We start from the raw sequence: 225,491 nt of genomic DNA on the forward strand, positions 1-225,491 counted from the left end.
GGGCTCTACCGCCTGGAGGCCTAAGGCGCGTCGAGCAGGCTGACGTGCGCCGCTACGATGCGCCAGCCACAGGGCAGCTTGACCCAGGTTTGCATTTGCCGCCCCCTGCGGTTGCTGCCCGGCCGATGAAATTCCGTGCTGGCCACCGCCATATCTTCACCAAAAGTCGTGATTTGGGTGTTTTCCAACAGCCGCTCCAGTCCGTTGGCCGGGCGCCGTTGACGAAAATCGCGGATTTCGTCGATACCGTAGAGGCTTTCGGTGGCGCCATAGCGCACCGTGCGCGCGTCGTGCCAGAACAACTCGTCCAGCACATCGATGTCATTGCTGATTAACGCCTGCTCATAGCGGTAAAAGGCGGCGTTGACCTCCGCCAGCACCGCCGGCCGATCGATATGTTCACTGTTCATTGATTACTCCTGTTTGCAGACGCAAGTGGCGATGCCGGCGCATTCCAGCGCATAGGCGGCGCGCAGCGCCAAATCTTCGCGCCACGGCGGGGCGATCAGTTGCAGGCCGATCGGCAGACCGGATGCGCTTTTCAAAGGAACCGTCACGACCGGCAGGCCAAGGAAGGAAATCGGCTGCGTCAGCATGCCCATACTGGCGCGGATCGGCAGATCGACGCCGTTGATGCGCATCGTTTCCTGGCCGATCGGCGTGGCGCTGCACGGCGTCGCCGGGGCGATCAAAATGTCCCAGTGCTTGAACAGCGGCGCGGCTTGCCGGCGAAACGCGTGACGAAAGCGTTGTGCCTGCAAATACCAGGTGGCGGGGAGCATGGCGCCGGCCAGCAGTCGTTCTCGCGACAGTGGCTCGAAGCGTTCGGGTTGGCTGCGCAACTGCGGCAGATAGCGATGGCCGCCCTCTGAGGCGCTGAGGATAAAGGCCGCCGAACGGGCCAGCTCGGCCTGCGGCAGCTCGACTTCGGCGCTGGCTGCCAGCGCTTGCGCCACCTGGTTGACTGCGGCTTTGGCGTCATCATTGCACCATTGCAGGAAATAGCCGCCTAACACGGCGCAGCGCAGGTTCTGGCTGCCCTGTGCCAGCAACGCTTCGGTGCGGGAAATCGGCCGATCGCTCTGGAACGGATCCTCGGCGTCGATGCTCTGCATCGCGTCATACACCGTCGCGAGATCGTGCACCCGGCGGGCGAATGGGCCGATGTGATCCAGGCTGTCGACAAACGGCTGGCTGCCGCTGCGCGAAAGACGGCCGAAGGTCGGTTTCAGACCATAAATGCCGCACAGCGAGGCGGGCACGCGTATTGAGCCATTGGTGTCGCTGCCGAGCGAAAAGGTCACCAGGCCGGCCGCCACCGCTGCGGCCGAGCCGCCCGAAGAGCCGCCGGCGATGCGCCCGAGGTCATGCGGGTTTCGGGTGGCGCCGTAATGGCTGTTCTCGGTGGTGAAACCGTAGGCGTAGGCGTCCATGTTCAACATGCCGCAAAGCAACGCGCCTTGATCCGCCAGCCGGGAGACGCCCCAGGCGTCGCGGTCGGCCGGTGGCCGATCGCTGAACAGGCGGGCACCGGCCAGCGTGGTTTCTCCGGCGACGTCGAACAGATTTTTTACCGCATAGGGAATGCCGGCCAAAGCGGGCAGCGTTTGCCCAAGCGCGCGCGAACGGTCGAGGCGATCGGCTTCTTTTTGCATGCGTTCCCGGGTGATGTGCGTAAAGGCGTTCAGCGCGGGATTCTGACGGTCGATGTGATCGAGCGTATGCCGGACGATCTCGCGCGCCGAGAGCGCGCCGCGTTCAAGGGCCGTACGGATCTCGGCGAGTGACAGGGCGCTTAAGGGGTTCATGGGCGATATACCCCCGCGATTTCCTGGCGCGGATCCAGCGGTAAGGCCATCAGCGGTTCGGCCAGCGCGGCGATGCGTTCGATCTGTTTCAACAGTTCTCGGCGGCGGACATCGTCCAGTTCCACGGCCAGCACGTTTTCCATCTGGTGGATATAGGCCGCCCAATCGGCGGCGTGTTGATTGTTCATAAGCGATCCCGATAAATAAGAGAGTCAGAAGCCGGCGGCGCTGCCGTTGCTTCGCGGATCGAAAGCGCCTTCGAACATGCCGTTGGTGTGGCGTACGATGGCGCCGGCATGGCCGACCGTTTCGCTGAACGCCGGCAGCAGTTCAACGGCATGGCCGCGCTGTCGCAGATAGTCGAGGGTTGCCGCGTTAAAGCGCCCCTCAAGCTTCAACGAGTCCGAACTTTCGCCCCAGGTTCGCCCCAGCAGCCAGCGCGGCGCGCTGATCGCCTGCTGCAGCGGCAGCCCTTGCACCACATGCCGCACGAACAACGCCGCTTGAGTCTGCGGCTGGCCGTCACCGCCCATCGAGCCGTAGATCAGCGTGCGTCCGTCATACAGCCGGGCGGCGGCCGGGTTCAGCGTATGGAACGGCTGCTTGCCCGGCGCCAGCGCCAGCAGATGATCGGCGTCCAGGCTGAAAGAGGCGCCGCGGTTTTGCCACAGGACGCCGCTGTGGGGCAGAACCACGCCGCTGCCGAATTCGTGGTAGATGCTCTGAATGAAGGAGACCGCCAGCCCGCTGCTGTCCATCACCCCCATCCAGACCGTATCGCCGGGTCCTTTGCCCTGGCCCCAGTCGGCCGCTTTTTGGCCGTCGATGCGCCCGGCCAGCCTATCCAAATGGTCGGCCGCCAGCAGCGCCTGCGGATCCTGCGTCATGTGGCGCGGATCGGTGATGAAACGGTCGCGCAGATCGAACGCCAGCTTGGTGGCCTCGACCACGGCGTGCACCACGGCGCCTTCGCTCTGTCCGACCAGCGGCAGACGGTCGGTCAGCCCGAGGATGGCAAGCGACACCAGCCCTTGGGTCGGGGGAGCCAGATTGAATATTTCACCTTTTTGGTGTTCCAGGCGCAGCGGAGGACGGCGGCATGGCCGATAACTCGCCAGATCATGAGCGGTGAGCGGCATGCCCAACATCGCCATGTCCGCCGCCATGCTTTCAGCCAGCGGCCCGCGATAAAAACTGTCGAGCCCGTCCTCACTCAGTGCGATCAGCGTATCGGCCAGCTGCGGTTGGCAGAATCGTTGGCCGGCAAGCGGGATCTTTCCCTGCGGCAGGTAAATGCGGGCGAAGGGGGCGAACTCCTCCAGCTCGTGGCGTTTGCTGCGCGTCGCCGCCTCTTGGGAGGCGGTGACCGGAATGCCGTCGGCGGCGTAGCGTATGGCGTCGGCGAGCAACCGCGACAGCGGCAGCGGCGTTTCGCCCAGTTCGGCCGAATAGGCCAACGCCTCCTGCCAGCCGCCGACGGTGCCGGCCACGGTCAACGCCGCTTTTGGGCCGCGCTGCGGGATGCGGCTTTCTCCGGCGTACAGCGCCGGCGTCGCCAGCGAGCCGGCGGCGCCGCTGGCGTCGATGGTCAGCGGCTCGCCCTGCGGCGGCACGATCAGCCAGAAACCGTCACCGCCGATGCCGTTCATGTGCGGATAGACCACGGCGATGGTCGCGGCGGCGGCCACCATCGCCTCAATGGCGTTGCCGCCTTCGCGCAGCACCGCCAGCGCGCTTTCGCTGGCGAGATGGTGTGGCGTGACCGCCATGCCCTGTGGCGCGGTATTGCTGTTAATCATGTTTCTGCCCTTGTCTGAGGTGAGCGTTTGGGTAACAGAAGCAAGAGGCGTTCCACTTTTAATCAGGACGATTAATTGCTTGTCAGAGAGGGGCCGGGGCGTGCTATGTTCCGGTGAAACAAAAGTTACAGCGAGAGTGATGATGCAGCCCTTCGATGAACGCCTGCGCAACGAATATCCGCAATTGGCGCCGCAGGAACAGCGCGTCGCCGACTTTATCCTCGATCATTTCGATGACCTGATCAGTTACAACAGCGCCGAGCTGGCGCGCTTGAGCGGGGTTTCTAAAGCCACGGTCAGCAGGCTGTTCAAGCGGTTGGGGTATCGCAGCTACAAGGACATGCGCGCTGAGCTGCGCACCCTGCGCCAGAGCGGCATGCCGGTGACCGACGAGAGGCATGCGGTGCAGGGCAATACGCTGCTGGCGCGGCATTACAAGCAGGAAATGGCTAACCTCTCGCACTGGGTGAGCCATCTCGATGTGGAGCAATTCGGCGCGGTGATCGCCGCGCTGGCGCGGGCGCGGCGGGTCGCGCTGCTGGGGTTTCGCAACAGCTATCCGATAGCCATGCATCTGCGTCAGCAGCTGATGCAGGTGCGGGAGCGGGTGCTGCTGATGCCGCAGCCCGGCCAGACACTGGCGGAGGAGCTGGTCGAGCTCGCGCCGCAGGATATGGCGGTGGTGGTGGCGTTTCGGCGCCGGCCGCGTCAGCTCAAGGCGATACTGACACAGCTGCAAACTCGCCGGGTGCCGACGCTGTTGATCTGCGAACCGCAGGCGCAGTCGCTGATCCCGCTGGCGGACTGGCATTTGGCCGCTTCGCTGGACAGCGTCTCCGCCTTCGACAGCTATTCAGCCGCCATGAGCTTATGTAACCTGCTCAGCAACGCCCTGCTGCATGAGATGTTAGAGCAGGGGCGATCGCGTATTCATCATATTGCCGGTCTGTATCAGGATTTGGACGAACTGGAACCGCGCTAACCGGCGCTTTTTTGGTGCTTATGCGCATTTTTGGTGCAGCTCTGGCCTGCCTGCCTTCCCTTTCTCCGTCGCCGGCCCGCTGAGGCCGGCAGGTTTTTTCTCGTTAATCAGCGCCAGTTAAGGCATGGGTTCGACGTATTTTCGATTGGCACATTAGTTGCAGCGTTTGTGGTGTAAGAATCTTTTGTTTCATCTTTTCACCATCGGGGATACGCTATGAACATCAAAAAAACGCTGTGGACGGTTTTCACTGGGATCGCCTTGCTGGCGCAGGCCGCGCCGACCATGGCGGATCAATTGCAAGAGATCCGGCAGCGCGGCGTCCTGCGCGTGGCGGTGCCGCAGGATTTCCCGCCATTCGGCTCGGTGGGCACCGATCTGCAGCCCCAGGGTTATGACATCGATATGGCGCGTTATCTGGCCGATAAGATGAAACTTAAGTTGCAGTTGGTGCCGGTCACCAGCGCCAACCGGGTGCCTTATCTGCAGACCAATAAAGTGGATCTGGTGATCTCCAGCCTGGGCAAAAATCCGGAGCGTGAAAAGACCATCGCCTTCAGCCGCGCCTATGCGCCGTTCTTCCTGGGGGTCTTTGGTCCTAAAGACGGCGCGTTGGCGGACATGGCGCAGCTCGATGGCAAGACCGTCGGCGTCACGCGCGGTGCGGTGGAGGATATGGTTCTGAGCGACGGCGCGCCTAAAGGGGCGCAGATCAAGCGTTATGAGGATAACAACACGACGCTGTCGGCCTATCTCTCCGGGCAGGTGCAGTACATCGCCACCGGTAACATGGTGGTGAGCGCCCTGGCGCGCCAGAATCCGGGCAAGGCGCCGGCCGCCAAGTTCATGTTGAAAGATTCGCCGTGCTTCGTGGGGTTGCGCCAGGGAGAACCGGCCTTGAAAGCGGCGGTGGATGCGCTGATTGGACAGGCGCTGGCGGACAAGACGCTGAATGGCCTGTCGGAGAAATGGTTGAAGGCGCCGCTGCCCGATGGTTTTGGCGCATAACGGGAGCGGCGGATGACCTATCAGCTGAATTTCTCCGCGCTCTGGCCCTACATGCCTGAGCTGTTGGCGGGGTTACTGACGACGATGGCGCTGACGGCGCTGGCGACGTTGATGGGGGTTGCGCTGGGCATTTGCGGCGCGGCGATCCGCAGCGGCCGGGCCGGCGCGCTGAGCCGCCTTTGGGGCGTTTACGTCGAAGTGGTGCGCAACACGCCGTTCGTCGTGCAGTTGTTCTTCATCGTGTTCGGCCTGCCGAGCCTGGGCTGGAAACTGACGGCCGGGCAGGCGGCGCTGCTGGCGATGGTGATCAACCTTGGCGCCTACAGCACCGAAATTATTCGTGCCGGCATTCAGGTCACGCCGAAGGGGCAGTGGGAAGCGGGGCGCGTGTTGGGGCTCAGCCGCAGCCAGACCTTTTTACGCATCGTACTGCCGCCGTCGCTGCAGCGTATTTATCCGGCGTTGGTGAGCCAGTGCATCATCGTGATGCTGGGATCCTCGGTGGTGTCGCAGGTCTCATTCGAAGAGCTGACCTTCGCCGCCAACCTGATCCAGTCGCGCACCTTCCTCAGCTTTGAAGTCTATCTGGTGACGGCGCTGCTTTATCTGTTGTTGTCGCTGTTGATGCGTCAACTGTTACTGGCCGCCGGGCGGCGTTTTTTAGGGAGCCGGAACTGATGCTGACGTTTACCGATTGGGACATCGTGCGCAATCTGCTGTTGGCGGCTCGCTGGACGCTGCTGCTGTCGTTGACGGCGTTCTTCGGCGGCACGCTGGTGGCGCTGCCGCTGGTGTTGATGCGCCTGAGCAAGCGCCGCTGGGCAATGCGTTTTGTCCGCGTTTACGCTGAACTGTTTCAGGGCACGCCGCTGCTGATGCAGCTGTTTTTGGCGTTTTTCGGTCTGGCGCTGTTCGGCGTCGACGTCAGCCCATGGACCGCGGCCGCACTGGCGCTGACGCTATTCACCAGCGCTTTTCTGGTGGATATCTGGTCCGGCAGCATCGCCGCTTTGCCGAAAGGTCAGTGGGAGGCAGCCCGTTGTCTCGGGCTGAGTTTCACGCAGACGCTGATGCGCGTCATCACGCCGCAGGCGGTGCGTATCGCCATTGCGCCGACCGTCGGTTTCTCGGTTCAGGTGATCAAGGGCACCGCCTTGGCGTCGATCATTGGCTTCGTCGAGCTGACCAAGGCCGGCACCATGCTGAACAATGTGACTTATCAGCCCTTCAAGGTGTTTGGTCTGGTCGCATTGGGCTATTTCCTGATGTGCTATCCCTTGTCGCGTTACAGCCATTATCTGGAGAAGAAATGCCATGCCGATCATCACCATTAATCAGGTTCAAAAATATTACGGTCAGAATCATGTGTTGAAGGGCGTGGATCTGGATATCGACATGGGGCAGGTGGTGTCGATCATCGGCCGCAGCGGGTCTGGTAAAAGCACGCTATTGCGCTGCATCAACGGGCTGGAGGGGTATCAGGAAGGGAGCATCAAACTGGGCGGCATGACCATCACCGATCGCGATTCGCAGGCGCGTGAAATCAGCCGCTCGATTGGCATGGTGTTTCAGAACTTCAACCTGTTCCCGCATATGACGGCGCTGGAAAACGTGATGCTGGCGCCGCGCCGGGTGCTGAAAAAAAGTGCTGCCGAGTGCCGCGAGTTGGCCGAACAGATGCTGAACAAGGTGGGGTTGGGTGAGCGCATGCATTACGCGCCGGCCAACCTTTCCGGCGGGCAACAGCAGCGGGTGGCGATCGCCCGGGCGCTGGCGATGAAACCGAAGGTGTTGCTGTGCGATGAGATCACCTCGGCGCTGGATCCCGAGCTGGTGGGTGAAGTCCTGAAGGTGCTGGAACAGTTGGCGCGAGAGGGCATGACGCTGATTCTGGTCACTCATGAAATGAGCTTCGCCCGCGAGGTGGGCGACCGGGTGGTATTTATGCACCAGGGCAAGGTGTGGGAGCAGGGAAATAGCCGCACGCTGTTCGCCAATCCGCAAACGCAGGAATTGAAACAGTTTATCGCTTCTGTGCGCGGGTTGTCAGAAGCCTGATTTCGGCAAATAAAATGACAAGTTATTAAGCTGGTAAGGAAATAACATGCTAACTACTCCGCAGTTCGAACAGATTAACCCGCCGGCGCGCCTGTTGATGGGGCCGGGGCCGATCAACGCCGATCCGCGCGTGCTGCGTGCCATGTCGAGCCAACTGATCGGCCAGTACGATCCGGCAATGACCGGTTACATGAATCAGGTCATGGCGCTGTATCGCGCGCTGTTCCGCACCGAAAACCGCTGGACGATGCTGGTGGACGGCACCTCGCGCGCCGGCATCGAGGCGCTGCTGGTTTCTGCCATTCGTCCGGGCGATAAGGTGCTGGTGCCGGTATTCGGCCGCTTCGGACATCTGCTGTGCGAAATTGCCCGCCGTTGTCGCGCCGAGGTACACACGATAGACGCGCCGTGGGGCGAGGTGTTCAGCGCCGATCGCATCGAAGACGCGATTAAGCGGGTGCGCCCGCGCCTGCTGCTGACGGTGCAGGGCGATACGTCCACCACCATGCTGCAGCCGCTGCATGAGCTGGGCGATATCTGCCGCCGCCACGGCGTGCTGTTCTATACCGATGCGACGGCGTCTTTTGGCGGGAACCCGCTGGAGACCGACGCCTGGGGGCTGGATGCGGTCTCCGCCGGGCTGCAGAAGTGCCTGGGCGGCCCTTCCGGCAGTTCGCCGGTCACCCTCAGCCCGCAGTTTGAAGAGATCGTGCGCCGTCGCAAATGCGTGGAGGAGGGGATCCGCACCGCCGAACATGCCGACGGCGACGACGAGATGATCTACTCCAACTATTTCGACCTCGGCATGATCATGGATTATTGGGGGCCGGAACGCCTGAATCACCATACCGAAGCCACCAGCATGTTGTTCGCGGCGCGAGAATGCGCGCGGGTGATCCTCGAGGAAGGGCTGGATCAGGCCATTGCCCGCCACCGGCTGCACGGCGCGGCGATGCTGGCGGGCATCCAAGGCATGGGGCTGGCGGTGTTCGGCGATCTCGAGCACCGCATGAATAACGTGCTCGGCGTGATGATCCCGCCGCAGGTGCACGGCGAGCAGGTGCGGCAGATGATGCTGAACGATTTCGCTATCGAAATCGGCACCTCGTTCGGCCCGCTGCAGGGCAAGATCTGGCGCATCGGCACCATGGGCTACAACGCGCGCAAAGATTGCGTGCTGCAAACGCTGGCGGCGCTGGAGGCGGTGTTGAACCGGTTGGGCTTCGCCACGCAACAGGGGGAGGCCCTCCAGGCGGCCTGGAACCTGTACGATGCAGGACGGCCAGAATGACGCCGCAGGAGGCGCAGCAGGCCGCCGCGCGGGTGATGGCGCGCTGTGACGAGCTGGCGGCGATCAGCGCGGAGCCCGGTAAACTGACGCGTCTTTATCTGTCTGCGGAACATCGGCGCGCCAACGTTCTGGTGGGCGAATGGATGCGCGAGAGCGGCATGCGGGTGTGGCAAGACAGCGTCGGCAATATCTGTGGCCGTTATGAAGGGCTAACGCCCGGCGCCCCCGCGCTGCTGCTCGGTTCGCATCTGGACACGGTGCGCAACGCCGGGCGCTATGACGGCATGCTCGGCGTGCTCACGGCGCTGGAAACGGTGGCGCAATACCACCGCCAGGGGCGCCGTTTGCCGCTGGCGCTGGAGGTGATCGGCTTTGCCGACGAAGAGGGCGCTCGCTTTGGCGTGACGTTGCTGGGTAGCCGCGGCTTGACCGGCCAATGGCCGCAGGAATGGCTGGCGCAGACTGACGCGGACGGGGTGAGCATCGCGCAGGCCATGCGCGACTTCGGGCTGGAGCCGACGGCGATCGCGCAGGCGCGCCGCGCGCCGCAGGAAATCCGCGCTTATCTGGAATTGCATATCGAACAGGGCCCATGTCTGGAGGTGGCCGACCTGGCGCTGGGGGTGGTGACGGCGATCAACGGCGCGCGTCGGCTTAACTGCGTCTTTAGCGGGGAGGCGGGCCATGCCGGTACGGTGCCGATGGGGCAGCGCACAGACGCGCTGGCGGCCGCGGCGGAATGGATAACGGCGGTTGAAACGTTGACCCTCGCCGCCGATCCGCATCTGGTGGCCACCGTCGGCTGCATCGAGAGCCTGCCGGGCGCGGCCAACGTGATCCCGGGCGAAGTGCGATTGACGCTCGACGTGCGCGGCCCGCAGGATGCGCCGCTGGCGGCGCTGTTGGCGACGTTGCTGGCGCAGGCGCAGACGATCTGCGCACGCCGCGGAGCGCGCTTCGCCAGCGAGGAGTTTTACCGCATTGACGCCACCGCCTGCGATAGCGATCTGCAGCGCCGCTGGCAGGCGGCCGTCGAGCAGGTACAGGGGCAGAGTCTGGCGCTGCCGAGCGGCGCTGGTCATGACGCCATCGCCGTGGCGGCGCAATGGCCGGTCGGCATGCTGTTCGTGCGTTGCGCCGGCGGCGTCAGCCATCATCCGGCTGAAGCGGTGCGGCAGGCTGACGTAGCGCTGGCGATCCAGGCCTATTGCCTGACGATCGCCGACTGGGATCGCGTTTAATCAGTCAAGACGCAGAAAGCTGTCGGCATCGCGCCAGGCCGGGAAGGCGCTGCGGTAACTCTGCAGGGTTTCCAGCGACAGCTCGGCGTCCAGCCGCGCGGCTGCGCCGGGCTCGGCATCCGCCAGGATCTCGCCCTGCGGGCTGATGATCAGGCTGTCTCCGCTGTAGTTCAGGCCGTTCGGATCATCGCCCACCCGGTTGCAGCCCGCCACATACACCTGATTTTCAATCGCCCGCGCCGCCAGCAGCGTTTGCCAATGGCGGCTGCGCGGCGCCGGCCAGTTGGCGACGTACAGCGCCAGATCGTAATCCTGCTGATAGCGCGCCCAGACCGGGAAACGCAGGTCGTAGCAGATCTGCGGCAGAATGCGCCAGCCGCGCCACTCGACGATTTCGCGCCGGTTGCCGGCCTGATAGTGCAGGTGTTCGCCGGCCATGCGGAACAGATGGCGTTTATCATAGGCATGCACCTGGCCGCCCGGCTCCACCAGCAGGAAGCGATTGACCGCGCCTTCGGCGGTTTTCAGCGCCACGCTGCCGCCGATCAACGCGTGGCTTTTCACCGCCCAGCCGTGCAGCCAGTCGATCACCTGCTGTTCGGGCAGGGCGCTCTCGCCGGCATCCATGGCAAAACCGGTGGTGAACATTTCCGGCAAGACGATGAGATCGCGCCCGACGATCGGCGCCAGCAACGCGTCGAAGGCGGCCAGGTTAGCGAGGCCGTCGCGCCAGACCAGAGGTTGCTGCAACAGGGTAATTTTTAAAGTCGACATAACCGCTCCGCAGCCGCATCCAGCGTGGCGTCCTGTTTAGCGAAGCACAGCCGGATCAATTTATGGGGGAAAGGATCGGCACAGAAGACCGACAGCGGAATGGCCGCCACGCCCACGTGCTCGGTTAACCAATGGCAGAACGCCACATCGTCCAGATCGGAGATGGCGCTGTAGTCCGCCAGCAAGAAGTATGTACCGGCGCAGGGTAAAATTTCCAGTCGGCTGCTCGCCAGCGCTTGCACGAAGCGGTCGCGCTTGGCGCGGTAGAATGCCGGCAGCTGTCGCCAGTGCTCCGGCTCGGCGCGCAGGCTATCCGCCAGCGCCAGCTGCGCCGGGGTGTTGACCGAGAAGGTCAGGTATTGATGCACCTTGCGCACCTCGGCGCTCAGCGCGGCGGGCGCCACGCAGTAACCCACTTTCCAGCCGGTCATGTGGAAGGTTTTACCGAAGGAGGACACCGCGATCGCCCGTTGGCGCAACTGCGGGTGGGCCAATGCGCTGGCGTGCCCGCCTTTGGCGAAGCAGATGTGTTCGTAGACTTCGTCGCTGAGCACGTAGATCTCGCGTTCGGCGATGGCGTGCCACAGCTGCTGCATGTCTTCCGCCTGCCAGGCGGTGGCGGACGGGTTGTGCGGCGTATTGACGATCACCAGACGGGTGCGCGGAGACAGCGCGGCGGCGAACCGTTGCCAATCCACGGCAAATGCGGGCGGCTGCAGGGCGAGGCGTTTGAGTACGCCGCCGGCCAGCGTCACCGCCGGCGCGTAGCTGTCGTAGCTCGGATCGAAACAGACCACCTCATCGCCGGGGCGCACCAGCGCGGTGATGGCGGCGAACAGCGCTTCGGTGGCACCGGCGGTGACGGTCACTTCGCTGCCGGCATCCGGCTGCCAGCCATACAGCTCGGCGGTTTTGTCGGCGATGGCTTCGCGCAGCGCCGCCACGCCGGTCATTGGCGCATATTGGTTGGCGCCCTGGGCGACGTGCCAGGCCAGGCGTGCTTTCAGATAGTCCGGCCCGTCAAAATCAGGGAAGCCCTGCGACAGGTTGATCGCCTGATGCTGCTGCGCCAGCGCGCTCATTTGGGTGAAGATGGTGGTGCCCAGGGCAGGCAGTTTACTGTCGGGAATCAATGCGGAAGTGCTCATAGCAGGTGAATACTCCAGGCGCTTATATTGCCGTCAATATAACACGATGCTAGTATTTGGCAATCAAGACGCTTAGATGGCTAAATGCGAAAAAGTGCTTAGCCTGTCGCGCAGCCGGCTAAGCCTCACCTGCTGACCGCTATACCGAACGGGAAACGATAACAATGACGGAGAATCCGCAACTTAACGCATTACTGGCGGCCTGCCACTGGATTGGCGACAAAGGCTGGTGTCCGGCGACCGGCGGCAACATGTCGCTGCGCCTCGACGAACGCCAGTGCCTGGTCACCGAGTCCGGCAAAGACAAAGGCAGCCTGAGCGCCGCCGATTTTCTGCGGGTGGATATCGCTGACAATCACGTGCCGAGCGGCCGTACGTCGTCGGCGGAAACCGGGCTGCATACGCTGCTCTATCGCTTGTACCCGCACCTTGGCGCGGTGTTGCATACCCATTCCGTCAACGCCACCGTGTTGTCGCGGGTGGAACGCGGCGATGCGTTGGTGCTGCAGGGGTACGAAATGCAAAAGTCGCTCGCCGGTCAGCGCAGCCACCTGGACTGCGTGGCGATCCCTATTTTCGATAACGATCAGGACATTCCCCGGCTGGCGTCGCGCGTCGCGGCCTATGCCGAGGTCACGCCGCTGCAGTACGGTTTTCTGGTGCGCGGCCACGGTCTCTATTGCTGGGGAAGCCAGGTGGCGGAAGCCCGCCGCCATCTCGAAGGGCTGGAATTCCTGTTCCAGTGTGAACTGCAACGTCGCTTGCTGGAGGCGAAATGATCCGCGCTATCGTGACCGATATTGAAGGCACCACCAGCGATATTCGCTTCGTGCATCAGGTGCTGTTTCCCTATGCCCGCGAGCGGCTGGCGGATTTTGTACGCCGTCACGCCACGGAGAGCGAAGTCGCCGCGCCGTTGGCGGCGCTGCGCGCTGAAATTGACCAGCCGCAGGCGGATCTCGATACGCTGATCGCCGCGCTGTATCGCTTTATGGATGAAGATCGCAAATCCACCGCGCTCAAGGCGCTGCAGGGCATCATCTGGCGCAGCGGCTATCGCGAGGGCGACTTCCGCGGACATCTTTATCCGGAGGTCGCCGGGCAGTTGGCTGCCTGGCAGCGCCAGGGGCTGAAGCTTTACGTTTATTCCTCCGGTTCGGTGGAGGCGCAGAAGCTGCTGTTCGGCCACAGCGACGCCGGCGATCTGCAGCCGCTGTTCAGCGGCTATTTCGACACCCGCGTCGGCGCCAAGCGTGAAACCGCGTCGTACCGCAACATCGCGCAGGCTATCGGCATCGCGCCCGACGAACTGCTGTTCCTGTCCGATATTCACCAGGAGCTGGACGCCGCGCAGGCCGCCGGCTGGCATACCTGCCAGCTGATCCGCGATGAGGCGGACGCACAGAGCCGGCATCCGCAGGTCAGCCGTTTTGATCACATCGATTTAGGGGAGTTTGTCTCATGAGTGGATTGACCATTTTCAGTGATACAGCACCGCAGCAGCCGCTGTGGCAGAGCCGCGACGCGCAGGAAATCCAGCGCCAGCTGGCGCAGATCGGCGTGCGCTTTGAGCGTTGGCAGGCGGATCGCGAGTTGGGCGACAACCCGCAGCCGGAGGCGGTGATCGCCGCCTATCAGCATGAGATCGACCGGCTGGTGGCGGAAAAGGGCTACCAGAGTTGGGACGTGATCAGCATGCGGCCGGACCACGAGCAGCGTCAGGCGCTGCGCGAAAAATTCCTGTCCGAACACACGCACGGCGAGGATGAAGTGCGCTTTTTCGTTGAAGGGGCGGGGTTGTTTTGCCTGCATCTGGACGGCAAGATCTTCCAGATCCTGTGCGAAAAGAACGATCTGATCTCAGTGCCGGCCAACACCCGTCACTGGTTCGATATGGGCTCGGCGCCGCACTTTACCGCGATCCGGGTATTTGACAACCCGGAAGGCTGGGTGGCGCATTTCACCGGCGACACGATCGCCGATGCCTATCCGCGCCTGGACTGATCGTCAACCGGCGGGCGTTAACCCAGCGCCCGCTGGAAAATCCCCGCTTCAACCTGCTGCGGCGTGATCACGCCGCTGTCGAACACCCACCCGCTGATAAGCTTGGCCGGCGTGACGTCGAACGCCGGATTGCAGACCGGCGCATCGGCCGGCGCCCACTGGCAGGCGCCGAAGCTGCCTGAAACGCCGGTGACTTCGGCCGCCGCGCGTTGCTCGATCGGGATGGCGGCGCCGTCCGGACAGTGCGGATCGTGGGTGGTATGCGGGGCAGCCACGTAGAATGGAATGCCATGGTAGTGCGCCAGCACCGCCAGGCTGTAGGTGCCAATCTTGTTGGCGACGTCGCCGTTGGCGGCGATGCGATCCGCGCCGACCCACACCGCATCGACCTGGCCCTGCGCCATCAGGCTGGCGGCCATCGAATCGCAGATCAGACGATAGGGAATGCCCAGCTCGCCCAGTTCCCAGGCGGTCAGACGGCCGCCCTGCAGCAGCGGCCGGGTTTCATCAACCCATACCTGTTGCACTTTGCCCTGCTGGTGGGCGCGCAGCAGCACGCCGATGGCGGTGCCGACGCCGGCGGTGGCCAACCCGCCGGTATTGCAGTGGGTCAGCAGGCGGCTGCCGGGCTTGACCAGCCCAGCGCCGTGATCGGCGATGCGATCGCACAGCCGGCGATCTTCCTCCACCAGCCGCAGCGCTTCGTTCACCACCGCCGGCGCCCAGTCCGGCTCCGCCAGCGCCAGCTTCATGCGATCCAGATTGTTCATCAGGTTAACCGCCGTCGGGCGGGCGGCGCGCAGCGTGTGCAGCGCCTGTTCCAGCTCGGCGCGCGGCACACCGCGTTCCGCCAGCAGCGCCAACAGCAGGCTGGCGGACAGCCCGATCAGCGGCGCGCCGCGCACCCGCAGGCTGTGAATGTGCCCGACCAACTCCTCCACGCTGTCGCAGGCGCGCCACCGCTTTTCCTGCGGCAGGGCTTGCTGATCGAGGATCCAAAGGCGGTTGTCCCGCAGGGTCAAACTGGTGGTGTTAAGCGCTTGCATCGGCGGTTAATTCCTTGTTGCGAGGTTATTGCATCTGAAACGCTATTCTGCCAACATGACTTCCGGATGTATAGACGTCCAAATGCTTTTACGTCTAAATAAACAGAATCGCTGGGGGCAGCGAGAGAGAACAGAGGGGTTGGGGAATGTCGCTTTATCGTACGTTTACGGCTGCCGATGCCGTTGAATACGCCCGCCAATACGGGCAGGTGGCCGATCCGCAGGCGCTGGTCAGCGCCGACGAGATCGGCGACGGCAACCTGAACCTGGTGTTTAAGATCCGCGATCGCGAAGGCGTGAGCCGGGTGATCGTCAAACAGGCGTTGCCGTACGTGCGCTGCGTGGGCGAATCCTGGCCGCTGACGCTGGATCGGGCGCGCATCGAAGCGGAAACGCTGTTGATCCACGGCGGTTTCTGCCCGCGACATACGGTAAAAGTCCTGCACCACGATCCCGAGTTGGCGGTGATGGTGCAAGAAGATCTCTCCGATCATCGCATCTGGCGCAGCGAACTGGTGCAGGGGAACTATCATCCGCTGGCGGCCGGTCAGCTGGCGGAATACCTGGCGCAGACGCTGTTCCACACCTCCGATTTTTATCAGTCGGCGCAGCAGAAAAAAGCGGAAGTCAGCCGCTTCACCAACCCCGAGCTGTGCCAGATCACCGAAGATCTGTTCTTTACCGATCCCTATATCGACCATGAGCGCAATCAGTTTGAGGCGGCGCTGTTGCCGCAGGTGCAGGCGCTGCGTGAGGATGCGCCGCTGAAGCTGGCGGTCGCCGGCCTGAAACACCGCTTTCTCAGCAAGGCGGAGGCGTTGTTGCACGGGGATATCCACAGCGGTTCAATTTTCGTGGCGGAAGGGCGATTGAAAGCGATCGACGCTGAATTCGGTTTCTACGGCCCGATCGGTTTCGATGTCGGCACTGCGTTAGGCAATCTGCTGCTCAACTATTGCGGCCAGCCTGGGCTGTTCGGGCCGCGCGACGCCGCCGCCGGGCGCGAGCAGCGTCTGCAGGATGTGCGCGAGCTGTGGCTGATCTTTGCCGATCGTTTCCTGGCGCTGTGCCATCAGCAAAGCCGCGATGCGGCGCTGGCGACGCCGGGTTACGCCGAGCAGTTCCTGCAGCAGGTCTGGATTGATGCGGTAGGGTACTGCGGCACCGAGCTGATTCGGCGCACTATCGGCCTGGCGCACGTCGCCGATCTGGACAGCATCGCCGACGCCGACATGCGCCTCGACTGTCAGCGTCATGCGCTGGGTTTGGGGCGCACGCTGATCGTCAATGCGCCGCAGATCGAGCATATCGACGCGCTGTTGGCGCGCATTCGTCAGCAAGGCTGAAGAGCCCGACAGTAATGAGGCAAACCCGGCTGCGGCCGGGTTTTTTTTTAATAACTTATTGGCATCAGTAACAGAATAGATAAATTGTTTTTAACTAAAAAGGTATTTTCACTCGCGTCTTATTTGTAAATTTAATTATATTTTCTGACCGTTGGTTACATGTCTTTAATATTAATGCCATCCATAAGGGCAGTGCTTATTTATCTGGATTTCATGACGGTAATTAAAATAAAAAAACGCCATCCGTTCTTTTTTTGATCGTTTTATTGTGGGAGTGGGAAGATGAAAAAAGACTTTTTATCGATAAAAACTATCACGTCGCCGTTACTTTTTTAGGAAATGGGACAGCTCATGCTTGGGTTTGAATAAAGCAGCGGGTTGATTATCTCAATATTACCCCCTAGATTATTCGAGTGTCGGACAATCGTAAATAAATAACGCAAGGTTATTAACTATAAGTAACCTTTGGCCTCACTTTGTCTGATTATTTCTATCGAGATCGGAGTGCTCCATGCAATTAACGCCAAGAGAAATCGAAAAGCTGATGGTCTATACCTTGGCTGACGTCGCATTAAAACGAAAATCCAGAGGGATAAAGCTTAATTATCCCGAGGCGGTGGCCATTATTACCACCGCGGCGCTGGAGGGCGCCCGCGAGGGAAAAACGCTGGAAGAAGTCATGAACGACACGCGGCAGGTTTTGAGCCGCGATGACGTCATGGACGGCGTGGCGGACTTGATCCCGCATGTGCAGGTCGAGGCGATATTCAGCGACGGCAGCCGCCTGGTGACGGTGCACGATCCTATTCAATAAGCGCCGATGGCCTTCCTGAATCCCATGGACGAATCTTATCAGCACAGGTATTCCGATGAAAAAGCATGACAAAGAAAAGCACGTGCCGCCAGGCGGCTATATCCTGTCCGAAAGTCCCATCACCTTCAATGAAGATCGCGAGACGGTTATTTTAACGGTGCGCAATACCGGCGACAGGCCTATTCAGGTCGGCTCACACTTTCATTTCTTCGAAGCCAACAAAGCGCTGCAGTTCGATCGCGCCGCCGCCTTTGGTAAACGGTTAAATATCACCGCCACGACGGCGATCCGCTTTGAACCCGGCGATGAAATCGAGGTGGCGCTTATTGCCATCGGCGGCAAGCAAACGGTTTATGGTTTTAATAATCTGGTGGACGGTTGGGCGGGCGACAGCCCGGTAGCCGCCGGTGAAAGAGTAAAGAAAACTATAGATGTAAAGCGAACTATTGAGCTGGGTTATAAAAACCGCGACCAGGCGCCCATCAAGACGGACGAGGAATAAAGCATGCCAACGATCTCCAGGCAGGAATATGCCGGGCTGTTCGGCCCGACCACCGGCGATAAAATTCGCTTGGGCGATACGCAACTGTTTATTGAAATAGAAAAAGATCTGCGCGGTTACGGTGAGGAATCGGTCTACGGCGGCGGTAAGTCGCTGCGCGACGGCATGGGCGCCGATAACCGATTAACCAGCGACAATGTGTTGGATCTGGTCATTACCAATGTGACCATTCTGGACGCCCGGCAAGGGGTGATCAAGGCGGACGTCGGCATTAAAAACGGCCTGATCGCCGGCATTGGCAAAAGCGGCAACCCGGCGATGATGAACGGCGTCACGCCCGGCATGGTGGTGGGCGTCAGCACCGACGCCATCTCGGGCGAACACCTGATCCTGACCGCCGCCGGCATCGATACGCACATTCATTTCATTTCGCCGCAGCAGGCCGCACATGCGCTCTCCAACGGCGTGACGACCTTCTTCGGCGGCGGCGTCGGGCCGACCGACGGTTCCAACGGCACCACGGTGACCGCCGGGCCCTGGCATATCCACCGCATGCTGCGCGCCTTTGAGAGCATGCCGGTCAACGTGGGGATGCTCGGCAAGGGGCACGCTTCGCACGCTGCGCCGCTGGTCGAACAGATCGCCGCCGGCGTGGCCGGGCTGAAGGTGCATGAGGACTGGGGCGCCACCAACTCCGCGCTGCGCCACGCGCTGCGGGTGGCCGACGACATGGATATTCAGGTGGCGGTGCATACCGACAGCCTGAACGAGGGCGGCTACGTCGAGGACACCATCGACGCCTTCGAAGGGCGCACTATCCACACCTTCCACACCGAAGGCGCCGGCGGCGGGCACTCGCCGGATATCATCAAGGTCGCCGCGCAGATGAACGTCTTGCCGAGCTCCACCAACCCCACGCTGCCGTTCGGCATCAACAGTCAGGCCGAACTGTTCGACATGATCATGGTGTGCCACAACCTCAACCCCAATGTGCCGGCCGACGTGGCGTTTTCTGAAAGCCGGGTGCGGCCGGAAACCATCGCCGCGGAAAACGTGCTGCACGACATGGGCGTGCTGTCGATGTTTTCCAGCGACTCCCAGGCGATGGGGCGGGTTGGCGAAAACTGGCTGCGGGTGATGCAGACGGCACACGCGATGAAAGCCGCGCGCGGCAAGCTGCCGGAAGATGCGGCGGAACACGATAACTTCCGCGTGCTGCGCTACGTGGCGAAGATCACCATCAACCCGGCGATCGCGCAGGGCATCAGCCACGTGCTGGGTTCGGTCGAGGTCGGCAAGATGGCCGATCTGGTGCTGTGGGAGCCGCGCTTCTTCGGTGCCAAGCCGAAGCTGGTGATCAAGGGTGGGATGATTAACTGGGCGGTGATGGGCGATCCCAACGCGTCGTTGCCGACGCCGCAGCCCACGTTCTACCGACCGATGTTCGGCGCCATGGGCAAATCGCTGCAGGAAACCTGCGTCACCTTCGTCTCCGGCGCGGCGTTGCACGACGGCATCAAAGAGAAACTGGGGCTGGAGCGGCAGGTGATGGCAGTGCATAACTGCCGCGCGATCTCCAAGCAGGACATGGTGCGCAATGCGGAAACGCCGCACATCGAGGTGGACCCCGAAACCTTCGCCGTCAAGGTCAACGGCGAACACGCCACGGTGAAACCGATCGCCACCGCCGTGCTTAATCAACGCTACTTCTTCAGCTAGGAACCGCCGCTCATGATCGTGATTGAAAAGATACTCGGCAATATCAAACGGGATGCCGACTGGCGTGAGCGCTTGCAACACGCCTCGCTGGACGTGCTGGCGCTTTCGCAGTGGGAGGCGCAGAAAAGCCGCTGCCGCAAAACCACCCGCGATGGTCAGGATCTCGGCATTTCCCTCGATCGTCACCAGGTGCTGGCCGACGGCGATGTGCTGCTTTGGGACGAAGCGAACCGCAGCGCGGTGGTGGTGCAGATGAACCTGCGCGATGTGATGGTAATCCATCTTGAGTCGCTGCTGGCGACCGATATGGCTACGGTGCTGAAGACCGCGTTCGAATTGGGGCATGCGCTGGGCAATCAGCACTGGAAGTCAGTCATCAAGGGCGATCGCATCTTTATTCCGCTGACGGTGGCGACCAAGGTGATGGATTCGGTGATGAAAACCCACGGCTTTCATGCGCTGCCTTATTCGTTCGTGAAGGGTGAAAGCATTTTGCCGCATCTGACCCAGCCCGAAGCGCGCCTGCTGTTCGGCGGCGCGGAGGATTCCGCCACCCATGTGCATGTTGACAGCCCATTCCTCGGTCAGCATGTGATCAAATTGAAATGAACGCTGTTCAGCTGATTCGCATCCTGCAGTTTGCCGACTCGGTGCTGCCGGTGGGGGCGTTTGCCTTTTCCAATGGCGTCGAGTCGGCGATCCAGGCCGGCATCGTGCGCGATGTCGACACGCTGAAATCGTTCACCCGCACCGCTTTGCAACAGGCGGCGGGCGGCGACGGCCGGGCGGTCGCGGCGGCCTGCCGGGCGCTGCAGGGGGGCGATCGCGAGGCGGTTATCGGGCACGACTGGGCGCTGTTCAACCGCAAGCTGAATGAAGAAGGCCGCAGCATGGTGGTGAGGATGGGAAAGAAGCTGGCGGAAATGACGGCGGCCATCTGTGATGAGCCCCAGGTGGTCTGGTGGCTTGAGCAGATCAAAACCGGCCGCGCCGCCGGCACCTATCCGGTGACGCAGGCGGTAGTGATGACGGCGCTGGGCGCGGGGCCGCGCGAGGTGGCGGTGATGCACCAGTACGGCGTGGCGATGACCATTCTCAGCGCCGCCATGCGCCTGATGCGCGTCACCCATATCGACACCCAACGCATCCTGTTTCAACTCAACCGGGACATCGACGTTTTTTGTGACGAAGCCGAACGCGGCGGCGTTGAACAAATGGCCTCTTACGCGCCGGTGACCGACGTCCTGGCCGCGCTGCACGTCGGCGCATTTACCCGACTGTTCAGCAACTAATGACAAAGGAACGAGCAGAGTGAAGAAAATTACCCGCATTGGCATCGGCGGCCCGGTAGGCTCGGGCAAGACCGCGATTATCGAAGTCATTACGCCGCGTCTGATCGAACGGGGCATCAGCCCGTTAATCATCACCAACGACATCGTCACTACCGAAGACGCCAAACAGGTCAAGCGCACGCTCAAGGGGATCCTCGACGAGGAGAAAATTCTGGGCGTGGAAACCGGCGCCTGCCCGCATACCGCGGTGCGCGAGGATCCGAGCATGAATATCGCCGCGGTGGAGGAGATGGAGGCCCGTTTCCCGGACAGCGACGTGGTGATGATCGAGAGCGGCGGCGATAACCTGACGTTGACCTTCAGCCCGGCGCTGGCGGACTTTTACATCTACGTTATCGACGTCGCCGAAGGTGAAAAGATCCCGCGCAAAAACGGCCCGGGCCTGGTGCAGGCCGACATCCTGGTGATCAACAAAATCGATTTGGCGCCGTACGTCGGCGCCAGCCTGGCGGTGATGGAGCACGATACGCGCGTGGTGCGCGGCGAGCGGCCTTATATCCTCACCAACTGCAAAACCGGCGAAGGCATCGACGAACTGGTGGATATGATCATGCGTGATTTCCTGTTCACCCACGCGCCGTCGGCGGCGGTATGACGGCCGTCAGCGAAGCGGCGAGGCGCGTGGCGCAACTCGGCGCCGACGCGCCGGAGTTGGCCGCCTACCAGGACGAACCGCCGCAGATGGCCAGCGGCGGCGTGGGCAAAACCGGCTATCTGCGGCTGGGGTTCGCGCTGAACGGGCATCGCAGCGTGCTGCGGCAAATGGAGCGGCGCGTGCCATTTCTGGTGCAGCGGGCGCTGTATTGGGACGAGGCGCTGCCGCAGATGCCGTGCGTATTCGTCATCTCCACCTCGGGCTGCATCTTGCAGGGCGATCGCCTGACGCTCGAGGTGCAGGTCGCCCCCCGGGCCTGCGGGCATGTCACCACTCAATCGGCGACCAAGATCCACGCCATGGAAAATAACTACGCGGCGCAGATGCAGACGCTGACGCTCGAAGAGGGCAGCTATCTGGAGATGATGCCCGATCCGGTGATCCCTCACTGCGGCTCGCGCTTCATTACCGATACCCGCATTACGCTGCACCCCACGGCGACGCTGCTCTATGGCGAGATCCTGATGTCGGGACGCAAACACCATCAGGCGGATCGCGGTTTCAGATTCGACGTTTACTCTTCGCGCATCAGCGCCTGTCGCCCCGAGGGCAACACGCTGTTTGTCGAGCGCTATGTGCTGGAACCGCATAAACATCCGCTGAACGGGGTCGGCGTGATGGGGCCGTTCGATGTGTTCGGCAATGTGATCCTGCTGACGCCGCCCGAGCATCATCAGCGGATCCTCGATCGCATCGCGCCCCGCTATGACGAGGCTGAGGGGATCGCCAGCGGCGTCAGCCGGTTGCCCAATGAGTGCGGGCTGATCTTTAAGGCTTTGGGCAAAGAGGCGCGCCAGGTGAAGGCGGCGATTCGCGCTTTCTGGCGCGTCGCCCGGGAGGAAATCCTGGGCGTGACGCTGCCCGAGCCTTTTATCTGGCGCTAGTCTGCAGCGGGAAGCGGTCATGACGACAAAGTGGAGTTGGGCGGCGTTGTGCGCCCGCAGCCGAATAGCGGCGGTGACGGATGCGGTGCTGCGCGGCTGTTCGCAGGTGATGTTTCAAAATAACCCGTTGACCGGATTATTGTTTTTCATCGCCATTTTCGTGGGCGCCTGGGAAGAGGGGCTACCGCAGGTGGCCTTCGGCTGCCTGCTGGGCACGGCGGCGGCGACGCTCAGCGCGGCGTGGTTGGTGGACGATCGCACAGCGTTGCGCACAGGTCTCTATGGCTACAACGGCTGCCTGGTCGGCGCCGCGCTGCCGACCTTTTTGCTGCCCTCTGTCTGGCTGTGGATCGGCGTGATCTTCAGCAGCGCGATCTCGGTGATCGTCACCGTCGGCCTCAATCGGCTGCTGCGTACCTGGAAGATCGCGGCGCTGACCGCGCCTTTCGTGCTGACCACCTGGACGGTGCTGCTGGCCAGCTACCCGTTCAGCCATCTGCGGCATGTGCGGTTGCCGCCGGCGGCCATCCCGGCCGACGGCGCGGTGTTCAACCCGCATCCCGACCTGGCGGAGGTGTTGAGCGGTGCGTTGCACGGCGTCTCCCAGGTCTTTTTGTGCAGCAGCGTGAGCGGCGGCGTGCTGCTGTTGCTCGGGCTGGCGGTTTCGTCGCCGCGCGCGATGGCGCTGGGTTTTTTCGGCGCCTTGCTGGCGGTGATCACCGCGCTGGCGATCGGCGCCGATCCGCAGGCGGTCTTCGCCGGGCTGTATGCTTTCAGCGCGGTGCTGACGGCGGTGGCGCTGGGTTCCGTCTTCAACCCGCCCGGCCGGCGGGTGCTTATCTATACGCTGCTCGGCGTGATTTTCACGGTGCTGGTGCAGGGGGCTTTCAATACTTTGCTGGCTCCGCTGGGGATGCCGTCGCTGACCATGCCGTTCGTGATCGCGTCCTGGCTGTTTTTGAGCGCCAATCCGGCGGTGATCGCGGCGCGGCGCTAATCCATTGATTTCAACATAACGAGAATACGGGAGTGTGGGTATGGCGGTAATTTCCGAAGGATTGCATGGCGCGGCCCGGCGGCGGGCGGTATCCCTGCTGCTGGGGCTGGTGGCGGTCAACGTCGTTGTCTGGCTGCTGGCGCTGGCGGTGTTCAAAGACAATGCGGCGCTGATGGGCACCGCCTTGCTGGCCTACAGTTTTGGTCTGCGCCATGCGGTGGATGCCGATCACATCGCCGCGATCGACAACGTGACCCGCAAGCTGATGCAACAGGGCAAAACGCCGGTGGCGGTCGGCACCTTCTTCTCGCTCGGCCACTCGACCATCGTGGTGCTGGCCTCGGCCGCCATTGCCGCCACGGCGATGATGTTCAGCCGACAGATGGGCTGGTTTCACGAAACCGGCGGTTTGATCGGCACGCTGGTGTCCGCGCTGTTTCTGCTGACGGTGGCCTTTATCAACCTGCTGGTGCTGATCTCCGTGTGGCGCGCTTTCCGGCAGGTGAAGGCGGGCGAGCTGCCTGCGCATCAATCGCTGGATCTGTTGATGAGCGGCGGCGGTGCGCTGGCGCGCTGCTTCCGCCCGCTGTTCAGGCTGGTGAATCAGAGCTGGCACATGTACCTGGTGGGCTTCTTGTTTGGCCTGGGCTTCGACACCGCCACCGAGGTCGGGTTGTTGGGGATTTCGGCTGCCGGCGCCGGCCACGGCATGAACCTGTGGAGCATCATGCTGTTCCCGGCGCTGTTCGCCGCCGGCATGGCGCTGATCGACTCCATCGACAACTTCGTGATGATTGGCGCTTACGGCTGGGCGTTCTCCAAACCGATCCGCAAACTGTACTACAACATGACCATCACGGCGGCGTCGGTGATCATCGCGGTGTTTATCGGCGGCATCGAAGCGCTCGGACTTATCGCCGACAAGCTGGCGCTGTCCGGCCCGCTGTGGGACGCCGTGGCGCGGCTCAACGATCATCTGGGGGAGATGGGCTATTGGGTGATCGCCGTGTTCATTTTCTGCTGGCTGGTGTCGGTGGTGAATTACCGCCTGCGCGGTTATGACAAGCTGACGGTCAGCGGCTGAAAAGGCGGGTGCTCGTGGATCCTGCCTGACACCATCAGCCAACGGGCGGGGCGAACCCCGCCGTTGGGTTGCCTTACCGTTCGGATTCGTAAGCCAAAGTGGCCGCAACCTCCGAGTCTCCCAACCTGATGCGCAGTTCGCACAGCGAACCGCGGGTTAGCCAGATGAACGCGATCAGCGTCATACAGACGATCACCAGCTTAAGCACGACCCGTTTTTGCTGCATTTTTGACCTCCCTATCCTTGCCTTGCGGCGGGTAAGAGGCTAACCTGATGTTGCTAGGCATCAGAGTGGCCTCGGGTTGATAATATCGACTCGGGGCCTTTCTCTTTCTCTCCTTTGCCAAGGCGCCGGACAGAAAGATCCAGAGCACCCGCTGCGCAGTCTACCCGAACTTCCTTCCCGTGAAATCCGCCGTTGCGCCAACCTGCGGCGCGGTGCGCAGTTCGTGATGCAAGAAAAGAAAAAGGGGCGATGATGATCGCCCCTTGGATGCGTGGAGTAGGAATTGGCGTTAAGCCGCTTCGGTCTGCTGTTGGCGCTTAGACTGCGCCGCCGGCTTTTCCTGCTTGGCGGCCGCCAGCGCATCCGGCGCAAAGTCGTCCACGTTGATGGAGCGCAGACGGCTCTCTTCGGCTTTCACCAGGATCTTCGCTTCGTCGGCGCTGATCTTGCCTTCTTCCAGCGCGCGTTCCGCCAAACGATCCAGACGGGTGAACGGCAGGTTTTTGCCGGCGGCCTTGCACAGACGTTCGTGAATCGGCTCGGCGGCCATCACGTCGGCCAGCGCCGCTTCCAGCAGGCCGATTGGGTTATGCTCGCTCGGCGTCAGGTACTGGCCGCGCCCCAGACGGCTGCGGGTGGCGGAAGGCACCTGCAGGATCTTGGCCAGCTGATGATCCAGGCGATCGGACGGTGCGGTATGCACGCGGCCGAACGGGAAGACCACGAAGCGCAGCGCGCCGGCGATAAAGCGGTTCGGGAAGTTGCGCAGCAGATCATCCAGCGCCTGTTCGGCTTTATGCAGGCTGTCTTGCACGCCCCAATGCACCAGCGGCAGATCTTCTTTCTGACGGCCTTCGTCGTCAAAGCGTTTCAGCACGGCGGAAGCCAGGTACATCTGGCTGAGGATATCCCCCAGGCGAGCGGAGATGCGCTCGCGGCGCTTCAGGCTGCCGCCCAGCACGCCCATGGAAACGTCCGACAGCAACGCCAGGTTGGCGCTCAGGCGGTTCAACTGCTGATAGTAACGACGGGTCGCGTCCTTGGTCGGCGTGGCGCTGGTGCGGCCGTTGGTCAGGCCCAGCCAGAAGCTGCGTACCTTGTTGCTGCCGACGTGGCCCAGGTGGCCGAACAGCGATTTATCGAAGGCGTTCAGATCGTTGTTCTGCGCCGCCGCCATTTCATCCAGCACATAAGGATGGCAGCGGATCGCGCCCTGACCGAAGATCATCATGGTGCGGGTCAGGATGTTCGCGCCTTCCACCGTGATGGCGATCGGTGCGCCCTGATAAGCGCGAGCCAGGAAGTTGGATTCGCCCAGCATAATGCCTTTACCGCCGGCGATGTCCATGGCGTCAACGATCGACTGCTGGCCGCGGTGCGTACAGTGGTATTTGACGATGGCCGACAGCACGGCCGGTTTCTCGCCCTGCACCAGCGCGTAGGTGATCAGCGAAGCGGCGGCGTCCATCACATAGGTGTTGCCGGCGATGCGCGCCAACGGCTCTTCGATCCCTTCCATCTTGCCGATGGAGATCTTGAACTGACGACGAATGTGCGCGTAGGCGCCGGTCGCCAGGGCGATGGATTTCAGGCTGCCGGTGGAGTTGGACGGCAGGGTGATGCCGCGACCGACCGACAGGCATTCAACCAGCATGCGCCAGCCCTGGCCGGCCATTTTCGGGCCGCCGATGATGTAATCGATCGGCACGAACACGTCGGTGCCGCGGGTCGGGCCGTTCTGGAACGGCACGTTCAGCGGGAAGTGGCGGTTGCCGATTTCCACGCCCGGCGTGCTGGTCGGGATCAGCGCGCAGGTGATGCCCGGGGATTCGTTGTCGCTCAGCAGGCGGTTCGGGTCATGCAGTTTGAATGCTAAACCCAGTACGGTGGCGACCGGCGCCAGCGTGATGTAGCGCTTGTTCCAGGTCAGGCGCATGCCCAGCACCTGCTTGCCTTGCCATTCGCCCATGCACACGGTGCCGACGTCTGGAATGGCACCGGCATCGGAGCCCGCTTCCGGGCTGGTCAGCGCGAAGCAAGGAATTTCGTCGCCGCGCGCCAGGCCCGGCAGATAGTGGTTTTTCTGTTCTTCGGTACCGTAGTGCTGCAGCAGTTCGCCCGGGCCGAGGGAGTTCGGCACGCCGACGGTGATCGCCAGGATGCCGGAAACGCCGGCCAGTTTTTGCAGCACCATCGCCTGAGCGTAAGGTGAGAATTCCAGACCGCCGTACTCTTTCTTGATGATCATCGCGAAGAAACGGTGTTCTTTCAGGTACGCCCAGAGTTCAGGCGGCAGATCGGCCAGTTCGTGGGTGATCTGGAAGTCGTTGGCCATGCGGCAGGCTTCTTCCACCGGGCCGTCGATAAACGCTTGCTCTTCTTCCGTCAGGCGCGGTTTCGGGTAGCTGTGCAGCTTGTTCCAGTCCGGCGCGCCGCGGAACAGATCGCCTTCCCACCAGGTGGTGCCCGCGTCGATCGCTTCCTTCTCGGTGGTGGACATCGGCGGCATCACCTTGCGGAAGGCGCGCAGCGCCGGCGCGGAGAGCAGAGAGCGACGCACAGAGGAAAGGTTCAGCGGCAGCAGCACGATCGCCAGCGGCAGCAACAGCCAGAAGCTCCACAGGCCGATCGCGCCCATGGCGGCGGTGTACGCCACCAGGATCAGGCTGCTGAGGGTAAGGTTCACTCGGTGGTAGAACACCACGCCGAGGAGAGCCAGTAAAACGACAATACTAAGAACCATCATAAGAAGCTCCGAAGTAGTAAGAGGTCTGACCTGTTGTGTGTATGTAATAGGTTTTAGTACAAGGCAGAATTTTTATCAATGCGTTTACAGTTTAATTACAACTCAGGTCACAAACTGACAGCACCAATCATCAAAAACCTCTCCGCTTCCTTAACCGGCGCGCTGTTTGGCTGAGAATGCTTCTCGCTGTTTCCGCGATCCGGTACACTGCGGAGCGGAAGATTTGACGATAACAAGAGGTTCCTCATGTACCACGACCTTATTCGCAGTGAACTGAACGAAGCGGCTGATACCCTGGCGAAATTTATCAATGACGACGCCAACATCGACGCCATCCAACGCGCGGCGGTGCTGCTGGCGGACTCCTTCAAAGCCGGCGGTAAAGTGATCTCCTGCGGCAACGGCGGTTCCCATTGCGACGCGATGCACTTCGCCGAAGAGCTGACCGGCCGCTACCGTGAAAACCGCCCGGGCTACCCGGCGATTGCCATCTCGGACGTGAGCCATCTGTCCTGCGTCAGCAACGACTTCGGCTATGAGTATGTGTTCTCCCGCTATGTGGAAGCGGTGGGCCGCGAAGGCGACGTGCTGCTGGGCATTTCCACCTCCGGCAACTCCGGCAACATCATCAAGGCCATCGACGCGGCGCGCGCCAAGGGGATGAAAGTGATCACCCTGACCGGCAAGGACGGCGGCAAAATGGCGGGTTCCGCCGATGTGGAAATCCGTGTGCCGCACTTCGGCTACGCCGATCGCATTCAGGAAATCCACATCAAAGCGATTCACATCTTGATTCAACTGATCGAAAAAGAGATGGTTAAGGCTTGATAGCCTTCGGGGGGGCTGCGGCTCCCCCAGGAATAAGACAGCGGGCGCCGCATGCATGCCGCGCCCGCACAGCGTATGTCAGTGTGGTTAAGGAGTGCTGGCGATGTGTGAACTGCTCGGGATGAGCGCAAACGTACCGACCGATATCTGCTTCAGCTTTACCGGCCTGGTACAGCGCGGCGGCCGCACCGGGCCGCATAAGGATGGCTGGGGCATTACCTTCTATGAAGGGAACGGCTGCCGCACATTCAAGGATCCGCAGCCGAGCTTCAACTCGCCGATCGCCCGCCTGGTGCAGGACTATCCGATCAAGTCTTGCGCGGTGGTGTCCCATATTCGCCAGGCCAACCGCGGCGAAGTGGCGCTGGAAAACACCCATCCGTTCACCCGCGAACTGTGGGGCCGCAACTGGACCTACGCGCACAACGGCCAATTGAAAGGCTATCGCCAGCTGGATACCGGCACGTTTCGCCCGGTCGGCCAGACCGACAGCGAATACGCGTTTTGCTGGCTGCTGCATCAGCTGGCGTTGAAATACCCGCGCACCCCGAGCCAGTGGCCGGCGGTGTTCCGCTATATCGGCCTGTTGGCGAGCCAGCTGCGCAAGAAAGGGGTGTTCAACATGCTGTTGTCGGACGGGCGCTTCGTGATGGCCTATTGCTCCACCAACCTGTATTGGATCACGCGCCGCGCGCCGTTCGGCAAGGCGACGCTACTGGATCAGGACGTGGAGATCGATTTTCAGCAGCAGACCACACCGAACGATGTGGTCACGGTGATCGCCACCCAACCGCTGACCGCCAACGAAACCTGGCACAAGATTGAGCCAGGCGAGTTCGCGTTATTTCACTTCGGTGAGCGGCTTGTTCTGAGCGAAGGGATTGGTGTTGGGCGTCGGGCTGGTTGACGCGTACTGCGTCATCTGGCCGCTGCTCATCAACGGTTGACCCAGCACATACTGGCCGTTGTCCACGGTCATCATCGGCGGCTGGTGGTTCTTCGCGAAGTAATCATAGCCCGGCTTCAGCTGGCGCCAGAAGGCGATATAGCTGGATGACGCATGGCGCTTCAGGTTCTGTTCGGTCATGCGGAACGGGTAGATGCTGATGTCGACGCGGCTTTGGCCATAGGCGAAGGCGGCTTCGACGTAGCGATAGATCTCATCCATATAGGTGTTGGTCATCGCGTAACAGCCGATCGATTTACATTCGCCGTGGATCATCAGATAAGCGCCGGAATAGCCCTGCGACTTATCGTAATCATTAGGGAAACCGATATTGATCGCCCGATAATACTTGCTGTCGGGTTTCAGATGGCGCGCGTCAACGCTATAAAAGCCTTCCGGACTTTTAAAGTCGCCTTCACGACGTTTAGGACCCAGCCCGCCGGAGAAATTACAGATCGGGAACGTATTGACCAAGCGGAATTCATTGCCCATTTTGGCATACAATTCCAGCTTGCGTTCCTCTTTGAAGATCTGAATATAGACCGGCGACCCCAATAATTGCTGTTTAACTACCGGCGCTTCGGGTACCTGCTCGCTGGCGCTGCAGGCCGTGATCATCGGCATAGAAACAAGCATCGCAAACAACAGCGCGATTTTGCTCATTATTATTCCTGCTTATATTTATCTGCCGGCGCAATGAGATTGGCCAGCGTGCCACTGATTATTGTTTTTACTGCTGCAAAACACCGCCAGATTACCAGCGCGTTTATTTTTAGCAATACGTGATATGTATAAAAAAACGACAAAGCTCGATAAAAGTGAAATGACCGGCAGATTTTAACGATAAGTAGTGAAAAACAGGCGAAATTTAATTGCGTTTGCTTGACACAAGTCACGACGGAACGCAGAACAATGTTGCGAACAATGTTAATATTCTCTCTTCAATTTAACGCGCTGTGGCGATTGAAGCGGCAAGAGTTATGGCATATAACCCGGCCGTTTTGATGGTTATTTGGCTACATGCCGTTAACACATCGACTGTCGCGCAAACAACGGAAGGGGGATTCAAGGGAATGCGCGTTACCCCAGTTTTTCACTGCGAGAAAGTTCATGTTGGGCGTGCCGTTGTGCGCACTGCCCGGCAATCCTGGCATCGTCAGCACCCGCCTCTGGGGCCGGTCAGACGTGTAAACCAAACTACATCGTATAAATCCTATGATTAAGATCAGAAAAGGGTTAGATCTGCCGATAGCCGGAGCCCCGGTTCAGGCGATCCAAGATGGCCCGAACATTCAGCATGTCGCCCTGCTTGGGGAAGAGTATGTCGGAATGCGTCCCTCCATGCTGGTGCAGGAAGGCGATACCGTTAAGAAAGGCCAGGCGTTGTTCGAAGATAAGAAAAACCCCGGGGTTTTCTTCACGGCTCCCGCCAGCGGCCGCATCGTCGCGATTAACCGCGGCGAGCGGCGCGTCTTGCAATCGGTGGTGATTGCGCTGGAAAACGGCGGCGACGATCAGCTTGAGTTTGCGCATTATCCGTTGGGTGAACTCAGCCAACTGCCGCGCGAACAGGTCGAAAGCGAACTGATCGCCAGCGGCCTGTGGACCGCGCTGCGCACCCGCCCGTTCAGCAAAACGCCAAGCCCCGGCAGCGAACCGCGCGCCATTTTCGTCACCGCGATGGATACCCAACCGTTGGCCGCCGATCCGCAGGTGATCATCGCCGAACAGCAGGCGGCCTTCAACGCCGGGCTGGTGGTCTTGGCGCGTCTGACGGCGGGCAAGGTGCACGTATGCCACGCCGCCGGCGCCTCGGTTGGCCAGCAGAGCGGCCCGCAGATCGCCTACAGCGAATTTGCCGGCCCGCATCCCGCCGGGCTGGCGGGCACCCATATTCACTTCCTTGAACCGGTCAGCCTGAAGAAAACCGTTTGGCACATCGGTTACCAGGACGCGATCGCCATCGGCACCCTGTTCACCACCGGTAAGCTCGATACCCGCCGGGTCGTGGCGCTGGCCGGGCCGCAGGTGGCGCAGCCGACGCTGCTGCGCACCCGCCTGGGAGCCAGCCTCGATGAGCTGACCGCCGGCCGCCTGAAAGAGGGCGAGAACCGGGTGATCTCCGGTTCGGTGCTGAACGGTATGCAGGCCGCCGGGCCGAACGCCTGGCTGGGCCGTTTCCACTCGCAGGTGTCGGTGCTGGAAGAAGGGCGCGACAAAGAGCTGTTCGGCTGGATCGTGCCGTCGCCGAACAAGTTCTCCATTACCCGCACCACGCTGGGCCACTTCCTGAAAAACAAACTGTTCGCCTTCTCGACCACCACTAACGGCGGCGAACGCGCCATGGTGCCGATCGGCAACTATGAGCGGGTGATGCCGCTGGATATTTTGCCGACGCTGCTGCTGCGCGATTTGCTGGCGGGCGACAGCGACAGTGCGCAGGCGCTGGGCTGCCTGGAGCTGGACGAGGAAGATCTGGCGTTGTGCACCTTCGTTTGCCCCGGCAAGTATGAGTACGCGCCGGTGCTGCGCGAGGTGCTGACCAAGATTGAGCAGGAAGGATAACCGATGGGCCTGAAGAATTATTTTGAGAAGATAGAGCATCACTTCACGCCGGGCGGCAAACTGGAAAAGTGGTACCCGCTGTATGAAGCGACCACCACGGTGTTTTATACCCCCGGCACGGTGACGCGCGGCGCTTCGCACGTGCGCGACGCCATCGATTTGAAACGCATGATGATCCTGGTGTGGCTGGCGGTGTTCCCGGCGATGTTCTGGGGCATGTACAACGTCGGCCAGCAGGCGATCCCGGCGCTGCACCATCTGTACAGCGGCGACGCGCTGCAACAGGTGCTGGCGGGCGACTGGCATTATCGCCTGGCGCAGTGGCTCGGCGCCTCGCTGGCGGCCGACGCCGGCTGGGTCAGCAAGATGGTGCTGGGCGCCTGTTACTTCCTGCCGATCTACGCCGTGGTGTTCGTCGTCGGCGGCTTCTGGGAAGTGCTGTTCGCCATTATCCGCAAGCATGAGGTCAACGAAGGCTTCTTCGTCACTTCTATCCTGTTCGCGCTGATCGTGCCGCCGACCCTGCCGCTGTGGCAGGCCGCGCTGGGCATCACCTTCGGCGTGGTGGTGGCCAAAGAGATCTTCGGCGGCACCGGGCGCAACTTCCTCAACCCGGCGCTGGCCGGCCGCGCCTTCCTGTTCTTCGCCTATCCGGCGCAGATCTCCGGTGACTTGGTGTGGACCTCCGCGGACGGTTTCTCCGGCGCGACGCCGCTGGCGCAGTGGAGCGCAGGCGGGGCGCACAGCCTGAGCAACGTGGCCACCGGCCAGTCCATCAGTTGGCTGGACGCCTTCCTCGGCAACATTCCCGGCTCCATCGGTGAAGTCTCCACGCTGATGATCCTGATCGGCGGGGCGATTATCCTGTTCGGCCGCGTGGCCTCCTGGCGCATCGTCGCCGGCGTGATGCTCGGCATGGTGGCTTCCGCCCTGTTGTTCAACGCCATCGGTTCGGACACCAATCCGATGTTTGCCATGCCGTGGTACTGGCATCTGGTGCTGGGCGGCTTCGCCTTCGGCATGATCTTTATGGCGACCGACCCGGTTTCCGCCTCCTTCACCAACAAGGGGAAATGGTGGTACGGCATTCTGATCGGCGTGATGTGCGTGCTGATCCGGGTGGTCAACCCCGCCTATCCGGAAGGCATGATGCTGGCGATCCTGTTCGCCAACCTGTTCGCGCCGCTGTTCGATTACCTGGTGGTGCAGGCCAACATCAAGCGGAGAAAAGCCCGTGGCGAATGAAGCGAAAAACGACGGCATCGGTAAAACGCTGCTGGTAGTGCTACTGCTGTGTCTGGTGTGTTCAGTGGTGGTGGCGGGCTCCGCCGTCGGCCTGAAGTCCAAACAGCAGGAGCAAAAGCTGCTCGACAAGCAGCGCAATATTCTCGACGTAGCCGGCCTGTTGCAGCCGAAAATGGAGAGCGAGCAGGTCAAGCGCCTGTACAGCGAGCGCATCGAACCGCGCCTGGTGGATCTGAACAGCGGCGAATTTGTCGCCGGCAAGGCGGCGGCGTTCGATCTGGGCGCCGCGCTGCGCGACGACGCCAAAAGCGTGGCGTTGCCCGCGGGCGACGATCCGGCCGGCATCAAGCGCCGCAGCAACCAGGCGCAAATCTACCTGGTGCGCGATGAAAGCGGCCAGGTGAACAAGATTGTGTTGCCGGTATACGGCACCGGTCTGTGGTCGATGATGTACGCCTTCGTGGCATTGGATAACGACGGCAACACGGTCAAGGGCATCACCTACTACGACCAGGGGGAAACGCCGGGGCTGGGCGGTGAGGTCGAGAACCCGTCCTGGCGCCAGCAGTGGGTCGGCAAGCAGCTGTTCGACGACAACGGCCAGCCGGCGATCCGCGTGGTGAAAGGCGGCGCGCGTCAGGGGGACGTACACGGGGTGGATGGCCTGTCCGGCGCCACGCTGACCTCCAACGGCGTGCAGCATACGTTTGATTTCTGGTTGGGCGAGCACGGCTTCGGCCCGTTCCTGAAAAAAGTTCGTGAAGGAGCGTTGAAAAATGGCTGATTCCAAAGAGATAAAGCGGGTCCTGCTGGGGCCGCTGTTCGACAATAACCCGATCGCCCTGCAGGTGCTGGGCGTCTGTTCGGCGCTGGCGGTGACCACCAAGCTGGAGACGGCGGTGGTGATGACCATTGCGGTGACGCTGGTGACCGCGTTCTCCAGCTTCTTCATCTCGCTGATCCGTCATCATATTCCCAACAGCGTGCGCATCATCGTGCAGATGGCGATCATCGCCTCGCTGGTGATCGTGGTCGATCAGCTGTTGCGCGCCTATGCGTTCGAGATCTCCAAGCAGCTGTCGGTGTTCGTCGGCCTTATCATCACCAACTGCATCGTGATGGGGCGCGCCGAGGCCTACGCCATGAAGTCGCCGCCGATCGAGAGCTTTATGGACGGCATCGGCAACGGGCTGGGTTACGGGGTGATCCTGGTGCTGGTCGGTTTCCTGCGCGAGCTGATTGGCTCCGGCAAGCTGTTCGGCGTTCCGGTGCTGGAAACGGTGCAGAACGGCGGCTGGTATCAGCCGAACGGCCTGTTCCTGCTGGCGCCGAGCGCGTTCTTCATCATCGGCCTGCTGATCTGGGTGCTGCGCACCCTGAAGCCGGCGCAGATCGAAAAGGAGTAAAGGCCGATGGAACACTATATCAGCCTGTTTGTGCGCGCGGTGTTCGTCGAGAACATGGCGCTGGCGTTCTTCCTCGGGATGTGTACTTTCCTGGCGGTGTCGAAGAAGGTGTCGACCGCCTTTGGCCTGGGCATCGCGGTGACCATCGTGCTCGGCATTTCGGTGCCGGTGAATAACCTGGTCTACAACCTGATCCTGCGCGACGGCGCGCTGGTGGAAGGCGTCGATCTGAGCTTCCTCAACTTCATCACCTTCATCGGCGTGATCGCAGCGCTGGTGCAGATATTGGAGATGATCCTCGATCGCTTCTTCCCGTCGCTGTATAACGCGCTCGGCATCTTCCTGCCGCTCATCACCGTGAACTGCGCCATCTTCGGTGGCGTGTCCTTCATGGTGCAGCGCGACTACAACTTCGCCGAATCGGTGGTGTACGGCTTTGGTTCCGGCACCGGCTGGATGCTGGCGATCGTCGCCATGGCGGGGATCCGCGAAAAACTCAAGTATGCCAACGTGCCGGCAGGGCTGCGCGGTCTGGGCATTACCTTTATCACCACCGGACTGATGGCGCTGGGCTTCATGTCCTTCTCCGGTGTTCAGTTGTAAAGGCGGGAAGAATTTATGGAAATTATTTTAGGCGTAGCGATGTTCACCGCCATCGTGATGGTGCTGGTGTTGCTGATCCTGTTCGCCAAATCGAAGCTGGTGAACACCGGCGACATCGCGGTGGAAATCAATGGCGATCTGGATAAAAGCTTCCATGCGCCTGCGGGCGACAAGCTGCTCAACGTGCTCTCCAGCCAGGGGATCTTCGTCTCCTCGGCTTGCGGCGGCGGCGGCTCCTGCGGCCAGTGCCGGGTGGTGATCAAAGAGGGCGGCGGCGATATCCTGCCGACCGAGCTCTCGCACATCAACAAGCGCGAAGCGAAAGAAGGGTGCCGCCTGGCGTGCCAGGTGAACGTGAAGCAGAACCTGAAGATCGAGCTGCCGGAAGAGATCTTCGGCGTGAAGAAATGGGAGTGCGAGGTTATCTCCAACGATAACAAAGCCACCTTTATCAAAGAGCTGAAGCTGAAGATCCCCGATGGCGAAGACGTGCCGTTCCGCGCGGGCGGTTTCATCCAGATCGAAGCGCCGGCGCACGACATCAGTTACGCCGACTTCGACGTGCCGCAGGAGTATCGCGGCGACTGGGACAAGTTCAACCTGTTCCGCTACCGTTCGACGGTGAACGACACCACGGTGCGCGCCTACTCGATGGCCAACTACCCGGAAGAGAAGGGCATCATCATGCTCAACGTGCGTATTGCCACGCCGCCGCCGAACAATCCGGACGTGCCGCCGGGCATCATGTCTTCCTATATCTGGTCGCTGAAGCCGGGCGACAAGGTGACCATCTCCGGGCCGTTCGGCGAGTTCTTCGCCAAGGACACCGACGCCGAAATGATCTTTATCGGCGGCGGCGCGGGCATGGCGCCGATGCGTTCGCACATCTTCGATCAGCTCAAGCGTTTGAACTCGAAACGCAAGATCACCTTCTGGTACGGTGCGCGTTCGCTGCGCGAGATGTTCTATGAAGACGACTTCAACCAGCTGCAGGCGGAGAACGAAAACTTCACCTGGCACGTGGCGCTGTCGGATCCGCAGCCGGAAGATAACTGGACCGGCTACACCGGCTTTATCCATAATGTTCTGCTGGAGAACTACCTGAAGAACCACCCGGCGCCGGAGGACTGCGAGTTTTACATGTGCGGGCCGCCGATGATGAACGCCGCGGTGATCAAGATGCTCAAAGATCTGGGTGTCGAAGACGAAAACATCATGCTGGATGACTTTGGTGGCTAAATGCGCGCATTGGCGATGAAGAACTGGCTGACGGGCGTGGCGCTGAGCGCCACCCTGCTGCTGACCGGCTGCGGGCCGGAACAGGTGGACCTGACGGGTAAAACCATGGGCACCTCGTATTCGATCCGTTACGTGACCGGCGAAGATACGCCGTCGGCGCGCGAGATGCAGGCGGAGATCGACAAACGGCTGGAGCAGGTGAACGATCAGATGTCCACCTACCGGCCGGATTCCGAGCTGAGCCGCTTCAACGCCAGCCGCGACATTGACCGGCCGTTCCCGGTTTCGCCAGCCACCGCCGAAGTGGTGCGCGAAGCGCTGCGCATCAACCGCGTCACCGATGGCGCGCTGGACGTGACCGTCGGGCCGCTGGTCAACCTGTGGGGCTTCGGCCCGGAAGGGCGGCCGGACAAAGTGCCGAGCGAGGCGGAGCTGGAGCATCGTCGCGCCTGGACCGGCGCCGACAAACTGTCGGTGCAGGGCAGCGCGCTGGTGAAAAGCATCCCTGAGCTGTACGTCGATCTGTCGTCGATCGCCAAAGGGTATGGCGTGGACGTGGTGGCGGAATATCTGCAGTCCCGGCATGTGAAGAACTACATGGTGGATATCGGCGGCGAGGTGCGCACGCGCGGGCATAACGGCGAACAAAAGCCGTGGCGCATCGCCATCGAGCGCCCGACCGCCGGTACGCAGCAGCAGGCGCAGCTGGTGATCCAACCCGGGGAGATGTCGATCGCCACTTCGGGTGACTATCGCAACTACTTCGAGCAAGACGGGATGCGCTATTCGCACACCATCGATCCGGTCACCGGGCGCCCAATCCATCATCGGTTGGTGTCGATCACTGTGCTGAGCCCGACCTGCATGACCGCCGACGGCCTGTCCACCGGCCTGAACGTGATGGGGCCGGAGCGCGGCATGGCGCTGGCCAACCTGCTCGGCATCCCGGTGTTCATGATCGTGAAAACCGCCGACGGCTTTGAGGAGCGTTATTCAGACGCGTTCAAGCCCTATCTGAAAAAGCGTTCGTGAGGTTGCTATGTTGACGGTATTCGCCGCTACCTTCGTGTTGTTTCTGCTGATCGTCGGCGGCATGTCGCTGGGCTATGTGTTCAAACGCAAAAGCCTGCAGGGCAGCTGCGGCGGCATCACCGCGCTGGGCATGGAGAAAGTCTGCGACTGCCCGGAGCCGTGCGATGCGCGCAAAAAACGCGAAGCCAAAGCGGCGCAGCGGCGCGAGCAGTTGGAAAAGCACCGCATTCTGTAGCTGTAGCGAAAACCCGGCCTTGGCCGGGTTTTTTATTTCGCCTTGCGGAAGCTTTTCGCCTCGGCCGGGGAGTTAACCATCACGCCGTCGGCGCCCAGCGCCAGCGCCTGCTGATATTCCTGCGGCGAGTTGACCCCGAACAGGATGATGTGCGCCGGGCCCTGCGAGCGGAAACAGTCCATCGACTCTTTATCCCAGGTCAGAAATGCCTTCGAACGCCCTTCGCCGAGGGTATATTTCTCTACCACCTCCACCTCGCGTTTCAGCTCCAGCCCGTACCAGCGCGGCTGCCGGTTGTCCGGTTTGACGTCGCACTGGTGCGCCATGGTGACGTTGGCCAGCAGCGTGCGGGTTTCGTCGCGGCTTTCAAAGCGCGGGATGGCCGGCGGCAGCGCCTGAAGGTATTTGGCGTCGGTAGAGTAGACGCGGGTGCGGTTCAGGCTGTCGGTGCTTTGCAACGTCGCCAGCAGCGCCTGGCCAAACTGCGCCGGATCGGCGTCCGGGGATTTGATGTCCAGATAAAAGGTGACGTGCGGAAACGCCTTCAGCACGTCGTCGAAGCGCGGAATGCCGATGCCCTGGCCGCGGAACGGGTGGGCGTCACCCTTGGCGAAGGCCCAGCCGGCATCGGTCTCGGCCAGCTGCGCGGCGGTATAGGCAGAGACCGGGCCCTGCCGGTTGGTCAACGCTTTCAGATCCGAGGGGCGATACAGCACGATGACGCCGTCTTTGGATTCTTGCAGGGTGATCCAAATGGCGTCGGCGCCGTTTTTCAATGCCGTTTCGATAGCGATGCGGGTGTTCTCCGGCGCATCGGCGGTGCCGCCGCGGTGGGCGACGATCGCCGGCGCATGACCGGCGGCGGCGCTGGCCGCCAGGGCGCTCAGCGACAGCGCGGAAGCCAGCAGCAAATAAGAAAATCTGATCATGTAGGGTACCTTATCGTTATCGTTGTGGAGAGCCGCACGGGATGGCGGAAATCATACTATTGAAAAATTAAGCTTTTTTAACAACGCGGAAATATCTGGCGGAAACGCCGCTTTCCTCGAGCTCCGTGGCCTTGAGCTTTCGGTATCTGACTGTATACTTATACAGTGTTACTGGAGGGTGCGATGCGTAAAATCATTCATGTCGATATGGACTGCTTCTTCGCGGCGGTGGAAATGCGCGACGATCCCAGCCTGCGCGATATCCCGCTGGCGATTGGCGGCAGCGCCGATCGGCGCGGGGTGATCAGCACCGCCAACTACCCGGCGCGGCGCTATGGCGTACACAGCGCCATGTCCACGGCGATGGCGCTCAAGCTGTGTCCGCATCTCACCCTGCTGCCGGGGCGCATGGCGGCCTATAAAGAGGCTTCGCTGCACATCCGCGAAATCTTCGCCCGCTATACCCCGTTGATCGAGCCGCTGTCGCTTGATGAAGCCTATCTCGACGTGACCGAGAGCCCGCAATGCAACGGTTCGGCGACGCTGATCGCCCAGGAAATCCGTCAGGCGATCGCCGACGAGCTGAACCTGACCGCGTCGGCCGGCGTCGCGCCGATCAAGTTTCTCGCCAAAATCGCCTCCGAGATGAACAAGCCGAACGGGCAATACGTGATCACGCCGGCGCAGGTGCCGGCGTTTTTGCAGCAGCTGCCGCTCAGCAAGATCCCCGGCGTCGGCAAGGTGACCGCCAAACGGCTGGAGGAAGTGGGGCTCATCACCTGCGCCGACGTGCAGCAATACGATTTGGCGCAGCTGCTCAAGCGCTTCGGCAAGTTTGGCCGGGTGTTGTGGGAACGGTGTCAGGGCATCGATCGGCGCGAAATCTCGGCGGAGCGGCTGCGCAAATCGGTGGGGGTGGAGCGCACGCTGGCGGAAGACATTCACGACTGGGAAGACTGCGAAACGCTGATTATCGACAAACTCTATCCCGAGCTGGAGATGCGGCTGCGCAAGGTAAAGCCGGATCTGCACATCGCCCGGCAGGGCGTGAAGCTGAAGTTTCAGGATTTTCAGCAAACCACCCAGGAGCACGTCTTCCCGGTGTTGAACCGGCAGGATTTGCTGGAGGTGGCGCGACAGGCGTGGCGCGAGCGGCGCGAAGGGCGCGGCGTGCGGCTGGTGGGGTTGCATGTGACGCTGCTCGATCCGCAGCTGGAGCGGCAGTTGGCGCTGCCTTGGGAATAAAAAAGCCGGCGACCGCCGGCTTTTTGCGTTAAGCGTGCAGATTACGCGCGCTCAGGGATCGCTTTCAGCAACGAGGTCAGCAGCTTCCAGTACAGACCGACGCTTTCGATATGCACTTGCTCATCCGGCGAGTGCGGGCCGGTGATGGTTGGCCCGATCGATACCATATCCATGTTTGGATACGGCTTTTTGAACAGACCGCATTCCAGACCGGCGTGGATCACCATGATGTTCGGCGTCTTGTTGAACAGCTCCTGATACAGCTCGCGCACCAGGTGCATCACCGGCGAGTCGGCGTCCGGCTGCCAGCCCGGGTAGCCCCCCTTCGGCGCCACGTTGGCGCCGGCCAGCTGGCCCAGCGCGGCCAGCATCTCGACAACGTAATCTTTGCCGCTGTCGATCAGGGAGCGGATCAGGCAGATGATTTCCGCTTCGTTTTCGCTGGTGGTGACTACGCCGACGTTCAGCGAGGTTTCCACTACGCCTTTGACCGCGTCGCTCATGCGGATCACGCCGTTCGGCGTGCCGTTCAGCAGCGCCAGGAAGCGTTGCTGGCTGTCGGCGCTCAGCGCCTGCGAAGCGCTGGTGGTCGGCTCCAGCAGCACGGTGATGTTCTTCTCTTTGGCGGAGAGTTCGTTCTGCAGCACGGCCAGGAACTCTTGGCTCAGCGCTTTCAGCGCGTCGGCTTTTTCTGCCGGCACCGCTACCACCGCGGAGGCTTCACGCGGGATGGCGTTGCGCAGGGTGCCGCCGTTCAGGTCCAGCACGCGCAGGTTCAGCGCCTCCGCATGGGCGAACAGGAAGCGCGCCAGCAGTTTGTTGGCGTTGCCCAGCCCGACGTGGATCTCGGCGCCGGAATGGCCGCCTTTCAGGCCCTTGAGAGTCAGCTTCAGGGTTTGGTAACCGGCCGGCACCGCTTCGCGCTGCAGCGGCAGGGTGGTGATGAAGTCGATACCGCCGGCGCAACCCATGTAGATTTCGCCTTCTTCTTCGGAATCGGTATTGATCAGGATGTCCGCCTGCAGCCAGTTCGGCTGCAGCCCGAAGGCGCCGTCCATCCCCGCTTCTTCGGTCATGGTCAGCAGGACTTCCAGCGGGCCATGCTCAACGCTGTCGTCGGCCAGCACCGCCAGGGCGGAGGCCATGCCGATGCCGTTATCGGCGCCCAGCGTGGTGCCGCGCGCTTTCACCCACTCGCCGGCGATATAAGGCTGGATCGGATCCTTGGCGAAGTCGTGCACGGTGTCGTTATTCTTTTGCGGCACCATGTCCAGGTGCGCTTGCAGCGCCACCGGCTTGCGATTTTCCATGCCTTTGGTGGCCGGTTTGCGCAGCAGAATATTGCCGACCTGATCGCGCTCGGCGTGCAGGTTCTTTTCTTTGGCCCAGGTGAGGATGTGCTGCGCCAGCGCTTCTTCATGATAAGAAGGGTGTGGGATAGAACAGATCTTGGCGAAAATATCCCACAGCGGCTGTGGCGAAAGCTGAGACAATTCAGACACTATAAGTCTCCTGTGACGGCAGGCTCCGACAGGACGGGCGTGCCGCGCGGTTAAGGTGAGTGGGCATCTGTGCGTCGTGGCACGATCATCAGAGAATATCACTTTATTTCCGGCGGTGCGCGCCCCGTATTGTGCGGTTTAAGCGCTTGATCACACGGCTTCGCGGTGGGAACGTTCGTTTTTTCAGCATCAATCACCGGAAAGCTGCGCGGCGGAAATCACGAGGTTTTCCTCGGTACAGCTGGAATTCAACGCGGCCAGTCTCTATAATCTCGCGCAACCTTTTTTCCCCTGAACTATAAAATAAGCCGCTTCACCGCCGGCTGGGACACGATTCTATGAGCGAAAAATACGTTGTTACCTGGGATATGCTGCAAATGCACGCACGCAAGCTGGCGCACCGCCTGCTGCCTGCCGACAAATGGACAGGCATCATTGCCGTAAGCCGCGGCGGTCTGGTACCGGCGGGCCTGCTGGCGCGCGAACTGGGCATCCGCTATGTGGATACCGTCTGCATTTCCAGCTATGACCATGACAACCAACGCGAAATGAAAGTGCTCAAGCGCGCCGAAGGCGACGGTGAAGGCTTCATCGTGGTGGACGATCTGGTGGATACGGGCGGCACCGCGAAAGCGATCCGCGATATGTACCCGAAAGCGCATTTCGTCACCATCTTCGCCAAACCAGCGGGCCGTCCGCTGGTGGACGACTACGAAGTCGACATCCCGCAGGATACCTGGATCGAACAGCCGTGGGACATGGGCGTCAGCTTCGTTCCCCCTATCGGCGGTCGCTAAGTCCAGCCAGTTCCAGCCCAACGCCCGGTTATGCCGGGCGTTTGTTTAATGATAAACGTGATGGCATTATCAGGCTTACCGAAGGCAAGATATAAAAAATAAGGAAAATCAATTTATTGATTTTCGGCCATTGACCACAAAGGAGGAAAAACCACGCTTTTTCCTCCTTTGTCAGCCGCCTGACGCCCGGTTATGCCGGGCGTTTGCGTTATCTTGGTTTATCCCGCCAGAGTTAGGTACACTACCTCCAGTTAAGTAGGCCTTTTGCGGCCTATCGCCAGATTTACGGAGGCTGTTGTTACCATGGCACAGGCCAACCTTTCTGAAATTCTTTTCAAGCCCAAATTCAAACACCCTGAAACCTCGACGCTGGTGCTGCGCGCGCGCAACAAAGTGAGCGCCGCCATGCATTCCGCATTGGAAGGCGACACTACCGGCAGCTGGTATCGCATGCTGAACCCGCTGCTGTGGGCCTGGCGCGGCGTCAGCCCGATCGAAATCCACGAAGTGCTGGCGCGTATCGCCGCCTCGGACGCCGAGCGCAGCAATCCGCAGCGGCTGGATACCGTGGTGGGCTACCGCAATGGCAACTGGATCTACGAGTGGATCCATCAGGGCATGCAGTGGCAGCAGCGGGCGACGGAGCAGCAGGATCCGCTGCTCGGCGGCGAATACTGGCTGAAGGCCGCGAGCCTGTACAGCATCGCCGGTTACCCGCACCTGAAGGGCGACGAATTGGCCGAACAGGCGGAGATGCTCGCCAACCGCGCTTACGAAGAGGCGGCGCTGCTGTTGCCGTATCAGCTGAAAGAGCTGGAGTTCCGCATCGAAGGCGGCGGCTGTGTCACCGGTTTCCTGCACATGCCCGAGAAGGGCGAAGCGCCGTTCCCGACGGTGCTGATGTGCGGCAGCCTCGATACGCTGCAGACCGACTATCACCGTCTGTTCCGCGACTACCTGGCGCCGCACGGCATCGCCATGCTGACGCTCGACATGCCGTCGATCGGCTCCTCCTGCAAGTGGAAGCTGACGCAGGACTCCAGCTACCTGCACCAACAGGTGCTGATCCAGCTGGCCTCGGTGCCGTGGGTGGATCATCAGCGGGTGAGCGCCTTCGGCTTCCGTTTCGGCGCCAACGTGGCGGTGCGATTGGCCTATCTGGAGCCGCAGCGGCTGCGCGGCGTGGCCTGCCTGGGGCCGGTGGTGCATCGCCTGCTGTGCGACAGCAGCACCCAGCTGAACGTGCCGGACATGTATATGGACGTGCTGGCCAGCCGCATGGGCATGGCCAATGCCTCAGACAACGTGCTGAAAGTGGAGCTGAACAGCTACTCGCTGAAAATGCAGGGGTTGCTGGGGCGCCGTTGCCCGACGCCGATGATCTCCGGCTACTGGGAGCGCGATACGCTCAGCCCGAAAGAAGAGTCGCAGCTGATCGTCACCTCTTCGGTGAGCGGCAAGCTGATCGCCATCCCGCGCACCCCGGTTTACGACAGCTTCCACCGGGCGTTGCTGCAGATGTCCGGTTGGCTGAAGGATAAAATGCGTTAATTAGTTGCTAAATTTTAACAATTTGTTAAAAAGAGTGGTCTACATTGAGGAGGTTAGAGAATGACGTTACCGAGTGGTCACCCTAAAAGCCGACTAATGAAACGTTTTGCCAGCTTGGGGCCGTACCTGCGTGAAGGGCAATGTGAGAACGACCGGTTTTTCTTTGATTGTTTGGCCGTCTGCGTCAATGTGAAGCCCGCTCCGGAGAAGCGTGAGTTCTGGGGCTGGTGGATGGAGCTGCAGGCGGAAGAGGCGCGCTTCACCTATTCGTACCAATTCGGCCTGTTCGACAAGGAAGGCAACTGGACGACGCAACACATTAAGGATGATGAAGTGAACGCCAAACTGGAAGACACCTTGCGCGACTTCCATCGCCGCCTGGGCGAACTGCTGGCGACCATGGAACTGGGGCTGGAACCCGCCGATGATTTCAAAGAAAAACTGATCAAACTCTCCGCCTGACCCCGTTTGACCACGTATTGTGCTGATTTCGCGTTGTGCCTGTTGGCATAACGCGTCTCTCCTGTTACAAAGACCTTTGCACTCTTCTTCTCATCATTACACACGGCAGAAATACTATGAACGGCAGCCAGACATTGGTTGTGAAATTGGGCACCAGCGTGTTGACCGGCGGATCGCTGCGTCTGAACCGCGCCCACATCGTCGAATTGGTGCGCCAGTGCGCGCAGCAACACGCCGCGGGCCACCGCATCGTCATCGTCACCTCCGGCGCCATCGCCGCCGGGCGCGAGCACCTGGGCTATCCCGAGCTGCCCGCCACCATCGCCTCCAAGCAGCTGCTGGCGGCGGTGGGGCAGAGCCGGCTGATCCAGCTGTGGGAACAACTGTTCTCCATTTACGGCATCCACGTCGGGCAGATGCTGCTGACGCGCGCCGATCTGGAAGACCGCGAGCGCTTCCTCAACGCGCGCGACACTATGACGGCACTGCTGGACAACCGCATCGTGCCGGTAATCAATGAGAACGACGCCGTCGCCACCGCCGAAATCAAGGTGGGCGACAACGATAACCTGTCGGCGCTGGCGGCCATTTTGGCCGGCGCCGACAAACTGCTGCTGCTGACCGATCAGCAGGGCCTCTACACCGCCGATCCGCGCAACAACCCGCAGGCCGAACTGATCCGTGAAGTGCACGGCATCGACGACGCGCTGCGCGCCATCGCCGGCGACAGCGTCTCCGGTCTGGGCACCGGCGGCATGGGCACCAAGCTGCAGGCGGCCGACGTGGCCTGCCGCGCCGGCATCGACGTGGTGATCGCCGCGGGCAGCAAGCCGGGCGTGGTGGCGGACGTGATTGAAGGCAAACCGGTGGGCACCCGTTTCCACGCGCTGGAAACCCCGCTGGAAAACCGCAAGCGCTGGATCTTCGGCGCGCCGCCGGCCGGTGAGATCACCGTCGACGACGGTGCGGTGGAAGCGATGATGGCGCGCGGCAGCTCGCTGCTGCCGAAAGGTATCCGTGAAGTGAAGGGCGACTTCTCGCGCGGCGAAGTGATCCGCATCCGCAACCAGGCGGGGCGCGATCTGGCGCACGGCGTCAGCCGCTACAACAGCGACGCGATGCGTATGATCGCCGGGCACCACTCGCAGGAAATCAGCGAAATCCTCGGTTATGAATACGGTCCGGTGGCAGTGCACCGCGACGATATGATTGTCAGTTAAGGAGTGAGCATGCTGGAGCAGATGGGGAAGGCCGCCAAGCAGGCCTCCTGGCAGCTGGCGGTGCTGAGCACGGCGAAGAAGAATCAGGTGCTGTCGGTGATGGCCGACAGGTTGGAAGCCAACAGTGAAGCGATCCTGCTGGCGAACGAACAAGACATGGCGCAGGCGCGCGCCACCGGTATGAGCGAAGCGCTGCTCGATCGCCTGTTGCTGACCCCGGCGCGGCTGGCGGCGATCGCCAACGACGTGCGCCAGGTGTGCCGCCTGAACGATCCGGTCGGCCACGTGCTGGACGGCAACCTGCTGGACAGCGGGCTGAAGCTGGAGCGCCGGCGGGTGCCGCTCGGCGTGATCGGCGTGATTTACGAGGCGCGGCCGAACGTCACCATCGACGTCGCCAGCCTGTGCCTGAAAACCGGCAACGCGGTGATCCTGCGCGGCGGTAAAGAGACGCATAATACCAACCAGGCGACGGTGAAAGTGATCCAGCAGGCGCTGGAACAGTGCGGCCTGCCGGCGGCGGCGGTGCAGGCGATCGACAGCCCGGATCGCGCGCTGGTGAACGAACTGCTGCGCCTGGATCGCTACGTCGACATGCTGATCCCGCGCGGCGGCGCCGGCCTGCACAAGCTGTGCCGCGAGCAATCGACCATCCCGGTGATCACCGGCGGCATCGGCGTGTGCCACACCTACGTGGATGCCGATGTCGACTTCGACAAGGCGCTGACGGTGATTGAAAACGCCAAGATCCAGCGCCCAAGCGCCTGTAACTCGCTGGAGACGCTGCTGGTGAACCGCAGCATCGCCGCCGAGTTCCTGCCGGCGCTGAGCGCCAAAATGGCGGCGGCGGGCGTGACGCTGCACGCGGCGGAAAACGCGCTGCCGCTGCTGCAGGGCGGCCCTGCGACGGTGGTGCCGGTGAACGCGGAGGATTACGACGACGAATGGCTGTCGCTGGATCTGAACGTATTGCTGGTGGACGATATCGATCAGGCCATCGACCACATCCGCACTCACGGCACCAACCACTCCGACGCGATCCTCACCCGCTCGCTGAGCAGCGCCGAGCACTTCGTGCGCGCGGTGGACTCCTCGGCGGTGTACGTCAACGCCAGCACCCGCTTCACCGACGGCGGCCAGTTCGGCCTGGGCGCGGAAGTGGCGGTGAGCACCCAGAAACTGCACGCCCGCGGCCCGATGGGCCTGGACGCGCTGACCACCTACAAGTGGATTGGCTACGGCGACGATCTGGTGCGCAGCTAAGGCCGCATTGCGGTCATAAAGAGGTCAGGGCGCACCATGCTGCGGCCTGATTGTTTTTGGAAAAGGGGGACTGCACGACAGTCTGGTTGCTTGCAAAACAACCAAACGCCCCGGCGGGCTATTGACTCATTTCGCGCGCAGGTCTACCTTGTTCAACGCACTTCCGGCTTGCCCCGCAGGCCCGGCTCGATGCCGATATAGCTCAGTTGGTAGAGCAGCGCATTCGTAATGCGAAGGTCGTAGGTTCGACTCCTATTATCGGCACCATCCCCTCTTCCTGTAATGTCCGTATTCATCCATAATCACTCTGTTTTATAAAGATATTTTTGATTTTTTAATCCGTATTAGTCCGTAATGTTCCAGTGGAATCCGGTATCTAATATGTATAGGATTGTGTATATGTTCCTGTTCGGTCTTGGATTTCTATACACATGCCTTTAAACGATATGCAGATTCGCCGCGCTAAGCCTGAAGCTAAAGCCTATACACTTGGAGATGGGCAAGGGCTGTCATTGCTTATAGAACCTAATGGAAGCAAGAGCTGGAGGTTCCGCTATCGCTATGCCGGTAAACCCAAAATGATCTCGCTTGGCGTCTACCCAACGATCACATTAGCAGATGCTCGTTCTCGCCGTGATGAAGCTCGAAAACTTGTGGCAGAAGGAAAGAATCCTAGTGAGGTTCGAAAAGAGCAAAAGCTAGCTCTGCAAACAGAGTCAGAGAACTCTTTCGAAAAGATAGCCAGAGAGTGGCACCAGCTTAAGTCTGCCAAATGGTCGGCAGGATATGCCTCAGATATCATGGAAGCGTTTAAGAACGACATTTTTCCTTATGTGGGTACAAGACCAGTAGGAGAGATTAAACCGTTAGAGCTGTTAAACGTACTGCGTAAAATTGAGAAACGTGGCGCTTTAGAGAAAATGCGCAAAGTGCGGCAGCGCTGTTCGGAAGTTTTTCGCTATGCTATAGCCACCGGAAGAGCTGAGTTTAATCCTGCGGCAGATCTATCCAGTGCTCTCGAAGTACATCAATCCAATCACTTCCCGTTCCTAAAAGCTAATGAAATACCCGATTTTCTGCGAGCTTTGAATCGTTACACTGGTAGCAGACTCGTCCAGATTGCTACCAAATTACTGATGATTACGGGTGTGAGGACCATCGAATTACGTGCTGCATTGTGGTCAGAGTTTGATCTAGATAACGCTTTTTGGGAAATTCCGGTCGAAAGGATGAAAATGCGCAAACCACATCTTGTACCATTGTCCCCACAAGCGTTAGATTTGTTGCACGAGCTAAAAAATATGACAGGGCATTATCGCTATGTTTTTCCTGGGCGAAATGATCCTAATAAACCCATGAGTGAAGCAAGTATCAATCAAGTTATCAAAAGGATCGGTTATGGAGGGAGGCTCACTGGACATGGATTTAGACACACAATGTCGACTATCCTACATGAGCAGGGCTTCAACAGTTCGTGGATTGAAATTCAATTGGCTCATGTGGATAAAAACACTATTCGGGGCACTTACAACCATGCAGTATATCTGTCAATGCGCAAAGATATGCTGGCATGGTATTCCGATTATATATTTAACTCTTAGGCTATATGTTGCTTTTATAATACTTAGTTAATTAATTTTATCGCAGCAAATCTATACATCAAGAGAAGCTTATGAACAATTCAATTGAGGCAGTACTGTTTGATCTGGATAACACACTGGTAAATACCAATTCTTTGAAAGAATATAGAGAGGGGGCTAAGGATAAAAGACTTACACAGGATGAATTGAGTACAACAAAATTATACCCTAAAACAAAAGTAGTTTTGGAGTCTTTCAAAGATTCAAATATCTTGATGGCCGTTGTAACAAACTCTCCTCGGCAGTATGCATTAGATGTGCTTAATCATCATGGGATTGAACATTATTTTAGTACAATTATTACTTATAACGAAGTCGGCCCTGGAGGAGTTAAACCATCGCCACAAGGTATAAATTTAGCGCTGAATAATTTGAATCTAACAAATAAAAATAACATTCTATTTATTGGTGACGATGCCAAAGACATTAATGCATCCTATGCGGCTGGAGTAAAGCCTATTACCCCTGCGTGGGCATCTAAAGATTTTATAGGGCAAATGCCTGCTGCAATGATTAGTACTAGATGCCTCAGTGAGGAAGTTGATAATTTTAACCATATTGATTTGATTGCAGATAGATGTGCTAATTTTAATTCATTTGATATTGATAAGAAATGGCTGTTTTTCATTCCCATGGATAAGGATGGGAATATAGGAGCGGTCAAGAAAAGTGAAATTAATTTCCTTTGTTTAGGGCGTTACTTTAGTCAAAAAAATACACTTACTGCAAAAATTCATGAGAATCATACCCTTTCGAAAGAGATCTATAAAAAGGAGCTTGAGCCAAAATATGTCGTTCCTGAGTATTGGGTTGATCTTCTTTCTTATTTCGTAGACAAAACTCCTGCATATTTTTTTGAAGATGACTCTGTTTTTGATATTGTTACTGTCATACCAGCCAAGAAAGGTAAAAACAGACGATTAGAGAACCTTCTAAATCGAATGAGCCGAAATTCTAAAAGTCACCATACTCAATATATTTCTGACTTATTCTATTTTTCGGAAGATGCTAAGAGTCTAAAAACAATGGGGCGTGATGAAAGGGCTAATGAAATAAAAGATAATCTTCACTTTAATTCTAAATATGAAAGTATGATTCAAGCATCAAAGATATTAATAATCGATGATGTAATAACTACAGGTTCAACTTTAAAAGGTGCTCAATCATTACTAGAAGCGATGAATCCTGAAAGGGTGTTATCAATATCGTTGGCCAAAACGGTTAGCATTAGTGAAGATATGCATGTTTGTGATAATTGTGGGAAATTAATGCGTGTTATGCGTAATAAAAAATCTGGACAGCATTTTTTGGGTTGTACAGGATTTTTTGACACCCCGAAATGTAAAAATACTAAGAGCATAGATTAAAAATACAAAGCGCATGTTGGTTTTATAACAGGCGCTTTATTTATTATTGTGGATCATTTATAATGTTTGCAGTTTTTGTTTATTTTAAAGGTGCAGAATGAAAACTGTATCACCTGATACTGAAAAGCTTTTAGCGATAAAATATTTAAAGGGTATTGGTGAAAAAACAATATCATCTCTTCATGCAATTAAGGATTTCTCCGATCTTTCTATTGAAGATATATTAAGGTTTTCTCTAAATAAGAAAGATTCTTATAGTCGTTTGGATATTGTTCAGGCTATGAATTCAGCCAGGCTGCAGAGTGATATTGCGCATGATAAAGGTCATTTTATAATATCATTTTTTGATGATTGTTATCCTTTAAATTTAAAAAATGCCAGTCATGCTGCTCCTATATTATTTTGCAGTGGTGATATAAGTTGTCTTAAAAACAATAATTTGACTGTGATTGGAACCAGGGAGCCTACAGAGCATGGCGTGGTAATTGCCAAGAGAGTTACGGAATGGTTTGTTAGCAAAGGCTGGTCGATAGTTAGTGGATTAGCACTAGGGATTGATAGCATCGCACACACCACTTGTATCGATAGTGGTGGAAAAACGATTGCAGTATTAGCTCATGGGCTTGAGAAAGTTTACCCTGCAAAAAATAAAGAACTTGCTAAAAGAATTGTGGGTAGTGGTGGGTTGTTAATATCTGAATATCCTTACAACTCATTTGTCGGAAAATCTAATTTTGTAGATCGAGATGCTATACAAGCAGCAGTTTCGTCAGGGGTGGTATTGATTCAAACAGGGGTTTTAGGTGGTAGTTTACATGCATCAAGAGCTTCACTTTTATTGAATCGTCCGTTGATTGTTGCGGGCCAGTCAAAAACAGATATCAAAAATTGCGAACCAAAAGCTAGCGGTAATATGGCTTTGTTAACCTCAAGTCACGATGCCATAAAAAAAATACTACGACTTAACAAATATGATCAAAGTATGTTATTGCCACTGCACGACAGTAACCAGTATGAAATTATCAACGCCAAGTTGCTCGAGTTGTTGAAAGATTTGAAAAGTAGCAATAACACGATTAATAGAAATATAGATTTGGATTTTTAAATATAACGCGCTTTCGTACTTAGACGCGGTGATGACCAGGCAGATCTATTTTTCTATCTTATCGACGCTGGCGCGCAATACTTCCCCCGCCTCGCCTGCGCACTTCATGTGTCGCTTTTCATGCAGTTGCATGAACGGCCGCAGGCCGCGCCAGTACTGGTGCTGGCGGGGATGAAAAGTGCATTTTCTTGCATGCAAAATCATGCACCCTATGCATGCACGCGCAATTTGAGGCTGGCTAGCCAGGAAAAAGGCTGTTTTGGGCGAGGCGGAAGGGGAATGCCCCGCGGTGCTGTCGAGAGCGGCGGGGCGGAGAATGCTTAGTGCAGGGTAGGATTGCTGTTATAACGGCGATAGCGGTTCAACGTCCGTTTCTCCGGCGGTGGCAAGGCGTTCTCATCGACCGGTTGCGCTTGTATCGGCTGGCACAGGATTTTATCGACGCTTTCCACCGTCTTGAATGTGCAAGAACAGGTCAGGCTTTGACATTGGTAATACGCCTCTTTCGTGCGATCCGTGATATAGCGACTGGTGCGTGTATAGGACGCATGGGTGCACAGCGGGCAGCGCATCATGATTGTGCCCCTTTCTGCTGCATGCGTTGACGTTTTTCCACTAATTCTGTTACCCATTGCATCTGGCGCATCAGGCATCTTTGTCGCTCCCGCAATACGCCGGTTTCTTCCTGTATCGTCAGGCCAATCTCATTCAGCACTGGGTGATCGATATTTTGCTCTGCCATGGCAATGTGAATACGGCCTTTTAGCGTTCCCAGTACCTGTTGCTCAATCATCCTCATCGGATTGTCCGCATAGACGCCGTAAGCCTGTGAAGCCAGTGCGTAAGCCTTGATAACGTCAGGGCTGATAAGCGCCTTGCTCAGCGCATCCACGGCCTGATGCATCGCATGAGCTGCAAAGGTCGTGAGGGCGTCTTTGTGCGCGCTCACCACCTTCGGGGCTGTGCCGCCGCAGTTGAGGTGAAGCTGCATTTTGTCCAGCTCCATCTCCTCAATCAGGCCGTCGAACTCTTTCGCCAGCTCCCGCTTGGAAATCCGGCTGTGGTGTTGCGCTTGCAGTTCCGGCGTCATTTCTCCGTGCAGTTTGCGAAACAGGGTGCGCCACTGGCTTTCTGCCTCCTGGCTCTGCACTTCGGTGTCTTTCTTCTGTTGGTGGCAGCGAGCAATGCCGGTTACGACGTCGGTCAATGCCTGATAGTTTTTGTCGTGGGCGGCGCGAGCGTAACGCAGGGCTTGCAGTTTATCGGTGATGTATTTCGGTAAGGCGGTGGTGCTCATGGTCATGTCTCCGGTGTCAGTCAATGTGAAGCTGTTCTGCTGACCGCCGTACAACATCGCCATTCATCCCGGTTGGACTGTCCCCAGGACAACAGCCCTGAGCACTGATGACAAAACCATCAAGCTATTTTTAGTTTTACCTAAAACTATTCACTACTGTTCACCTAAATAAAAAATAGAGATAAATCAGTAGATAAGTGGGTGAACAGTTCTCGCTAAACTCTTCACCCAGTGTTCACCACTGTTCACCCAGCCCAAAACGCCCTTTTCCCTGGCTAGCGATGGTTAGTCTGTTTTTACCTATTTATTAGCAGTGAATTCATTGTTGAAAATTATGGGGCAATGTTGAGGAAGGGTGAGGATTGCTGAGCTATTATAATTTGTTGTTTTTATGACCATTTCTTAATGAGCCACACAACAACGCCTTGTTGCCACCCCGGTAAATATTCACATAATAGGGCGCTACCGAAGTTCACACAGTCCCGGCCAGCGTTGGCCGGACACAAAGAGGTAGCGTTTTATGTTGACCGTTTCCACCCCCACTCCATCCACCCCGTCGCCGGTTATTCCTGGCGGTTACACCCCGCGCGAACGCTTTATCCGCCTGCCGGAAGTGCTCTACACCACCGGCCTGTCCCGCTCCACCGTGTACGAGATGATGAGCCGCCGGCAGTTCCCGGCTCAGGTCTCTCTCGGCGGTAAAAACGTCGCCTGGCTGGCCTCCGAGGTCGAGCAGTGGATGGACGAACGTATCGCCAACCGTCACCAGGGGGCCGCCGCATGATGCGATTAACCTTGGGTCGCCAGCATTTCACCCTTGATGAGCGCGACGCGCTGTTTGTGGCGGAAGCTATCCTATTGCAGCGTAAAGAGCCTGGCGTCGTTTTGCCGGAGCACCGCAGCGAAAAGCACGGCGTTATTCGTCTGGCGAGTCGCCAGGCCGAGCCGCGCCTGTTCAGTGCCGGGCCGGTGCCGCTGACCTGCGCGGCTGCCGATACCCGCAACGACCAATTGACCGACTGTTGATCACTATGCGATCGATTGAACGTCCGGGGGCGTCTTACGGCTTGCCCCCACGTCCGGCCCTGCGCTATAGTCCTCCCGCTGTCGCAAAATCGGCAGCCGGGCGTGAGAACCCGAGTTTAATCTTGGCGACAAATGAACACGCGCCACGCGTGTTTTTTTATGTCACAGCCTTAGTGCGCTCATTTTTTGCGCGGTGCATGTTATGCTACCGCAGCAGTCAATCAATGGTGGCTCAGGCGGGGCAGCCTTTGTGCTGGCCGGTTTCCAAGGTTGCCGGTTTCTCACCCCCGTCTGGGCTACCACCCTTGCGTGAGAACTTCGGTGGTAGCGGTAATTCGCTAACCTTGGAGGCTGCCGTTATGGCTACGACCCTCACCCCGACTCACCCTACATTCTGCTATTTGTTTGCGGCCGTGCGCCGGTCTGCGCTGACGGCTTCACCGCGTATGGTGCGCACCGTGGCGGATTCTGAGCACAACGCCCGCCGCCTGCTGGCCCGTGATTACGTGTTGTCCTTTGCCGGTCGTCTGCCGGTTAAGGCGGTGGCATGAACACCCTGGCCGACCGCTATTACCGCGACACCCATTACCCTATCCCGCACGCCGATTTTCTGCGTCTTCAGCATGCGCACGCCACTGGCGTGCTGTTCCTCGACCTGCTGGACACCCTCGACCTCGGCGGACATCGCCCCGATGCCGTGCAACAGGCATCGTTTGCCTCGGTTATTGCCCTGCTGACTGACCAGCTCGGCCACGTCGTCAACACCTGTGAATCCCAAATCCTTGCCCGCATGGAGGCCACCGCCGCATGAACACTGCATCCTGTTTACCGATTGAAGTCCGTACCGCCGTTTTCCGCCGCGCCGTGGCGCAAGCCTATCTGGATACCTGCGCCTTTTACCGGGTGAGCCTCGGGTACACGCTGGACGAGCTGCAGATGACGATTGCCCTGCGCCTGGAAGGGCACTTTGTGCGTCAGTACGGCGCAGAGGACGGCATGGACATGGCGTGCACCATGCTGAGCGACATGGTGCAGCCGGACGTTCTGGTGGCCGCGCCGCGCCTGACGGCGCTGGGGCAAAAGATGATGGACGAGCTGTGCTGCGAGCGCTTGTCTGCGGCACAGCACGCCACCGTACACTGAGGAGAAGAGCATGAGCGCCCACTTCGTTTCCCAGACCGTACGCACCGCCACCGGCCACTGGCCGGTGATACTCCCGGCTCTCGGTATCGCCTTGCAGCCGAACGGCAAGCCACAACCGTGTCCGACCTGCGGCGGCAAAGACCGCTTCCGCTTCGACAACCAGGAGGGGCGCGGCACCTGGTTCTGCAATCAGTGCGGGGCCGGTGACGGCCTCAGCCTGGTGGAAAAAGCCTTGTCACTGTCTGCCCGGGCCGCTGCCGAACAGGTGGCTGCCGTGATGGGAGAAAACACCAACGCTCTGCCACCGGCTGCTGAGACCGGCCATGCCTCACAGAAGGACGACGGGCAAGACAAGGCCGAGTCTCAACGCAAGGCCGCGCGACAGGCACAGGCTCTGGTGGCTGCCGCTCAGTGCAAAACCGGCAACGCCTATCTGAGCGCCAAAGGCTGGCCGGAGGCAGAAACCCTGACCTTACAGGGCCAGACGTTGCGTGTCGGCGGTATCACCTTCCAGCCCGGCGACCTGCTGCTGCCGCTGCACAATGCCGGGGGCGAGGTGGTCAACGTGCAGCTGATTAACGCCAGCGGGGACAAGCGCATGCTGGCGGGCGGGCAGGTGAAAGCCGCCTGCCACACCCTCTGCGGCCCGGACAACGCGGTTATCTGGCTCACTGAAGGCTACGCCACCGGCCTCACCGTGCACCGCCTGACCGGTGAAACGGTGTGCGTGGCGCTCAGCGCCAACAACCTGGCGGCCGTGGCGCAGCAACTGCGCAGCCACTACCCGGATGCACGGCTGCTGCTGGCGGCTGATAATGACCGCAGCGGCACCGGGCAGACCCGCGCCGCCGAGGCGGCCACACGCACCGGCGGTATCCCGGCGTTGCCGCCCACGGAAGGCGACTGGAACGACGTCTACTGTCAGCAGGGCGCTGAGTCCACGCGCACCCAGCTCCAGGCGTTCAGCCAGCCGCCGCAGCCCAGCCCGTTCGACACGCTGAGCGATGCAGACCTCAAAGCCATGAGCGCCAGCGAGAAAGCTGAGCTGCTGGCCGAACACTACGGCAACACCCTGGCGGTGCCGCCGGTGGGGGAAGAGCTGTGCCGCTATACGCGTGGCGCCTGGCAGGTGCTGCCGCACCGGCAACTGAGCCGGGAGATTGCCGCGCTGTTCCAGAAGGTTCGCGCGCCGTTCTCCGCCTCCGGTATCAACAGCATCCTGGACACCCTCAAGCTGATGGTGCCGCAGATGGGCGACCCGGCCCGCCGGTTGATAGGCTTTCGTAACGGCGTCTTTGATACCGTCAGCGGGCAGTTCGGCGCCCACCGGCAAGAACACTGGCTGCGCACCGTCAACAGCGTGGACTACACCCCGCCGCGCGCCGGGGAGAACCTGGCCGACCATGCGCCGCACTTCTGGCAGTGGCTGACGCGAGCCGCCGGGGGCAATCACGACAAGCAGGAGCGTATCCTCGCGGCACTCTTTATGGTGCTGGCCAACCGCTACGACTGGCAGCTGTTTCTTGAAGTAACCGGCCCCGGCGGTAGCGGCAAGAGCGTAATGGCGGCCATCGCCCGACTGTTGGCTGGGGCGGACAACACCACCTCCGCCACCATCGACAACTTGGAGTCGGCGCGCGAGCGGGCCAGCGTGGTCGGCTACTCGCTGATTATCCTGCCTGACCAGGAGAAGTGGAGTGGTGACGGGGCGGGTATCAAGGCCATCACCGGCGGCGATGCGGTCGCCATCGACCCGAAATATCGCGACGCCTACGCGGCGCACATTCCGGCGGTGATTTTGGCGGTGAACAACAACCCGATGCAGTTCAGTGACCGCAGCGGCGGCATCTCGCGCCGTCGCGTTATTCTGCCGTTCCCGGAGGCTATCGCCCCCGAGGAGCGCGACCTGCTGCTGCTGGCGAAGATCACCGAAGAGCTGGCGGTTATCGTGCGTCACCTGATGCAGCGCTTCGCCAACCCGAATGACGCCCGCGTACTGCTTCAGGCGCAGCAGAGTTCGGCGGAAGCCCTGGAAATCAAACGGCATGCCGATCCGCTGGTTGATTTTTGTGGTTACTTGACGGTGCTGGGCACCCCGGAAGGGATGATGATCGGCAATGCTAACATCACCCCGCCGAATCCGCGCCGCTACCTGTATCACGCCTACCTGTCGTTTATGGCGGCACGGGGTTATCAGCACGTGATGAACCTGACGGCGTTCGGCCAGGCAGTGCCGCAAACGCTGAAAGAGTATGAGCATACGCTGCTCAAACGCCGCACCAAGCAGGGAATACAGACCAACCTGATATTGAGTGACGAGTGCGAAGCGGACTGGCTGCCTAAGTGCGGGGCGGTGTGACGATGAGCGGGTCGATCGGCCGAGCCGATCAATAGGCCATTATTGATCTGCCGAACCCATTGGACGCTCAATCGCCACGCCGCCTATAGTGGAATTGACCCAAACACATGCAGCAACACCAGGGCATCCTATCGGCCGCTGAACGGCCAATATCATAACGACAAGCGCTCCCCAAACCGGCTCAGGCCGGTTTTTTTGTGTCTGCGATTCAGACTATTCACTCAGTAGGTGGGTAGTGGTGCGTACTGAAATGGGAACAGCACACCTATCAATGCATTGAAAGAAAAGGAGAGAACTAAAAGGTGTATAAGGTGAACAATGCTCCTATCCCTTCTCAAACCCAGTAAAATCATAATGTAATTAAGAGAGCTGAAGCTAAAATTGGAGCTAAGCGAATATAAGTGCGTATGAATTTCTTTTCGCTGGGGATTTTATGCACGTATGCGTCAATGATGGATATACGTTGTGCCGAGCCATAGATGCGCGTTTGATATAAAACCAGGGTATAGCCCCTATCATACGCTGTATGGCGAACGATAGAAGAACGTCGTTGATTGTATAATTATGGAAAATTTATTCGTTCAAAAATAAAGGATGTTGTCTTACTGAGCGTTTTTGGCTAATGAATTGGCTAAAATAATAATAGGCCATTGAATTTCTCATCACAAACATGCGCTGATTAATCACATCCTATTTTTCTTCATCGCTGACAACATATTGTAACTTCGTTACGTCCTCGATTTTATTTCCCATTGTTTGTAAATTTTACAAGCACTGTTTTAGCCGATATCCAAATGTCCTCACGTGGCTTATTCATTTTGCGAAACATCGTAGGGGAAACGCCATAGTGGTTTTTAAAGATGCGACAGAAAGCCTGCTGTTCCAGATAACCATATTCAAGTGCAATGTCTATGATCTTCCTGTCTGTAGATAAAATCATTTTCGCCGCCTCTGTCATTTTTCTTGACCTGATATAAGACTTCATCGATATACCGGCCAAAGCGCAGAACTTACGTTGAACATACCATCTGGAATATCCAGTTTTATCAATCAGGTTGATGATGTTTACCGGTTGCTTGAGATGCATTTCCAACAGATTGATAACGCTATTAATAAATATTCTAGACTGTTCAATTTTGCTCATTTCCATTGCATCGACTCCCGATATCTTCACCTGTTGGCGTTATTGAAATCTCGATTATTGCTTAACTTTGTCAAGATGTTATCAATTTCTGTTTTTTTTATTTTCAGGTTAATGCTACTCCGTAGGTAACTATTTGAATTTCAATGTTATTGCCTCGCTTTTTTGTCGGGCTGATTTTGAATGAAGTCATGCTGACTTTATTTTTAATCGCCCGATATGTACTATCGTCGTTTTTTGTTTATTCTTTAAATAAAAAAGTGCTAAACTTTATTATATTGTTTTTACTTGGTTAGCGTGACTGAATAGCAGGTTAATATATGGAAGAAAAAAGAATTTTAATCATCGAGGACGATATGCATGCTGCAGAAGTCCTGGAAGCTTATCTAAAAAGAGAGTGCTTTGCCGTTGCTAAGGTAGGGGATGGTGTTAAAGGGCTTGAGATGGTTTTTTCCTGGCAACCTGATTTGGTTTTATTAGACGTCATGCTGCCGGGAATAAATGGCAATGAAATATTGGCACGTGTGCGTAGAAAGAGTGATGTGCCTGTCATCATGGTGACGGCAATCGGCGAGATTCAGGATAAGATCTCCTCGTTGAGGCACGGCGTTGATGATTACATCGTGAAACCTTACAACCCGGGCGAGGTTGTTGCTCGGGTTCATGCCGTGCTGAGAAGAGCGACTGCATTAAATATAAAATCCGAACTTATTATTTGTGGCCCGGTACAACTTGATGAAGAGGCGATGTTGGTTCACGTTTGCCCCGCCGAAAACATTAAAATTGCAGTTGATCTCACACCGACTGAGTTCTTGCTGTTATCTGTGCTAATGCGTGCGCCTAAAAGAGCGTTTTCCCGCCAAACATTGTTAAATATGTGTTTGCCGGAAAGTGATGCATTTGAGCGGGTTGTCGATACGCATATTTATAATTTGCGCAAAAAGCTCAACTCGGTAGGGGTAGATGATGTACTGCTTACCGTTAGAGCGATGGGCTACAGGTATTGGAATAAATGAATAAGAAAAGCAAAAGAGTTTCGCTTTGGAAGTGGATTTGCGTGAGGGTAATTTCTCAATCTGTCGGGGTGATTGTTATTATTGCACTCTGTATGTGGTTGCGCTATGCCATTTATAGCACCTGGGTTTTATATCATGAAATGCCGGCGGATGTCCGAAAGGAATTCCTGCACTTGCTTAATAATCCCAATGAAGATTTGTACAGGTTTTATAGCCTTTTTCACTATTGGTATGGCATTGACTTTGCTAATCCGTCGATCACGTCGGGGGATTGGATTATGCTGGCTATTTTGGTTGTTGTCGCTATACCTCTCATGGTCTTACTGGGGCTCTATATGTCGCGGCCATTGGCGAAGCAATTTTCCTATTTGGTCACTGCCGCGAGAAAAGTCGCCGAGGGGGATTTCTCTGTGCAAGCAAAATTAGAAGAGAAAGCGCCGGAAGAACTTCTTACTCTAACACACGATTTCAATGAGATGACCAAAAAACTGACTTATTATGAAGGGGAGTTGCGTGCTTCTCATATCGCTATGGCGCATGAATTACGCTCGCCGTTAACGGCTTCAATTGCACGCCTTCAGGGCATTATGGATGGGGTTTTTGAGCCGGACAAGAATCAGTTAGATCTGGTTATGCAGCCCTTGAATAGCCTAAATCGCCTTATTGATGATCTTCAAACGCTGTCATTGTCGCAAGCCGGGGCATTATCATTAGAAAAATACCATGTGAATCTGTGCGATTTGATTCAGGAGCGTTTGCAATGGTTAAAGGCTGAAGCTTCTCAGGGAAACTTCACGATTGAATTTGAATGTCCTGCTCCTGTATTCGTCTACGCCGATCCGTTCCGAATTGGGCAAGTTGTTACGATTCTCATAAAAAATGCAATGCGCTACGCGCATTCCGGCAAGAAACTGACAATCACCGTTAATCATTTTAATAATGAGGCTATCGTCGGTTTTCGCGATTATGGGCCGGGTGTCAGTGAAGCCTTTTTGCCCTTGATGTTCGAACGTTTTTCCCGGGAGGAGAGCTCGCGGTCGAGAAATCTGGGGGGAAGTGGGCTAGGTCTTTCTATCGCCATGGCGATAAGCCGCGAACACGACGGCAGTCTCAGTGCTCAGAATCATCCTGACGGTGGGATGCTATTTCAACTAATTCTTCCAATGAAAATAGAGTCTTGATGATTCCTTGAAAAAACATGGACTAAATCTACACATAAAAAAGGTTTAATTCTTCGACAGACTATCAGGAGAATGTCTTATGTCAGTAGGTTTGTTCAGGTTAATAAGTACGGTCAAGAGTGTGTTTCTATTTCAATATTGGAAACTGTTTATTATTCCCCTGTTCGTTTTTTTGGCGGGATGTGATGATAAAGCAAAGACACAGGAGGTGCCTACACGTTCCGTACGAACGCTTGTCGTCGATAATCCGGTTGGCGGAGTTTTGATAAAGCATACCGGAGAAATTCGCCCCCATGAGGAATCTCAGCTCTCGTTTCGCATTGACGGCCGGATCCTCAGCCGGCCGGTCGATGTGGGGGACAAATTAAAGGCGGGGCAAACGATCGCGACGTTGGAGCCCAGAAATAACGAGAATCAGGTGCGCAGTGCGCAGGCTGAACTGGCCGGTGCCGTTTCTTCAGAGCGCTTGGCTGCGCTCAATTTCAGGAGGCTGCAATCATTGATCAAAACCGGTGCTATCGCGCAGGCTCAGGTTGATGAAGCGAGGGTCAACCTTGAAGTCGCAGCGGCAAGACGCGTCTCTGCTCAATCGAATTTGAAAATCGCTCAGGAGCAGTTGGGTTACACCCGTCTGGTTGCGCCTGCAGATGGCGTAGTGACTTCGGTTAAGCTGAATCCTGGACAAACTGTCAGCGCAGGGCAGGGGGTCGTTACGCTCTCACTCAATCAGGGAGTAGATGCCGTATTTGACGTTCCAGAAGCAATTTTGTACAGCAATCTTTCCGATAATAAAGTCAAGATTGCGCTGCTTTCCGATCCTTCCGTCGTGACTGAGGGCGTGATCCGAGATGTGAATCCACAGGCGGATAAGCAGACGCGGACCTGGCGAGTCAGAGTCTCGCTGCCGAACCCTCCAGAGAAAATGGCTTTGGGTGCGACGGTGCAGGGAAGTATCGTGATCCCGGGGCAGGCTGCGTTTGTTCTGCCGGCGTCTGCGATGACCCGTGATGGCGCGGATCCTGCCGTTTTAATCGTTCAACCGGATACATTAACCTTGGCATTGCGCAAAGTTAACGTTACTCGCTATAGCTCCGAGGACGTGTTTATTGCTGATGGCCTCAAACCTGGCGACAAGGTGGTGATCGCTGGCGTGAGCAAGTTACGGCCTGGGGAGAAAGTGAGTTTGGAGGATAAATTCTGATGAATGCCTCTGAACCCGAGAAGTTTAACCTGTCTGCCTGGGCGCTTGCCAATCAGCAACTGGTTGCCTTTTTTATGTTGGTTATCACCATTGCCGGGGTGATGAGCTATTACAACTTGCCGCGCAACGAGGATCCGGCGTTTACCATTAAAACGGCGGTGGTTTCCGCGAGTTGGCCTGGGGCCTCTGTGGAGGATACCGTCAATTTCGTGACCGATCCGTTGGAGAAGAAACTTCAGGAAGTTCCTTACCTTGATTATTTGGAGAGTTATAGCCGGCCCGGCGAGTCGGTTATTTTTATCTATCTGCGTGATAATACGCCGCCGGAGAAAGTGAAAGAACTGTGGTATACGGTCAGGAAAAAAATAAAGGACGTTTCCCCTCAGCTTCCTGCCGGCGTCAGTTCACCTGCCGTCAACGATGAATTTGATGATACCTACGGCACCATCTATGGCTTTACGCGTGAAGGATTCAGCGAGCGTGAACTGCGCGATCTGGTTGATAAAGTTCGCACGGACGTCTTAACGCTACCGGATGTTGGGAAAGTGAACCTGCTGGGCGTGAAAGAAGAGCAGGTCATCTTATCATTCTCACCGCAGAAAATTGCGGGCATGGGGCTGACGCTCGACCAAATCAAGAGCGCCATCAGCGCGCAAAATGCCGTGACTCCGGCGGGAGAAATCAGAACCGACAAAGATAAAGTCATGTTGAGGGTCAGCGGCGCTTTCGCATCGGAAGAAAGCCTCAAACAGCTGACACTGCATATTCAGGATAAATTCGTTCCTCTGACGGATATTGCGACCATCTCTCGCGAGGCGGTCGATCCGCCGACGCCGGCCTTCAGAGTTAACGGGGAGTCGGCGATTGGCCTGGCCATCTCCATGGCCCCGACCGGCAATATGCTGGATTTCGGCAAAGCGCTTAACGAAAAGATGGATGATATCTCCAGCCGCTTGCCTGCAGGTATCAACGTGCTGAAAGTGGCCGATCAGTCGACGGTGGTGCATGACGCGGTGGGGAGCTTTATGAAAGTGCTCCTTGAGGCGGTTGTCATTGTGTTGGCTGTGTCTTTCTTGTCATTAGGCACTCGTGCCGGGTTAGTGGTTGCAGCATCCATTCCGCTGGTGCTGGCCATGACGTTTATCGGCATGGAAATTGCCGGTATAGGCATACAGCGTATTTCCCTTGGCGCATTAATTATTGCGCTGGGGTTACTGGTCGATGATGCCATGATCACTGTAGAGATCATGATGTCGCGTCTTGAGAAAGGAGACCCAGTCAAAAAGGCGGCGACAAAAGCCTGGACGACGACGGCTTTCCCGATGCTGACCGGCACATTGGTCATGATCGCCGGTTTTATCCCGGTCGGTTTCGCAACATCGAGTGCGGGGGAGTACTGTTATTCTCTGTTCATGGTGGTGCTGATCTCACTCATCAACTCCTGGATTGTTGCCGTACTTTTTTCACCGCTGATAGGCGTGTGGCTTTTACCTAAGGTGATGAAGGAACACGCCCATGGTAAAGGTAAAGTCATGCAAAAGTACGAAAGTGCATTGCGATATATCCTTAAGCGCCGAGGGATGACCGGCATCGTGGCGGTTCTGTTGCTGGCCATTGCTTTTATCGGATCCTCGCACATGGAAGAAGAGTTCTTTCCCGCTTCTGACAGGCCGGAGTTACTCGTCAGTCTGACTCTGCCGAGAAATGCCGTGCAGGAAGATACGGCGAGGGAAGCCATTCGCTTGGAGGAAATCCTCAAGAAGGATCCCGATATTGATCATTTTACGACGTACGTTGGATCGGGTGCCGTGCGGTTTTATTTACCGATGGACCTGTTGCTTGATAACGAAAATATCGCTCAATTGGTCGTGGTCACCAAGGGACTTGAAGAGCGTGACGCCGTGAAGTCCAGGCTTGAAAAAATTCTGCAAAAAGATTTCGGCCATCTTGTTACGCGTGCTTCGCCGTTGGAGCTGGGGCCCCCGGTAGGTTGGCCGTTGAAATATCGCGTTTCCGGCCCGGATCTGACCAAAATCCGTGAGATATCCATGGAGTTGGCGGGGAAATTGGGTGACAACCCGCAGACAAGAGAGGTCAACCTTACTGCGGGAGAACCGCAACGAGAACTCTATATAACGCTTAATCAGACGGAAACGAGGGCCTTGGGATTAAGCTCTCAGGATGTCGCAAGCGCTCTTGCTGAAATGTATTCGGGGTCCGCTGTAACGACGATCAGGGACAGAAACCGCCAGGTTAACGTGGTACTGCGGGCTTCGGAAAATACGCGGAGAGACATTGAAACCGTCGCGGATTTGCAATTAACGACGGCCGATGGGCGCGTTGTGCCATTAAAGCAGATCGCAACGATAGGTTATACGTTGGCTGAGCCTATTCAGTGGCGGCGGCAACGAGAGCCTTTCATTACGGTGCAAACGGATATTGCGCCAGGGCTGAATGCGTCCGGCGTATCCAAGAGTTTGGCGCCTGTTGTCGATGAATTACGCAAAAGTCTGCCACCGGGATATCACATTACCGAGGGGGGAAGCGTCATTGAAGCCATGAAAGGCAACCGTTCAGTATTCGCCGTTCTGCCAGTGACCTTATTGGTGATGCTGATCTTGCTGATGGTGCAGTTGCGTAGTTTCTCACGCATGATGCTGGCGCTGTTGATTGCCCCCTTCGGTTTGATTGGCGTTGTCGCCGCCATGTTACCCACCGGAACGCCAATGGGGTTTGTCGCGATTCTTGGCGTGATTGCGTTGGCGGGGATGATTATCCGCAATGCCGTGATCCTTATTGAAGAAGTGGAAATAAACAGGGCGCAAGGTGCGGATAATACTGAGGCGATCGTCGAGGCGTCACTGCATCGTTCCAGACCGATACTCTTGACGGCTTGTGCAGCAATATTAGGGATGATACCTATCGCGCATCAGGTATTTTGGGGGCCTATGGCCTATGCCATTATTGGTGGGCTATTCGTTGCCACCCTATTTACCCTGACGGTATTGCCGGCTGCCATCAGCGCCGTTCTGCAATGGGAGAAATCTCGATAGAACTTACCTCCCGGAGATAGCTCCGGGGGGACGCTTTAAAAGGAGGTGGAAAGATGTTTGAGTTATTTAAACTTATTGGGCTAGGGTTGGTTTTATTACTGCCGCTGGTAAACCCATTGACCACTGTGGCTCTTTTTCTTGGGCTTTCAGGCGACATGTCTGAACAAGAAAAAAAGAAGCAGTCAGCTATGGCGGCTTTCTATGTCTTTGTGATTATGATGGTTGCATGGTATGCCGGTAAGGCTGTTATTAATACCTTTGGCATATCCATTCCGGGATTACGAATTGCAGGTGGAATGATCGTTGCCTTTATTGGGTTTAACATGCTGTTTCCGCAGGATGTGAATAAGCCTCAAAACGGCGAGAAGGGAAAAACCAAAAATATAGCATTTATCCCCTTGGCAATGCCCAGTACGGCAGGCCCGGGTACCATTGCTATGTTGATCAGTGCCGCGTCGACATTCAGCGCTGAAACATCGCATCTGGATTTGTGGGTCGCCTACACCGCGCCCCCCCTGATTGCGATAGCCATTTCTCTGATTTTATGGGTATCTCTGCGGGCGTCACTGGGTGTTATGAAGCTTGTAGGAACATCTGGAATCGATGCTATTTCCCGAGTGATGGGATTCCTGCTGGTCTGTATGGGGGTTCAGTTTGTTATAAATGGCGTCGTTGAACTCGTCACAATACAATAAACGTGAACGCTTCAGTGTCTGATATGCATGAGGTTGCGCATATCAGACGAGAATAATATCTAAAACCTTATATCTATATCAGTTCTGATAATGCTCTGATGCTCTTGGCTGCCATAACGTTTTTTTCTGCATGGACAACGCTGTGAGCGCCAGCGGTAATGACTGTCGTCATGCTGTTATTTTTTATCAAAAAGTTCCCAAGTAAGATGGGAACTTTTTTTACTTTTTCTTTTATTCTGGTGCGTCGTCAACAGGCCTAATCCCGAATCTGATCCCATCACCATAAGCCGTCACCGGTGCATTATGGCTGTTGATTGCCATTTTAGGGGGACAACACCTTGGCGATAGCCTGGGCTTCCTGCTGCCATCCCTGCGCCAGGGTGCGCACCAGGGCATCATAGCCGTCTTCACCCTGTTTCAATTCCAGGCTGAAAGGCCGTTTGATCAGGCGCCCCTGGCGATTCAGCACCCACTCGCCGCGAATGATCGCCTTGCCGTCAAAACGGCCGTGGAAGCCGCTGATGGTGACGTTCAGCACATCCTGATCGCTGCTCATCGGCTGCGAAGAGACCACCCAACCTGGCAGCGCGCTGCTCAGGTTGGTGACCAGCGTTTGCTGCAGCTGCTGGTCGAGCGGGCTGGCCCACAGGTTGTTCTGGGCTATTACATACTGCACGTCGTTGGTTTGATACACCACGCCGCTCTGCGCCAGATAATCCGCCACGCTCACATGCTCCAGCCACAGCTGGCGCGTGGAAGCGCCGCTGCTGCTGGCAACGGCCGGCGCACCCAGCGCCGGCAACTGGTAGTAGGTCTTCTGTGGCGAACTGCTGCAGGCGCTGAGCAACAACGCCAGGGCTACCGGGATCCATTTCATCATTTCGTGGCCTTCTTCGGCTGAGGGTCAGTGCTGCCGGCGGCTTCAAACACCAGCGCGTTGCTCTTCTCATTCAGGGTGCGCAGCACCGGTTGCAGCTCACGCAACACCTGGTCGAGGCGCTGCATATCGCCCACCATCTTGTTGTAAGCCGGTGAACCAGGCTGGAACCCTTTCATGCTGCGGTTCAGCTCCAGCAGCGTTTTCTGCATGTCCTGCGGCAGCGCCTGCATCTCTTTGCTGGCGATGATGTCGTTCAGCGACTTCATGGTCTGCTGCGTCGACTTCATGGTTTTCTGACTTTCCGCCAGCGTCTTGGTCGCTTCGTTGATCATCGGATTGATCGGCATCGAATTAATCTTATCCAACGTCTGCATCAGTTTCTGCTGGATCTGCGCCAGACCGCCGCTGGTGGTCGGCATCAGCGGATAACCGAACAGCTCGCGCGGCCCTTTCCACGGTTTCTCCTGCGGATAGAAGTCGAGATCGATATACAGCGAACCGGTCAGCAGGTTGGCGGACTTCATCGAGGCGCGTAAGCCACGCGATTCCGCGTCTTTCAGGTGCCCTTCAATATCGACATTGTCCCCCAGCTGTTTATGAAGCCGATCCGGCTCAATGCGGATCAGCACCGGAATGCGGTAATCGTTATCCAGACGCTGCGCCATGCCCTCTTTATAGAACGGCACCTGCGCCACCGTACCCAGACGGATGCCGCGGAACTCGACCGGCGCGCCCGGCTGCAGGCCGCGTACCGAATCGGAGAAGAACAGCAGGTAGTCCTTATGCACGGTATACAGCGAATCCTGCGTGCTGCTCTGGTTGTCGAACAGCTGGTACTCCGCCTTCTCTTTAGCCTGTTCGCCACGATCCCAACCGTCCGGCACGTCGAAACTGACGCCGCCGCTGAACAGCGTGGTCAACGAGCCCATCTCCACCCGCATGCCCTGCGCCGACATGTCAAACGCCACGCCGCTGTCTTTCCAGAAGCGCACGTTGGTGGTGACCAACTGATCGTAAGGTGCGGTGATGAACAGCTGATAGCGCATGGCGCGCGCTTTCGGATCGAAGTAGCTGGTCTCCACCGACCCGACGCGGTAGCCGCGGAACAGCACCGGATCGCCGGCATTGAGCTGGCCCGATTTCTCGCTGTCCAGTACGATGCGCAGCCCTTTGGCGTCCGGAGAGGCCAGCGGCGGCGCATCGAGCAGCTGATAGTTGTCTTTCCCGTCTTTGCCCTTGCTGCCCGGCTGCAGTTCGATATAAGCGCCAGACAGCAGCGTGCCCAGCCCGGAGACGCCTTCACGGCCGATCTGCGGCTTCACCACCCAAAAGGCGGAGTCCTGACGCAGCAATTTCTCCATGCCGGAATTGAGGCGCGCCTGTACCATCACCTTGCTCAGATCGTCGCTCAGCGTGACGGTTTCCACCACGCCGACGTCCACGCTGCGGCTTTTGATTTTGGTTTTACCCGCTTCCAGCCCTTCCGCCGTCGTGGTGACCAGCGTCACCACCGGCCCCTGATGGCTGAAGTGGTAAAACAGGATCCAGGCGCCGATCAGCGCGGTCACGATGGGAATGATCCACACCGGCGACCAGCGTTTGATCTTCTCAACGTCTGCGACGCTATGATTATTTTCCGTCACCTTGCGGCTCCTTGTTGATTGTTTCACTTGCGCGATCCCAGGTCAGCCGGGGATCAAATGTCATGGCGGCGAACATGGTGAGGATCACCACCAGCGCGAACAGCACGGCGCCCGTCGCAGGATAAATGCTCATCAACTGCCCCATTCGCACCAGCGCCGACAATACGGCGATCACAAATACGTCGATCATTGACCAGCGACCAACGAACTCGACCACTTCATAAATCAGGTGCATCCGCTCGCTGTCGGCACGCGGTTTCTTCCTGCCGTTGGCATCCCAGCACAGCCAACCGATCGCCAGCATTTTCAGCGACGGCACCATGATACTGGCGATGAAAATCACCATCGCCACCGGGTAAGAACCGTCCCCCCACAGCAGGATCACCCCTGCCATGATGGTGGAATTCATCTTGTTCCCCAGCGCCTCGGTCACCATGATCGGCATCAGGTTGGCCGGTATATACAGCATGACAGAGGTCACCAGCAGCGCCAGCGTCCACTGCAGGCTGTGGCGGCGGCGCACATAGCCGGGGGTGTGGCAACGTGGGCAGCGCACCTGGTTGGCCGGCAGGATCGCCGTGCAGCACGCGCAGGAGCGCACGCCCTGGCGCATGCCGGTACGCCCCGCCGTCAGCGGGCGGTCGAGGCGCGGCGCCGGTTCGATGTCCTGCCACAGCCAACGCCTGTCCACGCACTGGAAAGCGCGCACCTGCAGCAGGCAGAACAGGCAATAGGGCACGAAGCTGCTGCCGATGCCGATGTCGCCGTAGGCCATCAGCTTGACGAAGCTGACCAGCACACCGGCGAGGAAAATCTCCACCATGCACCAGGTCTTGAACTGGAACAGCACCCGGGCCATCCACGCTTTGAGCCCCAGCGGCAAGCGCACTTTGGCGCACAGCAGAACGATCGCCACCATGCAGAACGCCGGGATCAGCTGCACGAACATCATAAACAGCGTGGCCATGCTGGCGTAGTCTTCCGCCACCATGACTTCCGGGATTTGGATCAGTCGGATTTCGTTGCCGAGGCCGGCAACGCGCATGTTGATAAACGGGAAAATGTTGGCCAGCACCAGCATGAACAAGGCGCTGAGCGCGTAACCGATCGGCCGCTTGCGCGGCTCGTCCCAGCGGGTAGTGAGCGTGGTTTTGCAGCGCGGGCATACCGCTTTGCTGCCATAGGCCAGCGGCGGCAGCGCCACCAGCATGTCGCACTGCGGGCAGAGCGTCTTATTCTGTGACGACGCGTCGATGTGCAGTAGTGCTGGCCGACTGAAGGATGGCAACTGGTTTTCCCTGTAATTGGGGGGCAACGTACGGGGTATTTGACTCAAAAAACTGTCCCAAGAATGTTCATGATAGTTTTATTATGCAATTTTCGCGCAGAGGTTAGTCGTATTAAGCGTGCGAACTTGCTCTGCAATATCATCTATGATTTGAAAACGTCGGCGATACTCCGCGCGTTTTTTGCTGGGAATATGCTCCAAAGATTTTCTTTCAAACGTCAAGGGCAGTTGCCAGCACCAGGCATTTTGTTTTATCCCGCCTATCAATGACCAGAAATCGTCGTAACTTGCATGTAAATGCCGGCCTTTGCTCAGTCGATAGCGCAATGAGCGAAAAACGTGTCCATTATCACTGACGCCATAAATGGCGCGCACCGCCGTGAGTTCAGCGAAGCGGCTGATAAACTCCATCAAAACACGTTTGGGGAAAATACCCGACAGAGCACGCGTAGCTTCTTTGATGGTCTCGTGCGGTACGTGCCGTCCAGGGCCTTGCAGACCACCAATGATGAAATGCCATTCAGCCCCTTCGGACACGGCCGAAAAGGTCACGCTGGCGAGTAACACATTATTGTCACCACGCAGCCATAGCGTTGACTCACCTTCTCGTTCTGCCTTGTGCGCACAAGAGGCAGAAATGGTAAAACGCGCCTCTTCTCTGCCGGTGAATTCCGCCAAAATCGTTTCTTCTTGTGATATCAGCGCATTGGACAGCATTTTGTTGTTGAGGGAAGACACATATCGGTAATGGCTGACAATAGCCGATGCGCGTTGTTTGGCATTAAGGTTGCGCATCAGGTATTGCCTGTGCGTTTTACAAGGGAATGTGTTTTGATGATATAATATCGATTTTAAATCATTCTGTTGAGTTAAAATGGATAGTGCCTTTTTAGTCGGTGAATAGTATAAAATAAGTCGAAGTAAGAACTTTGCACGGAAGCTCTTCTTCCTCCAGACAGGGCCTGGGACAATCTGTCCCGAGAGTAATTCGTAGATAATGTTTTTTTTCAAGATTCATATCCTGCAAGCACTATTCTTTGACTTTTGCATGTTTATTGATTGGCGGTTTTTATGCCATTCTAATAGATGATTGTTAATTTATTGTCTGCTATTTATCAAGGTTTGATGGAGAAGGTGTTTTTAACGCTAACGGCATGTAATTGTTGTGCATTTTATAATGTGTTGATGTTTTTTTCTTCATGTGGCGTCATAAGTATGGCTATTGATGTTTGCTCTTTGAAATACAGTGCTCTGAACATTGTTGACATAATTAACCCCGGGGGGGGTAACTTTCTCACTCAGAATATTATTAAAATCAGAATATAATAATGCGTTTTAGAGTGAAGTAGAGGCTGTTGGGATATGTTTTTTCAGGGTGGTAACGATTTTATCGTTAAGCTGCCTAATGAATTAACGAGGTTCGATTGCGGAAATCGGTGCCGTTGACTGATTATTATAGTGAAGGGTGCTAGTAATATCCCGGGTTGTTAATAATGGAATCGAACTTTAATTATTAAGTGAAAATAAAGAGATTGGCAAGATGATTTTATAAGTAAGTGTGGCGATATGGAATTTATCTTGGATAGGTCGCTGTTTTATATGAGGGGCAGTTCTGAAACTGGGGTGAAATGATATGTATTGTGATTATTAAATTAAACCTTTTTTATTCTAATGTGTGTAGAGCGCGCTGTTTCTATGCAAATGTTTTCGTACGCTAGAGATGTTTGTAAAACAAGAGGGGCATCTATTTTTATTCAGTGTCTTCTTGGTTTTTTACGCAGAATATGAGTTGGCGTAATTTTTTAAAATTCAATTGCTTATTTTCATGCTGTCTAGGGGGCGAATTATAAAGGGCGAGCATTGATGCCTTAACTGACGAAAATGTGCTCATCATAGAGCTGAAATATCGGGCCGCCTACGTGGATCCATATCCCGTCGGTGATACTGGCGGTTAATAAAAACCTGATGTAATTCAGTGACCGGTAGTATATCGCATTGCAACCTGTACCACGTCTACCTGTCGTTTACGGCTGCAAGGGGGTATCAGCAAGTGATGAACCTGACGGCGTTCGGCTAGGCGGTGCCGCAGACGCTGAAAGAGTACGAACACACGTTGCTGAAACGCCGCACCAAGCACGGAATACAAACCAACCTGATATTGAGTGAGGAATGTGAGGCGGACTGGCTGCCGAAGTGTGGTGCAGTGTGACAATGAGCAAGTCGATCGGCCGGGCCGATCAATAGGCCGTTATTGATCTGCCGAACCCATTGGACGCTCAATCGCCGCGCCGCCTATAGTGGCAGTGACCCGAATACATGCAGCAACACCAGGGCATCCTATCGGCTGCTGAATGGCCAATATCATAACGACAAGTCCTCCCCAAACCGGCTCAGGCCGGTTTTTTTGTGCCTGTGATTCAGGCTGTTCACCCTGTAGGTGAACAGAGGTGTACACCGAGAAGGTAGCTATACACCCATCAATGCATTGAAATAAAAGGATAAAATCAAAAGGTGTATAGGGTGAACAGTTTTCCTATAAATCTTTTTTTAATATGATGAGCGCTGGGCTAGTGCTAATTGCTTATAATTTATTCTATGTATTGTGCACCATTTTATTGTGTATAGGTATATGTATAGACTTCTGTTTTGTGATTATAAAAATCGTTTTAAAACAGTTGATTACTTTCTTTGTTTCGCTCCTATTATCGGCACCATTTCAAGTTTCACTGCCTTCCTTGTAAAAATACGCAGCACTGGCGTCTGCAACGCTTGCGGTTGATATTTCTGCTTATCGCGACGTGGCAATGCGCTGCAAGGTATAATAAAAACGTGTTTGTTTAATCATTCACACAACCAGCAAGCGTCGTAAGCAGAATAATACGTTGCTACGGTTGAACCTCACCGTCTTTTCTTATCTGGGAAAAGACATTATCGCCAATGTTAAATCACTGGCTTATTTATAAAGTGAGGTTGTTATGTGTGGATGTTTGATTTCAAGAACGAAGGACTTTAACTTTAATGGTCAACGTTATAGGGTTTTTATTGCTCATGACAAGCAAGCGCATGGCGATTTAAAAGCGCTTTACTTTCTCGATGCCAATACTCAATTCTCCAAGCTGACCGAACGCCATCAGAGTAGAAACAACGACAATATTCTTTATGTGGGCATCGGCTATCAGGATGGGGTGGATATACTAAAAGCAAGAACCCGCGACTATACGGTTCCCTCTGATGATAAAGAGTTTATTGACGGTGGCGGAGCGCCGGCATTTTATCAGTTTATCACCGCATGCGTTAAGCCCTGGGTTGAGTCACGCTACTCAATCAATACAGACAAACAAACGCTGGCAGGTCATTCACATGGCGGGCATTTTGTACTTTATACGCTGTTGAACCATCCTGACGCGTTTCAAAATTATCTGGCGGCCAGTCCATCGATCTGGTGGGGGAATGGGGCGTTGCTTCCTGATGGCAAGTTAACAATCGCTGAAAGCGTTAATAAAATAACCCTGATGATTGGCGAGTATGAAGAAAAGGTTCATCCGCAAAGTAATGAAACTGAAAGAGGGCGGGTGACCAGAATTAATGCAACACCCAAATTGCGAGTCAGGCATCTGGCAAAAAAACTGATCGAAGATGAGCAACGCTGTGATTTTATTTTCTGCTCAGGGCGTCGTCACCAAGGGGTCATCAAGGATTATGCACTGATGGCGAATGCGATTGCGGCGCATAATACTCAACGTGATGGGCTTTAGCGTTGTGATATAGTCATTTTTTGAACACCTGCAAGTGAGCTGCTTTTAATCGTCTGCAGGCATTCACCAGGGAAACTAAAAATTATAACGATATGCCGATATCAGGCAATGAAAATCTGTTTTAACCTTATCTCTTACAATGACGGCTGCGGGATAATTTTCGCTCATCTATTATGCCGACGAGCTCCTGCGAGCGAGCGTGTTTTTTTGAGCCGAAACCGAGTATCTGTAGCCTCACTTTCCATGCATCCCCCTGCTTATCCTTTCGCCGGTTAAACAACCGTTTAATTAATAGCTGTTATAATTACCCCTGTTGAGCCTTGATGGATGAATGTTTTCCTCCTCAAGCATTGCGATGCGGCGCTCTGTGGAGCGGCATCCGTTTTTAGGCATGCCGGTGGTTCGGTGAGAAGTTAGGAGAAGTGAACTATGAGCAGAAAAGACAAGCTCGCGGCGGCCCTGTTGGCCATCTTCCTGGGCGGACTGGGCATTCACAAGTTTTACTTAGGGATGAAGTGGTGGGGGCTGTTCTACCTGCTGTTCTGCTGGACGGGGATCCCATCGATTGTCGGCTTTATCGAAGGCATTATTTATCTGTTCCAATCGGAAGAGAAATTCAACCAGAAATACAATCCTGGTCTGATTTAAGGCTTTTCTGACGGCGCTTCCTGCTAAGGGAAGCGCCGTTTTTTATTCCGTTACTGTTTCTTCATCATCATCTTGCCGCGCATCTCTTTGCTCATCATTTTATTCGAGCTGGAGATCACGCAGTTATATTGCTTGCCTTGGTTAATGATCATAAAGGTGCTGACCGGATTTTTAAAATCCTTGTCGATGGTGAAATAAATATAGGCCTGCGGCAATGCGGCCGGTTTAAAGGCGCCGAAGGCATACACATCCGCCAGGCCCAGCGCGGAGAGATCGACCGTCAGCTCCATGGGTTTCATGGAATCCGGCGATGGGAACATCGACTTGGCCGACATCATCATGGTGCTGCTGTTGATGGTGTAATCGGTTTTGACCTTCATGCCGATATATTTCGATTCCGGCATGGAAAGTTCTTTTTGGCAGGCGGCGTCGTGCTGCGGCGCCGGGCTGCCGTTTTCCATCACGGCGTGCACGTGTTCCAGCATCACTTCCGCGTTGCCGGTGGTAGGTTGTGCATCGGCCGCGTAAGCCGCGCCGCTGAAGGCGGCCACAGAGGTAAGGATAATGCCCGTAACGATTTTCATTGTCGGTCTCCGGAATGCTAATAATGATATTAATTGCGGTGTGTAGCCTATTGGCCTGATAAAACGCAAAGTGACCCGTTCCGTGGAGATAAAATATCCTCGGAATATTGCTGGAAAAGAGTTTTTCTTCCTCGCGGTAAGCAAGGTTGTGTTAATTTTTTAAGCGCCTTTCTGATTTTTTATTCGGTATTTTTTCCTGCATATAAATAGTATGTCTAAACATAGTCAATGTTTAGAATATGTACAAATTATTGCGATTTTTTCTCTTTACGCTTTCTGTTTTTTTAATCGAGCAATAAATATTTATTGAGATACAGAGAGTTATGTTTTTACGCTGGGACCACTCGGTGAAGCGTTATTTATGTGATCTTCATAGTCACAGAAATAACGCTGAAATTATTACCTTTCTATTTAACGGCTAATTATTCATGGCATAGGCTTCAACCCCACTAACCGCCTGAGCTAGAATCAGGCGGTTTTCTCTTCGAAAAGGACATCGCCATGGCCGCCTGGGCGCTTTTGATCGTCGGTTGGTTATTGATTTGGCAGGATCACCCGGTTTGGGGTGTGCTGTGCATCGCGCTGTTTGCCGCGCTGCAATGGGCGAAGCGCGCCGCTAAAAGCGGGCAAGAACCCGAAGAAGCGGCAGAGTGGCGCAAGACCGACTGGCGTTCGCAGCCGATTGAGATGGCGCACGCCGGCGACAGCGACCGGCAGATTGGCGGCGTGGGGGAACTGGGCATGGGCGGCCCCAGCTTTTGGACGCTGCTGCTGCGCGACGGGGCGATTGTGCATGGCGCCTGCGCCGCGCCGCAGGACGTGGACGATGGCAAGCTGCGCCTGATACCGACCCGCAGCCGCGAGGGAGAGGAGCTGACGGTATACGAGCCCGCCGCCCGGGCGATGTATGCGCTGCCTGCGTTGACCGATCGCGAGCTGGGAGCCTTGGCCGCCGGTTCCGCTGAGGCGCTGGTGCGGCTGCGGGCGACGTGTCGGCAGGTGGAAGCCACGCCGTTGCACCTTGTGCGCGGTCTGTGGGTGCCGCAGTGGGTAGCGGATCCGGCGGATCGGCTGGAGATCACGTTGCCCAGCGGCCGCGTGCTGGCGGCGCGCGCGATGTTGCCGGCGGATCTGCGCCAGGCGGACGATCCTGCCGCGCTGCTGCACACGCCGCCTTATGAACTGTTGTTGGATAACAGGCCGACCGATCGCTTCGTGCGCGATCTCGAACGCGTGGCGGAATCCCCGTCGGGTGACGGTTTGAGCGTCGGCGGCTGCCAGTTCCGCGGCGAGCATATCGTCGATGGCCTATACCATCTCTACTTCGCCGGCGAGTGGTTCAGCCTGCTCTCTTATGCGCATAAACCGGCGGGCGGGCGCGGTTCGGACACCACCTTTTTCGTCGAGCGGGTCGAGCCGCAAGACGGCGGGGTGTTTGTGATTGAATGGGATGCCTACAGCGTGGGGCCAGGCGGGCGTGAGCCGCGCGTGCCGGCCCCGCCGGTATTGGTTATCGCGGTAAGTTGGCAGGAAACGCCGCTGCAGTTGCCAACGGCCAACAACCGCGTGACCGTGCGCTTGCCCAACGCCACGGCGTAAGGCTTAAGGCAGCACCCTGACTTCGCCGTTGTGCAAGGTCAGCACCGCGATCGGGCTGCCGGAGAAGCACTCCCTAAAGATCCAGTCGCTGGGCCGAAACGCCGCCGCAGGTAGCCCGGCCTGCCACTCCTCCCACTGCGGGGTCGGCTTATCCGGCGGTAAAGAGAAAGAGACCAGCCAACCGGCTTCGCAGTGCACCGTTTGGCCGGTTGGACGGGTGAAGGTATGCGCACCTGCCAGCTCCATCACCGGCGGTAAAACCTCGAAGGCGATGATCGGCACGCCGGCCACGCTCTGCGGCTGAGGAAAACGCACGGCAGTCACGCCGTTCATCGTGATGGGGCTGTCTTCGGTGCCGGGCTGGCGCGGCTCCTGCCGGTTTACCCAGCTGCCTTTCGGCAGGGTGATTTCACCGAACGATTTTGCCGCCTCGAGCGTCAGGTAACTGCGCCGATTCCAGCGTTCTTCCGCCCGCTGGCTCTTGAGATCCTGAAGGGCAATGTCGATCAGCATCAGCGCGAACGCCACCGGGTAGATCGCCAGCGCCGAGGCCAACAGATAGCCGCCCCAGGAAAGCGGCGGGCGCGGGCGGCCGCAGCGGGCGGCGGCGTAGCGCCAGCCCCACCAGGCGAGCAGGATGCCGGCGAGCAGCAGGGCCAATAACAGCGCCAGCAGGCCGGCGGCGCCGGCGCCATAACCTAACAGCATGGCAGGTTCCTTATGTTCACGGCGTGGTGGAGCGATAGCGAACGAAGTAGGGCAGCGCGGGGGTCTCCCCGTCATCGCCATAGTGGCTTTCCGGTTCGATCACGGTTTGGCGTGCGTCGTCGCGCCCGTTGTAGCGGTACTCCAACGGCTGTCGGTAGCGCACTTCGGATGAACGCAGATCGAAAATCAGCGAAAGGCGCGCATCGCCGTTATCCGTTTGGGCGACCAGCTTGTCGTTGCCCGCCCACAGCTGATACAGCGATTTATCGCCGTTTTCCAACAGCACTGCCAACTGCCCGTCGGATTGATAACGCAGAAGCTGATACAGCCCTCTGTCCAGCGTTTGGGCGATCAGGTAGATGCCGCCATCCGGGGCCTGCGCGCTTTCCTTGACGCGCACCGTTAGCCAATGCAGTTCGGCCACCTCGCCGGTTTTGCCGTTAACGGCAATGTGCAAGGCGCCGGAACCGAGCACCGGGTTCATCCAAAACAGCACGCGATCGCCATCAACGGCGGTAAAGATCTCGGGCATGGATTTGCGCTTACCGGAGGCGTAAGCCGTCGGTGACTCCTCCTCGCCGCGCTCAAAGCCCAGCAGCTGTCGCTCATCCAACAGCGCCGGCAGATCCAGCGTCTGCCGCCAATGGGCGCCAAAGTCCGGGCTGTAGAATACGCCTTCGGTGCTGATGAAATACAGCGCGCGCTTTCCCGACAGCGCCACCAGTTTGCCGCCGATAAAGGAAGGCAGATTGTCGTCGCCCTCCGGCCAGGGGATCAGCGCCCCGATGGTGCCCCGTTGCACATCGACCAGCCGGCGCCCTTTGGACAGAAAAAGCACGCACTCCTGCTCGACGCAAACCGCATCGTAGATTGATTCGTCGAGTTGCCCCAGCATCTGCAACCCCTTCGGGCCGGTGAATAACACCTGGCTGAGATAGTTGGCCGCCCAGCCGTAGAAGCTGTTGTAGGCGCTGGTCTCACTTCTTTTGCTGATGAGCAGCAGAGCGCCGTTCTGCGCCGGGTAGCTGTGGATGAGATCGTAACGGGCTATTGTCGGCAACGCCTCGTCGCTCTGGGTCCATTGCCACTGCGCATAGCGTTGTTCAGGGGCGAGGAAATAGACGCCCAGCGCGCTGGCCAAAAACAGCGTCAGGATAATAAGGGGTCTTTTATAAAGCGCTAGCGTCATCATTTCAGCTCCGTCACCTGTTCCTGCCGCCATAGCCTGCGGCGCAGATTGCGCAGGTATTTGAACGTCTTAAACGTGCGGTGCTGTTCAAAAGCGTAGAGGCGGCAGATCTGGGCGAAGCCCTCGATCAGCAGCGCCAGGCCGCTGACCATCAGCATCATCAGCAGCAGAATCGGCGGCAACTCACTGCCGAGGCGCTTCAGGGTCCAGGCATCCAGGTAAAAGCCCGCTGGGGTATCGGCGTTATCCCACACGATCAGACCGAGCATCAAACACATCATGATCGCGCCCAGGATGAAAACGACACGCGCGCTCAGGTTAAGGCCGGCTTCGGTGAAGTAGCGATTGCCGCCGATGAGATAGGTCTGGCGGTCGCGATGATTGATGATCCCGCGCACCGTAGGCAACTCGGGGACGGTGTCGTTCTCGCAGTACAACACCTGCAGCGGATCGCCCTTAGCGATGAAAAGCGGATGCTGCCGACGAAATACCGGATGCAGTTTGGTCGTGGGGACGTTGAGCGCACGGGTCGTCACCGCGAAGTGCGTCTCGTTCTGACGCCACGCATAAGTGTCCAAATACTGCACCTGCCGCGGGATCTCATAGTGGCGAAGTTCGTAGCTCAGGGCGTTGACCGTCTCGATGCCGGAGGCCTCGACGCCGTCAGGAAGGGGAAGTGCGGTCTGCAGCGGTGCGGTCGTCGGCACGGCGTCTTTGCGGACGGCCCGGTATCTGATGCCGGGGATTTTCAGGCTGAGCGAATCGGGCGGCGTGACGTCTTGCCCCAGCAGCACGCGATCCAGCGCCCTGAGCAGGCGCCTGCGGCCGCGGTGCCCGATCAGCAGAAGCTCTGAACCGACGAACAGCACCATGCCGATGCCGATGAGGCCGGCGATGATGGCGATAAAGAACAGGACAATGGTCAGCCAGGAATCTTCCCGGTCCATGATGAAAAAGGCGGCCGGGAAGCCACCGGCCAACGCGGCGCCCAGCACCAGCAGGGCGAAGTATTTCAGCTTGTATTTCAGCGTTCTGTCGGGTTCCAGCCGGCCTTTCGTGCCGTGCAGCAGCCAGTGCAGCCAGTAGCTGCCGTCACGCAGGCGGTGAGCGCCGATCTTCACCCGATCGCCGGCGGCGAGCGTGGCCAGCAGATTTTCGCTGTCGCTGAAGTCGTCACGGTAAAAAAAGAACGTCTGGCCGGAGGCGATGATCCTCACCAGGTTGTCGGGCGCCGTCTGCTGGCAGGCGCATTGTTCGACGGTCACATGAAAAAATTGGGTTTGCATGTCATTCCCTGTCGGCGGGCGTGGCCCGAAAATTCATCCCTGGCGCCGGGTAATCAGCGCTTTTTCAGCAACGGAAGCATGCGCACCAGCGCATTGTCCTTGACGATATAGTGGTGGAACAGCGCGGCGGCGGCATGCAGGCCGATCAGCCAGTAGCCGAATGATGCCAGCGTTTTGTGCCAGCCGATAATCGCCCGCGCCTGCGGCCGATCGGCCACGTCGGCAAACGGCATCGGCAGGCCGAACAGAAACCATTCTTTGCCGCCCAGATAGCGCGAATAGACCCCCAGCACCGGCAGCGTCAGCAGCAGCAGGTAGATCAGGGTGTGCGTCAGGTGCGCCAGGCCGGTTTGCCACTTCGGCGGTTTGGGCGCGATGGCGGGCGAGGGGTGGCGCCAGCGCAGGAACAGGCGGGCGATCATCAGCGCAAATACCGTTACGCCGCAGCTGAAGTGGGTGACAACCAGCACGTACCAGGGGGCGCTGCCTGGTTCGGCCAAGCCGCGCAGCTCGATGGTGACGCAGGCGATGACCAGCAGGATCGCCACCAGCCAGTGCAGGCGAATTTGCCACGGCATGTAGGTGTTCTGCACCGGGTTACCTTTTGATGTTAAAGGGTCTGTGCGTCGATGGTAACGAAATGTTACATCGGAGGAAAGCGCGTGCGCGCAATTTAGGCAAAACGCCAGGCTCAACTCACTTATTAAGCTATTGGTTTAGTGGGGTATGCGCCTGACGGCAGGGGAGGCCGTGAGCGTCGTAAGGTATGAAGTTAACAGGCGGTAGATTCCGAGGCCGGTAGCTTATTAAGCGATGACGCGGGTTGCGCCGCAGCCCTCGCTGCGGCGCCTGGGATCAGTTCAATTTGGCCTTGGCGAAATCGCTGCCGTTCACGTCCACCACGTAGCCGCTCAGGTTGCTGCGGGTGGCGTAGAACACTTTGCCGGTGGCCAGCGGCAGCCACGGCGCCTGTTTGGCGAAGATCACCTGCGCCTGTTGATACAGCTTGGCGCGCGCCTGTGGCTGGTTCTCCTGGATCGCCTGCTGGATCAGGCTGTCATAATCCTTATCGCACCAGCGCGCCACGTTGGCGCCGCTCTGCACGCCGGCGCAGCCGAGCAGGGTGGCGAAGTTGTCCGGATCGCCGTTGTCCGAGACCCAGCCGTACAGTGCGCTCTGCTGCTCGCCTTTGCGCAGCCCGGCCAGATACTGGCCCCACTCCCAGGTGACGATCTTGGCCTTCACGCCCACCTTCGCCCAGTCGCTTTGGATCATCTCGGCGATGCGCTTCGAGTTCGGGTTGTAAGGGCGCTGTACCGGCATCGACCAGATGTCGGTCTCAAAACCCTGCTCCAGCCCGGCTTGCTTCAGCAGCTCGCGCGCCTTCTGCGGATCGTAGGCGTACTCCGGCAGTTTATCGTTGTAGCCCAGCATGCCCGGCGGCAGCAGCGAATTGGCCGGCGTGCCGCTGTCTTTGAACACCGCGGCGACGATCGCTTTCTTGTCTACCGCGTAGCTCAGCGCCTGACGCACCAGCAGGTTGTCGAACGGTTTTTTCTGGGTGTTGAACGCCAGATAGCCGACGTTCAGCCCGGTAATGTCGTGCAGCTGCAGGTTGCCGTCGGCCTTGATGGCGGCGAACTGTTCCGGCAGCGGCGCGGGGATGATCTGGCATTCGTTGGTTTTCAGCTTGGCTAGCCGGGTCTGCGGATCCGGCGTGATGGAGAAGATGAGGTGCTTGCTGGCCACTTCGCCCTGCCAGTAGTGCGGGTTGGCGATGTAGCGGATCAGCGAATCCTGCTTGTACTGCTGCAGCGCGAACGGCCCGGTGCCGATCGGCCAGTTGTCGACGTATTCCGGCGTGCCCTTTTTCAGCATGGCGTCGGCGTATTCGGCGGACAGGATCGAGGCGAAATCCATCGCCCAGTCGGCGACGAAGGCGGCGTTGGGCTGGCTCAGCGTGAAGCGCACGTGATGCTCGTCCACCGCTTCCACCTGGGTGATCAGCTTATCCAGGCCCATGTCGGTGAAGTATTCATAGTTGCCGCCGGAGACCTTGTGATACGGGTTAGCGGGATCCTTCTGCCGCATCACGGTGAACACCACGTCTTCGGCGTTGAAGTCGCGCGTTGGGGTGAAGTATTTGTTGCTGTTGAATTTTACCCCCTGGCGCAGGGTAAAGGTGTAGGTCTTGCCGTCCGGGCTGACGCTCCACTCGGTGGCCAGCGACGGGGCGGGCGTTTTATCGCTTTCGCGCAGCGTCACCAAGCGGTTGTACAGCACCTGCGAGGTGGCGATAAAGGTTGGCCCGGAGCTGGAGAGCTGCGGGTTGAACGATTCCGGCGAGGCAACGGTGCAGTACACCAGCGCATCGGAAGCGGCCAGCGCGCCGCCCGCCGACAGCAGGCCGCAGCCGGCCAGCACCAGCGCGGCGATTGGGTGTTTTAAAAACGTCAAGGCAAGATCCTCAGGTGGAGTAGGCCGTTACCGGCGAATTGAATTAACTATAGATAACGGATGGCGAGACCGGGAACAAGCGTCTCACCTGCGCATTCTGTGCGCCGCGCGTTGCTTGCCAAACCGCTTTACTCGCTCTCGCGCTTGCGGTCGGCATCATAGCGCTCGCGGGCGGCGTCCAGCTCGGGGAAATGGTATTCCGCCCAGCGGTCCAGCGCCGTCAGCGTCTCGACCAGCGAGCAGGCGACGGCGCTGAGCCGATATTCCACATGCGCCTGATTCTTTTCACTTAAATCCAGCCGTTCGAGCAGCCCGTTGCGTTCCAACTGGCGCAGCGTTTGCGTCAGCACCTTCTGCGAAATGCCGTCGATGCGGCGCAGCAGTTCGCCGTTGCGCAGCGGCCGCTGCGCCAGCGCTGGCAGGATCAGCATCACCCACTTGCCGGAAATCAGCGCCAGCGCATCGCGCGCGGAGCACTTGCTCGAATAGACGTCGCCGGGATAAGCCATTGGGGGTTACCTTCAGGTGCGTAATTGCCAAGGGTGCGATAAAGCCACAGCATAGCAGCACCACCTTACAACGGGAGAAACAGGATGAACGTGCTGATTGTGCTGGCTCACCCCGAGCCGCATTCTTTCAATGCTCATTTGGCCGAACAGGCGCGGCAGGCCTGCCTGGCGCAGGGGCATCAGGTGAAGACGGTCGATCTGTATCAGGAGGGATTTGATCCGCGCGAGGGCGCCGGCCACTACCCCAGCAGAAAGCAGGCGGACAGATTTGATGCGATGCAGGAGCAGCGCCATCACTGGACGACTCAGGCGCTGCCGGCGGAGATCCGGCGGCATATCGAGCTGCTGCACTGGGCGGATACGCTGGTGTTGCAGTTTCCTTTCTGGTGGTTCGGCGCGCCGGCCATCATCAAAGGCTGGATGGATCGGGTGTTCGTTTACGGCGGGATCTACGACAGCCGCCACCGCCATGAGAACGGCGTAATGCGCGGCAAACGGGCGCTGCTGACCGTCACCGCCGGCGCTTCCGCACAGGCCTGCGCGCCAAACGGGCGTGACGGCGATATGCGGCTGATGCTGTGGCCCATCATGCATGCGTTGCACTATATCGGCTTTAGCGTGCTGGAGCCGTTCCTGGTCTATGGCGTGCGCGGCGGGTTGGCGGGCGAGGCTCTGCAGGCGCAAAATGCCGCGTTGGCGAAGGTGACGCAGGCGTACCGGGACGGTTTGAAGGCGTTTTCCGCCTGGCTGGTGGTGCCGTTCAACCGCAATGAAGATTTTGACGCCGATCTGGCGCTGAAGCCCGGCGCGCCGGTGTACAGTCCGTTCGTGCGGCATTGCGATCCGGATTAGAATCCGGCCTTCAGCAGTTCCTCGCGCAAATCGTCGATAATCGCCGGTTCGATGTCGGGGAACTGCTGCTGAATATCGGCGATGGCTTCGGCCACGCTCGGGCCGGCGAAGGTGCCGGAGAAGGGCAGCAGCGGCAGGTTCGCGTCGCTGTCCGGCAGTTCGCCGCGGATGGTGCCGGTGATCATGCCCGCTTTTTTTTCCGCCGTGAGGTCGTACTCCCCCACGCTTTTGTCGATCGGTTTCATTGGCCGCCTCGCTGTCGGTGAGTGTTTACCCTGTCTGTTAAAGCATAGTGTTTCAGGCAATGAATACCAATCAATGTATATAATATTAATATAAAACAAGGCGATGCGCGTTTTGTCGTTTGACGTTCGCCGGGGGCCGGCGCTATGCTCTTGGCGCTAAAGGAACCTTCCTCACTGACAGGGACAGACGACATGAAAAGACTGAAAAGCGCGGCGCTGTTGTTGCCGCTGTTGGCGCTCAGCGCCTGCACCCATCACCTCAGCAGCGCCGAGCTGCATGCCAAGCACTACATTTATCAAACCCGCGACGATTTCGATCCGCAATTCCGCACCGATGTGAACGGCAGTATTAAGAACGCCGTGCCGATGTTCGAACAGTTCTACCAGCTGGGGAAAAAGGATCGCGCGGCAGGCGTGGTGCGCAGCGAGGCGCAGAAAAAGGCCGACTATCTGGCCAGCCCGGAATTCCAGCAGAACATGGAACACAAAACCATTTTCATCAACCGCACTTACAGCGGCTCCGACAACCCTAAACGCCGCCAGGTGTTCTCGCAGGAAGCGGTAGGCGCGTACTGGGACGGTTACGAAGGGCGCTGAACATAATCCCTCACAAATATACCCGTCATACTTGAAGCTGCATCTGTGTTGACTGCGAGCGCTCACCCCAGTCACTTACTTGAGTAAGCTCCTGGGGACTCCCGCTCTTGCCGCCGTGATGCAACTCCAATTATTTAGGGTATAGAAGGTAATAAAAACTGGTCTTCTGGCGGTTATTTGATTATAAAAACCGCCGCTAAGGACGATGTTCATAGATGAAACCAGGAGTGTTTATGTTGGCAAAAGTTAAGCGTTCGTTCGCCGCCGCCGTCGTATTGATGTTGGCGCTGCCTGCGGTTCAGGCCGCGGATTACCGTGCGGGCGAGCAATACACCCGGCTGGATAAGCCGGTAGCCGCCGCGCCGGCGGTGGTGGAGTTCTTCTCCTTCTACTGTGGCCCTTGCTATCAGTTCGCCGAAACCTACCGCGTAGGCAGCACCGTGGCACAGGCGCTGCCCGCCGGTGAGAAAGTCACTAAATATCACGTCAGCCTGATGGGCAAACTGGGCAATGAGCTGACCGAAGCCTGGGCGGTGGCGACGGTGCTGGGCGTGGAAGACAAGATTGAAGGGGCGATGTTCGACGCGGTGCAGAAACAGCGCGCCGTCAACGGCGCCGACGATATTCAGCGGGTGTTTACGGCGGCCGGCATCGATGCCGCTACCTATGAAAACGCGCGCCACAGCCTGCTGGTCAAAGGATTGATCGCCAAGCAGAACGAAGCGGTGAAAGCGTTCGACGTGCGCGGCACCCCGTCGTTCTACGTGGCAGGCAAATACAAGATAGACAATGCCGGCATGGCCAGCACCAGCGTTGAAGGCTACGCCAAAGAGTACGCCGCGGTGGTGCGCCATCTGTTGGATACGCAGCCTTAAGGCGATTCCCCTCCGGCGCCCGATGATCTGTGATCGCGGCGCCAAATCCCCCGCTCGCCATTGATTGTGTGTTAACGGATTGTTATGGTGATTTTCTGTTCAACGGCGCAGCGCCGCCGGCGTTTGAAGGGAGAGATCATGACGGCATTGGCAACGCTCCGCGACGCCGGCTTCGAAGAGTGGCTGGGCAAAATCAACACCGCCTGCGGCAGGTTCTGCGCGAAAACGCTGGGGCCGGGTTTCAGCGGGGCGATGCAGGAGTTCCGCGCCCATGCGCTGCGTCTGAGCGTGGTCGACGTGGCCCAGGCCCGGCTGTATCGCACGCCGCGTGAAATCGCCCGCAGCGACGGCGCGCACTTTTTTACCGTCTTCCAGCTGCGCGGCAGCGCGTTGATGGAGCAGGGCGAGAGCCAAACGGTGCTCTCTCCCGGCGACATGACGCTGATCGACGCCTCACGGCCCAGCAGCTTCACCTTCCAGCGCGATTCGCGCCAAATCTCTCTGCTGTTGCCGCGCGGCTGCCTGCCGGTGCCGCCGCCTTGCGCCCAGCGTCTCGGGGCCGAGCTCAGCGCGGTGCGCCTCAGCCGCCAGCTGGTGCTGAGCAGTATGCAGGATCCTCAGCTCGCCGCGGCGGAAAGCGAGGCGGTGCTGAATGCGCTGGCGGCGCTGTTGCGTCCGGCGCTGACGCTCGAACAGGCGCGCCCGGAGGGGCAGCAACCGGTCTTCGACAAGGCGCTGGCGTTGATCGACAGGCATATACAGTCGCCGCAGCTGCGTCCTGAGTGGGTGGCAGCCGAGTTGGGGGTGTCATTACGCAGTCTGTATCGGGTGTTCGCCCGTCAGGGGCTGGTGGTGGCGCAGTACATCAGGAACCGCAGGCTGGATCTGTGCGCGCAGGCGCTGCGCAGCGCCGCCGGGCAGGAGAAGCTGGCCGGCGTCGGCCTCGACTGGGGCTTCGCCGATCACAGCCATTTCTCGACCGCTTTCAAGCAGCGTTTCGGCATGTCGCCGAGCGAGTACCGTCGGCAGTATCAGTAAATCAGGGCGCGGGCCAGGCCCGCGCCGCTGCACTCAATAGCGGATGCAGACCGATTTCGACTCGGTGTAGGCATCCAGCCAATCCGGGCCGAAATCACGGCCGCTGCCCGACTGTTTGAACCCGCCGAACGGCATGTTCGGGTCGATCAACGTATGGGTGTTGACCCACACGGTGCCGGCCTGAATGCGCGGCGTAAACGCCATCGCCTTTTGCAAGCTGGTGGTCCACAGGCTGGCGGTCAGCCCGAAGTCGGTGTCGTTGGCTTTGCTCAGCGCCTCTTCGGCGCTCGCCACCCGGATCAGGTTGACCACCGGGCCGAACACTTCCTCGCGCGTCAGGTTCAGCCGGTCATCCGGGTTGATCACCAGCGTCGGCGGAATGTAGAAGCCGTTGGCGTCCGGGCCGGCCGCGCCGCCGATAAGCTCGGCGTTTTTCGCCCGGGCGTCGTCCAGGTAGGCCGCCACCTTGTTGCGGTGCGCGAGCGACACCAGTGGGTTGATTTGCGCCCCGGTATCCATCCCCGGCCCGACCGATAGCGATTTCACCGCCTGTTCGAATCCGGCCACCAACCGATCGTAAATCGGCGCTTCGATATAAATTCGCGAGCTTGCGGCACACACCTGACCCTGGTTGAGGAAGCTGCCGAGCATCAGGCCTTCGATCACCTGCTGCGGATCGGCATCTTGCAGCACGATGGCCGGGTTTTTACCGCCCAGCTCGAGCGTCACGCGGGTCAGGCGATCCGCCGCCGCGCGCGCGATGCTTTTGCCCACCGGCGTGGAGCCGGTAAAGCTGACTTTGGCGATCAGCGGATGTTCGGTCAGTGCCTTGCCGCACACGGTGCCGCGGCCGGTGACCACGTTGAACACGCCCGGCGGCACGCCGGCTTCGCTCGCCAGTTCGGCGATGCGCAGCAGGGTGAGCGGGGTGGTTTCCGACGGCTTGATGACGATGGAGCAGCCCGCCGCCAGCGCCGGCATGACTTTCCACATGCCGATCATCAGCGGGAAGTTCCAGGGCACGATGCCGGCGACGACGCCGATCGGCTCTTTGCGGGTATAAACCTGATATTTGGCGCCCGGCGGCATCGGAATGGACACGTCCAGCGTCTGACCGGTGATTTTGGTCGCCAGCCCGGCGGTGTAACGCATCCAGTTCAGGGTACTGCCGACTTCGAAAGCGCGGGCGATGTTGATGGATTTGCCCTGCTCCAGGGTTTCGAGCTGCGCCAGCTCTTCGGCGTGCTGCTCCACCAGATCGGCGAAGCGCAGCAGGATGCGTTCGCGCTCGACCGGCAGACGCTGCGCCCAGACGCCTTCGCTGAAGGCTTTGTGGGCGGACTGCACCGCCAGCGCGACGTCGTGTTCGTTGGCGTCGGCGGTGGTGGCGATCTGCTGCCCATTGGCGGGGTTATACACCGCCAGGCGGCCTTCCGCAGCGGACGCGCGCCACTGGCCGTCGATATACAGCCCATGCTGACGATCGAGAAAACGCGACACGCTATCCAGCACGGCTACGGTATTGTCAGACATACATCCTCCGATCAGGCTCATCAGGTTATCGTTAACCCTGAGAGTCTAGATCAGCGGTAAAGCGGCGGCTTTGCTCTGCCTGACATTCGATTTGTCCTGCGTGTCATTTTGCCGTGACGGAACAGTAAACCGCGGCCGGCGGGCGCCGGCCGGGAAGGATTACGAACTCAGGGTTGCCAGACGGGTGGCGAAACCGAGGAACAGCAGGCCGATCAGGCCATTGCCGAGCTTCGCCAGGCCTTTCTTGTGGTTGAAGAAATGCGCCAGCATCGCGCCGGAGAAGATCAGCGTGCTCATGTAGATAAAGCTGACGGCTTCGAGGATCAGCGCCAGAATGGTGAACGACAGCCCGGTGTGCGCGTAGTTGAAATCGATGAACTGCACGAAGAACGACACGTAAAACAGAATAGCTTTCGGGTTGGTCAGGCTCAGCGTCAGCGATTTGCGCAGAATGCTGTTGCCGCCCTCAATCTGTTGCTGTTGCGCCTGCGCCTTCTGCACGAAGGTGGCGTAGAGGATTTTTGCGCCAAGGAACAGCAGGTAAATCGCGCCGAGAAAACGCACCAGGGTAAACAGGAACGGCGTGGTGCGGATCAGCGAAGCCACGCCGATATAGGCGCAAAAGATCAGGATCGCATCGCCGATAAACACGCCCAGCGCCGCGGTATAGCCGGCGCGCACGCCGCCCGATATGCCGGTTTTCAGCACGTACAGCGTATTCGGCCCCGGCAGAATGATGATGAAGACCACCCCGGCCAAATAGGTCCATAAATTCAGGACGCCAAAACTCTCTAACACAATAACCTCTCCATGCGCGCAACTAACAGGCAGAAACACTGGCCACGCCCGTGGCCGGCCGCGATCCTAACGCCGTGCAACCGGGTTGGCAACGTAATAAACTTCATGTTGTTGGTTAAAAATTGTCGAAAGATTGTTGAAAACGTCGGCGACGAATTAAAAAGCAAGAGTCGGCGTGTTTCGCCAACGGCCCGTCACTATGCTGGTTAACATCGAAACCGCAGTGAGGAACGGATGATGAAAAACGTAATCGACAGCGCCGATCCGCGCTGGCTGGCGATTGTCAGCCGCGACAAGCACGCCGACGGCCGCTTTATCTACGCGGTGAAAACCACCGGCGTGTATTGCTCGCCTTCCTGCCCGTCACGCCAACCGAATCGGCAAAACGTGGAGCTGTTTGACGACGCGGAGCAGGCGGAGGCGGCCGGCTATCGGCCCTGTAAACGCTGCCGGCAGGGGCTGACGCCGCTGACGGAACAGCATGCGCGGCAGATAGCTGAGGCCTGCCGCTATATCGAGCAGGCGGAAAAAGCGCCGTCGCTGCAGACGCTGGCGCGCCACGTCGGGTTGAGCCAATACCATTTCCACCGGCTGTTCAAAGCGATCACCGGCCTGACGCCGAAAGGCTACGCCGACGCGCAGCGCAGCCAACGCTTACGCGCCGGTCTTACGCAGCGGGAAACGGTGACCGACGCGATCTTCGACGCCGGTTATGGCGCCAACGGCCGCTTCTACCAGCAGGCCAACGCCGCGTTGGGCATGACGCCGAAGGCCTATCGGGCGGGCGGCAAAGGCATGCGCATCCATTTCGCCGTCGGGCGCTGTTCGCTGGGCGAGATCCTGGCGGCCCAGAGCGAGGTGGGCATCTGCGCCATTCTGCTGGGGAACGATGCGCAGCAGCTGGTGCAGGATCTGCAGGACAAATTCCCCAACGCCGAGCTGATCGGCGGCGACGCGCAGTATGAAGCGCTGATGGCGCAGGTGGTGGGCCTGATTGAAGCGCCGGAGAACGGGTTGGCGCTGCCGCTGGATATTCGCGGCACCGCGTTTCAACAGCGGGTCTGGCGGGCGCTGCAGGCGATACCGGTCGGCGAAACCGTCAGCTATGCCGATATCGCTCGGCGCATTGGGGCGCCCAAAGCGGTGCGCGCGGTAGCCGGCGCCTGCGCCGCCAACATGCTGGCGGTGGCGATCCCCTGCCACCGGGTGGTGCGCAACGACGGCACGCTGTCCGGCTACCGCTGGGGCGTCGATCGCAAGAAAGCGTTGCTGGAAAAAGAGGCGCAGCGATGAGCGGCGCGCTGGTGACCCGGCTGGCCGAATTGGACTGGGCGGCAATTGAACGTGAACTCGATGCGCAGGGCTGCGTGCGTCTGCCGGGCGTGCTCAGCCAAGAGCTGTGCCGCGAGCTGGCGGCGCTCTACCCGCAGGATGCGCACTTCCGCAGCCGCATCGTGATGGCGAAGCACGGTTTTGGCCGCGGCGAATACCGCTATTTCGCCTATCCGTTGCCGCCGCCGGTGGCCGAAGCGCGCGGCCTGATGTATGCGCGGCTGGCGCCGGTGGCCAACCGCTGGAACGCCTTATTGGGCCTGACGGCGCGCTATCCCGCCGAACATGAGGTTTACCTGGCCGAATGCCACCGGGCCGGCCAACGGCGACCGACGCCGCTGCTGTTGCGCTACGAAACGGGGGATTACAACTGCCTGCATCAGGATCTGTACGGCGAGCGGGTATTTCCGCTGCAGGTGGCGTTTTTGCTCTCCGCCCCCGAACGGGATTTCACCGGCGGCGAATTCGTGCTGACCGAACAGCGGCCGCGGATGCAGAGCCGGCCGGAGGTGGTGCCGCTGCAGCAGGGCGATGCAGTAGTGTTCGCCGTGCATCACCGGCCGGTAGCGGGAGTGAAAGGCTACTATCGGGTCAATCTGCGCCACGGCGTCAGCCGGATACGCACCGGCCAACGCCACACGCTGGGGGTAATCTTTCACGACGCGCTATAGCTTGCGCGCCAGCAGGGTGGCGAAGCGCAGCGAGATGCGGTTGCCGGCGGCGTCGGTTTTGTGCAGTTGGCCGACGTCTTCGTTGTATTTGAGGATCTCCCAGTCGCGATAATAATGCTTCAGCTCACCCGGGCTGAAGGTGAACGGGAACGGCAGCGGGCAGGGATAATCCTCGGTATCCATCGCCGCCACGATCAGGTTATGGCCGCCGCGCACGGTGCTGTCCTGCATGTCTTGCACGATATGCGGGATCTGCTGCCGTTCGAGGAACATCAAGACCACGGTGGACAGGATAAAGTCGTATTCGCCGCTGAAGCGGTGGGTGTTGAGATCCTGCACCCCGGCGCTCAGGCGGGTTAATTGCTCGGCGTCGACGATCTGGTTGAGGCGGGCTATCGACGGCGCATGCTTGTCCCAGGCGGTGACATCGAAACCTTTCAGATTGAGGTAGAGCGAATTGCGCCCGCCGCCGCAGCCCAGATCCAGCGCCTTGCCCGGCGCGATGCGCGCCGCCGCCTCAACCACTTCGGAGTGAGTGCGCGTCAGTTCGTATTTCTTGTGGTAGTAATCTTCCGGCGTGCAGTAAAACGCCAGCCGGCAGGTCATGTCGTCCGAAAAGGAAACGATGCGATGCCACTGTTGGGGGGCGATAAACGGCGGCTGGCTTTCAGGGCTGAACTGCCAGGTCTCGGTGGTGGCGCCGTCTTCGGTCATCATGGCGAACGTCAGGCTGCCGCTCAGCACGGTGAGCTTCGCCCAGGTGCCGCTCTGGGTGTTGTGGCGCTGACGAAAGGCTTCCGGCAGCGTTTCGCTGTTCCATTCCGGCAGGGTTTTATAGCAAAGCAACTGCTGCTCCATAGGGGGCTCCTCTGGCTAGGCAAGCAAAGTGATTTATATGATGTATATAAAATACATCTTTATCGATCGTTTGAACATAGCAGCCTGAAGGAAAGGCGCGGGGAGATCTTTATACTGGATTGTGCGCGGCGGCTGGGCTAATTTCAGTGCTGTTCATGTCATCACGTTCAGGGAAAAGATGCCGATACGCCGTTTATGCCACCCGAAGCCCCTCCGTTTGCTGAGCCTGGCCGCGCTGCTGGCGCTGGCGGGCTGTACCAGCAAAACTACCACCACGGCGCCGGCGGCGCGCCCTGCCGACGTTAAAGCCCGACTGATGACGCTGATCCCGGCCAACGCCGGCGATCGTCAGGGCTGGGCTACCGATATTACCGCCGCCTTTGCCGCGCAGGGCATCGAGCCGAGCGATGAGAACCTGTGTTCGGTGCTGGCGGTGACCGAACAAGAGTCGACGTTCCAGGCTAACCCGCAGGTGCCGGGGCTGCCGAAGATCGCCTGGAAAGAGATCGACCGCCGCGCCGATCAGATGCACATCCCTAACTTTTTGGTGCATACCGCGTTGAAGATCTCGTCGTCGAACGGCCAGAGCTACAGCGAGCGCCTGGATAAGGTGCGCACCGAAAAGGATCTGAGCGATATCTTCGATGACATGATCGACCGCGTGCCGATGGGGCAGAAGCTGTTCGGTCATTTGAACCCGGTTCATACCGGAGGCCCGATGCAGGTGAGCGTCGCCTTCGCCGAGGCGCATGCCAAAGGGTATCCTTATCCGGTTGACGGTTCGATTCGGCGCGAAGTCTTCAGCCGACGCGGCGGCATGTACTTCGGCATTATGCATTTGCTGGGGTACCCGGCCGACTATAGCCGGCCAATCTACCGCTTCGCCGACTTCAACGCCGGCTGGTATGCCAGCCGCAACGCGGCGTTCCAAAACGCGGTCAGCCGGGCGAGCGCCATTCCGCTGGCGCTGGACGGCGATCTGATCGACTTTGGCAGCGACAAGCCCGGCTCCACCGAGCTGGCGGTGCGCACGCTCGGCAAGCGCCTGAACATGAGCGACAGCGCCATTCGCCGGGCGCTGGAGAAAGGCGACACGGCCGGCTTTGCCGATACCGACCTGTATAAGAAGGTCTATGCGCTGGCGGGCGGCAAGCTGCCGCGCGAGATGCTGCCGGGCATCCAACTGGAAAGCCCGAAAATCACCCGTAAGTTGACTACCGCCTGGTTCGCCAAGCGGGTGGATGAACGCCGCCAGCGCTGCATGGCGCGCGCCGGCGGTTAACCCTAAAGAAAACGCCGCCGGTGGCCTGAGCCACCGGCGGCGCGATCGCGCATCAGGCGCTGCGGCGCGGGTTGGTCAGGCCGAAGTTAAAGCTGTTGCAACGGTTGCAGAACTCTTTCATCACCGGCGGCGTGTCCATCATCGGCACTTTCACCTCGATAAACGCCAGCCTATCCTGCCGCGAGGCGTGTTCCAGGGCCATTTCCAGCTGTTGCGTGGTTTCCACCGCCACGCTGAACGGCTGCGATCGAGTATTCAGCACCGCCGGCAGTTTGGCGTAGTCCCACGGGCTGATGTCGTTGTAGGACGAGCTTTCGCCGAGGATATAGCGTTCGATGGTGTAGCCGTCGTTATTGATCAGGAAGATGATCGGCTTTTGCTCGCAGCGCAGCAGGGTGGACACTTCCTGCGCGGTCAACTGGAAAGAGCCGTCGCCGATGAACAGCAGGTGGCGGCGTTCAGGGGCCGCCATCAGGGTGCCGAGCAGCGCCGGCAGGGTATAGCCGATTGAGCCCCAAATCGGTTGGTTGACCACCTTGACGCCGTCCGGCATGCGCATGCCGCCGATGGCCGCGCCGGAGGTGCCGTTTTCCACCACCACCACGTCATCCGCCCGGATGAAGCGTTGGATGCGCCGCCACAGATAGGCCTGGTCGATAGGCGCGTCGCTCGGCGTCGCCAGCTTCTCATGTGGGCTGGCCAACGGCGCCAGGGGCTGCGCCGGCGCGTCTTCGCTCAGATCCAACAGCGCCTGCAGCAGATCCGCCGTCGACACCGCCGGGTAGGAGGTGTTGCCCAGCTTCATTGAGAACGGTTGGATGTCCACCTGAGCGGCGGCGGGAATGTGCTGGGAGAAATAGCCGGTGGTGGAATCCACCAAACGCACGCCGAAGCTCAGCACGCAGTCCGAGTGGGCCATGTGTTCATACAGTTCGGGGCGCGACAGATTGCCGCTGTAGCCGCCCATCCAACCGGCGGTGTTTTCCGGGATAATGCATTTGGCGGTGGGCATATTGGTCAGCGGAATGGCGAAGCGGTGAGCGACCGCGATGACCAACTGCTGCAACTGGTAGCGATCCACCATTTGATCGACCAACATGATTGGGCGCTGTGCGCGTTTGATTTTGGTTAACAGCGCCATCGCCGCTAATTGCACATTGTATTTATCGCTGGCCGGTAATTGCGGTGCCGTCGTCGCCGCGGCGATTTCAATTTCCACATCGCAAATATCCGACGGCAGCTGTAAATACACCGGTTTCTTCTCTATCCAGGCGCGGGAAATAACGCGTGGGATTTCTTGTGCGGCATTTTCCGGCGTAATCAAGGCTTGCGCAACGGTGAATTGTTTAAAGCAGTTCATGACGTTGTCGAAATTGCCATCGCCCAGGGTATGGTGCAACAGCTGGTGATTTTTCATCGCATGCAGCGGCGGCGTGCCGGCGATGCAGATAACCGGCGAAGATTCGGCATAGGCCCCGGCGATGCCGGACAGCGCGGCCAGATCGCCGACGCCGTAGGTGACGATCAGCGCGCCGGCGCCTTTCATGCGGGCGTAACCGTCGGCGGCGTAGGAGGCGTTCAATTCATTGCAGTTGCCGACAAACGCCAGCCGCTCGTCGTTTTCCAGCAGCTCCAGCAGGCTGAGATTATAGTCGCCGGGCACGCCGTAAATACGATCGACGTTCAGGGCGTGAAGCTGTTGCAGAATGAATGACCCGATAGTTATTTTCATTGATTGCTCCGAATTATTTATCTTTATTTTGTCAGGCGAAAATCAGCAAAAATAAATTGCTGGCGATGTTGTGTCGTTAGCATTAACAGTTATTTAAAGTGTCGGCTTGTTCAAGACAGGCGTGGCAGCCGATGAATAGGCGGTTTGTATTCGGCGCTTTACGCGATTGAATAATGTATAAATAGTGTGGTTATTATGCAGGAGGACGGTGCGGTATTTTTCCCTGGCGGTATATCGACAGAAAAATGGCGGCGTATTGGCATTTATCATGATGCAGAGCGAATCATCCGGTACTTTTGACGCCGCGTTAAATCCCATCGGGTGGCGTAACGCTCTTTTGCTGGTAAAGAAAGGCAGAAGCCGGCGCAAAGGGGCATTTTGGTGATCCACCGCACGCTTATTTCATGAAACCATCGCGTAACCAATCAAAAACAAAAAATTAACAATGTCGCTTTTTTATTCGCGTCGTGTTGTCAGTTTTATTTTACGGGGCTGCAATGCGCGCCGCCTCGGGCCGGCGTAAACAAGCGTCGTTACGAGCGCTAATATAACGTGGCGACCATCACATTCCTTGGGGCCGATACGTAAACTTTTCTCTACGTGCGCCTGGATGGCGTATACCTACCAAAGGGCCTGCGTCCCAGCGGGGCTCGTCTGAGGGGGAAATAGCCATGAAAAGCTATCGACATGTGCTGGTGCTGATCCACGACGAGCGTGATGGGTTGCCGTTGCTGCGCCAAACGGCGGCGATGGTGCATGGGCTGCCTGTCGCCATCACCGTCGGCCACCTGAACGCCGACTATGCCGAGCTGGAGTACGGCAGCGATGCGTTAATCAAGGATCGCCAGGCGCAGGAGGTGATCGCCGCCAAGGCGATGCTGAGCCGGCTGGTGCGCGCCGTCGATGCGCCGGTGGCGGTGAAGCAGATCGTTACCATTCGCCGCTTTAAGGACGTGAGCGATTTTATTCACCAGGCCGGCATCGATTTGGTGGTGGTCGGGCACCAAAACCGCCTGTTTGGCCTTTATTCCTCGTATTCTCTGGCGTTCGTGAACCGCCTCGATGTCGATGTGTTGGTCAAGCACCTGGCCCGCGAGTGGCGAACGACAAAGCGGACTTTTCCCACGGTTTTGCCGTCCGAAAGGCGCTAACATGCAGATGTCGGTGCAACCCGTTATAAACCAATGCGAATTTTCCGATGCTAAGCTTAACCAAGGCGAAACGGGCGTTGGATAAATTGGATACAGCTTGATCTTGCCTGGGCTATCGGTAAAAATCTTCGGCCGTATTTTTACAGGAGCTTTACCATGTTTCTCAAACGGACTCTGTTGGCATGTTCTCTGGCGTTGATATTTCCTGCACTGCCTTCTTACGCTGAGGTTAGTACAGAAAGTGGCAATACCGCGCAGGCCGAAAAACCGGGTCTATGGCAGCGCTTTACCCATAACGTGTCGGAGACCTGGAACAATTCGCCGAACCACGATCTCTATATTCCGGCCATCACCTGGCATAACCGTTGGACTTACGATGACGAACATATCGATAAGTACAACGAGCGCCCGTGGGGCGCCGGTTATGGCATCTCCCGCTACGACAGCGACGGTGACTGGCACGGCATCTACATCATGGCGTTCAAGGATTCCTTCAACAAGTGGGAGCCGATCGGCGGCTACGCCTACGAGAAGATCTGGCGTCCGTTGGATGACAAGGATTTCCGCCTGGGGCTGGGTTTCACCGCCAGCGTCACCGCGCGCGATAACTGGAAATATATCCCTATCCCGGCGCCGCTGCCGCTGGCTTCTATCGGCTATCAGCGGCTGACGTTCCAGGCGACCTACATTCCCGGCACCTATAACAACGGCAACGTGTTCTTCGCCTGGCTGCGCTGGCAGTTCTAAACTTCCTGAATTCCGAAAAACGGCGCGGCGGCGAGATAAAAGGAACTTGTCGCCGCAGGCGGCGTCGGAGAGGTATCCCGGCGCGCTGCGCCGATTGCATGCCGTTCTTACAGGAGTTTTATCACTATGATCACCAAACATCGTTTACTGCTGGCTTTGGCGCTGTCCGCGACCCTGGCCAGCGGCGCCACCCAGGCCGCCGGTCTGATGGATTCTCTCAACAGCGCGGCGGGCGAACTGAGCAAGTCTGGCGGCGAAAGCGGCGGCGGCATGTCGCTCTCCTCGTTGACCGGCCTGCTGAACGGCGGCGACAAGGCGTTAAGCTCCAGCAGCATGACCAACGCCGCCGGCATCCTGCAGTACTGTGTGAAAAACAACGTGCTGTCGGCTAACGGCGCCGAAGGGGTGAAAGATCAGTTGCTCAGCAAACTGGGCATCACCAGCACCGAAAACGCCAAGAGCCAGGATTATCAGCAGGGTCTGGGCGGCTTGCTGCAGACCGGTGAAGGTAAGAGCCTGGATCTCAACAGCCTGGGCACCTCGCAGATCACCGAGAAGGTGAAACAAAAAGCCTGCGATCTGGTGCTGAAACAGGGCAAATCCTTTATTTCATGATCAACCCACGGCGGAGCGTTCCGCCGTGGGTATTTTGCATAAGCTGGAAAAATGAAAAAAACGTTGATGCTTTCCCTGCTGGCAGGGATGACGATGTTGCAGGGGTGTTCCGTGAAATCCAACGATGCGCCGCCACCGCCGCAGGTGAAACCGATCGGCATGGCGAACCCGGCCGACGTGTATTGCACCAAAATCGGCGGTAAGCTGAACGCCAAAGAAAACGCGGCGGGCCAGTATTCGACCTGTACGCTGCCGAATGGGCAGGAAATTGAAAGTTGGGAGCTGTTCCGCCGCGATCATCCGGTTAAAAAGTAACCTTTTGCGGCGCCGGTGACTCTGCCCGGCGCCCGATCAGAATTGCCGATCGCCTATCGGCTGCAGCTGCAGGCTGCCGTCCTTTTGCAGCGATAACGGTATGCGCCAATCGCTCCGTTTATCCAGGTTGAACGGCCTGGAGCGGAACATGCAGCCGGTCTTGATGTTCTTGATTTTCATCACGTGTTCCGCATCCGCATTCATTTTAACCTCGAAGCTGCCGGCGGCCGGAATAAAGACTTCCGCCAGCTGCTGCGGCGCGGCGGGCGTTTCCATTTTGACCAACACCGCGAAATCGTTGCCTTGATTGTCCAGCGTCAGCCGATGCAGGCCGGTTGCGGGCAGGCCGGTCGGCTGATGCAGATAGCCGGCTGACGCGGGCCAGGGTTGCCCGGCATTATCGTGCAGCGGCCCGCCGCATTGCTCACGTGCTTCGCGCTGCGGCATTTCGCGCTTGATGGCGCGGTTGTAATCGGTGGGGGCGGCGAGGCTGAATTCGTCGTCATACTGGTGGGTGAGCAGATAGCGCTTGACGCCGAGCACCCCGAGGGCGACCAGCATGAAGAACAGAAATACCCTCAGGCGATTTTTAAAAATCAGCCCAAACAGCTTCCCGGGTAATTGAAACAGCCACCTTGCGATCGTCAATAACATCGTTTTCCCTTTACGCCCAAGCCGTTACGTCTGCGGTAACTTCGCTTGCCTCAGTATAGCCAAAGCGTTGCCACCGGGCGGCATGCGCCATGAAATTCCTGTTTTTTTATCCTAAACCTTCTTCCAACAGCAACAGCAGCAGGAAGCCGGCAAAGAACATCGCGGCGGCGAACGGGGTTTCCTTTCCGCCTTCATGCGCTTCGACCAGCAGCTCTTCGGTCACCAGGTAGAGCAGGGCGATCAGGCCAAAGGCCAGAAAGGCGGTCAGCCAAAATGCGCCCAGCATGGCCACCGGCGCCCCCAGCAGGCCGCCGATGGGCAACAGCAGCGCCAGGCCGACTATCGCCGCCATGACGCGCAGCCGCCTGCCGAGAAAGTCTTGCAAATCGCCGACGATCGACAATCCCAGGAACAGCACTTCCAGCGTTAACGCCAGCGTCAACAGCAGGCCGGCTTTGGCGCCGGCCGCGAAGGCAATGCCCAGCACCAGCCCATCGATAAAGATATCGACGCCGACCGCGGCGATAAAACCGACCGGCCCCTGCGCTTTTTCGCCCAGCCGCCGAACCAGCAACATTAACAGCACCCCCACAGCGCCGCCCAGCAACACGGCCACAGGCGACTGCTGTTTGAGATCGGGCAAGATTTCGGTGGCGGCGGCGGCGAACACGATGCCAGCGGTAAAGTGATGGATGACGCGCATCGCGGCGTCGCCGGGGCGGCGATAGAGCGCCACCGCTGCGCCGACGACGGTGGCTGCGGCGGGAAACAGCGTATAAAGCACGGCGGAAGTCATCGCGTCATAATCCCTTATCTGTGATGTCACTTTCAGTCTAGACGAGCGCCGCCGCTTGAGTGTTGCCAAAAAAGTGTTTGTTCGATTATGTACGTTTGTGTACATTTATGATCACTTTAGCATCACCGGATTGACATGATGTCCAAACTGTTACCGAATGAGCGCCATCAGGCCATTCTCGACACGCTCCGCCAACAGGGGCGAGTGCTGGCTCTGGAGATGGCGCAGCGGCTGAATACCACCGAAGCGACCATCCGCCGCGATCTGCGTCAGCTGGCGGCGCAAAATCTGTGCAAACGCATCTATGGCGGTGCGCTGGCGCCGACGCCGGCCGAAGGCCCCGTTGCGGCGCGCATTGCCCTCAGCGGTGATGAGAAGCTGGCGCTGGCGCAGACCGCGCTGGGGGTGATCGGCGAAGAACAGCTGATCTTCCTCGATGCCGGCAGCACCCACCTGTATCTGGCGGATCTGTTGCCGCGCGATCGGCGTTTGACGGTGGTAACCAATGCGTTGAGCATCGCCGGCAAAATGCTGGAACGGCCGGGGATCCGCACCATCCTGATCGGCGGCGAACTGGATGCGCAGGTCGGCGGCTGCGTGGACGCCAAGGCGGCGGAAGAGATCGACGGATTTCATTTCGATCTGGTGTTCACCGGCATTTGCGCCTACGACCCGGCCGGCGGCTTCTCCGCGTTGAGTTACCAGGACGCCACGTTCAAAAAGCGGTTGCTGACGCGCGCCGGCAGCGTGGCGGTGCTGTGCACCCGCGACAAACTCAATACCTACGCCCCCTACCCCTTCCTGCCCGCCGGGCGGGTGGATCATCTGGTGACGGCGCGCGGCGCGCACCCGCAGCTTGAGCAGCAGGTGGCGCAGGGCGGCGGCCAGATCTGGCACAGCGATTTATCGACCGGAGAATGATGATGAAAATAGCCCATGTTGCCCTGTGGACCCGTGACATCGACGCGCAGCTGGCGTTCTGGCAGCGCTATTTCAACGGTGAAGCGGGAGAGGAGTACGTCAGCCGCAATCGGCCGGGGTTCGTTTCCCGCTTCGTCAGCCTGGCGGCCGGGCCAACGCTGGAGATCATGCGCGTGCCGACGTTGCTGCCGGCGCAGGCGCAGGAGGAGCGGGTGGGCTGGGCGCACATCGCGCTGTCGCTGGGGGATGAGCGGCAGGTCGATCGGTTGGCGCAGCGCGCACGGCAGGAGGGCATCTTGCTGTCCGCGCCACGCTGGACCGGCGACGGCTTCTACGAGGCGGTCATTCGCGATCCGGACGGCAACGCGATCGAAATCACCGCCTGATTACTCTTCTTCAATGCTGGCGAACTGCTCACCCAGATAGTCGAGCAGCAGCCGCACCGCCGGCAGCAGGCCGCGGCGCGACGGGTAGACCGCGTGCACCACGCCGCCCTGCGGCTGCCAGCCAGGCAACAGTTGCACCAGCTCGCCGCGCAGCATGTCGTCGCGCATCATCATCGCCGGCAGTTGTACGATGCCGGCGCCGGCGATGGCGGCGGTGCGCAGCATCAGCATGTCGTCGGTGACCAGCCGCGGCGAGTGCTCCCACTCCACGCGTTCACCCTGCGGGCCGGTCAGCCGCCATTGGTGCTGGCCGCGCGCCGGGCCGAGATCGAGCGTCGGGTATTTACGCAGGTCTTCCGGCGTTTGCGCCGGCCCGAGGGTGCGCACCAGCGCCGGGCTGGCGGCGACGCACCAGGTGCGCTGCGCGAGGATCTTCAGCACCAGATCGCTGTCCTCCAGCGGCGGCGGCCGCACGCGGATCGCCAGATCCAACCCTTCCCCCACCACGTCCACCCGGCGGTTGGTGGCCTCCAGATGCACCGTCACCTTGGGATAATCGGCCATAAAGGCTGCCACCATGCTGCCGACGCGAGTGTGCAGGATCGCCACCGGGCAGGACATGCGCACCGTGCCGCAGGGCTCGGCGCGCGTCTGTTCGATCGCCTGCTGCGCGGCTTCCGCTTCCACCAGCATCGCCTTGCAGTGCGCGTAATAGGTTTGGCCGAGTTCGGTCACCGAGAAGCGCCGCGTCGAGCGCTGGATCAGGCGCACGCCCAACCGCTCTTCCAGCAGCGCCACGCGGCGGCTGAGTTTGGATTTGGGAATGCCCAGCGCCCGGCCGGCGGGGGCGAATCCCTGGTGATCGACCACGCTGGCGAAGAAAAACAGGTCGTTCAGATCGGTCAGCATCGCATCCCTTATCGTTCTACCAGTAGAACGCTGAGTGTACATCTTGCCTACTACTGCAGCAAACCCCGGCGGATTAAACTTCTGACATCAACTTAAGGCCGTGAGGTCTGAAACGGGAGTTCAAGATGAAAAAAATCCTCGGTATTCACAACAGCCCGGAAGCACATTGGGTCGGTAACGGTTTCCTGGTGAATTCGCTGTTCTCTTATAACGATTTGGGAGCGGAAATGAGCCCGTTCCTGCTGCTGGATCACGCAGCGCCAACCAAATTCCGCTCCGCCTCCGGCACCCGTGGCGTGGGTCAACACCCGCATCGCGGGTTTGAAACGGTGACCATCGTCTATCAGGGCGAAGTGGAACACCGCGACTCGACCGGCAGCGGCGGGGTGATTGGCCCCGGCGACGTCCAGTGGATGACCGCCGCCTCCGGCATTCTGCACGAAGAGTTCCATTCGCGGGACTTCTCGCGCAAGGGCGGCACCATGGAAATGGTGCAGCTGTGGGTCAACCTGCCGGCCAAGGACAAAATGGCCGAGCCGGGCTATCAGACGCTGCTGAACGCCGATATTCCGGTGGTTCCTCTGGCGGACGGCGCAGGGCAGGTGCGGGTGATCGCCGGTGACTTTGGCGGCCACGCCGGCCCGGCGCGCACCTTCAGCCCGCTTAACGTGTGGGACATGAAGCTGAATGCCGGCCATACCACCACGCTGACGGTGAAAGAAGGCCATACGCTGGCGCTGGTGATGCTGCACGGCGCGATCCTGGTTAACGGCGAAGACGTGGTGCGCGAAACCCAAATGGTGCGTTTCGACCGGGCGGGGGATTCGATCACCATCGAAGCCAACAACGACGTCGCGCTGTTGGTGCTGAGCGGCGAACCGATCGATGAGCCTATCGTCGGCTACGGCCCGTTCGTCATGAACAGCGACGCGGAAATCCAGCAGGCGTTCCGCGATTTCAACAGCGGCAAGTTCGGCAGCATGAACGCCGAAGCGAGCGCCGGTTGAACCTTGGCGCCTGGGGCGGACAGTGTTCCCCGGCTCAGGCGCTACACTTAAACCTCAACGCCCCGCCCTGCGGCGGGGCGTTTCATCCGCAACATCAACCCCACAGGAGTAAAACCATGACTGCAAATTACAAGCGCCTCGACAAAGACCAGGCCGCCGTATTGCTGGTGGATCATCAGGCAGGGCTGCTTTCGCTGGTGCGTGATATCGATCCCGATCGGTTTAAAAACAACGTGCTGGCGCTGGGTGATTTAGCGAAGTACTTCAACCTGCCGACCATTCTTACCACCAGTTTCGAAAACGGCCCCAATGGCCCGCTGGTGCCCGAACTGAAAGCCCAATTCCCCGATGCTCCCTTCATTCCTCGCCCTGGCCAGATCAACGCCTGGGACAACGACGATTTCGTCAAGGCGGTAAAAGCCACCGGCCGCAAGCAGCTGATCATCGCCGGCGTAGTGACCGAAGTGTGCGTGGCATTCCCGGCGCTGTCGGCGCTCAATGAAGGTTTCGAGGTCTTTGTGGTGACCGACGCCTCTGGCACCTTCAATGAGCTGACGCGTCAGTCGGCCTGGAGCCGCATGGAGGCCGCCGGCGCGCAGCTGATGACCTGGTTCGGCGTCGCCTGCGAGCTGCACCGCGACTGGCGCAACGACATCGAAGGCCTGGGCACGCTGTTCTCCAACCATATCCCGGACTACCGCAATCTGATGACCAGCTACAACACGCTGACGAACGGCAAGTAACGCGATAGATGGGCAGTATTTGCTGCCCATCATTTGTATTTGGATTCTGTATAAATATCAGTACCAGCAATGGTTCACTCGCTATAAATTCCCATCTTTTAATACTTCTCTCTTTTTTTATTGTGATCGACTTTAGGTCTTTTTGTTCCCATTTTGATTAAGGCTATTTGTTCTGCTATATAACTAATAATTAATGCTAATTCTATTAAATATTGACGGAGTTCTATTTAAGAGCCCCGCTTTGTTGCAAGAAAAGCGCTTTTGAACGTGTAATTTAAGACTACAGCGATTTAACACAGCAGAGGGATGATTGATGAATGCATTCAGAGATAAGCTTAAGGCCCATGTTCTTCATGTGGCCTCGGTAGGTCAGCATTGCAATACTGAGGAAACGACTAAGCAGGCATTAATTTTGCCGTTATTAGAAACCCTAGGCTTTCATCCATATGATCCTACTAAGGTGAAGGCAGAGTATGGTGCTGATTTTCCAGGTGTTAAGGTGGGTGAGCGCGTTGATTACGCCCTTTTTTGCCATGCGGTTCCCGTCATGTTCATCGAGGCGAAGTCCTTCAATCAAAATTTGTCAAATCATAGCCCCCAGCTATCTCGCTATTTTAATGCGACACCGGAGGTTACGGTTTCTGCAATAACCAATGGGAAAGAATGGCGATTTTTCACCGATCTGAAAGATAAAAACATCATGGATGATACACCATTCTTGAAGATAGATTTTAATAATCTAAACGATTCTGATATTGATCAGCTCTATCGATTTAGGCACGACCAATTTCAGCCGGAAGCGCTGCGGACATTAGCTGAAGAAAGCATCTATCTGACTTCATTTACAAAAACTATCAGCGCCAGTCTTCGAGATGTTGATTCTGATTTTGTTCGCTATGTAGCAAGTCGCTCTAACGTTCAGCGTCAGCTAAACCAACGATTTTTGGACACAATAACGCCATTGGTTCGTTTGGCTGTTGAAAAAGCGGTGAGTGCGATGGTCGTTTCTGGTCTGTCAGTGACGTCGGAAAATGTTGTAGCGTCTGAGTCACCAGATGAAGGTGAAGCGCAAAACAGACCGGATCCGCTCGCCCCGATCGTTGATCCCGATAATAGTAAAATAGTGACGACCTTTGCAGAAAGGTGCTTGTTTGACAATGTGGCGATGATCTTGGGCACTGAGGCAGAGCTGATTGCGAAAGACACGGAAAGCTATTACAGCATCCTCTTTCAAGGGAAGACGACGCGATGGGTTCTGCGCTATTTCGACAATAAGCAACGTCCAACCATTTTGCTTCCGCTTGAGATAGACGAGGCCAGACAGGCTGAGATAACTCGCGCCGGCCTGGAGTTGGCTGCAGGGGGGCATATCATTATCGACCGTCCGGAAAATATTTTGCGGCTAACGGGTTTGATCGTTGATTCTTACCAATATTGTATTAATGACGAAAACTTTAGGCAGAAGAGAAAAGATAAGCAGGAAAGTTAGTCCATACCCACTTTAAGCCGTTGATTGGCAAAAGAACATGAAGAGCTTTCCACGCAGGGCGGCATGTGTCGTGCGGAAAGTGGGAAAGATCGGAATGCTTACCAAATCTTCTGTTTTCATCACGTTAGACGCGGGATGTAAGCAAAGCGCAGCGGGGCGAAAAGGTAGCGAAAAGCGGCTTTCTCATGGGCCGGGGGCGGGGTAGCGTAATCCCGAACCCGGCAAATGAGGCTAATTCAATGAAACAAGCAATCAAGATCCTGGCGCTGCCCTGCATGGGCATGGCGCTGTTGTTCAGCGCGAGCGCGATGTCTGCCCCCGAGGCGCCTGCGGCCAAAGCGTTGCCGCCTGTGGCGGATGAACCGATGCGCATGCCGCCTTTCCCGGGCGGGCACCCGCCCAAGCCGGGGTTCTGCCGCGGCGGTGAGCTGTTCTGCGCCACCTCGGCCAGCGACAATCCGGTGGAAACCATCAACAAACTGACGGCGGTGATCCCGGCGGGCAGCGCCAAACATTACGAAGTGCGCGTCGCGGTGGTGGCGGTGCCTGACGCACCGCCCGGGCCTTAACACGCCCCGTCATCCCGCTCTGGCCTGGGCGCACCAGGCGCGTTAGGCTAAGGCGAGCATTTTTCGGGAGGCGGGATGACCCCTTTATCACAGCTGCCTTATCTGCAGCCCGGCGATCGCGCGTTGTTGTTCGACGACGAATGCAACCTGTGTCATGGGCTGGTGAGATACCTTGTTCGCGCCGATCGGCAGCGGCGCATTCTGTTGGCGACGGTGCAATCCGTCGAAGGGCAGGCAATCCTGCAGGCGCTGGGATTGCCGACCGACCGTTTCGATTCCGTGGTCTATGTGGAACAGGGGCGCTGTTGGCTGCGTTCGGCGGCGTTGTTTCGGGCGCTGCGCCAAGTGGGATGGCCGTACCGCGCGCTGGCGCTGGCGCGTTGCTTGCCGCCGCGACTGGCGGACAAGATCTACGATGCGGTCGCCGGCAATCGCTACCGGCTGTTTGGCCGCAACGACGGCAGCGGCCTGCCGGGTGCCGACCAGCCCGGGCGCTATCTGCCTCGGCGGCGGGAGCCGCCGGCCTGAGCTTTACGCTTCTTTACCATCCAACCGCTTGAAATATCAGCACTCCAGCTCCATATAATGGGTCATTCAGCCAACAAGGAGCGCGTATGGGAATCAGTGAAGAAGAGCACATCCGCCGTTTGACCCAAGAGAAAAACGACATGGGCAATACGGCGAAATGGGTGGCGATCGTTTCCGCCGTCTACTTTGCCTTGATGGTGTTTTATGGCCATCCAACCGGCGTATTGGCGATGTCGGGCGCGGTATTCATTGTCTCTACCGCCACCTGGTTGAAAAAGCGCCAGAAGGTCAAATCTTACCGCATGGCGTTGGCCAAAATCAGCGACGATCAGCCCTGATAGTCGCAGCGCTTTAGCGTATACACCAGGCTCGGCGCCGCGCCGGGCACGTCATCCAGCGTATCCACCCGCTGCATGCCGATCTTTTCCAGCACTCGCCACGACGCCTGATTCTCCGCACGCACAATGGCGGAAATCTCCTCCAGCGCCAATCCGGCAAAACCGTATTGCAGCGATGCCCGCGCCATCTCGGTGGCCAATCCCATGCCCCAGACGCGAGTATCGAAGCGATAGCCGAGGTTCACGGTGCGCTGCGCCCCGAGCGGTTTCCGGGACAATCCGCCAAAGCCGATAATCCAATCCGGCCGTTCGCGCAGAGCGATCGCCCAGGAACCGTAACCCTGTTGTTGCCACCCGGAAATCCTCTCTTGCAGCGCCGATGCGGCCTGCGCTTCGCTGGTGAGTGGGCCGGCGGGATTGAAACGCTGCGTTTGCGGATCGCCGAAGATGGCGTAGAAACGCGCGAGATCCGCCATCACCGGTGGGCGCATCTGCAGGCGTTCACTGAAGAAAGGGGTGGAAGGATTAAAGCTTGTCATCGTTTCTCTCTGCTGGATAAATGAACAGCGTTCACTGTAGACCAGATTGGCGAAACGGGAAATCCCCCTCTGCGGGTGAGAGGGGGCGAAGGGAATTACAGGAAGGAGTCGTCGTCGTCGCTGTAATCGTCGTCGGCGTAGTCCGTGTCGTCCTGATAGTTGGCGTTCTGGAAGCCGTTGTCCTGGTTGAGGAAGCTGCCGCTATCGCCGTTGTTGAAGGTATCCAGGTTGTTGGAGGCGTCGAAATTGCGCATTGCGCTGTCGTCCAGCGGCGCCGGGGTTTCCTCGATAATATTTACGATTTCCTGTGGTTGTGAATGGCGGAACATGCCGGTCAGCATGTCGGCCAATACTACGCCGCCGGCGACGCCCGCCGCCGTTTGCAAGGCGCCTCCCAGGAAGCCGCCGGCGCGTGAAGGCGCCGCCTGCTGCGGTGGGGCATAGGCCGGTTGCTGCGGCTGCTGCGCGTTGTTCCAGGCCGCCGTATTTTGCTGCTGCGCCTGATACTGTTCGCGCGGGCTTGGCGTACTGCGGCTGCCGCCGCCGAACAGGCCGGCCAGGAAGCCGCCGCTGCTCTGCTGGCCGTTGGCGGTTTGCTGCAGCTGCGCCACCTGGGCCTCCAGCTCTTTGACCCGCTGATCCATCTGCTTGAGCGCCGCTTCCTGAATAATCATCGCCTGCGCCATGTAATAAGGGGCGGAAGGCTGCTCGCGAATATGCTGGTTGATTTGCTGCTCTGCCTGGAGATCCCGTGGGCCCGTCTTGGTCTCGGCTTCTTTCAGGCGGCCAAACAGACCATCGATAAGGCGTTGTTCTTCGGATTGCATAGGAGTACCTCAGGAGATAAATAACGGTGCTGGATGATCACTATCATCGGTATCAATTACCCTAGCGCGTTTACATGAACCAATAAATAAATGGCGGGTAAACCTGCCTATGAATTTGTTACCAATTGCGGCAGCGGGATCAGCATCACCAGCTTCAGACCGGCGTGCTCCGCCGGATGGAAGGTGAGTTGGCGATAGCGCAGCGCGCCTCGCTGAGGATGCTCGAACGCTCTTTCGCCGCCTTCGCGCGCCATGACGTCATGTTGCTTCCACCAGTGATTAAAGTCCGCGCTGTTGTGCGTCATGTTGCGCACGAAGGCACGCATCTCTTCGGTATTTTGATGATGGCTGGTCTCGGCGCGAAACTCGGCCACCACGCGGCGCGCGCGCTCTTCCCAATCGCTGACCAGCGTTTTCGCCAACGGGTGGAAGAACATGAAGTGCAGCAGGTTGGGGCTGTTGGCCACATCCAGCCAGCCGCTGAACAGCGCCGCCGCCTGCGGGTTCCAGGCGACGACGTTCCAGCTCACGTCCAGCAGATAGCAGGGCACCGTCATCTGATGCACGCTTTGCAGCACCGCGTCATTGGCGGTTTCGCGGTGCGCTTCCTGCTCGGGGTCGGCGATACGCGCCAGGGTAAACAGGTAGTGGCGTTCGGCCGGGCCGAGCCGCAGCGCTTTGGCGATGCGCGCCAGCGTGAAAGGGGAAATGGACACCTCGCGGCCCTGTTCGATCCAGGTATACCAGGTGGCGCTGATGCCGCTGATTTGCGCCAGCTCTTCGCGTCGCAGGCCGCTGGTGCGGCGGCGCGAAGAGCTGGGCAGGCCGATCATTTCCGGCGTGATGCGTTCGCGGTGCGCGCGCAGAAACGCGCCGAGGGCTTTTGGCCCGGATAAGGCTTCTGATGACATAGCATGGTACCTATTTATACCAGGATAACTGCTCATATTGTACCCGTATAGTAGCCTGATTATAGTAGCCGAAAGCCTTCAGGCACAGGCGCAAGCCGGATAATAACAGGAGCAAACATGAGCAACAGCAACAGCCATAACAATGCGGTAGACCGGCAGTTCGGCGAGCAGGCCAACGCCTATTTAACCAGCGCGGTGCATGCGCAGGGCAAGGATTTGCAACGTCTGGCGCGGTTACTGGCGCCGCACGCCGAAGCGCGCCTGCTCGATCTGGGCTGCGGCGCCGGGCATGCCAGCTTCACCGCGGCGGCCAGCGTAGCGCAGGTGGTGGCCTACGATCTGTCGGCGCAAATGTTGGCGGTGGTGAAGCAGGCGGCGGCGGAAAAAGGCCTGAACAACATTCATCAGCAGCAGGGCGTGGCGGAATCTTTGCCGTTTGAGGACGCCAGCTTCGATCTGGTCATCAGCCGCTATTCGGCGCACCACTGGCGCGATGTCGGCCAGGCGCTGCGCGAGGTCAGGCGGGTACTCAAACCGGGCGGCAGCGCGATCTTTATGGACGTGGTCTCGCCGGGGCACCCGCTGCTGGATATCTACCTGCAAACCGTGGAAGTGCTGCGCGACACCTCGCACGTGCGCAACTATGCGCCGGGCGAGTGGCTGACGTTGCTGACCGAGGCCGGGCTGGTGGTACGCGAGGTGACGGCGGATCGATTGACGCTGGAGTTCGGCAGTTGGGTGGCGCGTATGCGCACGCCGGCGCATTTCGTCACCGCGATCCGCGCGCTGCAGCAAAGTGTGTCGCAGGAGGTGGCGGAGCATTTCGCCATCCAGCCGGACGGCTCCTTTACCAGCGATATCATGATGTTTGAAGTGACGAAGGGCTGAAAGCAACGGGGCAGCCGATGAAGGCTGCCCCGTGAAACGCGATCGACTGCGATACGCTTATTTTTTGTCTTCCAGCAGGCAGCGGTAGATCAGGCCGCCGATAATGCCGCCGACCAGCGGCACCAGCCAGAACACCCACAGCTGCTGCAGCGCCCAGGTGCCCTGGAAGATCGCTACGCCGGTGCTGCGCGCCGGGTTGACGGAGGTGTTGGTCACCGGGATGCTGATCAGGTGGATCAGCGTCAGCGTCAGGCCGATAGCCAGCGGGGCAAAGCCTGCCGGCGCGCGCTTGTCGGTCACGCCATGAATAACGATCAGGAAGAAGGCGGTCAGCACCAGCTCAATCACGATTGCGGCTTGCAGAGAGTAACCGCCCGGTGAGTGTTCGCCGTAACCGTTGGAGGCGAAACCGCCTGCCGTGGCGTCGAAACCGGCTTTGCCGCTGGCGATCAAATACAGCACCGACGCTGCGGCGATACCGCCGATCACCTGTGCGATAACGTAAGGGATCACGTCTTTCGCCGCGAAACGGCCGCCGGCGAATAAGCCGACGGTGACCGCCGGGTTAAAATGCCCGCCGGAAATATGGCCGACGGCATAGGCCATCGTCACTACGGTCAGACCGAAAGCGAGCGCGACGCCGAGGAAACCAATACCCAGCTGTGGGAATGCCGCTGCCAATACTGCGCTACCACAACCACCAAACACCAACCAAAATGTGCCAAAAAATTCAGCAAAAAGTCGCTTTGACATAGATTCCATCCTGCGGAATAGACTAACGGGCGTTAGCACTAAAAACTATAGAACAGCTTTTTAAGTTCATGCAGATATTCTATAGAATTTTCTTAATGCACCTTGAATAACGGCGGTATTAAATCCCTGACATTTTATTTTGTCTATGAGAAAAACACCGTTTTTCGCCGTGTTGACGCGCGTTTGCCGATTTTTTTATCTTTGCTATAAGAATTTACCCTAAGCAAAACGGCGGGCTATTTCCGGGCGGTTTTTTCCAGCGGCTTTCTCCATTCAATACGCTCAGGTTAATTGCTAATTTCTATTTGCCAGCCAGCCTTATTGCCTGATGTGCATTTGACGAATTGCCTATTGTCATCTAAGTGTCATGCTAAATTAATATCGTCTTCTGCCTGACAACGCTTCATTTGACCTCGGGTAAAAATATGAAAATAAAATCGCTCTCCCTGCTGTTGGCTTCACTGTTTCCGGTATTGGCTCACGCTGCCGACATTGAGGTGGCGCGTTATGTGGTCGGCTTCCCCGGCGGGGAACGCGTCGCCTATCAGGGGGCGTTTGCCAAGCATTTCCCACAGGGATTGCCGGTAGGGATCGGCTCCGGATTGATGTTCAACAAGAAGCAGGGCGACGATTTGGTGCTGACGACGCTGACCGATCGCGGCCCGAATGCCGATGCCCCGGCGGTAGGCAAGCAAGAGGCCAAGATTTTCGCCAATCCGCAATTCACGCCTCTGTTGATGGACATTCGTATCGGCGGCGGCAAGGCCGTAGCCGAGAATGCGCGGCCCTTGCACGACGAAAAAGGGCCGATCGGCGGGCTGCCGTTGCCGGGCGAGCTGATTGGTTCTACAAACGAAGTGGCGTTGAACGACGCGTTGCAGCCGCTGTCCGGCGATCGCCGCGGGTTGGATACCGAAGGGGTGACCGGTGACGGCAACGGCGGCTATTGGCTGTGTGATGAGTACGGCCCGTTTCTGATCCATATCGACGGCAAAGGTAAAATCCTCGCCAAATATGGCCCAACGCCGCAGGCCGGCGAACAAGCGGTGGCGGGCGGTTTGCCGAACATCCTGAAATGGCGTCAGCCCAACCGCGGTTTTGAAGGATTGACCCGGATGCCGGACGGGCGAATTCTGGCGGCGGTGCAGAGCACGCTGGATGTCGATGGCAAAAGCAAAAACAAGGCGCAGTTTACCCGGCTGGTGAGCTTCGATCCGCGCAGTGGCAAAACCGCCATGTACGGCTATCCCATCGATATCGACAGCTATAAAAAAGCCAAAGACGCCAAAATTGGCGATGTCGTGGCGTTGGACAACCAGCGCATCCTGTTGATTGAACAGGGAACCGGTAAAGATAAGTCGATGATCAACAAGATCTATCTGGTGGATCTCGCGCAGGCCAGCGATCTGAGCGCGTTTGACGGCCAGGGTAAAGCGCTGGAGTTCGACGATGCGAAAGATCTGGCTAAACGCGGCGTGAAGCTGGCGCAGAAACGGGAAGTGGCGGATCTGCGTCAGTTGGGCTGGCGCCAGGAGAAAGCGGAAGGGTTGGCGCTGATCGACGATCGCACGTTGGCGGTGATCAATGACAACGATTTCGGCTTGCAGGCCACGCTGGTGGAGGCGTCGCCAAAGAGCAAGAAAATCGGCGACTATCAGCTGGAGAAAGGAGGGCGGTTGAGCCTCGACGGTGACAAAACCGACGCCCGCATCGAATTGCGCCCTCTGGAGCAGCCGGAATCGCTGAGTGAGCTCTGGGTGCTCACCTTGCCGCAATCCTTGAAGTGACCGACATCGGGGGCGATTGCGCCCCCGTCAGACCGCTGACAAAGGAGGAAAAAACATGGGTTTTTCCTCCTTTGTGGCCATCAGCCGAAAATCAATAAATTGATTTTCCTTGTTTTTTATCCACTGCTCTCTGCAAACCCGGTAATGGCATGAGGTTTGTCATCAATCTCACAGCGGGGGCGATTGCGCCCCCGTTTGATTCAGGCTTGCGCGTGCCGCTGTGGCGCTTTGCCGCGCGAGATGCTCTCCCACGCCGCCACCACCACCATGATCAGCGTCGTCAGGCCATTGACCATCAGCAGGTCGGTTAAATAGGCGATCGGGGCCAATACCCCCAGCGCCAGCAGCCCGACCAGATGCGACAGCGGGAAGCGGCGATACACCAGCCGTTTGTACAGCGCGTTGGCGAACAGGTAAATTGCCGGGCCGAGCAGCAGCACCGCCGCCGTGGCGTGTTGGATGCGGCCGTCGGGATGGGCGATCACCAGCTCGTTGGCCACGGCGCAGACGATGATCGCCCCCACCAGCGCGACGTGCACATAATGGAAATAAGCGCCCAGCTGGCCGGGATTTTCCGCCTGGCTGATGGCGTGGCTGCCGGCTTTGCTGCTGGTGTCGAAGTAAACCCACCACATCGCCAGGCTGCCGAGAAAGGCCACCAGCGAAGCGATGAGCACCGGCAGGCTCCAGCTTTCCATTTCGCTCAGGGTGGCGCCGGTGATCAGAATGGTTTCCCCCAGCGCCACGATCACGAACAGCTGGCAGCGCTCCGCCAGATGGTGGCCTTCGATGGTCCATTCGCTGCTGCTGTCCGAGCGCCCCAGCACCGGCAGGCGAAAACCGAACATCGGCGAGACGTATTCGCACAAGACGGCGATCGCCCACAGCGCCAGGCGAGCATGGCCTTCCGCCAGCCCGCCGGCGATCCAGAAGACGGCGGAGATGCACAGCCAGCCGAGAATGCGGCGAAAGTTATGTTTTAACGGATGATCGGGCGCCAGCAGGCGCAATACCGTGGCGGAGCGCCCGACCTGAATGGCGACGTAGAACAGGGCGAAGATCAGACCGCGTTCGCCAAACGCCTGCGGCAACGCGGCGGCGGCGAACAGCCCCAGCAGCATGATCGCGAACAGCAACAGGCGGATCTGGCGGGTATCCGGATTGAACCAGTTGGTGACCCAGGCGGTGTATTGCCAGGCCAGCCAGACGGCGAACCACAGCAGCAGGGTTTCCAGCGCGCCGGTCAGCGTCAGGTGATGCAACAGATAGTGGGAAAGTTGGGTCACGGCGAAAACGTAGATCAGATCGAACAGCAGCTCGGAAAATGAGACCGACGCGCCCTGACCGTCACGCACGCGCAGCAGTTTTTGCGACATAAGCGTTCTTCCTTAAAGGGTAAGCCACAAAATTCAGCGTAGCTCAGCGCGCTCCGGCGGGTAAAAAATCTTAAATAGACGCGGTGCGCATTCTTTATCGCGCGCCGTCTTTAATTGTTCATCAAATAGGGGTAAGGTGAAGCCTATAAAGTCATTCTCGCCTGAAAATACACACCCGCTCTCACTTCCTCCTTATTCTCCTCACAATGATTGATGTTCTTTACGTTGCATGACGTCCGTTTTCATTGGTTAGCGGATAATTAACATCACTGACAACGAGCGAATAAACAAGAACACCTGGAGTCAATCATGAAACTTATCCCAAGCATCGCAGCCGTATTGATCGCCGCCGCTTCATTTTCCACTTTCGCCGCGCCGCTGTCGTCGGTAAAACAGGTCAACAGCGAGCAGGCCGCCAATCTGCAAAGCCTCGGCGTCGTGTCGGTTTCCGGCGTTAGCGGCTCACCGCATGACGCCATCACCGCCCTGAAAGAAAAAGCCGCGGCGGACGGCGCCAGTCATTATCGCATTATCGGTCTGGACACCCCCGGGGACTCCAGCAACTGGCGCGGCAATGCGGAAATTTATCGCTAAGCGTTAGCTTTTTACCCTCTGGCCGCGGCAACGCGGCCAAAAAAATAAACGGTCGCAATAATTATCTGAACGGTCGGCGCATAAACCGCTTATTCTCAGATCATTATTGCGACCGTTTTTCTTTGCGCGCCGCTGATGAGGTTGCATTTTATTACAACTGTGTCCGCCGCTTTCGGAATCATGTTAATGATTACTTAAGAAATTCGGCTCACATTGAGGGCTTAACCCAAGGAGGCCTCAATGTTAAATGCGACCCGACTGCAACTGATGAATCACTTCGCTTACCTGCAGCAATTTATGGCTTCACCGCGCACCGTCGGTACGCTGGCGCCTTCTTCCCCGTGGCTGTGTCAGGCGATGCTCAATCAGGTTGAATGGACCCGGGCGCTGTCGATCGCGGAACTGGGCGCGGCGGACGGCGTGCTGACCAAACGCATTCTGGGGCGGATGCGCGCCGATGCGGCGCTGGAGGCCTTCGAGATCCAACCCCATTTCGTGCATCGGCTGCGCGGGATTGACGATCGGCGGCTGCAGGTGATGGGCCATTCGGCGACCCGGATGGCCACGGATTACGACGTGGTGTTTTCCTGCCTGCCGCTGCTGTCGATCCCGGTCAGGATCAGCGTACGCATTCTTCAGCAGGCCCGGCAGCGGCTGCTGGCGCGCAACGGCACGCTGGTGCTGTTCCAATACAGCCATCTGTCGGAAAAATTGCTGTCGCGCTATTTTCACTGGAAGCGCCTGCGGGTGGTGCGCAACTTCCCGCCGGCGCTGGTGTATGTCTGTACGCCGCGTTAGCTACAGTTTTTTCTCCATCACCACCACCTCTTCGTCATGCTGCCGCCGGCGCTCCAGAGGTTGCCAACCCCAGCCGGCGTACAGCGCTTCCGATTTGTCGGTAATGAGATGCAGAACCGAGTGATGGCGCTGCCGCGCCGCCTCGACGATGGCCATTTCAAGACGGCGGGCGATGCCCTTGCGGCGGTGATCGGGATGCACGAAGACGCCGGCCAGCCACGGGGTGAGATCCTGGCGCTGATGGTCGTCGCTGGGCCATAGGCTGGCCATGCCCACCGGACGATCGCCGTCGATCATCATCAGCGTCAGGTGGTCGTCGCCCGGTCGGCTGCATTGGGCGAAACGCAGCTGGGTGCGCTCCAGCGAGCCGCCGCGCTGTGAACCCCACTGGCCGAATGCCCAGGCGGCGCACACATCGGCAAACTGCGGGCAATCCGACAGCGGAATGATGCGTTGAGTCATGGAGGTCTCCCGGTTTTTAGCTGTTTCCCCGTTCTATTTAACCGATTTCCCCGCCATTTTTTTAACTTTTTAAAGCCGTTATTTTAGCGGTTTCGCCGTGTTTGCCGCACGCCCGGCGCCGTTTCCCGGATTTCTTTTGGCAATGGCGGCGCGGGATTGCAAGTGCTAATGAGAGTGATTATCATGCGCACACTATTTCCCCCTTTCGGCTCAGTCATGCGCAATTTCCTCATTTTACTGCTGCTTTCTCTGTGGTTCGGCGTGTTCTCCGCCCAGGCGAAGACGGTGATCGATATCACCGGCCGTCAGGTTGTGGTGCCGGACAATCCGCAGCGCATCGTGGTGGGGGAGAGCCGCATGTTGTATACGCTGGCGCTGCTGGAGCCGGGCAACCCGGCGCAGCGCATCGTCGGCTGGCCGGCGGATCTGGCGCGTTTCGATGCGCAAAGCTGGCAGCTTTATACGCAGCAGTTTCCGCAGATAGCCCAGATCCCCGTCATCAGCGGCAATAACTTTCGCCAGGTCAATGTCGAAAGCCTGCTGCAGCTGAAACCGGATCTGGTGATCCTGGCGCGCTATGCGCGTGAAGACGGCGACAACGATCGGTTGGTTTCTGCGTTGAACAAGGCCGGCGTGGCGGTGATCTACGTCGATCTGCGCATCGATCTGCTGAACAACACCGTGCCGAGCGTACGGCTGCTGGGCGACGTGCTCAATCGCCAGCAGCGCGCTGAGCAGTTCATCGCGTTTTATCAGCAGCATATGGCTGTGATTCAGCAGCGGCTGGCGGGCTATCAGGGGCCGAAGCCCAAAGTGATGCTGCACCTGCATCTGGGGCGGCGCGACACCTGCTGCACCACCGCCGCGCATGGCAACCTTGGCGATCTGCTGACCTTCGCCGGCGGCGACAACATCGCCAACGCCAGCGTCAAAGGGGTGTATGGCGAGCTGAACCCGGAAACCATTCTGAGCGCTAATCCCGACGTGTACCTCGCCACCGGCATGGCCGGGCCGCAGGGCAAACGGCTGTCCGATCTGCGCCTCGGGCCGCAGGTCAGCCGCCAAGAGGCCGCCGACAGCTTCCGCCGGCTGATCGCCAAACAGCCGATGCTGACCAACCTGCAGGCGGTGAAAAACCACCGCGCCTGGAGCGTCTGGCACAACTTTTACCTCAGCCCGTACCACGTGGTGCTGGTCGAGGTGTTCGCCAAAGCGTTTTACCCGGATCTGTTCGCCGACATCAACCCGCAGCAGACCTTCCAACAGCTTTATCAGCAGTTTTTGCCGTTACCTTTTTCAGGGACCTATTGGAGTCAGTTAGATAATGAATAACAACAAGCGCGGCTGGTGGTGCGCATTGCCTTTGGCGGCCTGCGCGACATCGCCGGCGTGGGCGGCGGAAAAAGCCGCGCCGCAGGAAGAGAACCTGGTGGTGGTCGGCCGCAAAGACGCCGACGGCGTGCAGAGCTATCAGCCGTTGACCAGCGTCACCGGCACCCGCAGCGAAACCAACCTGCTGAATGTGCCGCAAGCGATCGACGTGGTGCCGCAACAGGTGATTGCCGATCAGGCTGTCAGCAGCCTGGACGAAGCGCTGTACAACGTCAGCGGCATTACCCAGGCCAACACGCTGGGGGGCACCCAGGACGCGGTAATGAAACGCGGCTTCGGCGACAACCGCGACGGCTCCATTCTGCGCGACGGCGTGCGTTCGGTGCAGGCGCGCAACTTTACGCCGACCACCGAGCGGGTGGAGGTGCTTAAGGGGCCTGCCTCGATGCTCTATGGCATGGGCGAGCCGGGCGGGATGATCAATATGATCACCAAAAAACCCCAGCTGCAGCAGCACACCCACGTGGAAGGTTGGGGCAGCAGCTTCAACGGCGGCGGCGGCCAGCTTGACGTTACCGGGCCGCTCGGCACGTCGGGATTTGCCTATCGGATGATCGTCGATCACGATGAAACCGATTACTGGCGCAACTTTGGCCGCAATCGCCAGACGGTGATCGCGCCCTCGCTGATGTGGTACGGCGAGAACACCACCGTGCGGTTGGCCTATGAACATATGGAATATCTGGTGCCGTTCGATCGCGGCACCATTATCGATTCGCGCACCGGCAAACCGGTGAATACGCCGCGCGATCGCCGTTTCGACGAAGCCTATAACGCCACCCGCGGCGATCAGGACAGCGTCACTCTGCAGATCGATCAAACGCTCAATGAGCGCTGGAAAAGCTCGCTGACCTACGCCTACAGCCGCAACAGCTACAGCGACAACCAGGCGCGCGCTACGGCGCTGAACCCGGAGAGCGGCGCATTGAGCCGCCAGGCCGACTCGACCGCCCATGCCGTCAGCCACGCCAACGCGGTGCAGCTGACGCTCAATGGCGACGTGGACTGGGGCAGCATCAACCACCAGATGCTGTTCGGCTTTGATTTTGAAGATAACCGTACCTACCGCGGCGACATGATCCGCGGTAAAAAGAACAGCGATTTCAATATCTATCATCCGGTATACGGCCTGATGCCGCCGTCGACCGCGGTCAGCGCCAAAGACAGCGACCAGCGGGAAAATCTCACCAGCTACGGCTGGTTTATGCAGGATTCCATCCAACTGACCGATAAATGGCTGGTGATGGGCGGGCTGCGTTACGACGCTTTCGACGTCTATGCCGGCAAGGGGCGGCCGTTCCAGACCAACACCGACAGTTCGGACGGCAAGCTGGTGCCGCGCGCCGGGGTGGTCTACAAGCTGACGCCTTACGTGTCGCTGTACAGCAGTTATACCGAGTCGTTCAAGCCTAACTCCTCCATCGCCACCCAAATTGATTCGCTGCCGCCGGAACAGGGCAAGTCATGGGAAGTCGGCGGCAAGCTGGCGCTGCCGAACGGCGTCACCGGCACGCTGGCGCTGTTCGACATCACCAAACGCAACGTGATGGTCAATGAGCTGGTGGAGGGCGAAACCGTGACGCGCACCGCCGGGCGCGTGCGTTCGCAGGGCGTGGAGCTGGACGTGGCCGGTAACCTCACCGACTCGCTGAGCCTGATCGGTACCTATGCGTATACTGACGCGCGCGTGGTGGACGATCCGGACAACAAGGGCAAAGAGATGACCAACGTGGCGCGCCATACCGCCTCGCTGTTCCTGACCCAGAACCTGGGCAGCCCCGGCCTGTACAGCGGCGATGAGATGCGTATCGGCGCCGGTGCGCGCTACGTGGGCCGCCGCCCGGGCGATGCCGCCAACAGCTTCAATCTGGATAATTACACCGTTGCCGATGCGTTCGCCGCTTACACCATGCCGATCAACGGCTATCGGGTGAAATGGCAGCTGAACGTGAAGAACCTGTTCGATAAAACCTATTACCCGTCCAGCGGCGGCAATTTGCGCGTGGCGGTGGGGGAACCGCGTGAGGTGGTGCTGCGCGGCAGTATCGATTTCTGAGCCGCGGGCGGTGAAATTTGCTTAAATAACCGCCCCAACGTTAAGGAGAACCCATGAGCCTGCAAATTCGTTTGGCGCAGCAGCGGGATATCGCGCATCTGATGGCGGTTGAACGCTCGGCGGCGCAGCTGTTTCGCCAGCAGCCGGCGTGGCGCTTTATCGCCGAAGGCGAGGTGATGAGCCCGCAACAGCACGCCGCGTTTATCGTCGAACGCCGTGAATGGCTGGCCGAAAGCGACAACGGCGAGTGCGCCGGTTTTATCGCCGTGCAGGCTCAGGGGAAAGACTGGCATATCGCCGAATTGTCGGTCGCCGGTGCCTGGCAACGGCAGGGCGTCGGCCGCCGCCTGATCGGGGCGGTGGCGGAAGAAGCCAAACGCCAGGGCGCCGCTCGCCTGACGCTCACCACCTTCATTGACGTGCCGTGGAATGCGCCTTATTACCGGCGGCTGGGGTTCCGGCCGCTCGACGACGCGCGGCTCACGGCCGCCTTGCGGCGGCATCTGGATGAGGATCTGGCGCACGGCTTTGCCGCTGGCAGTCGCTGTGCCATGGAATTTACACTATCGTAAATATTGAAATACAGAGTGGGCGGGGTATGATGCTGCCACCACGCCATCGCACCCGCTCGGTATTTTGGTATGCAATGCACTCAAGTCACCGCATAAGGGACAACCCGTAATGACACAAACCCTGTTCATGATAGGCGCTCGCGGAGCCGGCAAGACCACGGTAGGCAGCGCATTGGCGCTGGCGTTGGGCTATCAGTTCGTCGATACCGATCTGTTTATGCAGCAGGCGGCGCAGATGAGCGTGGCGGAAATGGTCGAGCGCGAGGGCTGGCTGGGGTTTCGTCGCCGCGAGACCATCGCGTTGCAAACCGTGACCAAGCCGTCAACTATAGTTGCCACCGGCGGCGGGGCGATCCTGGCGGAGGAAAACCGCCAGTTTATGCGCCAGCATGGCACCGTTATCTACCTGCGCGCGCCGGCCAGCGTGTTGGCGCAGCGGTTGGAAGAGTACCCGGAAGATGCGCAGCGCCCGACGCTCACCGGCAGGCCGATCGCCGAAGAGATGCTCGAGGTGCTGGCCGCGCGTGAAGCGCTGTATCAGGATGCCGCGCATTACGTGATGGACGGCGCCGCCGATCCTCAGCAGGTGGTGGAACAAATCCTCGCGGTGCTGCCGCGCGAGACGGTGAAATAACCTTTTCTTCTCTTCGGGCGCTGGGCGCCCGTTTTCTTATTCCCTTTGCCGAGCGGCCGCAAAGTACGCGCCGGGCGTGACGCCGAAGCGGCGGCGAAAGGCGGCGATGTAGGCGCTGACGTTGTCATAGCCGCAGGCGTCGGCCACCTCGCTGACCGCTTCGCCGCGTGATAATCCCTCCAGTGAACGCAATACCCGCGCCTGTTGGCGCCACAGCGCGAAGCTGATGCCGGTTTCCTGCAGAAAGCGGCGGCTCAGGGTACGTGGGCTGAGCCCGGCCCAGGCGGCCCAGTCGCGCTGGCTGTGCAGACTGGCGGGATCGTTCAGCAGCGCCCGGGCGATGTTCAGCAACCGGGCGTCCTGCGGCAGCGGCAATTGCAACGGCGCGTGGCTTGCCGTGTGCATTTCATCCAGCAGCACCTGCAGCAGCCGCCGTTGCGGCGCGCTCATCGGGCCGGCGGAGAACTGCGCGATGCGTTCCACCAGGGCCTGCAACAGCGCTGAGGCGGTGAACAGCTGCGGCTGCGGCGGCATCTCCGGCGCGCTTTCCACCGGCAGATACAGACTCCAGCCCGCCACATCGCCACAGGCCAGCGCCTGATGGGGGCACCCCGGCGGCAGCCAGCCCAGCGCACCGCCGGTGATCGCCCATTGCCGGCCAGGCAGTTCCAGCGCCAGCATGCCGCGCGTCAAGAGATAGATCTGGCCGCCGTCGTGCCGGTGCCAGGGCGTCAGGTGCTTTCTTTCATGCTGAAGGCGTTGGCTGCGGATCTGCGTCATATTGGCCGTTTAACGTTATTGAAAGTCTTGATGCGGTTATTATGCCATCGCCTGGCCGGGATAGGATCGCCATTCCCCCCATTTCGGAGAAACGTGATGACTCAACTTACCCCGCTGAACCTGGTACTCGATACGCTGCAGCAGGTTGTCGCCAGCCCGGAACATCGGCCGACGCAGCTCGCCGCCCGTTTCAGCGCAGGCTACCGCCAGCAGGTGGATGGCAAGGTGCTGAACTTCGAGCAGTTTGAGCAACACATGGCGCTGCTGAAGCGGCAAACTCGCCGCATGACGCTGAGCGTGATCGCGGCGGCGGCGCAGGGCGAGGCGGTGCTGACCCACCATCTGGTCGAGGTGGAAAAGCGCGATGGCTCCTGCAGCCGCGTGCGGGTGCTGGCGCACTTCACCGTGCGTGAAGGCCGCATTTGCGCCTGCGACGAATTGACCGAGCTGTTGGTGGGCGCCCCCGGCGATCGCGATCTTGGCTCGCGCGTGTCGGAATGAGGGCGGCTGCTATACTTGCTACTGTGTGAAACACACGGGAGAACGGCATGCGCGAAAATGATCAACCTGCTTATCCACGGAGCGCCCGCGTCGTAGAGGTGTTTCGGGGTGACCCGAGTCTGCATCTGCGCCGTTTTGAAGTGCGCACCGACGACATTGAGCCGAATACGCTGCTCAGTGAACATGAAACCGAGCAGGAAGCGCTCGACGCCAAGCACCGCTATGAGGACGAGGCGTTAGAGCTCTGACCTGCAGCCCAGCGGAAACCGGCGTCAGGCCGGTTTCCTGTTATTCCCGCCTTAGCACATATTTCCCAGAACAATATTGATAATGATAATCATTTATGTGATTTTTATCGCCCCTATTGGGTGTTTCACTTCTGGGAAAAGAGATGTCCAATTCCGAGTTGCAGGCGCTATTTCTGCGCCACATGCGGCCGCTGCAAGCCTATTTGAATGCCAAACTGCGCGACCCTCAGCTGGCCGCGGATTTGGCGCAGGAAAGTTTTACCCGCCTCACCGAGCAATACCCGCAGGGCAATATTCTCGATATCGAGGCCTACTTGTATAAAACCGCCAAAAATCTGATGCTCGACCATCTGCGGCAGCAGCAGCGGCGGCAAACCGAAGCGGTAGAAGACGACATTCTGGCGCAGTACCCCTCCGGCGAACCGGCGCTCGAACAGCGGGCGATCGATGGCCAACTGCTGCAGCTGTTGCAACAGGCGTTGGCGGGCATGCCGCCGCGCACGCAGCAGATTTTCCGCCTTAACCGGCTCGATGGCTTGACCCAGGCGCAGGTGGCGACGCAGCTGGGGGTGTCGCTCAGCACGGTGGAGAAACACTTGGCCAGCGCGCTGGAGCGGCTGATGGCGCGGATGGGCGAACAATAATGGCAATTTTTTTACGGGTTTATCCGCCCTCAGACGTCTTAACCTATAACCAGAAAAAACAGGGGTCTACGTCATCATGAAACCGCTAACCGCACAGGTGCGACAGCAGGCGGCGGCCTGGGCCGTATGCCTGGCCGAAGGGGCGCTGCCCGACGATCGGCGGCAAGCGCTGGACGCCTGGCTGGCCGATGATCCGCAGCATCCGGCGGCGCTGCGTCAGGCTCGCCTGCTTTGGGCGACGCTGGGGCAGCTGCCGCCAGAGCAGCGGCAGGCGCTACAGCCGCAGGTGGCGGCGCTGAAAACGCCCTCTCGCCATCGATGGCCCCGCTGGGCGGTGGCGGCTGCGGTGGCGATCGCCGTTTCCTTCGGCGTTTATCGCGGGCCGGATCTGTGGATCGGCCTGCAGGCCGATTATCAAACCGTTCGCGGTGAGGTGCGCGAAGTAGCATTGCCGGACGGCAGCCGGGTGGCGCTGGACAGCGGCAGCGCGATCGCGCTGGCGTATTCCGCAGACGAGCGCAAGGTGCGGCTGCTGAGCGGCGCCGCCTATTTTATCGTCGCGCCGTTGGGCGGGGCGGAAAGCCGCCCGTTCAGGGTGGAGGCGAAAAACGGCGTCACTCAGGCGCTGGGCACCGAGTTCAGCGTGGCGCGCACTGAACAGGGCGTCGACGTCAGCGTGCATCAGCACAGCGTGCGGGTGACGCTCGAGCGCGGCGAGCGCTCGCTGGTGGTCGCGCAACGTCAGGCGGCGCATTACCGCAGCGGCCTGCTGTGGCTGACGAGGCAAACGGCCGGTGATGACGCCTGGCGACGCGGCTGGCTGGTGATCGACCGCCAACCGCTGACGCAGGCGCTCGCGCAGCTCAATCGCTATCGCGAGACCCGCATCGTGGCGGTCAATCCTGCGCTAAGAACGCGCACGGTGAGCGGTGTGTTCGCGCTCAATAAACTCGACGACGGCGTCGGCGCCATTCGTCAGGAACTCTCCGCCCGCCAGCTGAATCTCCCCGGCATCACGCTGCTTTACTGAGCGGCAAAGGCGGGCCGGGATGCCCGTTTCGCCGCTATTTTCACTTTCTGTAAAAAATCTTTACGGGTTTTTGCCTCCCGGAACGTCCTTATGTTTAAACGAGATTGATTTCCATTATCACTTATTTTGGCATTCTTTCGGGTGGAACACACACGCATGTTTATTCACAAGGGAACCACGCCGGCCGGCCGATTGGCCACGGCGGTACGCGCCGCGCTGGCGGCGATGATGCTGACTCAGCCGGCGGTAGCGCTCGCCGCCCAGGCTGATGCGAGCAGCGCGCAGGCCGCACAGCAAAAGAATTTCAACATTGCGGCGCAGCCGCTGCAGAGCGCCATGTTGCGCTTCGCCGAGCAGGCCGATATGCAGGTATTTTTCGACGAGGTGAAGCTCGACGGCATGCAGGCGGCGGCGCTGAACGGCAGCATGAGCGTTGAACAGGGCCTGCGGCGCTTGATTGGCAACAATCCGGTGGCTTTCCGCCTGCAGCCGCAGGGGCAGATCGTATTGAGCCGGTTGCCAGCGGCAAACGGCGACGGTGGCGCGCTGGCGCTGGACAGCCTGACGGTGCTGGGCGCCGGCGGCATCAACGCCAACGATTGGGTTTACGACGAACCGCGCTCGGTCAGCGTCATCAGCCGCGAACAGATGGACAACCGCCCGGCGCGGCACGCGGCCGATATTCTGGAGCAGACTACGGGGGCCTATTCCAGCGTCAGCCAGCAAGATCCGGCGCTGTCGGTCAACATCCGCGGCATACAAGACTATGGCCGGGTGAACATGAACATCGACGGCATGCGGCAGAATTTTCAAAAGAGCGGCCATGGCCAGCGTAATGGCACCATGTACATCGATTCCGAACTGCTGTCCGGCGTGACCATCGACAAGGGCACCACCGGCGGCATGGGCAGCGCCGGCACGCTCGGCGGCATCGCCACCTTCAATACCGTCAGCGCGAGCGATTTCCTGGCGCCGGGCAAAGAGCTGGGCGGCAAGCTGCACGCCAGCACCGGCGATAACGGCACCCACTTCATCGGCAGCAGCATACTGGCATTGGGCAACGAAACCGGCGATATCCTGCTGGCCGCCAGCGAACGCCACCTCGGCGACTATTGGCCCGGCAACAAGGGCGATATCGGTAACATTCGTATCAATAATGACACCGGCAATTACGATCGCTACGCCGAGAGCATCAAGAACAACAAAATCCCCGACACAAATTACCGCATGCACTCGCGGCTGGCCAAGGTGGGCTGGAATCTGCCCGCCAATCAGCGCCTGCAGCTGAGCTATCTGCAGACCCAGACTGCGTCGCCGATCGCCGGCACGCTGACCAACCTGGGCACTCGCCCACCCTATGAACTGGGCTGGAAGCGCACCGGTTACAGCGACGTGATGGCGCGCAACGCGGCGTTTGATTACAGCCTGGCGCCGGAAGGCGTCGACTGGCTCGATTTTCAGGCCAAGCTGTATTACGTCGATACTCAGGACGACAGCGACACCTACAGCACCAGCTCGCTGCTGGACAACGGCTACGCGACGCGTACCCGGCTGCGTACCTATGGCGCGCAGGCGCAAAACACCTCGCGCTTCAGCCTGGCGCCGGGGCATGACTTCCGCGCCAACTACGGGTTGGAGTTCTATTACGACAAGGCGACCAGCGACTCTTCTCGTCAGGGCATGGAAGGGGTGACGCCGGCCGGCAACCGTTCGGTCGCCAGCCTGTTCGCCAACCTGACCTACGACTACGACGGCTGGCTGACGTTGGAGGGCGGGCTGCGTTACGACCGCTATCGCCTGCGCGGCCAGACCGGCCTGAGCTATCCGGATTTGGCCAAGGATGGGCAACGCTACACGATTGACAATCCTTGCAAAGCGCTGCGTCTGACCGGCTGTTCAACCACCACCCGCGAAGATTGGGACGTGGATCGCGATCAGGGCAAGCTGTCGCCGACGCTGGCGGTGGCGGTGCGTCCCGGCGTGGAGTGGCTGGAGCTGTATTCCACCTACGGCAAATCCTGGCGGCCGCCGGCGATCACCGAAACGCTGACCAACGGCAGTGCGCACGGCTCCTCCACGCAATACCCCAACCCGTTTCTGCAGCCCGAGCGCTCGCGCGCCTGGGAAGTCGGGTTCAACGTGCAGCAGCCGGATCTGTGGTTTGAGGGCGATCGGCTGGTGGCCAAGGTGGCCTACTTCGACACCAAAGTGGATAACTACATCAACCTGGCGATAGACCGCAATAAACCGGGGCTGGTGCAGCCGAGCATCGGCAATGCCGCTTACGTCAACAACCTGTCGAAAACCCGCTTCCGCGGGCTGGAGTACCAGCTCAACTATGACGCCGGGGTGTTCTACGCCGATCTGACCTACACCCACATGATCGGCAAAAACGAGTTCTGCTCGAACAAAGCCTGGCTGGGAGGACGCCTGCGCTATGGCGACGGTTCGCGCCGCGGCAACTTCTATGTTGAACCGGATGCCGCGTCCAATGATGCCGTCACGTGCGACGGGGGCTCGCAGTTCGGCACTGCCGCCTATCTGCCGGGCGATCGCGGCTCGGTCACGCTGGGCGGCCGCGCTTTCGATCGCAAGCTGGACGCCGGGGTGACCGTGCGCTTCGCGCCGGGCTATCAGGACAGTTCGGTGCCGTCCAACTACCCGTACCTGGCCGACTGGCCGAAGTACACCCTGTTCGATCTGTATGCCAGCTACAAGCTGACCGACAGCCTGACGCTGCGCGGCTCGGTGGAGAACCTGACCAACCGCGCCTACGTCGTCAGCTACGGCGAGACGCTGGCCAACACGCTGGGGCGCGGCCGCACCGTGCAGGGCGGGGTGGAATACCGTTTTTAAGCAGTAAAAGGGCGTTGCTCATTCTTGAGCACAAGGGCGGCCTCGCAAGGGGCGCCATTCATCAATGGAGATAGAGAAATGGCATTTTCAGTCAACTATGACAGCAGCTTCGGCAGCTACAGCATCCATAACTATCTGAACGAGTGGGCGTCGTCATTTGGCGATATCAACCACACCAACGGTAACGTCACCGACTCCAACAGCGGCGGCTTCTATGGCGGCAGCCTGTCCGGCAGCCAATACGCCGTGACCAGCACCGCCAACAACGTTACCTCGTTCGTGGCGGGCGGCAACCTGACCTACACCTTGTTCAATGCCCCGGCGCACACCCTGTACGGCCAGCTGGATTCGCTGTCGTTCGGCGACGGCCTGAACGGCGGCGGCTCCACGCCGTACAACATCCAGGTGCCTGACGTCAGCTTCGGCGGCCTGAACCTCAGCAGCCTGCAGGCGCAGGGCCACGATGGCGTGGTGCACCAGGTGGTGTACGGCCTGATGTCCGGCGATACCGGCGCGCTGGAAACCGCGCTGAACGGCATCCTCGACGACTACGGCCTGAGCGTCAATTCCACCTTCGATCAGGTGGCGGCGGCGACGGCGGTGGGCGTGCAGCATGCCGACAGCCCGGAACTGCTGGCGGCCTGATCGCGGCCGTTTGCCCGCCGGCGCCGCGCGCCCCGGCGGGCATTTTCTCGTTTTTAGCCGATGGAAAACGCCATGAAAAACGCCGTCAGGCGCGGAGAAGTGATGTGCGTGCTGGCCGCATACCGGCGCGGATTTTGGGGCATCGCGCTGTTTACCGCGGTGATCAACCTGCTGATGCTGGCCCCGGCGCTGTACATGCTGCAGGTCTACGATCGCGTGTTGCCGTCGGGCAACCGCATGACGCTGGCGATGCTGACCCTGATGGTGGTCGGCCTTTACCTGTTTATGGGGCTGCTGGAGTGGGTCCGCAGTCAGGTGGTGATCCGCCTCGGCGCCCAGATGGATATGCGCCTGAATCAGCGGGTCTACGACGCCGCCTTCGAAACCAATCTGAAAACCGGCAACCCGCTGGCGGGACAGGCGCTGAACGATCTGACCAACCTGCGCCAGTTCGCCACCGGCAATGCGCTGTTTGCGTTCTTCGATGCGCCCTGGTTCCCGGTTTATCTGCTGGTGGTGTTTCTGCTCCACCCCTGGCTTGGCGCGTTGGCCAGCGCCGGGGTAATCGTGCTGGTGCTGCTGGCCTGGCTCAACCAGCGGGTGTCGCAGGCGCCGCTCGCAGAGGCCGGCCGGGTCGCGCTGAGCGCCACGCAGCAGGCCAACGGCAACCTGCGCAACGCCGAAGCCATTGCCGCCATGGGGATGCTGACCGACTTGCGCCTGCGTTGGTTGCGGCAGCATCAGCAGTTCCTGCTGTTGCAGAACCGCGCCAGCGAGAAAATCGCCGCCGTCACCGCCTGGTCGAAAACCGTGCGGCTGGCGCTGCAGTCGCTGATGTTGGGCTGCGGCGCGCTGCTGGCGGTCAACGGCGACATTACGCCGGGCATGATGATCGCCGGATCGATCCTGATCGGCAGGGTGCTGGGGCCGATCGATCAGCTGATCGGCGCCTGGAAGCAGTGGTCGTCGGCGCGCCAGTCCCTGCAGCGGCTGGAGGTGATGCTGGCCGCCAACCCGCCGCAGGCGGCGAGCCTGCCGCTGCCGGCCCCCAATGGCACCTTGACCGTGAATCAGCTGGCCGCCAGCGCGCCCGGCGGGAGCGCACCGGTATTGCACGGCGTCAGTTTTCGTCTGGAGGCCGGTGAGGTACTGGGCGTCATTGGCGCATCCGGCTCCGGCAAAACGCTGCTGATGCGCCAACTGGTCGGCGCGTTGACGCCGCTCAGCGGCGACGTGCGGCTGGACGGCGCGGATATCCGGCAGTGGGATAAACAGCAGCTGGGGCCGCATATCGGCTATTTGCCACAGGATATCCAGCTGTTCGCCGGTACCCTGACGGAAAACATCGCCCGCTTTGGCCAGGTTGACGCCGAGAAGGTGGTGGCCGCCGCCGCGCTGGCCGGCGTGCACCAATTGATACTGCATTTGCCCAAAGGGTATGAAACTGAGCTGGGTGAGGGCGGCAGCGGCCTGTCCGGCGGCCAGCGTCAGCGCGTGGCGCTGGCGCGCGCGCTGTACGGTTCTCCGGCGTTGGTAGTGCTGGATGAACCGAATGCCAACCTCGATCGTGAAGGGGAAGAGGCGCTGCAGCGGGCGATCGAAGCGTTGAAGGCGCGCGGCACCACCATCGTGTTAGTGACTCACAAACCGGCGATCCTGGCGACCACCGACAAATTGCTGGTGCTGGCCGCTGGCCAGGTGCAGCACTTCGGCCCCAGTGACGCCATCCTGAAAAAGTTGCCTGGTTTTGCGCCCGCTGCCGTACCGGCCAACGTCGGCCGCAGCAGCGGTGGCTTCAACGTCAACTACGCCAACTTTGCCAAAACGGCCAGCGGTGAACGAAAAGTATGAGCAATCAGAGTGTGATCCCCGGCGATATCGACGCCCTTTCCCGGCAGTTCGACGAAGGGCGCCATCTGCGGCTCGGCGGCTGGCTGGTGCTGTTGGGGTTTGGCGGTTTCCTGCTGTGGGGGCTGTTGGCGCCGCTGGACAAAGGCGTACCGGTCTCCGGCAGCGTGGTGGTGGCCGGTAACCGCAAGGCGGTACAGCACCCGAGCGGCGGCGTGGTGTCGCAAATTCAGGTGCATGAAGGCGACCGGGTTCACGCCGGGCAGGTGCTGCTGCTGATGGATACCGTCGACAGCCGCACCCAGCGCGATGCGCTGCGCAGCCAGCAGTTGAGCAACGCCGCGCAGCGGGCGCGGCTGCAGGCCGAGCGCGACGGCCTGCAGGCGATCGCTTTCCCGGCATTGCTGCAAGCGCGGCGGGAGGAGCCGGAGGTGATGTCGTTGATGCTGTTGCAACAGCAGCTGTTCACCAGCCGCCGTGCGGCGTTGCAGAGCGAGCTGGCGGCGATCGCGGAGAGCATCGCCGGATCGCAGGCGATGCTGGAGGGGATCCGGCAGTCTTACGCCAGCAAACAGCGGCAAAAGGCCATGTTGCAGGAGCAGCTGGGCGGCATGCGCAAGCTGGCGGCGCAGGGGTATGTGGCGCGCAACCGGCTGTTGGATCTGGAAGGACAGTATGCGCAGATTGACGGCCAGGCATCCGAGGATACCGGCAATATCGGCCGCCTGGGGCGCCAGATCCTGGAGCTGAAGCTGCGGGCGATCCAGCGGCGGGAAGAGTATCAGAAAGAGGTCAGCAGCCAGCTGGCCGAGGTGCGGATGAAGCTGGACGAACTGGATAACCGCCTGGCCAAGGCGGAGGCCGATCTGGGCCATACGCAGGTGAAAGCGCCGGTGGCGGGCACCGTGGTGGGGCTGAGCGTGTTCACCGAAGGCGGCGTGATCGGCGCCGGTCAGCAGCTGATGGAGATCGTGCCCAGCGATCGGGGGCTGCAGGTGGACGCGCGTATCCCGGTCGAGCTGATCGACAAGGTGCAGGTGGGATTGCCGGTCGAGCTGTTGTTCTCGGCGTTTAACCAAAGCACCACGCCGCGCGTCGAGGGCGAGGTGACGCTGGTCGGGGCCGATCGCCTGACCGACGAGAAAAGCGGCGCGCCCTATTACAGCGTGCGCGCCAAGGTCAGCGAAGCGGGGCTGCAACGCCTGAACGGGTTGGAGATCCGCCCGGGGATGCCGGTCGAAGGCTTCATCCGCACCGGCGAGCGTTCGATGATGAACTACCTGTTCAAACCGCTGACCGATCGCCTTCATCTGGCGCTGACGGAAGAGTGAGCATGTCGGTTTCGTCGCTGCCTTTCGCCGCACCCGGTGCCGCCATGCCCTGGCGCCGCTGCCTGGTGCTGGTGCTGACGCTGCATCTGCTGGCCGCGGCGCTGCTCTGGCCCTGGCGAGACAAGGCCGCGCCGCCGTGGGTGCCACCGCCGGCGGTCATGGTGCTGATGGCCGCCGCACCGCAGGCCCCGGCCGAGGTAAAACAACCGCCGGGACAAAGGACGCCGCCGCCTCAGGTTGAACCGCCGGCACCGCCGGAACCCTTGCCGACGGTGAAGGTGCCTGAAGCCGTACGGCCGAACATCGCCGTACCGCCGAAGCAGAAAAAACCGCCCAAGCCGGTGAAGAAAAAAAACCTGTCGCGCACGCCGCCGCAGGAGAAAACGATCGCGCCGCCGAAGGTTCAGGAGCAAAGCGCCGGCGCGCCGCCGCCGGGCCGGGCGGATAAAACGGCCGCGCCGCAAACCCGCCTGATGCCCTATGCGCAGACAGGAGAGGATAGCTGGCGCAGCCGCATCAACAGCCGCCTTAATCGCTTTAAGCGTTACCCCAAAGACGCATTGCGGCTGAAGCGCCAGGGCGTCGGGCAGGTGCGTTTTACGTTGGACAGGCAGGGCCATGTGCTGGCGGTAACGCTGGTCAGCAGCGCCGGGCTGCCGTCGCTGGATCGTGAAATCCAGGCGCTGGTCAAGCGCGCTTCGCCGCTGCCGACGCCGCCGGCGGACGCTTACGTCAACGGCACGGTGGAGTTGACGTTGCCGATCGATTTCAGTTTACGCGGCGTGGGTTTTTGACGCGGTGGTTTCATGGCGATGGCCTGAGCGTGACGCACGGAAACCTTTGCCTCTGCGCCGCGATCGCATTTCGCGCGAAAAACCAGTGACAGATCAACCGCAATCCCCCAATATGGATTTTCCATCAAGATGATTACGCGGGTGCCAGTCTATGCTGAAAGTGAATGAGTATTTTGCCGGAAAAGTGAAGTCTATCGGTTTTGACAGTAGCAGCATCGGTCTTACCAGCGTGGGCGTGATGGAAGAGGGCGAATACACCTTCTCCACCGCGCAGCCGGAAGAAATGACGGTGATCACCGGGGCGCTGAAAGTGCTGCTGCCGGGGGCGCCGGACTGGCAGGTGTTTACGCCGGGCGAGAAGTTCTTCGTGCCGGGGCACAGCGAGTTCAACCTGCAGGTGGCCGACGCGACCGCCTATCTGTGCCGCTATCTGAGCAAATAAATTTTGTTCGTTAGGGGAACGCAGGGCTCAGCGGATGCTGGGCCCTGGTCGTTTCTGAGGCGGGATTAACGCTGGGCTTCGCCGCCGAGCGCTTCGATGGTGTTTTTGATCAACGCCGCCAGCTCGCTGGTCATCAGGATAAAGTCGGCGTCAAAGCGCTGGGCGAAGTCATCACGATCTATATCGTCGTTCTGCTCGCGCAGCGTGTCGGCGAACTTCAGGCGCTTGAGCGAGCCGTCGTCCGACAGCATCAGCTGAATGCGCTCCTGCCAATCCACCGCCAGCTTGGTTACCAGCTTGCCGGCTTCGATGTGCACCGCGATTTCGTCGCTGATCAGATTCTGTTTCTTGCAGCGGATCACGCCGCCTTCTTCCAGAATCGCTTTCAGTTCCGCTTCATCCTGAATGGCGAAGCCGGCCGGCATCTCGCCGGAACGCACCCATTCGGTCAGCGTCAGTTCGATCGGGCTTTCCATGGTCAGCGGCACCACCGGCAGCGAGCCGAGGCTCTTGCGCAGCAGCGCCAGCGTATCTTCGGCGCGTTTGGCGCTGGCGGCATCGACCATGATCAGATCGTTGACGGTGTCGATCCACATGAAGGTCTGGTTGAAGCGGCTGAATGCGCGCGGCAGCAGGCTGTGCAGCACTTCGTCCTTCAGCGCGTCTTTCTCGGTCTTCTTCAGTTTGCGGTGTTGTTCCGCCTCCAGGCGCTCAATCTTGGCCTGCAGCTCTTGCTTGATGACCGGCGACGGCAGGATTTTCTCTTCTTTGCGCGCGCAGATGACGATCTGACCGTTGACCGCGTGCGTCAGCGCATCGCTGTGCGAGCCCATCGGGGAGACCCAGCCGGTCTTCGCCATGTCCTGGCTGCCGCACGGCGTGAAGGCGAACGCGCTGAGTTGTTTTTCCATTTCATCCGCGTTTAGCGCCACTTCGCGGCTCAAACGGTAAACCATCAAATTCTTAAACCACAGCATAATGTTATCCCAGGCTGGGCGTGCGTTCGGCACGCTGATTCGTCAAAAGCAGGGCGGCATGATAACGAATTGACGCTGAAAAATCGCCCCATTCTCTCTGAATTGCGTCGCTTTACGCAGCGAGAAAGGACGGGACGGAGGGTGGGAAACAGGTGATTCATTCGCGCGCTTACATTAGGCTGTGGCAACGCTGCGCGGCATCGAGGAGAAAAATACGTGCGCATTGGCATCGATTTGGGTGGAACGAAAATTGAAGTGATTGCGTTGGCGGACGACGGGCGGGAGCTGTTTCGCCATCGTATCGCCACGCCGCGCCATGACTACCGGCAAACTCTGGCGGCGATCGCCGGGCTGGTGAAACTGGCCGAGGATCATACCGGCGAACGGGGATCGGTCGGGATCGGCATTCCCGGCACGCTGTCGCCGTTTACCGGGCGGGTGAAAAACGCCAACTCGGTGTGGCTCAACGGCCAACCGCTGGACGAGGATCTGTCTGCGCTGCTGACGCGAGAGGTGCGCATCGCCAACGATGCCAACTGTCTGGCGGTGTCGGAAGCCACCGATGGCGCCGGCGCCGGCGCGAAAACCGTGTTTGCGGTTATCATCGGCACCGGCTGCGGCGCCGGCGTGGCGCTGAACGGCCAGGCGCATGCCGGCGGCAACGGCATCGCCGGTGAATGGGGGCACAATCCGCTGCCGTGGCAGGATGACGATGAGCTGCGTTACGCCCGCGAAGTGCCGTGTTACTGCGGCAAGCCGGGTTGCATCGAAACCTTTGTTTCCGGCACCGGTTTCGCCACCGACTATGCGCGCCTGAGCGGCAATGCGCTGCAAGGGCATGAGATCATGGCGCTGAGCGAGCGGGGCGATGCGTTGGCGGAGCAGGCGATTGGCCGCTACGAAATGCGGCTGGCGAAATCGCTGGCGCACGTGATCAACATGCTGGATCCGGATGTGGTGGTGCTCGGCGGCGGTATGAGCAACGTGGATCGTCTGTATCGCACGGTGCCGCAACTGGTGAAAGGCTGGGTGTTCGGCGGCGAGTGTGAAACGCCGATCCGCAAGGCCGTTCACGGCGACTCCAGCGGCGTGCGCGGTGCGGCCTGGCTGTGGCCGCAACAGCAGCGCTAAGCGTTGCAACAAAGCGCGAGGCTGCTCGCGCTTTAAACCCTTTCCTGTACAAAAACTGGACGGCGCTTTATGCTTTAGCTAACTTAGCTAAGGAGGACGCGTATGCCGATTCAGGCCAATATGCACGAAGCCAAATCCAATCTGAGCCAGTTGGCGGACAGAGCCGCGGAGGGAGAAACCGTGATTATTGCAAAAGCAGGGAAGCCGTACGTACAGCTGGTCGCCATCAAGGGGGAAGCGCGCCGCCCTGGCGCCGCCAAGGGCAGGTTCACCGTGCCGGCGGATTTCAACGCCGGGGATGCGGCCATTGCGGCGTTGTTTGAGGGCGATGAATGAAGCGCTTGCTGCTGGATACCCACGCGTTGCTGTGGTGGCTGATTGATGACGCCTGCCTGGGCGCGAACGCCAAAAGGCAGATCGCCGATCCCGGCAATGCGGTGTACGTCAGCGCGGCCAGCATTTGGGAGATCTCGATCAAGCAGGCGCTGGGCAAACTGGCGCTGCCGGAAGACATCTTTGCGATCATCGAGGCCGAGGATTTTCTGTCTTTGCCGATGGACGCCTTTCACTGCCAACAGGCCGGGCAGCTGCCGCCCCATCATCAAGATCCTTTCGATCGCATGCTGATCGCACAGGCGCAGGCCGAGGGGCTGACGCTGATCTCCGCCGACGCGGTGTTTCCGCAGTACGGCGTGCGGGTGGCGGACGCCCGCCGTTAAGCCGGCTTTTCCTCGCTTTCGCTGCGCACCCGTTCGATATGAATGGTCAGAAACATCATCTCTTCCGTGGTGAGCTGATGCTGATAGTGCTTTTCGATGTGGCGGTTGATCTTACCGGCGCAGGCGAATGACTCGGGGTACTTCTCTTTCACCACCTGATACAGCGAATCGTCGTCGCTGTCGACGTAGTTTTTCCCCAGCAGCCGTTGGGCGAAAAATTTCAAGTGGGTGACGAACCGGTGGTAGCTCAGGGATTCCTCGTTGTAATCAAAGCGGAAATGGTACTTGACCAGGTTGAGGATCTCTTGCATCACGCGGGTAATGTGCAGCGTGTTGTGCATCTCGTCGTTAAGCTGAGCGTTGACCAGGTGCAGGGCGATAAATCCGGCTTCGTCCTCCGGCAACACGGTATCCAGCCGCTGTGCGATCAGGGCCAGCGCCTCCAGCCCGACGGCGAATTCGGCCGGATAGAGTTTTTTAATCTCCCACAGCAGCGCATTCTTGATATCCAGCCCTTGCGCATGGCGCTGCAGGGCGAAGTGGATGTGATCGGTCAGCGTGATGTAGACGATGTTATGCAACTTGCCCGGCAGCCGTTCGCGGGCAAGGGTAATAATCCTGTCGGCGGTGGTGACGCAGGCCAATGGGATCTCGGCGAGCAGCTCTTTATAGCGCTCGGCGATTTCTCCGCCGTTATGGGTGAAGACCTTTTCGATCAGGCTTTCGTCCAGCGTATCGCCGGGCTTCTTTTTAAAGCCGATTCCTTTTCCCATCACCACCGTCTCTGCCTGACGGTCGTCCAGCGTAATCACCACGTTATTATTGAGTATTTTAGCGATTTTCATGGTTTTTCCCGGTGTTTCAGCATCCTGAAAACGAAAAAACCTGACGCCCGGAAGCGATCCCGGGCGTCAGGTTTTGCCTGTATTTTATCTTTCTGCCCTGCGGCCTGAGCGGCGGAGGGGATACAGTAACAATCCTGTTATGCTGGCATAATAACCCGTGCCCGCCGCGGCTCAACGCTTTTCACCGTGGAGTGCTGCCGCGGTCACACTTCTGCGCCGCGAGCCGCGGGATCATTCCAGCCTGAAGTGCGCCTCCAGCCGGCTGACGCCGAGCCCGTTGACCTTTTTCACCTTGATCTGCACCGGAATGCGTTCTTTCATCGCCTCGACGTGGCTGATCACGCCGATGGTTTTGCCGGAGGCGTTCAGGCTGTCCAGCGCATCCAGCGCGGTGTCGAGGGTTTCGGCGTCCAGCGTGCCGAAGCCTTCATCGAGGAACAGCGAGTCGATGCTGGTTTTATGGCTGACCAGATCGGACAACGCCAGCGCCAACGCCAGGCTGACCAGGAAGCTCTCGCCGCCGGACAGGGTGCGGGTATCGCGCAGCGCGTCCGCCTGCCAGGTGTCCACCACCTGCAGCTCCAGCGCATCGCTGGTCTTGCGCTGCAGCAGGTAGCGCCCGTGCAGCCGGCCGAGCTGCCGGTTGGCCAGATAGACCAGATGATCGAGCGTCAGCCCTTGGGCGAAACGGCGGAATTTGTCGCCTTCTTTCGAGCCGATCAGCTGGTTGAGGTAGCTCCAGTCGTCGTAGTCTTGCTGGCTGCGGGCGATTTGCTCGAACAGCGCCTGTTGATTGAGACGACGGGCGGCGTCGCTTTCCAGCTGGTTGCGCAGTTCGCCCTGGCTCAGCTGCAGCGCCTTCAACTGCTGTGCCAGCTCGGCCAGCGATTGGGTGAGCGCGTCGAGATCCGCGTTGGCTTCATCCACCCCTTCAGGGAGGTTCAGCCGATGCTGCTCCAGCGTTTGCGTCGCCTGAGTCAGCAGGGCCGCAGCCTCTACCTGCCGCTGTTGCAGTTGCTCTTTGCGCTGCTGCAATTCGCGGCGCAGGGCGTCGTCCAGCAGCGCGGCGGCGAAGGCGGTTTCATCGGCGAATTCGCTGTCGGCCAGCGCCTGCTGCCATTGCTGCTGCGCCTGCTGCAGCCGTTCCTGCATTTGGGTGTGCTGTTGTTGTAACCCGGCCTGTTGGCCGGCCAGGCGTTCGCGCAGCTCCTGCGCCTTTTGCCACTGCTCGGCGGCCTGCAAGCAAGCCTGTTCACAGGCGGTTTGTTTGGCGCGCAGCTGTTCCCGCACCTCGGCGACCCGCTGTTCGCCGAACAGCGCCAACCGCTGCGTACGCCGCTCGGCGAGGGTTTTCTCGCCTTCCTGCCAGCGTTGTTGCAGGTCTTGCTGCTGTTGCAGGCTGTCGGCATGGGTTTTCTGCAGCAGCGTAAAGCGCTCTTCGAGCAGCGCCAGCTGTTGCTGCGCCTGCTGCTGCTGCGTTTGCAGAGCGGCGAGCGCGTCTTTTGCCTGCTGTACCGCCTGCGCCGCCTGTTCATGCTGCTGCAGCGCCTGTTGCCCGCACCGCTCTTCGTCGTCGCAGCCGCTCAGCCAGGCGCTGAGTCGCTCGCTCTCCGCCAGCGTAAAGTCGAACGCCAGCGGTGCGCTGAGCTGCTGCCACTGCTGCTGTTGGGCAGCCAGCTGCTGTTCATCCTGCGCGATAGCCTGCTGCTGGCGTTGCTGCTGCTCTCGCAGGCCTTCACAGCGGGTGCGCAACTCGGTGCCCTGGGTTTGCAGTTTCTCGGCGAGGGTGCGCATCTCAACCAAGCGTTGTTCCGTCGCCGAAGGCTGCACTGCCTGATATTGCTCGACCGCCGGATGGCTGGTGGAGCCGCACAGCGGGCAGGGGGCGCCGCTCTGCAACAGGGCGCGCTCCGCTTCCAGACTGACGATGCGTTTTTCCAGCTCGTGGATCCGCTCCACTTCCTGCAGCTGCGCCTTGTGCTGTTTGAATTGCTGACGCGCGTTCTCCAGCTGGTGTTGCAGCCCGGCGAGCTGCGTTTGCCGCTCGGCGTGCTCCGCCTGTTGCCGGGCCAGACGCTCGCGGGTCTGACGGTAAAGGGAAGCGAGCGTAAATAACTGCTGGCGCGTCGGGCGCAGGTCTGCCAGGGTGCTCAGGCGCTGGCGCAGCGGGGCCAGCGGCGTTTGCGCCTCCAACGCCTGCTGCTGTTGCTGTTGAGCGGCCAGCGCTTCACTCAGCGCATTCAACTGCTGCTGATGCTGTGCGGCCTGCGTCGTCAGCAAACTGCGCTGAGCGGTGAGCTGCTCCAGCGTCGTTTGCTGCTGGGCGCACTGCTGCGCGGCGGCATCGACGGCCTGTCGCCGTTCGGCCTGGGTCGATAGCAGTTGGGCTATTTGGTGGTCAAGCGGAGCGACTTGCTCATCGATCAGCTGTTGCTGCTGCCGCATATGCTCGGCATGGGTTTGCTGCGCCAGGCGGGCTTTTTCCACCGCCTGCTGCAGCGGTGCCAGCTGCGCCGAGTGCTGTTCCTGTTGCTGCGTCAGCTGGGCAGCCTGCTGTTGTATCGTTTGTAGCTCGGTGCGGCAGCGATCGCGTTCGCCGCGCAGCGGCCGCAATTTCTCGGCCGGTTCGCTGAGCGCCAGCCGCTGCAACTGCGGGGCGGCCTCGGCCTGCTCGCGCTGGGCGGTTTCCAGCCGCCGTTGACCCTCGTTTTGCTGTTGCCGGAGGCGTTGCCATTGTTGCAGCCAGCTCAGCGCCTGTTGCTGTTGCTGAGTTTGCTCGCCGAGAGCACTTTCCTGCGCGCTCAGCGCCGCCAGCTGTTCGGTCAGAGACTGGCGCTGCTCGTCGTTCAGCAGTTCGATGCCGCTGGCGCGTTGGTGCAACGCATCCAGGTCAGTTTTGGCCTGCTTGTGCGACTCGAACACCTGCTCGGACAGCCGCCCATAGATTTCGGTGCCGGTCAGCTCTTCCAACAGCTCGGCGCGATCGTTGGCGTCGGCGTTGAGGAAGGCGGCGAACTGCCCCTGAGACAGCATCATCGATTTGGTGAAGCGGCCGAAGTCCAGTCCGGTGATGGCGGCGGTGAGCTCCAGCTTGTCGCGTACTTTGTCCGCCAGGATCTTGCCGTCCTCGCGGCGCGCCAGTTCGACCTTCGGCGCCTGCAGGTTGCCGTCCGGCGCATTTTTGGCGCGGCGCTGGCTCCAGAAGGCGCGATAGCCGACGCCCTTGACCTCGAACTCGACCTCCGCCAGCGACTCGGCGGTGTGGCGGGTCATCAGCTCATTCTGGCTCGGCGTGACGTTGAGGCGCGGCGTTTGGTGATACAGCGCCAGGCAAATGGCGTCCAGCAGGGTGGTTTTGCCCGCGCCGGTCGGGCCGGTAATGGCGAACAGGCCGTTGCTGGCGAAAGGCTCGGCGGTGAAGTCAATTTTCCATTCGCCCTGCAGCGAGTTGAGGTTTTTTAACCGCAGGCTGAGGATCTTCATGAATTCGTCTCCTCGGCGTTGTGCTGCACCGCCTCGACCACCTGGCGGAACATCTGGCGCATCCGCTGTTGACGCGTTTCGGGCATCTCAGCCTCCTGCGCCAACCTGCGCTCGAACACCTCGTTGACGCTCAGCTCGTTCAGCGTTTCCTTATCCTGCTGCGCAATCGCCTGGCGGCGCTGCTCTTTGCTGCGCCGCAACAGCACCACTTCCACCGGCAGCTCATCCGCCAGCAGCTGGATGCGGCGCTGGATGTCGCTGAGGTAGTCCTGCGTCGCCACTTCGATATCCAGCCACACCGGCAGCTCGCCGGCATAGTCGGCAAACTGCTGCAGTTGCCGTTCGATCTCGGCCAGATCCCCTTTGATCAGCTGCATGGGCTGGAACTGCGGGATCGTTAACGCATCTACCTGCTGGAGGGCGCCGTCGGCGAAATCGACCAGGAAGACGCTTTTGGCTTTGCCCAACTCATCAAAGCTGAGCGGGATCGGCGAGCCGCTATAGCGAATATGTTCCGACTTGGCGACGTTCTGCGCGCGGTGAATGTGGCCCAGCGCGATATAGTCGGCAGGGGGGAAGGCCTGCGCCGGGAAGGCGTCCAGGGTGCCGATATAGATATCGCGCACCGAGTCGGAGGTGGTGACACCGACGGTGGTCAGGTGGCCGGTGGCGACGATCGGCAGCGGCAGGCCCAGCCGATCGCGGCGCTCGCAGGCCGCCTGATACAGCGCCTGGTAATGTTCGGCGATGGCTTCCTGCAGCGCCTGCTGTTTCTGTACGCCGGATTCGCCGGCGCGGCTGGTGAGCAGATCGCGCGGCCGCAGAAACGGAATGGCGCACAGCACGGCACCCGGCTGACCGTCGCGCCGGTTAAGCACCACGATCTGCTGCTCGATGGCACCCTGCGCGCTCGCGATCACCGTGGTGTTCAGGCAAGAGAGCAGTTCCCGCGATTCGTTGAGCGTCGCGACCGAATCGTGGTTGCCGCCCAACACGACCAACTGGCAGCCGGTGCGCTGCAGGTCCACCACGAAGCGGTTGTACAGCTCGCGGGCGTAGCTGGGCGGTGAGCCGGTATCGAACAGATCCCCGGCGACGATCAGCGCATCCACCTGCTGCTGCTCGATCTGCTCGATCAGCCAGTTCAGAAAAGCCTGGTGCTCGGCGGCGCGGCTTTTGGTGAAAAAGTACTGGCCAAGATGCCAGTCAGAGGTGTGGATCAGGCGCATGACACTCCCGGATGCAAAGATAATGGCGATGATTATAAAGGCCGCGGCGGCGGCTGTCCCGGCGCAATGGCGATGACCATGGAATGATTTTTCTTTGCGCCGGGAAATAATCGCTATGCTTACTGCCTATAACAGCCGCTTTTTTTCATAAAAGTGTCACAAAACTGACGCATAATGGCGCCCGAAAAGTCGCTAACACATTGGCAGGATTGACGATGGCAAGACGCATACTGGTGGTGGAAGACGAAGCGCCGATCCGTGAGATGGTGTGCTTTGTGTTGGAACAAAATGGTTACCAACCGTTGGAAGCCGAGGATTATGACAGCGCCGTGACGCGTCTGTCTGAGCCGTTCCCTGATTTGGTGTTGCTTGACTGGATGTTGCCCGGGGGTTCCGGCATTCAGTTTATCAAACATATGAAGCGCGAAGCGCTGACCCGCGATATCCCGGTGATGATGTTGACCGCGCGCGGCGAAGAAGAAGACCGGGTGCGCGGCCTGGAAGTGGGGGCGGATGATTACATCACCAAGCCGTTCTCGCCCAAGGAGCTGGTGGCGCGCATCAAGGCGGTCATGCGCCGCATTTCACCGATGGCGGTGGAGGAGGTGATTGAAATGCAAGGGCTGAGCCTGGACCCGTCCTCCCACCGCGTGATGGCGAACGATCAGGCGCTGGACATGGGGCCGACCGAGTTCAAGCTGCTGCACTTCTTTATGACCCACCCGGAGCGGGTTTATAGCCGTGAGCAGTTGCTTAATCACGTCTGGGGCACTAACGTTTATGTGGAAGACCGTACCGTTGACGTGCATATCCGTCGGCTCCGCAAGGCGTTAGAAACCAGTGGGCATGATAAAATGGTTCAAACCGTTCGGGGCACCGGCTACCGGTTCTCAACGCGCTACTGATCGCGCTGCGCTGGAGAATATGCCGTGTTAGAACGTCTGTCGTGGAAGAGGCTGGCTCTGGAGCTGGCTCTTTTTTGTTTGCCCGCCTTACTGCTGGGGCTGATTTTCGGTTATCTGCCCTGGTTCCTGCTGGCCTCCGCGCTGGCTGCGCTGGTGTGGAATTTCTACAACCAGCTCAAACTCTCCCATTGGCTGTGGATCGACCGCAGCATGACGCCGCCGCCCGGCCGCTGGAGCTGGGAGCCGCTGTTTTATGGCCTGTATCAGATGCAGCAGCGCAACCGCCGCCGCCGGCGCGAGCTGGCGCTGCTTATCAAGCGTTTTCGCAGCGGGGCCGAATCGCTGCCTGACGCGGTGGTGATGACCACCGTCGAGGGCAACATCTTCTGGTGCAACGGGCTGGCGCAGCATCTGCTCGGCTTCCGCTGGCCGGAAGACAACGGCCAGCACATCCTTAACCTGCTGCGTTATCCGGAATTCAGCCACTATCTGCAACAGCAGGAGTTTTCGCGTCCGCTGACGCTGCAGTTGAACAACGAACACTACGTCGAATTCCGCGTGATGCCGTATTCCGAAGGGCAGTTGCTGATGGTGGCGCGCGACGTCACCCAGATGCGCCAGCTGGAGGGCGCGCGGCGCAACTTCTTCGCCAACGTCAGCCATGAGCTGCGCACGCCGCTGACGGTGCTGCAGGGCTACCTGGAGATGATGGGCGACGAAGAGCAGGACGGTTCGCTGCGCAGCAAGGCGCTCAGCACCATGCAAGAGCAGACCCGCCGGATGGACGGGCTGGTCAAGCAACTGCTGACGCTGTCGCGCATCGAGGCGGCGCCCAATGTCGACATGAACGAGCGGGTGGATATCCCGCTGATGCTGCGGGTGTTGCAGCGCGAGGCGCAATCGCTGAGCGGCGGCAATCATGAGATCACCTTCCGGGTGAACGAACAGCTCAACGTGTTCGGCAATGAAGACCAGTTGCGCAGCGCGGTGTCTAACCTGGTGTACAACGCGGTCAACCACACGCCGAAGGGCACCCATATCGAAGTGAGCTGGCAACAGACGGCGCATGGCGCGCAGTTCCAGGTCAGCGACAACGGGCCGGGCATCGCCGCCGAACACCTTCCGCGCCTGACCGAGCGTTTTTACCGCGTCGACAAGGCCCGCTCGCGCCAGACCGGCGGCAGCGGGCTGGGGCTGGCGATCGTCAAGCACGCGCTCAGCCATCACGACGCGCGGCTGGAGATCCTCAGCGAACCGGGGATCGGCACCCGCTTTATCTTTACCTTACCCAATCGGTTGATTGTTCCCGCCGCTTTATCAGAGAATGCGGTGAAAAATTAACGCGAGACACCGGTATGACCCGAATAACCCGAGGGCTGTTGCTTTGCCTGGCGCTGCTGGCCGGACGCGGCGCGCTGGCGCAGCCCGACGGCATGCTGGCGGGCAACCTGTCCAGCGTCGGTTCCGACACGCTGGCGAATCTGATGGCGCTGTGGGCGCAGGATTTCAGTCAGCATTACCCCAACGTTAACCTGCAGATCCAGGCCGCCGGTTCGTCGACCGCGCCGACCGCCTTGGCGGCGGGCGCCGCGCAGCTGGGCCCGATGAGCCGGCCGATGAAGGCGGCCGAGGTCTCGGCGTTCGAACACCGTTACGGCTATGCGCCGCTGGCGGTGCCGGTAGCGGTGGATGCACTGGTGGTGTTGGTGCATCAGGACAATCCGCTGCGCGGCCTCAATCTGCAGCAGCTCGATCGCATTTTCTCCGCCACCCGGCGCTGCGGCGAAAGCAAACCGCTGACGCGCTGGGGCGAGCTGGGGCTGAGTGGCGACTGGGCGACGCGTTCGCTGCAGCGTTTCGGCCGCAACTCGGCGTCCGGCACCTACGGCTATTTCAAACTGCGTGCGCTGTGCGGCGGCGATTTTATGCCGCGCGTCAATGAGCTGCCCGGCTCGGCCTCGGTGGTGCAGGCGGTGGCCGGTTCGCTCAACGGCATCGGCTACGCCAGCATTGGCTTTCGCGCCAGCGGCGTGCGGCTGCTGCCATTGGCGGAGTCGGGAGAGGACTATGTCGCGCCTACCGCCGCCAACGTGCGCAACGATCGCTACCCGCTGTCGCGCTATCTGTATATCTACATCAACAAAGCCCCCCATCAACCGCTGGAGCCGCTAACCGCCGCGTTCCTCGATCGCGTGCTGTCGACACCAGGCCAGAGCCTGGTCAACCACGACGGCTATCTGCCGCTGCCGCCGGCCACCCTGCAGAAGACCCGTCAGGCGCTGGGGCTGCCACCGCTCGCGCCGGCCATGGCGCAATAAGCGACAAAAAACGGCGTAATTTTCACCTTTTTTTATGGCGAAACGAAGCTCATACCACGCGAAAATCGGCTTTTTATTGGCGATTTCGAGCGGTAAAGCGATATATGCTTCACGTTTTGTGAATTCATTGTTCAAAAATGATACAAATCATGTAGTGTATATTTATTGATAACCAATATGATCGACTGGTGGCTAAAGTTTATATGGTCGATAGCTCTGCTTTTCGCCGTGCGCCTTGCCTTGAAGCGCTATAAACGTTTACCTTAGCCTTCGTTGTCGGATTAAACCTCCATTTTTATAACTCCTAAAATTTTGCCCATCTTTATGAGCGGCCACTTTCGAATAGGGACATAAACGCCGGATCGACTGCGTTTAGGGTGCTTATTTGGCGCGGCGACGATCGGGCATGCCGGCAACCGGGTGGGGCGTCACGCCACCACGCTATCGGACCCTTTTTTTATTTGAACAGGCAACACGACATCGTATGAGTCATCGTTTAACGTCAAAAGATATCCTGGCACTGGGCTTTATGACCTTTGCCTTATTCGTCGGGGCCGGGAACATCATCTTCCCGCCGATGGTCGGTTTGCAGTCCGGTGAACACGTCTGGACTGCGGCGCTGGGCTTCCTGATCACCGCCGTGGGCCTGCCGGTCATCACCGTTATCGCGCTAGCGCGCGTCGGCGGCGGCATCGACGCCCTCAGTTCGCCAATCGGCCGCGGCGCCGGCTTGCTGCTGGCGACCGTCTGCTACCTGGCCGTCGGCCCGTTGTTCGCGACGCCGCGTACCGCCACCGTGTCCTTCGAAGTGGGCATCGCCCCGCTGACCGGCGACGGCGCCATGCCGCTGTTCATCTACAGCCTGGTGTACTTCGCGCTGGTGATCGGCATCTCTCTGTATCCGGGCCGCCTGCTCGATACCGTCGGCCATGTGCTGGCGCCGCTGAAGATCGTCGCGCTGGCCGTACTGGGCATCGCCGCGCTGCTGTGGCCTGCCGGTGCGCCGATTCCGGCGACGACGGCTTATCAGAGCGTGCCTTTCTCCTCCGGCTTCGTTAACGGCTATCTGACCATGGATACGCTGGGCGCGCTGGTGTTCGGCATCGTTATCGTCAACGCGGCGCGTTCGCGCGGCGTGAAAGACGCCGGTTTGTTGACCCGCTACACCATTCTGGCCGGTTTGATCGCCGGCGTGGGCCTGACGCTGGTGTACCTGAGCCTGTTCAAACTGGGTTCCGGCAGCGGCGCGCTGGTGCCGGACGCCACCAACGGCGCGGTGATCCTGCACGCTTACGTTCAGAACACCTTTGGCGGCCTCGGCAGCTTCTTCCTGGCGGCGCTGATCTTCATCGCCTGCATGGTGACCGCGGTGGGCCTGACCTGTGCCTGCGCCGAGTTCTTCGCGCAATACCTGCCGTTCTCTTACAAGACGCTGGTGTTTATTCTGGGCCTGTTCTCGATGGTGGTGTCCAACCTCGGCCTGAGCCACCTGATCCAGATCTCCATTCCGGTGCTGACCGCGATTTACCCGCCGTGCATCGTGCTGGTGGTGCTGAGCTTCACCCTGCGTTGGTGGCACAGCGCGCCGCGCATCATCGCGCCGGTGATGCTTGTCAGCCTGTTGTTTGGTATCCTTGACGCGGTGAAAGCGTCCAGCTTCCAGCAGCTGCTGCCGGCCTGGACCACTCACCTGCCGCTGGCGGAGCAGGGGTTGGCATGGTTGCCGCCTTCGCTGCTGATGCTGGCGCTGGTCGCGATTTATGATCGGGTGTGCACGCGTTCCCAAGTGACCGCGCACTGATAATCCCCCGGCTTAATCTAGGGCCACGGACATGTCCGTGGCTTTTTTACGTTTAAAACTATGGGTCATTTTCATGCAACAACAGTCACCCACCACTGTCCCCGACAATAAGCTGAAACGCGGCCTCAGCACGCGTCATATCCGCTTTATGGCGTTGGGGTCGGCCATCGGCACCGGCTTGTTCTACGGCTCGGCGGACGCCATCAAAATGGCCGGCCCGAGCGTGCTGCTGGCTTACCTGATCGGCGGCATCGTGGCCTTTATCATCATGCGCGCACTGGGGGAGATGTCGGTCAACAACCCACAGGCCAGCTCATTTTCCCGCTATGCGCAGGACTACCTCGGCCCGATGGCGGGTTACATCACCGGCTGGACTTACTGCTTTGAAATCCTGATCGTCGCCATCGCCGACGTGACCGCTTTCGGCATCTATATGGGGGTCTGGTTCCCGGAAGTGCCGCACTGGATCTGGGTGCTGAGCGTGGTGCTGATCATCGGCGCCATCAACCTGATGAGCGTCAAGGTATTCGGCGAGCTGGAGTTCTGGTTCTCGTTCTTCAAGGTCGCCACCATCATCATCATGATCGCGGCCGGCATCGGCATCATCATCTGGGGTATCGGCAACGGCGGGCAACCGACCGGCATTCATAACCTGTGGTCGAACGGCGGCTTCTTCAGCAACGGCTTTATCGGCATGATCCTGTCGCTGCAGTTGGTGATGTTCGCTTACGGCGGCATTGAAATCATCGGCATCACCGCCGGCGAAGCCAAAGATCCGAAAAAATCGATTCCCAAAGCCATCAACTCGGTGCCGTGGCGCATTCTGGTGTTCTACGTCGGCACGCTGTTCGTCATTATGTCTATCTACCCGTGGAACCAGGTGGGCACCAACGGCAGCCCGTTCGTGCTGACCTTCCAGCATATGGGCATCACCGTGGCGGCGGGCATTCTCAACTTCGTGGTGATCACCGCTTCGCTGTCGGCGATCAACAGCGACGTGTTCGGCGTCGGCCGCATGCTGCACGGCATGGCCGAGCAGGGCCACGCGCCGAAAATGTTCAGCAAGGTGTCGAAGCGCGGCATTCCCTGGGTGACGGTGGTGGTGATGATGCTGGCGCTGCTGCTGGCGGTATACCTCAACTACATCATGCCGGAGAGCGTGTTCCTGGTGATCGCGTCCCTGGCGACCTTCGCCACCGTGTGGGTGTGGATCATGATCCTGTTCTCCCAAATCGCCTTCCGCCGCAGCCTGAGCAAAGAGCAGGTGAAGCAGCTGGCGTTCCCGCTGCGCGGCGGGGTATTCACCTCGGTGGTGGCGATCGTGTTCCTGGTGTTCATCATCGGCCTGATCGGCTACTTCCCGACCACGCGCGTCTCGCTGTACGCCGGCCTGGTCTGGGTGGTATTGCTGCTGGCGGGGTACTGGTTCAAGGTCAACCGCCAGAAAAAACGCGCGCTGCTGGCGACGCAGCAAGACTAAATGGAAAAACACCGGCTAAGGCCGGTGTTTTTTTAGCGTTTGTCTTCCGCTTCCTCATCCCCGGCGGCGCGCGCTTCGATGCGTATGCCGCCGTCGTTCAGGCGTTCCTCCTCTTCCTCGCCGGCGCAGCGCGCCAGCACTTCGCGAATGTCCTGCAGGTTGCCGCTGAGGGCGCTCAGCGAAGGTTGCAGATTGCGGGGCATGTGGCTTTCATCCAGCAAAGCGTTGTGCAGGCAGCCGATAAACAGCAGGGTGGCCATCAGGGTAAACAGCCGATGACGTATCCGTTTCAGCAAGGGCTTTCCCTCTCGGTGGTGAAGGTGAGGGCGCATTAACGCCGTTTTCGCCGGGGAAAAGAAGGGGATGGAGATATCTGCTGGCAATTGAAAGCGAATAATTACCAGCAGACACAGTTACGTCAGCCGACGTCAGGAAGCGTTCGCGCTTTGTTGCAGCATGCCGCGCAGGTCATTGCCGGTCGGTGTCTGATGCACGCGCAGGCCGAACTCGTCGATCACCGCCAGAATATGGTCGAAAATATCCGCCTGAATGCTTTCGTACTCCGCCCAGACCGTGGTGTTGGTGAAGGCGTAGATTTCCAGCGGCAGACCCTCCGGCGTCGGCGCCAGCTGGCGCACCATCAGCGTCATGTTCTGGTGAATGCGCGGGTGAGCGCGCAGGTAGGCTTCCAGATAGGCGCGCAGCGTGCCGAGGTTGGTCAGGCGGCGGCCGTTGAGCGGCGAGGCCAGATCGACGGCGATCTCCTGGTTGTGCTGGCTCAGCTCCTGGGTCTTAACGTTCAGGTAGCTGTGCAGCAGCGGGTTGCGCTGCAGGCGGCGCTGTTCCTCTTCCGACAGGAAGTGCACGCTGCCGGTGTCGATATTCAGGCTGCGCTTGATGCGGCGCCCGCCGGATTCCGACATCGACCGCCAGTTTTTGAACGAGTCGGAGATCAGCGCGTAGGTGGGAATGGTGGTGACGGTGTTGTCCCAGTTACGCACTTTGACCGTGGTCAGGCCGATGTCGGTGACCGCGCCGTCGGCGCCGTATTTCGGCATTTCCAGCCAGTCGCCGACCTTCAGCATATCGTTGGCGGAGAGCTGGATGCCGGCCACCAGCCCGAGGATCGGATCCTTGAACACCAACATCAAAACCGCGGTCATGGCACCCAGGCCACTGAGCAGCAGCAGCGGCGATTTGCCCATCAGCAGCGAGACGATCATGATGCCGATCAGGATCGCCGCCACCAGTTTCAGGCCCTGGAAAATGCCGCGCAGCGGCAGCTGATTGGAGATCGGACTTTGGCGCAGCAGCGCCAGCAGCGTATCCAGCAACGAGAACAGCGACAGCAGGGTGAAGGCGAGGATCCACACCTGCGCGGCGGTAACGATCACCGCCTGGGTGTGGCTGCCGCTCTGCAGCCACAGCGTCGCCTGGATGCTGATGATCACCCCTTGCAGCAGCAGCGCCACGCGCTGGAACAGTTTGTATTGGGTGATGGCCTGTTGCCAGACGCGCTGCGATTGCTGGCCTCGGCGCTGAAGGGCAGCCAACACTACCCGGTGCAGCACCAGGTGGATCACCACCGAGATCAGAACAATCAACCCCAATACCATCAACAGCGACATCACTCCGCCGAATTCCAACCCAAATTGTTCCAGCCAGCGCGTTATCTGTTGTTGCATTACCGCTCCTTAAAAAATGCGCAAAAAATATCCTGTATGCTCAAAACGCGTTAGCCTAAGGGGTAACGTGCAGGATTTGTGCCTGTTTACCTTTTTTTACATCGAGTTAGCGTTATTTTTCGGTCTCCGCCCCCCGGCTCATCCCTGGGTTTTGCGGTCAGAGAGGAGGGGGAGTTGCACTTAACGTGGCATTGTTCGCTTCTTGAAGAATGCCGTCGATTTCGTTTGGTACAGCAGGAGAACAGTATGCTTAACGCCTGGCATCAACCGGTTCCGCCTTTTGTGGTGAAGCAAGGGCAACGTTTGGATATCACGCTGTGGTTACAAGGGGATGAGCTGCCGGAACGGGTGTTTTTGCGCGCCGAACCGGACAACGAAGAGTGGCTGTTGGTGATGAAAGCGCAGCGCCACGAGGGGATGCGGCGCTACCAGGCCAGCCTGACGCTGAATGAGGGCGAGCCGACGCGGCGTTACTGCTTCAAGCTGCTGTGGGCCGATCGCCAGCAGTGGTTCGGCCCGCAGGGCTGGTCGCCAACGCCGCCGGGCCAGCTGGCGCAGTTTGCCGTCGACGAGCCCGACAACGGCCCCGAATGGGTGGCGGATCAGCTGTTCTACCAGATTTTCCCCGATCGCTTCGCCAGCAGCGGCGGCGAGCACGGCATCCAAAGCGGCAGTTACCGCCATCACGCGGCCGGTGCCGAGGTAATTCGGCGCGACTGGCAGCATCCGCTGGAGGATAGCCACGCCGCCTCGACCTTTTACGGCGGCGATCTGGACGGCATCTGCGCCAAACTGCCGTATTTGCAGCAGCTGGGCGTGACGGCGCTGTATCTGAACCCGATTTTTACCGCGCCGAGCGTGCATAAGTACGATACCGAGGACTATTACCAGGTCGATCCGCACTTCGGCGGCAACGCGGCGCTGCAGCGTTTGCGAGTGAGCACTCACAAGGTGGGCATGAAACTGGTGTTGGACGGGGTCTTCAACCACACCGGCGACTCGCATCCGTGGTTCGACCGCCATCGCCAAGGGCAAAACGGCGCCTGCCACCATCCCGATTCGCCGTATCGCGGCTGGTTCAACTTCTACCCGGACGGCCGCGCGCTCGACTGGAAGGGTAACGCCAGCCTGCCGAAGCTCAACTTCGCCGAGCCGCAGGTGGCGGAAGCGATCTATCGCGGGGAAGGCAGCGTGGTGCGTCACTGGCTGCGCCCGCCGTACAGCATCGACGGTTGGCGGCTGGACGTGGTGCATATGCTGGGGGAGAACGGCGGCGCTGCCGGCAACCTGCGTCACCTGGCGGGCATCTATCAGGCGGTGAAGCAGGAGAATCCTCAGGCCTACGTAGTGGGCGAGCACTTTGGCGACGCGCGCCGCTGGCTGCACGCCGGCGTGGAGGATGCGGCGATGAACTACATGGGGTTCGCGCTGCCGGTGCGGGCGTTTTTGGCGGGGCTGGACGTGGCCTATCACCCGGTGCGGCTGGACGCCGCCGGGTGCGCGCAGTGGATGGACGGCTACCGCGCCGGGTTGCCGCACGGCCGCCAGCTGATCCAGTTCAACCAGCTGGACAGTCACGATACCGCGCGTTTCCTCACGCTGTTGCAGGGGAACGCGGCGCGCATGCAGATGGCGGCGGTGTGGTTGCTGAGCTGGATCGGCGTGCCTTGCCTCTATTACGGTGATGAGATTGGCCTGGACGGCGGCAACGATCCGTTCTGCCGCAAGCCGTTCCCGTGGGACGTCGGCGACTGGGATCGGCCGCTGCTGGCGCTGTTCCAGCGCATGGCCGCGCTGCGTAAACAGAGCCTGGCGCTGCGTCGCGGCGGCTGTCAGGTGCTGTACGCCAGCGGAGAAACGCTGGTGTTCGTGCGCCTGTATCAGCAGGAGCAGGTGCTGGTGGCGCTGCAGCGCGACGGCAGTGGCCAGGCGCAGCTGCCGCACAACCCGCTGTTGGCCCGCGGCCCGTGGCGGCGTGTGGAAGGGCGGGGAGAGTTGAGCGAAACGGCCGGCGGGCTGCGCCTGCAGCTGGCGGAAGAATCGGCCACCGTGTGGCGCTGTGAAGGCTAAGGGAACTGCGGGGGCCGAAGGGCCCCCGCGATTAAGGTGAGTGGGCGTTTACATCAGTAACCGACCGCGGAGCCTGCCGGGCGACGCACGTCGTTGGCGCCGTACAGGTAACCTTCGCGCACTTTGCCGGAAACCGCCGAATCGTTGCCGGAGTTGGCCGGGCTGACGCCCGCCGCGCCCGGCAAACCGACCAGAATCAGTTCGGCGGCGCCCCACGGCGTTTGTTCGACCATCTTATAGCCCATGCCGCTCAGCAGTTTTAGCGTATCGGCGGAAACGCCGCGCTGTTCGTAGTACACCTCATCCGGCAGCCATTGGTGATGGATGCGCGGCGCGTCCACCGCTTCCTGCGGCGCCATGCCGTGGTCGATCACGTTCAACGCGGTCTGCAGGGTGATGGTGATGATGCGCGAACCGCCAGGCGAGCCCAGCACCATAAAGATCTTGTTGTCCTTGGTCACCAGCGTCGGGCTCATTGACGATAGTGGGCGCTTACCGGGGGCAATGCTGTTGGCGGTGCCCTGCACCAGCCCGTACAGGTTTTTCTCGCCCACTTTGACCGTAAAATCGTCCATCTCGTCGTTGAGGAAGAAGCCGGTGCCCGGTGCGATCACCACGGCGCCGAAGCGGCCGTTGACGGTATAGGTGGTGGAGACCGCGTTGCCGTCATGGTCGACGATCGAATAGTGGGTGGTTTCCGGCTTCTCATGCGGTTCCATACCGGGCTGCACGTTTTCCGACGGCGTGGCCTTGTCCGCGACGATTTTCTTGCGGATCTGCTCGGCGTAGCTCTTGCTCACCAGCCGGTCGATCGGGTTCTTGATGAATTCCGGGTCGCCGAGGTAGGTGTTGCGGTCCATGTAGGCATGGCGCATCGCCTCGGTCATGGTGTGAATGGCCGCCGCCGAGTTGAAGCCCATGCTTTTCAGGTCATAGCCTTCCACCACGTTGAGGATTTCGCACAGCGTCACGCCGCCGGAGCTGGGAGGCGGCGCCGACACGAACTTGTAGCCGCGGTAGCTGCAGGTGATCGGTGGGGTTTCGGTGACTTTATAGTTGGCGAAGTCGGCCGCCGTCAAAATGCCGCCGCCCTGTTTGGCCGCCGCCTCTACCGCCTGCGGGATCTTGCCTTTGTAGAAGGCGTCGGTTCCCCCTTTGGCGATGGCTTCCAGCGTATTGGCCAGATCGGTTTGCACCAGTTTGTCCCCCGGCTGCAGCGGGCTGCCGTCCGGGCGCAGGAAGATTTTGGCCGACTCGGGATCCTGTTTGAAGCGTGCAACGGTGGTGTCGAGAATATCGGTATCAGCGCGGGTCAGCACAAAGCCTTCGCGCGCCAGCTTGATCGCCGGCGCCAGCACCTGTTCGCGGCTCAGTTTGCCGTACTTCTCACGCGCGGTTTCCATTCCCAGCACGGTGCCCGGTACGCCGGCCGCCAGATAGCCGTACAGGCTGGCGTCTTTCTTCACCTTGCCGTCGGCGTCCAGATACATGTTGGCGCTGGCCGCCGCCGGCGCAGTTTCACGGAAGTTGATGAAGGTGTCGGTGCCGTCCGCCAGGTGGACGGTCATAAAGCCGCCGCCGCCGATGTTGCCGCAGCAAGGGTTAACCACCGCCTGCGCATAGCCCACCGCCACGGCGGCATCGATGGCGTTGCCGCCCATCTTCAGGATATCCACGCCGACCTGCGAGGCCAGGTGTTGCGAGGTGACCACCATGCCGTTTTTGGCTTCCACCGCCGGGTTGGATGCCGCATACAGGCTGCCGCTGACCAGCAGCGCCGCCATGGTCAGGGGTTTGCTCCATTTCTGTAAAAACATAGTTATTCCTACCCTGTCAGTTTTTTATTGTGTTGTGTTTGCTTGCCGCTGTTCACTTGCAAAGCGCGAGCCAGCGTTATTGATAGTAGCCGCAGATGGGCGTGCGCGCGGCGAGCAGGGTAGGAAATGTGAGCGGAAACAGGGAAATAAAGCACTGAAGGTGGGCGGTCTGCCCCATAAAGGGGCATAAAAAAACCGGCCGCGTGGGCCGGTTGATTCACTATCAGGCTGAAATTACAGCTTGGCAGCGTTTTCAGACAGGTATTTTGCAACGCCGTCTGGGGAAGCGCCCATACCTGCTTTGCCTTTTTCCCACTGAGCCGGGCACACTTCACCGTGCTCTTCGTGGAATTGCAGCGCGTCGACGGTACGGATCATTTCGTCGATGTTACGGCCGATTGGCAGGTCGTTAACAACCTGAGCACGCACGATGCCGTCTTTGTCGATCAGGAAAGAGCCGCGCAGCGCAACGCCGGCTTCCGGGTGTTCGATGCCGTAAGCTTTCTGGATTTCACGCTTAACGTCAGCAACCATTGCGTATTTCACTTCACCGATGCCGCCTTTGTCGACAGGGGTTTTACGCCATGCGTTGTGGACGAACTCTGAGTCGAAGGAAACGCCAACCACTTCAACGCCACGCTTCTGGAACTCTTCATAGCGGTGATCGAAAGCGATCAGCTCGGAAGGGCATACGAAGGTGAAGTCCATTGGCCAGAAGAACAGTACGGCCGGTTTGCCGTTCAGGTGCTTCTTCAGGTTGAAGTTTTCAACGATTTCGCCGCTACCCAGTACGGCAGCTGCAGTGAAGTCAGGGGCTTGACGAGTTACCAGGACCATAATTACTCCTGTAATAGGTGTTAAAGGGTGGATGTAAAAACAAGGGCCAGTATAGGGGCCGCGACTTGGTGAATAAAGGGTAAAAGACCAATCGATGAGATAGCTTTCACCTATCAAAGTCGTTGATATAATTTAGCGAGCTTTAAAAATAACCTTTTCCCACAAAAGGGCAAGCGGCAAAACGTAAATTCTTGCAAGGCGTTGAAATTTCAATGACTTGGGCTTGACCTCAGAGCGCTTTGTCCTTCGCCTGTCGCATCATTTGCGGGTAAAACTGCCAGAACTGTGTTTCAAGCTGATGATAATGTTGCTCGACGTCGGCGAACGAGCCGGCCAGCGCATCGAGGCGCGGGCGGCGGCTGGCCATGCCCTGCAGCACCCGGGCGATGAACGGCAATTCGGCGTAGCGCTCCAGCCAGCGTTCCGGCCACAGGTAGCCGTTCAGGTTCTGAAAGCGCGGCGGCGTGAGCGGCAGAAAAGGTTCGATCTGGCTGCGGGCTTCCTGGGTAAACTGGTGCAGGTCGCGTGAAGGCTCCAACTGCTGCCAGTGGCGCGCCAGAAAATGGTCCCACACCACGTCGAGGGTGATCGGCGCCACGCGGCGGTAGGGGGCGCTGAAATAGTCGCGGCTGGCTTTGACCTGCGGCAGGCTGTCGGTCAGCACGTCGACGCGGCGGTGCATCATGATGCCGGCCACCACGTCGGGCTGGTAGTCGGCGGCGGGATTGCCGCGCACGAAATCGGCCAGCAGGTTGCCCAGCAGCGAGCTGTCCGCCAGCATGGCCAGGTGAAGATGAGCGAGAAAATTCATCCCTCAACTATACCCGAAGTCAGGCAAATCCTCCTTATTTCTTGCCGCTGACCGCCCCCGGCTTTAGACTAGGCCGCCTGTTTTTTACCAACCAGCCTTAAATTGAAGAAGTGAATACCCATGCGCGTCGCTGATTTTTCGTTTGAACTTCCCGAATCCCTGATTGCCCACTATCCCCAGGCCGAGCGCAGCGCATGCCGCCTGCTGCAGCTGGACGGGCCGAGCGGGGCGCTGACGCACGGCGTATTCACCGATCTGCTGGACAAGCTGGAAGCCGGCGACCTGCTGGTGTTCAACAATACCCGCGTGATCCCGGCGCGCATGTTCGGCCGCAAGGTCAGCGGCGGCAAGATTGAAGTGCTGGTGGAGCGCGTGCTGGACGACCATCGCGTGCTGGCGCACGTGCGCGCGTCGAAAGCGCCCAAGCCGGGCGCCGAGCTGCTGCTGGGTGATGACGAGAGCATCGCCGCCACCATGGTGGCGCGCCACGAGACGCTGTTCGAGCTGCGCTTCAACGACGAACGCGATGTCTTCACCCTTCTCAACGCGGCCGGCCATATGCCGCTGCCGCCTTATATCGCTCGCCCGGATGAGGACGCCGACCGCGAGCTGTATCAGACGGTCTACAGCGAGAAGCCGGGCGCGGTCGCCGCACCGACCGCCGGCCTGCACTTCGACGAACCGCTGCTGGCGGCGTTGCGCGCCAAGGGCGTGGAAATGGCGTTCGTGACGCTGCACGTCGGCGCCGGCACCTTCCAGCCGGTGCGCGTGGAAACCATCGAAGATCACGTGATGCACGCCGAATACGCCGAAGTGCCGCAGGAGGTGGTCGATGCGGTGCTGGCCTGCAAAGCGCGCGGCAAGCGCGTGGTGGCGGTGGGCACCACCTCGGTGCGTTCGCTGGAAAGCGCCGCGGCGGCCAGCAAAGAGGCGCTGATTGCGCCGTTCTGCGGCGACACCAGCATCTTTATCTATCCGGGTTACCACTATCAGGTGATCGACGCGCTGGTGACCAACTTCCACCTGCCGGAGTCCACCCTGATCATGCTGGTGTCGGCTTTCGCCGGCTACAAAAATACCATGAACGCCTATCAGCAGGCGGTGGCCGAGCAGTATCGCTTTTTCAGCTACGGCGATGCGATGTTCATCAGCCGTAATCCGCAGGCGGAAAACGAGTCCGTCGGCGGTTAATTTCCCGGGCTGCGCCCACGGCGCGGCCCCGTTTCAACGACATCAGACTGTTTCTCTGATGCTGGAGGCTTTGTGAAGTACGAACTACAAACTACCGATGGCCGCGCACGCCGCGGCCGCCTGATTTTCGACCGCGGCGTAGTGGAAACCCCGGCCTTTATGCCGGTCGGTACCTACGGCACGGTCAAGGGCATGACGCCGGAAGAAGTGAAAGAGACCGGCGCGCAGATCCTGCTGGGCAACACCTTCCACCTGTGGCTGCGCCCTGGCCAGGAGATCATGAAGCTGCACGGCGATCTGCACGATTTCATGCAGTGGCCGGGCCCGATCCTCACCGACTCCGGCGGTTTCCAGGTGTTCAGCCTGGGGGCGATGCGCAAGATCAAAGAGGAAGGCGTGTACTTCCGCAACCCGATCAACGGCGACAAGGTGTTCCTGAGCCCGGAAAAATCGATGGAAATCCAGTATGACCTGGGTTCCGACATCGTGATGATCTTCGATGAATGTACGCCGTACCCGGCCGACTGGGACTACGCCAAGCGTTCGATGGAAATGTCGCTGCGTTGGGCGCAGCGCAGCCGCCAGCGTTTCGACGAGCTGGAAAATAAAAATGCGCTGTTCGGCATCATTCAGGGCGGCGTTTACGAAGATTTACGTGATGTTTCAGTAAAAGGGCTGGTGGATATCGGCTTTGATGGGTACGCTGTGGGCGGCTTGGCTGTAGGCGAGCCGAAAGAGGATATGCATCGCATTCTTGAACACGTTTGCCCGCAAATTCCGGAAGATAAGCCACGCTATTTGATGGGCGTCGGCAAGCCGGAAGATTTGGTGGAAGGCGTGCGCCGCGGCATCGACATGTTCGACTGCGTCATGCCGACCCGCAACGCCCGCAACGGCCATTTGTTCGTGACTGACGGTGTGGTAAAAATCCGTAATGCCAAGCACAAGGATGATACTTCTCCGCTGGATAAAGACTGTGATTGCTACACGTGTCGCCATTACAGCCGCGCCTACTTGCACCATCTCGACCGTTGCAACGAAATATTGGGTGCTCGACTGAACACAATTCATAACCTGCGTCACTACCAGCGCCTGATGGCGGGTTTACGCCAGGCTATCGAAGAGGGTAAATTAGAGCAGTTTGTTGCGGATTTCTATGGTCGGATCGGCAAGCCGATTCCGCCTTTAAACGCTTGATCTAATAATTGATAACTTAATGAGGGAATTTCAATGAGCTTTTTCATTTCTGACGCCGTCGCATCCGCAGGGGCTCCGGCTCAGGGAAGCCCGTACTCTCTGATCATTATGCTGGTGGTGTTCGGCCTGATCTTCTACTTCATGATCCTGCGCCCACAGCAGAAGCGCGCGAAAGATCACAAGAAGCTGATGGACTCCATCGGTAAGGGCGACGAAGTGCTGACCACCGGCGGCCTGATCGGTCGCGTGACCAAAGTGGCCGACACCGGCATCATCGCCATCGCGCTGAACGACACCACGGAAGTGATGATCAAGCGTGACTTCGTGGCGGCCGTTCTGCCGAAAGGTACCATGAAGGCCCTGTAATCTTTTTTCCCGAAGGGAATTGCCGTGCTAAACCGTTATCCTTTGTGGAAGTATCTGATGTTGATCGTCGTGATCCTCGTCGGTCTGCTTTATGCGCTTCCCAACATCTACGGTGAGGATCCGGCCGTACAAATCACTGGCGCGCGCGGCGTCGCCGCCAGTGAAACTACGCTGGACCAGGTCCGTACCGTATTAGAAAAAGACAACATCGCGAGCAAGTCGATTGCGCTGGAAAATGGCGCCATCCTGGCTCGCTTTAAAGATCCTGACGTTCAGCTGCGCGCCCGCGAAGCGCTGGTGACCGAGCTGGGTGACAAATTCGTCGTGGCGCTGAACCTGGCGCCGGCTACGCCGACCTGGCTGGCCATGCTGGGCGCAGAGCCGATGAAACTCGGTCTGGACCTGCGCGGCGGCGTGCACTTCCTGATGGAAGTGGACATGGACACCGCGTTGAGCAAGCTGCAGGAACAGACCATGGATACCCTGCGCAGCGAGCTGCGCGAGAAGGGCATTCCTTACGCGTCTATCCGCAAGCTGGACAACAACGGCGTGGAAGTTCGCTTCCGCGACGATGCGGCCCGTGACCAGGCCATCAGCTATATCGGCCCGCGTCAGCGCGATCTGGTGCTGTCCGCCAATGGCGCCAACACCATGAAAGCCAGCCTGACGGACGCCCGTCTGAGCGAAGCGCGCGAATACGCCGTACAGCAGAACATCACTATCCTGCGTAACCGCGTCAACCAGCTCGGCGTCGCCGAACCGCTGGTGCAGCGCCAGGGATCCGACCGCATCGTGGTTGAGTTGCCGGGCATTCAGGACACCGCACGCGCCAAAGAAATTCTGGGCGCCACCGCGACGCTGGAATTCCGTCTGGTGAACACCAATGCGGACGCCACTGCGGCGGCCAACGGCCGCGTGCCGGGCGATTCCGAGGTGAAATACACCCGCGACGGCCAGCCGATCGTGCTGTACAAGCGCGTGATCCTGACCGGTGACCACATCACCGACTCCACCTCGAGCACCGACGAATACAACCAGCCGCAGGTTAACATCTCGCTGGACAGCGCCGGCGGCACGTCGATGTCCAACTTCACCAAGGACAACATCGGCAAACCGATGGCGACCCTGTTCGTGGAGTACAAGGACAGCGGCAAGAAAGACGCCAACGGCCGTGCGGTGCTGGTGAAACAGGAAGAAGTGATCAACGTGGCGAACATTCAGTCGCGTCTGGGCAACAGCTTCCGCATCACCGGCATCGGCAACCCGAACGAAGCGCGTCAGCTTTCGCTGCTGCTGCGTGCGGGGGCGCTGATTGCGCCGATTCAGATCGTTGAAGAGCGCACCATCGGTCCAACTCTGGGTCAGCAGAACATCACCCAAGGTCTGGAAGCCTGTCTGTGGGGCCTGGTGGCGTCCATCGTCTTCATGGTGGTCTGGTACCGTAAGTTCGGCGTGATCGCCACCACGGCGCTGGTCGCTAACCTGGTGTTGATCGTCGGCGTGATGTCCCTGTTGCCGGGGGCGACGCTGACCATGCCGGGCATTGCCGGGATCGTGTTGACGCTGGCGGTGGCGGTCGACGCCAACGTGCTGATTAACGAACGTATCAAGGAAGAGCTGAAGAACGGCAGGTCCGTTCAGCAGGCGATCCATGAGGGCTATAAAGGCGCGTTCTCCAGTATCGTCGACGCCAACATCACCACCCTGATCACCGCGGTCATCCTGTACGCAGTCGGCACCGGTTCGATCAAGGGCTTTGCGATCACTACCGCTATCGGTGTGGCGACGTCCATGTTCACCGCGATTGTCGGTACCCGTGCCATCGTCAACCTGCTTTACGGCGGCAAACGCATTAACAAGCTGTCTATCTGAGGAGTGCGTTGTGGCACAGGATTATACTGTTGAGCAACTCAACTACGGCCGTAAAGTCTACGACTTTATGCGCTGGGACTACGTGGCTTTCGGCATCTCGTTGGTGCTGTTGGTCGCGTCGATCGCCACCATGTCGGTGCGCGGCTTTAACTGGGGTCTGGATTTCACCGGCGGTACGGTGATTGAAATCAACCTGGAGAAGCCGGCTAACCTCGACCTGATGCGCGACACGCTGGAGAAGGCCGGGTTCCAGGATCCGATTATCCAGAACTTCGGCAGCAGCCGCGACGTGATGGTGCGCATGCCACCGGCGACCGGCACCGCAGGACAGGAACTGGGCAATAAGGTGATCGGCGTGATCAACGACTCGGTGGATAAAAACGCCACCGTGAAGCGCATTGAGTTCGTCGGCCCGAGCGTGGGCAGCGAGCTGGCGCAAACCGGCGGCATGGCGCTGCTGGTGGCGTTGATCTGTATCCTGATCTACGTCGGCTTCCGCTTCGAATGGCGCCTGGCGCTGGGGGCGGTTATCGCGCTGGCGCACGACGTGATCATCACGCTGGGCGTGCTGTCGCTGTTCCACATCGAGATTGACCTGACCATCGTCGCGTCCCTGATGTCGGTTATCGGTTACTCGCTGAACGACAGCATCGTGGTCTCCGACCGTATTCGTGAGAACTTCCGCAAGATCCGCCGCGGCACGCCTTACGAGATCATGAACGTGTCGTTGACCCAGACGCTGAGCCGTACGCTGATGACTTCCGGGACCACCCTGATGGTGGTGCTGATGCTGTACATCTTCGGTGGCGCGATGCTGCAAGGCTTCTCGCTGGCGATGCTGATCGGCGTGTCGATCGGTACCGTTTCCTCTATCTACGTCGCGTCCGCGCTGGCGTTGAAGCTGGGGATGAAACGCGAACACATGCTGCAGCAAAAAGTGGAAAAAGAGGGCGCGGATCAGCCTTCGATTCTGCCTTAACCGCCGCAGTATTCAGCGAAATGAGAAGGAGCGCCTATCGGCGCTCCTTTTTTTTGCCTCGGATTTCAGTGTTGCTGCACCACCGCCGGCTGGGCGGTGGCTACCAGGCTGTGCAGACGGATATAGCCCAGCTGTTCCGGCGTCAGGCCGCTGAAGCGCAGCTCGAAGTCCTGCCCGGGTTTCGGCAGCAGCGAGTCGGCGCTGGCGATCGGTTGCGACAGCGCCTCGGCGGTCAGCGGCCGGCCGGTGGCCGCGTCCAGTTGGCCCCATTCCACCACCGCTTTAAACGGCGGCAGCGTGGCCTGTGAGAGGATGCGCACATGCAGCTGCGCCTGGGCACCGTTGGCTTCGCTCTTGATGTGGCTCAGCGAAACGCTCAGTTCGCCGATGCCGCTTTGCAAACGGGCGGCGCTCCGCGCCGCCGGCAGCAGGTAGACGCCGTTGTCGGAGTGCTGATTGAGCTGGTTTTGCCGCTCCAGCGCGGTGGCCTGATCGGTCAATACGCTCACTTTTTGGTTCAGTGCGGCGACCTGATGGCGCAGCTGAGGCACGGCGGCGTTGTGCGCGCAGCCAGTGAGCAACACGGCGGCGGCGAGCAGGGCGATTTTGGGATAACGGGTTGTCATGACGGCGATTTCCTATGCTGAATCTCCTGCTATCAAGCTTAGCCCGCATGGCGGTGAAAGTCATATCGGCGCCGCCTGCCCGCCGCTTATCGCAACAAATGGCCGACGCCCTTTGTTGTGGCTTCACTTCGGGTTAAACTGCATTTATCTATAAAAAACGTTTATCAGGACGTGTTATGCATTGCCCTTTCTGCGCCGCCGTTGATACCAAAGTCATTGATTCCCGCCTGGTGGGGGACGGTTCGCAAGTACGCCGTCGTCGCCAGTGTCTGGTATGCAATGAACGCTTCACCACCTTCGAGGTGGCCGAGCTGGTGATGCCGCGAGTGATTAAAAGCGATGAGGTGCGCGAGCCGTTCAACGAAGACAAACTGCGTCGCGGCATGCTGAAAGCGCTGGAAAAGCGCCCGGTCAGCTCGGACGACGTGGAAAACGCCCTTAACCATATCAAATCCCAACTGCGCGCCACCGGCGAACGCGAAGTGCCGACCAAGTTAGTCGGCAATCTGGTGATGGACGCGCTGAAAAAGCTGGATAAGGTCGCCTACATTCGCTTCGCGTCGGTGTACCGCAGCTTCGAAGACGTGCGCGAGTTCGGCGAAGAGATTGCCCGCCTGCAAGACTAAAGGATCTTTCATGCATCACGACGAATTTTACATGGCGCGCGCCTTCGAGCTGGCGCGGCTGGGGCGTTTCACCACCGCGCCCAATCCGAACGTCGGCTGCGTTATCGTGCGCGACGGCGAAATTGTCGGTGAAGGCTATCATCTGCGCGCCGGCGAGCCGCACGCGGAAGTGCACGCGCTGCGCATGGCGGGCGACAAGGCGCGCGGCGCCACCGCCTATGTGACGCTCGAGCCGTGCAGCCATCACGGCCGCACGCCTCCCTGCGCCGATGCGCTGGTGGCCGCCGGCGTGACGCGGGTGGTCGCGGCGATGCAAGATCCCAATCCTCAGGTGGCGGGGCGCGGCTTGTACAAGCTGCAGCAAGCCGGCGTCGAAGTACGTCATGGCCTGATGTTGGCCGAGGCCGAAGCGGTCAACCTGGGCTTCCTCAAACGCATGCGCACCGGTTTTCCCTATGTGCAACTGAAGCTGGGCGCGTCGCTGGACGGCCGCACGGCGATGGCCTCCGGCGAAAGCCAGTGGATCACCTCACCCGAAGCGCGTCAGGACGTGCAGCGGCTGCGTGCGCAGAGCGCCGCCATTCTCAGCACCAGCGCCACCGTGCTGGCGGACGATCCGTCGCTGACGGTGCGTTGGGATGAGCTGGATGCCGAGACCCAGCGCCTCTATCCGCGCGAAAATCTGCGTCAGCCGCTGCGTATCCTGCTCGACAGCCAAAATCGCATCACCCCACAGCATCGCGTGGTGCAGCAACCGGGCGCTACCTGGCTGGCGCGGCTGCAGGCGGATGAACAGGCTTGGCCGCAAGACGTTGAGCAGTTTATCTGCCCGGCGCACGGCGGCGGCGTCGATCTGGTGGTGATGATGATGCTGTTGGCCAAGCGCCAGGTGAATTCAATCTGGGTGGAGGCGGGGGCGACGCTGGCCGGCGCGCTGCTGCAGGCTGGCCTGGTGGATGAGCTCATTTTGTACATCGCGCCAAAACTGTTGGGCGATAATGGCCGCGGCCTGTGTCATTTGCCGGGCCTTGAGCGTCTGGCCGACGCACCGGAATTCGTCTTTAGCGACGTGCGCCAGGTTGGCCCCGATCTGCGTTTGCGCCTGCGGGCGAAACACTGAATCTCGCGCCCGCGCGCCGGTTTTACAAAAGCGCCGCGCAGGCGATGAAAGAATATGATAGAATCCGCCCCCCTGCGGGGTATTGAACCCATTTTTAAGGAAAGCCCATGAAAGTTATCGAAGGTGTTGTTGCTACTCCAAATGCCCGTGTGGCGATCGCAATTGCACGTTTTAACAATTTCATCAACGACAGCCTGCTGGAAGGCGCTATCGACGCGCTGAAACGCATTGGTCAGGTTGCTGACGACAACATCACCGTTGTCTGGGTCCCGGGCGCTTACGAGCTGCCGTTGACGGCGAGCGTATTGGCCAAAACCGGTAAATACGACGCGGTTATCGCGCTGGGCACCGTTATCCGTGGGGGCACCGCGCACTTCGAATATGTGGCGGGCGAAGCCAGCTCCGGCATCGGCAACGTTGCGATGAATGCCGAAATCCCGGTTGCCTTTGGCGTGCTGACCACCGAAAGCATCGAACAGGCGATCGAACGCGCCGGCACCAAAGCGGGCAACAAGGGCGCTGAAGCCGCGCTGACCGCACTTGAAATGATTAATGTTATCAAAGCTATTAAAGCCTGAATTTAGTTAAGGGGAATTCCGTGAAACCTGCTGCTCGTCGCCGCGCTCGTGAGTGCGCTGTTCAAGCGCTTTACTCTTGGCAGTTGTCTAAAAACGACCTTGCCGATGTTGAACACCAGTTCCTGACGGAGCAGGATGTCAAAGATGTTGACGTCGCCTATTTTCGCGAGTTGCTGTCCGGCGCGGCAGTGAATGCAGGTATGCTGGACGAACTGATGGCGCCTTACCTGTCGCGTCAGCTCGAAGAGCTGGGCCAGGTGGAGCGCGCGGTGCTGCGCGTCGCGCTGTTTGAACTGAAAATGCGCGAGGATGTCCCTTACAAGGTGGCGATTAACGAAGCGATCGAGCTGGCGAAAACCTTCGGCGCGGAAGACAGCCACAAGTTTGTGAACGGGGTGCTGGATAAAGTGGCGCCAACCCTTCGCAAGAAAAAGTAAAACATTAAGGCCGGCATTCCCGGCCTTAATTTCTTCTAGTGGAATATCGATATGGCATGCGGCGAATTTGACCTCATTGCCCGCTATTTTGACCGGTTTAAGCGCGTGCGCCGGGATGTACAGTTGGGCATTGGAGATGACTGCGCACTGCTGGCAGTGCCGGAAAAACAGCTGGTGGCCGTCAGTACCGATACGCTGGTGGCGGGCATTCACTTCCTGCCGGAGATCGATCCGGCCGATCTCGGCTATAAGGCGTTGGCGGTCAATCTGAGCGATCTGGCGGCGATGGGCGCCGATCCTGCGTGGCTCTCGCTGGCCCTGACCCTGCCGGAGGTGAACGAACCCTGGCTGAAGGCCTTCAGCGATAGCCTGTTCGATCAGCTCAACTATTACGGCATGCAGCTGATCGGCGGCGATACCACACGCGGCCCACTGAGCATGACGTTGACCATTCAGGGGCTGATCCCGGCCGGCCGGGCGTTGACCCGCAGCGGCGCGCGCATCGGTGACTGGATCTATGTGACCGGTACGCTGGGCGACAGCGCCGCCGGTCTGGCGATCCTGCAGGATCGCCTGGCGGTGACGGATGCGACGGCGCGCGATTATCTGGTCGCTCGTCATCTGCGGCCGCAGCCGCGGGTGTTGCAGGGGCAGGCACTGCGCGATCTGGCCAGCTCGGCGATCGACATCTCCGACGGCCTGATTTCCGATCTGAAGCATATCCTGAAGGCCAGCGACTGTGGCGCACGCATCGTACTGGACGAGCTGCCGATATCGCAGGCGCTGAGCAGCCACGCCGATGCCGAGCAGGCGCTGCGCTGGGCGCTGGCGGGCGGCGAAGATTACGAACTGTGCTTCACCGTGCCGGAGATCAACCGCGGCGCGCTGGAAGTGGCGCTGAGCCACCTCGGGGCCGACTACACCTGTATCGGCCAGATTGGCCCGCTGTCTGAAGGCATCCGCTATTATCGCAACGACGAAGCGGTAGAGCTGGACTGGGCCGGGTTCGATCATTTCAACGCGGAGTCGGGCAGCCATGGATGAAGCCAAGCGTCGGCTGCGGATGAGCAATCCGTGGCACCTGCTGGCCACCGGTTTTGGCAGCGGTTTGTCGCCGGTGATGCCGGGCACCATGGGATCGCTGGCGGCGATTCCGTTCTGGCTGCTGCTGATCCAACTGCCGTGGCAGCTCTACTCGCTGACGGTGATGTTCAGCATTTGCATCGGCGTCTATATTTGCCACCGCACGGCAAAAGACATGAAGGTGCACGATCACGGCAGCATCGTCTGGGATGAGTTCGTCGGCATGTGGATCACGCTGATGGCGCTGCCGGTCAACGATTGGCGCTGGGTCGCCGCCGGTTTCGTCATCTTCCGCATTCTGGATATGTGGAAGCCGTGGCCGATCCGCTGGTTTGACCGCAACGTGCATGGCGGCATGGGCATCATGGTCGACGATATCATCGCCGGCGTGCTGTCTGCGGGCATCATCTACCTGATTGGGCACCACTGGCCGATCGGGCTGTTCTGACAGCCGGGCGCGGTTCTTCGCGCCCGCTTCTCTTATTCAAATCCCGTCACCCGATGCGGCACGTAAGCCGTTTCCAACTCCGCCACCTCTTGCGGCGACAAACTCAAATCGACCGCGGCAATGGCGTCGTCCAACTGCTCGCTGCGTGACGCGCCAACGATCGGCGCGCTGACCGCCGGCTTGTTCAGCAGCCAGGCCAGCGCGATCTGCGCGCGTGGCACGCCGCGTTCCTCCGCCAGGCTGGCGACGCGCTCGGCGATAATGGCGTCGATGCCTTCGGTTTCATCGTACAGACTCTTGCCGAACTGGTCCGAGACCAGGCGGGCGGTGGTTTCGCCCCAGGGGCGGGTCAGGCGGCCGCGCGCCAGCGGGCTCCACGGCAGTACGGCGATGCCTTCGGCGGCGCACAGCGGGTGCATCTCGCGCTCTTCTTCGCGCTGGATCAGGTTGTATTGATCCTGCATGCTGACGAAGCGCGTCCAGCCGTGCAGATCGGCGGTATACAGCGCCTTGGCGAACTGCCAGGCGTACATGGAAGAGGCGCCGATGTAACGTGCCTTACCGGCTTTCACCACGTCGTGCAGCGCTTCCAGCGTCTCTTCCAGCGGCGTTTCGTAATCCCAGCGATGGATTTGCAGCAAATCGACATAGTCGGTGCCGAGACGGCGCAGGCTGTCATCGATGGACTGCATGATCTTGGCGCGCGACAAACCGCGCTCTAGGTTGCTCAGCGGGAAATAGACCTTGGTGGCGATCACCACCTCCTCGCGGCGTGCATAGTCGCGCAGCGCCCGGCCGAGGATCTCCTCGCTGCTGCCGTCGGAATAGCTGTTGGCGGTGTCGAAAAAGTTGATGCCGGCTTCCAGCGCCTGTTTCAACAGTGGGCGGCTGCTTTCTTCCGGCAGCGTCCAGGCGTGATTGCCGCGGCTCGGCTCGCCGTAGGTCATGCAACCCAGGCAGATGCGCGAGACGTTCAGATCGGTGTTGCCCAGTTTGAGATACTTCATGCTTGCCTCCCATTCACAGCTCAGACAGTAACTGTAGCGCGGATCCCGGAGGGCGGAAATGAAAACGCCCCCGAAGGCGGAGGCGTTTTATCAGGCGCGAGTGGCGAATTACTGCGCCAGCCAGGTTTCGATTTGGCGCTGAATGCCGGCGGCGTCCAGCCCCAGATCGGCGCGCAGTTCTTCCTGGGTGCCCTGTGAGACGAAGCTGTCCGGCAGGCCGAGGTTCAGCACCGGCACCGGACGGCGTATGGCCATCAGCAGTTCGTTGACGCCGCTGCCGGCGCCGCCCATGATGGCGTTCTCTTCCAGCGTGACCAGCGTTTCATGGCTGGCGGCCAGTTCGAGCACCAGCTGCTCGTCCAGCGGTTTGACGAAGCGCATGTCGACCAGCGTGGCGTTGAGCGCTTCCGCCGCCGCAGCGGCCTCCGGCAGCAGGGTGCCGAAGTTGAGAATGGCGATCTTTTCCCCCTGGCGGCGCACCACGCCTTTGCCGATCGGCAGCAGGCTGAGCGGCTCCAGCGCAGCGCCGGTGCCGGTGCCGCGCGGATAGCGCACGGCGCTCGGGCCGTCGTTGTAGTGATAGCCGGTATACAGCATCTGGCGGCATTCATTTTCGTCGCTCGGCGTCATGATCACCATGGTCGGGATGCAGCGCATGAACGACAGATCGAACGCCCCCTGGTGGGTCTGGCCGTCGGCGCCTACGATGCCGCCGCGATCGATGGCGAACATCACCGGCAGGTTTTGGATCGCCACGTCATGGATCAGCTGATCGTAGGCGCGTTGCAGGAAGGTGGAATAGATCGCCACCACCGGCTTGTAGCCGCCGATCGCCAGCCCGGCGGCGAAGGTGACCGCGTGCTGCTCGGCGATCGCCACATCGAAATATTGCTGCGGATAGTCGCGCGAGAACTGCACCATGCCGGAACCTTCGCGCATCGCCGGCGTGATCGCCATCAGTGAGCTGTCTTTGGCGGCGGTTTCACACAGCCAGTCGCCGAAGATTTTCGAATAGGTCGGCAGACCGCCGGCGCTTTTCGGCAGCGTGCCGCTGGCGGGATCGAACTTCGGCACCGCGTGGAAGCTGATCGGATCCTTCTCCGCCGGCGCGTAACCGCGGCCTTTCTTGGTCATGATGTGCAACAGCTGCGGGCCTTTCAGGTCGCGCATGTTTTTCAACGTGGCGACCAGGCCTTGTACGTCGTGCCCGTCTACCGGGCCGATGTAGTTGAAGCCCAGCTCTTCGAACAGCGTACCCGGCACTACCATGCCTTTCAGGTGCTCTTCGGTGCGTTTCACCAGCTCCTTGATCGGCGGCACGCCGGCCAGCACTTTTTTGCCGCCTTCGCGCAGGGTGGAGTAAAGCTTGCCGGACAGCAGCTGTGCCAGATGGTTGTTCAGCGCGCCGACGTTTTCCGAGATCGACATCTCGTTGTCGTTCAGCACCACCAGCATGTCCGGATTGATGTCGCCGGCGTGGTTCATCGCTTCGAACGCCATGCCGGCGGTGATGGCGCCATCGCCGATCACGCACACCGTGCGGCGGCCTTTGCCTTCACGCTCTGCCGCCACCGCCATACCGAGGCCGGCGCTGATCGAGGTTGACGAATGGCCGACCGACAGCACGTCGTATTCGCTTTCGGCGCGCCACGGGAAGGGGTGCAACCCGTTCTTTTGCCGGATAGTGGCGATCCGGTCGCGGCGGCCGGTCAGGATTTTGTGCGGGTAGGCCTGGTGGCCGACGTCCCACACCAGATGATCGAACGGCGTGTTGTAGACGAAATGCAACGCCACCGTCAGTTCGACGGTACCCAGCCCGGAGGCAAAGTGGCCGCTGGAGCGACTGACGCTGTTCAGCAGATATTGCCGCAGCTCATCGCACAGCTTCGGCAAGCTCTCTTTGGGCAGTGAGCGGAGTTCCTCGGGGTTTTCCGCTAGCGCCAGGGTTGGGTATTTGGCTATATCAAGACTCATTCGATACTCATATCAGAGGAGTTAACGTCACACGTTAATTGTCGCGTTCAATAATGAAGCTGGCTAACGCTCGCAATGGCGCTGTGTTATAAGATTGCGCTGCCAAAGTGTCTAATGCAGCTAATGCTTCCTGATAGAGATCCCACGCTTTTGCTTTCGCGCTGTCAAGCCCGAGTAACGCCGGGTAGGTACTCTTTCCGTGTTGTTGGTCCGCTCCCTGGCGCTTGCCGATCTTTTCAGTCTCGCCGACAACGTCCAAAATGTCATCCTGCACCTGGAACGCCAGGCCGACCGCAGCGGCGTAACGATCCAACTGCGGCAGCGCCGCTCGTCCTGCTTCGCCGGCGCTCAGCGCGCCCAGACGCACCGCGGCACGGATCAGCGCACCGGTTTTGTGGCGGTGGATCTGCTCCAGCGCCTGCAGATCGACGCGCTTGCCTTCGGCCTCCAGATCCAGCGATTGGCCGCCGCACATGCCAGCGACGCCGCTGGCCGCCGCCAGTTCGGAGACCATCGCCAGCCGATCGCGCAGCGCCACGTCGGGCATTTCGGCATCGGCCAGGATCGAAAACGCCAGCGTTTGCAGCGCATCGCCGGCCAGGATCGCGTTGGCTTCGCCGAATTTAATGTGGCAGGTCGGCTGGCCGCGGCGCAGATCGTCGTCGTCCATCGCCGGCAGATCGTCGTGGATCAGCGAGTAGGCGTGAATGCATTCCACCGCCGCCGCCGGCGCGTCCAGGTTGGTCAGCGATACGCCGAACATCTGGCCGGTGGTGTACACCAGGAACGGGCGCAGGCGCTTGCCGCCCAGTAAGGCGCCATGACGCATCGCCGCCACCATGTTGCCGTTGTTGAACGGCAGCGGGGCGATGAAATCCAGCAGCGCGCGATCGGCGCGCCGGCGGAAAATCTGCAGTTGATCGGCAAAAGCGGCCGATGGGACGATCTCAGACATGTCGGTTACTCGGTATCCGGTGTGAAAGGCGCCAACGCCGCGTCGTCGGCGCTGTCGTTAAGGAGGATCTGCACACGCTGTTCCGCCTGTTGCAGTTTCTGCTGGCCTTGACGCGCCAGCTGCACGCCGCGTTCGAATTCGTTCAGCGCGTCTTCCAGCGGCAGTTCGCCCGACTCCAGACGCGTCACGATGCTTTCCAGCTCGCCGAGGGCGCTTTCAAAGCTGGCTGTTTGCTCTGTACTGGCTGATTGTGCTGGTTTTTTCGGCATAATTTTCTTTTTACGTCATCATGTGAACCGTGGCGCCAGAGCCTATCCTAGCGGATCTTGATTAGCAAATCATGGCGCTCATGTGTGGTTTTGTGCGCAGAGCACGGCGATATGGTGATATACTCCGCGCCGTAATTCTTATCTGACAACAAAGACCGCCATGAAGTTTATCATTAAATTGTTCCCGGAAATCACCATCAAGAGCCAATCTGTGCGCTTGCGCTTTATCAAGATTCTCTCGACCAATATTCGCAACGTCCTGAAGCAGTATGATGAAACGCTGGCGGTCGTCCGTCACTGGGATCATATCGAAGTTCGCGCCAAAGATGAAAACCAGCGGCCGGTCATCGCCGACGCGCTGACGCGCATTCCCGGCATCCACCATATTCTGGAAGTGGAAGATCGCGCTTATACCGATATCCACCACATCTTCGAGCAGACACTGGAAGCCTACCGCGCCCAGCTGGAAGGCAAAACCTTCTGCGTGCGCGTCAAGCGCCGCGGCAAGCAGGCGTTCAACTCGCAGGACGTGGAGCGCTACGTCGGCGGCGGTCTGAACCAGCATATCGACAGCGCGCGCGTTAACCTGACCCGCCCGCAGGTCACGGTAAACCTCGAGATCGAAGACGACAAGCTGATGCTGGTTAAACGCCGCCTCGAAGGCATCGGCGGTTACCCGGTCGGCACTCAGGAAGACGTGATGTCGCTGATTTCCGGCGGTTTCGACTCGGGCGTGTCCAGCTATATGCTGATGCGTCGCGGCTGCCGCGTGCATTTCTGCTTCTTTAACCTGGGCGGCGCCGCGCATGAGATTGGCGTGAAGCAGGTGGCGCACTATCTGTGGAACCGTTTCGCCAGCTCGCACAAGGTGCGCTTCGTCGCCATCGACTTCGAACCGGTGGTGGGCGAGATCCTGGAGAAAGTCGACGACGGTCAGATGGGCGTGGTGCTCAAGCGCATGATGGTGCGCGCCGCTTCGCAAGTGGCCGAACGCTACGGCGTGCAGGCGCTGGTAACCGGTGAGGCGCTGGGGCAGGTGTCCAGCCAGACGCTGACCAACCTGCGCTTGATCGACAATGCGTCCGATACGCTGATCCTGCGTCCGCTGATCTCGCACGATAAAGAGCACATCATCAAACTGGCGCGTGAAATCGGCACCGAGGACTTCGCCAAAACCATGCCGGAATACTGCGGCGTGATTTCGAAGAGCCCGACGGTAAAAGCCGTCAAGGCCAAGATTGAAGAGGAAGAAAGCCACTTCGATTTCAGCATTCTCGATCGGGTGGTGAGCGAGGCGAAGAACGTCGATATTCGCTCCATCGCCGAGCAGGCGCAGGAGCAGGTGACCGAAGTGGAAACCGTCGCGGCCTTCGGCGCCGACGAGGTGATCCTGGATATCCGTTCCAACGACGAGCAGGAAGAGAAGCCGTTGCAGCTGGAACAGGTTGAAGTGAAAGCGCTGCCGTTCTATAAGCTGAGCACCCAGTTCGGCGATCTGGATCAGAGCAAAACCTATCTGCTGTACTGCGAGCGCGGCGTAATGAGCCGCCTGCAGGCGCTGTACCTGCTGGAGCAGGGCTTCAGCAACGTGAAGGTTTATCGCCCGTAACGCGGGCAGCGGCGTAAATGAGAGGGGCTGAACCGGTGTTCAGCCCTTTTTTTATCGGCAAGCCGCTCAGTCGCGGAAATCGTACATCCCAGGGATCAGCACCAGCTGCGCGGCGATCTCCGCCGCTTTGGCCTTGCCGAGCAGCAGGTCTATCAGCTTCAGTGCAAACTCCATCGCGGTGCCCGGCCCCTGGCTGGTGAGCAGGTTGACGCGCGCGTCGTACACCACGCGGCGCTCCATCCATTTATCCGCCGGTATCCGATCTTTCAAACCCGGGAAACCGGTCATGTTGCCGATCGGGAACAGATCGTGGTGCTGCAACACCAGCGCCGGGGCCGCGCAGATGGCGGCGACGATGTGGCCCTGCAGATGCATCTGCCGCACTTTTTCCACCAGCAGCGGACTGTCGCGGAAGCATTCCGCCCCCTGCAGGCCGCCGGGCAGCACGATGGCGTCGAAAGGCTCATCGACGATCGCCACCAGCGGCGCGTCGGCCAGCAGCTTGACGCCGCGCGAACAAACGATAGTCAGCTCGCCGTCGCCGGCGACGCTGGCGGTAGTGACTTTAACGCCCGCCCGCACCAGCAGATCGATGGTGGTGACGGCTTCGGTTTCTTCGCTACCAGGTGCCAGGCAGACCAGCGCCGATACGCTCATATTCATTTTCCTTTCGTTTAATCAATTCAAACAGCCGCGCATTCTCCGGCAGCGTGAGGCCGTGGCTGCGCGCGCGGCGCAGCAGGTAGCCGGTGATGTAGTCGATCTCGGTATGCCGCTGGCTGCGGATATCCTGCAGCATCGACGAAACGTTGTCGGCGGTGCTGTGGATCACGTCCATCACGTATTGCATCAGGCCTTCGCAGGAGGTGTGGTAACCCTCCATGGCCATCACGCTGGCGACTTCACGACACAGCGCTTCGATCTGCTCCGGGTAGCGCTGCAGATCGCCGTTGCGGCAGCCGTACAGCGCCGTCAGCGGGTTGATCACGCAGTTGACCGCCAGCTTGCGCCAGTTGGCCGAGGCGATGTTGTTGTGCCAGGCGACGTCGGGCAGTGCCTGATGCAGCACTTCCGCCAAGTGGCTGAGGTGCTGGGCGGCCGGTGAGGTGGGGCCGATGTGGGTGATGCCGGTGGCGACGTGGATAATGGTGCTGCCTTCGTGGCGCGCGGCGTGGGTGGTGGTGCCCTGCAAGATGGGCTGGCCGTTCGGCGGCAGCTCTTCCTGAGTGCCCATGCCGTTGTGCAGCAGCAAGATGGCGCAGCGGGGGCTCAGCTTCGGCAACAGCGCGCTGACCGCGCTGGATACCTGCCAGGCTTTCAGCGTCACCAGCAGCAGCTCGCTTTGCGCGAGGTGCTCCGGATCGTTGGTGGGCAAATTGCGATTAAACGAGACGCCTTCCGGCTCTATCACGTTCACGGCGCAAAAAGGCTGCGGCACTCTTAGCCATCCCTGTACATCGTGGCCCTGCTGATACAGCCGGGAGAGCCACAGTTGTCCGAGCGCGCCGCAACCAAGAATGGTTATTTTCATTCAGTCTCCTTGGAAACACGGGAATACCGCTCAATTACCGTGATCTAACTATAGGCTTTATGGCAGCCTGAAGCGCTATCCCTGCGTGCGTTCAGCAGATTTTGTCTGAGGCGGCAAAGCGGTTATCATGCTCGGCATCAAAATCGCCTAAGCTATTAGGCACTCATTCAGGAGGAAGAAGTATGCCATCTTTCGACATCGTTTCCGAAATTGATATGCAGGAAGTGCGTAACGCCGTTGAGAACGCCACCCGCGATCTCGGCACCCGCTGGGATTTTCGCAACGTGCCGGCCAGCTTTGAGCTAAACGAGAAGAATCAAAGCATCAAGGTTGCCACCGAGTCTGATTTTCAGGTGCAGCAGCTGCTCGACATTCTGCGCGAAAAGCTGAGCAAGCGCAGCATCGACGGCGCCGCGCTGGAGATCCCGGAAGAGTTTACCCACAGCGGTAAAACCTACAGCGTGGAAGCCAAGCTGAAGCAGGGGATTGAAACCAGCGTGGCGAAGAAAATCGTCAAGCTGATCAAAGACAGCAAGCTGAAGGTGCAGGCGCAGATCCAGGGCGAAGAAGTGCGGGTGACCGGCAAGTCACGCGACGACTTGCAGAGCGTGATGGCGCTGGTGCGCGGCGGCGATCTGGGCCAGCCGTTCCAGTTCAAGAACTTCCGCGATTAATCTCGACGGGGCCGGCATTGCCGGCCCTGATTTTTTACAGCGAATTGACCAGCGCTTCCAACTGACCGCGATTGGTCTGCTTGGTATCCACCTTGACGTAGGCGCTGCGCTCTTCCGGCACGACGATCGCCTCGGCCACGCCGGGCTGCGCCTTCAGGCGGCTTTCCAGCGCTGAATCCTTCACCGCCAGTTCCGACAGCGTAATGCGCAGGCTGCTGACATACGGCGGTTCTTTCATGGTGCTGCTGACCAGGAACCAGACGGCGGCCAATACTGCGCCGGCGATAAACACCAAGCCTGCCCCCTGCAAACCGTACAGCCAGCCGCCGAGGCTGCCGCCGATCGCCACGCCGATAAACTGGCTGGTGGAGTACACCCCCATCGCGGTGCCCTTATAGCCGGCCGGCGATTCTTTGCTGATCAGCGAAGGCAGGATGGCTTCCATCACGTTGAAGGCCATAAAGAACAGCTGCACGCCGGCGATGATGCCCCATAGATGAGCGCCGGAGAGCCACAGCAGCACTTCGGCGCAGAACAGCACCGCCACGCAGCCCATAAACACCTGCTTCATGCGGCGATATTTCTCGGCATAGATAATGAACGGCACCACGGCGGCGAACGACACCAGCATGGTCACCAGGTAGACGATCCAGTGTTCGCTGGCCGCCAGCCCGGCTTTTTCCATCGCCAGCGGCAGCGCCACGAAGCTCGACATCAGCAGAATGTGCAGACACATGATGCCGAAGTTGAGTTTCAACAGGCGCGAGTTGCTCAGCACTTTGCGGAAGCTGCCGCGCACGATGCTGGACTCGCGGTTCAGCAGATGGGTGTCGGCGGAAGGCACCACTGCCAGGGTGATGACGATACCGGCCAGCGCCAGCACGGCGATCATCCAGAACAATGCGTGCAAGCCCAAGGCGTGAGTGATGATAGGGCCCAGAACCATGGCGATGGCGAAGGTGATGCCGAAGCTGACGCCGATAAACGCCATCGCTTTGGTGCGGTTCTGTTCGCGGGTCAGATCGGAGAGCAGCGCCATTACCGCGGCGGCGATGGCGCCGGAGCCTTGCAACGCGCGGCCGAGGATCACGCCCCAGATAGAGTCAGTGACGGCGGCGATCACGCTGCCGAGGGCAAAGATCAGCAGGCCGCCGACGATCAGCGGCTTGCGGCCGATGCGATCGGACACCAGGCCGAACGGGATCTGAAACACCGCCTGCGCCAGGCCGTAAATGCCGATGGCGATGCCGATCAGCGCTTCGCTGGCGCCGTTGAGCGCCATGCCGTAGGTGGTCAACACAGGCAATACCATAAACATGCCGAGCATGCGCAGGGAGAATACGGTGCCTAATCCCCAGGTGGCGCGGCGCTCCTGCGGGGTCATTGAATTATCGTTCACATCAAACCTCGGTAAAAACCATGCCATCAGACGTTGAGACAGCGCCTGATGGCATGATTTCTGTAAAGCTGCGTCATTTTAGTGTGCAGGGCAGGGGGGGGTAAATCGAATGTTGTTTAACAGATATTACAGTTTGGCCGCTTTTCGGCGTGACAAATAAAATGGGCCGCATACGCGGCCCATTGACAGATGATTTGGCTTACCAAACGTAGGTCACCAGCGCTTCAGGCGCCGCCGTGGCGCTGAAGTCGATCGACATCATCACGCTCAGCGAGGTGATGGCGACGATGGAGAACACGAACAGTTTACGCGCCCAGACGCTGTCGTTTTCGGTTTTGTAACCGCGCAGCGCCATGCCCAGCCACCATACGCTCACCGCCGCAGCGACGATCAGGTATTTGTAGCCGGCGTAGCCCACCAGGGTCAGCATCAGCGTGGCGATCATAAACGCCAGGATGTAGACCGTGATGTGGTTCTTGGCGACGGAAATGCCTTTCACCACCGGCAGCACCGGAATGTTGGCCGCCTGGTAATCTTTAAAGCGGAAGATAGCGATCGCATAAGAATGCGGCATCTGCCACAGGCTAAAGATAGCCAGCAGGATCAACGCGCCGGCGTCGAACTCGTTGGTGACCGCGCAGTAACCGATAACCGGCGGCGCGGCGCCCGACAAGCTGCCGATCAGCGTGCCGTAGACCGAGTGGCGCTTCATGTACAGGCTATAAACGCCGACATAAACCACGAAGCCCATCACCGCCAGCCACATGGCCAGCGGGTTGGCCGCGATATACAGCAACGCGAAGCCCACAATACCCAACGCGGTCGCATAAACCAGGGTGACACTCGGCGCGATCAGGCCTTTTACCAGCACCCGATTCTTCGTTCTCTCCATCTTCTTGTCGATGTCGCGGTCGATGTAGTTGTTAAACACACAGCCCGACGCGACCACCAACGAGACACCCACCAGGGTGGCGAGAAACAGGGGATAGTCGATGCTCCCTTTGGAAGCGAGCAGGAATCCCCCAACGACAGAAATTAAATTGCCGAAAATAATTCCTGGTTTAGTGACTTGCAGGTATTGCTTAATCATCACGTGCAGCTCAGCTCTTAATCGACCATCATATTGATGTTGAGGTTGTACATAATCCAGAGTGAACCTACAACAACGATACCGATGATCATAGCGGTGAACAGCAATGCCACCAGGTTCCAGCGCTCTTCCGATGAGGTGTTCATGTGCAGGAAGTAAACCAGGTGAACAATCACCTGGATAACCGCCATACCGACAACAACCGCCAGGATGGTGGAATGAGAGGCAGTGCCGTTCATTACCATCGCAAATGGAATTACCGTCAGGATGATCGACAGGATAAAGCCGATCAGGTATGACTTCACGCTGCCGTGGCTTGCGCCGCCGTGAGAGGTTTCATGGGATGAATGGCTCATTACATAACCCCCAGCAGGTAGACAACGGTAAATACGCAGATCCAGACCACGTCCAGGAAGTGCCAGAACAGGCTCAGGCACATCAGGCGGGTTTTGTTGGTCGCGGTCAGGCCGAACTTGCTCACCTGAATCATCAGCACGATGATCCAAATCAGGCCGGAAGTCACGTGCAGACCGTGGGTGCCGACCAGCGCGAAGAAGCTGGACAGGAACGCGCTGCGATCCGGACCGAAGCCTTCGGCGATCAGGTGATGGAATTCATAGATTTCCATCGCCACGAAGCCCAGACCGAACAGGAAGGTCAGGAACAGCCAGGTGTTTACACCGCCAACTTTACCCTTGTTCATGGCGATCATCGCCATGCCGTAGGTGATGGAGCTGAATAACAGCAGGAAAGTTTCGACCAAGACAAACTTCAGGTCGAAGATGTCTTTGCCAGAGGGACCGCCGGCGGTCCCGTTCACCAGGACTGCATAAGTCGCGAACAAGCTCGCAAACAAAATACAGTCGCTCATCAGGTAGATCCAGAATCCGAAGACCTTGGTCTCACCCGCATCGTGGTGCCCATGCTCTGCATGGGCTGCGTTATGATTGGTCAGAGTTTCAGTTGACATGGTTCACGCCTGCTTTACGGATTTGTTCGTAGTGTTGGTTCTCAATGCGCTCGATTTCATCAACCTGCACATAGTAGTCAACATCGTGATCGAAGCTCTTGCCGATCCAGACGACGATCATACCGATGAAACCGGCCAGAGCCATCCACCAGATTTCCCAAATCATTGCGAAACCGAATACCAGGCTGAAGAAGGCGATGATAACGCCGGCGCCGGTGTTCTTAGGCATATGAATCGGTTCGTACTTAGCCGGTTTCTTATAGGCTTCGCCTTTTTCTTTCATGTCCCAGAACTCATCACGGTCATGAATCTGCGGCACTACGGCAAAGTTATAGAACGGCGGTGGAGAAGACGTTGACCACTCCAGAGTACGAGCGCCCCATGGGTCACCGGTCAGATCGCGGTTCTGTTCGCGGTCACGGATACTGACGAAGATCTGGGTCAGCTGGCACAAGATGCCGCAGGCGATCAGCGCCGCACCGCCGGCTGCAACCAGCAGCAGAGGGTGGAACTCAGGGTTAATGTTCTGGCTGATACGACGGGTCATGCCCATAAAGCCCAATGCGTACAGCGGCATGAAGGCGGTGAAGAAGCCGATGATCCAGAACCAGAACGCGCGGATGCCCCATTTTTCGTTCAGCGTGAAGCCGAAGGATTTCGGGAACCAGTAGGTCAGGCCCGCGAAGCAACCGAACACCACGCCGCCGATGATGACGTTGTGGAAGTGCGCGATCAGGAACAGGCTGTTGTGCAGCACGAAGTTCGCGCCCGGCACAGCCAGCAGAACGCCGGTCATACCACCCACGGAGAAGGTGATGATGAAGCCAACGGTCCACAGCATTGCGGAGTTGAGCTTGATGCGGCCCTGATACATGGTGAACAGCCAGTTGAAGATTTTCACCCCGGTCGGGATGGAAATGATCATGGTGGCGATACCGAAGAAGGCGTTAACGTTCGCGCCGGACCCCATGGTGAAGAAGTGGTGCAGCCAGACGATGAACGACAGAACGGTGATCGCGATAGTTGCCCATACCAGTGAGGTATAGCCGAACAGGCGTTTTCTGGAGAAGGTCGCGGTGACTTCGGAGAACACGCCGAACACCGGCAGAACCAGAATGTACACCTCTGGGTGACCCCAGGCCCAAATCAGGTTGATGTACATCATCATGTTGCCGCCCATATCATTGGTGAAGAAATGGGTGCCCAGATAGCGATCCAGGGTCAGCAGCGCGATGGTGACGGTCAGAATTGGGAAAGAAACGATGATCAGGACGTTGGTACACAGCGCCGCCCAGGTGAACACCGGCATCTTCATCATAGGCATGCCAGGGGCACGCATCTTCAGAATGGTGGCGAAGAAGTTCACGCCGGTCAGCAGGGTACCCAGACCGGAAATCTGCAGACTCCAGATCCAGTAATCGACCCCGACGCCAGGACTGTACTCTTTACCCGACAGCGGCGGATACGCCAGCCAACCGGTCTGAGCGAATTCACCGACCCCCAGGGAGATGTTGATCAGCACAACGCCCACCACGAAGAACCAGAAGCTCAGGGAGTTCAGGAACGGGAAGGCGACGTCGCGCGCGCCGATTTGCAGCGGCACCACGACGTTCATCAGGCCGACCACGAAAGGCATCGCCATGAAGAAGATCATGATGACGCCGTGCGCGGTGAAGATCTGGTCGTAGTGGTGCGGCGGCAGGAATCCGGCTTCGCCGGCGGACGCCAACGCCTGCTGGCTACGCATCATGATGGCGTCGGCGAAGCCGCGCAGCAGCATGACCATCGCCACGACGATATACATGATACCAATTTTTTTATGGTCGACCGAAGTCAGCCATTCGCTCCACAGCCACTTCCATTTGCCGAAATAGGTCAGCAGCGCCAGCACTGCCAGGCCCCCGACGATAATTGCGGCTACGGTGACCATGATGATCGGTTCGTGGTACGGAACCGCATCAAGTGTTAATTTTCCCAACATCAGTTATTCCTCGGCTCCGGCGTGAGCAGCATGTTCACCCATGTCCATACCTTGGCTCATGTCCATGCCTTCGTGCGCGCCAGCGCCCTTGTGCATATCCATGTCGCCCATGAATTTGGCAATTGTTTCTTTGAACAAATTCGGTTTGACAGCGGCAAAGTACTCGACCGGGTTGTTTTCACTCGGCTCTGCCAGTTTGTTAAAGTCGTCGGTGGTGTTCAGGTTTTTAGGCGATGCCTTCACCTTGGCCACCCACTGATCGAAGTCGCCTTCGGTCGGGGTAACGATCGCGGTGAATTTCATACCGGAGAAGCCTGCGCCGCTGTAGCTGCTGGAGATGCCCTTGTAGGCACCGGCTTCGTTGCCGATCAGGTGCAGTTTGGTCTGCATGCCGGCCATCGCATAAATCTGTCCACCCAACTGCGGGATAAAGAACGAGTTCATTACCGAGTTAGAGGTGATCTTGAATTCGACTGGAACATCTTTCGGGAAAGCCAGCTCATTAACGGTCGCAATGCCTTGTTCCGGATAGATGAACAGCCATTTCCAGTCGAGCGACACCACTTCGATCGTCATCGGCTTCTTGTCGGTGACAATCGGCTTGAACGGGTCGAGTTCGTGGGTAGTCTTCCAGGTAATGGTGCCAAGGATGGCGATGATAATGATAGGAATGGTCCAGACGACCGCTTCGATCTTGTTGGAGTGGGCCCAGTTCGGACTGTACTTGGCGTCTTTGTTGGAAGCGCGATACTTCCAGGCAAAGGCGAACGCCATGAAGATAACTGGCACCACCACGATCAACATCAACGCGATTGCAGTGATAATCAGTGTCCGTTGCTCAACACCAATTGCTCCTTTGGGATTCATCAAAACCATATCGCAGCCACTGAGCAATACAGTGCCTGCAATTAATGACAGCATCCCAATACTTTTATTGTATTTCTTAAGTCTCATCTAACGACCTCAATAACAAAGGCTCAATTGTCGTTTCATGTGTGCGGGCATTTTACGGGAAGGTTGCAGTACTGTAAACATGCTTAAGGGAGTGTCAGCGGCTTGTTGACACTTTCTGTTAAGGGGGTCACAGATGTAACCCTGCGTGACAATTTACCAATGACAACAACGCGTTGGCACGCTGAATCGTGACGAGCAGTCCGTATGTTAAGGAAAACTAAAGGTATGATGAATCTGGCGAAGAAATGCGCGGCGGGGAAATACGCAGAAAAGGTTTATTTAATGTAAAATAATTGTGTCTTAAAGGTGAATTTAATTTTATTTCCGAGCGCCGCAGTCGGATAAAAAAATAATTTTCTCGCTGATTATCTTTTTTTAACGAAATAAATACACCCCCGGATCGCTTTTTTTTCGGCCGGCAAAATCGCCGGCCGGTCGGGTTACGCCAAACGAGCGCGGCGCAGCGCCAGATAATCCAGCATGCTGCCCATCGCGACGCCGAGCAGGCTCAATGCTGCGCCGATCTGCAGCAGCCGGTCGGCCAACAGCGGCGCCTGCGTCCAGTCGAGCGCATTGGCGATCAGCAGCAGCAACCACAGCCCCAGCAGCGAGCAGCCCAGCGTCAGCAGGCGCAGCGCCCAGCGGTAAGCCTGGGTAAACGCGGTGCGCGGCATAAAATCGCCATGCTGCTGGGTGTGTTCCAGCGTCTGGCGGCAGACGCCGAGCAACAGCAAGCCCGGCAGCGCGGCGGCGATCGAGAACAGATAGAACAGCGGCCAACCATGGGCTTCGACGAACCAGCCGGCGATCGGCCCGACATAAACGCGACCCACGGCGGACAGCGCCGACAGCAGCGCGAACTGGGTGGCGGAGAACGAACGGTTGCACAGCGTCATCAGCAGCGCGACGAAGGCCGCGGTGCCCATGCCGCCGCACAGGTTTTCAAGGAAGATGGCGCTGCCCATGGTGAGCAGGTTCTTGTCGGTCACCGCCAGAATCCAATAGCCGAGATTGGATACCGCCTGCAGGACGCCGAACAGCATCAGGGCGCGGAACAGGGTGAGACGCTGCATCAGCACACCGCCGAACAGAGCGCCGACGATGGTGGCGAACAGCCCGAGGGTTTTGTTCACCAGCCCCACTTCGCCGGCGTCGAATCCCACGCCGCGGATCAGGAAGGTGGTGCTCAGGCTGCCGGCGAAGGCGTCGCCCATTTTGTACATCACGATCAGTAGCAGGATCAGCCAGGCGTTGTTGCGGCCGAAGAAATCGCGCAGCGGCGCGACGACCGCCTGTTCCATGGTGCGCGGCGCCGGGATGCTTTCATCCGGTTCCGGCGCCATCAGCGTGGCAGCCACGCCGATCAGCATCAATCCGGCCATCAGCCAGTAGGTGGCTTGCCAGCCGAAATAGCGATCCGCCAGCCACAGCGCCAGGCCGCCGGAAACCAGCATCGCCAGCCGATAACCCAGCACCGATATCGCCGCGCCCGCGCCGCGTTCTTCGGCTTTCAGCAGGTCGGTTTTATAGGCGTCAAACACGATATCTTGCGAGGCGGAGCAGAACGCCACCAGCACCGCCAACGCCGCCAGCCACCACAGGTGCTGCGCGGGTTGCATAAAGCCCATCGCCACGATCGCCGCCACCAGCAGCAGCTGGCTGATCAGCAGCCAACCGCGCCGCCGCCCGAGGAACGGCGGGGTATAGCGATCCATGAAGGGCGACCAGAGGAATTTGAAGACGTAAGCCTGGCCCACCAGCGAGAAGATGCCGATGGTTTTCAGATCGATGTTTTCGACGGTCATCCAGGCTTGCAGCGTGCCGGAGGTCAGTGCCAGCGGCAGACCCGACGCGAAGCCCAGCAGCAGCAGAATGGCGGAGTTACGCTGGGTGAAGATGTTCAGATAGTGTTTCGACATGAGTTCCCTGTCTGCGCCGCCCGATCCGCCGGGCGGCGCCAGGCGCGCCGATTAGCGCGCGTTTTGCTTGATAAAGTCGTTGACGCTGGTGTCCTGCGCCATGTCGGCGATCACGTCGCCCAGCACGGAGTTGACGGCGTCGGTGATCTTGTCGTTGGTCGCCGTGAAGGCGCCCTGCACGTTATAGGTCGAGCGGTAGTTTTTCACCTGCTTGTTGCCGTTCTTCGCCTGGGCGATGATCGAGATGTCGGCTTTGGTGGTGATGTTGTAGCGCAGGTTGCCTTCGGATACGTCCGCGTACAGATTATTGACGACCACCTGCAGCGCGACCGGGCCGTCGGCGCCAATCATGTAACCGCGGGCGCCCATTTGTTTCTCCAGCACTTCCTGCAGCAGGAAACGCAGATCGCGCGACGGCGTCAGCGTGACCAGTTGGCCGTCGCGGTTCACCTTGGCCAGCGCCTGATCGGTGCGCTGATCCGCGCCGTTGATGCTGATGGTGATGCCCTGCAGGGTCGGATCCTGCTGCGGCAGAACGATTTTCGGCGTGACGTTCAGGGTGTTGCTGCTGGTCGCGCAGCCGGCCAGCAGCAGGGCGGTCAGCAAAGGAAGACAAAGTTTCTTTAACATGTTTTCTGTCTCATTCTCGATGGATTTAGCAATAATCAGAGCGGGATAGCCGACAACGAATTGCCGACATCATAGCATCGCCGCCGTGCGGTGGAAGCGCGGAAGGCGCCTGAGTGACAAATTTTTACCTGCCGTTGATAAAAACACGCTTTTTTGGCCCGCTCAATCGGATAATCCCCCAAGCGGCGGGGATGACGCTCATCCTCTGACCGCAGAAAAGAGAAATTTGTCCAGGCGATGGTCTAAACGGGGGAAAACCGGCTAATATTGAACTAGATGGGCACGGTCCTCTGCCGGTGTTGTAAGGAGATCCTATGATTCGCGAGCAAATAGAAGCAAAGTTAAGGGCGGCGTTTGAGCCCGCGTATCTGGAAGTCGTTGATGAAAGCTATCGTCATAACGTTCCGGCGGGTTCAGAAAGTCATTTCAAAGTGGTATTGGTCAGCGACCGCTTCGTCGGCGAACGGTTTTTGACGCGTCACCGCTCCATCTACGGGGTATTGTCGGAAGAGTTGGCCGATGGCGTACACGCGCTGGCGCTGCACACCTATACGCTCAAAGAGTGGGAAGGGTTGCAGGATACCGTGCCGGCCTCGCCGCCGTGCCGCGGCGCCGGGACGCTGGCCTGAGGGGGAAATTTTCAGGTATCAGTGGAACTTTGCCCTCGAATTAGGGTATTACTACTGACGAATTTTGAAACGGCCTGCGGGCCGTTTCTGTTTTTGACGACGACACGGCCGATGCGCAATATGGCCAACGTTCGGTCTGTTTTGGCGGCCTTTTGGCGATCGAATCGACAAAAGTGTGATTTTTAGCGCGCCTGCGCCGCCTAGCTTTCCTCGACTCGCCATGCATGCGCCGCTATAATGTCGCGTCTTATTTTTCCGGAATGGTTTCGGGACGCTTCTGTCATCAGGGAACTCGGTTCTTATTTGTAGCCGTCCTGGTTCTTGGAACGGAGTTGACCGAGCACTGTGATTTTTTTGAGGTAACAAGATGCAAGTTTCAGTAGAAACCACTCAAGGCCTTGGGCGCCGTCTCTCTATTACTGTACCGGCTGATACTATCAAGCAGGCGGTGAAGAAAGAGCTGATCAACGCAGCGAAAAGCGTGCGTATCGACGGCTTCCGCAAAGGCAAAGTGCCGATGAACATCGTGGAACAGCGTTACGGCGCCTCTGTTCGTCAGGACGTGCTGGGCGAAGCGATGCAGCGCAGCTTCGTTGACGCGATCATCAAAGAAAAGATTAATCCGGCCGGCGCACCAAACTACGTGCCGGGCGAGTACAAAGAAGGTGAAGACTTCACTTTCGCCGTTGAATTCGAAGTGTATCCAGAAGTTGAGCTGAAAGGCCTGGAAAACATCGAAGTTGAAAAACCAGTAGTGGAAGTGAACGACGAAGACGTCGACGCGATGCTGGACACTCTGCGCAAGCAGCAGGCGACCTGGAAAGAAACCGATCGCGCGGCGGAAGCTGAAGATCGCGTGACCGTTGACTTCACCGGTTCTATCGACGGTGAAGAGTTCGAAGGCGGCAAAGCGTCCGACTTCGTGCTGGCAATGGGCCAGGGCCGCATGATCCCAGGCTTCGAAGAAGGTCTGGTCGGTCACAAAGCGGGCGAAGAGTTCTCCATCGACGTGAACTTCCCGGAAGACTACCACGCGGAAAACCTGAAGGGCAAAGCGGCCAAATTCGCTATCGTGCTGAAGAAAGTTGAAGAGCGCGAGCTGCCTGAACTGACCGAAGAGTTCATCAAGCGTTTCGGCGTGGCGGACGGTTCCGTTGCCGGTCTGCGCACCGAAGTTCGCAAGAACATGGAGCGCGAGCTGAAAGGCGCCGTGCGTAACCGCATCAAGTCTCAGGCGATCGAAGGCCTGGTGAGTGCGAACGAAATCGACGTGCCTGCTGCGCTGATCGACGGCGAAATCGACGTGCTGCGTCGTCAGGCTGCACAGCGTTTCGGCGGCAACGAGAAGCAAGCGCTGGAACTGCCACGCGAGCTGTTCGAAGAGCAAGCCAAACGCCGCGTAGTGGTTGGCCTGCTGCTGGGCGAAGTGATCAGCACCAACGATCTGAAAGCTGACGAAGACCGCGTGAAGACGCTGATCGAAGAAATGGCCTCCGCCTACGAAGATCCGAGCGAAGTCATTGAGTTCTACAGCAAAAACAAAGAGCTGATGAACAACATGCGCAACGTGGCTCTGGAAGAGCAAGCGGTTGAAGCCCTGCTGGCAAAAGCGAAAGTGACTGAAAAAGCCACTACCTTCAGCGAGCTGATGAACCAAACTCAACAGGCGTAATGCCTGCGTGCCGGGCGCGATGAACGGCGCCCCCGGTTTCGCCTGGCGAACCGGCGCACGATGAAAAAGCCCGCAACCTCAGGTTGCGGGCTTTTCTTTTTGCCACGTTGCTGATTAATCTCAGGTTAAGCGGGGCAATATGCACTATATTTACCCTGTTGCCTGGGGAACTGGCTGGCATGATAACGGTCAGAATAACGGCATCGTTTCCGGCGCGCGGAGAAAATCGGCCTCTGGGCTTGAAATCGCGCCGGGCTCCCCCAATCTGTAAATAATAATTCTGGGGCTGTTTGCCAAAGTGCGCGGGATGAAATAACCGTCGGGTACGTGTGGCGCGGGTCGAATGCTTGAGCATAGTCATCATGGCCGTTCTCAAGTAGAATCGGCGTATTAGGGTGACACCCTGGCCGCCAAGGCAATTTCTATTAGGAGACGGTAATGTCATACAGTGGCGAACGAGATCAATTTGCACCGAACATGGCGCTGGTGCCGATGGTGGTAGAGCAGACTTCACGCGGGGAGCGTTCTTACGACATCTATTCCCGCCTGCTGAAAGAGCGCATCATTTTCCTGACCGGCCAGGTGGAAGATCACATGGCCAACCTGATCGTGGCGCAAATGCTGTTCCTCGAAGCGGAAAGCCCGGAAAAAGACATTTTCCTCTACATCAACTCGCCGGGCGGGGTGATCACCGCGGGCATGTCGATTTACGACACCATGAAGTTCATCAAGCCGGACGTCAGCACCATCTGTATGGGGCAGGCGTGCTCGATGGGCTCCTTCCTGCTGACCGCGGGCGCCAAAGGCAAACGTTTCTGCCTGCCGAACTCGCGCGTGATGATTCACCAGCCGCTGGGCGGCTACCAGGGCCAGGCGACGGACATCGAAATCCACGCGCGTGAAATCCTCAAGGTGAAAGCGCGCATGAATGAACTGATGGCCGAGCATACCGGCCAGCCGCTGGAGCAGATCGAGCGCGATACCGAGCGCGATCGCTTTATGACCGCGGAAGAAGCCGTGGAATACGGCCTGGTTGACGGCATTCTGACACACCGCAGCTAGAACCACGCGGCGCCGATGGACTATAGTAATCAGAGTGGGCAGGGGCTCGCTCTGTTGTAGCCCCCCGGCGTTCCCGATATGAGTTTGGGCGCACTGCCGCCGTGATTTTCCTGCGGGACAAGACTAAAGAAGAGGTTTGACTGATGACAGATAAGCGCAAAGACGGTTCAGGAAAGCTGCTGTACTGCTCTTTTTGCGGCAAAAGCCAGCATGAAGTGCGTAAGCTGATTGCCGGGCCGTCAGTGTATATCTGCGATGAATGTGTCGATCTGTGTAACGACATTATTCGCGAAGAGATTAAAGAAGTTGCCCCGCATCGTGAGCGCAGTGCGCTGCCGACGCCGCACGAAATCCGCCACCACCTGGATGACTATGTCATCGGTCAGGAGCAGGCGAAGAAAGTGCTGGCGGTTGCGGTGTACAACCACTACAAACGCCTGCGCAACGGCGATACCAGCAACGGTATCGAGTTGGGCAAGAGCAACATCTTGCTGATTGGCCCAACCGGTAGCGGCAAGACTCTGCTGGCGGAAACGCTGGCGCGCTTCCTGGACGTGCCGTTCACCATGGCCGACGCCACCACGCTGACCGAAGCCGGTTACGTGGGCGAGGACGTGGAAAATATTATCCAGAAGCTGTTGCAAAAATGTGACTATGACGTGCAGAAAGCGCAGCGCGGCATCGTTTATATCGATGAAATCGATAAGATTTCCCGCAAGTCCGACAACCCGTCTATCACGCGTGACGTTTCGGGTGAAGGCGTGCAGCAGGCGCTGCTGAAGCTGATTGAAGGCACCATCGCCGCGGTTCCGCCGCAGGGTGGGCGCAAGCATCCGCAGCAGGAGTTCCTGCAGGTCGATACCTCCAAGATCCTGTTTATCTGCGGCGGCGCATTTGCCGGCCTGGATAAGGTGATCGGTCAGCGCGTCAACACCGGCTCCGGCATCGGCTTCGGCGCGACCGTCAAGGGCGAGTCCGAGAAGGCCACTGAAGGCGAACTGTTGCTGCAGGCCGAACCGGAAGACCTGATCAAGTTCGGTCTGATCCCTGAGTTCATCGGCCGTCTGCCGGTGGTGGCGACCCTGAGCGAGCTGAGCGAAGACGCGCTGATTCAGATCCTGAAAGAGCCGAAGAACGCTCTGACCAAGCAGTATCAGGCGCTGTTCAACCTGGAAGGCGTGGAGCTGGAGTTCCGTGACGAAGCGCTGAACGCCATCGCCAAGAAAGCCATGGCGCGCAAAACCGGCGCCCGCGGCCTGCGTTCCATCGTGGAAGGCGCGCTGCTCGATACCATGTACGATCTGCCGTCGATGGACAGCGTGGATAAAGTGGTGATCGACGAGTCGGTGATCGCCGGTCAATCCAAACCGCTGCTGATTTACGGCAAGCCGGAAGCCCAGGCATCTGGCGAATAATTAGCCAGTTAAACCAGCGCGTTATCAGCAAAATGGGGGATTTCATCCCCCATTTCTTTTTCCTGCATTCTTGCCGTTGAATGTAAGAGATTCATCCCCATATACTCATTAACCAGATTTTATGAAACGTTAGATGCTTGCGTCTCATGAGATTCCCCCTCAACCTGGCGGAAATTAAACTAAGAGAGAGCTCTATGAACCCTGAGCGTTCCGAACGCATTGAAATCCCCGTTTTGCCATTGCGCGACGTGGTGGTTTATCCGCACATGGTGATCCCGTTATTTGTTGGCCGGGAAAAATCGATTCGGTGCCTCGAAGCCGCAATGGATCACGATAAGAAGATCATGCTGGTGGCACAGAAAGAGGCCTCAACGGATGAACCTGGCATTAACGACTTGTTCTCGGTTGGCACCGTAGCGTCGATCCTGCAGATGCTGAAGCTGCCGGACGGCACGGTAAAAGTGCTGGTCGAGGGGCTGCAGCGCGCACGCATCACTACGCTGTCCGACAGCGGTGAGCATTTTGCCGCGCAGGCGGAATACCTTGAATCGCCGGCTATCGACGAGCGCGAGCAAGAAGTGCTGGTGCGCACCGCGATCAATCAGTTTGAAGGCTATATCAAACTGAACAAAAAAATCCCGCCGGAGGTGCTGACGTCACTGAACAGCATCGACGACGCCGCGCGCCTGGCGGACACCATCGCCGCCCACATGCCGCTGAAACTCAGCGACAAACAGTCGGTGCTCGAGATGTCCGACATCACCGAGCGTCTGGAATACCTGATGGCGATGATGGAGTCGGAGATCGACCTGCTGCAGGTTGAGAAACGCATCCGCAACCGCGTCAAGAAGCAGATGGAGAAGAGCCAGCGCGAGTACTATCTGAATGAGCAGATGAAGGCGATTCAGAAAGAACTGGGCGAGATGGACGACGCGCCGGACGAGCACGAAGCGCTGAAGCGCAAGATCGATGCGGCGAAAATGCCGAAAGAGGCGCGCGAGAAAACCGAAGCGGAACTGCAAAAGCTGAAGATGATGTCGCCGATGTCGGCGGAAGCGACCGTGGTACGCGGCTACATCGACTGGATGCTGCAGGTGCCGTGGAACGCGCGCAGCAAGGTGAAAAAAGACCTGGTCAAGGCGCAGGAAGTGCTCGATACCGATCACTACGGCCTGGAGCGCGTCAAGGATCGCATCCTCGAGTACCTCGCGGTGCAGAGCCGCGTCAGCAAAATCAAAGGGCCTATCCTGTGTCTGGTTGGGCCGCCGGGCGTGGGTAAAACCTCGCTGGGGCAGTCGATCGCCAAAGCGACCGGGCGCCAGTACGTGCGCATGGCGTTGGGCGGCGTGCGTGACGAAGCGGAAATCCGCGGTCACCGCCGTACCTACATCGGATCGATGCCGGGCAAACTGATCCAGAAAATGGCCAAGGTTGGGGTGAAGAACCCGCTGTTCCTGCTGGATGAGATCGACAAGATGTCTTCCGACATGCGCGGCGATCCGGCTTCCGCTCTGCTGGAGGTGCTGGATCCGGAACAGAACGTGGCGTTCAATGACCACTACCTGGAAGTGGATTACGATCTGTCCGACGTGATGTTCGTCGCCACCTCCAACTCGATGAACATCCCTGCGCCGCTGCTGGACCGTATGGAAGTGATCCGTCTGTCGGGTTATACCGAGGACGAAAAGCTCAACATTGCCAAACAGCACCTGCTGCCGAAGCAGCTTGAGCGCAACGCGCTGAAAAAAGGCGAGCTGACGGTCGACGACAGCGCCATCATCGGCATCATTCGCTTCTACACCCGCGAAGCCGGGGTGCGCAGCCTGGAGCGTGAAATCTCCAAACTGTGCCGTAAAGCGGTGAAAACGCTGCTGATGGACAAGAAGCGCAAGCACATTGAGATCAACGGCGACAACCTGAAGGACTACCTGGGCGTGCAGCGCGTCGATTACGGCCGTGCGGATACCGAAAACCGCGTGGGCGAAGTCACCGGGCTGGCGTGGACGGAAGTGGGCGGCGATCTGCTGACCATCGAAACCGCCTGCGTGCCGGGCAAAGGCAAGCTGACTTACACCGGCTCTCTGGGTGAAGTGATGCAGGAATCGATTCAGGCGGCGCTGACCGTGGTGCGCGCGCGCGCGGAGAAATTGGGCATCAACGCCGATTTCTACGAGAAGCGCGACATCCACGTGCACGTGCCGGAAGGGGCGACGCCGAAAGACGGCCCAAGCGCCGGTATCGCGATGTGTACCGCGCTGGTCTCCTGCCTGACCGGCAACCCGGTACGCGCCGATGTGGCGATGACCGGCGAGATCACGCTGCGCGGCCAGGTATTGCCGATCGGCGGCCTGAAAGAGAAGCTGTTGGCGGCGCATCGCGGCGGCATCAAAACCGTGCTGATCCCTTACGAGAACAAGCGCGATCTGGAAGAGATCCCGGACAATGTCATCGCCGATCTGGAGATTCATCCGGTGCAGCGAATCGATGAAGTTTTGAACATTGCGTTGCAAAACCCGGCCTTCGGCGCACTGCCGGTAGCGGCAAAATAGTGACGAATCGCAAAAACCATTGATAAAACTTATACTGGCAAGCCATTTCGGACTTGCCAGTATTTTTTTGTACCGCTAAGTTAGATCTCTGTCGGCCCACGTTTTGCCACCCAGTCGGTGGCTTGCCAAGGTTCGATGGGATTGATATAACAGCTGCGCTGTCGCAACCGTAGGGATTTTTCGGTGCGACGATAGAATTCTAGAGGGGATGATAGAGTGAATAAGTCACAACTGATCGACAAGATTGCCGCAGGTGCTGATATTTCCAAAGCGGCAGCTGGACGTGCTTTAGACGCAGTAATCGCTTCCGTTACCGACTCTCTGAAAGCTGGGGATGACGTGGCTCTGGTTGGTTTCGGTTCCTTCACCGTGCGTGAACGTTCGGCTCGTACCGGCCGTAACCCGCAAACCGGTAAAGAAATCAAGATCGCGGCAGCCAAAGTGCCGGCCTTCCGTGCAGGGAAAGCGCTGAAAGACGCTGTAAACTGATTTGGCGTCTAACCGTTTAGCGTAACAGGGTTTTGTAATAAACAATCACCTGACGCAGCGGTGCTGGTAAGGTAAGATACAAGGCGCATCGGACTGATGCGCTTTTTTTATTTTTGTCGCAGGGAACGCGCCTGCACAAGGGTTGTTAATCCACATCACAGCGGAGTGTTGTCACACTATGATGGACAATTTACGCGCGGCTGCCAATCACGTCGTGCTCAAAATCATCCTGGCCCTGATCATCCTGTCATTCGTCCTGACCGGGGTGGGTAACTACCTGATCGGCGGCTCCGGCGATTATGCTGCGAAAGTAAATGGTCAGACGATCGAACGCGCTCAGCTGGAACAGGCTTTCCAAAGCGAGCGTAGCCGCATGCAGCAGCAGCTGGGTGACCAGTTCTCTGCGCTGGCCGGCAACGAAGGCTACATGCAGCAGATGCGCCGTCAGGTGTTGTCCCAGTTGATCGACAACATGCTGCTCGACCAATACGCCAAGAAGCTGGGCCTGGCGGTCAGCGACGATCAGATCAAGGACGCCATCCGCAAGGCGCCTTATTTCCAAACCAACGGCCAGTTCGATAACGCCAAGTACCTCGACCTGATCGGCCGTATGGGCTACACCGCCGACAACTTCGCGCAGTCGATGCGTCAGCAGCTGGTCAATCAGCAGCTGATCCAGGCCTTCGGCGAATCCGGCTTCGTGCTGCCGTCCGAATCACTAGCCATGGCGGCGTTGGTGCTGCAGGAGCGCGACGTGCGTCTGGCGACTATCGATCTGAAGGCGCTGCAGGCGAAACAGAGCGCCGGCGACGACGAACTGAAGGCGTATTACGATCAGAACAAGAACAGCTTCATCGCCCCGGAGCAGGTGAAAGTGAGCTATATCCCGCTGGACGCCGCGTCCATGCAGGACAAGGTGAAAGTGAGCGAAGAGGACATCAGCGCTTACTACGACCAGCACAAGAGCAGCTACGGCCAGCCGGAGCGTAAAAACTACAGCGTGATCCAGCTGAAAACCGAGGCGGAAGCCAATGCGGCGCTGGATGAGCTGAAGAAGGGCGCCGATTTCGCCACGCTGGCGAAAGAGAAATCCACCGACATCATTTCACGCCGTACCGGCGGCGAACTGGGTTGGCTGGAGCCGGAAACCACCGCCGACGAGCTGAAGCAGGCTAACCTGACTGAAAAAGGGCAGCTGTCCGGCGTGGTGAAATCTTCCGTCGGCTACCTGATCGTGCGTTTGAACGACATCGAACCAGAGAAACTGAAGCCGCTGAGCGAAGTGCATGACGCTATCGCCAAGCAGGTGAAGCAGGAGAAAGCGGTAGATGCGTATTACGCGCTGCAGCAGAAGGTGAGCGAAGCGGCGACCAGCGACAACGAATCCCTGGCCTCGGCTGAAGAAGCGGCGGGCGTGAAAGCGGCGCAAACCGACTGGTTCACCCGCGACAACATCCCTGCGGCGCTGAACTTCAAGCCGGTGGTGCAGGCGATCTTCGACGGTTCGCTGATCGGCGAGAACGGCGCGCCGGGCAGTAACTCCGACGTGATCACCGTAGACGGCGACCGCGCCTTCGTGGTGCGCGTGAGCGGCCACAAGCCGGAAGGCATCGAGCCGTTCGACCAGGTAAAAGACCGCGTGGCGGATCTGGTGAAGCGCAACAAGGCGGTGCAAGAAGCGAAACTGCAGGGTGAGAAGCTGCTGGTTGAGCTGAAGCAGGGCAAGGGCGATGAGGCGATGAAAGCCGCCGGCCTGAGCTTTGGCGCCGTGCAGAAGATGGCGCGCGCGCCGGAAGACAGCCAGCTGGTGGAGAGCGTGTTCGCGCTGCCGCACCCGCAGGACGGCAAACCGGTGTACGGCATGTCGCAGGATCGCCAGGACAACGTGGTGTTGATCGCACTCGATGCGGTGAAGCCAGGCACGCTGCCGGAAGACGAAATGAAAACCTTCGTCGGCAAGATGGAAGAGGGCGCGACCGGCGTTTCCTTCGATTCGTTGCTGGCGAGCCTGCGTAAAGAAGCCAAAATTAAAATGGGCGCCGCTGAGCAACAGCCGCAGTAATCGCCGCATTTTTCTGCAACGCAGTGCAACAAACAAAGGCCGCTTTCGCGGCCTTTTCCACATCTGATATCCGCCGATTGCTGAATATCCGCCGCCGCGGCAAGGTAGCCGTGCTGTCACACACAAGGAGGATACAGCATGCAACATACAGAGAAAAAAACGTTATCAGGTTACCGTCATCACGTTAAAGCCGCGCTGGCCGCGCTGTTGTTATGCCTGGCGGTGCCGGCCGCCGCGGCGGATAAAGCCGATGCGCCGGCGCCGATGCTCTCAACCCCGACGAGCAATGGCGGGCAACAGGCGATGACCAAGGCGGCCGAAGAGACGGCGGTCAGCATCAATCAGGCCACCGCCGAACAGCTCGCAGCGGCTTTGAGCGGTGTCGGTCTGAAGAAGGCGGAAGGCATTGTGCGCTATCGCGAACAGAACGGGCCATTCACCCAGGTTGAGCAACTGCAGGAGGTGCCGGGCATCGGACCGGCGCTGTTCGAGAAGAACCGCACTCGGCTGAAAATGTGATCCCGGTCGCGGCTGCGCGGCAAAATGCCGCTGAGGCAATGGCGACTCTGCTACATTTTACAGGTCTTACCAGTTTGGCGCGTTGACCAAACGGGCGAGGGAGCCCACGCGGCTCCCTCTTTCTGTAATCACCAGGCAGGAGCGATCGTTCCCTATGCAAACCTTTATCAAAGTTCGCGGTTATCACCTTGATGTCTACCAGCACGTTAACAATGCCCGCTATCTGGAGTTTCTGGAGGAGGCGCGCTGGGAGTGGCTGGAAAACGAGGCAGGGTTCCGCTGGATGACGGAAAACAACATCGCTTTCATCGTGGTGAACATCAATATCAATTACCGCAGCCCGGCGGTATTGGGGGATAAACTGCGCATCGACAGCCAGATGGTGCAGCTCAACGGCAAAAGCGGGGTGCTGAGCCAGAAGGTGACGCAGGATCCGGCGGGGACGCCGGTGGCCGACGCGCTGCTGACTTTCGTGTGCGTCGATCTGAAAACGCAGCGGGCGCTGCCGATTGAAGGGGAATTGCGCGAGCACTTGGAAGCGCTCACGCCCAAATAACATTCGCAGTCAGCTCACCGGCGGCGGCTGCCGCCGTCGCTGCCTCAGGCCAGACTGGCCTTCTGTTTCAACGCCGCCATCACTTCCGCCTGGTTGGCGCGATATTGCGTCAGGCCATTGGCGCGCAGGTTGCAGGCGGCGCATTCGCCGCAGCCGTCACCCTTGATGCCGTTGTAGCAGGTCAGCGTATCCTGACGCACCCGATCCAGCTGCTGGTAATAGTCCGCCAGTGCCCAGGTTTCGGCCTTGTTCAGCCACATCAACGGCGTTTCGAAGCGGATATCGCGGGCGATGCCCAACACCACCGCCTGGTTCAGCGCTTTGACGAACTCGTCGCGGCAATCCGGGTAGCCGGAGAAGTCGGTTTCACACACGCCGGTGATCACCGCCTCCGCTTCCACCTGGTAGGCGTAGATCGCCGCCAGCGTCAGGAACAGGATGTTGCGGCCCGGCACGAAGGTGCTCGGCAGCGCGTTTTTCTGGTTGGGATCGTAGGCGGGAACCGGAATATTGTCGCGAGTCAGGCTGCTGATGGCCAGCTCATTGAGCAACGTCACGTCCAGCACCTTGTGCGCCTTGGCGCCGAGGGCCTCCGACAGCTCCTGAGCCACTTCAATTTCGGCGCGATGGCGCTGGCCGTAATCGAACGTGACGCAGTGAACTTCGTCATACTGTTGCAATGCCTGGATCAAGCAGGTCGTGGAGTCTTGTCCACCGCTGAAAACGACAACCGCGCGCTTCATAAAATCACCTTTTTGGGCTTTGGCCATTCCCGATACACATTCGGGCGGCAGGATAAAAATTGCGTTGCGGCGACAATAGTAGCAGAAAGGGCCGTCAGGCGCAGGGCGGTTCGGCTCCGGTCGGTGCCTCATCCACCGGCGGCGGCAGCCACGCCTGGCAAAAATCGAACCAGCCATGGGCGGTCAGCGTCACGCCATGCATACGCGGCGGCGCGCTGATCTGATACTGGTAGTGGAACAGCGGCGTGATGATGGCGGCGGCCATCAGCTGTTGATAATAGGCCTGCAGCCGTTCGAAGCGCAGTGGCTGCGCCTGCAGCTGCTGGATCTCCCGCAGCGTCTCCTGCTGCTGCTGCCAGCGGCTTGCCGTCAGGATACCGCGCCACAGCGAATCCTGCCGCAGCCAGCTCTCCAGCGTCGCCTCAGGCGCCTCGCCGATCAGGTTGTCTGCCAGCAGCAGGTCGGCCTGGGCGATTTGCGCCTCGCTTTGCCAGCGCTTGCCGGCGTAGTAACGCACTTCCAGCTCGCAGCCGTGCTGCGCGAGCAGCCGCTGTAGCGCGACCGTCACCGTTTGCAGCTCGACCGGCGGCCGATACAGCAATGTTAGCCGAGCGGGCAGCGGGACATCTTCTTCAATCCGTTGGCTGGGGATGCGCCAGCCGGGCAGCATTTCATGGCTGGGGGTGATCACGCTGTTGGGGATCGGCAGATGGCTGAGCAGGCCGGACTGCTGGATCAGCATCAGCAGCTTTTGCCCCTGGGCTTCGCTCAGCACGCCGTGGCGCAGGTTCAGCGCCAGATAACACCAGCCCAGGCTCATGCTGCGCTGCACCGGCCGGGCCTGCGCCAAATCGTCTTGCTGACCGATGGTGATGCGCACCGGATGCCGGCAGCTGGCGTCGGCGCCGGTGATGGGCAGATCGGGCGTGATCCAGTATTCGATGGTGTCCAGATACGGATGCTGCAGATGGTAACCGGCATGCTGTTCCAGCCTCACCAACTGCGGTTCATTCAACGCCAGTTTAAATGGGCCGGCGCCGATGGCCGGCAGTTCGGGGTGCGTCATCAGACAAGGCAGCTCCGCCAGCCGGTGTGCCAGCCAATAGTCCGGCAGGTGCAGGTCGAACTGAATGCACAGCGGATGCGGCAGGCTGACGTTCGCGACGCTGCTCAGGCTGGGTTGGCTGCGCGGATGGCCCAGCAGTTTTTCCAGCGTTTGCAGCAGTTGCTGGCCGGTCAACGGTTCGCCGTTGTGCCAGCGCAGCTGGCTACGTAAAAAGAATCGCCAGCGCAGGCCGCCATCGCTTATCTGCCAGTGGTGCGCCAGATCGGGCTGCGGCTCCGGATTACCGGTCATCAGGCGCGTCAGCCCGGCGTGCAGGGTCGACACCAGATGTTGCTCGGCGCGGCCGGTCAGCGTGAGCGGATCGAGCGCCTCCAGCGTACGGTAATAGGGAATGCGCAGCGTCGGGCTGCCGGCCTGCCATTGCCCGCCGAGGTGCGGGCTGAGCAGATCCTGCAGGTGTTGCGGATCGAGCTGCGCCATCTCCAGCGCCCCCTGATGATTGCCCTGTTGCAACAGCTGCTGCAACAGCTGCGCGCGCAGCTCATCCGGGGTTTTCAGGCAATGCAGGCTGGCGCGTTTGCCGCGGCCGGGCTGAGAATGCCAGCTCAGCCAGCCCTGATCCTGCAGCTGCTGCACCAGCGTGCGGGCATGGCGTTCGCTGCAGTAGAACATTGCCGCCAGCTCGCCGATGGTCACGGCGACCGGCGCGTTGCCGAGCTGTTGATACAGGCGTTGATATTGGCTGAGACGGTGAACCAGGCGCATGAGCAGAAATCCGGAACAGTTTTCCCAAATTGTTCACTATTACTTCCGCAAATACCATCCCATACTGCACTGATTGTAATCGCGTTCACATTCATGAGGTCTTTATGTATCGCCTGGCGGCTTTCGATATGGACGGCACGCTGTTGATGCCGGATCACCGGGTTGGCCCGGAAACGCTGGCGGTGCTGAACCAGCTGGTGGAGCGGGAGATGGTGGTGACGTTCGCCACCGGGCGGCACTACCTTGATGCGCAACCGATCATGGCGCAGCTGGGGCTGCAGGGCTATCTGATCACCGGCAACGGCACGCGGGTGTATGACAACCGTGGCCAACAGCTGCACGCCGCCGATCTGCCGGCGGAGATCGCCGAAGAGGTGCTGCATCATCATTGGCGCACCCGCGCCAGCATGCACGTGTTCCGCGACGAAGGTTGGCTGACCGAGTTCCCCGCGCCGGAAGAGATGCTGCAGGCGCACCACCTGAGCGGCTTTCGTTTCCAACTGGCTGACGTGCGCCGCTTACCGGCGTTCGGCAACAGCAAGGTGTGCTTTGTCGCACCGCATGAGGAGTTGCTGGAATTGCAGGTGCAGCTGCGGGCGCAGCTGGGCGGCGAGGCCGATCTGTGTTTCTCCGCTTACGATTGCCTGGAGGTGCTGCCACTCGGTTGCAACAAGGGCGCGGCGCTGGATCGGCTGAGCCGTCACCTGGGATTGACGATGGCCGACTGCATGGCATTCGGCGATGCGATGAACGACAAAGAGATGCTGGGCGCGGTGGGACACGGCGTGGTGATGGGGAACGCCCTGCCGCAGCTGAAATCCCTGCTGCCGCAGCTGCCGGTTATCGGCCACTGCCAACAACAGGCGGTAGCTCATTATTTACAACATTGGCTGCGTTCACCTTGCCTCACCTATTCCCCCGAATAATGAGGTTCTCCTTACAGCCGGCCGGGTATGACTACCCGGCTTTTTTTTACGTTGCGCCCGGCGTTACAAATCCGCCAGCTGCGCCAGATACGGTTGCAGATCGCCAATGTTGTTGCTGACCCACTCCGGGTTGTAATAGGTATCGAGGTAGCGCTCGCCGCTGTCGCATAGCAGGGTAACGATCGCCCCTTGCTCGCCGTTTTCCCGCATCTGCTTCGCCAATTGCAGCGCGCCCCAGACGTTGGTGCCGGTGGAGGCGCCGACCTTGCGGCCGAGCACGGCCTCCAGCCAGTGAATGGTGGCGACGCTGGCGGCGTCCGGCACCCGCAACATGTTATCGACCACCGAAGGGATGAACGACGGCTCGGCGCGTGGGCGGCCGATGCCTTCGATACGGCTGCCGCAGCTGCCGATCAGGGTGCGATCACCGTGGTGGAAGCAGTCATAGAACACCGAGTTTTCCGGATCGACCACCGTCAACCGGGTGTCGTGCCCCTGATAACGGATATAGCGCCCCAGCGTGGCGGAGGTGCCGCCGGTGCCGGCGCTCATCACGATGTGTTTCGGCACCGGGAAGGGTTCGCGCGCCATCTGGCGGAAGATGCTGTCGGCGATATTGTTGTTGCCGCGCCAGTCAGTGGCGCGCTCGGCGTAGGTGAACTGATCCATATAGTGGCCGTTCAGCTCTTTCGCCAGCTGTTCGGAAGCGGCGTAGATCTGGGCGGCGTGATCGACGAAGTGACAGCGGCCGCCGTAAAAGGCGATCTGTTCTACCTTGCGGCGTGCGGTGCAGGACGGCATCACCGCGATGAACGGCAGACCGATCAGCCGCGCGAAGTAGGCTTCGGACACCGCCGTGCTGCCGGAAGAGGCCTCGATGATGGTGGTGTTCTCGGTGATCCAGCCGTTGCACAGGCCGTAAAGGAACAGCGAGCGCGCCAGGCGGTGTTTCAGGCTGCCGGTCGGGTGGGTGCTCTCATCTTTCAGGTACAGGCAGATGCCGGGAAACGCCGGCAGGTTCAGGCGAATCAGGTGCGTATCGGCGGAGCGTTGAAAATCCGCTTCTATTTCACCGATAGCATATTTTACCCAAGAGTTTGTCATGATTTGGCCTCAGAATAGGGGGCTGATTTATGGCGTAGCATAGCCTGTCGGCAGGAAAAAAGGATTGCCATTTTCCCTGTTTAATCGCCTAATGGGAGAAAATTTTTCTCCAGGTGGCCGCTATGTTAGATAAAACAGACCGTAAGCTGCTGTGCATGCTGCAGCAAGATTGCACCCAGTCGCTGCAGGCGCTGGCCGATGCGGTTAATTTGACCTCTACGCCGTGCTGGAAGCGCCTGAAACGTCTGGAAGACGAAGGCTATATCCGCGGCCGGGTGGCCTTGTTGGATAACGAAAAGCTTGGCCTGGGGCTGACGGCGTTCGTACTGATCAAGACCCAACAGCACAGCAGCGAGTGGTATCAGGCGTTTGTGCAGCTGACCAGCCAGATGCCCGAGGTGCTGGCGTTCTACCGTATGGCGGGAGAGTACGACTACCTGATGCAGGTCGAAGTGGCGGACATGAAAAGTTACGACGGTTTTTACAAGCGCCTGGTGAACGGCGTGCCGGGCCTTATCGACGTCACCTCGAGCTTTGCCATGGAAAAAATCAAATACACTACCGCGCTGCCGGTGCCGGAGTGAAAAGTTCACCGGACGAGCGGCTCAACGGTGGTATCCTGCTCCGTTGAAGCGGAAAAAGAGACAAACCTCATAAAACCCTGGAATCAAACTGCGTGAGATTATTTGCACAAATCGGCTGGTACTTCCGCCGGGAGTGGCGCCGCTACCTGGGCGCGGTGGTATTGCTGATCGTCATCGCCATCCTGCAACTGCTGCCGCCTAAACTGGTCGGCATCATCGTGGACGGCGTCACCGAAAAACAGATGTCTACCGGCGTGCTGTTGGCCTGGCTTGGGCTGATGATCGGCACTGCGATCGTCGTTTACCTGCTGCGCTATGTGTGGCGGGTGCTGCTGTTCGGCGCTTCCTACCAGCTGGCGGTCGAGCTGCGCGAAAACTTTTACCGTCAGCTCAGTCGGCAGAACCCGGCGTTCTACCTGCGCCACCGCACCGGCGATCTGATGGCGCGCGCCACCAACGACGTGGATCGCGTGGTGTTCGCCGCCGGTGAAGGCGTGCTGACGCTGGTGGATTCGCTGGTGATGGGGTTGGTGGTGCTGGTGGTGATGAGCACCCAAATCAGCTGGCAACTGACGGTGTTGGCGTTAATCCCGATGCCGCTGATGGCGATCGCCATCAAATATTACGGCGATCAGCTGCACCAGCGCTTTAAATCGGCGCAGGCGGCGTTTTCCAGCCTCAACGATCAGGCGCAGGAAAGCATGACCAGCATCCGCATGATCAAGGCCTTCGGGCTGGAAGATCACCAATCCAACCGCTTCGCCGACGTCGCGGCGCAGACCGGCGCCAAGAACATGCACGTGGCACGGGTGGATGCGCGCTTCGATCCGACCATTTATATCGCCATCGGCGCCTCTAACCTGCTGGCCATCGGCGGCGGCAGCTGGATGGTGGTGAACGGTTCGCTGACGCTCGGGCAACTGACCAGCTTTGTGATGTACCTCGGCCTGATGATCTGGCCGATGCTGGCGCTGGCCTGGATGTTCAACATCGTCGAGCGCGGCAGCGCGGCCTACAGCCGTATCCGCAGCCTGCTCGACGAGGCGCCGGCGGTGCAGGACGGCCCGCAGGCGTTGCCGGCCGGGCGCGGCGTGCTGGAGGTGGATATCCGCGCGTTCCACTACCCGGAAAACCCGCACCCGGCGCTGCATGACGTGGCGCTGACGTTGAAGCCGGGGCAGATGCTGGGGCTGTGCGGGCCGACCGGGGCCGGTAAGTCGACATTACTGTCGCTGATCCAGCGTCAGTTCGACGTCGACCAAGGGCAGATCCGCTATCACGGCCTGCCGCTTCCGCAGGTCAGGCTCGACGACTGGCGTTCGCGGCTGTCGGTGGTGAGCCAGACGCCGTTCCTGTTCTCCGATACCGTGGCGAACAACATCGCGCTGGGCCAGCCGGGGGCGACGCAGGCGCAGATTGAACAGGCGGCGCGGCTGGCCAGCGTCCATGAGGACATTCTGCGGCTGCCGCAGGGCTATGACACCGAAGTGGGCGAACGCGGCGTGATGCTGTCGGGCGGCCAGAAACAGCGCATCTCCATCGCGCGCGCGTTGCTGCTGGATGCGGAGATCCTGATCCTCGACGATGCGTTGTCGGCGGTGGACGGCCGTACCGAGCACCAGATCCTGCACAACCTGCGCAGCTGGGGGCAAGATCGCACGGTGATCATCAGCGCGCACCGGCTGTCGGCATTGACCGAAGCCAGCGAAATCCTGGTGATGCAGCACGGTGGCGTGGCGCAGCGCGGCGATCCGGCGGCGCTGGCGGCGCAGCCGGGCTGGTATCGCGATATGTACCGTTATCAGCAGCTGGAAGCGGCGCTGGACGAAGCGCCGGAAAACGGCGAGGAGGCGTTGGCCGATGAATAAAGTGCAAAAGCTGTGGCCGACGCTGAAGCGGCTACTGGCCTACGGCTCGCCGTACCGCAAACCGCTGGGGGTGGCGGTGCTGATGCTGTGGGTGGCGGCGGCGGCGGAAGTCGCCGGGCCGATCCTGGTCAGCTATTTTATCGATAATTACGTCGCCAAAGGGCAACTGCCGCTGATGATTGTCGGCGGGCTGGCGGCGGCCTACATTCTGCTGGAGCTGCTGGCGGCGGCGCTGCACTACTTCCAGGCGCTGCTGTTCAACCAGGCGGCGGTAGGCGTGGTGCAGCGGCTGCGTACCGACGTGATGGACGCCGCGCTGCGCCAGCCGCTCAGCGCCTTCGACACGCAACCGGTCGGGCAATTGATCTCGCGCGTCACCAACGACACCGAAGTGATCAAGGACCTGTACGTGATGGTGGTCTCCACGGTGCTGAAAAGCGCCGCGCTGATCGGCGCCATGCTGGTGGCGATGTTCAGCCTCGACTGGCGCATGGCGTTAGTGGCTATCTGCATCTTCCCGGCGGTGTTCGTGGTGATGGGCATCTATCAATATTACAGCACGCCGATTGTGCGCCGTGTGCGCAGTTATCTGGCGGACATCAACGACGGTTTCAACGAAGTGATCAACGGCATGGGCGTGATCCAGCAATTCCGCCAGCAGGTGCGCTTCGGCGAACGCATGAGCGCCGCCAGCCAATCGCACTATCTCGCGCGCATGCAGACGCTGCGGCTCGACGGTTTTCTTCTGCGGCCGCTGCTCAGTCTGTTTTCGGCGCTGGTGCTGTGCGGTTTGCTGATGTTGTTCGGCTTCAGCGGCGAAGGCGTGATTGGCGTCGGCGTGCTCTATGCCTTCATCAACTACCTGGGGCGTTTGAACGAACCGCTGATCGAGTTGACGTCACAACAGTCGATCCTGCAGCAGGCGGTGGTGGCCGGCGAACGTATTTTCGAACTGATGGATCGCAGCCAGCAAAGCTACGGCGCAGACGATCGTCCGTTGGCCAGCGGCAGCATCGACATCACCGATCTGAGCTTCGCCTACCGTGCGGATAAAAAGGTGCTGCAGCATATTTCGCTGGCGGTGCCCTCACGCGGCTTCGTGGCGCTGGTTGGCCACACCGGCAGCGGCAAGAGCACGCTGGCTAACCTGCTGATGGGCTATTACCCGGTCAGCGAAGGGGAAGTGCGTCTCGACGGCCGTCCGCTCTCCAGCCTGTCGCACCGCACGCTGCGCCAGGGCGTGGCGATGGTGCAACAGGATCCGGTGGTGATCGCCGATTCGGTGCTGGCCAACGTGACGCTGGGGCGCAACATCGATGAAGAAGCCGTCTGGCGGGCGCTGGAAACGGTGCAGCTGGCGAGTCTGGTGCGCGGCTTCCCACAGGGTATCCATACCCGGCTGGGGGAGCAGGGCAATAACCTGTCGGTCGGGCAGAAACAGCTGCTGGCGATGGCGCGGGTATTGGTGCAGGCGCCGCAGATCCTGATCCTCGACGAGGCGACCGCCAACATCGACTCGGGCACCGAGCAGGCTATCCAGCGGGCGCTGCGCGTGATCCGCGAGCACACCACGCTGGTGGTGATCGCTCACCGCCTCTCGACGATCGTCGATGCCGATTCCATTCTGGTGCTGCATCGGGGCCAGGCGGTGGAGCAGGGCAACCATCAACAGCTGCTGGCGCAGCAGGGGCGCTACTACCAGATGTATCAGCTGCAGCTGGCGGGCGAGCAGTTGGCAGAAGCGGTGCGCGACGAGAGCCAACCCGCCTGATCCCACGGGCCGCGATCGCGGCCCTTATTTTTCCCAACGCACCACAAGCAGGCAACTCCGCCAGGCTACGCCCCCTTTCTGCACTTTTTCGACGCGACGCGCACCAAATCAGTGCGCATTATTTAACCCATTCAAGGTATCGGTACTGCACCGCGCCGCGGCGGCGCCCGCGTGCCCGCTAATCCGCTGAATCGCCATGCAAAATAAAATTTGGCACAGCCCTTGCTACATATGAGGCGTACCGGGGTGAGTTTGGGCTTAATTCGTGGAGAGGCAATATGAAGCTGGTGACCGTGGTAATCAAACCGTTCAAGCTGGAGGACGTGCGCGAGGCCTTGTCCTCCGTGGGCATTCAGGGGTTGACCGTAACCGAAGTGAAGGGCTTTGGCCGCCAGAAAGGGCACGCCGAGCTGTATCGCGGCGCCGAATATAACGTCAATTTCCTGCCCAAGGTCAAAATCGATATCGCCATCGCCGACGATCAGTTGGATGAAGTGGTTGATGTCATTAGCAAAGCCGCCTACACCGGCAAAATCGGCGACGGCAAAATTTTCGTTGCCGAATTGCAACGCGTGATCCGTATTCGCACCGGCGAAACCGACGAATCGGCACTGTAACCGCGAACTCAGTTAAGTGATGGGGATGATTGATAATGAAAAGACTGTTATCCATGTTGGGCCTGAGTTCGGTAACCCTGGTTCCTTCTTTGGCCCTGGCCGCCCCGGCGGTCGCCGATAAGGCCGACAACGCCTTTATGATGATCTGCACCGCGTTGGTGCTGTTCATGACGCTGCCCGGCATCGCGCTGTTTTACGGCGGCCTGCTGCGCGGCAAAAACGTGCTGTCGATGCTGACGCAGGTCACCGTCACCTTCGCGCTGGTCTGCGTGCTGTGGGTGCTGTATGGCTACAGCCTGGCGTTCAGCGAAGGCAATGCGGTGTTCGGCGGATTCCAGACGGCGATGCTGAAAGGCATCGGCATCGACAGCGTCACCGGCAGCATCAGCCAGATGATCCACGTCGCTTTCCAGGCCTCCTTCGCCTGCATTACCGTGGCGCTGGTGGTGGGGGGCTTCGCCGAACGCATTCGCTTCTCGGCGGTGCTGATCTTCGCGATCCTGTGGTTCACCCTGTCTTACCTGCCGATCGCACACATGGTGTGGGGCGGTGGCTATCTGGCCACCGACGGCGCGCTGGACTTCGCCGGCGGCACCGTGGTGCACATCAACGCCGCCAGCGCCGGGCTGATCGGCGCCTATCTGCTCGGCAAACGCGCCGGCTTCGGTAAAGAGGCGTTCAAACCGCATAACCTGCCGATGGTGTTTACCGGCGCGTCCATCTTGTATATCGGCTGGTTCGGCTTTAACGCCGGTTCCGCCAGCGCGGCTAACGGCATCGCGGCCTTGGCATTCCTGAACACTGTGGTGGCTACTGCGGGCGCCATTCTGTCCTGGACCTTCGCCGAGTGGGTGCTGCGCGGCAAGCCTTCGTTGCTGGGCGCCTGCTCCGGCATGATCGCCGGGCTGGTTGCCGTTACGCCGGCGGCGGGCACCGTGGGCGTGGGCGGCGCGTTGATCATCGGCCTGGTGGGGGGCGTCGCCGGCCTGTGGGGCGTAGTGACGTTGAAGAAATGGCTGAAAGTGGACGACACCTGCGACGTGTTCGGCGTGCACGGCGTGTGCGGCATCGTCGGCTGTCTGCTGACCGGTGTGTTCACCGCTTCTTCCCTCGGCGGCACCGGCTATGCCGAAGGGGTGACGATGGGGCATCAGGTGTGGATCCAGCTGCTGAGCGTCGTGATTACGCTGGTGTGGTCAAGCGTCGCCGCCTTTATCGCCTTCAAGATCGCGGGCGCGATGGTGGGGCTGAGAGTGCCGGAAGAGCAGGAGCGCGAAGGGTTGGACGTCAACAGCCACGGCGAGAGCGCCTACAACCAGTAAGACTCGAAGCAGGGCAGTGCGCTAAATACGAAAATAATGATGAAGCAAAAAGGGGCGATGGAAACATCGCCCCTTTCTTTATGCCGCAAATCAGGCGTCGCGTTGGCGAATCACCCCTTCCTGTACGGTGGTGGCGACCAGCACGCCGTCGCGGGTGTAGATCTGGCCGCGCACAAAGCCGCGTGCGCCGGAGGCGGAGGAGCTTTCCACCGCGTACAGCAGCCAATCATCCATGCGGAACGGGCGGTGGAACCACATCGAATGGTCGATGGTGGCCACCTGCATGCCCGGCTCGAGGAAGCCGACGCCGTGCGGCTGTAGCGCCGTCGGCAGGAAGTTAAAGTCCGATGCGTAGCCCAGCAGATATTGGTGGATGCGCGCATCGTCCGGCATGCTGCCGTTGGCGCGGAACCACACGTAGCGATGCGGTTCTTCCACGCTGCCCTTCAACGGGTTGTGGAATTTCACCGGGCGCATTTCGATCGGCTTCTGACCGATAAATTTTTCGCGTACTTTGGTCGGCAACATCGGCGCCAGCTTCTGAGCAATCTCTGATTCGGACAGCAGCCCTTCCGGCGGCGGCACGTCCGGCATCTGGTTCTGGTGCTCGAAACCTTCTTCCGGGCTCTGGAAGGAGGCGGTCATATAGAAGATAGGTTTGCCGTGCTGGATGGCGCTGACGCGACGGGCGCTGAAGCTGTTGCCGTCGCGCAGGGTTTCTACGTCGTAGACGATCGGCTTGCTGCTGTCGCCCGGGCGCAGGAAGTAGCTGTGGAACGAGTGCACGCTGCGCTCGTCCGGCACCGTCTGTTTGGCGGCGTACAGCGCCTGGCCGACCACTTGCCCGCCGAACACCTGACGCAGCCCCAGATCTTCGCTTTGGCCGCGGAACAGCCCTTCTTCGATTTTCTCCAGATCCAACAGATCGAGGAGGTTTTGCAATGCCTGGCTCATAAAATTGTTACCTTTCTAATAATCATTTTGCGCAGTGTGCGGAATATCACGGCGCGGCGTCAATATCTTGCGTTAAAGGGCCGATGAGAATGCTCTTAATAGTGAGCGCATTGGGCTGGCTAAGTGATTAATAGGCGGGGCAAAGTGGATTTATCAGTGTTTTGTGCTAAGTTTAATGAGTGAGGTGGTGAAAGCCACCAACGTGTTGATAATAAAAAAGGAGACCGATCCATGAAACTCTGGCAAATCGTAGGCGGTGCCGCAGCACTGACGATCACGCTGGCAGGATGCGCGCAAAAGAGTGCTGATGTGCCTACACCGGCGGCCGGCAACCCGGCGGCTGCGCAAACGCAGATTCAGGGGCCGGCGGTGACAGGTTCGGTTAATATACGTCAGCGCATTGCGCTGCCGCCGGACGCCGTACTGACTGTCACCCTCTCTGATGCCTCGCTGGCGGATGCGCCGTCCAAAGTGATTGCACAGCGCGCGATACGTACCGAAGGGCAACAAGCGCCGTTCAACTTTACGCTGCCGTACAACCCGTCTGATATCCAACCGAATGCGCGCATCATTCTGAGCGCGGCGGTGACGGTCAACGGGCGACTGATGTTCATTACCGACACGATCCAGGAAGTGGTTAACCGCAACGGCACCCGCGCCGATCTGCTGCTGGTTCCGGTGCAGGGCGTGCCGATGCAGGCTGCGCCAAGCGCGATGCAGTAATTCTGCTGCGGTACGGCAAGACCCAATCAACAGCCTTTGCGCTTCGGCCAAAGGCTGTTTTGTTTTACCAGCGCCAGCCGTAGCGATCGAAATCGACCGTGCTGTGCGGGCCGAAAATAATCCCCTCCGCCAGCAATGCCTGCCGTTGCCGTTGAAAATCCTCCCCCTGTTGCGAGATTTGCCCGTGCCGGTTGATTACGCGGTGCCACGGCAGCGTGCTGCCTTCCGGCAAACGCCGCAGCACGCCGCCGACCTGACGCGCGGCGCGCGGCGAACCGGCCAGACGGGCGACTTCACCGTAGGTGGTGACTTTGCCGTACGGAATAGCGGCCACGATATGGAATACCCGCTGGCTGAAAGAGGCGTCTTCTGGTTGCATGTTGCAGTTCCTGCGCGAGTCAAAACCCAGGCGGAGAGTGTGCCACAATGCAGGTGGGCAAGAAAACAGCGGTTGGCCCGGGTTGGCTTGCTATTTGATGGGGCATCGCCGATAATGCCCACCGCTTCGGAGTACAGAAGCCGTCAATGGGGGCCCTGTTGGTTCTCCCGCAACACTAACTTGTGAACTCGGTCAGGTCCGGAAGGAAGCAGCCGCAGCAGGTGACGTGTGTGCCGGGATGTAGCTGGCAGGGTCCCCACCCATTTGCGTCCCGCAAAACGCTCTTCCCCGTTATTCATCAAGTCGATACGCTGAACAGGCGTTACTTTCACGTCGCGATCGCGAAGCGTGTCCTCTGCACCGTTTTAGCCTTTATCCCCCTGATAGAAATGTATTGTTGCCAACAGATCCGATGACGGCGAAAAAATAACGCGTATACCGCCATTTGTGGGACAAATAAGGATGGAGAGATGGGGAAAATTCTTAAAGTTGCGCACCTGTTGGGATGACGTTAGTATTGTTTTTTCTCTGTGCGAAAAAACTATCCGCGCTTAGCGGCGGTCGTCGAACTGGCTCAATAAGTTTAAATAATAACCCGTGTGCGCTGTCAGGCTAAACATGATTTATATCATTGATAAAGATATTACATTTAATACTGAAAACGGTTCATTGAAAAGTTTAAAGAAGGGGCGGGAAGTTTTCTTATCCAGCGTCAATGCCAGAGTATTCAAATGCTTGCTTGAACACGGCCATGAGACGGTGAGCCGCGAGATGCTGTTGCAGCAGGTTTGGACCGATCACGGCTTGAGCGCCTCTTCCGCGACGTTAAATCAATATATCAGCCTGACCCGACGCGCATTGACGTCTGTCGGTTTCAACGAGCGCCTCATCGTTACCCTATCCAAAAAGGGGTATAGACTTAATCGAATAATACCTGTCGACCGACTGCGGATTGATTTACCCGAGCCCCCTCAGCTTGCCGATGCCTCAGTGACGTTGGCGTCACCTGCCGCAACGACAAAAAACACCCATCACTATTTTTTTATTCTGCTGCGCAGTTTATCGATCGTCGTACCCTTATCTTTTCTGGCGCTGTGCTTCATCTATTACAAGCACCATCGCGACAGTGAAAAGAAGCAGGTATTGTCCTACGTCGGCACGGTGAACGGTTGCCCGATCTACTATGCCGGCCATTTTTTGGCGAATCACCAGGACGGCTACTTGCAGTTTCTGGTCAGGAAAGATTTGTATGGCCGACATTGCCGATCCGGCGAGGTCGTCATTACCAAGGTTAACCGTTCTCAAAATGCCAATGAAGACAGCGGACGCCAGTTTATCGCCAAATGCACGAAGGACAGTGCGGCTGTTTTGCATAACTGTGAGAGCGAGTACATTCGGGCATGGAAAAAAAGTTAAATATTCTGTCAGCCACGCTGGTCGGCCTGTGCGTGTTGACCGGCAGCGTGATGTATTCCCTGATACGCAGCCATCATGACTTCAGTGATTTTTCCTGTGAAGCGAACGCCACGTTCAATTATTTCAATTCACTGGACGCGCAGGCGGCCCATAACGACATTCAGCTGTCGCTGAAAATAAACTACATCTTTTTGTCCGGCGATAAGGGCGTGATGGTCCTGTCGGGGTTAGCCAACGACGGTGAAAAGAAATACTTCGTCAATCGGCGGGTTAACTTCAGCTATGTTTCGCAGGGGAGTTTTTATCGCTTTCAGTATGGCGAGGTCAACTATTCGCCGCGTGATACCTTGCCGGAAGAGATTTATACCTACTTTTTCAGCAATGAGTCGACGTTTTATCATATTCGCAGCATTGATAAAAACACGTTGATGTTTAGCAATGCCTATTCGCCGATGTTCTTATGCAATATTGAATCCTGACGTTTACTTTATTGCCCCTCCGATAAAGATGTATTTTATTTGCCGTTTATAGCGTTCCGCCGTCTTTTTAGCGCACAACTAATAACATGAGTTATTATCGGTCATTGTCTATTTTTCGCATCACTAATCGAATTTAATGGCGGTTCACTTATTTTATAAATTCTTCTATCACCATGTTTTTAAATGACTTAATGGCTTTAGGTTTGTGTTGTTTTGTTAGATTAATTTTATATTGTTTATTTTAAATAAATAAGTTGCATGAATATTTTTAACATGATTAATTGAGCCGGCTCTTAACACGGCGAATCACTTATTTGCGTTGAAAATGCATCTGCCGCATGCGTGCAAAGGTAATGGCACAGGGAGCCTTTGGACTTCATTAAACTGATAGGCGAGAGATGGACATACATAGCATTGCCCTGAACGAGACTCTGTTGGAAAATGAGTTGGTGATCTTAAACAACAATGAAAAGACGCTGTTATTTAAAAAAGAGAATGTGCTCATCGAAATGACCGAATTGCAGCGGCGTTTCATGCTGTGCCTGTTGAGTGGCATCTATAAGAAAAATGACATTATACGCGCAGTCTGGTTCTGCAACCATGAGACCATCAGCGACAATAACTATTATCAAATGATATTCCAATGCCGCGCTTTGCTCTCCCGCCACGGTATTCCGGGCGAGGTGATCAAAACCATTCCCCGATTTGGCGTGATGCTGAGTTTCCAGGCCTGCGAACGCGCGAATACGCGGGAGCAATGCTTGGCACCGGCGGCTAATAAACAGCGGCGAACGTGGCTGGACGCCGTGAATTATAAAGTGGCGCTGGCCATCACGCTGCTGTTTTCCGTGGCGATGGTGTTGGGCATTTCCGCTTAGCGTTGGCGCCGTTGAATAACCGGGGGGCCAGTGAGCAAGCGGTTGATAGACTTTTTTATTCTACTTTTCTTCCTGGCTAATTTGACGTTTATGCTTTCTCAGGTGTGGCGAATGATAACCGTGAATAACGAACCCGTTGAGCCGCACCTTGAAAGTGGGCGTGAGCAAGTGCGCCATGGCGTCTTTCCCCAGGAAGATGACATCGAGAAAATTAACGACGCACACTGGTTTGGCCGCTATCAGGCGGCGAAAAGCGGCGAAAAGGCGCGCGGGTATAAGGTCGGCGAGTGGGCGATCGGCGCCGAGCTGCTGGCTAACGCGCCGGAGGCCGCGGCGCTCGGCAAGATAACCGGTCTGCTGTTCAGTGATAACGCCGAAAAAAGCCTGGTTATCGTGGAACATGGCGGTAAGCAAACCGGGTATGGCGTTGGCGATCGGCTGGTCGGCAGCAATGCCGTTATCGTGCGGGTATTAAAAAACAAAATACTGCTCGATGAAAACGGTTATTACGCCGCGCTGACGTTTAAAGAGTAGCCGGCGCGCCGCTTCGGCGTGGGGTGTTTTACAGCATAAGGCAACACTGTGATGACGCATTTTATTTTTCGTTCCCGCGCAGGCTGGAGCGCCGGTTTATGGCGCGCGTTAGCGGCGGTGGCCGTCATGATTGCCCTGGGGGGCCTGGCGCGTGCGGAGCAATTCTCCGCCAATTTCAAAGGCACGGACATTCAGGAATTTATCAATACGGTCAGTAAAAACCTGAGCAAGACCATCATTATCGATCCGGCGGTGAAAGGTAAGGTTACGGTGCGCAGCTACGAACAGCTCGACGAGAAGCAATATTACCAATTCTTTCTCAATGTGCTGGACGTCTACGGCTATACGGTCATCGGCATGCCCAACAATGTCCTGAAGGTGATCGCCGCCAAAGAGGGAAAAAGAGCCGCGCTGTCGCAAAGCGGCAGCGAGGCGATCGCCGAAGGGGATGAAGTGGTGATGCGCGTGGTGCCGCTGCGCAATATCGCGGCCAAAGACGTTTCTCCGATCTTGCGCCAGCTTAACGACAGCATCGGCGTGGGCAGCGTGGCGCATTACGAGCAGGGCAATGCGCTGTTGATCACCGGCCGAGCCGGGGTGGTCAACGGCCTGCTCGACCTTGTCAGGGAGATGGATCAGGACGACGGCAATCAGGTCGAGACCTTCGCGCTGAAGCATGCGGCGGCGCCGGAGATTGCGCGGATGGTGAACGAACTGTTTCGCGAAGAGGGTAAACGGCGTATGGCCGGGGCAGGCTCGCTGCGGCTGGTGGCGGATGAGCGCACCAACAGCGTGATGATCGCCGGGGACGATCGGGCCCGCGAACACGCCAAAGAACTGATTGAGCAGTTGGATAACAAGAGTGTCACCCAAGGCAATACCCAGGTCATTCCGCTCAAATACGCCAAGGCGCAGAGCCTGGTCGAGGTGCTGACCGGCGTGAGCGCGGGCCTGCAAAACGAGAAAGAGAGCGCCGCCGCCAACGTGGCGCTGTTGAAAAATGTGGTGATCAAGGCCGATGAGCAGACCAATGCGCTGATCATCACCGCCGCGCCGGACGTGATGCGCGATCTGGAGGCGGTGGTCGCCAAGCTGGATGTACGGCGCGCGCAGGTGCTGGTCGAAGCGGTGATCGTCGAAGTGCAGGATGGTCAGGGGCTGAACATCGGCGTGCAGTGGGCCAACAAATACGGCGGCGGCACGCAGTTCGCCGGCCAGGCGCCCGGCATCTCGGCGGGGTTCGAAAACGGCATGAGCGATGTGTTCGGCAAGGCCAACGGCCTGATGACCGGTTTCTACAGCGGCAACTGGGGCGTATTGCTGTCCGCCATCGCCAGCAACAACCAAAACAATATCCTGGCTACGCCGAGCATCGTTACGCTCGATAACGCCGAGGCGGAGTTCAGCGTCGGCCAGGATGTACCGATCCTCACCGGTTCGCAAACCACCAACAGCGATAACGTCTTCAATACCGTGTCGCGCAAAACGGTGGGCATCAAGCTCAAGGTCAAACCGCAGATCAATCAGGGCCAGTCCGTGCTGATGCAGATCGAGCAGGAGGTCTCCAGCGTTGCCGACAGCGCCGGCGCTACGCCGGATTCGCTGGGGGCGACCTTCAATATCCGCACGGTCAACAATACGGTGCTGGTGGACAGCGGTGAGACCGTGGTGGTGGGCGGGCTGCTGGACAAGTCCAACTCGGAGCTGGAGAGCAGCGTGCCGATCCTGGGCAAGATCCCGCTGGTGGGGGCGCTGTTTCGCTCGAACGCCACCAAAGCGAGCAAGCGTAATTTGATGCTGTTTATCCGCCCGACCATCATTCGCAGCACCGAGGGGTATTCCCGGCAGAGCCAGCGCAAGTTAGGCAAGTTCGACGCCGAGCAGCAGGACGATCGTGAGCTGAATAACGCACTGCGCAGCGAGATCGCCGGCGATAAGAAGGCGATCGACAATCGGGCGTTCCTCGCCACCGTCGCGCGTATCGAGGCGTTTTATTCGCGCGGAGCGCGCCCGTGAAGCCCCGTTCTGTGGGGCCGCGGCTGCCTTTTGGCTGGGCGCGGCAGCATGGCGTGCTGGCCGTCGACGGGCAGAGCGGCATCCAACTGTATTGTCACCCCGAGACCAGCCAGGCCGCGTTGATGGAGGCGTACCGCTGCCTGCCCGGTGAGCCGACGCTGGCCCGGCTGGACACGGAGGCCTTTGAACAACGGCTGGTGGCGCACTATCAGCGGGAAAGCGGCCAGGCGCAGAAAATGATCGACGATCTGGGCGGCGAACTGGATTTCTATGCGTTGGCGGAAGAGCTGCCGCAGCAGCAAGACCTGTTGGACGAACAGGACGATGCGCCGATTATCCGCCTGATTAACGCCTTGCTGAGTGAGGCGATCAAAGAGCGCGCCTCCGATATTCACATCGAAACCTACGAGAGCGAGCTGGTGATCCGTTTTCGTATTGACGGCGCGCTGCGCCGCATTCTGGCGCCACAGCGCAAGCTGGCGGCGCTGCTGGTGTCGCGCATCAAGGTCATGTCGAAGCTGGATATCGCCGAGAAGCGCGTGCCGCAGGATGGGCGCATGGCGCTGAAGGTTGGCGGGCGGGCGATCGACGTGCGGGTGTCGGTGATGCCGGCCAGCCACGGCGAGCGCGTGGTCATGCGCCTGTTGGATAAACAGGGCGTGCGGCTCGAACTGCCCAGCCTGGGCATGGCGGCGGCGCACCAACAGGCGTTGCTGCGCCTGATCCGCCAGCCGCACGGCATTATTCTGGTCACCGGCCCGACCGGTTCGGGCAAGAGCACCACGCTTTATACCTTGCTGAACCAGATCAATGACGAACAGCGCAACATCATGACGATCGAAGATCCCGTCGAGTATGAACTGGCCGGCATCGCGCAGACGCAGGTGAACCCCAAGGTGGACATGACCTTCGCGCGCGGGCTGCGCGCGCTGCTGCGTCAGGATCCCGATGTGGTGTTGATCGGCGAGATCCGCGACGGTGAAACGGCGCAGATCGCGGTGCAGGCCTCATTGACCGGACATCTGGTGCTGTCGACCCTGCATACCAACACGGCGATCGGCGCCGTGACCCGGCTGCGGGACATGGGCGTTGAACCGTTTTTGCTTTCCAGCTCGCTGAGCGGCGTGTTGGCGCAGCGCCTGGTGCGCCGGCTTTGCCCGCACTGTCGCGAGCCTTATGCGCTGCCTGACGCGCAGCGGCGCCAACTGGGGCTGGCGTCGACGCGGGCGCTGACCTGCTGGCGCCCGATAGGATGTGAGGCCTGCGGCGGGCAGGGCTATCGCGGCCGAATCGGTTTGCATGAACTGTTGGTGCTGGATGAACCGATGCGCAGGGCAATCCACCGTAGCGACGGTGAGCTGGACATCGCCAGGCTGGTCGGGGAGCGCTATCAGCCGCTGCGCCAGGATGGGATCGCCAAAATGTGCGCCGGAGAGACCAGCCTGGAAGAAGTGTTGCGGGTGACGCGCGAAGGGGATGGCGATGAAGTTTGATTATCGCGCCTGCGATCGTGAGGGGCGCGCCCGGCGTGGCGTGTTGGAGGCGGATTCTTTGCGCCAGGCCCGCGATCGGTTGCGTGAGAAGGGGTGGCAGGTGCTGGCGGTGCAGGCGCGCAGGCGATCCGCTCTTGCCGGCCTGCTCGCCGGCCGTTGGATGGGCGGCGTGAGCAGCGGCGATCTGGCGCTGCTCACCCGGCAACTGGCGACGCTGCTGTCTGCCGCGCTGCCGCTGGAAGAGGCGCTGATGGCGGTGGCGCGGCAAACGGAGAAAAAAGGCCTGCAGGCGGCGTTGACTCAGGTGAGGCAGCGCATTCTGGAGGGTTTCCCGCTGGCGCAGGCGCTGGGGCAGTATCCGCAGATTTTTGACCGTCTCTATTGCGCCATGGTGGCGGCCGGTGAGATCGCCGGCCATCTGGGGCCGGTGCTGGAACGGCTGGCTGAGTATGTCGAACAGCGCCAGCACATGAAGAACAAGATCGTGCAGGCGTTGGTGTACCCGATGGTGCTGACGGCGGTGGCGATTGGCGTGGTGGCTATCTTGCTGACGGCAGTGGTGCCGAAGGTGATCGAACAGTTTGTGCATATGAAGCAGACCTTGCCGCTGTCGACCCGGATGCTGCTCGGCGCCAGCGACGGATTGCGCCAATGGGGGGCGGCGGTGTTGATGGCGGCGCTGGCGGGACTTGGCGCTTTCCGTTATCGCCTGCGGGATCCGGCGCGGCGCGCACGCTGGCATGCGTTCATCCTGCGGTTGCCGGTGGTCGGCAAACTGTCGCTGGCGGTGAATACCGCGCGCTACGCCAAAACGCTGAGCATTTTGAACGCCAGCGCCGTGCCGTTGCTGGAGGCGATGCGCATCAGCGCCGGCGTGTTGGGTAACGAGGCTGCCCGTGAGCGCCTGCTGGCGGCGATGGAGCGGGTGCGAGAGGGGGAAGGATTGTCGCCGTCGCTTGAAGGCACCGCGCTGTTCTCGCCGATGATGCGACACATGATCATGTCCGGCGAGCGCAGCGGCGAACTGGACATGATGCTCGAACGGGCGGCGACGATGCAGCAGGAGGCCTTCAGCCGGCAAATCACGCTGGCGCTGGGGCTGTTTGAGCCTTTATTGGTGATCGCGATGGCCGGTTCGGTGCTGTTTATCATTCTGGCCATCCTGCAGCCGATATTGCAGCTCAATAATATGGTCGGCTAATCATGCCATTAATGGAGAGTAAAGTGAGTCATATCAGCAATATGCGCAGGTCCCGGCAGCGTGGGTTCACGCTGCTGGAAATCATGGTGGTGATCGTCATTCTGGGGCTGTTGGCCAGCCTGACCATCCCAAGCCTGATGGGTAACAAGGAGAAGGCCGATCGGCAAAAGGCCGCCAGCGATATCGTCGCGCTGGAGAACGCGCTGGATATGTACAAGCTGGATAACGGCCGTTATCCCAGCGCGGAGCAGGGGCTGGCGGCGTTGGTGACCCGGCCGACGCTGGCGCCGATCCCAAGGAATTATCCCGAAGACGGTTATATCCGCCGCTTGCCGCAAGACCCCTGGGGGCAAGCGTATCGTCTGCGCAACCCGGGGCGCCATGGCAAGCTGGATGTGTTCACGCTGGGGCCGGACGGCGTCGCCGATACCGATGATGACATCGGTAACTGGGTGGCCGACGCGCCATGAGGCGCATACGCGGTTTTACGCTGCTGGAGACCATGTTGGTATTGCTGCTGCTGGGGGTGACCAGCGGCCTGGTGATGCTGAGTTTTCCGGCGGATGAGAAGCCGTTGGCGCAGCAGGGAGAGCGATTGAGCCATTGGCTGAATGCCCTCGCCGAGCGGGCCGAGCGCGAAGGGGTGAGGTATGGCGTGGCGTTCGATGATGGCGGTTGGCGCAGCGTCGCCGAAGCGGGGCGGGAGAGCCGGGAGCAGTACGCTCTGCCGGACGGCGTCGCGCTGCGGCTGAGCGTTGAAGGGCAAACCGTCGCGCTCGCCGCAGAGGCGGCGCTGCCGCAGGTGTGGCTGTATCCGGGGGGCGAAACCACGGCATTCAGCGTGGAGCTATCCCAGGGCAAGTGTCTGTGGCGATTGCAGGCGCCCGGTTACTTTGTATTTGAAACGACGGACATTCGTTGCGATGACGCGGAAAATGAGACGCCAGCAGGGCATGACGCTGCTGGAAGTGATGGTGGCCATGATGATCTTCGCCATCGGCTGTCTGGCGCTGATCAACAGCACCGGCGGCCAGGTGCGTAGCCTGAGCGCGATCGAAGCCAAGACCGTGGCGCTGTGGGTGGCGGACAACCAGCTGACGCTGCTGCAGCTCGAGCCCCGCCCACCGACGCTCGCCTGGCATTCGGGCACCACGGTGATGGCCGGTGAAACCTGGCACTGGCGCTATCGCGGGCGGGAGACCAGCGACGCCGGGATGCGGGCGATCGCGATTGAAGTCAGGCGCGACCCGCAGGATCGCAATGCGCTGGTGGAGATGCTCACCTACAGGGCGTTGTTGTGAAGCGCGCTTTGCAACGGGGTTTTACGCTGGTGGAAATGCTGTTGGCCATCGCCCTGTTCGCCATGCTGTCGCTCACCGCATTGACGGTCTTCAGAGGCGTGCTGAAAAACGACGAAATCACCCAGCGCAAATCGACGCAGTTGACCCAGCTGCAACGGGCGCTGGCGATCGTCGAGCGCGATTTGACGCAGGCGCAGGCGCGCGCGCCGACCGGCGATAAACGCTGGCCGGCGGCGCCGGAGTTTGCGGTGCTGCAGACGGCGGGAGAGGAAGGCGGCGATTTTCAGCTGTTGCTGATCCGAAACGGCTGGCCGAACCCCCAGGCCCGATTGCCGCGCGCCACGCAGGAGCGGGTGGCGTATCGCTACCGGCAGGGGCGGCTCGAACGCCTCAGTTACCCGAATTTGAGCAGCCCGCAGGCGGCGGCGCGCAGCGTGCTGCTGCTGTCTGAGGTGACGCGGTTCCAATTGCGTTTTTACCGGCAGGGCGAATGGTTGACGGCCTGGCGCGCCGGCGGGCTGCTGCCGCAGGCGGTGGAAATCGCCATCGACACCCCCGCGCTGGGGGAAGTCCGGCGCATCGTCACGTTGCCCGCTGCGAGGCCACTATGAATAAACAACGCGGTATGGCGCTGTTGATGGTGTTGCTGATGATGTCGCTGATGGCGATCGTGGCGGTCAATATCAACGATAACTGGCAGCGTTCGCTGGTGCGCACCCAGTCTCAGCAGGATCGACTGAGGGCGAAATGGTTGCTGCTGGGCGGCGAGAGCTACGCCCGGCAGCGGCTGCAGCAGGCGGGAGAGCAGCGGAAGGCGTGGGGGGCATCAGGGGTGACCTTCAGCATGCGCACCGAAGAGGGGGAAGTGGCGATACGTCTGCGCCGCGTTGACGCCTGTTTCAACCTCAACGCCCTGATCCGCGCCGCCGGCCCGGCGGATGTCGGCGATAGCGAGGGGGGCCCCCCCAATAAGGAGAGGCGAATATTCATGCTGCTATTGAACAATCAGGGGATCGCCGCTGCCCAGGCGGGCGCGATTGCCGATGCGATCGTCGCCAGAGCCTATGGCGAAGGATATCTGATGGGGGATGTCAGCGAGCTGCGGGAGCTGGCCGGCATCGACCGCGAGCTTTATCTGCGTCTTGCGCCGCTGCTTTGTGCGGCGCCGGATGCCGAGCTGCGCCTCAATCCGGACGCCGTGAACGACGCTCAGCTGCCGCTGCTGCGGGCGATGTTGATGAACGCGCTGAGCGATGAGCGGCTGCGGGCGCTGCTGGCGGCCCGCCCGCCGCAGGGCTGGCAGACGCTGGCGTTTTTGTCGCAGGAAAAAGCGCTGCAGGCGCTGGGCGAGGATGGCCTTGGCGAGCGACTTATTTTCGACGATAACCGCTGGATTGCGCAGCTGCAGCTTAGGCTGAACGACGGACGCTATCGGCTGGTCAGCGCGTTGCAGCCGAGCCCGTCAGGCGTCACGGTCAGCGGACGTCGGTTCGACAGAGGGGAAGGGTAAACGATGGCGAACACCATCCTGCTTATCGCGCTGGACGATGATGCGATGGCCGATGTGCGCTGGGGCCGCGTCGGCGAGACGCGCTGCCGCTTTGCCGCCCGCCTCGATCTGGCCGAAGGCGGTAGCGAGTTGGCGGCTATGGCGCAGGGCAGCCGGGTCGTGGTGCTGGTGCCTGCCCGTCATGTGGTGCTGAGACAAACGACATTCCAGGGCAAGGCCCGGCAGGCGACGCCGCTGGCGCTGGCGTACTCCCATGAGACCGGGTTGTTGACCGATGTCGAGCAGATGCATTGGGCGGTGCTGGGCAAGGTGCAGCGCGATTTCACTATCGCCGGCGTTGCGCTGGCGCAGATGCAAGGGTGGGTTGATAGCCTCAACGCCTGCGGCATTCGCGTCGATGCCCTGCTGCCCGACGTGCTGGCGTTGCCGTTGCCGAACCAATGCAGCGCACTGCGCTGGCGCGGACACTGGCTGCTCCGAACGGGGGGCATGCAGGGCATGCAGTTGCCCGATGCCTGGGGGGACAGCGTCCCGTGGCCGACGCCGGATTGGTGTCTGCACAGTGGCGGAGAGGTGCCGGCGGGCTGGGAAACGGCGCGTATCGATGAGGATCCGCTGTGGCGATTGGCGGAAGAGGCCTGGAACAGCACATCCACGCTGTTGCAGGGGCGTTTCAAACCGGGCGTGCGCTGGCCGCGCCGTCTGCCCGATAAGACCGCCTGCGCGATGCTGTTGCTCAGCGGTTCGCTGCTGGTGGGGGGCTTGCATCACCAATTAATGGCCAGACAGAGCGAAAGCCAGATAACTGCGCTGACTCAGCGCCTGCTGCCGAGTGGCGAGACCGCGCCGGCGTTCGCCGAACGGGCGGCGCAAGCGTGGGCACGGCGTATGCAAGACACCCTGAATGCGCCGCAGCTGTTCAGGCTGTTGCCCTACGCGGCCGAGGCGCTTGCTGTCTGGGAACCTCCGCAGTTGCAGACGCTGGCTTTCGACGCCGCCGACGATCGTTTGGTGGTGACGGTAAACAGAAACGACGCGCCGCTGCCGGCGCCGGTCAACGACGGTGGCGTCAGCATGACGTTCAGCGAGGGAAGCGCGCCTAACCAGGCGATCCTGACGGTGAGAGGTGAGCGATGAACATCGGTTGGCGCGATAAGGCGCTGCGGCGGGCAGTGCTGTTAAGCCTGTTGATGCTGATGGCCTGCGGCTACTGCCTGTATCAATTTTCACAGGCGCAAAAAAACGCACAACGGCTGGCGGCGCTGCGGGAGCAGGCGCGCGTCATCCAACAATTGCAGGCGCGTTTGCCGCAGAGCGCCGCCGCGCGCGAGCAACTGCCGGAGCGACTGCGACAGAGTGCGCTGGCATATCGCATCGCCATCGCCGAACTGACGGAAAGTGAAGCGGATGTGCGGGTCACGCTGCCGCCCGTGCCATTTGAACGCCTGTTGCCGTGGCTGGCCGCCCTGCAACGCGAGCACGGGATCCGCGTGCTCTCACTCGCCGCAGAACGTGCGGGGCAGGCGCCGGGCGTGGTGCAAATCAGCCAACTGCGGGTAACGGCGCAACCGGCGATGTCACCCACGCGACGACAATAGAGGATCCAGAGAACCATGCTATCCGCAATAAACGCAGTGGCCGATGAACACTGGCTGCTATTTAGCGCCGTGTTGAGCCTGTGCATCGGCAGTTTTATCAATGTGGTCGTTTATCGGCTGCCTGTCATGCTTGAGCGCGAAATGGAAATGGCGCAGGCCGAACGATTTAATCTCTTTTTGCCGCGTTCATTCTGCCCGTGTTGCACAATGAAAATATCGGCGCTCGATAATATTCCTTTATTAAGTTGGCTGCTGTTGCGCGGTCGCTGTCGTTATTGTCGCACGCCTATTTCCATCCGTTATCCACTGGTGGAGCTATTGCTGATGCTAATGGGAATAACGCTGGCCTGGCGCGTTGGCATCGGTGTGGATTGGGTTTTCATGTTGGCGTTTGCTGCATTGCTGCTGGCCTTGGCGGCGATCGACAGCGAGTGTCAGCTGTTGCCGGATTGCCTGACGCTGTCGCTGCTGTGGGCCGGGCTGTTGTGGCATTGCCTGGCGCACCCGGCATTTTTGCCGACGGCGGTCATCGGCGCGCTGGCGGGGTATTTGACGCTGTGGCTGCTGTATTGGGGATTTCGTCTCGCGACCGGCCGCGAGGGGCTGGGATACGGCGATTTTAAACTGCTGGCGGCGCTCGGCGCCTGGGGCGGCTATGCCGTTTTGCCGTCGATTCTGCTGTTTGCCGCCACCGGCAGCCTGCTGTGGCTGCTGCTGCGGGTGTGGCGCGGCGGCGATGGGGCGCAGCCCCTGCCTTTTGGCCCGGGTTTGGCGGTGGCGGGCGCCGGCGCGGTAGCCTGCCAGTGGCTTGCGCTACCGCTGGCGGGTTAACGGAGCTGGGCTAAAAACGGCGCCAGCGTTCGGTTGAGTCCGCTGCACTTCTCTTGCAACGGCGTGGCGTCGGCCTCCAGCTGCGCGGCGACGTTTTTGCCTGCATCAAGCAACTGGGTGCGATTAAGCGCCGGCGCCCAGCCTTTTCTCTCCGCCGCCTGCAACGCCGCCGCCGCGAGTGGGTCGTTGGTCGGGATATCGGCGCGGTTGCAGCGTTCTCTCAGAAACTGGCCGGCGCCGACCAGCGATGACAGCTGGTCGCGCTGGATGGCGGCGTCAGGGGCCGATTTGGCGGCGTGCTGACAGCCGGATAACAGCAGGCATGCCATGAACGCCGTGGCGATGTTTTTCAATGTCACGTTATTTTCCCTGTGGAATTAATTGGCGCGGTGTCGGTATTTTCTTGCGCCGCATGGCGGCGCTTTACGAGGTCAGGAATATTTTAACCCTTTATCATGCGGTTTAATATTCTGACGGCATTAGGTTTTATTATTTTAATGCATTCTAAGTGCCGGGCGTTCAGGGCTTCTACTTATTATTCCTCTCGCGGTATCGCCGCATCTCTTTGAGTTTCTTCTCACTCAGTTGGAATCCAATAAATTTAACTGGAGTCGTAATGAAATTATCCAAAATCGCCCTGATGATGGCAGCGCTCACTGCCTCCTCGGCCGCCTGGTCGCACGGTTATATCGAAGTGCCCGAGAGCCGCGCCTACAAGTGCAAGCTGGGCAGCAACACCGACTGCGGCCGAGCGCAGTGGGAACCGCAGAGCGTCGAGCAGGTTTCCGGCTTCCCTGGCGGCGCGACGCCGCGCGACGGCCAGCTGGCCAGCGGCGGGGTGGGCGGGTTCGAGCCGCTGGATCGTCAGGGCGTCAACGTCTGGGCGTTGAACACCATGAAGCCGGGACCGCAGACGTTCACCTGGTACCACACCGCCAAGCACAAAACCAATAACTGGCGTTATTACATCACCAAACAAGACTGGGACGTGAATAAGCCGCTGTCGCGCGAGGCTTTCGAAAAAGAGCCGTTCTGTGAAGTCGATGGCCATGCTCAGGCGCCAAAAGATCGCGAAGTGCACCAGTGCGTGGTGCCGGAGAGAACCGGCTATCAGGTGATTTATGGCGTGTGGGAAATCAATGACACGGTGAACAGCTTCTATCAGGTGGTTGACGTCAACTTCGAGGACGACGGCGTCGTGTCCGAATGGCGCAAGCAGCTGCAAGGCTCTCTCTCCGGCAAAAACCTGCAGGTTGGCGACAAGGTGATCGCCCGTTTCTTTGATGCGGACGGTGAAGTGCTGACGATGAAAACCGAGCTGGCGATCGACAGTGAGGCGCTGACCGACAAAAACCGCTGGAGCCACGCGTTGGCCAGCAAGATCAACGCCGAACAGAAAGCGGTGCGTGCCGGGGTGAAAGACGGTAAAGGCAACGTCAATCCGGTGTTTGGCAATAATGCGGTCTTTGCCAAACAAGGCAGCACGATGAAGAGCGTGGTGATCTCCTATGAGGAAGAAACGCCGACTATCACCGAAGAGATCCGCATCGGCAACCTGTCCAGCACCAAGATCAAGGACGGTAAAGCTCAGCTGACCTTCAATGCCGAGGTTAAAGGCAAATTGACCGTTGAAGCGCGCGTTTACGATCACGGCCAGACGGAAAAAGGCTACGTGAAAGAGACGCTGGAAGACGCCAGCCAGCCGCTGACCGTCGCGCTGAACAACGTCAGCGAGGGCCATCACATGCTGAAAGTGATCGCCAGCAACGACAATGGGCAGAGCATTCAGCCGGATATCGAAAACTTCAATCTGGAAGCTGAATCCACCGGCGGTGGCGGCAATGGCGACTACAACTTCGTCTTCCCGAACGCGCTGAGTAAATACACCGCCGGCACCACGGTGCTGCAACCGAAAGACGGCAAGGTTTATCAGTGCAAACCTTTCCCTTACAGCGGTTACTGCATGCAGTGGAACAGCGGCGCGACTCAGTTTGAGCCGGGCGTGGGATCCAACTGGCAGGACGCCTGGGTCGTGAAAAAGTAAGTGCGCATCGGATAGTCAAGCGGCCAATGATGGCCGCTTTTAAAGGAGCTTTATGTCACACGAACCTGCCCGTTACGATCTTTTCAGTCGGTTACTGCATTGGGGCATTGCCGCCGTGATGATCTACGTCATGATCGTGGGTTATTCACTGCATTTTATGACGGATGCGCGCATCTTCGCCTTTTTCTCCGTGACCAATATGTCGTTGGCCTTGGTGCTGACACCGCTGATGGCGGCACGCTTTATCTGGCGTTTTTTCCGGCCTAAAGTGCCTTATGGCGATATGCTGCAAGGGCGCGAGAAGGGGTTGGTGCATTTGCTGCACGAAATATTCTACCTGCTGATTTTCGTGGTGTTGCTGAGCGGATTTCTCATGCTGGAGCATGACTTTGCGGTTTTCGGCGCGATCGATTTCCCCCGTCCGATTGCGAATCTTGAGGTTAATCGTTTCTTTTTCGCCGTGCACCGTTATTCATGCATCGCGCTGTCGGCCATGATTGTGCTGCACATCGCGGCGGTGATTAAGCATCACTGTTTCGCCCGGCGGGCGATTTTGCGCCGTATGCTCTGAGCCTGGCGGTGATGGATCACGCCGCCCGGCGCGGCGGCGTGGCAGCGATGGCCTCAGGGATATTCGCCGCGATGTGCACCACATAGGCAATGTGAGGCGAGCGTCTTCACGCGTGAATAGCGTTAAGGCGTAATACCCCGGGCATTAACCGAGAATTGTTGCTATTTATTATTAACGGCAAAGATAAGTGTAATTAACATTTCGTTGTCAATAGGAAAATGACCTATTCAACTTGAACATTGAAGCCGATAAAAGCATCGGCTCAACGCGTTGGGGGCTGATTATCTGACATATTTCCAAACGGAGGTGGGGATTTTGTCATACAGCTTGTTCATGGTCAGCTCCGCCAAACGATGATCGGCGGCTGAGTAAAACAGCTCCAGTTCATCATCGGAAAGCTCGTACTTATTTTTTTCAATAACACGTTCGAGAGTATCAATCGTGGTGCATTTACGTAAACGCATCAGATAGTCGGTTTTAGTCATGGTGGCCTTTTAGTTTAATAACCGTAAAATAGCTCGGGAATAATTATCCCCTAAGTTTTCATTGTCGTACAGATGTCCTCTCCTGAGAACATTCTGAATAATCTCGCCTTGGTTTTTTGCCAGCGGCGCAGGTCGGAATCATTGATACCGTAGCTGCTGAACAGCGTATAGGTATCGTCGAGATATTCCTCGACTAACTCCGACAAATCGGATTCGTCCATGTATTTAATTTTATAACTCATCACAAACGAAGCGATATGTTCGATCAACTCATTAAGCTGAAGGTTGACGGAGGATGTCGGATCGTTGACCCACCCGTGGTGGCTGTCTCCCAGGGTGGCGATACCTTCATCATACAAATTTTCGCACAAGAATTTGAGTTGAGCAATGTCGTGTCGCTTAGGCGAATACTCATCCATATCATCCCCTCCGTAAGTCTTAATGGCGGTGTTGATAACACTATGTGAGTAAGCTGATTTACATCATGAACGGAGGCAGCTTAACGGTGGTTAAATAAACTTCCCGTAAAATGAATATAAATCATTTTTTCGCGTTTGGCCTGCAGTTATTACGTAAACTTACAATTCATCCGCGGTTGATGGGCGTGAGTTATCAATGATGTCGAAGATTAAACCCCGTTGCGCCACACGGAACCGGACGCTATCGCTGATCGTGTCTTCGCTGTTGATATCCAGGCAAGCATTAAAAATGCCCCACTTATAGCGATAACTCATTGAATAATCGCTGTCACCTTGTTGCACTATATCAAGTATTTCTAATGAATCTTCGGCATAGCGTGCGCTTTCAGAATAAAAACTGAGTCCGCTGGTCAGCGGCGGCACTAACTCCGCAATATTGTCATTAATCACTTTCTTTAATTTTTTAACAGAAAGTGCGTTGACGTCCAGGTTACAGGCAAGGGTAACAAGCATTAATCTCGGCCAACAACAATGTTATCTGCTCATCTTACTCCTTTTCCACTCGCGCCGGTAAATTTTTCGATTTACCGCTGTTTTTTTACCTTCCGCCAACATTTTTGCCGAACGTGAATATCCCTGAGTTTGATAAGGGGGCGAGGGGGGAGGGACCTGCTGCGCGACGAGCTGTTACGTTCCGTTGCATTAATGAGTCCGGCAACGCTTGAGACATACTATTAATTGTGATGTTATATTGTAACTATAAATCTGCTGCTTTGGTTATTCCCTTGATTCCCACTTCTCAAAATGACGCCGCGTCGTCACTGAATTCGTTGTTCACCACCTCCGCGGCCGTGCGCTGTGCGGGCGCTATCGTTTTGTTGACTCTGCTGTGGCTCGGCATTTTTTGGGCGGTGTCGCTGCCATGATTTCATTACGTCAGCTGGCGATAGGCTATGGCGCCACGCCGCTTTTCCCGCCGCTGAGCGGGCAGTTTAGCGCCGGTTCGTTAACCGCGGTGGTGGGCGTCAACGGGGCAGGGAAATCGACGTTGCTGAAAACGCTCGCCGGTTTGTTGCCGCCTGTGGCGGGTCGCCTGGACTTTAGCGGTGAAAAGCCGCCGCGCAAGGCTTATTTACCGCAGCAGGCGGATCTGGATCGGCAATTCCCGATCGCGGTGAGCGATCTGGTGGCGATGGGATGTTGGCCGCAAAGCGGCATGTTCGGCGGCATGAACCAGCGTGCGGCGAGCCAGGTTAATGAGGCGCTGGCGAGCGTCGGCATGAGCGCGCTGGCGCACAGTCCGGTGGGCGAGCTCTCCGGCGGCCAGCTGCAGCGGGTGCTGTTTGCGCGCCTGCTGGTCCAACAGGCGCGGTTGATCCTGCTGGATGAACCCTTCACCGGCATCGACAGCGCCACTACGCAGATCCTGCTGCAGGTGATCGCGCAGCTGCACCAGCAGGGGAGAACGGTGATCGCCGTCCTGCATGACATGTCGATGGTCGCCGAGCATTTTCCGCAGGTGCTGTTGCTGACCCCGCAGGCGTGTCATTGGGGCGCGGCCGAGCGCGTGCTGGAACAGGTGCCGCGGTATCTCGCCGCCGAACGGCAGCCGAGCCTGCGGGTGGTGGCGCCATGATGCTGTTGCATGGGCTTATCGACCCTTTTCTCTCTTTCGGTTTTATGCGTCGCGCATTGATGGCGTGTCTGGCGCTGTCGCTCAGCGCCGCCCCGCTGGGGGTGTTTCTGTTGCTGCGCCGCATGAGCCTGGTGGGGGATGCATTGTCCCACGCGGTGTTGCCCGGCGCGGCAATCGGTTATCTGATTTCCGGCATGTCGCTGGTGGCCATGGGCGTGGGCGGCTTTATCGCCGGGCTGGCGGTGGCGATGTTGTCCGGCCTGGTGAGCCGCCGCACGCCGCTGAAAGAGGACGCCAGCTTCGCCGGATTCTATCTGGGGTCGCTGGCGCTCGGGGTCACGTTGGTCTCGCTGCGCGGTTCCAGCGTGGATCTGCTGCACGTGCTGTTCGGTTCGATTCTGGCGGTGGATGCGCAGGCGATGCTGATGGTCGGTGCGATCGCTACGGTGTCGCTGCTGGCGCTGGCGGCGCTGTACCGCGCGTTAGTGATCGAATCTTTCGACGTGACTTTTCTGCGCGTTAACGCGCCGCGCCGGTTGGCGCTGATCCACGGCCTGTTTTTGGCGCTGGTGGTGGTCAATCTGGTGGCGGGGTTCCAGATCCTCGGCACCCTGATGTCGGTGGGGCTGATGATGCTGCCCGCCGCCAGCGCACGCTTCTGGGCGCGCAATCTGCCGCAGACGCTGGCGGTGGCGATGGGCATCGGCGCGCTGTCCAGCCTGATTGGGCTGGTGTGGTCCTACTACGCTTCGCTGCCTGCCGGTCCGGCGATCGTGCTCAGCGCCAGCGTCATCTTCTTTGTCTCGATCCTGTTTGGAACGCGTGGAGGCATTTACGCCTTTGCGCGCCGTTGAGAAGTGCCATTTGCAAGGAGAAAATATGAAACGTTTACCTATATCGCTGGCGGTTGCTGCTCTGCTGGCCAGCCCATTGGCGATGGCGAAGACCGTCGACGCCGTCGCCAGCTTTTCCATTCTGGGCGATATCGTCAAACAGGTGGGAGGCGATCACGTCAAGGTTAGCACGCTGGTGGGGCCGGATGGCGATCCGCACAGTTTCGAGCCTTCGCCGCAGGACGGCAAGAAGCTGGCTCAGGCCGACGTGGTGTTCGTCAGCGGCCTGGGGCTGGAAGGGTGGATCGATCGCCTGGTCAGCGCTTCGGGTTATAAAGGGCAGGTGATCACCGCTTCACAGGGGATCAACACCCGCCAGATGGAGGAGGACGGCAAACCGATTACCGATCCCCACGCCTGGAACAGCATGAAAAACGGCGTGCAGTACGCCACCAACGTGATGAACGCCCTGATCGCCGCCGATCCCGAGGATGCCAACTATTTTCGCCAGCGCGGCGCCGAGTACATTCAGCAGTTGCAAAAGCTGGATCTGTGGGCCAAAACCCAGTTCGCCGCTGTGCCGCCGCAGAAACGTAAGGTGCTCACCAGCCATGATGCCTTTGGTTACTTTGGGCAAGAGTATGGCGTCACCTTCCTTGCGCCGGTCGGATTTTCCACCGAGGCCGAAGCCAGCGCCAGCGATGTGGCCGGCCTGATCAAACAAATCAAACAGGAAAAAGTTAACGCTTACTTTATCGAAAACCAGACCGATCCGCGGCTGGTGAAACAGATTGCCGCCGCCACCGGCGCCAAGGCGGGCGGCGAGCTGTACCCTGAAGCGCTCTCGCGCGTGGGCGGCCCGGCGGCCACCTATGAGCAGGCGTTCAAGCACAATGTCGACGCGCTGCTGAGCAGCATGAAGTAATCTCCGCCCCCGCTTGCCGGCGGGGGCAGCTTGTAGGCACTTTCTCGCCATAAAAAAAGCCCCGTTGAGCAGCAACGGGGCTTTGCGACAGATGGCACTTTGGAGTTAACGCTTTTTCTTACGTCCCTGTACCGCTTTGAATCGCGGATTGCTTTTACAGATCACATAGATGCGGCCACGACGACGCACGACTTTGCAATCCGGGTGGCGATTTTTCGCCGAACGCAATGAACTCAATACCTGCATGGGGGTTCCTTGTTACTTATTGCCGATAAAGCGGCCAAAGCGCTGCTGGAAGCGCGCCGTGCTGCCTTCTTTGGAATAGTCTTTCTGCTTGCCGGTGTAATACGGATGCGAAGCGGAAGAGACGTCGAGGGTGACATACGGCCAGCTTTCGCCGTCCAGCTCGATTGTGCGATCGGTTTTGATGGTCGATCCCACTTTGAAGTAGGCGTTGGCGCTGACATCGTGGAACACCACGGTGCGATAATCGGGATGGATGCCGGGTTTCATAATGGCTCTCTCTTGTAATGTTATACTATAACAACAATTATGCGCCGACCGGGCATCACGATCAAGCGTAAATTGCACACACGAGTGAATTAATGAGAACGGTTTGCATTAAGCAACTGAAGCAAAAGAAAAAGGCCGCATGCGCGGCCTTTTCGATTATCGGGTAGAAATCTCTTCACTGAACGATCAGTGATGCTCTACCGGGTGGCTGTGTTCCAGGTCTTCGTTCTTCTTGCTGAAGCGGCGGCGAACCACCACGAAGAACACCGGTACGAAGAAGATCGCCAATACGGTCGCGGTGATCATCCCGCCCATTACGCCGGTACCTACCGCGTTCTGTGCGCCGGAGCCTGCGCCGCTGCTGATAACCAGCGGCAGAACCCCGAGGATGAAGGCCAGGGACGTCATCAGAATTGGACGCAGACGCATACGCACCGCTTCCAACGTCGCTTCGATCAGACCTTTGCCTTCTTTCTCCATCAGATCCTTGGCGAATTCCACGATCAGGATGGCGTTCTTCGCCGATAGACCGATGGTGGTCAACAGCCCCACCTGGAAGTACACGTCGTTATTCATGCCGCGCATCGTCGCGGCCAACAACGCACCGATAACCCCCAGCGGCAATACCAGCATGACCGAGAACGGTACGGACCAGCTTTCATACAGCGCCGCCAGACACAGGAACACCACCAGAATCGAGATGGCGTACAGCGCCGGCGCCTGGTTGCCCGACAGACGTTCCTGATAGGACATGCCGGTCCAGTCGTAACCGATGCCGCTTGGCAGTTTGGACGCCAGCTGTTCCATCAGGTTCATCGCTTCACCGGTACTCTTGCCCGGTGCAGCCTGGCCCAGAATTTCCATCGACGGCAAGCCGTTATAGCGTTCCAGACGCGGTGAGCCGTATTCCCATTTCGCCGAAGAGAAGGCGGAGAATGGCACCATCTGGCCGCTGGTACCGCGCACGTACCACTTGTTGATGTCTTCCGGCAGCATACGGAACGGCGCGTCTGCCTGTACGTACACCTTCTTCACACGACCGCGGTCGATGAAGTCGTTGACGTACGAACCGCCCAGTGCGGTGCTCAGCGTGCTGTTGATGGTGGTGATGCTCACGCCCAGCGCCTTGGCTTTCTCCTGATCGACGATCAGTTTGAACTGCGGCGTATCTTCCAGGCCGTTCGGGCGCACGCCCACCAGCACGTCCGGATGCTGAGCAACCATGCCCAACAGCTGGTTACGCGCTTCGGTCAGTTTTTCGTGCCCCAGGCCGCCCTGGTCAATCAGCTCGAAGTCGAAGCCGGTTGCGGTACCGAGTTCGATGATCGCCGGCAGGTTGAACGGGAACACCAGGCCTTCTTTAATCTGCGAGAAGGCGCCCATGGCGCGACCCGCGATCGCTTCTACCTTGTTCCCGGCCCCTGGACGCTCACCCCAGTCTTTCAGGCTGACGAATGCCAGGCCGTTGTTCTGGCCGTTACCGTTGAAGCCGAAGCCCGCGACGGTAAACACCGAAACCACGTTGTCCTTTTCCTTGTTCAGGAAGTAGTCGGAGACTTCTTCCAACACCTTGTTGGTGCGGGATTCGGTGGCGCCGGCAGGCAACTGCACCATGGTCAACAGGATGCCCTGATCTTCGTCCGGCAGGAACGAAGAGGGCAGGCGCAGGAACAGCAGGCCCATGCCAACCACGATCAGCAGGTAGATGATCAGGTAGCGGCCGGTGCTGCGCAGGATGTTGCCCACGCTGTCGGTGTAGTGATGCGTGCTCTTCTCGAACATGCGGTTAAACCAGCCGAAGAAGCCCGTTTTAACCCCGTGATCGCCTTTCGGGATCGGTTTGAGCAGGGTGGCGCACAGCGCCGGTGTCAGGATCAAGGCCACCAGCACCGACAGCGCCATCGCGGACACGATGGTGATCGAGAACTGACGATAGATGGCGCCGGTTGAACCGCCGAAGAACGCCATCGGCACGAATACCGCCGACAGCACCATGGCGATACCCACCAGCGCGCCCTGGATCTGGCCCATCGATTTACGGGTAGCTTCTTTCGGCGGCAGCCCCTCTTCGGACATGACGCGCTCGACGTTTTCCACCACCACGATGGCATCATCCACCAGCAGGCCGATCGCCAACACCATGCCGAACATCGTCAGGGTGTTTATCGAGAAGCCGAACGCCGCGAGTATCGCAAAGGTCCCCAGCAACACCACCGGCACCGCGATGGTTGGGATCAGCGTCGCGCGGAAGTTCTGCAGGAACAGATACATCACCAGGAATACCAGGATGATGGCTTCGATCAGCGTTTTCACCACTTCGTTGATAGAGATCTTAACGAATGGGGTGGTGTCGTACGGATAAACCACTTTCATCCCTTGCGGGAAGAATGGCGCCATCTTGGCCAGCTCGTCTTTCACACCTTTGGCGG

The 225,491-nt window shown here is 59.2% G+C and carries 225 protein-coding genes, 1 tRNA gene, 1 other RNA gene and 3 pseudogenes (1 of these 230 running past the window's edge); 153 read left to right on the top strand and 77 right to left on the bottom strand.

Features of this window, described 5'->3' with window-relative positions; all coding sequences use genetic code 11:
- Nucleotides 1-20: 20 nt before the first annotated feature.
- The 4 genes from hpxZ to CPH57_RS00850 are packed head-to-tail and all read right to left on the bottom strand — an operon-like array spanning nt 21 to nt 3,607.
- Nucleotides 21-410 (bottom strand): oxalurate catabolism protein HpxZ, encoded by a 390-nt coding sequence (hpxZ, locus tag CPH57_RS00835; protein WP_033641948.1) that lies wholly within the window; start codon nt 408-410, stop codon nt 21-23.
- A 3-nt stretch (nt 411-413) separates the two neighbouring features.
- Nucleotides 414-1,808, bottom strand: a complete 1,395-nt coding sequence (locus CPH57_RS00840; RefSeq protein ID WP_096241909.1) for an AtzE family amidohydrolase — start codon at nt 1,806-1,808, stop codon at nt 414-416.
- The gene (gene hpxX / locus CPH57_RS00845) at nt 1,805-1,996 is read right to left on the bottom strand and encodes an oxalurate catabolism protein HpxX (RefSeq protein WP_033641950.1); all 192 of its coding nucleotides are present in this window, start codon (nt 1,994-1,996) and stop codon (nt 1,805-1,807) included. The genes CPH57_RS00840 and hpxX overlap by 4 nt, the downstream gene beginning before the upstream one ends.
- A 24-nt stretch (nt 1,997-2,020) precedes the next feature.
- Nucleotides 2,021-3,607: a gamma-glutamyltransferase family protein gene (locus tag CPH57_RS00850; protein WP_096241910.1), complete on the bottom strand. Its 1,587-nt coding sequence runs from the start codon at nt 3,605-3,607 to the stop codon at nt 2,021-2,023.
- A gap of 142 nt (nt 3,608-3,749) precedes the next feature.
- On the opposite strand from CPH57_RS00850, the gene CPH57_RS00855 reads away from it, so the two are divergent.
- The 7 genes from CPH57_RS00855 (at nt 3,750) to hpxK (ending at nt 10,187) form a co-directional block, all read left to right on the top strand.
- Nucleotides 3,750-4,589 (top strand): MurR/RpiR family transcriptional regulator, encoded by an 840-nt coding sequence (locus CPH57_RS00855; protein WP_033651179.1) that lies wholly within the window; start codon nt 3,750-3,752, stop codon nt 4,587-4,589.
- Between the two features lie 216 nt (nt 4,590-4,805).
- Nucleotides 4,806-5,597: a transporter substrate-binding domain-containing protein gene (locus CPH57_RS00860; RefSeq protein WP_033641952.1), complete on the top strand. Its 792-nt coding sequence runs from the start codon at nt 4,806-4,808 to the stop codon at nt 5,595-5,597.
- Nucleotides 5,598-5,609: 12 nt separating this feature from the next.
- On the top strand, nt 5,610-6,275 hold the full coding sequence (locus tag CPH57_RS00865; protein ID WP_033634112.1) for an amino acid ABC transporter permease: 666 nt from the start codon (nt 5,610-5,612) through the stop codon (nt 6,273-6,275).
- Nucleotides 6,275-6,931 (top strand): amino acid ABC transporter permease, encoded by a 657-nt coding sequence (locus CPH57_RS00870; RefSeq protein WP_033641953.1) that lies wholly within the window; start codon nt 6,275-6,277, stop codon nt 6,929-6,931. Before CPH57_RS00865 ends, CPH57_RS00870 begins: the two co-directional genes overlap by 1 nt.
- On the top strand, nt 6,912-7,655 hold the full coding sequence (locus tag CPH57_RS00875) for an amino acid ABC transporter ATP-binding protein (RefSeq protein ID WP_033641954.1): 744 nt from the start codon (nt 6,912-6,914) through the stop codon (nt 7,653-7,655). Before CPH57_RS00870 ends, CPH57_RS00875 begins: the two co-directional genes overlap by 20 nt.
- A 46-nt stretch (nt 7,656-7,701) precedes the next feature.
- The gene (locus CPH57_RS00880; RefSeq protein WP_033641955.1) at nt 7,702-8,946 is read left to right on the top strand and encodes an alanine--glyoxylate aminotransferase family protein; all 1,245 of its coding nucleotides are present in this window, start codon (nt 7,702-7,704) and stop codon (nt 8,944-8,946) included.
- Nucleotides 8,943-10,187, top strand: coding sequence for an allantoate amidohydrolase (gene hpxK, locus CPH57_RS00885; RefSeq protein ID WP_096241911.1), 1,245 nt, complete (start codon nt 8,943-8,945; stop codon nt 10,185-10,187). Before CPH57_RS00880 ends, hpxK begins: the two co-directional genes overlap by 4 nt.
- Here hpxK and CPH57_RS00890 read toward each other — a convergent pair whose 3' ends face one another.
- Both CPH57_RS00890 and CPH57_RS00895 read right to left on the bottom strand, forming a co-directional pair.
- On the bottom strand, nt 10,188-10,961 hold the full coding sequence (locus CPH57_RS00890; RefSeq protein WP_033641957.1) for an amidohydrolase: 774 nt from the start codon (nt 10,959-10,961) through the stop codon (nt 10,188-10,190).
- On the bottom strand, nt 10,949-12,109 hold the full coding sequence (locus CPH57_RS00895) for a pyridoxal phosphate-dependent aminotransferase (RefSeq protein ID WP_096241912.1): 1,161 nt from the start codon (nt 12,107-12,109) through the stop codon (nt 10,949-10,951). Before CPH57_RS00895 ends, CPH57_RS00890 begins: the two co-directional genes overlap by 13 nt.
- A gap of 164 nt (nt 12,110-12,273) precedes the next feature.
- Here CPH57_RS00895 and CPH57_RS00900 point away from each other — a divergent pair, with 164 nt between their 5' ends.
- The 3 genes from CPH57_RS00900 to CPH57_RS00910 are packed head-to-tail and all read left to right on the top strand — an operon-like array spanning nt 12,274 to nt 14,113.
- A complete protein-coding gene (locus tag CPH57_RS00900; protein ID WP_096241913.1) occupies nt 12,274-12,888 on the top strand; it encodes a methylthioribulose 1-phosphate dehydratase in 615 nt (204 codons plus the stop codon).
- On the top strand, nt 12,885-13,574 hold the full coding sequence (gene mtnC / locus CPH57_RS00905; protein WP_033641960.1) for an acireductone synthase: 690 nt from the start codon (nt 12,885-12,887) through the stop codon (nt 13,572-13,574). Before CPH57_RS00900 ends, mtnC begins: the two co-directional genes overlap by 4 nt.
- On the top strand, nt 13,571-14,113 hold the full coding sequence (locus CPH57_RS00910; RefSeq protein ID WP_033641961.1) for an acireductone dioxygenase: 543 nt from the start codon (nt 13,571-13,573) through the stop codon (nt 14,111-14,113). Before mtnC ends, CPH57_RS00910 begins: the two co-directional genes overlap by 4 nt.
- Nucleotides 14,114-14,130: 17 nt before the next feature.
- On the opposite strand, the gene mtnA is transcribed toward CPH57_RS00910, so the two are convergent.
- The gene (gene mtnA / locus CPH57_RS00915; protein WP_060659920.1) at nt 14,131-15,159 is read right to left on the bottom strand and encodes an S-methyl-5-thioribose-1-phosphate isomerase; all 1,029 of its coding nucleotides are present in this window, start codon (nt 15,157-15,159) and stop codon (nt 14,131-14,133) included.
- 146 nt (nt 15,160-15,305) lie between these two features.
- Here mtnA and mtnK point away from each other — a divergent pair, with 146 nt between their 5' ends.
- The 10 genes from mtnK to CPH57_RS00965 all read left to right on the top strand — a co-directional run bounded on the left by mtnK (nt 15,306) and on the right by CPH57_RS00965 (nt 24,512).
- Nucleotides 15,306-16,505: an S-methyl-5-thioribose kinase gene (mtnK, locus tag CPH57_RS00920; RefSeq protein ID WP_047572570.1), complete on the top strand. Its 1,200-nt coding sequence runs from the start codon at nt 15,306-15,308 to the stop codon at nt 16,503-16,505.
- A gap of 511 nt (nt 16,506-17,016) precedes the next feature.
- Nucleotides 17,017-17,319 carry an urease subunit gamma gene (locus tag CPH57_RS00925; RefSeq protein WP_025160087.1) on the top strand — a complete coding sequence of 101 codons (303 nt, stop codon included), beginning with the start codon at nt 17,017-17,019 and terminating at the stop codon, nt 17,317-17,319.
- Nucleotides 17,320-17,374: 55 nt separating this feature from the next.
- Nucleotides 17,375-17,821 carry an urease subunit beta gene (locus CPH57_RS00930; protein WP_096241914.1) on the top strand — a complete coding sequence of 149 codons (447 nt, stop codon included), beginning with the start codon at nt 17,375-17,377 and terminating at the stop codon, nt 17,819-17,821.
- Nucleotides 17,822-17,824: 3 nt separating this feature from the next.
- Entirely contained in the window at nt 17,825-19,540 is a 1,716-nt protein-coding gene (locus tag CPH57_RS00935) for an urease subunit alpha (RefSeq protein WP_033641966.1), read from the top strand.
- Between the two features lie 12 nt (nt 19,541-19,552).
- Entirely contained in the window at nt 19,553-20,149 is a 597-nt protein-coding gene (gene ureE, locus CPH57_RS00940) for an urease accessory protein UreE (RefSeq protein WP_033651011.1), read from the top strand.
- Nucleotides 20,146-20,832 carry an urease accessory protein UreF gene (locus CPH57_RS00945; RefSeq protein WP_042783734.1) on the top strand — a complete coding sequence of 229 codons (687 nt, stop codon included), beginning with the start codon at nt 20,146-20,148 and terminating at the stop codon, nt 20,830-20,832. The genes ureE and CPH57_RS00945 overlap by 4 nt, the downstream gene beginning before the upstream one ends.
- Nucleotides 20,833-20,851: 19 nt before the next feature.
- Entirely contained in the window at nt 20,852-21,487 is a 636-nt protein-coding gene (gene ureG / locus CPH57_RS00950) for an urease accessory protein UreG (RefSeq protein ID WP_033641969.1), read from the top strand.
- Nucleotides 21,484-22,431, top strand: a complete 948-nt coding sequence (locus tag CPH57_RS00955) for an urease accessory protein UreD (protein WP_033651014.1) — start codon at nt 21,484-21,486, stop codon at nt 22,429-22,431. Before ureG ends, CPH57_RS00955 begins: the two co-directional genes overlap by 4 nt.
- A 19-nt stretch (nt 22,432-22,450) precedes the next feature.
- Nucleotides 22,451-23,428, top strand: a complete 978-nt coding sequence (yut, locus tag CPH57_RS00960) for an urea transporter (RefSeq protein WP_033641971.1) — start codon at nt 22,451-22,453, stop codon at nt 23,426-23,428.
- 40 nt (nt 23,429-23,468) lie between these two features.
- Nucleotides 23,469-24,512: a HoxN/HupN/NixA family nickel/cobalt transporter gene (locus CPH57_RS00965; protein WP_046688284.1), complete on the top strand. Its 1,044-nt coding sequence runs from the start codon at nt 23,469-23,471 to the stop codon at nt 24,510-24,512.
- A gap of 73 nt (nt 24,513-24,585) precedes the next feature.
- Here CPH57_RS00965 and CPH57_RS00970 read toward each other — a convergent pair whose 3' ends face one another.
- On the bottom strand, nt 24,586-24,738 hold the full coding sequence (locus tag CPH57_RS00970; protein ID WP_004930217.1) for a Hok/Gef family protein: 153 nt from the start codon (nt 24,736-24,738) through the stop codon (nt 24,586-24,588).
- 289 nt (nt 24,739-25,027) lie between these two features.
- Nucleotides 25,028-27,484 carry an acyl-CoA dehydrogenase FadE gene (fadE, locus tag CPH57_RS00975; protein WP_060659917.1) on the bottom strand — a complete coding sequence of 819 codons (2,457 nt, stop codon included), beginning with the start codon at nt 27,482-27,484 and terminating at the stop codon, nt 25,028-25,030.
- A gap of 246 nt (nt 27,485-27,730) precedes the next feature.
- Here fadE and lpcA point away from each other — a divergent pair, with 246 nt between their 5' ends.
- Together lpcA and CPH57_RS00985 are read left to right on the top strand one after the other, a co-directional pair.
- Nucleotides 27,731-28,312 (top strand): D-sedoheptulose 7-phosphate isomerase, encoded by a 582-nt coding sequence (gene lpcA / locus CPH57_RS00980; protein WP_004930220.1) that lies wholly within the window; start codon nt 27,731-27,733, stop codon nt 28,310-28,312.
- Nucleotides 28,313-28,415: 103 nt separating this feature from the next.
- Nucleotides 28,416-29,219, top strand: a complete 804-nt coding sequence (locus CPH57_RS00985; protein WP_019454310.1) for a class II glutamine amidotransferase — start codon at nt 28,416-28,418, stop codon at nt 29,217-29,219.
- On the opposite strand, the gene dpaA is transcribed toward CPH57_RS00985, so the two are convergent.
- Entirely contained in the window at nt 29,154-29,921 is a 768-nt protein-coding gene (gene dpaA, locus CPH57_RS00990) for a peptidoglycan meso-diaminopimelic acid protein amidase (protein ID WP_033641973.1), read from the bottom strand. The two genes, CPH57_RS00985 and dpaA, sit on opposite strands and share 66 nt — an antisense overlap.
- A gap of 552 nt (nt 29,922-30,473) precedes the next feature.
- Between dpaA and CPH57_RS00995 the strand changes: the two genes are divergently transcribed.
- Genes CPH57_RS00995 through nqrM form a run of 8 tightly spaced genes read left to right on the top strand, consistent with a single transcriptional unit; the run spans nt 30,474 to nt 37,583 of the window.
- Nucleotides 30,474-31,823 carry a Na(+)-translocating NADH-quinone reductase subunit A gene (locus CPH57_RS00995; protein WP_033641974.1) on the top strand — a complete coding sequence of 450 codons (1,350 nt, stop codon included), beginning with the start codon at nt 30,474-30,476 and terminating at the stop codon, nt 31,821-31,823.
- A gap of 3 nt (nt 31,824-31,826) precedes the next feature.
- Entirely contained in the window at nt 31,827-33,068 is a 1,242-nt protein-coding gene (locus tag CPH57_RS01000) for an NADH:ubiquinone reductase (Na(+)-transporting) subunit B (protein ID WP_016928991.1), read from the top strand.
- Nucleotides 33,058-33,852, top strand: a complete 795-nt coding sequence (locus tag CPH57_RS01005) for a Na(+)-translocating NADH-quinone reductase subunit C (protein WP_096241915.1) — start codon at nt 33,058-33,060, stop codon at nt 33,850-33,852. The genes CPH57_RS01000 and CPH57_RS01005 overlap by 11 nt, the downstream gene beginning before the upstream one ends.
- Nucleotides 33,845-34,474, top strand: a complete 630-nt coding sequence (locus CPH57_RS01010; protein ID WP_004930232.1) for an NADH:ubiquinone reductase (Na(+)-transporting) subunit D — start codon at nt 33,845-33,847, stop codon at nt 34,472-34,474. Before CPH57_RS01005 ends, CPH57_RS01010 begins: the two co-directional genes overlap by 8 nt.
- Before the next feature lie 6 nt (nt 34,475-34,480).
- Nucleotides 34,481-35,077: an NADH:ubiquinone reductase (Na(+)-transporting) subunit E gene (gene nqrE / locus CPH57_RS01015; RefSeq protein WP_004930235.1), complete on the top strand. Its 597-nt coding sequence runs from the start codon at nt 34,481-34,483 to the stop codon at nt 35,075-35,077.
- 15 nt (nt 35,078-35,092) lie between these two features.
- Nucleotides 35,093-36,316, top strand: coding sequence for an NADH:ubiquinone reductase (Na(+)-transporting) subunit F (gene nqrF / locus CPH57_RS01020; protein WP_033634097.1), 1,224 nt, complete (start codon nt 35,093-35,095; stop codon nt 36,314-36,316).
- Nucleotides 36,317-37,348 (top strand): FAD:protein FMN transferase, encoded by a 1,032-nt coding sequence (locus tag CPH57_RS01025; protein ID WP_047572543.1) that lies wholly within the window; start codon nt 36,317-36,319, stop codon nt 37,346-37,348.
- Nucleotides 37,349-37,355: 7 nt separating this feature from the next.
- Nucleotides 37,356-37,583: a (Na+)-NQR maturation NqrM gene (gene nqrM, locus CPH57_RS01030; protein ID WP_016928987.1), complete on the top strand. Its 228-nt coding sequence runs from the start codon at nt 37,356-37,358 to the stop codon at nt 37,581-37,583.
- A gap of 32 nt (nt 37,584-37,615) precedes the next feature.
- Here the strand turns inward: nqrM and CPH57_RS01035 are convergent, their stop codons facing one another.
- Nucleotides 37,616-38,512 (bottom strand): glycerophosphodiester phosphodiesterase family protein, encoded by an 897-nt coding sequence (locus CPH57_RS01035; RefSeq protein WP_096241916.1) that lies wholly within the window; start codon nt 38,510-38,512, stop codon nt 37,616-37,618.
- A gap of 183 nt (nt 38,513-38,695) precedes the next feature.
- On the opposite strand from CPH57_RS01035, the gene dinB reads away from it, so the two are divergent.
- Entirely contained in the window at nt 38,696-39,757 is a 1,062-nt protein-coding gene (gene dinB, locus CPH57_RS01040) for a DNA polymerase IV (RefSeq protein WP_096241917.1), read from the top strand.
- Nucleotides 39,758-39,798: 41 nt separating this feature from the next.
- Here the strand turns inward: dinB and pepD are convergent, their stop codons facing one another.
- Complete coding sequence (gene pepD / locus CPH57_RS01045) at nt 39,799-41,259, bottom strand: beta-Ala-His dipeptidase (protein ID WP_096241918.1); 1,461 nt, start codon at nt 41,257-41,259, stop codon at nt 39,799-39,801.
- A 338-nt stretch (nt 41,260-41,597) separates the two neighbouring features.
- Between pepD and gpt the strand changes: the two genes are divergently transcribed.
- The 9 genes from gpt to CPH57_RS01090 all read left to right on the top strand — a co-directional run bounded on the left by gpt (nt 41,598) and on the right by CPH57_RS01090 (nt 50,664).
- Nucleotides 41,598-42,056: a xanthine phosphoribosyltransferase gene (gpt, locus tag CPH57_RS01050; RefSeq protein WP_025301674.1), complete on the top strand. Its 459-nt coding sequence runs from the start codon at nt 41,598-41,600 to the stop codon at nt 42,054-42,056.
- A 303-nt stretch (nt 42,057-42,359) separates the two neighbouring features.
- Nucleotides 42,360-43,607: an esterase FrsA gene (gene frsA, locus CPH57_RS01055; protein ID WP_096241919.1), complete on the top strand. Its 1,248-nt coding sequence runs from the start codon at nt 42,360-42,362 to the stop codon at nt 43,605-43,607.
- Nucleotides 43,608-43,667: 60 nt separating this feature from the next.
- A complete protein-coding gene (gene crl, locus CPH57_RS01060) occupies nt 43,668-44,069 on the top strand; it encodes a sigma factor-binding protein Crl (RefSeq protein ID WP_096241920.1) in 402 nt (133 codons plus the stop codon).
- Nucleotides 44,070-44,185: 116 nt separating this feature from the next.
- Nucleotides 44,186-45,289, top strand: a complete 1,104-nt coding sequence (gene proB, locus CPH57_RS01065) for a glutamate 5-kinase (RefSeq protein WP_033651028.1) — start codon at nt 44,186-44,188, stop codon at nt 45,287-45,289.
- A gap of 9 nt (nt 45,290-45,298) precedes the next feature.
- Nucleotides 45,299-46,552 carry a glutamate-5-semialdehyde dehydrogenase gene (proA, locus tag CPH57_RS01070; protein WP_015376739.1) on the top strand — a complete coding sequence of 418 codons (1,254 nt, stop codon included), beginning with the start codon at nt 45,299-45,301 and terminating at the stop codon, nt 46,550-46,552.
- 191 nt (nt 46,553-46,743) lie between these two features.
- Nucleotides 46,744-46,819, top strand: a tRNA-Thr gene (locus CPH57_RS01075).
- Between the two features lie 164 nt (nt 46,820-46,983).
- A complete protein-coding gene (locus tag CPH57_RS01080; protein WP_049241376.1) occupies nt 46,984-48,153 on the top strand; it encodes an integrase arm-type DNA-binding domain-containing protein in 1,170 nt (389 codons plus the stop codon).
- A 71-nt stretch (nt 48,154-48,224) separates the two neighbouring features.
- Entirely contained in the window at nt 48,225-49,559 is a 1,335-nt protein-coding gene (locus tag CPH57_RS01085; RefSeq protein WP_075201896.1) for an HAD hydrolase-like protein, read from the top strand.
- 97 nt (nt 49,560-49,656) lie between these two features.
- Entirely contained in the window at nt 49,657-50,664 is a 1,008-nt protein-coding gene (locus CPH57_RS01090; RefSeq protein WP_096241921.1) for a DNA-processing protein DprA, read from the top strand.
- Between the two features lie 320 nt (nt 50,665-50,984).
- Here the strand turns inward: CPH57_RS01090 and CPH57_RS01095 are convergent, their stop codons facing one another.
- Together CPH57_RS01095 and CPH57_RS01100 are read right to left on the bottom strand one after the other, a co-directional pair.
- Entirely contained in the window at nt 50,985-51,239 is a 255-nt protein-coding gene (locus tag CPH57_RS01095) for an ogr/Delta-like zinc finger family protein (RefSeq protein ID WP_046897662.1), read from the bottom strand.
- Nucleotides 51,236-51,961, bottom strand: coding sequence for an NAD-dependent aldehyde dehydrogenase (locus CPH57_RS01100; RefSeq protein ID WP_096242812.1), 726 nt, complete (start codon nt 51,959-51,961; stop codon nt 51,236-51,238). Before CPH57_RS01100 ends, CPH57_RS01095 begins: the two co-directional genes overlap by 4 nt.
- Before the next feature lie 520 nt (nt 51,962-52,481).
- Here CPH57_RS01100 and CPH57_RS01105 point away from each other — a divergent pair.
- From CPH57_RS01105 to CPH57_RS01130, 7 genes and pseudogenes are all read left to right on the top strand, one after another.
- Nucleotides 52,482-52,745: an AlpA family transcriptional regulator gene (locus tag CPH57_RS01105; protein ID WP_049242633.1), complete on the top strand. Its 264-nt coding sequence runs from the start codon at nt 52,482-52,484 to the stop codon at nt 52,743-52,745.
- Nucleotides 52,742-52,987: a hypothetical protein gene (locus tag CPH57_RS01110; protein ID WP_096241922.1), complete on the top strand. Its 246-nt coding sequence runs from the start codon at nt 52,742-52,744 to the stop codon at nt 52,985-52,987. Before CPH57_RS01105 ends, CPH57_RS01110 begins: the two co-directional genes overlap by 4 nt.
- Before the next feature lie 5 nt (nt 52,988-52,992).
- Nucleotides 52,993-53,322, top strand: a pseudogene (locus CPH57_RS24810) (ash family protein); the annotation flags it as partial.
- 24 nt (nt 53,323-53,346) lie between these two features.
- Nucleotides 53,347-53,538 (top strand): host cell division inhibitor Icd-like protein, encoded by a 192-nt coding sequence (locus tag CPH57_RS24815; protein WP_241487063.1) that lies wholly within the window; start codon nt 53,347-53,349, stop codon nt 53,536-53,538.
- The gene (locus CPH57_RS01120) at nt 53,535-53,798 is read left to right on the top strand and encodes a hypothetical protein (RefSeq protein ID WP_033635645.1); all 264 of its coding nucleotides are present in this window, start codon (nt 53,535-53,537) and stop codon (nt 53,796-53,798) included. The genes CPH57_RS24815 and CPH57_RS01120 overlap by 4 nt, the downstream gene beginning before the upstream one ends.
- A complete protein-coding gene (locus CPH57_RS01125) occupies nt 53,795-54,130 on the top strand; it encodes a DUF5375 family protein (RefSeq protein ID WP_016928971.1) in 336 nt (111 codons plus the stop codon). Before CPH57_RS01120 ends, CPH57_RS01125 begins: the two co-directional genes overlap by 4 nt.
- A gap of 10 nt (nt 54,131-54,140) precedes the next feature.
- Nucleotides 54,141-56,489, top strand: coding sequence for a primase-helicase zinc-binding domain-containing protein (locus tag CPH57_RS01130; RefSeq protein ID WP_096241924.1), 2,349 nt, complete (start codon nt 54,141-54,143; stop codon nt 56,487-56,489).
- 742 nt (nt 56,490-57,231) lie between these two features.
- Here CPH57_RS01130 and CPH57_RS01135 read toward each other — a convergent pair.
- On the bottom strand, nt 57,232-57,639 hold the full coding sequence (locus tag CPH57_RS01135; RefSeq protein WP_046897666.1) for a helix-turn-helix domain-containing protein: 408 nt from the start codon (nt 57,637-57,639) through the stop codon (nt 57,232-57,234).
- A 311-nt stretch (nt 57,640-57,950) separates the two neighbouring features.
- Here CPH57_RS01135 and CPH57_RS01140 point away from each other — a divergent pair, with 311 nt between their 5' ends.
- The 5 genes from CPH57_RS01140 to CPH57_RS01160 all read left to right on the top strand — a co-directional run bounded on the left by CPH57_RS01140 (nt 57,951) and on the right by CPH57_RS01160 (nt 64,776).
- Nucleotides 57,951-58,646 carry a response regulator transcription factor gene (locus tag CPH57_RS01140; protein ID WP_033645090.1) on the top strand — a complete coding sequence of 232 codons (696 nt, stop codon included), beginning with the start codon at nt 57,951-57,953 and terminating at the stop codon, nt 58,644-58,646.
- Nucleotides 58,643-59,827: a cell wall metabolism sensor histidine kinase WalK gene (locus CPH57_RS01145; RefSeq protein ID WP_033645089.1), complete on the top strand. Its 1,185-nt coding sequence runs from the start codon at nt 58,643-58,645 to the stop codon at nt 59,825-59,827. Before CPH57_RS01140 ends, CPH57_RS01145 begins: the two co-directional genes overlap by 4 nt.
- Before the next feature lie 79 nt (nt 59,828-59,906).
- Complete coding sequence (locus CPH57_RS01150; RefSeq protein WP_049243198.1) at nt 59,907-61,028, top strand: efflux RND transporter periplasmic adaptor subunit; 1,122 nt, start codon at nt 59,907-59,909, stop codon at nt 61,026-61,028.
- Nucleotides 61,028-64,081 carry an efflux RND transporter permease subunit gene (locus CPH57_RS01155; protein ID WP_049243196.1) on the top strand — a complete coding sequence of 1,018 codons (3,054 nt, stop codon included), beginning with the start codon at nt 61,028-61,030 and terminating at the stop codon, nt 64,079-64,081. Before CPH57_RS01150 ends, CPH57_RS01155 begins: the two co-directional genes overlap by 1 nt.
- Nucleotides 64,082-64,134: 53 nt before the next feature.
- Entirely contained in the window at nt 64,135-64,776 is a 642-nt protein-coding gene (locus tag CPH57_RS01160; protein ID WP_033645085.1) for a MarC family NAAT transporter, read from the top strand.
- Nucleotides 64,777-65,098: 322 nt separating this feature from the next.
- On the opposite strand, the gene pqiC is transcribed toward CPH57_RS01160, so the two are convergent.
- The 4 genes from pqiC to CPH57_RS01180 all read right to left on the bottom strand — a co-directional run bounded on the left by pqiC (nt 65,099) and on the right by CPH57_RS01180 (nt 69,598).
- Complete coding sequence (pqiC, locus tag CPH57_RS01165; protein ID WP_049243192.1) at nt 65,099-65,656, bottom strand: membrane integrity-associated transporter subunit PqiC; 558 nt, start codon at nt 65,654-65,656, stop codon at nt 65,099-65,101.
- On the bottom strand, nt 65,653-67,299 hold the full coding sequence (gene pqiB, locus CPH57_RS01170) for an intermembrane transport protein PqiB (RefSeq protein WP_096241925.1): 1,647 nt from the start codon (nt 67,297-67,299) through the stop codon (nt 65,653-65,655). Before pqiB ends, pqiC begins: the two co-directional genes overlap by 4 nt.
- A complete protein-coding gene (pqiA, locus tag CPH57_RS01175; RefSeq protein WP_231922829.1) occupies nt 67,286-68,509 on the bottom strand; it encodes a membrane integrity-associated transporter subunit PqiA in 1,224 nt (407 codons plus the stop codon). The genes pqiB and pqiA overlap by 14 nt, the downstream gene beginning before the upstream one ends.
- Before the next feature lie 159 nt (nt 68,510-68,668).
- Entirely contained in the window at nt 68,669-69,598 is a 930-nt protein-coding gene (locus CPH57_RS01180) for a VirK/YbjX family protein (protein ID WP_049243204.1), read from the bottom strand.
- Between the two features lie 991 nt (nt 69,599-70,589).
- Between CPH57_RS01180 and CPH57_RS24820 the strand changes: the two are divergent.
- The 3 genes and pseudogenes from CPH57_RS24820 to CPH57_RS01195 all read left to right on the top strand — a co-directional run.
- Nucleotides 70,590-70,796: pseudogene (locus tag CPH57_RS24820) on the top strand (winged helix-turn-helix domain-containing protein); the annotation flags it as partial.
- A 766-nt stretch (nt 70,797-71,562) separates the two neighbouring features.
- Entirely contained in the window at nt 71,563-72,342 is a 780-nt protein-coding gene (locus tag CPH57_RS01190) for an alpha/beta hydrolase (protein WP_089196618.1), read from the top strand.
- Nucleotides 72,343-72,771: 429 nt separating this feature from the next.
- On the top strand, nt 72,772-72,990 hold the full coding sequence (locus CPH57_RS01195; protein ID WP_033641985.1) for a TM2 domain-containing protein: 219 nt from the start codon (nt 72,772-72,774) through the stop codon (nt 72,988-72,990).
- 50 nt (nt 72,991-73,040) lie between these two features.
- Here the strand turns inward: CPH57_RS01195 and CPH57_RS01200 are convergent, their stop codons facing one another.
- A complete protein-coding gene (locus tag CPH57_RS01200; protein ID WP_033651031.1) occupies nt 73,041-73,574 on the bottom strand; it encodes a hypothetical protein in 534 nt (177 codons plus the stop codon).
- Nucleotides 73,575-74,075: 501 nt separating this feature from the next.
- On the opposite strand from CPH57_RS01200, the gene CPH57_RS01205 reads away from it, so the two are divergent.
- On the top strand, nt 74,076-75,173 hold the full coding sequence (locus CPH57_RS01205) for a hypothetical protein (protein ID WP_096241926.1): 1,098 nt from the start codon (nt 74,076-74,078) through the stop codon (nt 75,171-75,173).
- Nucleotides 75,174-75,176: 3 nt separating this feature from the next.
- On the opposite strand, the gene CPH57_RS01210 is transcribed toward CPH57_RS01205, so the two are convergent.
- From CPH57_RS01210 to CPH57_RS01235, 6 genes are all read right to left on the bottom strand, one after another.
- Complete coding sequence (locus tag CPH57_RS01210; protein WP_033651033.1) at nt 75,177-75,881, bottom strand: hypothetical protein; 705 nt, start codon at nt 75,879-75,881, stop codon at nt 75,177-75,179.
- A gap of 16 nt (nt 75,882-75,897) precedes the next feature.
- The gene (locus CPH57_RS01215; protein WP_096241927.1) at nt 75,898-77,073 is read right to left on the bottom strand and encodes a hypothetical protein; all 1,176 of its coding nucleotides are present in this window, start codon (nt 77,071-77,073) and stop codon (nt 75,898-75,900) included.
- Entirely contained in the window at nt 77,070-78,356 is a 1,287-nt protein-coding gene (locus CPH57_RS01220) for a hypothetical protein (RefSeq protein WP_096241928.1), read from the bottom strand. Before CPH57_RS01220 ends, CPH57_RS01215 begins: the two co-directional genes overlap by 4 nt.
- Before the next feature lie 53 nt (nt 78,357-78,409).
- On the bottom strand, nt 78,410-78,934 hold the full coding sequence (gene cybB, locus CPH57_RS01225) for a cytochrome b561 (RefSeq protein WP_096242814.1): 525 nt from the start codon (nt 78,932-78,934) through the stop codon (nt 78,410-78,412).
- A 277-nt stretch (nt 78,935-79,211) separates the two neighbouring features.
- Nucleotides 79,212-80,813, bottom strand: a complete 1,602-nt coding sequence (locus CPH57_RS01230; RefSeq protein ID WP_096241929.1) for an ABC transporter substrate-binding protein — start codon at nt 80,811-80,813, stop codon at nt 79,212-79,214.
- 128 nt (nt 80,814-80,941) lie between these two features.
- Nucleotides 80,942-81,322, bottom strand: a complete 381-nt coding sequence (locus CPH57_RS01235) for a helix-turn-helix domain-containing protein (RefSeq protein WP_096241930.1) — start codon at nt 81,320-81,322, stop codon at nt 80,942-80,944.
- Nucleotides 81,323-81,406: 84 nt separating this feature from the next.
- Between CPH57_RS01235 and CPH57_RS01240 the strand changes: the two genes are divergently transcribed.
- Nucleotides 81,407-82,174, top strand: coding sequence for an NAD(P)H-dependent oxidoreductase (locus tag CPH57_RS01240; RefSeq protein ID WP_096241931.1), 768 nt, complete (start codon nt 81,407-81,409; stop codon nt 82,172-82,174).
- Here the strand turns inward: CPH57_RS01240 and CPH57_RS01245 are convergent.
- Nucleotides 82,171-82,419 (bottom strand): hypothetical protein, encoded by a 249-nt coding sequence (locus CPH57_RS01245; protein WP_004940639.1) that lies wholly within the window; start codon nt 82,417-82,419, stop codon nt 82,171-82,173. The two genes, CPH57_RS01240 and CPH57_RS01245, sit on opposite strands and share 4 nt — an antisense overlap.
- A 192-nt stretch (nt 82,420-82,611) precedes the next feature.
- Between CPH57_RS01245 and CPH57_RS01250 the strand changes: the two genes are divergently transcribed.
- The 3 genes from CPH57_RS01250 (at nt 82,612) to feaR (ending at nt 84,929) form a co-directional block, all read left to right on the top strand.
- Nucleotides 82,612-83,016, top strand: coding sequence for an Exc2 family lipoprotein (locus CPH57_RS01250; protein WP_096241932.1), 405 nt, complete (start codon nt 82,612-82,614; stop codon nt 83,014-83,016).
- A 233-nt stretch (nt 83,017-83,249) separates the two neighbouring features.
- Nucleotides 83,250-83,891 (top strand): DsbA family protein, encoded by a 642-nt coding sequence (locus CPH57_RS01255; protein WP_046688321.1) that lies wholly within the window; start codon nt 83,250-83,252, stop codon nt 83,889-83,891.
- Nucleotides 83,892-84,029: 138 nt separating this feature from the next.
- Nucleotides 84,030-84,929 (top strand): transcriptional regulator FeaR, encoded by a 900-nt coding sequence (gene feaR / locus CPH57_RS01260; protein WP_096242815.1) that lies wholly within the window; start codon nt 84,030-84,032, stop codon nt 84,927-84,929.
- A gap of 33 nt (nt 84,930-84,962) precedes the next feature.
- Here feaR and CPH57_RS01265 read toward each other — a convergent pair whose 3' ends face one another.
- Together CPH57_RS01265 and leuE are read right to left on the bottom strand one after the other, a co-directional pair.
- Nucleotides 84,963-86,462 carry an aldehyde dehydrogenase family protein gene (locus CPH57_RS01265; protein ID WP_096241933.1) on the bottom strand — a complete coding sequence of 500 codons (1,500 nt, stop codon included), beginning with the start codon at nt 86,460-86,462 and terminating at the stop codon, nt 84,963-84,965.
- A gap of 159 nt (nt 86,463-86,621) precedes the next feature.
- The gene (leuE, locus tag CPH57_RS01270) at nt 86,622-87,260 is read right to left on the bottom strand and encodes a leucine efflux protein LeuE (protein WP_096241934.1); all 639 of its coding nucleotides are present in this window, start codon (nt 87,258-87,260) and stop codon (nt 86,622-86,624) included.
- A gap of 237 nt (nt 87,261-87,497) precedes the next feature.
- On the opposite strand from leuE, the gene ada reads away from it, so the two are divergent.
- Both ada and CPH57_RS01280 read left to right on the top strand, forming a co-directional pair.
- Nucleotides 87,498-88,553 (top strand): bifunctional DNA-binding transcriptional regulator/O6-methylguanine-DNA methyltransferase Ada, encoded by a 1,056-nt coding sequence (gene ada, locus CPH57_RS01275; protein WP_096241935.1) that lies wholly within the window; start codon nt 87,498-87,500, stop codon nt 88,551-88,553.
- Nucleotides 88,550-89,263 (top strand): 2OG-Fe(II) oxygenase, encoded by a 714-nt coding sequence (locus CPH57_RS01280; RefSeq protein ID WP_096241936.1) that lies wholly within the window; start codon nt 88,550-88,552, stop codon nt 89,261-89,263. The genes ada and CPH57_RS01280 overlap by 4 nt, the downstream gene beginning before the upstream one ends.
- Here the strand turns inward: CPH57_RS01280 and tehB are convergent.
- Entirely contained in the window at nt 89,258-90,121 is an 864-nt protein-coding gene (tehB, locus tag CPH57_RS01285; RefSeq protein ID WP_033642002.1) for an SAM-dependent methyltransferase TehB, read from the bottom strand. The two genes, CPH57_RS01280 and tehB, sit on opposite strands and share 6 nt — an antisense overlap.
- A gap of 178 nt (nt 90,122-90,299) precedes the next feature.
- Here tehB and CPH57_RS01290 point away from each other — a divergent pair, with 178 nt between their 5' ends.
- Nucleotides 90,300-91,403, top strand: a complete 1,104-nt coding sequence (locus CPH57_RS01290; protein WP_060659900.1) for a DUF1615 domain-containing protein — start codon at nt 90,300-90,302, stop codon at nt 91,401-91,403.
- A 52-nt stretch (nt 91,404-91,455) separates the two neighbouring features.
- Here the strand turns inward: CPH57_RS01290 and CPH57_RS01295 are convergent, their stop codons facing one another.
- On the bottom strand, nt 91,456-93,135 hold the full coding sequence (locus CPH57_RS01295) for an alpha-keto acid decarboxylase family protein (RefSeq protein WP_089194335.1): 1,680 nt from the start codon (nt 93,133-93,135) through the stop codon (nt 91,456-91,458).
- Nucleotides 93,136-93,806: 671 nt separating this feature from the next.
- On the opposite strand from CPH57_RS01295, the gene CPH57_RS01300 reads away from it, so the two are divergent.
- The 4 genes from CPH57_RS01300 to CPH57_RS01315 all read left to right on the top strand — a co-directional run bounded on the left by CPH57_RS01300 (nt 93,807) and on the right by CPH57_RS01315 (nt 95,963).
- Nucleotides 93,807-94,286: a universal stress protein gene (locus tag CPH57_RS01300; RefSeq protein ID WP_096241937.1), complete on the top strand. Its 480-nt coding sequence runs from the start codon at nt 93,807-93,809 to the stop codon at nt 94,284-94,286.
- 156 nt (nt 94,287-94,442) lie between these two features.
- Nucleotides 94,443-95,033, top strand: a complete 591-nt coding sequence (pagP, locus tag CPH57_RS01305; protein WP_033642007.1) for a lipid IV(A) palmitoyltransferase PagP — start codon at nt 94,443-94,445, stop codon at nt 95,031-95,033.
- A 126-nt stretch (nt 95,034-95,159) separates the two neighbouring features.
- Nucleotides 95,160-95,648, top strand: a complete 489-nt coding sequence (locus CPH57_RS01310) for a DUF2501 domain-containing protein (protein ID WP_033651046.1) — start codon at nt 95,160-95,162, stop codon at nt 95,646-95,648.
- 51 nt (nt 95,649-95,699) lie between these two features.
- Nucleotides 95,700-95,963 carry a DUF333 domain-containing protein gene (locus CPH57_RS01315; protein ID WP_019454261.1) on the top strand — a complete coding sequence of 88 codons (264 nt, stop codon included), beginning with the start codon at nt 95,700-95,702 and terminating at the stop codon, nt 95,961-95,963.
- Between the two features lie 36 nt (nt 95,964-95,999).
- On the opposite strand, the gene CPH57_RS01320 is transcribed toward CPH57_RS01315, so the two are convergent.
- Complete coding sequence (locus tag CPH57_RS01320; protein ID WP_046688326.1) at nt 96,000-96,617, bottom strand: hypothetical protein; 618 nt, start codon at nt 96,615-96,617, stop codon at nt 96,000-96,002.
- 106 nt (nt 96,618-96,723) lie between these two features.
- Nucleotides 96,724-97,413: a hypothetical protein gene (locus CPH57_RS01325; protein ID WP_033642010.1), complete on the bottom strand. Its 690-nt coding sequence runs from the start codon at nt 97,411-97,413 to the stop codon at nt 96,724-96,726.
- Nucleotides 97,414-97,551: 138 nt separating this feature from the next.
- On the opposite strand from CPH57_RS01325, the gene CPH57_RS01330 reads away from it, so the two are divergent.
- The gene (locus CPH57_RS01330) at nt 97,552-98,334 is read left to right on the top strand and encodes a DeoR/GlpR family DNA-binding transcription regulator (RefSeq protein ID WP_033642011.1); all 783 of its coding nucleotides are present in this window, start codon (nt 97,552-97,554) and stop codon (nt 98,332-98,334) included.
- 2 nt (nt 98,335-98,336) lie between these two features.
- Nucleotides 98,337-98,720, top strand: a complete 384-nt coding sequence (locus CPH57_RS01335) for a VOC family protein (RefSeq protein WP_033642012.1) — start codon at nt 98,337-98,339, stop codon at nt 98,718-98,720.
- Here CPH57_RS01335 and CPH57_RS01340 read toward each other — a convergent pair whose 3' ends face one another.
- The gene (locus CPH57_RS01340) at nt 98,721-99,629 is read right to left on the bottom strand and encodes a LysR family transcriptional regulator (RefSeq protein WP_096241938.1); all 909 of its coding nucleotides are present in this window, start codon (nt 99,627-99,629) and stop codon (nt 98,721-98,723) included.
- 125 nt (nt 99,630-99,754) lie between these two features.
- Between CPH57_RS01340 and CPH57_RS01345 the strand changes: the two genes are divergently transcribed.
- From CPH57_RS01345 to CPH57_RS01370, 6 genes are all read left to right on the top strand, one after another.
- Nucleotides 99,755-100,636: a pirin family protein gene (locus CPH57_RS01345; protein WP_016928920.1), complete on the top strand. Its 882-nt coding sequence runs from the start codon at nt 99,755-99,757 to the stop codon at nt 100,634-100,636.
- A 116-nt stretch (nt 100,637-100,752) separates the two neighbouring features.
- On the top strand, nt 100,753-101,379 hold the full coding sequence (gene ycaC, locus CPH57_RS01350) for an isochorismate family cysteine hydrolase YcaC (protein ID WP_004928476.1): 627 nt from the start codon (nt 100,753-100,755) through the stop codon (nt 101,377-101,379).
- Between the two features lie 313 nt (nt 101,380-101,692).
- On the top strand, nt 101,693-102,868 hold the full coding sequence (locus tag CPH57_RS01355; RefSeq protein WP_033651051.1) for a type I restriction endonuclease: 1,176 nt from the start codon (nt 101,693-101,695) through the stop codon (nt 102,866-102,868).
- A gap of 239 nt (nt 102,869-103,107) precedes the next feature.
- Nucleotides 103,108-103,437 (top strand): hypothetical protein, encoded by a 330-nt coding sequence (locus CPH57_RS01360; protein ID WP_042783760.1) that lies wholly within the window; start codon nt 103,108-103,110, stop codon nt 103,435-103,437.
- A gap of 75 nt (nt 103,438-103,512) precedes the next feature.
- Nucleotides 103,513-103,965 carry a thiol-disulfide oxidoreductase DCC family protein gene (locus CPH57_RS01365; RefSeq protein ID WP_096241939.1) on the top strand — a complete coding sequence of 151 codons (453 nt, stop codon included), beginning with the start codon at nt 103,513-103,515 and terminating at the stop codon, nt 103,963-103,965.
- 86 nt (nt 103,966-104,051) lie between these two features.
- Nucleotides 104,052-104,303: a hypothetical protein gene (locus tag CPH57_RS01370; RefSeq protein WP_033642017.1), complete on the top strand. Its 252-nt coding sequence runs from the start codon at nt 104,052-104,054 to the stop codon at nt 104,301-104,303.
- Here CPH57_RS01370 and CPH57_RS01375 read toward each other — a convergent pair.
- The 3 genes from CPH57_RS01375 to CPH57_RS01385 all read right to left on the bottom strand — a co-directional run bounded on the left by CPH57_RS01375 (nt 104,294) and on the right by CPH57_RS01385 (nt 106,580).
- Nucleotides 104,294-104,842: a GNAT family N-acetyltransferase gene (locus CPH57_RS01375; RefSeq protein ID WP_046688330.1), complete on the bottom strand. Its 549-nt coding sequence runs from the start codon at nt 104,840-104,842 to the stop codon at nt 104,294-104,296. The two genes, CPH57_RS01370 and CPH57_RS01375, sit on opposite strands and share 10 nt — an antisense overlap.
- A gap of 95 nt (nt 104,843-104,937) precedes the next feature.
- The gene (locus CPH57_RS01380; protein WP_096241940.1) at nt 104,938-105,669 is read right to left on the bottom strand and encodes a DUF2076 domain-containing protein; all 732 of its coding nucleotides are present in this window, start codon (nt 105,667-105,669) and stop codon (nt 104,938-104,940) included.
- 107 nt (nt 105,670-105,776) lie between these two features.
- The gene (locus tag CPH57_RS01385) at nt 105,777-106,580 is read right to left on the bottom strand and encodes a helix-turn-helix transcriptional regulator (protein ID WP_033642020.1); all 804 of its coding nucleotides are present in this window, start codon (nt 106,578-106,580) and stop codon (nt 105,777-105,779) included.
- 117 nt (nt 106,581-106,697) lie between these two features.
- Here CPH57_RS01385 and CPH57_RS01390 point away from each other — a divergent pair, with 117 nt between their 5' ends.
- Entirely contained in the window at nt 106,698-107,468 is a 771-nt protein-coding gene (locus tag CPH57_RS01390) for a class I SAM-dependent methyltransferase (RefSeq protein WP_089194338.1), read from the top strand.
- Nucleotides 107,469-107,525: 57 nt separating this feature from the next.
- Here CPH57_RS01390 and aqpZ read toward each other — a convergent pair whose 3' ends face one another.
- Nucleotides 107,526-108,221, bottom strand: coding sequence for an aquaporin Z (gene aqpZ / locus CPH57_RS01395; protein WP_033642023.1), 696 nt, complete (start codon nt 108,219-108,221; stop codon nt 107,526-107,528).
- Between the two features lie 425 nt (nt 108,222-108,646).
- On the opposite strand from aqpZ, the gene CPH57_RS01400 reads away from it, so the two are divergent.
- On the top strand, nt 108,647-110,008 hold the full coding sequence (locus CPH57_RS01400; protein WP_089191240.1) for an esterase-like activity of phytase family protein: 1,362 nt from the start codon (nt 108,647-108,649) through the stop codon (nt 110,006-110,008).
- Nucleotides 110,009-110,208: 200 nt separating this feature from the next.
- Here CPH57_RS01400 and CPH57_RS01405 read toward each other — a convergent pair whose 3' ends face one another.
- Nucleotides 110,209-111,384: a low temperature requirement protein A gene (locus CPH57_RS01405; RefSeq protein WP_096241941.1), complete on the bottom strand. Its 1,176-nt coding sequence runs from the start codon at nt 111,382-111,384 to the stop codon at nt 110,209-110,211.
- Nucleotides 111,385-111,693: 309 nt separating this feature from the next.
- Between CPH57_RS01405 and CPH57_RS01410 the strand changes: the two genes are divergently transcribed.
- Together CPH57_RS01410 and CPH57_RS01415 are read left to right on the top strand one after the other, a co-directional pair.
- Nucleotides 111,694-111,978: a YdgH/BhsA/McbA-like domain containing protein gene (locus CPH57_RS01410; protein ID WP_033634035.1), complete on the top strand. Its 285-nt coding sequence runs from the start codon at nt 111,694-111,696 to the stop codon at nt 111,976-111,978.
- Nucleotides 111,979-112,218: 240 nt separating this feature from the next.
- Nucleotides 112,219-112,776, top strand: coding sequence for a class I SAM-dependent methyltransferase (locus CPH57_RS01415; RefSeq protein WP_033642027.1), 558 nt, complete (start codon nt 112,219-112,221; stop codon nt 112,774-112,776).
- On the opposite strand, the gene CPH57_RS01420 is transcribed toward CPH57_RS01415, so the two are convergent.
- Nucleotides 112,777-113,238 (bottom strand): GNAT family N-acetyltransferase, encoded by a 462-nt coding sequence (locus tag CPH57_RS01420; RefSeq protein ID WP_033642028.1) that lies wholly within the window; start codon nt 113,236-113,238, stop codon nt 112,777-112,779.
- A 216-nt stretch (nt 113,239-113,454) separates the two neighbouring features.
- Here CPH57_RS01420 and CPH57_RS01425 point away from each other — a divergent pair, with 216 nt between their 5' ends.
- The 4 genes from CPH57_RS01425 to aroL all read left to right on the top strand — a co-directional run bounded on the left by CPH57_RS01425 (nt 113,455) and on the right by aroL (nt 117,892).
- On the top strand, nt 113,455-114,570 hold the full coding sequence (locus CPH57_RS01425) for an ABC transporter substrate-binding protein (RefSeq protein ID WP_096241942.1): 1,116 nt from the start codon (nt 113,455-113,457) through the stop codon (nt 114,568-114,570).
- Complete coding sequence (locus tag CPH57_RS01430; RefSeq protein WP_096241943.1) at nt 114,563-116,686, top strand: TonB-dependent siderophore receptor; 2,124 nt, start codon at nt 114,563-114,565, stop codon at nt 116,684-116,686. The genes CPH57_RS01425 and CPH57_RS01430 overlap by 8 nt, the downstream gene beginning before the upstream one ends.
- A gap of 53 nt (nt 116,687-116,739) precedes the next feature.
- A complete protein-coding gene (locus tag CPH57_RS01435) occupies nt 116,740-117,258 on the top strand; it encodes a GNAT family N-acetyltransferase (protein ID WP_047572482.1) in 519 nt (172 codons plus the stop codon).
- Nucleotides 117,259-117,367: 109 nt separating this feature from the next.
- Nucleotides 117,368-117,892 (top strand): shikimate kinase AroL, encoded by a 525-nt coding sequence (gene aroL / locus CPH57_RS01440; protein ID WP_060659886.1) that lies wholly within the window; start codon nt 117,368-117,370, stop codon nt 117,890-117,892.
- 36 nt (nt 117,893-117,928) lie between these two features.
- Here aroL and CPH57_RS01445 read toward each other — a convergent pair whose 3' ends face one another.
- Nucleotides 117,929-118,672, bottom strand: a complete 744-nt coding sequence (locus CPH57_RS01445; protein ID WP_096241944.1) for an AraC family transcriptional regulator — start codon at nt 118,670-118,672, stop codon at nt 117,929-117,931.
- Nucleotides 118,673-118,768: 96 nt separating this feature from the next.
- Between CPH57_RS01445 and CPH57_RS01450 the strand changes: the two genes are divergently transcribed.
- The 10 genes from CPH57_RS01450 to ppnP all read left to right on the top strand — a co-directional run bounded on the left by CPH57_RS01450 (nt 118,769) and on the right by ppnP (nt 129,011).
- Nucleotides 118,769-119,173, top strand: a complete 405-nt coding sequence (locus CPH57_RS01450; protein WP_046688339.1) for a nuclear transport factor 2 family protein — start codon at nt 118,769-118,771, stop codon at nt 119,171-119,173.
- Between the two features lie 47 nt (nt 119,174-119,220).
- Complete coding sequence (locus CPH57_RS01455) at nt 119,221-119,421, top strand: YaiA family protein (RefSeq protein WP_046688340.1); 201 nt, start codon at nt 119,221-119,223, stop codon at nt 119,419-119,421.
- A gap of 143 nt (nt 119,422-119,564) precedes the next feature.
- The gene (locus CPH57_RS01460) at nt 119,565-120,065 is read left to right on the top strand and encodes an RNA polymerase sigma factor (protein ID WP_033642035.1); all 501 of its coding nucleotides are present in this window, start codon (nt 119,565-119,567) and stop codon (nt 120,063-120,065) included.
- 76 nt (nt 120,066-120,141) lie between these two features.
- Nucleotides 120,142-121,095, top strand: coding sequence for a FecR domain-containing protein (locus CPH57_RS01465; protein ID WP_096241945.1), 954 nt, complete (start codon nt 120,142-120,144; stop codon nt 121,093-121,095).
- A gap of 156 nt (nt 121,096-121,251) precedes the next feature.
- The gene (locus tag CPH57_RS01470; RefSeq protein WP_046688343.1) at nt 121,252-123,951 is read left to right on the top strand and encodes a TonB-dependent receptor; all 2,700 of its coding nucleotides are present in this window, start codon (nt 121,252-121,254) and stop codon (nt 123,949-123,951) included.
- Between the two features lie 78 nt (nt 123,952-124,029).
- Entirely contained in the window at nt 124,030-124,596 is a 567-nt protein-coding gene (locus CPH57_RS01475) for a heme acquisition protein HasA (RefSeq protein ID WP_033642038.1), read from the top strand.
- Between the two features lie 72 nt (nt 124,597-124,668).
- Nucleotides 124,669-126,447, top strand: a complete 1,779-nt coding sequence (locus CPH57_RS01480; protein ID WP_096241946.1) for a type I secretion system permease/ATPase — start codon at nt 124,669-124,671, stop codon at nt 126,445-126,447.
- Nucleotides 126,444-127,775 carry an HlyD family type I secretion periplasmic adaptor subunit gene (locus CPH57_RS01485; RefSeq protein ID WP_096241947.1) on the top strand — a complete coding sequence of 444 codons (1,332 nt, stop codon included), beginning with the start codon at nt 126,444-126,446 and terminating at the stop codon, nt 127,773-127,775. The genes CPH57_RS01480 and CPH57_RS01485 overlap by 4 nt, the downstream gene beginning before the upstream one ends.
- A gap of 2 nt (nt 127,776-127,777) precedes the next feature.
- Nucleotides 127,778-128,569 (top strand): energy transducer TonB, encoded by a 792-nt coding sequence (locus CPH57_RS01490; RefSeq protein ID WP_046688345.1) that lies wholly within the window; start codon nt 127,778-127,780, stop codon nt 128,567-128,569.
- A gap of 151 nt (nt 128,570-128,720) precedes the next feature.
- Nucleotides 128,721-129,011: a pyrimidine/purine nucleoside phosphorylase gene (gene ppnP, locus CPH57_RS01495; protein ID WP_004940463.1), complete on the top strand. Its 291-nt coding sequence runs from the start codon at nt 128,721-128,723 to the stop codon at nt 129,009-129,011.
- 65 nt (nt 129,012-129,076) lie between these two features.
- Here ppnP and rdgC read toward each other — a convergent pair whose 3' ends face one another.
- Nucleotides 129,077-129,988 carry a recombination-associated protein RdgC gene (gene rdgC, locus CPH57_RS01500; RefSeq protein WP_004940461.1) on the bottom strand — a complete coding sequence of 304 codons (912 nt, stop codon included), beginning with the start codon at nt 129,986-129,988 and terminating at the stop codon, nt 129,077-129,079.
- 216 nt (nt 129,989-130,204) lie between these two features.
- Here rdgC and mak point away from each other — a divergent pair, with 216 nt between their 5' ends.
- The 3 genes from mak to CPH57_RS01515 all read left to right on the top strand — a co-directional run bounded on the left by mak (nt 130,205) and on the right by CPH57_RS01515 (nt 131,838).
- Nucleotides 130,205-131,119, top strand: coding sequence for a fructokinase (mak, locus tag CPH57_RS01505; protein ID WP_046688346.1), 915 nt, complete (start codon nt 130,205-130,207; stop codon nt 131,117-131,119).
- 102 nt (nt 131,120-131,221) lie between these two features.
- Nucleotides 131,222-131,455: a type II toxin-antitoxin system Phd/YefM family antitoxin gene (locus CPH57_RS01510; protein ID WP_004940455.1), complete on the top strand. Its 234-nt coding sequence runs from the start codon at nt 131,222-131,224 to the stop codon at nt 131,453-131,455.
- Nucleotides 131,452-131,838 carry a type II toxin-antitoxin system VapC family toxin gene (locus CPH57_RS01515; protein WP_015376820.1) on the top strand — a complete coding sequence of 129 codons (387 nt, stop codon included), beginning with the start codon at nt 131,452-131,454 and terminating at the stop codon, nt 131,836-131,838. The genes CPH57_RS01510 and CPH57_RS01515 overlap by 4 nt, the downstream gene beginning before the upstream one ends.
- Here CPH57_RS01515 and licT read toward each other — a convergent pair.
- The 3 genes from licT to sbcD all read right to left on the bottom strand — a co-directional run bounded on the left by licT (nt 131,835) and on the right by sbcD (nt 137,395).
- The gene (gene licT / locus CPH57_RS01520; RefSeq protein ID WP_033642044.1) at nt 131,835-132,683 is read right to left on the bottom strand and encodes a BglG family transcription antiterminator LicT; all 849 of its coding nucleotides are present in this window, start codon (nt 132,681-132,683) and stop codon (nt 131,835-131,837) included. The genes CPH57_RS01515 and licT overlap by 4 nt on opposite strands.
- Nucleotides 132,684-132,914: 231 nt before the next feature.
- A complete protein-coding gene (gene sbcC, locus CPH57_RS01525; protein ID WP_096241948.1) occupies nt 132,915-136,166 on the bottom strand; it encodes an exonuclease subunit SbcC in 3,252 nt (1,083 codons plus the stop codon).
- Nucleotides 136,163-137,395 carry an exonuclease subunit SbcD gene (gene sbcD / locus CPH57_RS01530; protein ID WP_096241949.1) on the bottom strand — a complete coding sequence of 411 codons (1,233 nt, stop codon included), beginning with the start codon at nt 137,393-137,395 and terminating at the stop codon, nt 136,163-136,165. Before sbcD ends, sbcC begins: the two co-directional genes overlap by 4 nt.
- Nucleotides 137,396-137,610: 215 nt before the next feature.
- Between sbcD and phoB the strand changes: the two genes are divergently transcribed.
- The 5 genes from phoB (at nt 137,611) to proY (ending at nt 143,899) form a co-directional block, all read left to right on the top strand.
- Nucleotides 137,611-138,300 (top strand): phosphate response regulator transcription factor PhoB, encoded by a 690-nt coding sequence (phoB, locus tag CPH57_RS01535; protein ID WP_004940438.1) that lies wholly within the window; start codon nt 137,611-137,613, stop codon nt 138,298-138,300.
- 24 nt (nt 138,301-138,324) lie between these two features.
- Entirely contained in the window at nt 138,325-139,641 is a 1,317-nt protein-coding gene (phoR, locus tag CPH57_RS01540) for a phosphate regulon sensor histidine kinase PhoR (RefSeq protein ID WP_004940434.1), read from the top strand.
- 14 nt (nt 139,642-139,655) lie between these two features.
- Complete coding sequence (locus CPH57_RS01545; RefSeq protein ID WP_096241950.1) at nt 139,656-140,618, top strand: PstS family phosphate ABC transporter substrate-binding protein; 963 nt, start codon at nt 139,656-139,658, stop codon at nt 140,616-140,618.
- 484 nt (nt 140,619-141,102) lie between these two features.
- A complete protein-coding gene (brnQ, locus tag CPH57_RS01550) occupies nt 141,103-142,419 on the top strand; it encodes a branched-chain amino acid transport system II carrier protein (protein ID WP_021504688.1) in 1,317 nt (438 codons plus the stop codon).
- A gap of 73 nt (nt 142,420-142,492) precedes the next feature.
- Nucleotides 142,493-143,899 (top strand): proline-specific permease ProY, encoded by a 1,407-nt coding sequence (gene proY / locus CPH57_RS01555; RefSeq protein ID WP_033651183.1) that lies wholly within the window; start codon nt 142,493-142,495, stop codon nt 143,897-143,899.
- A gap of 32 nt (nt 143,900-143,931) precedes the next feature.
- On the opposite strand, the gene CPH57_RS01560 is transcribed toward proY, so the two are convergent.
- Both CPH57_RS01560 and CPH57_RS01565 read right to left on the bottom strand, forming a co-directional pair.
- Nucleotides 143,932-144,195: a hypothetical protein gene (locus CPH57_RS01560; protein ID WP_096241951.1), complete on the bottom strand. Its 264-nt coding sequence runs from the start codon at nt 144,193-144,195 to the stop codon at nt 143,932-143,934.
- A gap of 132 nt (nt 144,196-144,327) precedes the next feature.
- Nucleotides 144,328-145,584 (bottom strand): mechanosensitive ion channel family protein, encoded by a 1,257-nt coding sequence (locus CPH57_RS01565; RefSeq protein WP_096241952.1) that lies wholly within the window; start codon nt 145,582-145,584, stop codon nt 144,328-144,330.
- A gap of 246 nt (nt 145,585-145,830) precedes the next feature.
- On the opposite strand from CPH57_RS01565, the gene malZ reads away from it, so the two are divergent.
- Entirely contained in the window at nt 145,831-147,654 is a 1,824-nt protein-coding gene (malZ, locus tag CPH57_RS01570; protein WP_046688351.1) for a maltodextrin glucosidase, read from the top strand.
- Nucleotides 147,655-147,707: 53 nt separating this feature from the next.
- Here malZ and ggt read toward each other — a convergent pair whose 3' ends face one another.
- From ggt to CPH57_RS01585, 3 genes are all read right to left on the bottom strand, one after another.
- Nucleotides 147,708-149,471, bottom strand: a complete 1,764-nt coding sequence (ggt, locus tag CPH57_RS01575) for a gamma-glutamyltransferase (protein WP_046688352.1) — start codon at nt 149,469-149,471, stop codon at nt 147,708-147,710.
- A gap of 234 nt (nt 149,472-149,705) precedes the next feature.
- Nucleotides 149,706-150,308: a peroxiredoxin C gene (locus CPH57_RS01580; RefSeq protein ID WP_004940403.1), complete on the bottom strand. Its 603-nt coding sequence runs from the start codon at nt 150,306-150,308 to the stop codon at nt 149,706-149,708.
- Between the two features lie 229 nt (nt 150,309-150,537).
- Nucleotides 150,538-151,119: an ACP phosphodiesterase gene (locus tag CPH57_RS01585; protein ID WP_046688353.1), complete on the bottom strand. Its 582-nt coding sequence runs from the start codon at nt 151,117-151,119 to the stop codon at nt 150,538-150,540.
- 120 nt (nt 151,120-151,239) lie between these two features.
- Here CPH57_RS01585 and queA point away from each other — a divergent pair, with 120 nt between their 5' ends.
- The 5 genes from queA to secF all read left to right on the top strand — a co-directional run bounded on the left by queA (nt 151,240) and on the right by secF (nt 156,724).
- Nucleotides 151,240-152,310, top strand: coding sequence for a tRNA preQ1(34) S-adenosylmethionine ribosyltransferase-isomerase QueA (queA, locus tag CPH57_RS01590; protein WP_096241953.1), 1,071 nt, complete (start codon nt 151,240-151,242; stop codon nt 152,308-152,310).
- A gap of 72 nt (nt 152,311-152,382) precedes the next feature.
- Nucleotides 152,383-153,507 carry a tRNA guanosine(34) transglycosylase Tgt gene (tgt, locus tag CPH57_RS01595; RefSeq protein WP_016928877.1) on the top strand — a complete coding sequence of 375 codons (1,125 nt, stop codon included), beginning with the start codon at nt 152,383-152,385 and terminating at the stop codon, nt 153,505-153,507.
- Nucleotides 153,508-153,540: 33 nt separating this feature from the next.
- On the top strand, nt 153,541-153,873 hold the full coding sequence (gene yajC, locus CPH57_RS01600; protein ID WP_004940391.1) for a preprotein translocase subunit YajC: 333 nt from the start codon (nt 153,541-153,543) through the stop codon (nt 153,871-153,873).
- Nucleotides 153,874-153,897: 24 nt separating this feature from the next.
- Complete coding sequence (gene secD, locus CPH57_RS01605; RefSeq protein WP_071845087.1) at nt 153,898-155,745, top strand: protein translocase subunit SecD; 1,848 nt, start codon at nt 153,898-153,900, stop codon at nt 155,743-155,745.
- 10 nt (nt 155,746-155,755) lie between these two features.
- Entirely contained in the window at nt 155,756-156,724 is a 969-nt protein-coding gene (secF, locus tag CPH57_RS01610) for a protein translocase subunit SecF (RefSeq protein ID WP_019454209.1), read from the top strand.
- Between the two features lie 65 nt (nt 156,725-156,789).
- On the opposite strand, the gene CPH57_RS01615 is transcribed toward secF, so the two are convergent.
- On the bottom strand, nt 156,790-157,350 hold the full coding sequence (locus tag CPH57_RS01615) for a DUF3251 domain-containing protein (protein WP_033651081.1): 561 nt from the start codon (nt 157,348-157,350) through the stop codon (nt 156,790-156,792).
- A gap of 176 nt (nt 157,351-157,526) precedes the next feature.
- Between CPH57_RS01615 and nrdR the strand changes: the two genes are divergently transcribed.
- From nrdR to pgpA, 6 genes are all read left to right on the top strand, one after another.
- Nucleotides 157,527-157,976, top strand: a complete 450-nt coding sequence (gene nrdR / locus CPH57_RS01620; protein WP_004940387.1) for a transcriptional regulator NrdR — start codon at nt 157,527-157,529, stop codon at nt 157,974-157,976.
- 10 nt (nt 157,977-157,986) lie between these two features.
- Entirely contained in the window at nt 157,987-159,096 is a 1,110-nt protein-coding gene (ribD, locus tag CPH57_RS01625) for a bifunctional diaminohydroxyphosphoribosylaminopyrimidine deaminase/5-amino-6-(5-phosphoribosylamino)uracil reductase RibD (RefSeq protein WP_033642057.1), read from the top strand.
- Between the two features lie 107 nt (nt 159,097-159,203).
- Nucleotides 159,204-159,674, top strand: a complete 471-nt coding sequence (ribE, locus tag CPH57_RS01630; RefSeq protein ID WP_004940385.1) for a 6,7-dimethyl-8-ribityllumazine synthase — start codon at nt 159,204-159,206, stop codon at nt 159,672-159,674.
- Between the two features lie 20 nt (nt 159,675-159,694).
- Nucleotides 159,695-160,111: a transcription antitermination factor NusB gene (gene nusB / locus CPH57_RS01635; protein ID WP_004940384.1), complete on the top strand. Its 417-nt coding sequence runs from the start codon at nt 159,695-159,697 to the stop codon at nt 160,109-160,111.
- Between the two features lie 51 nt (nt 160,112-160,162).
- On the top strand, nt 160,163-161,155 hold the full coding sequence (gene thiL, locus CPH57_RS01640) for a thiamine-phosphate kinase (RefSeq protein ID WP_096241954.1): 993 nt from the start codon (nt 160,163-160,165) through the stop codon (nt 161,153-161,155).
- Nucleotides 161,148-161,642 (top strand): phosphatidylglycerophosphatase A, encoded by a 495-nt coding sequence (gene pgpA / locus CPH57_RS01645; protein WP_033634010.1) that lies wholly within the window; start codon nt 161,148-161,150, stop codon nt 161,640-161,642. The genes thiL and pgpA overlap by 8 nt, the downstream gene beginning before the upstream one ends.
- Before the next feature lie 32 nt (nt 161,643-161,674).
- Here pgpA and CPH57_RS01650 read toward each other — a convergent pair whose 3' ends face one another.
- The 4 genes from CPH57_RS01650 to xseB all read right to left on the bottom strand — a co-directional run bounded on the left by CPH57_RS01650 (nt 161,675) and on the right by xseB (nt 165,847).
- The gene (locus CPH57_RS01650) at nt 161,675-162,649 is read right to left on the bottom strand and encodes an aldo/keto reductase (protein ID WP_033642059.1); all 975 of its coding nucleotides are present in this window, start codon (nt 162,647-162,649) and stop codon (nt 161,675-161,677) included.
- A gap of 108 nt (nt 162,650-162,757) precedes the next feature.
- Nucleotides 162,758-164,623 (bottom strand): 1-deoxy-D-xylulose-5-phosphate synthase, encoded by a 1,866-nt coding sequence (gene dxs / locus CPH57_RS01655; protein ID WP_096241955.1) that lies wholly within the window; start codon nt 164,621-164,623, stop codon nt 162,758-162,760.
- 34 nt (nt 164,624-164,657) lie between these two features.
- Nucleotides 164,658-165,578, bottom strand: coding sequence for a (2E,6E)-farnesyl diphosphate synthase (ispA, locus tag CPH57_RS01660; RefSeq protein ID WP_033642061.1), 921 nt, complete (start codon nt 165,576-165,578; stop codon nt 164,658-164,660).
- Between the two features lie 5 nt (nt 165,579-165,583).
- The gene (gene xseB / locus CPH57_RS01665) at nt 165,584-165,847 is read right to left on the bottom strand and encodes an exodeoxyribonuclease VII small subunit (protein WP_033642062.1); all 264 of its coding nucleotides are present in this window, start codon (nt 165,845-165,847) and stop codon (nt 165,584-165,586) included.
- A 160-nt stretch (nt 165,848-166,007) separates the two neighbouring features.
- On the opposite strand from xseB, the gene thiI reads away from it, so the two are divergent.
- Entirely contained in the window at nt 166,008-167,456 is a 1,449-nt protein-coding gene (gene thiI, locus CPH57_RS01670; RefSeq protein WP_033642063.1) for a tRNA uracil 4-sulfurtransferase ThiI, read from the top strand.
- 66 nt (nt 167,457-167,522) lie between these two features.
- Here the strand turns inward: thiI and yajL are convergent, their stop codons facing one another.
- Both yajL and panE read right to left on the bottom strand, forming a co-directional pair.
- Nucleotides 167,523-168,113, bottom strand: a complete 591-nt coding sequence (gene yajL, locus CPH57_RS01675) for a protein deglycase YajL (protein ID WP_033642064.1) — start codon at nt 168,111-168,113, stop codon at nt 167,523-167,525.
- Nucleotides 168,076-168,987, bottom strand: coding sequence for a 2-dehydropantoate 2-reductase (panE, locus tag CPH57_RS01680; RefSeq protein WP_033642065.1), 912 nt, complete (start codon nt 168,985-168,987; stop codon nt 168,076-168,078). The genes yajL and panE overlap by 38 nt, the downstream gene beginning before the upstream one ends.
- A 182-nt stretch (nt 168,988-169,169) precedes the next feature.
- Between panE and CPH57_RS01685 the strand changes: the two genes are divergently transcribed.
- The gene (locus CPH57_RS01685) at nt 169,170-169,661 is read left to right on the top strand and encodes a YajQ family cyclic di-GMP-binding protein (RefSeq protein WP_004940373.1); all 492 of its coding nucleotides are present in this window, start codon (nt 169,170-169,172) and stop codon (nt 169,659-169,661) included.
- 34 nt (nt 169,662-169,695) lie between these two features.
- On the opposite strand, the gene CPH57_RS01690 is transcribed toward CPH57_RS01685, so the two are convergent.
- The 8 genes from CPH57_RS01690 to CPH57_RS01725 form a co-directional block, all read right to left on the bottom strand.
- Nucleotides 169,696-171,060, bottom strand: coding sequence for an MFS transporter (locus CPH57_RS01690; protein WP_025301760.1), 1,365 nt, complete (start codon nt 171,058-171,060; stop codon nt 169,696-169,698).
- Between the two features lie 199 nt (nt 171,061-171,259).
- On the bottom strand, nt 171,260-172,150 hold the full coding sequence (gene cyoE, locus CPH57_RS01695; protein WP_025301761.1) for a heme o synthase: 891 nt from the start codon (nt 172,148-172,150) through the stop codon (nt 171,260-171,262).
- A gap of 17 nt (nt 172,151-172,167) precedes the next feature.
- On the bottom strand, nt 172,168-172,506 hold the full coding sequence (locus CPH57_RS01700; protein ID WP_004940369.1) for a cytochrome o ubiquinol oxidase subunit IV: 339 nt from the start codon (nt 172,504-172,506) through the stop codon (nt 172,168-172,170).
- A complete protein-coding gene (locus CPH57_RS01705; RefSeq protein WP_004940367.1) occupies nt 172,506-173,120 on the bottom strand; it encodes a cytochrome o ubiquinol oxidase subunit III in 615 nt (204 codons plus the stop codon). The genes CPH57_RS01700 and CPH57_RS01705 overlap by 1 nt, the downstream gene beginning before the upstream one ends.
- Nucleotides 173,110-175,101: a cytochrome o ubiquinol oxidase subunit I gene (gene cyoB, locus CPH57_RS01710; RefSeq protein ID WP_033642067.1), complete on the bottom strand. Its 1,992-nt coding sequence runs from the start codon at nt 175,099-175,101 to the stop codon at nt 173,110-173,112. Before cyoB ends, CPH57_RS01705 begins: the two co-directional genes overlap by 11 nt.
- A gap of 3 nt (nt 175,102-175,104) precedes the next feature.
- On the bottom strand, nt 175,105-176,055 hold the full coding sequence (gene cyoA / locus CPH57_RS01715; protein ID WP_033642069.1) for a cytochrome o ubiquinol oxidase subunit II: 951 nt from the start codon (nt 176,053-176,055) through the stop codon (nt 175,105-175,107).
- 440 nt (nt 176,056-176,495) lie between these two features.
- Nucleotides 176,496-177,974 carry a muropeptide MFS transporter AmpG gene (gene ampG, locus CPH57_RS01720; protein WP_033642070.1) on the bottom strand — a complete coding sequence of 493 codons (1,479 nt, stop codon included), beginning with the start codon at nt 177,972-177,974 and terminating at the stop codon, nt 176,496-176,498.
- Between the two features lie 51 nt (nt 177,975-178,025).
- On the bottom strand, nt 178,026-178,604 hold the full coding sequence (locus CPH57_RS01725) for a lipoprotein (protein WP_033642071.1): 579 nt from the start codon (nt 178,602-178,604) through the stop codon (nt 178,026-178,028).
- Nucleotides 178,605-178,918: 314 nt separating this feature from the next.
- Between CPH57_RS01725 and bolA the strand changes: the two genes are divergently transcribed.
- From bolA to CPH57_RS01770, 9 genes are all read left to right on the top strand, one after another.
- Nucleotides 178,919-179,233, top strand: a complete 315-nt coding sequence (bolA, locus tag CPH57_RS01730) for a transcriptional regulator BolA (RefSeq protein ID WP_004940361.1) — start codon at nt 178,919-178,921, stop codon at nt 179,231-179,233.
- 367 nt (nt 179,234-179,600) lie between these two features.
- A complete protein-coding gene (gene tig / locus CPH57_RS01735; protein WP_031300019.1) occupies nt 179,601-180,905 on the top strand; it encodes a trigger factor in 1,305 nt (434 codons plus the stop codon).
- A 438-nt stretch (nt 180,906-181,343) separates the two neighbouring features.
- Nucleotides 181,344-181,967: an ATP-dependent Clp endopeptidase proteolytic subunit ClpP gene (clpP, locus tag CPH57_RS01740; RefSeq protein WP_016928858.1), complete on the top strand. Its 624-nt coding sequence runs from the start codon at nt 181,344-181,346 to the stop codon at nt 181,965-181,967.
- A gap of 143 nt (nt 181,968-182,110) precedes the next feature.
- Complete coding sequence (clpX, locus tag CPH57_RS01745; protein ID WP_004940354.1) at nt 182,111-183,382, top strand: ATP-dependent protease ATP-binding subunit ClpX; 1,272 nt, start codon at nt 182,111-182,113, stop codon at nt 183,380-183,382.
- A gap of 194 nt (nt 183,383-183,576) precedes the next feature.
- Complete coding sequence (gene lon, locus CPH57_RS01750; RefSeq protein WP_019454189.1) at nt 183,577-185,931, top strand: endopeptidase La; 2,355 nt, start codon at nt 183,577-183,579, stop codon at nt 185,929-185,931.
- A 216-nt stretch (nt 185,932-186,147) separates the two neighbouring features.
- A complete protein-coding gene (hupB, locus tag CPH57_RS01755; protein WP_004940351.1) occupies nt 186,148-186,420 on the top strand; it encodes a nucleoid-associated protein HU-beta in 273 nt (90 codons plus the stop codon).
- Nucleotides 186,421-186,598: 178 nt separating this feature from the next.
- Nucleotides 186,599-188,482 (top strand): peptidylprolyl isomerase, encoded by a 1,884-nt coding sequence (gene ppiD / locus CPH57_RS01760; protein ID WP_046688356.1) that lies wholly within the window; start codon nt 186,599-186,601, stop codon nt 188,480-188,482.
- Between the two features lie 138 nt (nt 188,483-188,620).
- On the top strand, nt 188,621-189,001 hold the full coding sequence (locus tag CPH57_RS01765; protein WP_033642074.1) for a helix-hairpin-helix domain-containing protein: 381 nt from the start codon (nt 188,621-188,623) through the stop codon (nt 188,999-189,001).
- A gap of 154 nt (nt 189,002-189,155) precedes the next feature.
- Nucleotides 189,156-189,557 (top strand): thioesterase family protein, encoded by a 402-nt coding sequence (locus tag CPH57_RS01770; protein WP_033642075.1) that lies wholly within the window; start codon nt 189,156-189,158, stop codon nt 189,555-189,557.
- 44 nt (nt 189,558-189,601) lie between these two features.
- On the opposite strand, the gene queC is transcribed toward CPH57_RS01770, so the two are convergent.
- Together queC and CPH57_RS01780 are read right to left on the bottom strand one after the other, a co-directional pair.
- The gene (queC, locus tag CPH57_RS01775; protein WP_047575348.1) at nt 189,602-190,300 is read right to left on the bottom strand and encodes a 7-cyano-7-deazaguanine synthase QueC; all 699 of its coding nucleotides are present in this window, start codon (nt 190,298-190,300) and stop codon (nt 189,602-189,604) included.
- A 94-nt stretch (nt 190,301-190,394) separates the two neighbouring features.
- Nucleotides 190,395-192,131: an SgrR family transcriptional regulator gene (locus CPH57_RS01780; protein WP_096241956.1), complete on the bottom strand. Its 1,737-nt coding sequence runs from the start codon at nt 192,129-192,131 to the stop codon at nt 190,395-190,397.
- A gap of 104 nt (nt 192,132-192,235) precedes the next feature.
- On the opposite strand from CPH57_RS01780, the gene cof reads away from it, so the two are divergent.
- Nucleotides 192,236-193,057 carry an HMP-PP phosphatase gene (cof, locus tag CPH57_RS01785; RefSeq protein ID WP_047025761.1) on the top strand — a complete coding sequence of 274 codons (822 nt, stop codon included), beginning with the start codon at nt 192,236-192,238 and terminating at the stop codon, nt 193,055-193,057.
- A 63-nt stretch (nt 193,058-193,120) separates the two neighbouring features.
- Here cof and CPH57_RS01790 read toward each other — a convergent pair whose 3' ends face one another.
- Nucleotides 193,121-194,161 carry a PLP-dependent cysteine synthase family protein gene (locus CPH57_RS01790; protein WP_033642080.1) on the bottom strand — a complete coding sequence of 347 codons (1,041 nt, stop codon included), beginning with the start codon at nt 194,159-194,161 and terminating at the stop codon, nt 193,121-193,123.
- Nucleotides 194,162-194,283: 122 nt separating this feature from the next.
- On the opposite strand from CPH57_RS01790, the gene CPH57_RS01795 reads away from it, so the two are divergent.
- The 5 genes from CPH57_RS01795 to amtB all read left to right on the top strand — a co-directional run bounded on the left by CPH57_RS01795 (nt 194,284) and on the right by amtB (nt 200,323).
- Entirely contained in the window at nt 194,284-194,745 is a 462-nt protein-coding gene (locus CPH57_RS01795; RefSeq protein ID WP_004940330.1) for an Lrp/AsnC family transcriptional regulator, read from the top strand.
- Between the two features lie 92 nt (nt 194,746-194,837).
- Nucleotides 194,838-196,613 carry a multidrug efflux ABC transporter permease/ATP-binding subunit SmdA gene (gene smdA, locus CPH57_RS01800; protein ID WP_033642081.1) on the top strand — a complete coding sequence of 592 codons (1,776 nt, stop codon included), beginning with the start codon at nt 194,838-194,840 and terminating at the stop codon, nt 196,611-196,613.
- On the top strand, nt 196,606-198,384 hold the full coding sequence (smdB, locus tag CPH57_RS01805; protein ID WP_033651091.1) for a multidrug efflux ABC transporter permease/ATP-binding subunit SmdB: 1,779 nt from the start codon (nt 196,606-196,608) through the stop codon (nt 198,382-198,384). Before smdA ends, smdB begins: the two co-directional genes overlap by 8 nt.
- Before the next feature lie 278 nt (nt 198,385-198,662).
- On the top strand, nt 198,663-199,001 hold the full coding sequence (gene glnK / locus CPH57_RS01810) for a P-II family nitrogen regulator (protein WP_004940327.1): 339 nt from the start codon (nt 198,663-198,665) through the stop codon (nt 198,999-199,001).
- A 35-nt stretch (nt 199,002-199,036) separates the two neighbouring features.
- Nucleotides 199,037-200,323, top strand: coding sequence for an ammonium transporter AmtB (amtB, locus tag CPH57_RS01815; RefSeq protein WP_033651092.1), 1,287 nt, complete (start codon nt 199,037-199,039; stop codon nt 200,321-200,323).
- 90 nt (nt 200,324-200,413) lie between these two features.
- On the opposite strand, the gene tesB is transcribed toward amtB, so the two are convergent.
- The gene (gene tesB, locus CPH57_RS01820) at nt 200,414-201,277 is read right to left on the bottom strand and encodes an acyl-CoA thioesterase II (protein WP_033642086.1); all 864 of its coding nucleotides are present in this window, start codon (nt 201,275-201,277) and stop codon (nt 200,414-200,416) included.
- 231 nt (nt 201,278-201,508) lie between these two features.
- On the opposite strand from tesB, the gene CPH57_RS01825 reads away from it, so the two are divergent.
- Nucleotides 201,509-202,000, top strand: a complete 492-nt coding sequence (locus tag CPH57_RS01825; protein WP_033642087.1) for a YbaY family lipoprotein — start codon at nt 201,509-201,511, stop codon at nt 201,998-202,000.
- A gap of 64 nt (nt 202,001-202,064) precedes the next feature.
- On the opposite strand, the gene CPH57_RS01830 is transcribed toward CPH57_RS01825, so the two are convergent.
- The gene (locus CPH57_RS01830; RefSeq protein WP_033642088.1) at nt 202,065-202,379 is read right to left on the bottom strand and encodes an MGMT family protein; all 315 of its coding nucleotides are present in this window, start codon (nt 202,377-202,379) and stop codon (nt 202,065-202,067) included.
- A 156-nt stretch (nt 202,380-202,535) separates the two neighbouring features.
- Between CPH57_RS01830 and ffs the strand changes: the two genes are divergently transcribed.
- From ffs to CPH57_RS24795, 17 genes and pseudogenes are all read left to right on the top strand, one after another.
- Nucleotides 202,536-202,632, top strand: an RNA gene (ffs, locus tag CPH57_RS01835) — signal recognition particle sRNA small type.
- A gap of 365 nt (nt 202,633-202,997) precedes the next feature.
- Nucleotides 202,998-203,795, top strand: coding sequence for a winged helix-turn-helix domain-containing protein (locus tag CPH57_RS01840; RefSeq protein WP_096241957.1), 798 nt, complete (start codon nt 202,998-203,000; stop codon nt 203,793-203,795).
- Nucleotides 203,780-204,274, top strand: coding sequence for a FidL-like protein (locus tag CPH57_RS01845; protein ID WP_033642090.1), 495 nt, complete (start codon nt 203,780-203,782; stop codon nt 204,272-204,274). The genes CPH57_RS01840 and CPH57_RS01845 overlap by 16 nt, the downstream gene beginning before the upstream one ends.
- Before the next feature lie 434 nt (nt 204,275-204,708).
- A complete protein-coding gene (locus CPH57_RS01850) occupies nt 204,709-205,152 on the top strand; it encodes a CadC family transcriptional regulator (protein WP_226772955.1) in 444 nt (147 codons plus the stop codon).
- Nucleotides 205,153-205,263: 111 nt separating this feature from the next.
- Nucleotides 205,264-205,686, top strand: a complete 423-nt coding sequence (locus CPH57_RS01855; protein WP_231922817.1) for a type II secretion system protein N — start codon at nt 205,264-205,266, stop codon at nt 205,684-205,686.
- Between the two features lie 51 nt (nt 205,687-205,737).
- The gene (gene gspD / locus CPH57_RS01860) at nt 205,738-207,702 is read left to right on the top strand and encodes a type II secretion system secretin GspD (protein WP_172427995.1); all 1,965 of its coding nucleotides are present in this window, start codon (nt 205,738-205,740) and stop codon (nt 207,700-207,702) included.
- The gene (gspE, locus tag CPH57_RS01865; protein WP_172427996.1) at nt 207,699-209,195 is read left to right on the top strand and encodes a type II secretion system ATPase GspE; all 1,497 of its coding nucleotides are present in this window, start codon (nt 207,699-207,701) and stop codon (nt 209,193-209,195) included. The genes gspD and gspE overlap by 4 nt, the downstream gene beginning before the upstream one ends.
- Nucleotides 209,185-210,396 (top strand): type II secretion system inner membrane protein GspF, encoded by a 1,212-nt coding sequence (gene gspF, locus CPH57_RS01870; protein ID WP_096242817.1) that lies wholly within the window; start codon nt 209,185-209,187, stop codon nt 210,394-210,396. The genes gspE and gspF overlap by 11 nt, the downstream gene beginning before the upstream one ends.
- Nucleotides 210,397-210,437: 41 nt before the next feature.
- The gene (gspG, locus tag CPH57_RS01875) at nt 210,438-210,866 is read left to right on the top strand and encodes a type II secretion system major pseudopilin GspG (RefSeq protein WP_033644207.1); all 429 of its coding nucleotides are present in this window, start codon (nt 210,438-210,440) and stop codon (nt 210,864-210,866) included.
- On the top strand, nt 210,863-211,438 hold the full coding sequence (locus CPH57_RS01880; RefSeq protein WP_069100187.1) for a prepilin-type N-terminal cleavage/methylation domain-containing protein: 576 nt from the start codon (nt 210,863-210,865) through the stop codon (nt 211,436-211,438). The genes gspG and CPH57_RS01880 overlap by 4 nt, the downstream gene beginning before the upstream one ends.
- Complete coding sequence (gene gspI, locus CPH57_RS01885) at nt 211,350-211,697, top strand: type II secretion system minor pseudopilin GspI (RefSeq protein WP_046688366.1); 348 nt, start codon at nt 211,350-211,352, stop codon at nt 211,695-211,697. The genes CPH57_RS01880 and gspI overlap by 89 nt, the downstream gene beginning before the upstream one ends.
- A complete protein-coding gene (gene gspJ / locus CPH57_RS01890) occupies nt 211,694-212,308 on the top strand; it encodes a type II secretion system minor pseudopilin GspJ (RefSeq protein WP_042783795.1) in 615 nt (204 codons plus the stop codon). Before gspI ends, gspJ begins: the two co-directional genes overlap by 4 nt.
- The gene (gene gspK / locus CPH57_RS01895; protein WP_096241959.1) at nt 212,305-213,207 is read left to right on the top strand and encodes a type II secretion system minor pseudopilin GspK; all 903 of its coding nucleotides are present in this window, start codon (nt 212,305-212,307) and stop codon (nt 213,205-213,207) included. The genes gspJ and gspK overlap by 4 nt, the downstream gene beginning before the upstream one ends.
- Before the next feature lie 3 nt (nt 213,208-213,210).
- Nucleotides 213,211-214,344: a type II secretion system protein GspL gene (gene gspL / locus CPH57_RS01900; protein WP_096241960.1), complete on the top strand. Its 1,134-nt coding sequence runs from the start codon at nt 213,211-213,213 to the stop codon at nt 214,342-214,344.
- Complete coding sequence (gene gspM / locus CPH57_RS01905; RefSeq protein ID WP_033651100.1) at nt 214,341-214,805, top strand: type II secretion system protein GspM; 465 nt, start codon at nt 214,341-214,343, stop codon at nt 214,803-214,805. Before gspL ends, gspM begins: the two co-directional genes overlap by 4 nt.
- Before the next feature lie 126 nt (nt 214,806-214,931).
- Nucleotides 214,932-215,099, top strand: a pseudogene (locus tag CPH57_RS24790) (prepilin peptidase); the annotation flags it as partial.
- 30 nt (nt 215,100-215,129) lie between these two features.
- Nucleotides 215,130-215,636 (top strand): A24 family peptidase, encoded by a 507-nt coding sequence (locus CPH57_RS24795; protein ID WP_274256613.1) that lies wholly within the window; start codon nt 215,130-215,132, stop codon nt 215,634-215,636.
- On the opposite strand, the gene gspS is transcribed toward CPH57_RS24795, so the two are convergent.
- Nucleotides 215,633-215,995, bottom strand: coding sequence for a type II secretion system pilot lipoprotein GspS (gene gspS / locus CPH57_RS01915; protein ID WP_052752709.1), 363 nt, complete (start codon nt 215,993-215,995; stop codon nt 215,633-215,635). The genes CPH57_RS24795 and gspS overlap by 4 nt on opposite strands.
- Before the next feature lie 257 nt (nt 215,996-216,252).
- On the opposite strand from gspS, the gene gbpA reads away from it, so the two are divergent.
- Together gbpA and CPH57_RS01925 are read left to right on the top strand one after the other, a co-directional pair.
- A complete protein-coding gene (gbpA, locus tag CPH57_RS01920; RefSeq protein ID WP_096241962.1) occupies nt 216,253-217,680 on the top strand; it encodes an N-acetylglucosamine-binding protein GbpA in 1,428 nt (475 codons plus the stop codon).
- Between the two features lie 52 nt (nt 217,681-217,732).
- Entirely contained in the window at nt 217,733-218,251 is a 519-nt protein-coding gene (locus CPH57_RS01925; protein WP_033642102.1) for a cytochrome b, read from the top strand.
- Nucleotides 218,252-218,532: 281 nt separating this feature from the next.
- Here the strand turns inward: CPH57_RS01925 and CPH57_RS01930 are convergent, their stop codons facing one another.
- From CPH57_RS01930 to CPH57_RS01940, 3 genes are all read right to left on the bottom strand, one after another.
- Nucleotides 218,533-218,736, bottom strand: a complete 204-nt coding sequence (locus tag CPH57_RS01930) for an HHA domain-containing protein (protein ID WP_004940313.1) — start codon at nt 218,734-218,736, stop codon at nt 218,533-218,535.
- Between the two features lie 50 nt (nt 218,737-218,786).
- A complete protein-coding gene (gene tomB, locus CPH57_RS01935) occupies nt 218,787-219,155 on the bottom strand; it encodes an Hha toxicity modulator TomB (RefSeq protein ID WP_004940312.1) in 369 nt (122 codons plus the stop codon).
- A gap of 159 nt (nt 219,156-219,314) precedes the next feature.
- The gene (locus CPH57_RS01940) at nt 219,315-219,668 is read right to left on the bottom strand and encodes a hypothetical protein (RefSeq protein ID WP_096241963.1); all 354 of its coding nucleotides are present in this window, start codon (nt 219,666-219,668) and stop codon (nt 219,315-219,317) included.
- A gap of 409 nt (nt 219,669-220,077) precedes the next feature.
- Here CPH57_RS01940 and CPH57_RS01945 point away from each other — a divergent pair, with 409 nt between their 5' ends.
- Genes CPH57_RS01945 through CPH57_RS01955 form a run of 3 tightly spaced genes read left to right on the top strand, consistent with a single transcriptional unit; the run spans nt 220,078 to nt 222,549 of the window.
- Nucleotides 220,078-220,791, top strand: a complete 714-nt coding sequence (locus CPH57_RS01945) for a metal ABC transporter ATP-binding protein (protein WP_096241964.1) — start codon at nt 220,078-220,080, stop codon at nt 220,789-220,791.
- Complete coding sequence (locus CPH57_RS01950) at nt 220,788-221,645, top strand: metal ABC transporter permease (RefSeq protein WP_033651105.1); 858 nt, start codon at nt 220,788-220,790, stop codon at nt 221,643-221,645. The genes CPH57_RS01945 and CPH57_RS01950 overlap by 4 nt, the downstream gene beginning before the upstream one ends.
- 25 nt (nt 221,646-221,670) lie before the next feature.
- The gene (locus CPH57_RS01955) at nt 221,671-222,549 is read left to right on the top strand and encodes a metal ABC transporter substrate-binding protein (protein ID WP_033642106.1); all 879 of its coding nucleotides are present in this window, start codon (nt 221,671-221,673) and stop codon (nt 222,547-222,549) included.
- Between the two features lie 105 nt (nt 222,550-222,654).
- On the opposite strand, the gene ykgO is transcribed toward CPH57_RS01955, so the two are convergent.
- The 3 genes from ykgO to sdeY form a co-directional block, all read right to left on the bottom strand.
- Nucleotides 222,655-222,795: a type B 50S ribosomal protein L36 gene (gene ykgO, locus CPH57_RS01960; RefSeq protein WP_004940304.1), complete on the bottom strand. Its 141-nt coding sequence runs from the start codon at nt 222,793-222,795 to the stop codon at nt 222,655-222,657.
- A 12-nt stretch (nt 222,796-222,807) separates the two neighbouring features.
- Nucleotides 222,808-223,062, bottom strand: a complete 255-nt coding sequence (locus tag CPH57_RS01965) for a type B 50S ribosomal protein L31 (protein WP_004940303.1) — start codon at nt 223,060-223,062, stop codon at nt 222,808-222,810.
- 186 nt (nt 223,063-223,248) lie between these two features.
- Nucleotides 223,249-225,491: the 3' portion of a multidrug efflux RND transporter permease subunit SdeY gene (gene sdeY / locus CPH57_RS01970; protein WP_060659858.1), read on the bottom strand. 904 nt of this gene lie beyond the right edge of the window; only the last 2,243 of its 3,147 coding nucleotides appear in the window; its start codon lies off the right edge, out of view; the stop codon is at nt 223,249-223,251.

Origin of the sequence: Serratia sp. JKS000199 (assembly GCF_900215455.1) — a bacterium.
Taxonomy (GTDB): Bacteria; Pseudomonadota; Gammaproteobacteria; order Enterobacterales; family Enterobacteriaceae; genus Serratia; species Serratia ureilytica.

Coding starts and splice junctions, on each gene's coding strand:
- hpxK (WP_096241911.1), top strand. CDS start 8,943: ATGACGCCGCAGGAGGCGCAGCAGGCCGCCGCGCGGGTGATGGCGCGC.
- CPH57_RS01365 (WP_096241939.1), top strand. CDS start 103,513: ATGACCCCTTTATCACAGCTGCCTTATCTGCAGCCCGGCGATCGCGCG.
- proA (WP_015376739.1), top strand. CDS start 45,299: ATGCTGGAGCAGATGGGGAAGGCCGCCAAGCAGGCCTCCTGGCAGCTG.
- CPH57_RS01470 (WP_046688343.1), top strand. CDS start 121,252: ATGTTTATTCACAAGGGAACCACGCCGGCCGGCCGATTGGCCACGGCG.
- CPH57_RS01410 (WP_033634035.1), top strand. CDS start 111,694: ATGAAACTTATCCCAAGCATCGCAGCCGTATTGATCGCCGCCGCTTCA.
- CPH57_RS01090 (WP_096241921.1), top strand. CDS start 49,657: ATGAAAACTGTATCACCTGATACTGAAAAGCTTTTAGCGATAAAATAT.
- gspL (WP_096241960.1), top strand. CDS start 213,211: ATGGCGAACACCATCCTGCTTATCGCGCTGGACGATGATGCGATGGCC.
- CPH57_RS01480 (WP_096241946.1), top strand. CDS start 124,669: ATGAAAAACGCCGTCAGGCGCGGAGAAGTGATGTGCGTGCTGGCCGCA.
- ispA (WP_033642061.1), bottom strand. CDS start 165,578: ATGTCTGAGATCGTCCCATCGGCCGCTTTTGCCGATCAACTGCAGATT.
- CPH57_RS01845 (WP_033642090.1), top strand. CDS start 203,780: ATGGAAAAAAAGTTAAATATTCTGTCAGCCACGCTGGTCGGCCTGTGC.
- CPH57_RS01190 (WP_089196618.1), top strand. CDS start 71,563: ATGTGTGGATGTTTGATTTCAAGAACGAAGGACTTTAACTTTAATGGT.
- brnQ (WP_021504688.1), top strand. CDS start 141,103: ATGAGTCATCGTTTAACGTCAAAAGATATCCTGGCACTGGGCTTTATG.
- nrdR (WP_004940387.1), top strand. CDS start 157,527: ATGCATTGCCCTTTCTGCGCCGCCGTTGATACCAAAGTCATTGATTCC.
- CPH57_RS01235 (WP_096241930.1), bottom strand. CDS start 81,322: ATGGCTTATCCCGGCGACGTCTATTCGAGCAAGTGCTCCGCGCGCGAT.
- CPH57_RS01490 (WP_046688345.1), top strand. CDS start 127,778: ATGTCGGTTTCGTCGCTGCCTTTCGCCGCACCCGGTGCCGCCATGCCC.
- CPH57_RS24815 (WP_241487063.1), top strand. CDS start 53,347: ATGGCTACGACCCTCACCCCGACTCACCCTACATTCTGCTATTTGTTT.
- proB (WP_033651028.1), top strand. CDS start 44,186: ATGAACGGCAGCCAGACATTGGTTGTGAAATTGGGCACCAGCGTGTTG.
- queA (WP_096241953.1), top strand. CDS start 151,240: ATGCGCGTCGCTGATTTTTCGTTTGAACTTCCCGAATCCCTGATTGCC.
- CPH57_RS01510 (WP_004940455.1), top strand. CDS start 131,222: ATGCCGATTCAGGCCAATATGCACGAAGCCAAATCCAATCTGAGCCAG.
- CPH57_RS01310 (WP_033651046.1), top strand. CDS start 95,160: ATGATCACCAAACATCGTTTACTGCTGGCTTTGGCGCTGTCCGCGACC.
- CPH57_RS01150 (WP_049243198.1), top strand. CDS start 59,907: ATGTCAGTAGGTTTGTTCAGGTTAATAAGTACGGTCAAGAGTGTGTTT.
- CPH57_RS01220 (WP_096241928.1), bottom strand. CDS start 78,356: ATGCAAACCCAATTTTTTCATGTGACCGTCGAACAATGCGCCTGCCAG.
- CPH57_RS01425 (WP_096241942.1), top strand. CDS start 113,455: ATGCGCAATTTCCTCATTTTACTGCTGCTTTCTCTGTGGTTCGGCGTG.
- CPH57_RS01010 (WP_004930232.1), top strand. CDS start 33,845: ATGGCTGATTCCAAAGAGATAAAGCGGGTCCTGCTGGGGCCGCTGTTC.
- CPH57_RS01415 (WP_033642027.1), top strand. CDS start 112,219: ATGTTAAATGCGACCCGACTGCAACTGATGAATCACTTCGCTTACCTG.
- CPH57_RS01460 (WP_033642035.1), top strand. CDS start 119,565: ATGTCCAATTCCGAGTTGCAGGCGCTATTTCTGCGCCACATGCGGCCG.
- ada (WP_096241935.1), top strand. CDS start 87,498: ATGAAAAACGTAATCGACAGCGCCGATCCGCGCTGGCTGGCGATTGTC.
- CPH57_RS01300 (WP_096241937.1), top strand. CDS start 93,807: ATGAAAAGCTATCGACATGTGCTGGTGCTGATCCACGACGAGCGTGAT.
- CPH57_RS01445 (WP_096241944.1), bottom strand. CDS start 118,672: ATGACGCAGATCCGCAGCCAACGCCTTCAGCATGAAAGAAAGCACCTG.
- CPH57_RS01100 (WP_096242812.1), bottom strand. CDS start 51,961: ATGAGCACCACCGCCTTACCGAAATACATCACCGATAAACTGCAAGCC.
- CPH57_RS01965 (WP_004940303.1), bottom strand. CDS start 223,062: ATGAAACCCGGCATCCATCCCGATTATCGCACCGTGGTGTTCCACGAT.
- CPH57_RS01125 (WP_016928971.1), top strand. CDS start 53,795: ATGAACACTGCATCCTGTTTACCGATTGAAGTCCGTACCGCCGTTTTC.
- phoB (WP_004940438.1), top strand. CDS start 137,611: ATGGCAAGACGCATACTGGTGGTGGAAGACGAAGCGCCGATCCGTGAG.
- CPH57_RS00995 (WP_033641974.1), top strand. CDS start 30,474: ATGATTAAGATCAGAAAAGGGTTAGATCTGCCGATAGCCGGAGCCCCG.
- malZ (WP_046688351.1), top strand. CDS start 145,831: ATGCTTAACGCCTGGCATCAACCGGTTCCGCCTTTTGTGGTGAAGCAA.
- CPH57_RS01205 (WP_096241926.1), top strand. CDS start 74,076: ATGGCCGCCTGGGCGCTTTTGATCGTCGGTTGGTTATTGATTTGGCAG.
- CPH57_RS00970 (WP_004930217.1), bottom strand. CDS start 24,738: ATGCAGCAAAAACGGGTCGTGCTTAAGCTGGTGATCGTCTGTATGACG.
- CPH57_RS00935 (WP_033641966.1), top strand. CDS start 17,825: ATGCCAACGATCTCCAGGCAGGAATATGCCGGGCTGTTCGGCCCGACC.
- CPH57_RS00900 (WP_096241913.1), top strand. CDS start 12,274: ATGACGGAGAATCCGCAACTTAACGCATTACTGGCGGCCTGCCACTGG.
- tig (WP_031300019.1), top strand. CDS start 179,601: ATGCAAGTTTCAGTAGAAACCACTCAAGGCCTTGGGCGCCGTCTCTCT.
- CPH57_RS01450 (WP_046688339.1), top strand. CDS start 118,769: ATGACTCAACTTACCCCGCTGAACCTGGTACTCGATACGCTGCAGCAG.
- smdB (WP_033651091.1), top strand. CDS start 196,606: ATGAATAAAGTGCAAAAGCTGTGGCCGACGCTGAAGCGGCTACTGGCC.
- pgpA (WP_033634010.1), top strand. CDS start 161,148: ATGGATGAAGCCAAGCGTCGGCTGCGGATGAGCAATCCGTGGCACCTG.
- CPH57_RS01160 (WP_033645085.1), top strand. CDS start 64,135: ATGTTTGAGTTATTTAAACTTATTGGGCTAGGGTTGGTTTTATTACTG.
- thiI (WP_033642063.1), top strand. CDS start 166,008: ATGAAGTTTATCATTAAATTGTTCCCGGAAATCACCATCAAGAGCCAA.
- CPH57_RS01140 (WP_033645090.1), top strand. CDS start 57,951: ATGGAAGAAAAAAGAATTTTAATCATCGAGGACGATATGCATGCTGCA.
- ycaC (WP_004928476.1), top strand. CDS start 100,753: ATGACTGCAAATTACAAGCGCCTCGACAAAGACCAGGCCGCCGTATTG.
- CPH57_RS01360 (WP_042783760.1), top strand. CDS start 103,108: ATGAAACAAGCAATCAAGATCCTGGCGCTGCCCTGCATGGGCATGGCG.
- CPH57_RS01095 (WP_046897662.1), bottom strand. CDS start 51,239: ATGATGCGCTGCCCGCTGTGCACCCATGCGTCCTATACACGCACCAGT.
- CPH57_RS01135 (WP_046897666.1), bottom strand. CDS start 57,639: ATGGAAATGAGCAAAATTGAACAGTCTAGAATATTTATTAATAGCGTT.
- CPH57_RS01000 (WP_016928991.1), top strand. CDS start 31,827: ATGGGCCTGAAGAATTATTTTGAGAAGATAGAGCATCACTTCACGCCG.
- CPH57_RS01955 (WP_033642106.1), top strand. CDS start 221,671: ATGAAACGTTTACCTATATCGCTGGCGGTTGCTGCTCTGCTGGCCAGC.
- CPH57_RS01295 (WP_089194335.1), bottom strand. CDS start 93,135: ATGAAAATAACTATCGGGTCATTCATTCTGCAACAGCTTCACGCCCTG.
- cybB (WP_096242814.1), bottom strand. CDS start 78,934: ATGCCGTGGCAAATTCGCCTGCACTGGCTGGTGGCGATCCTGCTGGTC.
- nqrM (WP_016928987.1), top strand. CDS start 37,356: ATGTTGACGGTATTCGCCGCTACCTTCGTGTTGTTTCTGCTGATCGTC.
- CPH57_RS01765 (WP_033642074.1), top strand. CDS start 188,621: ATGCAACATACAGAGAAAAAAACGTTATCAGGTTACCGTCATCACGTT.
- ykgO (WP_004940304.1), bottom strand. CDS start 222,795: ATGCAGGTATTGAGTTCATTGCGTTCGGCGAAAAATCGCCACCCGGAT.
- CPH57_RS01215 (WP_096241927.1), bottom strand. CDS start 77,073: ATGATGACGCTAGCGCTTTATAAAAGACCCCTTATTATCCTGACGCTG.
- fadE (WP_060659917.1), bottom strand. CDS start 27,484: ATGATGGTTCTTAGTATTGTCGTTTTACTGGCTCTCCTCGGCGTGGTG.
- CPH57_RS00945 (WP_042783734.1), top strand. CDS start 20,146: ATGAACGCTGTTCAGCTGATTCGCATCCTGCAGTTTGCCGACTCGGTG.
- gspM (WP_033651100.1), top strand. CDS start 214,341: ATGAACATCGGTTGGCGCGATAAGGCGCTGCGGCGGGCAGTGCTGTTA.
- CPH57_RS01265 (WP_096241933.1), bottom strand. CDS start 86,462: ATGTCTGACAATACCGTAGCCGTGCTGGATAGCGTGTCGCGTTTTCTC.
- CPH57_RS01315 (WP_019454261.1), top strand. CDS start 95,700: ATGAAAAAAACGTTGATGCTTTCCCTGCTGGCAGGGATGACGATGTTG.
- CPH57_RS01355 (WP_033651051.1), top strand. CDS start 101,693: ATGAATGCATTCAGAGATAAGCTTAAGGCCCATGTTCTTCATGTGGCC.
- CPH57_RS01615 (WP_033651081.1), bottom strand. CDS start 157,350: ATGACAACCCGTTATCCCAAAATCGCCCTGCTCGCCGCCGCCGTGTTG.
- CPH57_RS01370 (WP_033642017.1), top strand. CDS start 104,052: ATGGGAATCAGTGAAGAAGAGCACATCCGCCGTTTGACCCAAGAGAAA.
- CPH57_RS01565 (WP_096241952.1), bottom strand. CDS start 145,584: ATGCAACAACAGATAACGCGCTGGCTGGAACAATTTGGGTTGGAATTC.
- frsA (WP_096241919.1), top strand. CDS start 42,360: ATGGCACAGGCCAACCTTTCTGAAATTCTTTTCAAGCCCAAATTCAAA.
- ppiD (WP_046688356.1), top strand. CDS start 186,599: ATGATGGACAATTTACGCGCGGCTGCCAATCACGTCGTGCTCAAAATC.
- CPH57_RS01475 (WP_033642038.1), top strand. CDS start 124,030: ATGGCATTTTCAGTCAACTATGACAGCAGCTTCGGCAGCTACAGCATC.
- pqiC (WP_049243192.1), bottom strand. CDS start 65,656: ATGATGAAATGGATCCCGGTAGCCCTGGCGTTGTTGCTCAGCGCCTGC.
- gspG (WP_033644207.1), top strand. CDS start 210,438: ATGCGCAGGTCCCGGCAGCGTGGGTTCACGCTGCTGGAAATCATGGTG.
- amtB (WP_033651092.1), top strand. CDS start 199,037: ATGAAAAGACTGTTATCCATGTTGGGCCTGAGTTCGGTAACCCTGGTT.
- sbcD (WP_096241949.1), bottom strand. CDS start 137,395: ATGCGCCTGATCCACACCTCTGACTGGCATCTTGGCCAGTACTTTTTC.
- CPH57_RS01465 (WP_096241945.1), top strand. CDS start 120,142: ATGAAACCGCTAACCGCACAGGTGCGACAGCAGGCGGCGGCCTGGGCC.
- CPH57_RS01855 (WP_231922817.1), top strand. CDS start 205,264: ATGATAACCGTGAATAACGAACCCGTTGAGCCGCACCTTGAAAGTGGG.
- CPH57_RS01250 (WP_096241932.1), top strand. CDS start 82,612: ATGAAAAGACTGAAAAGCGCGGCGCTGTTGTTGCCGCTGTTGGCGCTC.
- aroL (WP_060659886.1), top strand. CDS start 117,368: ATGACACAAACCCTGTTCATGATAGGCGCTCGCGGAGCCGGCAAGACC.
- CPH57_RS01580 (WP_004940403.1), bottom strand. CDS start 150,308: ATGGTCCTGGTAACTCGTCAAGCCCCTGACTTCACTGCAGCTGCCGTA.
- CPH57_RS01700 (WP_004940369.1), bottom strand. CDS start 172,506: ATGAGCCATTCATCCCATGAAACCTCTCACGGCGGCGCAAGCCACGGC.
- CPH57_RS00870 (WP_033641953.1), top strand. CDS start 6,275: ATGCTGACGTTTACCGATTGGGACATCGTGCGCAATCTGCTGTTGGCG.
- CPH57_RS01685 (WP_004940373.1), top strand. CDS start 169,170: ATGCCATCTTTCGACATCGTTTCCGAAATTGATATGCAGGAAGTGCGT.
- mtnK (WP_047572570.1), top strand. CDS start 15,306: ATGTCGCTTTATCGTACGTTTACGGCTGCCGATGCCGTTGAATACGCC.
- CPH57_RS01650 (WP_033642059.1), bottom strand. CDS start 162,649: ATGAAGTATCTCAAACTGGGCAACACCGATCTGAACGTCTCGCGCATC.
- CPH57_RS01210 (WP_033651033.1), bottom strand. CDS start 75,881: ATGCTGTTAGGTTATGGCGCCGGCGCCGCCGGCCTGCTGGCGCTGTTA.
- tesB (WP_033642086.1), bottom strand. CDS start 201,277: ATGAGCCAGGCATTGCAAAACCTCCTCGATCTGTTGGATCTGGAGAAA.
- CPH57_RS00850 (WP_096241910.1), bottom strand. CDS start 3,607: ATGATTAACAGCAATACCGCGCCACAGGGCATGGCGGTCACGCCACAC.
- CPH57_RS01485 (WP_096241947.1), top strand. CDS start 126,444: ATGAGCAATCAGAGTGTGATCCCCGGCGATATCGACGCCCTTTCCCGG.
- gpt (WP_025301674.1), top strand. CDS start 41,598: ATGAGCGAAAAATACGTTGTTACCTGGGATATGCTGCAAATGCACGCA.
- cyoE (WP_025301761.1), bottom strand. CDS start 172,150: ATGATTAAGCAATACCTGCAAGTCACTAAACCAGGAATTATTTTCGGC.
- CPH57_RS00875 (WP_033641954.1), top strand. CDS start 6,912: ATGCCGATCATCACCATTAATCAGGTTCAAAAATATTACGGTCAGAAT.
- mtnC (WP_033641960.1), top strand. CDS start 12,885: ATGATCCGCGCTATCGTGACCGATATTGAAGGCACCACCAGCGATATT.
- CPH57_RS01945 (WP_096241964.1), top strand. CDS start 220,078: ATGATTTCATTACGTCAGCTGGCGATAGGCTATGGCGCCACGCCGCTT.
- nqrE (WP_004930235.1), top strand. CDS start 34,481: ATGGAACACTATATCAGCCTGTTTGTGCGCGCGGTGTTCGTCGAGAAC.
- CPH57_RS01280 (WP_096241936.1), top strand. CDS start 88,550: ATGAGCGGCGCGCTGGTGACCCGGCTGGCCGAATTGGACTGGGCGGCA.
- CPH57_RS01380 (WP_096241940.1), bottom strand. CDS start 105,669: ATGCAATCCGAAGAACAACGCCTTATCGATGGTCTGTTTGGCCGCCTG.
- thiL (WP_096241954.1), top strand. CDS start 160,163: ATGGCATGCGGCGAATTTGACCTCATTGCCCGCTATTTTGACCGGTTT.
- mtnA (WP_060659920.1), bottom strand. CDS start 15,159: ATGCAAGCGCTTAACACCACCAGTTTGACCCTGCGGGACAACCGCCTT.
- ribE (WP_004940385.1), top strand. CDS start 159,204: ATGAAAGTTATCGAAGGTGTTGTTGCTACTCCAAATGCCCGTGTGGCG.
- CPH57_RS01830 (WP_033642088.1), bottom strand. CDS start 202,379: ATGCAACCAGAAGACGCCTCTTTCAGCCAGCGGGTATTCCATATCGTG.
- gspK (WP_096241959.1), top strand. CDS start 212,305: ATGAATAAACAACGCGGTATGGCGCTGTTGATGGTGTTGCTGATGATG.
- CPH57_RS01320 (WP_046688326.1), bottom strand. CDS start 96,617: ATGTTATTGACGATCGCAAGGTGGCTGTTTCAATTACCCGGGAAGCTG.
- CPH57_RS01330 (WP_033642011.1), top strand. CDS start 97,552: ATGTCCAAACTGTTACCGAATGAGCGCCATCAGGCCATTCTCGACACG.
- aqpZ (WP_033642023.1), bottom strand. CDS start 108,221: ATGTCAAAGCGACTTTTTGCTGAATTTTTTGGCACATTTTGGTTGGTG.
- clpP (WP_016928858.1), top strand. CDS start 181,344: ATGTCATACAGTGGCGAACGAGATCAATTTGCACCGAACATGGCGCTG.
- CPH57_RS01345 (WP_016928920.1), top strand. CDS start 99,755: ATGAAAAAAATCCTCGGTATTCACAACAGCCCGGAAGCACATTGGGTC.
- CPH57_RS01195 (WP_033641985.1), top strand. CDS start 72,772: ATGAGCAGAAAAGACAAGCTCGCGGCGGCCCTGTTGGCCATCTTCCTG.
- CPH57_RS01130 (WP_096241924.1), top strand. CDS start 54,141: ATGAGCGCCCACTTCGTTTCCCAGACCGTACGCACCGCCACCGGCCAC.
- pagP (WP_033642007.1), top strand. CDS start 94,443: ATGTTTCTCAAACGGACTCTGTTGGCATGTTCTCTGGCGTTGATATTT.
- crl (WP_096241920.1), top strand. CDS start 43,668: ATGACGTTACCGAGTGGTCACCCTAAAAGCCGACTAATGAAACGTTTT.
- CPH57_RS01375 (WP_046688330.1), bottom strand. CDS start 104,842: ATGACAAGCTTTAATCCTTCCACCCCTTTCTTCAGTGAACGCCTGCAG.
- CPH57_RS01035 (WP_096241916.1), bottom strand. CDS start 38,512: ATGATCAGATTTTCTTATTTGCTGCTGGCTTCCGCGCTGTCGCTGAGC.
- CPH57_RS00985 (WP_019454310.1), top strand. CDS start 28,416: ATGTGTGAACTGCTCGGGATGAGCGCAAACGTACCGACCGATATCTGC.
- hpxZ (WP_033641948.1), bottom strand. CDS start 410: ATGAACAGTGAACATATCGATCGGCCGGCGGTGCTGGCGGAGGTCAAC.
- CPH57_RS00925 (WP_025160087.1), top strand. CDS start 17,017: ATGCAATTAACGCCAAGAGAAATCGAAAAGCTGATGGTCTATACCTTG.
- CPH57_RS01200 (WP_033651031.1), bottom strand. CDS start 73,574: ATGAAAATCGTTACGGGCATTATCCTTACCTCTGTGGCCGCCTTCAGC.
- sbcC (WP_096241948.1), bottom strand. CDS start 136,166: ATGAAGATCCTCAGCCTGCGGTTAAAAAACCTCAACTCGCTGCAGGGC.
- proY (WP_033651183.1), top strand. CDS start 142,493: ATGCAACAACAGTCACCCACCACTGTCCCCGACAATAAGCTGAAACGC.
- CPH57_RS01255 (WP_046688321.1), top strand. CDS start 83,250: ATGTTGGCAAAAGTTAAGCGTTCGTTCGCCGCCGCCGTCGTATTGATG.
- dxs (WP_096241955.1), bottom strand. CDS start 164,623: ATGAGTCTTGATATAGCCAAATACCCAACCCTGGCGCTAGCGGAAAAC.
- gspI (WP_046688366.1), top strand. CDS start 211,350: ATGACGCTGCTGGAAGTGATGGTGGCCATGATGATCTTCGCCATCGGC.
- CPH57_RS00890 (WP_033641957.1), bottom strand. CDS start 10,961: ATGTCGACTTTAAAAATTACCCTGTTGCAGCAACCTCTGGTCTGGCGC.
- yajL (WP_033642064.1), bottom strand. CDS start 168,113: ATGAGCGTATCGGCGCTGGTCTGCCTGGCACCTGGTAGCGAAGAAACC.
- CPH57_RS01155 (WP_049243196.1), top strand. CDS start 61,028: ATGAATGCCTCTGAACCCGAGAAGTTTAACCTGTCTGCCTGGGCGCTT.
- CPH57_RS01925 (WP_033642102.1), top strand. CDS start 217,733: ATGTCACACGAACCTGCCCGTTACGATCTTTTCAGTCGGTTACTGCAT.
- CPH57_RS00840 (WP_096241909.1), bottom strand. CDS start 1,808: ATGAACCCCTTAAGCGCCCTGTCACTCGCCGAGATCCGTACGGCCCTT.
- CPH57_RS01795 (WP_004940330.1), top strand. CDS start 194,284: ATGTTAGATAAAACAGACCGTAAGCTGCTGTGCATGCTGCAGCAAGAT.
- CPH57_RS01780 (WP_096241956.1), bottom strand. CDS start 192,131: ATGCGCCTGGTTCACCGTCTCAGCCAATATCAACGCCTGTATCAACAG.
- CPH57_RS01840 (WP_096241957.1), top strand. CDS start 202,998: ATGATTTATATCATTGATAAAGATATTACATTTAATACTGAAAACGGT.
- CPH57_RS00955 (WP_033651014.1), top strand. CDS start 21,484: ATGACGGCCGTCAGCGAAGCGGCGAGGCGCGTGGCGCAACTCGGCGCC.
- CPH57_RS01455 (WP_046688340.1), top strand. CDS start 119,221: ATGCGCGAAAATGATCAACCTGCTTATCCACGGAGCGCCCGCGTCGTA.
- CPH57_RS01705 (WP_004940367.1), bottom strand. CDS start 173,120: ATGTCAACTGAAACTCTGACCAATCATAACGCAGCCCATGCAGAGCAT.
- yajC (WP_004940391.1), top strand. CDS start 153,541: ATGAGCTTTTTCATTTCTGACGCCGTCGCATCCGCAGGGGCTCCGGCT.
- licT (WP_033642044.1), bottom strand. CDS start 132,683: ATGAAAATCGCTAAAATACTCAATAATAACGTGGTGATTACGCTGGAC.
- nqrF (WP_033634097.1), top strand. CDS start 35,093: ATGGAAATTATTTTAGGCGTAGCGATGTTCACCGCCATCGTGATGGTG.
- yut (WP_033641971.1), top strand. CDS start 22,451: ATGACGACAAAGTGGAGTTGGGCGGCGTTGTGCGCCCGCAGCCGAATA.
- CPH57_RS01725 (WP_033642071.1), bottom strand. CDS start 178,604: ATGTTAAAGAAACTTTGTCTTCCTTTGCTGACCGCCCTGCTGCTGGCC.
- ppnP (WP_004940463.1), top strand. CDS start 128,721: ATGCTGAAAGTGAATGAGTATTTTGCCGGAAAAGTGAAGTCTATCGGT.
- CPH57_RS01145 (WP_033645089.1), top strand. CDS start 58,643: ATGAATAAGAAAAGCAAAAGAGTTTCGCTTTGGAAGTGGATTTGCGTG.
- CPH57_RS00910 (WP_033641961.1), top strand. CDS start 13,571: ATGAGTGGATTGACCATTTTCAGTGATACAGCACCGCAGCAGCCGCTG.
- CPH57_RS01290 (WP_060659900.1), top strand. CDS start 90,300: ATGCCGATACGCCGTTTATGCCACCCGAAGCCCCTCCGTTTGCTGAGC.
- CPH57_RS00880 (WP_033641955.1), top strand. CDS start 7,702: ATGCTAACTACTCCGCAGTTCGAACAGATTAACCCGCCGGCGCGCCTG.
- CPH57_RS01545 (WP_096241950.1), top strand. CDS start 139,656: ATGACCCGAATAACCCGAGGGCTGTTGCTTTGCCTGGCGCTGCTGGCC.
- CPH57_RS01940 (WP_096241963.1), bottom strand. CDS start 219,668: ATGCTTGTTACCCTTGCCTGTAACCTGGACGTCAACGCACTTTCTGTT.
- CPH57_RS01105 (WP_049242633.1), top strand. CDS start 52,482: ATGTTGACCGTTTCCACCCCCACTCCATCCACCCCGTCGCCGGTTATT.
- glnK (WP_004940327.1), top strand. CDS start 198,663: ATGAAGCTGGTGACCGTGGTAATCAAACCGTTCAAGCTGGAGGACGTG.
- CPH57_RS00895 (WP_096241912.1), bottom strand. CDS start 12,109: ATGAGCACTTCCGCATTGATTCCCGACAGTAAACTGCCTGCCCTGGGC.
- CPH57_RS01025 (WP_047572543.1), top strand. CDS start 36,317: ATGCGCGCATTGGCGATGAAGAACTGGCTGACGGGCGTGGCGCTGAGC.
- CPH57_RS01390 (WP_089194338.1), top strand. CDS start 106,698: ATGAGCAACAGCAACAGCCATAACAATGCGGTAGACCGGCAGTTCGGC.
- CPH57_RS01430 (WP_096241943.1), top strand. CDS start 114,563: ATGAATAACAACAAGCGCGGCTGGTGGTGCGCATTGCCTTTGGCGGCC.
- lpcA (WP_004930220.1), top strand. CDS start 27,731: ATGTACCACGACCTTATTCGCAGTGAACTGAACGAAGCGGCTGATACC.
- CPH57_RS00865 (WP_033634112.1), top strand. CDS start 5,610: ATGACCTATCAGCTGAATTTCTCCGCGCTCTGGCCCTACATGCCTGAG.
- CPH57_RS00860 (WP_033641952.1), top strand. CDS start 4,806: ATGAACATCAAAAAAACGCTGTGGACGGTTTTCACTGGGATCGCCTTG.
- CPH57_RS01585 (WP_046688353.1), bottom strand. CDS start 151,119: ATGAATTTTCTCGCTCATCTTCACCTGGCCATGCTGGCGGACAGCTCG.
- CPH57_RS01435 (WP_047572482.1), top strand. CDS start 116,740: ATGAGCCTGCAAATTCGTTTGGCGCAGCAGCGGGATATCGCGCATCTG.
- gspD (WP_172427995.1), top strand. CDS start 205,738: ATGACGCATTTTATTTTTCGTTCCCGCGCAGGCTGGAGCGCCGGTTTA.
- ampG (WP_033642070.1), bottom strand. CDS start 177,974: ATGTCGAAACACTATCTGAACATCTTCACCCAGCGTAACTCCGCCATT.
- dinB (WP_096241917.1), top strand. CDS start 38,696: ATGCGTAAAATCATTCATGTCGATATGGACTGCTTCTTCGCGGCGGTG.
- rdgC (WP_004940461.1), bottom strand. CDS start 129,988: ATGCTGTGGTTTAAGAATTTGATGGTTTACCGTTTGAGCCGCGAAGTG.
- xseB (WP_033642062.1), bottom strand. CDS start 165,847: ATGCCGAAAAAACCAGCACAATCAGCCAGTACAGAGCAAACAGCCAGC.
- feaR (WP_096242815.1), top strand. CDS start 84,030: ATGACGGCATTGGCAACGCTCCGCGACGCCGGCTTCGAAGAGTGGCTG.
- CPH57_RS00855 (WP_033651179.1), top strand. CDS start 3,750: ATGCAGCCCTTCGATGAACGCCTGCGCAACGAATATCCGCAATTGGCG.
- CPH57_RS24795 (WP_274256613.1), top strand. CDS start 215,130: ATGCTAATGGGAATAACGCTGGCCTGGCGCGTTGGCATCGGTGTGGAT.
- ureE (WP_033651011.1), top strand. CDS start 19,553: ATGATCGTGATTGAAAAGATACTCGGCAATATCAAACGGGATGCCGAC.
- CPH57_RS01085 (WP_075201896.1), top strand. CDS start 48,225: ATGAACAATTCAATTGAGGCAGTACTGTTTGATCTGGATAACACACTG.
- CPH57_RS01400 (WP_089191240.1), top strand. CDS start 108,647: ATGAAAATAAAATCGCTCTCCCTGCTGTTGGCTTCACTGTTTCCGGTA.
- tomB (WP_004940312.1), bottom strand. CDS start 219,155: ATGGATGAGTATTCGCCTAAGCGACACGACATTGCTCAACTCAAATTC.
- CPH57_RS01930 (WP_004940313.1), bottom strand. CDS start 218,736: ATGACTAAAACCGACTATCTGATGCGTTTACGTAAATGCACCACGATT.
- CPH57_RS01245 (WP_004940639.1), bottom strand. CDS start 82,419: ATGAAACCGATCGACAAAAGCGTGGGGGAGTACGACCTCACGGCGGAA.
- cyoB (WP_033642067.1), bottom strand. CDS start 175,101: ATGTTGGGAAAATTAACACTTGATGCGGTTCCGTACCACGAACCGATC.
- tehB (WP_033642002.1), bottom strand. CDS start 90,121: ATGGAGCAGCAGTTGCTTTGCTATAAAACCCTGCCGGAATGGAACAGC.
- hpxX (WP_033641950.1), bottom strand. CDS start 1,996: ATGAACAATCAACACGCCGCCGATTGGGCGGCCTATATCCACCAGATG.
- queC (WP_047575348.1), bottom strand. CDS start 190,300: ATGAAGCGCGCGGTTGTCGTTTTCAGCGGTGGACAAGACTCCACGACC.
- CPH57_RS01385 (WP_033642020.1), bottom strand. CDS start 106,580: ATGTCATCAGAAGCCTTATCCGGGCCAAAAGCCCTCGGCGCGTTTCTG.
- CPH57_RS01110 (WP_096241922.1), top strand. CDS start 52,742: ATGATGCGATTAACCTTGGGTCGCCAGCATTTCACCCTTGATGAGCGC.
- CPH57_RS01405 (WP_096241941.1), bottom strand. CDS start 111,384: ATGTCGCAAAAACTGCTGCGCGTGCGTGACGGTCAGGGCGCGTCGGTC.
- gbpA (WP_096241962.1), top strand. CDS start 216,253: ATGAAATTATCCAAAATCGCCCTGATGATGGCAGCGCTCACTGCCTCC.
- CPH57_RS00930 (WP_096241914.1), top strand. CDS start 17,375: ATGAAAAAGCATGACAAAGAAAAGCACGTGCCGCCAGGCGGCTATATC.
- clpX (WP_004940354.1), top strand. CDS start 182,111: ATGACAGATAAGCGCAAAGACGGTTCAGGAAAGCTGCTGTACTGCTCT.
- dpaA (WP_033641973.1), bottom strand. CDS start 29,921: ATGAGCAAAATCGCGCTGTTGTTTGCGATGCTTGTTTCTATGCCGATG.
- CPH57_RS01325 (WP_033642010.1), bottom strand. CDS start 97,413: ATGACTTCCGCCGTGCTTTATACGCTGTTTCCCGCCGCAGCCACCGTC.
- CPH57_RS01515 (WP_015376820.1), top strand. CDS start 131,452: ATGAAGCGCTTGCTGCTGGATACCCACGCGTTGCTGTGGTGGCTGATT.
- CPH57_RS01340 (WP_096241938.1), bottom strand. CDS start 99,629: ATGCTGACCGATCTGAACGACCTGTTTTTCTTCGCCAGCGTGGTCGAT.
- CPH57_RS01770 (WP_033642075.1), top strand. CDS start 189,156: ATGCAAACCTTTATCAAAGTTCGCGGTTATCACCTTGATGTCTACCAG.
- cof (WP_047025761.1), top strand. CDS start 192,236: ATGTATCGCCTGGCGGCTTTCGATATGGACGGCACGCTGTTGATGCCG.
- ribD (WP_033642057.1), top strand. CDS start 157,987: ATGCATCACGACGAATTTTACATGGCGCGCGCCTTCGAGCTGGCGCGG.
- ggt (WP_046688352.1), bottom strand. CDS start 149,471: ATGTTTTTACAGAAATGGAGCAAACCCCTGACCATGGCGGCGCTGCTG.
- CPH57_RS01080 (WP_049241376.1), top strand. CDS start 46,984: ATGCCTTTAAACGATATGCAGATTCGCCGCGCTAAGCCTGAAGCTAAA.
- pqiA (WP_231922829.1), bottom strand. CDS start 68,509: ATGCTGGTGGCGCTGCCGCCGCTGGCCTATGGCAGCAAAGCGGTATGC.
- CPH57_RS01790 (WP_033642080.1), bottom strand. CDS start 194,161: ATGACAAACTCTTGGGTAAAATATGCTATCGGTGAAATAGAAGCGGAT.
- CPH57_RS01120 (WP_033635645.1), top strand. CDS start 53,535: ATGAACACCCTGGCCGACCGCTATTACCGCGACACCCATTACCCTATC.
- CPH57_RS01880 (WP_069100187.1), top strand. CDS start 210,863: ATGAGGCGCATACGCGGTTTTACGCTGCTGGAGACCATGTTGGTATTG.
- cyoA (WP_033642069.1), bottom strand. CDS start 176,055: ATGAGACTTAAGAAATACAATAAAAGTATTGGGATGCTGTCATTAATT.
- CPH57_RS01950 (WP_033651105.1), top strand. CDS start 220,788: ATGATGCTGTTGCATGGGCTTATCGACCCTTTTCTCTCTTTCGGTTTT.
- gspF (WP_096242817.1), top strand. CDS start 209,185: ATGAAGTTTGATTATCGCGCCTGCGATCGTGAGGGGCGCGCCCGGCGT.
- panE (WP_033642065.1), bottom strand. CDS start 168,987: ATGAAAATAACCATTCTTGGTTGCGGCGCGCTCGGACAACTGTGGCTC.
- CPH57_RS00965 (WP_046688284.1), top strand. CDS start 23,469: ATGGCGGTAATTTCCGAAGGATTGCATGGCGCGGCCCGGCGGCGGGCG.
- CPH57_RS01335 (WP_033642012.1), top strand. CDS start 98,337: ATGAAAATAGCCCATGTTGCCCTGTGGACCCGTGACATCGACGCGCAG.
- lon (WP_019454189.1), top strand. CDS start 183,577: ATGAACCCTGAGCGTTCCGAACGCATTGAAATCCCCGTTTTGCCATTG.
- CPH57_RS01420 (WP_033642028.1), bottom strand. CDS start 113,238: ATGACTCAACGCATCATTCCGCTGTCGGATTGCCCGCAGTTTGCCGAT.
- bolA (WP_004940361.1), top strand. CDS start 178,919: ATGATTCGCGAGCAAATAGAAGCAAAGTTAAGGGCGGCGTTTGAGCCC.
- CPH57_RS01825 (WP_033642087.1), top strand. CDS start 201,509: ATGAAACTCTGGCAAATCGTAGGCGGTGCCGCAGCACTGACGATCACG.
- CPH57_RS01240 (WP_096241931.1), top strand. CDS start 81,407: ATGAACGTGCTGATTGTGCTGGCTCACCCCGAGCCGCATTCTTTCAAT.